Raw genomic sequence first — 169,749 nt, 5'->3', positions numbered from 1 at the left:
AAGCAGCAGGACTTTTTCAAAGGAACCGCGTCTCTTACGAGACGGGGTATCAACATATCTGGCGTTGACTTTTGGCACGCTGTTGAGTTCTCAAGAAACGGACGCTTCCTTTGTACTCACCCGCAGAACATTCTCTGGGGTTTTCCTCCGGGCTTCCCTTCGGTGTTCCACTACTCTAGCAGGCCTTTTCCTTCTCTCTGACCACCGTTCTGCGGACATGCAGAAAGACAATCCGAGATGAGACTGTGGCTTTTAGAGGCCGCCGACCCCCGACCTGAAGTCGTGCCGGGGTCAAGCAGGAGTACGACAGTACCGCCCTGCTCCGGACGAAGCAAATCGCTACCGCGCCTCCCGGCAGGTCCATCAACTCGGCCTGCGGCGGGTCTGTCAGGCCCCCCGCTCGCGTGGGGAACCGGGACTTCTTATGACTTACCCTTCTGAAGGGTACGCCGTCCAGGACAGGTCAGGTAGCGACGGCGGCACACGAATCTCCGCCCCTGGGAGGCCCCTTCATGACCAGCGTGACATCTCCGCTCGACGGACGCGCGATCGGACTCGCCGCAGTCCCGGATCCCGTGTTCTCCGGTGCGATGGTCGGCCCCGGTACGGCCATCGACCCCGTGCGGGAGCCCTCGGCCGCAGTGGCTCCGGTCGACGGGATCGTGGTGTCCCTTCACCCGCACGCGTTCGTCGTGGTCGACGACCAGGGTCACGGCGTACTGACGCACCTCGGTATCGACACCGTGCAGCTCAACGGTGAAGGCTTCGAACTGCTCGTCAACAAGGGTGACACGGTACAGCGCGGCCAGGCCGTGGTGCACTGGGACCCGGCCGCCGTCGAGGCCGCGGGTAAGTCCCCGATCTGCCCTGTTGTCGCGCTCGAGGCCACGGCGGATTCGCTCTCGGACGTCATCGCGACCGGCGATGTAAAGGCCGGCGGGGCTCTTTTCAGCTGGCAGTGACCAGCGCGTCGTGACAGCGGCGCATCGGCAATCCACCGCGGCGCCAGAGCTCGCCGCGACCAATCGGAGACGGGTGACATGCAGACAACGCTGCGAGGCGTCGGCGTGAGCCACGGTGTGGCAATCGGCGAGGTACGGCACATGGGCACGGCGGTCCTGGAACCGCCGGCCAAGCAGATTCCGGCGGAGGACGCGGAGCGCGAACAGGGGCGCGCGAGGCAGGCCGTGGAAGCTGTGGCGGCCGATCTCATCGCCCGGGGCAATCTGGCCGGTGGCGAGGCACAGCATGTGCTCGAGGCCCAGGCGATGATGGCGCAGGACCCGGAGCTCATGGCGGACGTGGACCGGCGTATCGCCGTCGGCAGTTCCGCCGAACGCGGGGTGTACGACGCGTTCGCCTCGTACCGTGCGCTGCTGGCGGGCGCCGGCGAGTACCTGGCGGGCCGGGTCGCCGACCTGGACGATGTGCGGAATCGTATCGTCGCCCGGCTGCTCGGGGTTCCGATGCCGGGCGTCCCGGACAGTGACGAGCCGTATGTACTGATCGCCCGGGACCTCGCGCCCGCGGACACCGCGCTGCTCGACCCGGCGCTGGTACTCGGCTTCGTCACCGAGGAAGGCGGGCCGACCAGCCACAGCGCGATCCTGGCCCGGGCACTCGGCGTTCCTGCCGTGGTGGCTCTGCCCGGCGCCGGTGAACTGGCCGAGGGCACGGTCGTCGCGGTGGACGGCAGCACGGGCGAGATCTTCGTGGAGCCCAGTCCCGAGAAGCGCGCCGCCCTTGAAGGGGCGGCTGCCGCGCGCAAGGCGGCGTTGTCCGCCTCGACCGGCCCGGGCGCCACGTCCGACGGCCACAAGGTGCCGCTGCTCGCCAATGTCGGCGGCCCGGGCGATGTGCCCGCGGCGTTGGAGGCGGGTGCCGAGGGCGTCGGCCTGTTCCGTACCGAATTCCTGTTCCTGGACGACTCCGCCAAGGCGCCGTCTCAGGAGAAGCAGGTCGAGGCCTACCGTAAGGTGCTGGAGGCCTTCCCCGAAGGACGCGTCGTCGTCCGGGTGCTGGACGCCGGGGCGGACAAGCCGCTGGACTTCCTGACCCCGACCGACGAGCCGAACCCGGCGCTGGGCGTGCGCGGACTCCGGACGCTGCTCGACCACCCCGACGTGCTGCGCAGCCAGCTGACCGCGCTGGCCGAGGCCGCCGAAGGGCTGCCGGTGTACCTCGAGGTCATGGCTCCGATGGTGGCCGACCGGATCGACGCCAAGGCCTTCGCCGACGCCTGCCGGGACGCCGGGCTGCAGGCGAAGTTCGGTGCGATGGTGGAGATCCCTTCCGCCGCACTGCGCGCACGCTCGATCCTGCAGGAGGTCGAGTTCCTGTCGCTCGGCACCAATGACCTGGCGCAGTACACCTTTGCCGCCGACCGTCAGGTCGGTGCCGTGTCCAGGCTCCAGGACCCGTGGCAGCCCGCGCTGCTCGACCTGGTGTCATTGTCCGCCGAGGCTGCCGCGGCCGAGGGCAAGAGCTGTGGCGTGTGTGGCGAGGCTGCCTCCGACCCGCTGCTCGCGTGTGTGCTGACCGGCCTGGGGGTGACCAGTCTGTCCATGGGTGCCGCTTCCATCCCCTACGTCCGGGCCACGCTGGCGAAGCACACGCTCGCACAGTGCGAGCGTGCCGCAGCGGCCGCCCGTGCGGCGGACTCCGCCGAAGAGGCCCGCCTTGCCGCTCAGGCGGTGCTGTCCGGCGAGTAGTCGCGATTGCGGAGAGTAGATGGCGCCCCGGGGGCTTCCCGCTGTGAACCGGCGGGAAGCCCCCGGTGGCGTTCAGTGGTGCGTGTGGTCCTCCTCTTCGGGGATGTCGAAACCCGCGCAGTACTCGACGCCGGGCTCGGGCGAGACCGGTTCGCCGGTCTCCGCGTCCGTGCAGTAGGCACTGAACACCTCGCCCGCGGTGAGCGGGGCGAGCCGTCCCCGATGCAGACGCCAACCCCTGACCTTGTCGTTTCCCTCCGGGGCTGTGGTCCGCAGAACCACACCACCGCGGCTGTCCAGGGCAATGCCTGCCCCGAGGACGGTCACGAATGCGGCGCCCGCAGCGGGATCGAGCCGGGCCGCTGGACCCTCCCCGCTCTCCGTGTGCAGCACGGACAGCAGCGGTTCGTCCTCGGTGGGGACGCTGCAGACCAGATGGTGGGTGCCGGGTCCGGCCCCGTCGAGCAGTGCCTTGAGTGCGCGGGAAGCCAGGTCGAAAGACGCCCGGCCGATGTCCTCACCGCAGTCGGCGCAGCAGCCCAGCTCGGCGAGCACCACAGTCGCGTACTCCCAAGTGGCCTGAGTGACCGCTTCGTTGATGAGCAGGGGGATCAGTCGTTCGATGGACTGGCCCGTGTAGGGCACGGAAGCGCCGCCTGCCGCGATGCCGGCCGTGAACCGCGTACGGCTATCCGCCGAGTCCGGGTCGAGCCCGGCTGATGCACAGAATTCCTCGTACTCCTCCGGATCGAACAGGGCGACGGTCGTATGCACACCTTGCGAGGTGAGGGCCCGCAGCAGGCCCTCGACCTGCTGGAGATAGACCGGGTGATCGTCGAAGAGGAAACTGCGGTAGCGCTGCATCATCGCGAAGTCCTGCTCGTCGGCCAGCAGGCCGACCGTGCTCGGTACTTCGCGGCGGAGCGTTCGCCGCATGGATGTGGTGCGGTCGGTGTGCGCCATGATTCTGATTTCCCCCTGTCGCGCGACTGATCAATGCTCACTCACAGTAATCGGGTGCACTGACAACGCCGCCCGAGGCAGTCGGTCGCGGACGACCCTGCGCTGGGCCGCGCAGGTGGCGATCACCAGTGCACCGAGCAGCGGCCAGGCGGGCGCGCCGACGGCGATGACCGCGGTGACCAGCAGCGGGCCACCACTGCGCTGGGCCGCTGAGGCAAGTCCGTGGACACCCAGGTAGGCGCCTTGGGCATCGTCGGCGGCGAGGGTGATGGAAAGTTCCCAGGACGCGATCGTGTGCAGCATCTCCGCGAAGGTCAGGACGATCGTCGCGAACACCAGAGCCGCGATGGCGAGCGGGGCTCCGCCGCCCGCCGATGTGCTCATGGCGAGACAGCCCGTCATGAAGCATGCGGCCAGTGGGACCAGAAGGGCTCGCGCCCTGTGCGGCGTTGGGGCCAGGCGGGCGAGCGACACCTGGCAGAAGACGACCAGCAGACAGTTGAGCACCAGCAGCAGTGGGGCGAGGCCGTGCGGGGCGTCGGTGGCGTGCACGATCCACAGCGGCATCCCGACCTGGAGCACCGCGTCGTCGAGAAAGAGCAGGGTCTCGGTCGCGGTGAAGAGCAGATAGGTCCGGTCGCGCCAGGGGTTCGATGCGATGACAGTCGGTGTCGAGTCCTTCGCTTCCGCTACGCCCGATGCCGTCACCACCTGGGACGGCGAGGGTGGTTCCGCGCAGCGGAGGGTGAGGACCGTCATCACGACGTAGGACAGGGCGTTGCCGATGAGCAGCACCCGGTAGGCGTGGGTGGTGCCGATGGTGAGGGCACCGGCCGCGGCGAGACCGCCGATGGCCCAGCCGGCGTTGGAGACCGTGCGCTGGATGGCCTGATAGCGGATGCGCTCGGTTCCGCTGATGCGTGCGGCGTAGAGCTTGGTGAGGACGTTCGCTCCCCGGTCGGCGAGGCTGCCGACCGCGGAGTAGAGCAGCAGCAGGGCGAAGTCGTGGGTGGTGAGGAGAGCGAGCAGGGCGATGGCCTGCAGGAGTTGGGCGGCGATGAGGACGTGGGTGAGGAGGTGACGGTCGGCAAGTCGTCCTGCCCGCGGGGCACCGGCGATGCCGGCGGCTCCGGAGATACCCATGAGGATGCCGACCTCGGAGACCGGGAGGCCCGCCACGAGGGCGAAGTAGAGGGCGGCCACGCCCATCCAGAGACCGGTGCCGGTCTTGTTGATGAGGGCGATCCACAGCATGCGGCGGCCGTCGCGGCCGCCCGGAATGCGTTCGTGCAGTGCGGCTCGGCGACGACCCTGACCCACTGTTCCCCCTTGACGCATTTATGTATTGATACATACTTTAATACGTGGCAACACAATATGGCATCAGCGGAACGACAGCCAAGGGGATTTCCTCGTCGGTCGAACAAGCCGTGGCGGAAGGCGGCTTGTCGCCCGGCGACCCGCTGCCCCCCGTACGGCGCCTCGCCGATCAGCTCGGGGTCAGTCCCGGCACGGTCGCGGCGGCTTACAAGGAGCTGCGAAGCAGGGGCATCGTGGTCACCCGCGGCCGGGGCGGAACCGTCGTGGCACAGACACCGGCCGTCGGTTCACGGCGGCCGCCCAAGGTGCCGCAGGGGGTCCGCGACCTGGCGGGGGGACATCCGGACTCCGTGCTGCTTCCCGTACTGCGGCCACCGGGCCGGATGGATCCCGTCGAAGGGTCACACCGTGCTTCCCCGCGGCTGCCCGGTCTGGAGGAACTGGCCCGCGAGTGGTTCGCGCGGGACGGGGTGCCCCACGACCGGGTGACGTTCGCGCACGGCGCGCTCGACTGCATGGCCCGACTGCTCTCGGCGGAACTGAAGCCCGGCGATGCGGTGGCCGTGGAGGATCCCGGCTTTCACCACTTGTTGGATCTGGTGCCGGCGCTCGGGCTGCGGATGATCCCAGTCGCGGTGGACGACGAGGGAATCCGCCCCGATCCACTGCGGGCGGCGCTACGGACCGGGGCGCGGGCCGTGGTGTGCAGCCCGCGCGGGCAGAGCCCGCGCGGCGGTTGCTTCTCGGCGGAACGGCTCGACTCGCTCCTGGCCGTACTTGCGGAGTTCCCCGAAGTCCTGGTCGTGGAGGACGATCACAACGCGGACATCTCGGGGGCCGCCGGCCCTGCACTGGCGACCGGCGGGCTTCCTCGCTGGGCACAGGTGCGCACCGTCTCGAAGCATCTGGGCATCGATCTGCGCTGGGCCGCACTGGCCTGCGATCCGACCACCCTGGCCCGGCACGACGGACGGATGCTGCTGACGTCCGGCTGGGTCAGCCACCTGCTGCAGGAAACGGTCGCCGGGGTGCTGTCCGACGATGCGGTGCGCGCGCTGGTCGCACGGGCCGAACGGACCTACACGGAAAGGCGGCGGGCGCTGATCGGGCACCTGGCACAGCACCGGATCGCGGCGCACGGGGCGAGCGGGCTCAATGTCTGGGTGCCGGTGCGGGACGAGTCCGCAGTGGTCAACGGCTTGCGCTCGCGGGGCTGGTGGATCGCTGCGGGAGCGCGATTCCGGATCGCCACCCCGCCGGCGGTACGGATCACCACGGCAGGCCTGAAGCCGGCCGACGCCGGCCGGCTGGCCTCGGACTTCGCGGGTGTGCTGGGCGAGTCCGAGGCCACGTACGGAGGCTGAAAACCGCACCCCGGGCGGTCGGCCGGGCTCAGCGTCGGCTACGGGCGAGCTCCTCGTAGAACCTCAGCAGTTGGAGGTTGTCGACCGAACCCGGATTGACCGCCTTCTCGAGCGTTGCGCCCTGCAGCAGACGTTTGACCGGTACTTCGATGCGTTTGCCGGTGAGGGTGTGCGGGACGCCGGGGACCTCGATGATGTCGTCGGGCACATGGCGCGGCGAGAGCTGTTCGCGGATGGTCCGGGTGATGCGGGTGCGCAGGGCGTCATCCAGGACAGCGCCCTCGGCGAGATGCACGAAGAGCGGCATCCAGTAGCCGCCTTCGGGCTCCTCCAGGCCGATGACCAGTGATTCCCTGATCTCGGGAAGCCGCTCGACCGCTTCGTAGATGTCGGCGGAACCCATCCGGACTCCCTGCCGGTTGAGGGTGGAGTCCGAACGGCCGTGGATGATCACGGAACCGTGCTCGGTGAGCGTGATCCAGTCGCCGTGTCGCCAGGCTCCCGGATACGTGTCGAAGTAACTGCTGCGGTACCGGCGGTCGTCGGGGTCGTTCCAGAAGCGGATGGGCATGGACGGCATGGGGTTGGTGACCACGAGTTCGCCGACTTCGCCGACGAGTGGTTTGCCCTGCGGGTCCCAGGCCTGGAGGTCCGTGCCGAGGCACGGGGCCTGGAGTTCACCGATGTGCACCGGCAGGGTCGGGACCGCGCCCGCGAAACAGCTGCAGACATCCGTGCCGCCGCTGACCGAGGCGATCCAGACGTCCGCGCCGGCCGCCTCGTGCAGCCAGCGGAAGCCGTCCGGTGGGAGCGGGGAGCCGGTGGTGGCGACGCAGCTGACCGCGGAGAGGTCGTAGTCGCGGGCAGGGTGCAGATCGGCCTTGCGGCAGGCCATGACGTAGGCGGCCGAGGTACCGAAGAGCGTGGCGCCGGTGCGCTCGGCAGCGCGCCACTGCGCTCCGATGTCGGGGAAGCCGGGGCTGCCGTCGTAGAGGACGATCGTGGTGCCGGTGAGCAGGCCGGACGCCAGGAAGTTCCACATCATCCAACCGGTTGACGTGTACCAGAAGAACCGGTCGTCCGGCCCGAGGTCGCAGTGCAGGCCGAGCTGCTTGAAGTGCTCGACGAGGATGCCGCCCTGGGACTGCACGATGGCCTTGGGGAGGCCGGTGGTCCCCGAGGAGTACAGCACCCAGAGGGGGTGGTCGAAGGGGAGCTGCTCGAAGACCGGCTCGGTGTCACCGGAGGTGACGGTGGACCAGTCCAGGGCGCCCTCCGGGGCCGCGCTGCCGAGCAGCGGGATGTGCACGACGGCGCGCAGCGTCGGCAACGCACTGCGGAGTTCGGCGACGGTCCCGGTCCGGTCGTGGGACTTGCCGCCGTAGCGGTAACCGTCGACGGCGAACAGCACGACGGGTTCGACCTGCTGGAAACGGTCGAGGACACTGCGGGCGCCGAAGTCGGGGGCGCAGGAGGTCCAGACGGCTCCGACGGCTGCGGTGGCGAGCAGCGCGGTGATGGCCTGCGGGATGTTCGGCAGGTAGCCGCTGACCCGGTCTCCGGGGCGCACGCCGAGCTCGCGGAGGTGCGACGCCAGCGCGCCGACCTGACGGCGCAGCTCGGACCAGCTGACGGGCTGCGGTTCGTGGGTCTCGTCGACGTACAGCAGCGCCGGTTCGCTCGCACGATCCGGGGCCTCGGCGGTGCGCAGGGCGTGTTCCGCGTAATTGAGGGTGGCACCGGGGAACCACTGGGCGCCCGGCATCGACCGGTCGGCGAGGACCGTGTCGTACGGCGTCGAGAAGCGCACGTCGAACCAGTCGGCGACCGCGGTCCAGAAGGTTTCGAGTTCATCGACCGACCAGCGGTGCAGTGCGGCGTAGCCACCGCCGGCGGGCGCGCCGTACCGCTCGGCAGCCCAGGACTGGAAGCGGGTGATCCTGGCTGCGTCGATACGTGGTCGGCTCGGCTGCCAGAGGGGTTCGACGTTCGGTGGATTCATGGGGCGGCTCCCGGGCTGTACGCGTGGTGTGCGTGAGTCGCGCCCACCTTCGGTCGGGTGGGCGCGAGACGGCTGAAAGGGACGATGCCATGTGATCGTCCTGGGCACCAGGGCGGGATCCCCATGGTCGGGTGGGTGAACATGTGGTCAGGACACACGTGGACGGCAGCGGGACGGCAGCCGCGCATCAGTGGTAATGGCCGGCGAACCACTGCCGTACGGCGATGGTGTGCAGGGGAAAGGCGAGCTCGGTGGCGGAGCGCAGAATGTGCCAGCCCGTTGTCTCATCGGTGGGCACGGATGTCGGAAGGTCAGCCGCCGGGCGGGCCGGGAGCAGGCCGAAGAGCAGCAGGTATCCGTCCAGTGAGCTCAGCGCGTCAGCCAGGCGTACGTCGTCCTGCCGGGCGGCGATCCCCGTTTCCTCCGCGAGTTCGCGCACCACGGCATGACGCCAGTCCTCGGACTCGTCGATGAATCCCCCGGGGAGCGCGATTCCGCCGCGTTGTGGCTCGATGGTCCGGGTGATGACGACAAGCCCCGTGCCCTGCCCGTCCGTCACCGGCAGCAAGGCGACGGCGACCGGCAGTGGGTTGCGGTAAGCGGTGGCACCACAGGCCCGGCAGGTGCGGGGCCATTCGGCGGCGGGGGCGAACGTGGCGCCGCAGCTCGGACAGTGGGAATCCTTGACGGGCTGGTCCATGTGCGCGGACTGTAGCCGATCGCGCCCGGCGTGTACCGGTGTGTGGGGTAGCCGTCCGACCGTGCACCTGATAGATGGAGTGCCCATGACACGAATGACATCCGCTGTACGGTCCTTGGTCACCGCCGCTGCCCTGCTGCTCGCCTGCACCGCCGTCGCCCCCACGGCCGAGGCGACTCCCGAGCCCAAGGCACCCGCCGAATTCGTCGCCCTGCGCTCGGTGGACCCCACCATCATCCAGGAGATGCGCTACCCGTACGAGCACAATTTTGTGGGCGAGCCGGTCGACGGCTATCAGCAGCCCCTGTGCATCCTCACCCGGCCCGCGGCGCAGGCCCTCCACCGGGCCCAGGTCACGCTGTTGCGGCAGGGTTACTCGCTCAAGGTCTACGACTGTTACCGGCCCCAGCGCGCCGTTGATCATTTCGTCCGCTGGGCCAAGGATCTGGGCGACCAGAAGATGAAAGCGGAGTTCTATCCGCAAGTCGACAAGTCGCGGTTGTTCGCCGACGGCTACATCGCCGAGAAGTCCGGGCACAGTCGGGGCAGCACCATGGATCTCACGATGGTGAAGCTGCCTGCCGCGCCGACCCGGCCGTACCACCCCGGTCAGCGGCTTGTCCCCTGCTACGCACCCAAGGCACAGCGATTTCCGGACAATTCAATCGACATGGGTACCGGCTTCGACTGCTTCGACACCCTCGCCCACACGGATGATCCCCGCATCACGGGCGTGCAGCGGACCCACCGGGGCCTGCTGCGCGATGCCCTGTCCGCGGTCGGATTCGTCAACCTGCCCGAGGAGTGGTGGCACTTCACCTACCAGCCGGAGACCTTCCCCGACAGCTACTTCGACTTCCCGGTCGCGCAGCGTTCGGTTGCCGGGCACCACTGACGCCCGGCAGCCGGCCTGCGGAAGAGCGGCCGGGACCACCCCCGTGGGCTCCGGCCGCCCCCTCCCTACCGGACGCGAACCGGCCGTAGCCGGTTCTCAGGGGGGCGACTACCTTTTCCTCATGGCAGACCACACGTGTGACACGTACGAGGAATTCTGGCCCTACTACGTCGCGATGCACTCCCGGGCAGCCACCCGTTGGGTGCACCTGACCGGCACGCTCACCGGTCTCGCGGTGAGCGCCTACGGGCTGGCGCGTGGACGCAAACGCTACGCACTGGCGTTGCCGCTCATCGGGTACGGGACCGCCTGGCCCGCACATTTCCTCATCGAGAAGAACAATCCGGCGACCTTCGGTCATCCGGCCTGGTCGCTGCGCGGGGACGCGCAGATGATCGGGATGATGCTGGCCGGGCGCGACCACGAACTGGCCGAGACCGCTGCGAAGTGGCTCGCCGAACACCACTGAGAGAGCTCAGGTGACGGCGTGCTCGCGGGTCTCACCAGCGAGGACCATCGCATGTTCGACGACCGCTACCAGGACGTCCTTGACGGATTCGCGTTCCCGCGCGTCGCACATCAGGACGGGTACCTCGGGGTCGAGATCGAGCGCTGAGCGAATCGTCTCCCCCGGGTAGCGGTCGGCGTCGTCGAAGCAGTTGACCGCGAGGGTGAACGGAATGGAACGCCGCTCGAAGTAGTCGATGGCGGCGAAACAGTCCTCCAGGCGGCGGGTGTCGGCGAGCACGACGGCCCCCAGGGCTCCTTGCGCCAACTCGTCCCAGAGGAACCAGAAGCGGTCCTGGCCGGGTGTGCCGAAGAGATACAGGACCAGGTCGTCGCGGACGGTGATCCGGCCGAAGTCCATGGCCACCGTGGTGGTGGTCTTCTGTTCCACCCCGTCGACGGAGTCCACCGGCCGGCCCGCCTCACTGAGCGTCTCCTCGGTGCGCAGCGGCCTGATTTCGCTGACCGCGCCCACCAGCGTGGTCTTGCCGACGCCGAAACCACCGGCCACCAGGATCTTGAGGGTCACCGGCTCGACAAGCTGCTGACGGCGGCTAGAGCGCCCGAAGGCCATTGATTACCTCACGAAGAATGCTGGCGTCCGGCAGTTCGGCCGGCGGGACGGGCTGGGTCACGCGGACGAGTTCCTCGTCGACAAGGTCACCGACGAGTACCCGCACCACTCCTACGGGCAGGTCCAGACCGGTCGCGAGTTCGGCGATCGACTGCGGTGCGGTGCTGCACCGCTCGACGATCTCCACGTGCTCGGGCGCGAGGGTCTGGTCCCTTCCCGGATCGTCCGCGGCGGGCTCGGGGACGACCAGGGCGATCAGGTCCAGCTTGTGGTCCGCCGAGGCGCCGGTGCGGCCGCGGGTCATCGCGTACGGCCGCACCACGGGTCCTGCGTCGTCGTCGAACCAGTGGTGGGCCGTTGGTTGTCCCCCGTCACTCATCGCGATCCCCCTCACCCTCCTGCGGTGAGACCGGTCCGCGGTGCGGTCGCGAGGTGGGCGCCGACTCGCTTCACCATCAGCGTCATCTCGTACGCGACGAGACCGACATCGGAGTCGGCGTCAGACAGCACGGCGAGGCAACTGCCGTCCCCGGCGGCGGTGATGAAGAGGAAGGCCTCATCGAGCTCCACGACCGTCTGGCGGACCTTGCCGGCTTCGAAATGACGGCCGACGCCCTTGGCCAGGCTGTGGAATCCGGAGGCCACGGCGGCGAGGTGCTCACCGTCCTCCCTCGTCAGGTCCTTGGACGTGCCGGTGGCGAGGCCGTCGCCGGAGAGCACCAGCGCCTTACGGATACTGCCGACCCGCTCGACCAGCTCGTCCAGCAGCCAGTTGAGCTCGCCGGGCCCTCCCGTTCCCTCGTGTACTGCGGATTTCGGTGCGGTCATCGACCGGTCCCCTCGGATGTCGTTCCTGGTGCTGATTCGTCCTCGGCGGCGTTGTCACGGCGCCCCCGCTCCCAGCCGCGCTGGAGCGAGGCCATCCGGCTGCGTACCTCTTCGGCGTCCCGTTCATCGTCCTGCCCGACGTCCGGCGGCTCGGCGGCGGGGGACGGCGTACCCCGCAGTTGCGGGGCGAGGCTCGCCTGTCGCACTCGCCGGGGCAGGCCGTCGTGGCCCGCCGGGGCGGGCTCGTCCCCCGATGGCTCGGGGGTGTCGACGCGGCGGCCGTGGTCGGAGACCAGGGTGGGCGGTTTACGTCGCCGGGGCAGTCCGACGGGGGTCGCGGGACGCACCGGACCGGTTCTCCCGGATCCCTCGTCGGGCGCCTGCTGGTGCTGCTCGCTGGGCGCGGCGGTGAGCGGGCGGTTGCGGAAGATTCCGCCGGGCGAGCTGTCCTCGTCGGCGAGATCGGCTGCGTCGTTGAATGCGGGCTCGCCGACGGGAGCTTCACCCGGCGCGTCGCCGTAGGACTCCATGGGCGGCTCGAGTTCCACCGGGCCGTCGAGCACCGAAGCGACTGTCCGACCACTGGGTACCGGCGAGAGCGCCGAGCGTGGGCCGGATTTCTGCGCCCGGCCCGGGCCGGGCCGGGTCGCACGGAAGCCGGCACCGTCGGTGTCCGGGCCATCGAGGTCCGGTGCGTCGGTGAGCAGCGCCACCGGGATGAAGATGACCGCGGTGGTTCCGCCGTACGGTGAGGTCTGCAGCGAAACCCGGACGTTCTGCCGCTGGGCGAGTCTGCTGACCACGAAGAGGCCGAGCCGGTCGGTGTCCGACAGTTCGAAGTCGGGGGTTTCCGCGAGCCGCAGGTTCGCGTCGAGCAGGGCGTCGGGGGTGATGCCCAGGCCGCGGTCGTGGATCTCCACGGTGAAGCCGTTGGCCACCCGCTCGCCGTGCACCTGGACGGCGGTGTGCGGCGGTGAGAACACCGTGGCGTTCTCCAGGAGTTCGGCGATCAGGTGGGTCAGGTCGGCGACCGCGGGTCCCCGGACACCGACCCGGGGCAGTCGGCGCACCTCGATGCGCTCGTAGTCCTCGACCTCGGCGACCGCGGCCCGTACGACGTCCATCAGCTGGACGGGCTTGCGCCATTGCCGGGACGGGACCGCGCCGGAGAGGATCACCAGGCCCTCGGCGTGCCGGCGCATACGGGTGGTGAGATGGTCCAGGCGGAACAGGTCGGCGAGTTCTTCGGTGTCCTCGGTGCGGCGCTCCATGGTGTCCAGCAGTGTCAACTGCCGGTGCAGCAGGACCTGGTTGCGGCGGGCGAGGTTCACAAAGACCTCCGAGACACCGCGTCGCAGGTCTGCCTGGCGTACGGCTGCTTCGACCGCGGCCCGTTGCAGGCTGTTGAGCGCTTGGCCGACCTGGCCGACTTCGTCCTTGTCGTACTCGAGACGCGGGGCTTCGGTCTCCACGTCGACCTCTTCTCCCGCCGCGAGGCGGCGCATCACGCTCGGCAGCCGTACACCGGAGACCTCATGGGCCTGCTTGCGCAGCCGGCTCAGGTCGCGGATGAGTTCCCGGCCGATCCGGACGGACACCACCAGGGACACCAGCAGGCCACCGATGCCGAGCGCGGCGGCGATACCGTCCTTGGCTATCACCTTGAACGCGGCGGGCTTGGCCCGGTCCTGGAATTTCTGGCGGGCGTCCGCGCCCATCGTGTGGAGGCGGTCCAGGGTCCGGCCGGCGTCCGCGGTCCAGCGGGACGCCGAACCGGTGAGGGTGGTGCTCCCGGCGTCCTTGGTGGCCACCGTGTTCTCCGCGGTGCGCACCGCGAGGGTGGCAGGTCCGCTCCAGTAGCCGGTGAACGCGTCGCGTTCCCGCCGGGGCAGGGCGGGCAGGCTGTCCGCGTAGTACACCGTGCGGGCGGTGACCAGGTCCGATATGTCGCGGACGTCATGCGGGTCGAACCGTCCTGCGGTGAGCGCGGAGCCGAGGAGCGCGTCCTCGCGGGAGAGCGCTTCGCGGGCCCGCTCGACCCCGATGAGCGCCCTTTCCTGCTGGTCCAGGGCGGAGTTCTGCAGGGCGGGCAGAACGAACAGGAAGTCGAGCGCCTGGTCGCACAGCCGGTTGTACTGGTCGTAGGCCTCGCGGCGGGTCACCTCGTGGTCACCGACGTTGCGACGCAGCGAACCGAGCCCGGCGAATCCGTCGAGTACGTTCCGCAGACGCTGTTCGGCGGCCGGGTCGAGCGCGGACCGGGAGTCGTCCTTCCCGGCGCTGTCGCGCAGCCCGGTGAGCGCCTGGTCGGTGACCGTGCGCTGCTTGCGCAGCTGGGCGGCAACGTCCGACGCTCCGGGGTCGACCAGGTGGCGCAGCGTCAGCGAGCGCTCCTTCTGAACCTCCTGAAGCGAGTCGGCAAGCGGATAACCCACGTTCTCGATCGCCGTTTCCGCGTGCATCAGTTGCAGCGCGTCGCGTCCCGTGAGGTAGACCGCGTAGGACCAGATCACCGTCAATGCGACAAGTGGGACCAACAACAGCGCCACGATCTTCCTGCGGATGGTCTTTCCGCGAAAGCGCATGGCCTCCCCCAGCTCAACCCCGTCCTGCGGGGTGGTGTTCGGTCAACAAACGGCGTGAGCCTACTACTGCCGCCCGGACAACTCGAAGAGACGTCCGGACTATTTTCGGCCGCCCTAACGGAGGTTGGTCCGCTCTTGTCGTGCTATCCCAGGAGATCATTGCCTCTGGTGCGGTGGAGGAACCCTGGCAGGACGGCACTTTCCGCTTCGCTGGGGATGGCTGGAATTATCCGTACGGCGCGAATCCTCGGGAATCGTTACGCGCAGTTGTTCGTCCTCTTCGCTGCGTGGGACGCGGCGTGGACGAGCGATGTGCGCGGCGCGGGAGAGGCTTGAACCAGCTCAAGCCGGGCATCCGTTGTGAAGTCGGACGGTGTCCAGGTGCGAAGGTCGAGGGTGAATCGGGTATGACCATCGAAACCGCAGAAGAAGCCAGCCCTTTGCGAACCTTGTGGGTCGAGGAGCCCGCGGTGCGGCGGCGGCTGCCGGACCCGGTCCGCAGCAGCGCGGTGCGTGCCGTACTCATCGTGTCCGTGACCCTGATCCAGGCGGTGACGGCCCTTCTTTGCACCTTCGCGGGCTCCTGGCTGGCTTTCCCCATGGTGCTGAGCAGCGTGGCCAGCACCGTGGTCGCGACCTGGGCCGTCCTGGATGTGTGGATCACCCGGCAGGTGTGGAACCAGCGCCACGGCGTGACCTCGGTGCCCAGCAGCACGGCGCGCCGGCTCCGCAAGGAACGGCGCACCGCGCGGCGGGACGCGCGTCGCCAGGAGCAGGACGCGGAGCGGATACGCCGGAGCGGCGGCCGGGGCCGGCTCTCGCCGCAGTCCTGAGCGGCTCTGCCGCGCAGCGGCCGTGTCACTCCGCGGCGGCCCGTTTGTACATCCGGGTCGCGCTGATCTCGCCGTGTACCGGTTCGCCGCCCGGCTCCTGCTGCGGAAGACCCGGCCGCAGATGCTCCTCGACGCTGATGTACTTCAGCCCCGCCCTGAGATCGGCATCGTTGCGCAGGCGGATCACCAGCGGGAATTCCGCGAGCGCCGTGGTGTCGAACAATCCTGTCGTATAAAGCAGTTGTACGCCCAAGGCGTCCGACACCGCCCGCTGGAGCTCCAGCAGGTAGGTGGCGTTCGCGCGGCCGATCGGGTTGTCCAGGAAGAGGGTGCCCGCATGCCGGTGCCGGTCACGGCCCCGGTCGTTGCTGCGCAGGGCTGCCATCGTGCAGTAGAGCGCGATGGCAGCGGTGAGCAGCTGACCGCCGGAGAAAACGTCGCCCATCTGCCCGACGGGGACCCGCTCGGCGCGGAGCACGGCGTCCGGTTTGAGGATCTCGACGGACACGCCCCGGGGTTCGAGCGCCGCGTGGACGCCCCGCAGCAGCAATGACATCCCGTCCCGGCGCAGGTCGGAGTTCTTCTTGAGCGCGGCGCGGGTCGCCTCGTCGATGACCTCGCCGAGCCGTTCGGCGAGGGTGGCCTGGTCGGGTTCGTCGAACCGGATCCGCAGGAACTCCTGCCCCGACCACTCGCCGAGTCCCTCGGGGAGTTGGGAGAGACGCTGGGCCGAGCGGAGCGTGGTGAGGGCGGACTCCACCAGACCGCGCAGCCGGTCGACGATCGAGTCGCGGTTGCGTTCCAGCTGGTCCAGCTCGTCGGTGAGCACCCGCAGCCTCGGTGCGAAAGCCGCCGACCAGGCCGCCGCGTGCTCGGGCAGCGCGGACGCGGGCAGTTCGCGGATCTGCTGGCGCGCCGGGGTGCGTACCTGTTCGTAGCGCGTCGCGTTGGCATGCCGTACGAGGATGTCGCTCGCCTCGCGCACCGCCGACTCGGCGGCGGAGAGCTCGCTTGCGCAACCGCGCAGTGACCGGCGGGCCTCCGCGGCGGACCGGCCGGCCTCCTCGAGACTGCCGGGGTAGGGCTCGGCGGCCCCCACGTCCGTACCCTCGTCGTCCTGGTGCGGCTCGCGGAGCAGATCGCGCAGCAGCGCCGCGGCTTCGTCGAAGCCGCCTGCGGCATCCTCCGAGGCGCGGTGGGCCCGCAGCAATTCCGCGTGGGCGACGCGGGCGGTCTCCAGCGCGCCGGTCAGTGCGGCGACTTCGGCAGTGGCACCGCGCAGCAGTGCCTGGGCGGACTCCACGTCTGCCGGTACGAGCTCCCCGGGCAGCTCGGTGTGGGTGTCCGCCCCGTCGGCGGGTGCCAGACGCTCGGCCTCACCGCGCAGCCGGCCGAGCTGTTCACTGGCCGCCGAGGCCCGCGACTCCAGCATCTGCACCAGGGATTCGGCGCGGGCGACGGCTGCCTGCCGGGACGGGCCATCGGCGCCGTCGGTGGATTCGAGGAGTTGGGCCGCGCGGGTGCGGACCTTGTTGCTGAGGCGGTCGAGCTCGGCGAGCGCTGCGCTCTCGTCGCTTTCCGCCCTGGCCTGCTCGGCGCGCAGATCGGCCCCCACGCCCACCTTTTCGTACAGCTGGGAGGCTGCGCGGTAGGCCTCCCGGAGGGTGGGCAACGGCGGCCGCGGTGCGGCGGTGTCCGGCGGGGTGAGGTCCTCCGGCACACCGGCGATCTCAGCCCGCTCTGCGCGCAGGGCGCGGGCGGTGCGGTGCGCGTCATCGGCGGCCCGCTGAGCGGCCCTGCGGTCCTCGTCCGCGGCTCGGGCCCGCTCCAGAAAGGTGGCGGCGCGGGATTCGGACTCGGCTGCTTCATCGGCGAGTTCGCGCAGGGTGGTCTGGTGACCTGCCCGTTCGCGGAGTCGGAAGGCCAGCCCGGCGAGCGCGTCGGCCACCCGGCGGGCACGCTGCGCGGTGTCCTGCCGGTCGTCCCTGGTGCGGGCCGCGTCGGCGGCTGCCTCGTCCGCCTCAGCCCTGACCGAACGCGCCTCTTCCAGCGCGGCTTCGGCAGCCGCGGCGGCCTCCTTCGCCTGGCCGGCCGCAACGGCCAGCTCGGCCAGCATGCCGGGTGGGCAGTCCGTCCGCCAGGAGCCGAGCCGGGCGGCGAGCGCGCGATCGTCGCCGAGCCGGGCGGCGAGCCTGCGGATCTCCTCGTCGCGGTCGGCGGCCCGGGAGCGCAACGCCTGGCGTTCCTCGTCGGCGGCGTGCTCGTCATGCATGGCCGGATTCGGTGGCACGAGGAAGACATCGCCTCCCGCAGCGGCCGGGCCCGCGCCCGGTACCGGCGCGAGCAGTGCGGCCGTGGTGCCCACGGCGACAGCGGAGCGCGGCAGCAGCGCCGCGCCGCTGAGCACCTCGCGGGCCCTGGCGTGCGCGGCCGGGTCGGTGATGACCACGCCGTCGACCAGCTCGGGGCGGGCGGCCAGCACCGCCGCGTGGTCGACCGGGTCGACGGCCTGGGCGAGATAGCGCCAGCCGGGCAGCGCGGGGATGCCGTGTTCGCCGAGGAACTCGACGGTGGCCAGCACGTCGGGTCCCGGAGGCAGCAGCCCGCCGTCACCGAGCGCGCCGAGGATACGGGCGTCGTCGGCGGCCGCGGTGCGCAGTTCGAAGAGCCGGCGCTCGGCTGCTGTGACCCCCTGGTCGAGCAGGGCGTGCAGTTCTTCGGCGGTGCGGTCGAGGTCCTCGGCGGTGAGCGGCCGGTCCGTACGCGCCGGGGTGCGGTCCGCGCCCGGGGGGTCCGGCGCCTCAGCCGCTGCGGTGCCTGCCCTGGCCGCCGCGTTCGCCGGGTCGGCGGTGTCCCGGCCCGGGTCGTGCTGCCGGGCCATCGGTGCGCCGCCACTGCGGGGCTGCGGCAGCTCCGCGATGACCGCCGGGAGACTCAGCAGTTCGGCGAGACGGGTCTCGGCCGCGATGGATTGCGCGGTGCGCAGTTCGGCGTCGTACGCGCTCTGTGCGGCGCCGGCGGCGTCCGCTGCGCGGGCCGCCGCCAGCTCCGCTCGGCTCTCGGTCGCGGCCGCCTGCCTGGCCCGGTCCGCGGTGGTGCCGGCTGCCTCTCGCGCTGCTTCCCAAGCGGCAGCCGCCGTCTTCTCGGCGTCGCTCGCCGCCAGCGCGGCCCTGGCCGGGTCCGCGTCGGGTGCGGTGTCGTCCAGCCAGCCGGCCCGCACGGCTTCGGCGGTCTCCTGCTCGACCTCGGCGAGGCGCTGGCGCAGATGTCCGGCCTCGCTGCGGGCGCGCTGGGCGTCGGTCGCCGCGGCGGTGGCGTCCCGGTGCGCGGCCTCGCCGGCCTCCTGGAGGGCTGCTGCTCGCGCCTCCTCCTCGCCGGCCACCTGCTCGCCCGCTTCGGCTGCCGTGTGCAGTGCCCGTACGAGCTCGGCCGCCGCGGTGGCCCGCGCGGCCAGGGCCGGCGCGGCGTCCCGCTCGGCATCCCGGATGGCCGCCGCGACGCGCGCCGAGCGGTCGGCCGCGGCGCGGTGCCGCAGTACGGCCTCGGCGGCCTGCCAGGCGGAGTGGAGGGTACGGGCTTCGGCCAGCTCCTTGCGCTGTGCGGCGGCGGACTTCTCCGCGACGGTGAGCGCCAGTGAGGCGTGCCGGTAGGCCAGTTCGGCTGCGATCAGGGCGCTGCGGCCTCTCGCGTTGTCGGCCTCGGTCACCTGGTGCGCGGCCGATGTGACCTGCTGGGCGAGGTCCGCGGCGCGGCGGCGCTCATCCGCTGCGCGGGCGGAGAGCCTGCGGGCGAGGGTACGGGTGCGGCGTTCGGCGCCGGTGTGGATGTCCCTGGACCTCGCGCGCGCCGCGGCGGCTTCGACGATACGGCCGAGCAGGTCGACGGAGCCCGCGGTGAAGTCACGCTCCGCGGTGAGTTCGGCGCGGCGGCCGAGTTTACTGCCGAAGCTGCCGACCAGGTCCGCGAGTCCGTCCGTGTCCCGGGTGTCGGTGACGGCGCGCAGCAGCAGATCGGTGAAGTCGGAGTCCTTCTTCACCGCGAAGAGGCCGGCCGCCTCACCCTCGTCGGCGTTCATCTCCCGCTGGTAGCGGAAGAGTTCCGGGTCGAGCCCGAGGTCACCGAGGTGTTCGTTCCAGCGGTCGTGGATCTCCTCCCACTGCACGTCGAGGTGGGGGTAGGCCTTGCCCGCCTCGGTGAGCGCGTCGCGGAAACCCTTCATGGTGCGGCGACGTCCGCGAGCGCCGGACGCGCCCTCCACCGGGGGGCGTACCGCGGTGGATTCGGCTACCGGCAGGGAGTCGAGGCTGAGACCGGGGCCGGGCCGGAAGGAATACCAGGCCTCGGCGAACTTCCGCGGGTCGTGGGAGACCTGACGCCCCCGCCACTCGCTGGCCTTGCCGACCACCACCAGTTCCCCGGTCAGGGTGTGCTGCCATTCCAGGGCGACATGGCCGCAGTCGTCGGCGAGCAGGAACTTGCGCAGCACCCCGGAGCTCGCGCCGCCCAGCGTGTTGCGGTGGCCGGGCAGCATCACGGAGAAGATCAGCTTGAGCAGGACCGACTTTCCGCCACCGTTCTCCAGGAAGAGGACGCCTGCCGGCGCCGGACGGCGGGGCGGGCCGACCTGTTCGTCCTGGAAGAACTCCGCTTGTGCGGGGGCCGGGTGGGGCACCGTGTCCCCCACGCCCCGCAGGTCGAGCACGGTGTCGGCGTAGCGCGCACCGGCAGGTCCGATGGAGTAGAGGCGGACCCGGGACAGCTCGTACATGGCGGCGGACTCTCGTCGTGGTGGGTACATCAGGCGGTGTGTCTCAGGGCGTACGCCTCAGGCGGTGTGCCTCAAGCGGTGTGGAACGGCAGGCCGGCGTCGGCGGAAAGGTGGAGGTCGTCCGCCTCGGTCGGGGCGACCAGCGTCGCGGCGCCGTCCGTCACCGGTACGACGCCGAGCTCGAGCAGCTCGGCCATCGCGGCGCTGCCCGCCATGTCGCGGACCTGGAGCTGATACCGCGCGGTGGTGCGGTACGAGCCTCCGGCGTCATCCCCGGTGCGCTGCAGGAAGCCCGAATCGGTGAGGAAGACGACGGCCTTGGCCACGATTCCGGTGGTGGAACCGGCCAGCCGCCGGGCGTCCTTGGTGGCGCCCGTCGAACTGCGCCTGGCGTAGATCCGCCAAGCCGCTTCCAGCCCCGGCGCCCCGGTGGCCGGGTCGCTGTTCTCGCCCTGCTCCTCGGCTCGTTCGCCGAGTCTGCGGCACGCCTGGCGGACGAAGGTGTCGACACCGTTGACCGTGATCCGCCCGATGTAGCCGTCGTCGGCGAGGTCTTCCGGGCGGGGGAAGGCCAGGGCGGCGACGGCCAGATGGGCCAGACCGTGCAGGAAGCGGTCGGCCGAGTCGGCCGACGCACGCCGGGCGTAGTCGCCCATCCGCACGGCGAAAACCGAGTCCTCCCCGGCGGTGACCGCCATGCCCGCCCGGGTCGACACCTCCAGGACGACCAGCCCGAGGCCGGTGGCGACCGCGTCGGCGAGCCGGGCGAAGGCGGGCGCCTCGCGGTATCTGCGGAGCAGTTCGGCGTACTCGGCGTCTCTGGCGGGCAGCAGTTTGGGCTGCAGACCGAAGGCGACGAGCCGCGCGGCGTCGGCGGCGTCGGCCGGGGTGACCGCGGACGCTGCCGCGCTTCCCGGCGTCGCCGGCGCGTCGGTGCGGTCCGGTTCGCTCCACGCGGCCTGCTCGGCGTGGGTCTCGCTCACGGCTGGTGCTCCTCGGTCGGGTCCGTCGGTGTTGCGTGCGGTGCGGTCCGCCGGCCGGAGCTCATGTCGTCTCCGTACGGCCCGCGGCCATGCCGGCCGTGTCGAGCAGCGCCGTCCCGACGATCAGGTCGGCGCCACCGAATTCCGGGTCGTCGAGTTCGGTGCCGTCGTCGACGGCGAACAGCAGGCGCTGTTCGCCCTGCCGGTAGGCGGTGCCGACGGGCGGACTGGCCGCATGAAAGGCCAGCAGGGCGACCAGGTACGGCAGTTCGGGATCGCTGCGCCGGGCGTCGGCAAGCAGGCCGGAGAGTCTGCGCGGGGCGTCGTGCTCCAGGTCGAGCAGTTGCATCGCGCCGGTCAACTGCGCCTCGCTGAAACGGCTGTCGTCAGGCGTGGCGATGAGATCGGGTTCGGGCATCTCGGCGCCGAGATGCTCACGCTCGGCGGGCGGGCTCAGCAGGACGTCGACCAGGTCGCCGACCCTTACCGCGACGGGGGTACGCGGGCCGGTACCGCGTGCGAAGAACGCGTCGGTGACCCGGATGGCCTGCTCCAGCGGCAGCGGCAGCACGGGGGCGACGAGTTGGCCGTACAGATCGAGGCCTGCTCCTGCCGTCGGGGTCGCGAAGGCCTGCCGGTCCTGCTCGGCGCGGAAGAGCGGCCCTGCCTCGAGAAGGCGGGACTGGAGCTGGGTGTGCCGGCGGATGCAGTCCTTGACGATGTCGACGAGTTCGGCGGCTCGCCGCTTGTGCTCCGGCTCCTCCGTCTCGTCCCTGGCCCGGCGGATGTTGGTGAGGATCGCGTTCTCGTGGCGGTAGCGGTCGGCGACGTGGTCGAGCGCCTCGTCGATCATGTCGGGGACGGCTTCCAGCCAGTCGACGGCCCGGACGTTGCGCCGGGTGGCCTCCAGCGTCCGGCGCAGTGTCTCCGCGTACTGCACGGTCCGGTACCTGGCCTGCTCGGCGGCGTGCTGGGCGTCGGCGAGACGGCCGCGGTTGATGAGCACCTCGAGCTTCACCTCGGCGGCGATCTGTGCGCTGGTGACGTCCGTGTCAAGTGCGCCCACCAGCACGTTCACCGCCTCGTCGGTGGTGCGGAGGTAGACGCTCCCGCCGTAACCGGGCACTTCCTCGACGAGCTTGAAGTCGTAGTCCCTGCGGACATAGGCACCGTCCGGTCCGAACGTGCCGTACACGGCGCGAAATCCCCGGTCGACGCTGCCGACGTTGATCAGGTTCTCCAGCACCCAGCGGGCCACCCGTTCGTGCTCCGCCGCATGGCGCCCGGGGGCCTGGGCGGCGACCCGGGGCAGCAGTCTTGCCACTATCTGGTCGTGATCGGCTCCGGTGTCGAAGTCCATGTTGAGCGTGACCAGGTCGATCGCGGCGAGCGCGACCTCCGCCATGGCGTAGACCGTGTACTCACCCGCCAGATTCGCCTTGCGCACATCGAGGTCGTGCAGCGGGGCGGTGCAGGCGAGCGCGCGCAGGCGGCGCGCCAGTCCTTCGTCGGCGGCCGGGCCCGGCGCAGGCCGTGGCCCCGCGCTGAGCTGGGGCGGAACGAATTCCGACGAGGCAGGCGAAGTCACGCTGCACAGATTAGGTCCTCGCACTGACACCGGTCGAAACGGCGCGGACGGTACGGCTGTGCCACCGCGGCGCGGGGTTCACCGGCGCCGCTCAGTGGGCGGTCCCCTCGGTGCCGATCCTGCTGCGGACGGCGGTCTGCACCTCGGCCTCCTCTGCGGGGTCCGCGGCCAGCCTGCGCAGTCGGTCGACCACCCGGACGTCACCGGTCTCGGCGTGCAGTGCGGCCACCTCTCTGGTGGTCTCCTCGCAGTCCCAGAGGCACTCGACGGCGAATCCGGCGCCGAAGGAGGGGTCGGTGGCCGCGAGCGCGCGCGCCGCGCTGCCCCGCAGATGGGACGAGGTGGTCTCGCGGTACACATGGCGCAGTACGGGCGCCGCGCAGGCGATACCGAGCCGGCCGGCCCCGTCGACCAGCGTCCACAGCAGCCGGGCGTCGGGCCCTTCGGACCGTACGGTCTCGCGCAGCGCACCGAGCACCAGATGGGCGTCCTGCGCCCCACCCCGGCAGGCGAGCACTCCGGCGGCGGACGCGCCCAGCGCGTCGGGCCGCTGCGCCCAGCTCCGCGCGCGGTCCACCGCTTCCTCGCCGCACATCCGCTCGAACGCGGCGATGGCGGCTTCGGAGACGGTGCGCGCCGGGCCGGCCGCTGCCGCTTCGATCAGGTCGAGTACCGCGGGGTCCCGCGCCTCGGCGAGATAGTGCAGTGCGGCCCCCCGGGCGCCGTCGGTGCCGTTGCGGGCAGCCTCGGTGATCGCCGCGCGGTCCTGCGGGCCCGCCACGGCGGTGAGGCAGCGGGCGGCCGGCACGTGCAGTTCCCTGCCGCGCTCCAGTCCCTGCTGTGCCCAGTCGAAGACGGCCTGGACGCTCCAGCCCGGTCGCGGGCCCGTCGGGCGCATCTGTCGTTGCCAGCGGTCGAAGGAGCCCCGTTCGCCGGCCGCCCTCACCCGGGCTCCGACGGATTCCCGCGGATCCTCGGCCCACAGTCGCCAGGGCCGGGGCTCGTAGGCATCGCGCACGGACACGGCCAGCTCTGCCTCACCCTCCGCGGTGGCGGGGAACCGGCTGAGCACAGGCACGGCGAGCGAGCGAAGCCCGGCGTCGTCGTCCCGCAGGGCGAGTTCGTCCAGCGCCCACGCCCAGTTGGCGCCGCTCGCCGCGTATCGCCGGAGCAGAGCGAGCGCGTCGCGCCTGTCGTACGCGGCGAGGTGCCCCAGCACGGCGAGGGCCAAGCCGGTCCTGGTGTCCTCGGTGATGATGTGGTCCTCGGCGGAGAAGAGGTGCTGCTCGATCTCGTCAAGACCACCGTCGAGATCGAGACAGAGGCGCGCGTAGTACAGCGAACGGTTCTCGACCTGCCAGTCGTGGCGAGGATCACTCAGTACGCAGTGGTTCAACGCCGCCAGCGCCTCGGAGCGCGGTGCGGCGAGCGCATGCAGCGTGCCGTCACCCCGGCCCCTCTGGAGGAGGCCGAGCAACGTGCCGCTCGGCGCTATGACTGGATCGATCATGGAAGAAGCCTCACATCAAGCTGTCGACGCAACCGGGAAACGGGGATTACCTGGCCGCGCAGCAACATGTCCGGCCGCCCGCTGTCCTCTGCTTGATGCAGTCCATCTTCCTCTGCCTCTCGTCGGTGGCCCGAATCGGACCCGCGACGTCATGATGACCCACCCATTTCGCCACCGCGACCACATTTACGACGGACCGGTTCAGCCGGCGCTGAACAGCTCCACCAGTTCCGTCTTCCCGAACATCCGGGCGGTATCCAGCGCGGACGGCGTACCGGCCGCCGGGTCCGCGCCGCCGGCCAGCAGCGCGCGGATCACCGCTTCCTCTCCCTTGAAGACGGCTCCGGCCAGCGGGGTCTGTCCGTGGTCGTTGGCGCGGTCGGCGTCGGCGCCCCGTGCGATCAGTGCCTGCACCGCCTCCGCGTGACCGTGATACGCGGCGAGCATCACCAGGGTGTCGCCCCGGTCGTTGGTGAGATTCGCCGGCACTCCGGCGTCCACATACGCGGCGAGCTGCCCGGCCTCTCCCTGCCGGGCGAGATCGAAGACCTTCGTAGCCAGCTCGACCACTTCGGGATCGGGGGCTCCGCTCATCGCGCGCACCGCCTTTCACAGCGTTGACCTCGGGGTACGGCAGGGCAGCCGTACGGGTGATTCGACAGCGTACTGCCCGGCGTCGGACATGCCCCGGCCCGGCTGCGGCAAGGATCACCTGAAGCGCGGACACCCGGTGCGCCGGCCTGGCAGGAGCGGTCCCAGGGTGCCTTTTGTAGGCCGGTCCAGTGAAAAAGACGACAAATAACCCGATTGCCGCTTTTAACCGGCAGATACTTTCGGTGATGCTGGAAGGACTCATGGTGACTGTCCCCCTCAATCAGGAGACCCTCATGATCCTGTCCATGTCAGGCGTCGTACTGCTCGCAATCATCGTCTTCCTCTTCTTCAGGAAAGGCGGGCTCAAGGCATCACACGGAATCGTCTGTGCGCTCTTCGGCTTCTTCCTCGCGGGCACCGCCATCGCCCCGAGCATCACGGCCGGCAGTGCCAGCCTCGCCAGCCTGCTGGGCGGGATCAAGTTCTGACCCTCAGCACCCCGCTCCCCCGACCCAGGAGACCGATGTGGCCCGGCGACCGCTTCCTCGCATTCTGAGCAGCAGCAGCGCACCGATCATCCGCAGCCGCGAGATCGCCAGGACGGCCGCCGACAGTGCCACCGATGTCCTTCATCCGCTGATCACGGTCGGCCGGGGCCTGCGAAGGCTGGCCTCGGCCACCGGGCGGCGGTGGGCCGCGATGCCCAGGGACCGGCGCGGTCCCGCGCTGGTCTTCGTCGCGGCCTGTGTCCTGGTGGTCGCGCTCATCCCGTACGGGCCGCTGCTCGCCCTGATCACGGTGATGGCCGCGGCCGCCTGGAAGGGCCACGAGCGGGCGGAGGTGCGGACCGGGCCCGACGAAGCCGAGACGGCCCGGCTACAGGCTCTTTACGAGGCTCTCGTGCCGTGTTTCTCGCTCCCCGAGGACCCGGCTCCGCTCTTCGCCCACGGCGGCGAGTGGGACCAGGCCTTCAGTGACTTCGCGTTCGACGAGAACGGGCGGCTCACCGAGCTGCGGGTGACGTATCCCGCGTACTTCGCGGACGGCGAACCCGCGTCCCGCGCCCGCGTCGAACAACTGCTGCATGCCAAGTCCGGCCGCGGCCGCGAGTATCTCTTCGACTGGGACGAGGAAGGCAACCGGCTCACGATGAGCGTGCTGCCCGCGCTGTCCACCTCGATCGCGGCCCAGTCCTTCGTCACCGCTCCCGGCGAGACCGTCCTCGGCTTCACCGACGCCGACGCGGTGCAGCGCACCGTCCCGGTCCAGGAGGGGGAGGAAACCCACGACGCGCCTCCGGTCGTCTGGCGTACCGGAGCACGCTCCACGGAGCCGCACCTGCTCGTCGTCGGTGAACCGGGCAGCGGAATCACCACGCTGTTGCGCTCGCTCGCACTCCAGACCCTGCAGTACGGCGATGTGGTGATCGTCGAGGGCGGCGGGATCGGCGAGTACGCGTGTCTGTCCGGACGGCCGGGGGTGCTGGCCGTCGAGTGCGGGCTGTCCGGCGCGCTGGCCACGCTGGAATGGGCCGCGCACGAAACCGAACGGCGGCTGACCGCCGCGGACCGGGCCAGGCAGTCCGGGCATCCCACGCCCGACGACATCCGGCGCCCGCTGTGGATCCTGCTCGACCGGCCCAGTGCGTTCGGGCATCTGGCCGCAGCCGCCGGCCGCACCGACCCGCAGGAACTGCTGCAGGTGCCGCTGCGGCACGGCAGAGCGGCCAACGTCACGGTCGTGGTGGCCGAACAGTTCGACTCGGTGGACGCTGTCAGCGAGACCGTGGCCCGTCACACCCGGGCCCGTGTCGTCCTCGGACCGGCCAGCCACCAGCAGATCGAGGTCCTGCTCGGCGCCCCACCGCGTACCACGCCCACTCCCGGCACCCCGCCGGGCAGGGGGTACGCACGGCTCGGGTCAGGCCCCGTGCTCAGGATCCAGGTGCCGGCCACCCCTGACCCGTACGACGAAGAAGCCAGCGAGGCGCACCGCCGGGCCGTGCTGGATCTTCTCCCGGGGAGTCCGGGAGAAGGGGCAGCGCCGGCTCCGCTCCCGGCCTCCCTCCAGAAGACGCCGGGTCCCGCGGACGCCGTATCGGAGGCGGTCGAAGCCCCGCCCGCCCGCGCCGGGACCGTGCACGATCCGGTGGCCGCCGAGAGCTGAGTGAACGGGGTGTCCGCTCTCTCGGGCCGCACCCCGGGCGACACGGCACCCTCAAGCGACAAAGCTGCGCGGGGCTTCCGCGGCGCTGCTCGCACCGCTCTCCACCAGCCTGGCCGCGGCGGCCAGTCGCTGCGCCGCCTCGTCCGCGACCGGGCCACCGACAGTGAACGGCAGGCGCACATACCCTTCGAACGCGCCGTCGACCCCGAAGCGCGGCCCCGACGGCACCCGGACACCGACCCGTTCGCCCACCTCGGCCAGCCGGGACCCCGAGAGGCCCCCGGTCCGCACCCAGAGGGTCAGTCCGCCGTGCGGAACCTCGAACTCCCAGCTGGGCACTTCACGGCGGACCGCGGTGACCAGCGCGTCACGGTTCTCGCGGGCCTGGGCGCACCGGATGGCGACGGCCTTCTCCCATCCCCCGGTGCTCATCAGCCAGTTGACCGCGAGTTGTTCGAGCACCGGGGTGCCGAGGTCGGCATAGGCGCGCGCCGCAACGAGGCTGCGGATGACGTCCGGGGCCGCCCGCACCCAGCCGATCCGCATGCCGGCCCAGAAGGCCTTGCTCGCCGAGCCGACGGTCAGCACCGTGCTGCCCGCGGGGTCGAAGGCGCAGACCGGACGCGGCATCTCCGTGGCCGGGTCGAGGATCAGTTCGGACATGGTTTCGTCGACGACCAGCACCGTCCCGGCCGAGCGTGCGGCGTCCACCAGCCCGCGTCGCTGGTCCTCGTCGGCCAGCGCCCCGGTGGGATTGTGGAAGTCCGCGACGACGTAGGCGAGCCGCGGAGCCGCGTCCCGCAGCACGTGCCGCCACCGGCCGAGATCCCAGCTGCCGAGCCCTTCGGCCATCGCCACCGGCACCAGCCGGGCGCCCGCCTCCCGCATCAGCTGCAGGATGTTGGCGTACGAGGGTGACTCGACGGCGATCCGCTCGCCGCGGCCGGCGAAGAGGTGGCAGATGGCGTCCATGGCCCCCATCGCTCCGGTGGTGACCATGATCTGCTCCGGCATCGTCGGGATGCCGCGCTGGCTGTAGCGGTCCGCGAGCATCTGCCGCAGCGCGGGCAGGCCGGCCGGGTAGTCGCCGTGGGTGTGGGCGTAGGGCGCCAGTTCTTCCAGCGCCCCCTGTACCGCCCGGGTCAGCCACGGTTCCGGCGCGGGCAGCGCGGCGGTGCCGAGGTCGATCACCGATCCCAGGGCCTCGGGCGGCAGCGGTTCCAATCCGCGGGCGGGCAGCGGGTTGCCCGCGGGCACCGCGGTCCAGCTGCCGGCTCCCCGGCGTGACTCGAGGAACCCCTCGGCGCGCAGTGCCTCGTACGCGGCGGCCACCGTGGTGCGGCTCACCGACAGCGCGACCGCCAGTTCGCGCTCGGCGGGCAGCCGCGCGGCGACCGGCACCCGGCCTTCGAGGACCAGCAGCCGGACACCGTCGGCCAGCGCCCGGTAAGCGGGGGGCTTACGAGTGCCCGGTCCGGCGGGCCGGGAATGCTGGCCGCTGAGCTGACGGGCGAGCTGAGCCGCTCCGACCGCTGAAGTCCACTGCGCCATGAAACAAGTCCACCCATCCTCGATTGGCCCTGGTTGTCACACGATCACCGGCCACAGAGTGTCATGCATCAGTCCACTGGCGCCAGTCCACTTGCTACCGCGGAGGCCGCATTGCCGAAAGAGCTCATCCACCGATTGCTTCAGCTGTATGTCGGCCTGGTGCTGTACGGAGTCAGCTCCGCCCTGCTGGTGCGCGCCGGACTGGGGCTGGAGCCGTGGGGAGTCCTGCACCAGGGCCTGGCCGCGCTGACCGGGCTGACGATCGGCACCGTGTCCATCATCGTGGGAGCCGCCGTACTGCTGCTGTGGATCCCCCTGCGCCAGCGGCCGGGGCTCGGCACCGTCTCCAACGTCTTCGTGATCGGTATCGCCATGGACGCGACGCTCGGCCTGGTGGCCGATGCCCACGCGCTCGTCGCCCGCATACCGCTGATGGTCGCGGGGATACTGCTGAACGGCGCGGCAACCGGCCTCTACATCTCCGCCCGCCTCGGCCCCGGACCGCGGGACGGGCTGATGACCGCGCTGCACCGGATCACCGGTCGGCCCATCCGGTGGGTGCGTACCGCCATCGAGGTCGCGGTGGTCGCCGCCGGCTTCGCCCTCGGCGGCACCGTCGGCGTCGGCACGGTCGCCTATGCCCTGGCCATCGGACCGCTCGCACAGTTCTTCCTGCGGGTGTTCGGCAGCCCCGCGGAGAACGCCCGGCCCTCGGCCGCGGTCCCGGTACCCGAAGGCGCGATACTTCCCGAGTGACCCGAGCCATCCGTATGCGCCATCCCTTTCTGGACCACCCAGGTCCGATACCGTTCGCCCACCGCGGCGGCGCCGCCGACGGCATGGAGAACACCAGCGCCGCCTTCGCGCGAGCGGCCGATGCCGGGTACCGGTACTTCGAGACCGATGTGCACACCACGTCGGACGGCCGGCTCGTCGCTTTCCACGACGCGACGCTGGACCGGATGACGGATCTCCGGGGCCCGATCGCGGAACTTCCGTGGAGCGAGGTGCGCCGTGCCCGGACGGCGGCCCGCCGGCCGCTCCCGCTCTTCGACGAACTGCTCGACGCGTTTCCGGGAGCCCGCTGGAACATCGACGTCAAGGCGGAGTCCGTCCTCGTCCCGCTGATCGATCTGATCCGCCGGAGCGAGGCCTGGGACCGGGTGTGCGTCGGATCGTTCTCCGAGCGGCGGGTGGCCAGGGCGCAGGCTCTCGGCGGACCGCGTCTTGCCACCTCCTACGGCCTGAGCGGCGTCCTGGCACTGCGGCTGCGCTCGTACGGAATGCCTGCGGCGCTGCGCGGCAGCGCGGTCTGCGCCCAGGTCCCCGAGTTCCACGGCGGGGTCCGAGTCGTCGACCGGCGCTTCGTCCGGGCCGCGCACGCCCGTGGCCTGCAGGTGCATGTGTGGACGGTCAACGACCCCGTACGGATGGCGGCCCTGCTCGACCTGGGGGTGGATGGCATCATGACCGATCATCTCGAGTCACTGCGCACGGTCCTCACCGAGCGGGGGGCGTGGCACTGACGATCAGGGGGCGCGGTTGAGCGCGGGAGCGGTGGAGCGGACGACCGAGGCGGCCGACCGCAGACGCGAGCAGCATGGCTGGTATTTCTACGACTTCGCGTGCTCGGTCTACTCGACGAGTGTGCTCACCGTGTTTCTCGGTCCCTACCTGACCTCGGTGGCCAGGGCCGCGGCGGACACCGAAGGGTTCGTCCATCCGCTGGGTATCCCGCTGCGGGCCGGGTCGGTCTTCGCCTACACGGTTTCCGTCTCGGTCGTCGTCGCCGTGGTGGCCATGCCGCTGGTCGGCGCGGTCGCCGACCGGACGGGCCGCAAGAAGCCCCTGCTCGCCGTCTCCGCGTACCTCGGCGCGGCGGCCACCACCGGGATGTTCTTCCTGGACGGTCACCGCTACCTGCTGGGCGCGCTGCTGCTCATCGTGGCCAACTCCGCGCTGGCCGTCTCCATGGTCCTCTACAACGCCTACCTCCCGCAGATCGCGGAGCCCGACGAGCGGGACACGGTCTCCTCGCGCGGCTGGGCGTTCGGATACACCTCCGGCGCCGTCGTCCTGGTGCTCAATCTGGTGCTGTATACGGGACACGACAGCTTCGGGGTCTCGGAATCCACCGCCGTGCGGATCTGCCTCGCATCGGCCGGCGTGTGGTGGGGTGCCTTCACTCTCGTACCGCTGAGCCGGCTGCGGGACCGGCAGGTGGCCGGCGGGGGGCGCGGCACGGTCGGCGCGGGATGGCGGCAGCTTCTGGCGACCCTGCGGGACATGCGCCGATACCCGCTGACGCTCGGCTTCCTGCTGGCCTATCTGGTCTACAACGACGGTATTCAGACGGTGATCTCGCAGGCTTCTGTGTACGGCTCCGAGGAGCTGGGGCTCGGCCAGACCACCCTGATCACGGCCATTCTCCTGGTGCAGGTCCTGGCGGTGGCGGGCGCCCTGGGCATGGGAAGGCTCGCCCGGATGTATGGCGCGAAGCTGACCGTCCTCGGCTCGCTCGCCGTATGGGCGCTGATCCTCTGCATGGGATATTTCCTGCCGGCCAGGACTCCGGTCTGGTTCTATCTGCTGGCCGCGGCGATCGGTGTGGTGCTCGGGGGCAGCCAGGCGTTGTCGCGTTCGCTGTTCTCGCATCTGGTGCCGCGGGGCAAGGAGGCGGAGTACTTCTCCGCCTACGAGATGAGCGACCGCGGACTGAGCTGGCTGGGGCCGCTGGTCTTCGGGCTCACCTACCAGCTGAGCGGCAGTTACCGGCAGGCGATCATCTCGTTGGTGCTCTTCTTCGTGCTGGGATTCGCCCTGCTGGCCCGGGTCCCCGTGCGACGAGCCGTGGCAGCCGCCGGAAACACGGTGCCCGACCGGATTTAGGCGCTGAAGTGAAAGGCCGGTAGTGTACGCCTTTGGCTTACCAGGCGGACCGTTACTGCGTGATCACCAAATGAAAACGCTGGGTGACATCCCTAGTCAGATGTGACAAACAGGGCACTGGTGGGTACAACAAGGGGCGGCACGACGGAAGGCAGCGGCGCGCAGCGCCTCCACCAAGGTGCGGGAATCTTTACCGCCGACCGGACGTTGAACGGATGACGACGACAGCGACACCTGTCCTGTGGGCGACAAGCCCGGGAGGCACGATTCATGAGTGAGCGAGCTCTTCGCGGCACGCGCCTCGTGGTGACCAGCTACGAGACCGACCGCGGCATCGACCTGGCTCCGCGCCAGGCCGTGGAGTACGCATGCGAGAACGGACATCGTTTTGAGATGCCGTTCTCCGTGGAGGCGGACATTCCGCCAGAGTGGGAGTGCAAGGCCTGCGGCGCCCAAGCACTCCTGGTAGACGGGGACGGCCCTGAGGAGAAGAAGGGCAAGCCCGCGCGCACGCACTGGGACATGCTCATGGAGCGGCGCACACGCGAGGAGCTCGAGGAGGTGCTGGCCGAGAGGCTGGCCGTCCTTCGCTCCGGCGCCATGAACATTGCCGTGCATCCGCGGGACAGCCGCAAGTCCGCGTAACGCCCAGGCGTTCGCGTACGCACGAACAGCAGCCGCGGGCTGCGGCGCACTTCAGGTGCGCCGCAGCCCGCGGCTTTGCTGCGTGGCACCGCGGACCCGGAACGGCCCGGCGGTGCCACGGCCGCCCGGCGGTGCCACGGCGTGAGTGGCGGTGTCACGGCGTGAGTGGCCGTGTCACGGCGTGAGTGGCCGTGTCACGGCGTGAGTGGCGGGCGCGGGCCCTCGTCCCCGTGGGAATCGCGCGGCTCTGTCCGGTCGTCCTTGATGACCTCGCCCTGGACCACCTTGCCGTCCGGGCGCCGCATCCGGGCCTGCTGGAAGGCGTCGCCCAGGCTGCCCGGCGCTGCGCGGTTCATCCGGCGCTCCAGAGAGCGCTCCGTGTACCGGCTCAACAGCGACCGGACGGGTGGCACCAGACAGAGCAACCCCACCACGTCCGAGAGGAGACCGGGCAGCATGATCAGCAACCCGCCGAGCATCAGAAAACCGTTGCCGCTGCTCTCCCGGTCCCCCGCCGGCTGCTCCGTGTCGGACTCCGCACCCGGTTGCTGCTGCAGCGTCGCGGTCAGATTGCGAAAGGCTCGCCGCCCGGCCCGCTTGATGACGGCACCGCCCAGTACGGCGCCGCCGACCAACAGGACGAGCACCGTGAGCCCGCCGGCGACCTCCGCCACCAGAATCAGCAGCCAGATCTCGACCACCAGCCAGACGGCGATGCCGAGCGGGACAAGAGTGCGGGTGCGGGAACGCCTGGGAGCGGTCGGGGGCGGAGTGCCGGTTGTCATGTTCCCAGTGTGCCTGGCGACGCGCGAAGACGGCGTCAGCGGGCCGTCAGGAAGGCTTGCGGCCCAGCAACCGGTCGGCCCGCGATCCGAGGCCCCAGGCGGTCACCCGCCACAGTGCCTCGACGACGATGTCCCGGCTCATCTTCGAGTCGCCGATCTCCCGCTCCACGAAGGTGATCGGCACTTCGACGACGTGGCAGCCGGCCTCCACGGCACGGCGCGCGAGGTCCACCTGGAAGCAGTAACCCTGTGAGGAGACCTGGTCGAGGTCGAGCTCTTCGAGGGTCTCCTTGCGGAAGGCCCGGAAGCCGCCTGTGACATCACGGATCGGTACGTTGAGGAGCAGCCGCGAGTAGGTACTGCCGCCGCGCGACAGCATCTCCCGGTGCTTGGGCCAGTTGACGACTCGTCCACCCGGCATCCAGCGTGAGCCGAGCACCAGGTCGGCGCCCTTCAGCGCGGTGAGCAACCGCGGCAGTTCCTCGGGCTGATGCGAACCGTCGGCGTCCATCTCGACGAGCACGTCGTATCCGTGCTCGATGCCCCACCGGAAACCCGCCAGGTACGCGGCGCCGAGGCCTTCCTTGCCCTCGCGGTGCAGCACCTGCACCGCGGAGTCGTCGGCGGCGATCGTGTCTGCGATCTTCCCGGTGCCGTCCGGGCTGTTGTCGTCGGCGACGAGAATGTCCGCTTCGGGCACCGCGGCACGCAGCCGGGTGACGATCGGCTTGATGTTCTCGGCCTCGTTGTAGGTCGGAATGATGACCAAGGCCTTGCCGAGCGGTCCGAACTGCCGCTCACCGCCGTCGTTCACTGCTGCCCCTCACCTTGTCACTGCCGAACCATCACCCTATCGAGCGTGGGCGCCTTGCACCGCCGCCGAGCCCTGGTATGGCGCATGTTGCTGCCAGAAGCTTGTGGTGGAGGTGCCGTGGGCGTGCGGAAGGCGGCCCTGAGGGGTGCGAGAACTGCGGATCGGGGCCCGGTGTCCTTCGGGCCGACCTGGGGCCCGCTGGCTGCGGGTCGACCGAGGGCCGTTGTCTACTGAACGTCCGGGCCCCACCCGGGTCGCACCTTCCCCCGCGAGCTCCTGCGGAGCAGGGGGGACACCCTTCCGGCTGAAACCTCCCTCGCCCCCGAGGCGCGGGCGCTGAACCTGGCTCCCAGTGGTGGCGCACCATGGCGCGCCACCCCATGACCCAGCGGCGTTCGACGACTGCGTGGAGGTCTTCCGGTCGGACGTCCTGTGGTGGACTCGGCCGAACCTACCCGCCTCCGGCCGCTCCCTGTCAACACCCGTGTGAGCTGCACTGTTTCCATGAACCAGCAGGTCAGTGGGGAGGAGGCGCTCCAGATGGCAGACCTCCCGGCCTATCGATCGGGGGTACCGATTGTCCGGATGTCACTCGTTCGGCCGCTCGTCCGGCCTCGTGAAGACGGTCTGGCCGAACACCACCGTCCGCAGACAGACCGGGAGTTCGGCCCCCGGCGTGAGGTCCGGCAGCCCGGGTGTGCCGGAGCGCGGGTCGGTCGACCAGCGGGCGACCCGGTCGTCGGGGGCCTGGACCACCAGATCGGCGGTGCGCCAAACGGCGTAGTCGGCGGGCGCACCGGGAACCAGAGCACCGGCGTCGTCCCGGCCGATCGCCCGCCAGCCACCGCGGGTGTGGGCGGCGAAAGCGGCGCGCACCGAGACCCGGTGCTCGGGGGTGCGGTGGAATGCGGCCGCGCGCACGGTCGCCCAGGGGCCGAGTGCGGTCACCGGGCTGTCCGAGCCGAAGGCCAGTGGTACGCCGGCCCGCAGCAGGGCCGCGTACGGATTCAGCGTGCGGGCCCGCTCGGCGCCCAGGCGCTGCGCGTACATGCCGTCATCGCCGCCCCAGGCCGCGTCGAAGGCCGGCTGGACGGAGGCCGTCAGCCCCAGTTCGGCGAAGGCTGCGATGGTCTCCGGGGTGAGCATCTCGGCGTGCTCCACGCGGTGCCGTGCGGCGCGCACCCGGGGCAGGCCCAGCTTCTCGGCGGCGGCCCGCACGCCCTCGACGACCGCCGTGATCGCCGCGTCGCCGATGGCGTGGAAGCCGGCCTGGAGCCCTGCTTCGGTGCAGGCGGTGACGTGTGCGGCGATGCCTGCGGCGTCCAGGTGGGCGCTGCCGGTGTGCGCGTCGTCGGCGTACGGCTCGTGCAGACAGGCGGTGTGCGAGCCGAGTGAGCCGTCAACGAACAGGTCGCCCGCCGCCCCGATCGCGCCCAGCTCCGTGATGCGCCGCGCTTCCTTGGCGTCGCCGACGCGATCGGCCCAGTAACCGAAGACGCGCGGGCCCGGCTCCTCCGCGGCGAGCCGGAGCAGGCCGGTGAAGTCCTCCTCGTCGGAGATGTCGGGCCCACCGCACTCGTGCATCGCGCCGATCCCCAGGGATGCCGCCCGACGGCGGGCCGCACGCTGCGCCTCGGCGCGCTGGTGCGGGGTGATCGCCGCATGGGCAGCGGCGCGTACGGCGTGGTGCGCGGCGCCGGTGAGCGGGGCGTCGGAGTGGTATCCGGGGAGTGCGGTGATCCGCGGGACCATGTCGAGCAGCGCGGTGGAGGCGACGGCCGAGTGGACGTCGACCCGCGGCAGGTACACCGGGCGGCCACCCGTCGCTTCGTCGAGTTCGGTGCGGGACAGCGGCCGTTCCCCCGGCCAGGCCGACGCGTCCCAGCCGTGGCCGAGCAGCACCCGGTCGGCCGGGCGGGAGGCCGCGTGGACCCGGAGGAGGGCGAGCGCACCGGCGGGCGTCCGGGCCGGCGACAGATCGAGGCCGGTGAGTGAAAGGCCGGTCGACGTGGTGTGCACGTGTGCATCCGTGAACGCCGGGGTCACCAGTGCGCCTTCGAGGTCGATGACCTCGTCGACACCCTTGGCGAAGGCATCGGCGGCGCCCTCCGAACCCACCCACGCGACGTGCCCGCGTTCCACGACCATCGCGGTGGCGAACGGGTCGGCGGGGCTGTGGATGTCTCCACCGCGCAGCAGCACGGTGTGGGTGTCGGCCTGTGCGGCGGTGCTGTCGGTCATGGGAACAGTCTCCCGCCTGCCGGTGGGGGCTCCGCACACCGGGGCGGACGGTGCGCGACGGGCGTCCGCCGGGTGCTCCCCGGTGCGGGCCGGAGGACCGCTGCGACTGCCCGGGACGCTCCTAGGATCTCTCAGATCTCGGGCGGCCGCGCCTCGTACGGGGTGGACAGCACGACGGTCGTACGAGTGGAGACCCCGGCCAGCGAGCGGATCCTGGTCAGCAGGTTCTCCAGCGCCAGCGGCGTGGGCACCCGCACCTTGAGGATGTAGTTCTCGTCGCCCGCGACGCTGTGGCAGGCCTCGATCTCGGGGACTCCGGCGAGGCGTTCCGCGATGTCGTCGGGGGCGCTGGGGTCGAAGGGCTTCACCGAGATGAAGGCGGTGAGCGGCAGACCCACCGCCTCCGGGTCGACCACCGCGGCATAGCCCCGGATGACTCCGCGCTGTTCGAGCCGGCGTACCCGCTGATGCACCGCCGAGGTGGACAGGCCGGTGGCCTTGCCCAGGTCGGTGTAGCTCATCCGCCCGTCCTTGACGAGCAACTCCACGATGCGGCGATCCAGCTCCTCCATACGGATCAACCTATTGCCCAGTTCACTCCAGGCCCAGTCGAAGAGGGCTCCGAACGGGGCCTTCCCGGCTCATGTGATGAAGACCACAGGTCTGGAGCGGTATCCATGGGGAACGCGCGATTATCGCGGTGGCGGGACGGGAAGTGCTTGCTGTGGTCGAGACCACAGTCGCTGGTCGGCCCATCCGAGGGGGAGATTCTCCATGCAGAAACTCAAAAGCGTTGATTCCGTCGCGGCCGCCGAGCTCGCCGATGTGGAGGGCGAGCCTGATCACGGTGCTTACGACACGTGGGAGATGTACCGGGTGATCTGCCCGGACTGCGCTCAGCCGATCGCGCTGCTCGCCGACGAGGAACTGCTGCCCGAGCACGCTCTCTGCACCAGCCCGTGGAACCCGTTCGGTCTCACCGTGTGCGCCGGGACCGGCCGCGACGCGTCGGAGGCCGCGCCTGCCGATGAGAGCGTCGAGGCACAGCAGCAGGACACCGCATTGCTGTTGACGCTTCCTCAGGGGCTCGACTGGCGGAAGCAGCCCTTCTCCCACGTCGGAGGCCCCGGCTCGCGTCCGGTCAAGGCCGTACGGCGCGCCGCCTGAGCCGCCGGCCGTCGGAGCGTACGGCGCATGTGACGCCACCGGCGCACCGATGCCCGGGCGCCTGCCCGGGCGCCGGCGTCCGCGCGCCGGTGTCTGGGCGTATGCCGCGAACAGACGCCCGAGGTGGCGGGACGGTGACCCGGCGGCGCCGCCCGGCGTTGACCGGTCATGACTGTTCTGCACTACGGGACCGGGAGCGGGTCCGGACGCCGTCGGCTGATCGCCTGCGCACCGGAGGAATCGCTTCCGCGCTTTGCGGAAGCACCGATCTACCAGGCACTGATCCATCAGTGGGGCCGGGCGGGCAAGACCCTGCCGGGCCGTCGCGACCCGGAGTGGACACGGCTGACCGCGTCCACTGTCCGGGTCGGGCAGTTCAGTGCGATTCCGGACCCGCGAGGTGGCGGGCAATGACCATCCGCTGGATCTGATTGGTGCCCTCGACGATCTGCAGCACCTTCGCCTCCCGCATGAACCGCTCCACCGGGAAGTCCACGGTGTACCCGTACCCGCCGAGCACCTGGACGGCATCGGTGGTCACCCGCATCGCCGCATCCGTACAGAAGAGCTTGGCCATGGCGGCCTGCCGGGAGAAGGGACGCCCGGCGTCCCGCAGCCGTGCGGCGGCCAGGTAGAGGGCACGGCCCGCCTCGATCTGCGTGGCCATGTCGGCGAGCAGGAAGCGCAGCCCCTGGAAGTCCGCGATGGGACGGCCGAACTGCTGTCTCCCGGTGGCGTAGAGGACCGCCTCGTCCAGCGCCGCCTGGGCGACTCCGACGGCGCAGGCGGCGATACCGAGCCGACCGGAGTCGAGTGCGGACAGCGCGATGGCGAAGCCCTGGCCCTCCTCGCCGATCCGCCGTGCATCGGGCACCCGGACCTCGTCGAAGTGCAGCTGAGCGGTGGGGGAGCCGTTCATGCCCATCTTCTTCTCGGGCGACGCGGCGGTCAGCCCCGCGGCGTCCCCCGGCACCAGAAAGGCCGAGATGCCCCGGGCGCCCTCGCCACCGGTGCGGGCCAGGACGGTGTAGAAGTCGGCGACACCGCCGTGGGTGATCCAGGCTTTGGTGCCGGTGATCACCCAGTCCCCGCCGTCCCGTACGGCCTTGGTACGCAGCGACGCGGCGTCGGAACCCGAAGCGGGTTCGGAGAGGCAGTAGGCGCCGAGCAGTCCGCCGCCGAGCATGGCCGGGAGGTGTGTGGCCTGCTGCTCCTTGGTCCCGAAACGGGCGAGGGCATGACAGGCCAGGGAGTGCACGCTGACACCCAGACCGACCGTGAGCCGGGCGGCGGCCAGCTCTTCGAGAACCTGGAGATAGACCTCGTACGGCTGATCGCCGCCGCCGAACTCGGAGGCGTACGGAAGGCCCAGTAGCCCTGATTCGGAGAGCAGCGCGAAGACCTCACGCGGAAAGTGTCCGTTGTGTTCCTCGGCGGACGCGCCGGGCGTGATCTCCCGCTGGACGATGTCACGCACAAGCGCGATCAGGTCCCGGGACTCCTCGGTGGGCAGCTGACGGTCCACCACTTGCGGGGCGTGGTCGGGCATGGCGACGCTCTCCTCCCTGTCGGGCGCTGCGGCATGCGCGCAGCCAGGGTGTGGCAGCGCTGCCGGGTCTCGCCTCAGCCGATGCTGCCCGCCCGGATCGCGGAAGGGCCTGACCAGAGGCTGTGGCGGCTTGAGTATGCCCGATCGGCGGACTCCCGTCACGGGGGCCAGGGTCGCCGGCCCCGGCTCTCATGGTGCGGCTCGGACCGAGGGAGGCGGCGACGGGCATTCCGGTACCAGTTCGCCGATGGTGTCCAGGGTGTGACGGAGCATCCTGACCAGCATCGTCCGGACGGTCTCGCGGGCCAGCTCCGGGTGGTTCAGCCAGTCGAGGGTGACCCCCTCCACGCCGCTCAGCCAGCCGAGCAGGGCGAGCCTGGCCAGCAGGGGGATCTCGCGGTGACCATAGGCGCCCTCCGCGATGGTGGCGATGAGTTCCTCGCGTACCGCGTCGCGCAGCGCCTGCACCTGGGTGTCGAAGCCCACCCCACCCGTGACGATGGTGCGGAAGGCCGCCTGATGATGCTGCGCGTAGAGCAGGTAACCCTCGATGGTGCGGTGCACACGATCGGCCCCGGGCAGCTGGGTGTCGCTCGCCGCGCGGACGAGGAGTCCGGCCACCGAGTCCTCGACGACGGCGAAGTAGTAGCCGCGTTTGCTTTTGAAGTAGTAGTAGATGAGCCCTTTCGCGACCCCCGCGTGCCGGGCGATGTCGTCCATCGACAACGCGTCGTAGGAGGTGTCAGCGAACAGTTTCCGCCCGGTCGTAATCAGTTCTGCGCGACGAAGCTGCGATCGCTCGGTCGTCCGCTGTTGGCTGCTGTTCACCTTGAGCCGGTCCCCCACTGCCGCAGGATTCCGAAGTATGTCAGAACCACCGCACGGCGGACCTCCGCGTGGCGGGCCTCCCCCTGGGTGCGGATGCGGCTCCCGCGGCTGGGAGCGTGGTCACGCCGCGGGGGCCGTTCGCCGGTTCAGCGGATTCCGACGGCCGCCAGAGCACACCGCTGGGCGGGTGTCGGGTGGGCCGGCCAGTACACGTAACAGACGCCACCCGTTCCGGAGACCACCGCGCCGGACGCGTTGTGGCGCTTGGTGCGGAGCCAGATGGTCTCCCATTCGGCCCGCCGGTAGACACGCCGCACCGCATCGTCGTTGGGTGAGGCGGGGTCGTTGGCGATCACGTCGCCTTCGGCCGTGAAGCCGATCACCGTCATCAGATGCCCCGAGGTGCCGTATCCGGCGCCGGTCAGTTCCTCCTTGAGGAACGACTGGGACGTTATGGCCGGGATGCCCGCACGGATCAGGGTCTCCAGGTCAGCGAGCGAGGACAGCCGGGTGACAACGGAGCTCATGTCCTCATAGCTCGCCGCGTAGGCCGCGTTGAACGGCCAGTTGCCGCACCCTTCGTACTGGTAGTCGTAGGTGTAGCGTGCCGCTTGGCAGACCTCGGGATCCGGATAGGCGGGGTTCACCCAGGCGAGGTCCGCTGCGGTCGGCCCACGGCCCCAGTACTTGATGATCATCGAGGAGGAGGTGGGGCTGCACCACGCCTCGCCGCCACCGTCGTACTCGGGATACTGCCCGTCGTGGACGTCCTGCGAGAACCGCGGCACGCGCAGCTCCCGCGCGAGATGCGGCGAGGAAGCCGGCACGGTGAAACGGTCCGGGATGTCGGAGGCCATCGCACCGAGCCGCCAGACGGTGGGGGTGAGCCGGGTGCCCGGCCTGCGGTGGAGGGTCAGCCGGAGCCGGTAGGAGGTCAGCCGCAGCCCGCTCGCGGCGTCGTCGATGGAGAAGGTGTCGGTCCAGATGGAGCTCTTGCCGTCACTCTGGTCGTCGACCGAGGTGCGCCTGATGTCGGTGTCGCCGGACGCCCAGCGGCCCATCACGTACCAGGGGGTCGCGGTGCCGTCGGTGTAGGTGCCGCACAGTTCGACCTGGAGCCAGGTGCCCGCCGGGGTGTGCGCGTTCCACGAGGCGATGACCTCGGTGGCGGGGACGCGGGAGTGATGGACCGGAGAGGTCCAGGTGGCGTACTCCCAGGTGGCGGTCTTCCCGGTATGCGGATCGGTGTAGTCGGTGCGGCCGGCGGGGGTGTCGATCACCAGCCCGGGGCGCCGGCCGGCGATGGCTCCGGTGCCTGACGCGGCGCCGAAGCGCCAGTCGGTGTACGAGGTCCAGGAACTGTTGTCCACGAGCGGAGGTGCGGTCTTCTCGTTGGCCGCGGCCGGGACGGCCTCGCTGTCCGGCGCGGTCGGGGCGGCCGCGGACGCGGGCACGGCGGTGGCCGCGGCGGTGCCCGCAGCGGCCGCGAGTACGGCGGCGAGCACGGTTCTGCGCGGAGTTGAACTGGTCACTGTGGTGGACCCCCAGTCGAGTACGGATGGGGCGGCAGCTGCACGGCAGTGGAGCAACTATTGCGGCTACCGGCGCACTTCTGCCAGTGATTCCCCTCGCGTCTTGCCACCAATATTGGTATCGACCACTGGCGTGACCTGCGACGCGGCCATCAGCTCCTAGGCTGACCCCATGAAAGACCTTGATCGCCTGGCGGCTGCGGTCCGTGAACTGCCCGCCTCCTGCGGGCCCGTTCGACTGATCGCGGTCGACGGCCACGCGGGCTCGGGGAAGAGCACTTTCTCGGCCAAGCTGGCCGACGCGCTGAACGGAGCGCCTGTACTGCATCTGGACGACCTGGCCACCCATCAGGAGCCGTTCGACTGGACGGAGCGGCTGCGGTCCCAGGTGCTGTGCCCGTTCGCCCGGGGGGATGCCGCTCGGTACACGCCGTACGACTGGACCTTGCGCCGCTTCGGGCCGGCACGGACCCTGCACCCCGCTGACGTCGTCATTCTCGAGGGAGTGGGTGCCGGGCGCCGGGCGCTGCGCCCGCATCTCGCACGGCTGCTCTGGATGGACCGGGACGCCGAGGGGTCGTGGCAGCGCGGCCGTCACCGGGACGGCCCCGGGCTCAGGGACTTCTGGGACGGGTGGACCGCTGCGGAAACCCGGCACTTCGCCGAGGACCCTTCCCGGCCATTCGCGCACTTCCTGGTGTACGAGTTCCCCATGGGATATGAGGTGCTCCGGAACCCCTCAGTGACAGCGTGAGCGAGCCAATGCGTGACAGATCGTGACCGGCTCTCCGCGGGAGCCGGACCCGGCGGAAAACCTCCCTTCGAGTGCCTCAACTCCGCTTGACCCAGGGCCCGTACAGGTCTTACGTTCTCAATGTGCGGCTTTTCGGAGCTGACGCAGACGCGAAGCCCCCGGTTGTTCCCCCGTGACCGGGGGCTTCGTTCTGCTCATTTGTTCCTCGACCGGCCGCTCCGCCCCACTGAGCGATCACCCTCGGTCACCATCCGCAAGTGGCGCACACGTTGATCCACTCCCCCGGCGCTCTTCGGTAGAGGGCCGCTGCGCAGGTACGATGCCCTTCGGGCGGCACCGGCAATTCCCGTCCGCTGCACGGCGGTTCACAGGCCGCAGGGCGCTGAGCCCGGCGGCACGGTACGGGGACACGGTCTGTGGGGGACGTGATGGATTTCGGCATGCAGGGCACTGGGGCCCCGGCCGATCTCGCCTGGCTGCGCGGTGTGGACGCCTACACGATGGGCGCGTACCCGCAGGCCGAGGAGGAGTTCAGGACCGCGGTGCGGCTCGATCCCGGCATGGCTGACGGCTGGCTCGGGCTGCACGCTCTGCGGGTGGACACCACCACCGCGCTGTTACGGATGTTCCGCCACCGGGAACGGTTCGGCGAACAGCGCTCCCGGCTGAGACGTGCGCTCAACTCCTGGTACTGGCTGGGCTGGTGGGTGCAGCCGGTACTGGAGAGTCCGCGCGATCTGCTGCTGGCCCACGCCTCCCACTGGCTCGACGGCCGCCATGTGCCCGAGCTCGACCGGGCTCTCGCCGGACTGCCCCCGGTCGACACCGACCCCCAGGTGCGGTTCCTGCACGCCTGCCGCGCCTACCTCGCCAAGGACTGGGAGCGGCTGGTGCGCCACACCGCGACCCTGGTCAACGACCCGCTGCTGGGTATCGAGGCAGGTTTGTTCGGCGGAATGGCGCGGGTCCGTCTGGAGATGTACGGCCAGGCCGAGCCGCTGCTGTCCGCCGCGCTGATGCGCTGCCGCAGCGAGCAGCCGCAGCGCAAGGAGCTGCGCTACTGGCTGGCCCGTGCGCACGAGGGCACCGGACGCAGCGCGGCCGCCCTGCCGCTGTACCGGGCCGTCCACCGGGTCGATCCCGCGTTCATGGACACCTCGGCACGACTGGCGGCGATTTCCGAGGGGGACGGGTACGACGAGACCGCGGACTATGCGGCGGTCTCGCTGGCCGGCTGCGGCCAGGACACGGTGGACGGGCAGGCCGAGGGGACGCTCGTGGAGGGCGATCCGGTCGAGGGCCGGGAGCTGCGTCCCGGCAGCGACCCGCTCGTCGGTCCGGCGCCGACCGACCGGGCGCGCGACCGGGATGTCTTCCTCGCGGAGCCGTTCACCGCTGAACTTCCCACCGGTCCGACCGACCCCGAGCTGCTCGCCGAGGCGCTGGCCGAGCTGGAGCGCATGGTGGGCCTGGAGCCGGTGAAGCGTCAGGTCAAGGCCCTGTCGGCACAGCTCAACATGGCGCGTCTGCGGACCGGGGAGGGCCTGCCCGTGCAGCCCCCGAAGCGCCACTTCATCTTCTCGGGCCCCTCCGGCACCGGGAAGACGACCGTCGCCCGGATCCTGGGCCGGGTCTTCTACGCCCTGGGGCTGCTCGGCGGGGACCACCTGGTGGAGGCCCAGCGGGCGGACCTGGTGGGCGAGTTCCTCGGGCAGACCGCCGTCAAGGCGAACGAGCTGATCGACTCGGCGCTGGGCGGGGTGCTGTTCGTCGACGAGGCGTACAGCCTTTCCAACTCCGGCTACAGCAAGGGCGACGCCTACGGCGACGAGGCCCTGCAGGTACTGCTGAAACGCGCCGAGGACAACCGGGACCACCTGGTCGTCATCCTGGCCGGCTACCCCGAGGGTATGGACCGTCTCCTCGCCACCAACCCCGGGCTGTCCTCCCGCTTCACCACCCGGGTCGACTTCCCCAGCTACCGTCCGCTGGAACTCACCGCCATCGGCACGGTGCTCGCCACCGAGAACGGGGACGTCTGGGACGAGGAGTCGCTGGACGAGCTGCGCTCGATCGCCGGGCATGTGGTGGACCAGGGCTGGATCGATGAACTGGGCAATGGACGGTTCCTCCGCACGCTGTACGAGAAGAGCTGTGCGTACCGGGATTTGCGGCTGTCGGGGTACGCGGGGGTGCCCGATCGGAACGATCTGGCCACGTTGCGGTTGCCGGATCTCATGCAGGCGTACGGAGAGGTGCTGTCCGGGCGGGGGCCGGTGGGCCGGGGGTCCCAGGAGCCACCGGGGGTGTGAGGGGGCAAGGTGATCAGCCTGCCAGGGCCTGTTCGGCCTGTTCCAGGCGCGGGGCGGAGACCTGCCCCGCGACGTCCCGGTGGGCAGGGTCCCGTACCTCCCCGACCAGCATCTCCAGCACATCCTCCAGTGCCACGAGCCCCAGCACCTTGCCCGAGCCGTCCGCGGCCTGCGCCACATGGGTGGCAGCCCTGCGCATCACCGCCAGGGCCTCGTCCAGCGGAAGCTCCGCGCGCAGAGTGGTCATCGGGCGCCACACCTGCTGCGGCACCGCGCGGTCCCGCTCCTCCAGGTCGAGCACATCCTTGACGTGCAGGTAGCCCATGAAGGCGCCGCCGTCCGCGCAGACCGGGAAGCGGGAGTATCCGGTGCGCACGGTCAGTTCCTCGATCTGCTGGGGAGTGACCGAGGGGGTGACCGTGATCAGCTCGGCTCGGGCGATCAGCACGTCGGCGATCGGCCGGCTGCCCAGTTCGAGCGCGTCCTCGAGTCGTTCCTGGGCCTCGGAGTCCAGCAGGCCGGCCTGACCGGAGTCCTCGACGAGCCGGTTGAGCTGCTCGCTGGTGAAGACGGCCTCGACCTCGTCCCTGGGTTCGACGCCGAAGAGCTTCAGCACCAGCCGGGCACACGCGCCGAGGGCAGCCGTCACCGGTCGGCACAGTCCCGCGAAGCCGACCAGGCCGGGGCTGAGCCAGAGCGCGGTCTTCTCCGGGGCCGCCATGGCGAGGTTCTTCGGGACCAGCTCGCCGATGATCAGATGCAGGGAGACGACGCACGCGAGCGCGATGACATAGCCGAGCGGATGGATCACCTCGTGCGGCAGCCGCGCCGCCGCGAAGACCGGCTCGAGGAGGTGGGCGACGGTCGGCTCGGCGACCGCGCCGAGAGTCAGTGAGCACACCGTGATGCCGAACTGGGCGGCCGCCATCATCTGCGGCAGGTTCTCCAGGCCGTGCAGCACCCTGCGGGCGCGTGCCGAACCTTCCGCGGCGAGCGGCTCGATCTGGCTGCGACGCACCGAGACGAGGGCGAACTCCGCGCCGACGAAGAATCCGTTGGCGAACACGAGCAGCAACGCGAAGAGAAGCTGGAGCACGCTCATCGCACGCCCTCCGTGAGACCGGCGGGTACGTCCGTGGTGCGGACCAGCCGCACGCGTTCGGCCCGGTAGCGGTCGACCCGGCGCACCGAGAGCCGCCAGCCGGGCAGCTCCGCACGGTCGCCGGGGGCGGGGATGCGGCCCAGCAGGTCGGCGACGAGCCCCGCCACGGTCTCGTAGGGCCCTTCGGGCACTTCGAAACCTATCCGCCGCAGGGTGAGCACCCGGCAGCTGCCGTCGGCCTCCCAGGCCGGCCGGCCGTCCTCGGGCGGCACAGCGGCCAGTTCGGGACGGTCGGCGTCGGCGCCGTCGTGCTCGTCCCTGACCTCGCCGACCAGTTCCTCGATGATGTCCTCGAGGGTGACCACCCCGGCGGTTCCGCCGTACTCGTCGACCACCACGGCAATCGGCTGTTCGGTACGCAGCCGCTCGAGCAGTTGCTGTACGGGCAGCGTCTCGGGCACCAGCAGCGGCGTCACCGCGACCCGGCTCACCGAGGTCCGCTGCCGGTCGTGCGGGGGCACGGCCAGGGCGTCCTTGAGATGGACCATGCCGACGACCTCGTCGATACGCTCCCGATAGACGGGGAACCGGGAGAGTCCGGTGGCCCGGGTGAGGTTGAGTACGTCCGCGGCTGTGGCCGACGACTGCAGTGCGCTGACCTTCACCCGGGGCGTCATCACGTGCTGGGCGGTGAGCCCGGCCAGCGAGAGGGTCCGTACGAACAGGTCGGCGGTGTCCTGCTCCAGCGTGCCCGCCTGCGCCGAGTGGCGGGCCAGCGAGACCAGCTCGCCGGGGGTGCGGGCCGAGGCCAGCTCGTCCGCCGGTTCCACCCCGAGCGCCCGCACCAGCCGGTTGGCGACGGTGTTGAGCAGGGCGATCACCGGCCGGAAGGCGGCCGAGAAGAGCTGCTGGGGCCCGGCGACGACCTTGGCCACCTGAAGCGGCTTGGAGACCGCCCAGTTCTTCGGTACCAGCTCGCCGATCACCATCTGCACGGCCGACGCCAGCATCATGCCGACGACGACGCTGATCCCGGAGACGGCCCCTTCGGGCAGTCCGGTGGCAGTGAGTGGTCCGGTGAGCAGCTGTGCCAGCGCGGGCTCGGCGAGCATGCCCACCACCAGCGAGGTGATGGTGATACCGAGCTGGGTGCCGGAGAGTTGGAAGGAGAGCTCGCGGAGGGCTCCGACGACCTTACGGGCGCGCCGGTCGCCGGCGGCGGAGGCGCCCTCGGCGTCCGCCCGTTCAACGGTGACGAGGCCGAATTCGGCCGCGACGAAGAATCCGTTGGCGAGGATCAGAAGAAAAGCTGCTCCGAGGAGCAGTAGCGGAATCATCATGCCGCCGCCTCCGGATGGGGGGCGGCGCAGGTACTACCGGACGATCCGTCCATTGCTGGAAGGAGTCACTCCTCATGTCGCAGGGGTGGCCCCGCGGACCACGTGGGCCACAGGGTGCGGGGCGGGGCGCTCGGAGCGCCGCCGCCCACCAGAGTAATCAACAAGCGGCGTCCGGGCGCAGGGGCTCAGCGCCTGGGTGTGCCCGTGCCGCGGGATTCCGCCAGGGCGCTCAGCGCGCGGGCGTCCCTGATGGCCCGGTCCCTGCCGATGCCGGGCTGAATACCGAGGGCCGGCAGGGTGGTGCCGTCGCTGAGGTCGAGAAAGACCCAGGCGTCGCCCGGCCGCAGATTGACCCGCAGGATCTCCGCCCACTCCAGCCTGCGCCGGGAGGTGAGGTTGACGACAGTGACGCCGTCCTCGTCGGCCACCACCTTGGGCCGGCTGAGCAGGGCCAGTACGCCGAAGAACACCAGTGCGGTGACGATGAAGCTGACCCGCTCCCCCGTGGTCAGGGTGTCGAGTGCCACGGAGATCCAGCAGAGAACCACCAGCATGACCGTCCCCACGGTCAGCAGGACGATCCGGGTGCTGGTCGGCCGGAAGGTGGCCGGCAGCGGAGGAGGTTCGACGGGGGCGGTCATGCTCTGTGCGTCCTTCGGGCTGGTCGTGGGCCTGGTCGTGCGGACGGTCAGAGGCGGCAGGCGTGAATGGCCGTGGTGAGGATGGCCCGGGCGCCCAGTTCGTACAGGCCGTCCATGATCCGCTGGGCCTCCTTGGCGGCGACCATGGAACGGACGGCGACCCAGCCCTCGTGGTGCAGCGGAGAGATCGTCGGCGACTCCAGGCCGGGTGTCAGGGCCACGGCCTGCTCCAGGTGCTCGACCCGGCAGTCGTAATCCATCATCACGTAGCTGCGGGCCACCAGCACGCCCTGCAGCCGCCGGAGGAACTGCTGCACCTTCGGCTCCTCGGTCCCGGCGCCGGTCCGCCGGATGACGACGGCCTCGGACTTCAGGATCGGCTCCCCGATGACGCCGAGACCGGCGTTGCGCAGCGACGTGCCGGTTTCCACCACGTCCGCGATGATCTGGGCCACCCCCAGCTCGATGGCGGTCTCGACCGCCCCGTCGAGGTGCACCACGGAGGCGTCGATCCCCCGGTCGGCGAGGTCCTTGGCGACGATGCCTTCGTAGGACGTGGCGATCGTCAGTCCCCCGAAGTCGTCGGGACCTTGCGCCGTGCCGGGCTTGGTGGCGTAGCGGAAGGTGGAGCGGGCGAAGCCGAGCTCCAGGATCTCCTCCGCGCTCGCTCCCGAGTCCAGCAGCAGGTCACGGCCGGTGATGCCGATGTCGAGCTTGCCCGAGCTGACGTAGATCGCGATGTCGCGCGGGCGCAGGTAGAAGAACTCCACCTCGTTCTCGGGGTCGACGAGAACGAGCTCCTTGGACTCCTTGCGCTGCTGGTAGCCGGCCTCATGGAGCATCGCCATCGCAGGCCCGGAGAGTGAACCCTTGTTGGGGACGGCGATGCGCAGCATGTGGGTCGGTTTCCTTAGGTAGCGGGGTTCAACGGCAGGGTTGTTCGGTGGTGCGGGAGGGCCGTGCTCAGAGATGGGCGTAGACGTCGTCGAGCGAGATCCCGCGGGCGACCATCATCACCTGGACGTGGTACAGCAGTTGCGAGATCTCCTCGGCGGCGGCTTCGTTGCCCTCGTACTCGGCGGCCATCCAGACCTCGGCGGCCTCCTCGACGACCTTCTTGCCGATGGCATGCACGCCTTTGCCCACCAGTTCGGCGGTACGGGAGGTGGAGGGGTCGCCGTCGGCGGCCTTGAGCTGGAGCTCGGTGAAGAGCTCTTCGAAGGTTTTGTTCGCCATGATGGTGCTCAGAATACGGGGTCCGCGCCCGTACTCAGTGCCAGGGTTCGCTGACGGTGCGCAGTGTGGTCGCGGTGGCCACGGCGGCGGTGACCGCTTCGTGCCCCTTGTCCTCGTTGGAGCCCTTCAGGCCCGCCCTGTCCAGCGCCTGTTCCTCGGTGTCGCAGGTCAGTACGCCGAACCCGACCGGGACCCCGGTTTCGACGGAGACCTGGGTGAGGCCGTTGGCCACGCCCTGGCACACGTAGTCGAAGTGCGGTGTGCCGCCCCTGATGACGACGCCGAGGGCGACGATGGCGTGGTAACCGCGTCCCGCGAGGACCTTGGCGACCACCGGCAGCTCGAAGCTGCCCGGCACGCGCAGCAGGGTCGGTTCGTCGATGCCCAGCTCGCGCAGTGCGCGCAGCGCGCCGTCGACGAGTCCGTCCATGACCTTCTCGTGCCACTGGGCCGCGATCACGGCCACGCGCAGGTCGCCGCAGTTCTTCACGGTGAGTTCGGGTGCGCCCTTGCCGCTCATTCTTCTCCCTCTGCTCTTACTGGTTGCCGCAGGCGGACGCGTTGTCCAGCCAGGGCAGGTCGTGTCCCATCCGGTCCCGCTTGGTCCGCAGGTACCGGAGATTGTGTTCGCCCGCCTTGATGGGCATCGGCTCCCGCTCGGTGACGGTCAGGCCGTGCTCGACGAGCGCCGCGGTCTTCTCGGGGTTGTTGGTCATCAGCCGCAGGCTGTGCACCCCGAGGTCCTCCAGGATCTGGGCGCCGGCCGCGTAGTCGCGCGCGTCGGCGGGCAGCCCGAGTTCGAGATTGGCGTCCAGCGTGTCCCGGCCGCGCTCCTGCAGTTCGTAGGCGCGCAGCTTGGAGAGCAGGCCGATACCGCGCCCCTCGTGTCCGCGCAGGTAGACGACGACACCGCGGCCCGCGTCGGTGATGCGGGCCATGGAGGCTTCCAGCTGGGGGCCGCAGTCGCAGCGCTGGGAGCGGAAGATGTCGCCGGTGAGGCATTCGGAGTGCACCCGGACCAGAACGTCTTCGCCGTCGCCGATCTCGCCGTGCACCAGGGCGACGTGTTCGATGCCGTCGACGGTCGAGCGGTACCCGTAGGCGGTGAACTCACCGAAGACGGTGGGCAGCTGGACGGTGGCCTCGCGGCGGACCGTCGGTTCGGAGCTGCGGCGGTAGGCGACCAGGTCCTCGATGGAGATGATCGTGAGGCCGTGCTTGCGGGCGAACGGGATGAGTTCGGGCAGCCGCAGCATCACGCCGTCCTCGCCGGCGATCTCGACGATCGCGCCGGCCGGTCGCAGGCCGGCCAGCCTGGCCAGGTCGACGGCCGCCTCGGTGTGCCCGTTGCGCACCAGCACGCCGCCGGCCTTGGCGCGCAGCGGGAAGACGTGTCCGGGCCGTACGAAATCCCCGGCCTCGGCCCGGCCGCCGGCGAGCAGCCGAAGGGTGGTGGCCCGGTCCGCCGCGGAGATGCCGGTGCTGACGCCGTGTGCGGTGCCCGCGTCGACGGAGACGGTGAAGGCCGTCTGCATGGACTCGGTGTTGTGCGTGACCATCTGCGGCAGATCGAGTCGTTCGAGCTCCGCGCCTTCCATCGGCGCGCAGATGAGACCGCGGCATTCGCTCATCATGAAGGCGATGATCTCGGGGGTCGCCATCTCCGCGGCGATCACCAGGTCACCCTCGTTCTCCCGGTCCTCGTCGTCGACGACCACCACGGGACGGCCTGCCGCGATGTCGCGGACGGCCTGCTCGACGGGGTCGAGGGAGAGGTCCTCGGTGTTGTCGGTCGAGTACCAGACGGGCTGCGCAGTCATACTGCTACTCCTTCGATGGCGGGCTCGGGGCTCGTACGGGAGCGGAGCCACCAGTCGCGCAGGCCCCAGAGGACGAGCGCGCCGTAGACGACATAGATGAGGCCGGAGAAGGCGAGGCCGCTGTGGAAGTTGAGCGGTACGCCGACCAGGTCGACAAGCAGCCAGGCGAGCCAGAACTCGACCAGGCCGCGCGCCTGGGCGACCATCGCGACCACCGTGCCGACGAAGATGTACGCGTCCGCCCACGGGCTCCAGGAGAGCGAGGGGAAGGCGGTGAACAGGCCACCGACCGCGAGGGTTCCGAGGGCGGCGCCCAGCAGGAGGTAGCCGCGCTCGTGGAGGCGGGCGAAACGGACGGCGACGGCGCCGTCCTGGGCCTGCTGCCGGCCGGAGCTCCAGCGCTGCCAGCCCCAGACCGCCACCGCGATGACCACGAGCTGCTTGCCGACGCCACCCGCCTGCTGCACCGAGACGTTGGCGGCGACGAGGATCAGCCCGGACAGGAGCTGGGCGGGCCAGGTCCAGATGGACCGCCGCCAGCCGAGGGCGAGAGCTGCGAGACCGATGGTGTTGCCGAGCATGTCCGACCAGATGATGTGCTGGCCGACGGCGGTGAAGGCTTCGGTGTTCAGCCAGGACAGGGCACTCATGCGGTCTGTCCTCCGATGCCGGTGGCGGAGCCCGCCGGGACGCCGGGCACCGCGCCGGCGCCGAGCAGCCGCTCGACGTACTTGGCGAGCACGTCGACCTCCAGGTTGACCGGGTCGCCCGGCTGCTTGATGCCGAGCGTGGTCAGCGCGAGGGTCGTCGGGATGAGGCTGATGGTGAAGTGGTCGGGGCCCGCGTCGACCACGGTGAGGCTGACCCCGTCGACGGTGATGGAGCCCTTCTCGACGACGTAGCGGGTGAGGCCGGCGGGCAGCGAGACCTTCACGATCTCCCAGTTCTCGGAGAGCTTGCGCTCGACGATGGTGCCGGTGCCGTCCACATGACCCTGGACCAGATGCCCACCGAGCCGGCCGCCGAGCGCCATCGGCCGCTCCAGGTTGACGCGGGAGCCCACCTCGAGCGCCCCGAGGCTGGAGCGGTCGAGCGTCTCGGCCATGACGTCGGCGGTGAACTCGCCGCTGCCGAAGTCGACCACGGTGAGACAGACGCCGTTGACGGCGATCGAGTCGCCGTGCTGTGCGCCGTCGGTGACGACGGGTCCGCGCAGGCGGAAGCGGGAGGCGTCGCCGAGGTCCTCGACGGCGGTGACCTCACCCAGTTCTTCGACAATTCCGGTGAACACGGCGCTCAGCGCTCCTCAGGAGTGGCGGTGATCCGCAGATCGGGGCCGATGCGTACGGTCTCGGTGATCGTGAGGCGCAACGCTTCGGTGATGGTGGTGATTCCGGCATCGGCGAGTGCGGCGGGGCCCGCGCCGATGAGTACGGGGGCGAGATAGCCGACGACCCGGTCAACGGCTCCGGCCGCGACGAAGGCCCCGGCCAGGGTCGGTCCGCCCTCGAGGAGGACCGAGCGGACGCCGCGCTCGTGGAGCGCCGCGAGCAGTGCCGGGATGTCGAGCCCGCCGGCCCGGCGTGGCAGGCGTACGACGTCGGGCAGGTCCGTGGGTACGTCGGCGGCGACCGCGATCAGGGTCGGTGCCGCGTCGTCGAGGACGCGTGCGCCCGGTCGGACGGCCGTGGCCCGGGTGTCGACGACCACCCGCAGCGGCTGGGCGACGCCTTCGACGCCGCGTACGGCGAGATGCGGGTCGTCCGTGCGGGCGGTGCCCGATCCGACGACGACCGCGTCCGACTCGGCGCGCAGCCGGTGGACGTCGGCGCGGGACTCGGGCGAGGTGATCCACCGGCTGGAGCGATCGGCCGCCGCGATGCGGCCGTCCAGGGAGGCCGCGTACTTCCAGGTGACGTGGGGTCGGCCGAGGCGTACGGAGGTGAGCCAGGCGGCGTTGCCCGCTTCGGCCTCGGCGGTGAGGACCCCGGCCGTCACGTCGACCCCGGCCGCGCGCAGGGTGTCGGCGCCTCCGGTGGCCTGCGGGTTCGGGTCGTCCACCGCGTAGACGACGCGGGCGAGGCCTGCGTCGATGAGCGCCCGGGCGCAGGGGCCGGTGCGGCCGGTGTGGTTGCAGGGTTCGAGAGTGACGTACGCGGTGCCGCCACCGGCTCGCTCACCTGCTGCCGCGAGGGCGTTCACCTCGGCGTGCGGGCCGCCGGCCCGCTGGTGGAAGCCTTCGCCCACGATCTCGCCCGCGGCATCGAGGATGACGCAGCCGACGATCGGATTGGGGCTGGTGGAGCCGAGTCCGCGGGCGGCGAGCTCGACGGCCCGGCGCATGGTGCTCGCGTGCACGGATGACGTGTCTGCGGATGCTGCGTGCACGGATGCCGCGTCCACGGTGGCCACCGGGTCCTCCTGCCTCTTCGGGCACGGACTCCGGGGCCTGTCGATGACGACAGAGAGCGGGAACACACGGGGCGCCGATGTGAAAGGCGAGTCACATCCTTGGACATGTCACCGACAACGGCGTACCCATACGGCCCGCCGCGCACTGCCTCCCATCCGGACTTTCACCGTCGGTCCAGGAATTTCACCTGGTCAACCGGCCGCTGGATGCGGACGGGTCGCGGACTATAACCGCCGGTTCGGAATTACACCGACCCCGGAGTGCGCTGCTACTGGTACAGGGTAAGTCTGCCACGTTCGACCATCGGCCATGCGGGCGACCACTGTGGGGTGGCTCACAGACGCGCGCCCAACGGCTCGCCGTCCTCTCCCGGCCGCGTCGCCTCTCAGCCGCTGAACAGCTCGTCCTGAGCGGCGTCCCGCGCCGTCAACAGCGCGCCGCGCAGTACCGCACCACCGCCCAGGATGCCGGCCCGGACCTCCGTGTTCAGGGGCGAGAGCCGCGCCAGGTGGGCGCCGACCCGGGTGGCGAGCGCCGCGCCGCCGGCCTCTCCGACCTCGCCTGCGAGCACCACGCATCCGGGGTCGAGCACGGCCGCCACCGCCGCGACGCCCACCGCGATACGGGTGGCGAGTTCGTCCAGGAAACGCTCACCCGGCTCCCCGGCGGACGGCGCGGTCCGCACCAGGGCCGCGGCGGCCGGTTCCTGCGCGGCGGGGACGGCGTCGATACCGTGCTCGGCGCCGAGCACGCAGATCCCCGCGCTGCCCACCAGGGCGTGAAATCCGTCATCGCAGCGGGTGGCCGACGGCAGCCCGCCCGAGCCGGGCACCGGGAGGAACCCGAGTTCACCGGCGCCGCCCGAGGCCCCACGGCGGATCCTGCCCTCCAGTACGACGGCAGCCCCCACGCCGTGGCCGAGCCAGAGCAGGACGAACGTGCCGAGCCCGCGGGCGGCTCCGCTGCGCTGTTCGGCGATGGCCGCGAGGTTGGTCTCGTTCTCCACCAGCACCGTGGCGGGCAGCCGTTGCTGGAGAGCGAGGACGAACTTGCGGTGCCAGGCGGGCAGCCCGGTGGTGGCTCGCAGTTCGCCGGTCACCGGGTCGATGAGTCCCGGGGCACCGATGCCGACGCTGTGCAGCCGGGACGCGCCTGCCGCGTGCACCGTGCGTTCGAGCAGCGCGACCGCCTGCTCGACGGCGGGCCCGGTACCGGTGTTCCGGCCGATCGGCAGCGTCGCCTCGGCGAGGGTGACGCCGAGCAGGTCGGTCACGACGACGGTGACGCTTCCGGTCCGTACGTCGAGGGCGGCCAGGTGCGCCCGGTCGGCCACGATGCCGTAGAGCCGGGCGTTCGGACCGCGGCGCCTGGCACCCGACTCGCCGACCACCGTGATGAGCCCGGCGCCCTGCAGGCGCTCCACGAGATCGGCGACGCTCGGGCGCGAGAGACCGGTGAGCGTCTTCAGCTGACCTGCCGTCAACGGCCCTTCGTCCCGGAGGAGGTGGAGGGCGATCCGGTCGTTGATGGCCCGGGCGGTGCTCGAGGATGCGGGCATGCCGGGATCCTTCCAGATCTATTTATCAGGCAGGTTACCTGATAGTTTTCTGCCGCGTCAGGGTCCGGCCCAGCGAAGCCAGGAGAACGGGACCGTGACCACGAGACCCGGGGAGGGCGCATGACCGGCGGAACAGGCTTCAGCCAGCAGACGCTGAAGCGGGGGCGGTACGCACTGGCCGCGGTGTTCTGCGTGCATGGCGCCGTCACCGGCAGTTTCGCCACCCGTATCCCGTGGATCCAGGAACACGCCGGGGTCAGCGCCGGGCAGCTCGGCCTCGCCCTGGCCTTTCCGGCCATCGGTTCGGTCCTGCTGATGCCGGTGTCCGGTGCGATCACCCACCGCTTCGGTGCGCGCCGGGCGCTCAGCGGGCTGCTCGCGCTGTGGACACTGGCGCTGGCGCTGCCCGCCTTCTCGCCGAATCTGCTCACACTCTGTGCGGCGCTTTTCGTCTACGGCGCCACGGCGGGCATGTCGGACGTGGCGATGAACGCGCTGGGCGTCGAGACCGAGAACCGTCTGGGCCGGTCGATCATGTCGGGGCTGCACGGTATGTGGAGCGCGGGCGCGCTGCTGGGATCTGCGGCCGGCACGGCGGCCGCCCACTTCGGCACCGACAGCCGGGTGCATCACTGCGCGGCCGCCGTGATCCTCACCGTGCTGGGTTTCGTGGCATGCCGGAACGTGCTCGATGTGCAGGGTGCTCCGGGCGGGGCCGCGCCCCCGCGGTTCGCGCTGCCGCCGCGGTCGGCGCTGATCATCGGCGCGGTCGGGTTCTGCGCGGTCTTCGCCGAGGGCGGCAGCCTCGACTGGTCGGCGGTCTTCCTGCGGGACACCCTGGACACCTCGCCGGGCCTGGCCGCCGCTTCCACCACTGCCTTCTCCCTGACCATGGCCCTGGCCCGGCTCGCCGGCGACCGGGTGGTTGACCACTTCGGCGCGGTGCGGACCGTGCGGGCCGGCGGCGTGCTCGCGACGCTCGGCGGGCTGCTGGTCGTGCTGGCGCCCAACGCACCGGCCGCCATGGCCGGTTTCGCGCTGATCGGCCTCGGCGTGGCGGTGGTCGTACCCCTGGCGTTCGCGGCGGCCGGCCGGATCGGGTCCCGTCCGAGTCAGGCCATCGCGGGTGTCGCCACCATCACCTACACCTCCGGGCTCGTGGCGCCGTCGGCGATCGGCGGGATCGCCAACGCGACCTCCCTGGTGCAGTCCTTCGTCCTGGTGACCGTGCTGGCGTTCGGCCTGGTGCTGGGGGCGGGCGTACTTCGCCCGGCCGCCGGAAGCAAGGCAGCGCAGGGCAGCCCGGCCGGCGCGGAAGTCCCCGGTCTGCGCCCCTGAGGCAATCCTCTTCCCGGGGCGCATGGCCGGGCGGCGGCGTCCCGGTGAGCTGGACGCCACCACCCGTCGGCCGTCCGGTCCGGCGGATCAGCCCTACCGGTTCAGCCGGCGATCCAGCCGGTTCATCCCGCGATCGAGTCGAGTTGCTCGGCAGCGGGCCGCAGTGCCCACAGGTCGCCGCCCGGTGGCGCCTGCAACTCCGGAACCGCCGCGCGGGCCCTGCCGTCGCCCGCGTCCGCGGCCGCGTGCACGATGTCACTCGCCGCGTACCGGTAGAACTCGAGCTCCGGATACGGCCAGGCGGCCGCGCCCGTCGCGGCGGGCAGCAGATAGTCGACCGCCTTGAACAGGCTCTGACCCTGTGGTCCGCGATAGGCCCACAGATCGACCCCGACATGGCTGCCGATGGCGGCGAGCCGGGTGTAAGCGACCAGATCGAAGGTGGAGTAGTGCCAGCTCCGGGTGCGAGCCAGTTCCTGGGGCTGTGTGCCGTCCGCGGCGATCTGCGGATCGATCCGTTTGGCGCGGGCGTCCAGGACCACCTTGCGGGCCAGGGCCTTGTCCCCGGTGGCGAGCGCGAGTCCGGCGACCTGCATGTCCATGAACGTGCCGTGGTTGTTCTCCGCCGCCGACTCCTGCTTGCCGAAGTCGGAGTTCACCAGCCAGCCGAGGAAGTCCTTGTTCCAGTTACTCATGCCGGTGCGGTCACTCCTCGTCCAGCCGGGCGCGCCGGTGTCGAGTACCGCGATGGCGTCGAGGACGCTGGTGAACTGCTGTGAGAAGTCGATGATGCCGATCGCCCTGCCGTCGTACTTGCAGGGGATGAACTGCCCATGGTCGAGATTCGGGTTCATCCTGGTCGCCGGGGCGACGAACCAGGTGCGCAGTATCTCGGCGGCGTGTTCGGCGTACGCCTTCCTGCCGGTGTAGTACCAGGCCAGGCTGAGGGTGGTGACGGAGTTGAAGACCTTTCCGATGTCGGGACGGTCCGTGCCGGTGTCGACCTCGGGGTTGCGTTCGCCGTCCCGCTGGACATACGGGCAGCCCCACGGATTGCTCGCGGTCTTCGGCTGGGAGGGCCACCAGTAGGGGGCCTGGCTCAGATAGTCGTGCGGGTCGCCGCCCGGCGCCGGCTGAGGTTTGTCGGTCACCGTCCACGGCCCCTGCCCGAGCCAGCTGTCCGCCGCAGCGGTGAGTGAGGTGACGGCTCGGCGGAGCTCGGGGTCGCCGTGGTCGAGGCGAATACGTGCTTGCTGGAGCCGACGGCCGTCGATCACGGAGGTCCTGGGGACTTTCGGAGCGACACCGTGGTGAGTCGTCGCGTCAGAGGATGCAGCGGGAACGAGGACAGCGGCGAGGGTCGCCGCCGCGGCGATCAGCACACTCAGACACCGTCGGGGTCTTCCACCCATGGAATGCTCCCATCAGATACATGAACAGAGTTCATAAACGAGACCGTGCGAGCGTAGGGGTGGCTGCCCTGCCTGACAATGCCCCGCGCACGATTCACGGATGGAACCCCGAGCTGAGAGGAGCCGGTGGTGGGCCCCGAAAAGGGGATGCTCCGGTTCCGCATAACATGACCCGGCGTACGCCGGATGGCGTAGGCCGGCGGGAGCACCCGCTCCGGGGCGGGGCCCCGGCAGCACAGAGCATGAGGAGCAGGACCATGGCGGGCTTCGGGTGGAAGCTGCACGGCGACGGCAAGAGCCTCGCACCCGGCGAAGTCGTCAAACCGGGCGAGCGGCTCACCTGGGGGCGCACCGCGGGACTCGGCGCCCAGCACGTGGTTTCCATGATCGGCGCCTGTTTCGTCGCGCCGGTCCTGATGGGCCTGGATCCCAACCTCGCCGTGATGGCCTCCGGCGTGGCCACCGTCTTCTTTCTGCTCGCCACCCGCGGCCGCATCCCGAGCTACCTCGGCAGCAGCCTGTCCTTCGTCGGGGTGGCCGCGGTCATCAAGACACAGGGCGGCGACATCGCCACGCTCACCGGAGCCCTGCTGGTCGTCGGCGCGTTGCTCTTCCTGTGCGGAGCGGCCGTCCGGGCGCTCGGCGCGCGCATCATCCACGCGGTGCTGCCGCCTGCCGTCACCGGCGCCGTCGTCATGCTGATCGGCTTCAACCTGGCTCCGGTGACAGCGGGGACCTACTGGCCGCAGGACCAGTGGACCGCGCTGCTCACCATGCTCTTCACCGGTTTCGCCCTGGTGGTGCTCCGCGGTTTCTGGTCCCGGGTGGCGATCTTCCTCGGGCTGGTCTTCGGCTATGGGATCTCCTGGCTCTTCGACCGGATCTTCGGCCGGATCCACTCGGCCACCGGGGCGGGGCCCGCCACCGACCACTGGCGGCTCGACCTCTCCGGAGTGAGCCATGCGCAGTGGATCGGTCTTCCCTCGTTCCACGCCCCGAGCTTCTCGCTCTCGGCCGTGCTGGTGGCCCTGCCCGTCGTGGTCGCACTGATCGCCGAGAACGCCGGGCACGTCAAGGCTGTCGGTGAGATGACCGGCGATCCGCTCGACGACCGGCTCGGCGGTGCGATCATGGCCGACGGCGCGGCCACCGTTCTCTCCACCGCCGTCGGCGGCCCGGCGACCACCACGTATGCCGAGAACATCGGTGTGATGGCGGCCACCCGCATCTACTCCACCGCCGCCTACTGGTGCGCGGCCGGCTTTGCCGTCCTCTTCGGCCTCTGCCCGAAGTTCGGCGCCGTCGTCGCCGCGATTCCGGGCGGCGTACTCGGCGGGATCACGGTCATCCTCTACGGCATGATCGGGCTTCTCGGCGCCCAGATCTGGATCCGCGCCCGCGTCGACCTCGCCAATCCGCTGCATCTGGCACCCGTCGCCGCCGGTCTGATCATCGGCATCGGCAATGTGAGCCTGAAGTTCACGGACGATTTCGAGCTCAGCGGCATCGCCCTCGGCACCCTGATCGTGCTCAGCGGCTATCACGCGCTGCGAGCGCTGGCCCCGTCGCATCTGACGCGAGAGGCACCACTGCTCGACGCCGGGACCTCCTCGTACGACCAGGGGCCGCGGGAGCCGCGGTAGTTTTTGGTACGGACCTGTGCCGGAAGTGTTGACGCCTCCTCACCGCGGCCATTAAATCGAGCCGTGAACTAAGCCATGAGGTAAGCACTGGATGACAGGTGCATGACCTTCCGATGGGTCCCGACCAAGGAGTCCGGCATGTCGGCTTCAGCCCCCCACAGACGTATCCGCCCGCTCACTCTGCTCGCATCGGCCGCGCTGCTGCTCGGTAGTTGGCTGCCGCAGGCCGCGTCCGCGCATACGGCGCACTCCCCCGGTGTCGCCCCCGCCGCGGCGACCGCCACGTTCACCGATGACTTCAACGGTCCCGCGGGCAGCGCCGTCGACAGCTCCAAGTGGGGCTACGAGACCGGTGACAACGTCAACAACCACGAGCGGGAGTACTACACGAGCGGCACCCACAACGCCGCTCTGGACGGACAGGGCAACCTGGTCATCACCGCCCGCAAGGAGAACCCGGCCAACTACCAGTGCTGGTACGGCACCTGTCAGTACACCTCGGCGCGACTCTCCACGCCGACGAAGTTCACCCAGGCCTACGGCCACTTCGAGACCCGGATGAAACTCCCGCGCGGCCAGGGCATGTGGCCCGCGTTCTGGATGCTCGGCAACGACATCGGGACCGCCGGGTGGCCGAACAGCGGTGAGATCGACGTCATGGAGAACGTCGGCTTCGAACCCGGCAGCGTGCACGGCACGATCCACGGTCCCGGCTACTCCGGTTCGGGTGGCATCGGCGCCGGATACACCCTGCCGAACGGCCAGAGCTTCTCCGACGGCTTTCACACCTTCGCCGTCGACTGGGCGCCCGGCTCGATCTCCTGGTCCGTCGACGGCCAGGTCTACGAGACGCGTACACCCGCCGATCTGAACGGTAACCGCTGGGTGTTCGACCATCCCTTCTACCTCATCATGAACCTGGCCGTGGGCGGCTACTGGCCGGGCGACCCGGACGGCAACACCTCCTTCCCGCAGCAACTGGTCGTCGACTACGTCCACGTCACCACCGGCGACAGCTCGGGCGGCGGAACCGCCCACCCCATCACCGGCATCGGCGGCATGTGCGTCGACGTGGCGGGGGCGAGCAGCGCCAACGGCACCCCCATCCAGCTCCACAACTGCAACGGAAACGCCGCCCAGTCCTGGACGGCCGGCTCGGACGGGACCCTGCGCGCGCTCGGCAAGTGCCTGGACGTCACCGCGGCGGGCACCGCCAACGGCACCCCCGTGCAGCTCTACGACTGCAACGGCACCGGCGCCCAGAAATGGACCCTCACCGCCGCACACGACATCGTCAATCCGGCCGCGAACAAGTGCCTCGACGCGACCGGCAACAGCTCGGCCGACGGTACCAGGCTGCAGATCTGGGACTGCACCGGAGGCGCCAACCAGAAGTGGCGGATGGCCGGCTGAGCACCCACCGGCAGTCGGCCGCTCCGCGCCGCGGACGGCCGGCTTCCCCCGTTCTGAGGAAGTACGGGCGTCACGCCACCCGTGGGCGCCGGAGTGCTGCCAGGCTGTGCGCATGGCGAAGACGGAACGTCCCGCGACGCGAACCGGCCTCGGGGAGCCGACGGTACTCCGGGGGCCGACGGTCCTCGGTGAGCTGTCGGTCGACAGGGTGGTGGCCCGGATGCGTGCCTTCCGCGCGTCCTGGCCACCCGCGGACGGTGTCGCCGTCTTCAACCAGGTCTACCTGACGGTCACCGAGGAGCTCGGCCGGCGCATCGACGTCCGGGAGTTCGGCTGCCGCCGCTCGGCGGAAACCCTGGATGTGCTGTTCGCGGAGCGCTATCTCGCCGCGGTGGAAGCGGCGGCCGAGGGACGGCGGCCGCCCGCCTGCTGGCGGCCGCTCTTCCAGTACCGGCACCATCCGGGGGTCCGTCCGCTGCAGTTCGCACTGGCCGGGATCAACGCCCACATCGGTCATGATCTGGCGCTCGCCGTGGTGGACAGCTGTCACCTGCTCGGCTGCGACCCGGCCGAACTCGAAGGGGAATTCGACCGGGTCGGCGACGTCCTGGTGCTGCTGGAGGAACGGGTCCGCGAGGACCTGATGCCCGGCCCGGATCTCCTGGAGATCGCCGACCCCCTCACCCACCTGCTCGGGTCCTGGAGCCTGGAGCGGGCCAGGGACGCCGCCTGGTCGGCGGCGCGGATCCTCTGGGGCCTGCGCGGACTGCCCCAGCTGGCCGAGGAGTTCAGAGACCGGATGGACTCCGGGATCGGCCTTCTCGGACGGTACCTGCTCACGCCGTTGCGCTGATTTCTCCGGCCCGGTCAGTCCTCGGGCAGCTCGATCGGCGCGATGTCGTCGAAGACGTCCCCCGGCCCGGGGTTCGTCGCGTCCGCCGCCCCGCCGAACTGGGTCATCACACCCCACACGGCGTTGAGCGCTGTCTGCACGGCGCCCTCGGCCCAGCCGGCCGTCCAGGAGATGTCATCTCCGGCGAGGAAGATCCCGCGCTTGTCCTCCGGCAGCCGGTCCTGCATGAAGTGGGTGAACAACCGCCGCTGATAGCGGTAGTGACCGGGCAGGTTGGCCTTGAAGGCGCCCATGAAGTAGGGCTCGTTCTCCCAGGAGACGGTGACCGGGTTGCCGATGACATGGCGGCGGATGTCGACCTTCGGGTAGATCTCGCCCAGCGACTTGAGCATGACCTCCATCCGCTCGTTCGCGGAGAGCGGCAGCCACTTCAGGCTGTCGTCGCACCAGGTGTACGAGAGGCAGATGGTGGCGGGCTTGTCCGGCCCGTCGTCCAGCAGATACGTGCCGCGGGTCATCCGGTCGGTGAGCGTCATGCTCATGGTGTCCCGGCCGGTTTCCTCGTCCTTGTCCAGCCAGAACGGCCGGTCCACGGGCACGAACAGCTTCGACGACTCCATGTAGTGCGTGCGCTCCATCGCCGTCCAGTGGTCGATGGGGAACAGCGAGTCGTCGCAGGTGATCTTGGAGAGCAGCATCCACGACTGCGCGGTGAACACCACCGCGCGGTACGTACGGATGTCTCCGTCCGTGTCCGTCACGGTGATCCGGTTTCCCGCGGTGCGGTGCAGCCGGGTCACGGCCGGGCGCGGCTCACCGCCGTGCAGCGAGGAGAGCGAGGTGCCCCGCTCCCAGTGGACGAGCTTCTGCGGCTCGCGTGTCCAGAGCCGCAGCGGGAGCTGCTGGCTGCCGCCGACGATGCCGCGGTGATCGTCGTCCGCGCCGGTGTAGACGACGCGCAGGATCTCCAGGATCGAGTTCGGGAAGTCGGTGTCCCAGCCACCGGTACCGAAGCCGACCTGGCCGAAGATCTCCCGGTGCCGGAACGATGTGAAGGACGGGGAGTCGCAGAGGAAGCCGTAGAAGGTCTGGTTGTCGAGCTTCTCGACGAGCTGCGCCCAGATCGTGCGGATCGTGGGGATGTCGCGTTCGCGGATGGCCCGCTGCATGTCGGAGAAGTCGGCGCCGTCCTCCAGACAGGCGTTCCAGGCATGCATGACCTGGTGGTAGACGTCGGGCAGGTCGTCCACCGAAGTGGCGTAGTGCGATTCACCCTTCAGGTCGACGACGGTCGACGGGGTGTCCGCGGCGAGCGGGTTGGGGAACGGCTTGGTCTCCAGGCCCACCAGGTCGATGTAGTGCTGCAGCGCGGTGGAGCACGGCGGGAAGCGCATGGCGCCCATCTCCGCCGTCAGGCTCTCGTCACAGCCCTCGAAGCCGACGGTCCGGAGCCGGCCGCCGACCCTGTCCGCCTCGTAGACGACGGGCTTGAGACCCATCTTCATCAGCTCGTAGGCGGTGACGACGCCGGACAGGCCGCCGCCGATGACCGCGACCTCGGCGCCGTGCTCGGTCGCGGGTATCTGACCGAGACCGGCCGGATGGGCCAGGTAGTCGTCGTACGCGTACGGGAAGTCCGGTCCGAACATGGTGATCGGCGGCTCGGCCTGGGCCTCGGCGTGCTGCTCGTCGTGGACGGCGGGGGGCACCGTGGACGTCATCGGCTGAACTCTCCTACTGGCAAGGGTGGCTGGGGGCTTGCGTCCGCCGGGGAAGTACGGCGCTTCCGGGGCTTCAGACGAGCGTGGTGTACAGCTCGGGGCGGCGGTCGTTCAGATAGGTGTTCTCGGCGCGGGACGCCCGCAGGCAGCCCGGGTCGACGTCGGCGATCACCAGCTCCTCGCCCGCGCCGGCCCGCGCGCGTACGGTCCCGTCGGGCGCGGCGACGCAGCTCATGCCCGCGAAGGTGAACTCACCCTCGGTGCCGCTGCGGTTGGCGTAGGCGATGTAGAGCTGGCTCTCCCAGGCGCGGGCCGGGACGATCGTCTGCGGAACGATCTCGTACGGGCGCATCAGCGCGGTCGGCGCGAGCAGCAGTTCGGTACCCGCCAGGGCGTGCGCCCGCACGGGTTCCGGGAACTCCACGTCATAACAGATCAGCAGGCCCAGGCGCAGGCCGTCGAGGTCGGCCTGCACGACGGGCTCGTCGCCGGGCGTGAAGTAGGTGGTCTCGAAGGCGCCGAAGAGATGGGTCTTTCGGTAGTTCGCCAGCCGGGCACCGTCCGGACCGAACAGCTGCAGGGCATTGAAGACGGCGTCGCGCTCGCGTTCCGGGTAGCCGTAGCCGATGGCGAGGCCGTGTTCGGCGGCGATGGCGGCAACGGCTTCGGCGCCGGGACCGTCCGCGTGCTCGGCGCGCTCCAGGACGGTGGCACCGAGCGCGTAGCCGGTGAGATACAGCTCGTTGGTGAGCAGCAGCCGGGCGCCCTCATCGGCGGCGCGCCGGGCGGCTCCGGCCAACGCGGCCAGGGTGACCGAGGGGGTGTCGGGGACGCCGGCGGGGCCTTGGTACAGCGCGGTGCGCAGCGGCGCCATGGGACCTCTTCAGCTGAGACGGGCGGGAGGTGACACGAGGGGGGAGGAGACGTTTCGACGCTACGGGGCGGGCCCCCGGCCGGACAAGCCGCCACCGTTGCGCAGCCGAGCCGCATTCATTGCGCGTTGTGCGGCCTCCGCGTCGATTCGTTGCGCGGGCCCGCCACGACTGCCTCAGGCGGGCGCGCCGGACCCGAACCGGCGCAGCAGCGGTGAGAGCACCAGGACCGACCTCGTACGTTCCACGAACGGCTCCCCCGCGATCCGTTCCAGCACCCGCTCGAAATGGCGCATGTCGGAGGCGAAGACCTGGACCATGGCGTCCGCGTCGCCGGTGACGGTGGACGCGGAGGCTACTTCCGGGTAGCGGGAGAGGCCGCGGTGGATCGACTCGGGGGAGGTGTTCCGGCGGCAGTAGATCTCGATGAACCCCTCGGTCTTCCAGCCGAGAGCCGCCGGGTCCACCCGGACGGTGAATCCGGTGATGGCCCCCTCGGCACGCAGCCTGTCCACCCGCCGCTTGACGGCGGGCGCGGACAGGCCGACCTCCGTACCGATGTCGGCATAGGAGCGTCGCGCGTCCTGGGCGAGGGCGTGCACGATGCGCTGGTCGAGGTCGTTCATCTGTCGCACTGCGGCTGGTTCACTTCTCTGCTGGTGCCTGCGGGGCTTCCCGGGCGGGCAGGTCCTCGCGGCCGAGCCGGGACCTGCGCATCCCGTATCCGAAGTAGAACACGAGCCCGACGATCATCCAGCCTCCGAAGACCAACCAGGTGACGAGGGAGAGGCTGCCCATCATGTACACGCACAGCAGGAAGCCGATCGCCGGAAATACCGGCGCGAGCGGTACCCGGAACGTCCGGTGCATGTCCGGGCGGGTCCGGCGCAGCACGATGACCGCGACATTGACCAGGCCGAACGCGAAGAGGGTGCCGATGCTGGTGGCGTCGGCCAGCTGGCCGAGCGGAATGGCGGCGGCGAGGACGCCACAGAAGAGGGACACGACGACGGTGTTGGTGCGCGGCACGCCGGTGGGCGCGTGGACCCGGGAGAAGACCTTCGGTACGAGCCCGTCGCGGGACATCGCGAAGAGGATGCGGGTCTGCCCGTACAGCACGGTCAGCACGACACTGGCGATGGCGACCACTGCACCGGCCGCGAGCAGGACGGCCCAGAAGCTCTGACCGGTGACGTCCTTCATGATCCCGGCGAGCGCGGCCTCCGATCCCTGGAAGCCCTTCCAGGGCATCGCACCGACCGCGATGGCCGCGACCAGGACGTACAGCGCCGTGACGATCAGCAGCGAGAGCATGATCGCGCGCGGCAGGTCGCGCTTGGGGTTCTTGGCCTCCTCGCCCGCGGTGGACGCGGCGTCGAATCCGATGTACGAGAAGAACAGGGTGGCGCCGGCGGCGCTGACACCACCGATACCCAGCGGCATGAAGGGCCGGTAGTTGCCCGCCCGGATGCCGGTGAACGCGACCGCACAGAAGAGCAGCAGGGCCACGATCTTCACGCCCACCATGATGGTGTTCACCCGGGCGCTCTCCCGGGCGCCGCCCAGCAGGAAGGCCATGCAGAGCAGGACGACGAGCAGCGCCGGGAGGTTGAACACCCCGCCGTCGCCGGGCGGATTGGCGAGCGCGGCGGGAATGGTGACGCCGATGGTGCCGTCGAGCAGTTCGTTGAGGTACTGCCCCCAGCCGACGGCCACGGCCGCGACGGACACGCCGTACTCCAGGATCAGGCACCAACCGCAGACCCAGGCGACGAGTTCACCGAGCGTCGCGTACGCGTAGGAGTAGGAGGACCCGGAAACCGGGATGGTGCCCGCCAGCTCCGCGTACGACAGGGCTGAGAACAGCGCGGTGATTCCGGCGATGACGAACGAGATGACCACGGCGGGTCCGGCCTTCGGTACGGCCTCGCCGAGCACCACGAAGATGCCGGTGCCCAGAGTCGCGCCGATGCTGATCATCGTCAGCTGCCACATGCCGAGGGAGCGCCGCAGCGAGCCGCCCTGGCCCTGGCCCCCCTCGGCGACGAGGAGCTCGACCGGCTTGCGGCGCACCAGGCGGGCGCCGAAGCCGACAGGGGTCCGTTGTGGGGCGACCGCGTCCTGCGCGGCGGATGGCGCTGTGCCCTGATCCAACACTGAGGTGGCTCCTTGATCGCTGCCGGTCCGGCGACAAGGACCCGCAGCGGACACCGACCGCGCGCATGCCGATGTCGCAGGCAACCCGCAGGTGGGGGACCGCCGAGCAGGCGGTCCCCGCCACTCCACGTACTGCGCAAGACCCTACGAGGTGGGTGAGTGTGCCCGTAATGCATCAATCTTGCGCATCGGCGCACGATCGTTGCGCAGGCACGGAGCGGACGGCCGATCGTTGTCCGCCGTATCAACCGAGCCGGCCCCCGCACACCTGCGGGGGCCGGCATCGGACGGGTGGCGGGACGGTCAGCCCCAACTGGCGTGCAGCGGCATACCCTCGGCGTATCCGGCGGCGCTCTGCACGCCGACGACGGCCCGCTCGGCGAACTCCTCCAGGGAGTTGGCGCCGGCGTAGGTGCACGAGGAGCGGACGCCGGCGATGATCGAGTCGATCAGGTCCTCGACGCCCGGGCGCGCCGGGTCGAGGAACATCCGCGACGTGGAGATGCCCTCCTCGAACAGTCCCTTGCGGGCCCGGTCGTAGGCCGAGTCCTCGCTCGTTCGGTTCCGGACGGCCCGGGCCGACGCCATGCCGAACGACTCCTTGTACCAGCGGCCGTCGGCGGACTGCTGGAGATCGCCGGGCGACTCGTACGTACCGGCGAACCAGGAGCCGATCATGACGTTCGACGCACCGGCGGCCAGCGCCATGGCGACATCACGCGGGTGCCTGACACCACCGTCGGCCCAGACGTGCTTGCCGAACTTCCGTGCCTCGGTGGCACATTCGAGCACTGCGGAGAACTGCGGGCGGCCGACACCGGTCATCATCCGGGTGGTGCACATGGCACCGGGGCCCACACCGACCTTGATGATGTCGGCGCCGGCCTCGATGAGATCACGCACCCCGTCGGCGGCCACGATGTTGCCTGCCACGATCGGCACCGCGGGGTCGAGCGCACGGACCGCCTTGACGGCGGCGATCATCGACTCCTGGTGTCCGTGCGCGGTGTCCACCACGATGGTGTCGGTGCCCGCGTCGAGAAGCTGCTTGGCCTTGCCCGCGACGTCTCCGTTGATACCGACGGCGGCGGCGATGCGCAGCCTGCCCTTCGCGTCCACGGCCGGCGTGTACAGGGTGGCGCGCAGCGCGCCCTTACGGGTCAGGATGCCGGCCAGCTTGCCGTCCGCGTCGACCGCGGGGGCGTAGCGGCGGTTTGCCCCGTCGAGCCGGTTGAAGGCCTCCCGCGGGTCGATGTCCGCGTCGAGCAGCAGCAGATCCCTCGACATGACCTCGGAGAGCTGGGTGAAGCGGTCCACGCCGGCCAGGTCCTCGTCGGTGACGACCCCGACCGGCCTGCCCGCATCGTCGACGACGACTCCGGCGTTGTGCGCCCGCTTGGGCAGCAGCGACAGAGCGTCGGCCACGGTCTGGGAGGGAGCCAGCACGATCGGGGTGTCCAGCACCAGGTGCCGGGTCTTCACCCACGAGATCACCTCGGTGACGACATCGATCGGGATGTCCTGCGGAACGACGACGAGCCCGCCGCGGCGGGCGACCGTCTCCGCCATCCGCCGGCCGGCGATGGCGGTCATGTTCGCGACGACCAGCGGGATGGTGGTGCCGGTGCCGTCCGGAGCGGCGAGATCGACGGCCAGCCGGGAGCCGACCGCGGAGCGGCTCGGCACCATGAAAACGTCGTCATACGTGAGGTCGTAGGAGGGGCTCAGGCCATTGAGGAAACGCATGCTAACTCTCTCACCTGCGGTTTTACAGAATGGGCGGGCGGGAAGTCAGCGCCGTCCAGCAAGGGATCAGGCTGCGGCTCCTAGGCCATCATCGCCGATGATGCCGCGCTCTGGCGAGCCGCGCCGCTCGCTCTGGACCTTTTGACGGAGTCCCGGGCGTGGTGCTGGTGTCTTCCTCCAAGGCCCGGGAAGTGTCAGCTTCCGTCGGGGTCGGCCCGGTCCAGCGCCCGGCGCGGCCCGGGCCCCGTTTCGGTCAGCAGGATGTCGGCGGCAGCCGTGTCGGTGACCAGGCTGGTGACCAGACCGGACTTGAGCACGGCTCCGATCGCCGCGGCCTTGCGCTGGCCGCCCGCGATCGCCACCACCTCGGGGATTCGGCGCAGCCGGTCGGCCTCGACGGTGATGCACCGCTCGCCGAGGTCCCGTCCGACCCGCCGCCCCTGGGCATCGAAGAGGTGGGCGGACATCTCCGCGGCGACACCGAGCGAGGCGTAGTGCTCCCGTTCCTTGTCGCTGAGCATGTCGTGGACGGTGGAGATGCCGGGCTCCCAGGAGCCGATGGACACGGCGGCCACGGTGACCTTGTCGAAGTACTCGAAGGCGCGGGCGATCCCGGTCTGGTTGCGCAGCGCGGCGGCAGTCGCCGGGTCGGGCAGCAGCATCGGGGCGTAAATGGGGTGCGCCTCTCCCCCGGACACCTGGGCGGCGCGCCGCACGGCCTCGACGGAGCCGCGTTCGGCGGTCCCCGCGTCGTAGACACCGGTGAGCTGGACGACCGTGCAGGGCGGCAGGCTGCTCAGTGCCGCTGCCATGTGGATGGTGGACCGGCCCCAGGCCAGGCCGAGCACATCGCCCTCGGCCACCAGCTCGCCCAGCAGATCGGCCGCCACCTCACCCAGGTTCTCCGGGTCGGGCGCGTCGTCCGCTGCGTCGGCCGGGGACTCGACCACGACGGCGTGGCGCAGCCCGTAGCGCGCGCGGAGGGCGTCCGAACGCTCCGCGTCCAGTTCCGCGGGGACACGGATCTCGATCCGTACCAGATCGCGCTCGAGAGCGGTCTCCAGGACCCGTGCGACCTTGAAGCGGCTGACGCCGAACTCCTCCGCGATCTGGATCTTGGATTTGCCCTCCAGGTAGAAGCGGCGCGCCATGGCCGCCGCCTGTACCAGCTCCGCGGGTCCCATCCGCAGGGCCGGTCTGCCCGACGACATACCAGACACCGCGATCTCCTCACTGCTGTTTTGCTCCCCGGATCAACCATCCTGTCAGATCCGGCACATCTTGATCAGCCCGGAAGGGCTCCGTTCATCTGCCGGCAGCTCAGTGGCCGCATGACCAGGCCGCCGTGGCGGTGGTCTCCTTCGCCTGATGCCTCAGCATGCGGACGGCTGCCGCAGGGTCCTCCGCGCCGTACACGGCGGAGCCCGCGACGAAGACGTCCGCGCCGGCCTCCGCACACCGTTCGATGGTCGATGCGGACACCCCGCCGTCGACCTGCAGCCACAGCTCCAGTCCGTGCTTGGAGATCAGCTCACGCGTACGACGGATCTTCGGCAGCATGATGTCGAGGAAGGACTGCCCCCCGAAGCCGGGCTCCACCGTCATGATCAGCAGCATGTCGAGCTCGGGAAGCAGATCCTCGTAGGGCTCGATGGGGGTCGCCGGCTTCAGGCCCATGGAGGCGCGAGCGCCCTTCGCCCTGATCTCGCGCGCCAGTCGTACCGGGGCGGCAGCGGCCTCGGCGTGGAAGGTGACGGAGCCGGCGCCCGCCTCGACGTACTGCGGGGCCCAGCGGTCCGCGTCCTCGATCATCAGGTGGCAGTCGAGCGGGGTGTCCGTCGCCCGGCTGAGGGCTTCCACCACCGGGACGCCGAGCGTCAGGTTGGGGACGAAGTGGTTGTCCATCACGTCGACATGGAGCCAGTCGGCGCCTTCGACGGCCTTCGCTTCCTCGGCGAGGCGCGAGAAGTCGGCGGACAGGATGCTGGGGTTGATCTGCACGGCCATGCCCCAAGCCTGCCATGGACCGGCGCGGTTGCCCGCCACGGTGGGGACCGAGGTCCACGGGGATGCGTACACACCGCGCAATCCCGGCGTTTCTCGTCCCGTCGGTACACCGGAAGGCTCCGGTGTTCCTCCCTGGAGCCGGGCGGGCCGGAAGAATCAGGCCGTTCGCCGCAGCAGCGCGAGGTACATGGCGTCCGTACCGTGCAGATGCGGCCACAGCTGTACGTCGGGGCCCTCTCCCACCGCGGGCACCCCGGGCATCAGCGGCCGGACATCGATCCACTCCGCTTCGATCGGCTCGCCGCCGCGCCCCCTGAGTACGTCGTCGACCACCACCCGGGTCTCGGCGAGGTGCGGCGAGCAGGTCGCGTACCCGACGACGCCGCCGACGCGCACCGCGGCGAGTGCCTCCCGCAGCAGGCCGCGCTGCAGCGGTGCGAAGCCTTCCAGATCCTCCGGGCGCCGCCGCCAGCGCGCCTCCGGCCTGCGCCGCAGTGCGCCGAGGCCGGTGCACGGCACGTCCATCAGCACCCGGTCGAAAGAGCCGGGCAGCCACGGCGGCCGGGTGCCGTCCGCCGCGACCACCTGGTACGGGCCGGGGTTGCCGGCCAGGGTCCGCTCGACGAGACGGGCCCGGTGCGGCTGCTTCTCGGCGGCCAGCAACGAGGCACCACGCTGTGCGGCGAGCGCGGCCAACATCGCGGCCTTGCCACCGGGGCCCGCGCAGCCGTCGAGCCAGCGCTCGTCACGACCTTCCAGCGGAGCGTTGGCGAGGGCCACGGCGACCAGCTGGCTTCCCTCGTCCTGGACGCCGGCCCGGCCGTCCCGCACCGCGTCGACGGCGCCGGGTTCGCCGCCCTCCGCCAGCCGTACCGCGTACGGCGACCAGCGTCCCGGCAGCGCCGATTCCTCACCGACCGCCTCGATCAGCTCGTCCGTCGTGGCCCGTCCCGGCCGGGCGACCAGCGTCACCTCGGGCCGTTCGTTGTCCGCCTCCAGCAGGTCCTCGATGCCGGCCCGGCCGCCGCCGAGCGAGTCCCACAGCGTGGAGACGATCCAGCGGGGGTGCGAGTGCACCACGGCCAGATGGTCCTCGGCGTCCTCGTCGTAGGGCGGTGCGACCCGCTCCAGCCACCCCTCGAGGTCGTCGGCCGCGACCTTGCGCAGTACCGCGTTGACGAACTTCGACCGTCCGTCGCCGAGTACCACCCTGGCCAGCTCCACACTGGCCGAGACCGCGGCGTGCGTGGGGATGCGGGTCCCCAGCAGCTGGTGCACGCCCAGCGCCAGCACATCGAGCACCGGCGGATCGACCTGCCGCAGCGGCCGGTCGATGCACGCCGAGATGATCGCGTCGTAGGTGCCCTGCCTGCGCAGCGTGCCGTAGACCAGCTCGGTCGCCAGCGCCGCGTCCCGTCCGTCGAACTGCGGGTTCTCCCGCGCCTTCTTCAGCAGCGGCGGGAGCACGAGGTTGGCGTACGCGTCCCGGTCGTCGACCGCCCGCAGTGCCTCGAAGGCGAGGATCCGCACGGGATCCTTCTGCGGCCTGCGGTACGGCTTCGACGGGTGGTCGGTCCGGCGCTTCGACGGGTGTTTCGGCTGCTGGCCGGGGCGGCGGCGCGGCTGGTCGGTCACGTGAAAGGTGCTCCGCTGATGGTGAGAAGGGCGAACCCTGCCAGCCTACGTCCGACACCGCGGGCGCTCGCCCGCCGCAGGGGGTGTCCGCCGGGAGCTACCCGCCGAGCTGCTCCCCCGCCGCGATCCGCACCCCGCGCGCCCAGTCGGCGGCCGGCATCGGCTTCTTGCCCTGGGGCTGGACCCAGCGCAGTTCCACGGCGTGCGAGCCGGTGCCCGCGTAGACGTTGTTCTTGGCGACGGACAGCTCGCCGGGGGCGAGACCGGTGTGGTCGCCGACCGGGGTCAGACCGATCAGCTTGAGCCGTTCGCCGCGGAAGACCGTCCACGCGCCGGGCGCAGGGGTGCAGCCGCGCACCAGCCGGTCCACCCCGAGGGCCGGGGCCTTCCAGTCCACCTGGGCGTCCTCGACACTGATCTTCGGGGCCAGCGAGACACCGTCGGCCGGCTGCGGGACGGCGTGCAGGGTGCCGTCCTCGATGCCGTCCATGGTGGCGACGAGCAGTCCGGAGCCCGCGAAGGCCAGCCGGGTGAGCAGATCACCGCTGGTGTCGGTGGGGCGTACGTCCTCCGTCACCACCCCGTACACCGGGCCGGAATCGAGGCCTTCCTCGATCAGGAAGGTCGAGGCGCCGGTGACCTCGTCGCCGGAGATGATGGCATGCTGCACGGGCGCCGCCCCGCGCCAGGCGGGCAGCAGCGAGAAGTGCAGATTGACCCAGCCGCGGGGCGGGATGTCCAGGGCGCCCCTGGGCAGCAGCGCGCCGTAGGCCACGACCGGGCAGCAGTCGGGACCGATCTCGCGCAGGCGGGCCAGGAAGTCCTCGTCCCGCGGCCTGACGGGTTTCAGCACCTCGATGCCGGCCTCCTGCGCGCGCTCTGCGACGGGGCTCGCGACCAGTCTGCGACCGCGGCCCGCAGGTGCGTCGGGGCGGGTGACGACGGCGGCCACCTCGTGCCGGTCGGAAGCGATCAGGGCATCCAGTGCGGGTACGGCGACCTCGGGGGTGCCTGCGAGGACGAGCTTCATCTGAGGGCCTCTCAAGCCGGTACGGGATTCCAGCAGCGCACCAGTCCGTGACTCCTCCGCCCCGCGAACGGGGCGGCTTCTCACTCGGCTCCGCAACGCCTCATGACAGCCAAGCCCTGACCGCTGACCAGGGGCAGGGCCACAGGGTACTACGCCGCCGTCCGCTGACCGGGTGCCCGCCGGCGCCGCAGGGGCGTACGCACCACTGCGCGCCCCTCGCATATGCCCATACGCCCCCGCAGCGTGACCCCGACAGCGGGTGGCGCGTTGGTCAAGAGAGATTGACCGTAACGACAGGGGCCGCAGATGCGGCCCGATCCTTTTCAACGCCGGTTCGAGAGGCTTGTTCATGGCCGACCACGCATCCCACGACGCCCAAGCGCGGGCCAGTCTCCACCTGTTGGTGCGGGACATCGAGCGGGTCCGCCGACAGGTGGACGCACTTCGTACGCTGACCGCCCAGTTGGGCAATGTGTACCGCCCGCGCCGCTCAGGCCCTTCGGCGGGCTTCGTCGTCTACGGCAGGGCGCCCGCGCCCACCGTCCGGCTGGCCCAGGAGCTGCGGGACAGCGTCGAGACCCTGGTCACGGCCGCGGTGGACTTCGACCGTTCGCTGGGCTTCTCGTGGGACGCGGTGGGTTCGGCGCTCGGGGTCACCAAACAGGCCGTACACCGCAGGTACGGCACCCGTCGGGCCACCGCTGCGGCCACCGCGTCGGGCGGCCCGACGACCGGCTCCGGCGAGCCCGAATGCCCCGATGCGGACAGCGCACCGCTGTCCGGCTCGCCGGGGATTCCTTCCGTCCCCGCCGCACGCTCGATGCCGCCGCAGCCGGCGCCGGGCGGTCAGCCGCTGCGTGACGAGACTCGTCCCAGTGCCTTTCCGGGTCCCCGCAACGGCTGACCGGGTTTCCCCACGGACCGGCTTCAGCCGATCTCCGGCGGATCCACCCTGATCCGCACCGGGTCACCGCCCCGCGCCAGCCGGGCCGCCTGCGCTGTCTTCAGTGCCGCGGCGAGCGCCGCGCCGCTGCCGGGCGGCACCCTGATGAGAGCGCGCTGCCCCTGCTCGCCGGGTGGTGCGTCGCCCGGCCCGCGGGGCCTGCGCGCGTCCCGGACTGCCACCGGACCCAACACCTCTGCTTCCGCAGGCAGTTGCACGGTCGCCAGGAAGGCCTCCAGGGTGTCGGCCTGCCCGGACACCGCGGCCATCCGGGAGACCGGCGGGAAACCCAGCTCGGCCCGCTCGGCCAGTTCTCGCACCGCGTGTCCCACCGGGTCCCAGCGCACCAGCGCCTGGACGGGACGCAGCGTCGGCTCGGCGACGACCACCACCGTGCCGCCCTCACCCTGACCGCGCACCAGCGAGGCGGCATCGATCCAGCGTCTCAACGCCTCCTCGCCGGCCCGGAGATCGGGCCGCCCGAGCATGGCCCAGCCGTCGAGCAGAAGAGCCGCCGCATAGCCACCTTCGGCGACCGGTTCGGCGCCCGGGGTGCTGACCACCAGGGCGGGCCGGGCGTCCACGGTGTCGAGCACATGGTCACGTCCCGACGTCCGCACGGGCACGGCGGGGAACGACCGGCCCAGCTCCTCCGCCGTACGCCGGGCCCCGACGACCTGGGCCCGCAGCCCCGCGTGGCCGCACTCGGCGCAGCGCCGGCCGGTGGCATCGCGTCCGCACCAGCCGCAGTGCAACGCTTTTTCGTCCGGCGCCTCCAGCGGTCCTGAGCAGTGCGCGCACCGCGCGGGCGTCCGGCAACGCTCGCAGGCGAGGCGCGGCACATAGCCGCGCCTGGGCACCTGCACCAGGACCGGCCCGCTCTTCAGGCCTTCGCGCGCGGCCTGCCAGGCGAGGCTGGGCAACCGCGCGGCGCGGGCCGCCTCGTCCCGGGCCAGGTCCACGTCCCCCACGGTGCGCACCACGGGTGCCGCCAGCCGGACCTGCTCCCGGTCGGCGGTCAGCGGCGCGGCCCAGCCGCTCTCCACCAGTTGGGCGGCCTCCACGGTGCAACTGGTGCTGCCGAGCAGGAAGCCGCACCTGTCGTGCGCCGCCCGCAGCAGCAGCACCTCGCGGGCGTGCGGCAGCGGGGCGTGCGGCTCGCTGTGGCTGGAGTCCCCGTCCTCCCAGATGACGACCAGGCCGAGATCGCGGACCGGCGCGAACATCGCGGCGCGGGTGCCCACCACGGCGCGCACCGCTCCGCGCCGCACCGCGAGCCACTGCCGGTACCGCTTCTCGGGGCCTGCCTCGGCGGTGAGCAGGGCGTGCCGGCCGGCCCCCAGCGCCTCGGTGAGAGCCGCGTCCACCCGCGCCGCCGTCCGTCCGTCGGGGACCACCACCAGCGCCCCGCGTCCGGATGCCAGTGCGGCCCGGACGGCGCTCGCCAGTTCCTGCGGCCAGTGCGGCCCCGGCAGCGCCGTCCACACGGCGCGCGGCGCCCCGCCCGACGCCAGCGCCTGCAGGAACGCCGGCCCCTGCGGATAGCGGCCCCAGGTCCCCGGCTCCGGCGGCGCGGGTGCCTCCAGCGGCTCCGGGGACGGCCGGCCTTCGGCGCGGGCGTTCCGCGGTGGCACGGCCAGTTGCAGTACGTCGGCGAGGCTGCCCGCGTAGCGGTCGGCGACCGCCCGGGCGAGACCCAGCAGTTCGGGGCTGAGCACCGGCTCCGGCGACACCACTGCGGCGAGCGCGGCAAGCGGCCCCGAGTAGTCGGAATCGGAGCGCCGTTCGACGAGGAAGCCGTCGATCAGTCCGCCGCCCTCCCGCCGGCCGTCCCGAACGTTGCGGTTGCCCGCGCCGAAGCGCACCCGCACCCGCACACCGGGCTGGGCGGCCTCGTCGAGCTCTTCCGGCACCGCGTAGTCGAAGAATTGGTCGAGGTGGAGCACGCCCTTGTTCACCACGACCCGCGCCACCGGACGTTCCCTGGCGAGCGCGGCCCCTCGCCAGGTCCTCGGCTTGGCCCGGGGCACCTTGGCCGTCCGCACGGTCTCCCGGATGAGCGCGAGCTGCTCCGGAGGCGCGGCCGGCCGCGGTTCCGGGTTCGGTTCGTTCTCGCTGCTCACAGCCAAATTCCTACCAGACACCACTGACAGACCGGCCCCACTGACCTCGCGGGCCCGGTGGGCAGACGAACGGAGCCCCGGACCGTCGGGTCCGGGGCCGTGCCGCTCGAGTGCTCCGGAGTCGGTGCTCCGGGGTCGGTACTACAGGAGACCGGTGGCCTTACGGAGTGCGTCCACCCGGTCGGTGCGCTCCCAGGTGAAGTCGGGGAGCTCGCGGCCGAAGTGCCCGTAGGCCGCCGTCTGGGCGTAGATCGGCCGGAGCAGGTCGAGGTCGCGGATGATCGCGGCCGGGCGCAGGTCGAAGACCTCGCCGATGGCCTGCTCGATCTTCTCGACGTCGACCGCGGCGGTGCCGAAGGTCTCGACGAACAGACCGACCGGCTCGGCCTTGCCGATCGCGTAGGCGACCTGGACCTCGCAGCGCGAGGCGAGACCCGCGGCCACCACGTTCTTGGCGACCCAGCGCATCGCGTACGCCGCGGAACGGTCCACCTTCGACGGGTCCTTGCCCGAGAAGGCGCCGCCGCCGTGCCGGGCCATGCCGCCGTAGGTGTCGATGATGATCTTGCGGCCGGTCAGGCCGGCGTCGCCCATCGGGCCGCCGATCTCGAAGCGACCCGTCGGGTTGACCAGCAGCCGGTAGCCCTCGGTGTCCAGCTTGATGCCGTCCTCGATGAGCTGGTTGAGGACGTGCTCGACGACGAACTCACGGATGTCGGGAGTGAGCAGCGACTCCAGATCGATGTCGCTCGCGTGCTGCGAGGAGACGACGACCGTGTCGAGGCGCAGCGCTTTGTCACCGTCGTACTCGATGGTGACCTGGGTCTTGCCGTCGGGGCGCAGGTAAGGGATGGTGCCGTTCTTGCGCACCTCGGACAGCCGGCGCGAAAGCCGGTGGGCCAAGTCGATCGGCAGCGGCATGAGCTCGGGCGTCTCGTCGCACGCGTAACCGAACATCAGGCCCTGGTCGCCGGCGCCCTGCTTGTCGAGCTCGTCCTCATCGCCCTCGACCCGCTTCTCGTAGGCGGTGTCGACGCCCTGGGCGATGTCCGGGGACTGCGCGCCGATGGACACCGAGACGCCGCAGGAGGCGCCGTCGAAGCCCTTCTTCGAGGAGTCGTAGCCGATGTCGAGGATCTTGTCGCGCACGAGCTGTGCGATCGGCGCGTAAGCCTTGGTGGTGACCTCACCGGCCACATGCACCTGGCCTGTGGTGATCAAGGTCTCCACGGCGACACGGGAGGTCGGGTCCTCACGCAGCAGTGCGTCGAGAATCGTGTCGCTGATCTGGTCAGCGATCTTGTCGGGGTGGCCCTCGGTGACGGACTCCGAGGTGAACAGACGACGGGACACAACGCTCCCTGGGGTTGCAGCGGCTGCTGGCTGATCATGGATGGAACGGCCGGGGGCTGCGCCCGACTCGTTCCGCGACCAGTTTATCGGTCAGCCCCGGCCGGTGGGCCACGTGTCTCGACACGTGGGAGCCCTGTGACCCGGGCAGTGCTCCTTCCGGTACGGCCGGTACCCCGGTTTCCGGGGGTGTACGGCGTGCTGTGTCAGGTTTCACCATCGGGTGGAACGACACAAGAATTTCATCCGAGTCGAGGTATCACCAGATCCCAGACCGTGTCGGCGAGAGCGGCCTTCGGGCCGTGCGGCACCGGGGTCTCGCCTCCTTCGGCGTCCAGGACGACCGCTTCGTTCTCCTCGGAGCCGAAAGTCCTGCGCTCCCCCACCTCGTTCACCACCAGCAGGTCGCAGCCTTTGCGCTGCAGCTTCCGCCGGCCGTTGGCGAGGACATCATCGGTCTCGGCGGCGAATCCCACGATGATCTGCCCGGGCGTGGCGCGCTCGGCGGAGATCTCCGCCAGGATGTCCGGGTTTCGGACCAGGCCGATCGGCGCGGGCTCCTGGTCATCCTTCTTCTTGATCTTTCCCTGGGCGTAGGCCGCAGGACGGAAATCGGCGACGGCCGCGGCCATGACCACCGCGTCGGCGTCGGCCGCGGCCTTGCCGACGGCCTCCCGCAACTGCTGGGCGGTGCCGACGTGCACCACGTCCGCGCCTGCCGGATCCGGCAGGCCGGTGTTGGCCTCGATCAGCGTCACTCGCGCGCCGCGGGCCACGGCCGTACGGGCGAGGGCGTAGCCCTGCTTTCCGGAGGAACGGTTCCCCAGATAGCGCACCGGGTCGAGCGGCTCCCGGGTGCCGCCGGCGCTGACCACGACATGGCGGCCCGCGAGGTCCGGTCCGGTGATGCCACGGGCGAGTACCCGCCGGCAGACCTCGAAGATCTCATCGGGGTCCGGCAGCCGGCCCTTGCCGGTGTCGACACCGGTGAGCCGGCCGACGGCGGGCTCGATCACCACGGCGCCGCGGCGGCGCAAGGTGGCCACGTTCTCCTGAGTGGCCGGGTGCTCCCACATCTCGGTGTGCATGGCCGGGGCGAAGACCACCGGACAGCGTGCGGTGAGCAGGGTGTTGGTCAGCAGGTCGTCGGCCAGGCCGTGGGCCGCCCGGGCGAGCAGGTCGGCGGTGGCCGGAGCGACCACCACGAGGTCGGCGTGCTGGCCGATCCGTACGTGCGGCACTTCCTGCACATCGGTCCACACGTCGGTCGACACCGGGTGACCGGAGAGCGCCGACCAGGTCGCGGCGCCGACGAAGTGGAGCGCCGACGCCGTCGGTACGACGCGTACGTCATGGCCCGACTCGGTCAGCCGGCGCAGCACCTCGCACGCCTTGTACGCGGCGATGCCCCCGCTGACCCCCAGAACGACCTTCGGCCTGTCCGCCACGTCCATGCCTCTCCCCGGCTTCCGCTTCGGATTCGTACCCCCATGACACACCACAGGCCCGGCAGTCGCGCTGCCGGGCCTGTGGTGAAGAGAATGGTGACGAAATTCTCGCCGTCTGCGTTACTGCGCGGGGCCCTCGATGGCCTCGGAGGTCAGCAGACCCGCGTTGATCTCGCGGAGCGCGATCGAGAGGGGCTTCTCGTGGACGTGAGTGTCCACCAGCGGACCGACGTACTCGAGCAGGCCTTCGCCCAGCTGCGAGTAGTACGCGTTGATCTGGCGCGCGCGCTTGGCGGCGTAGATCACGAGGCTGTACTTCGAGTCGGTTGCCTCGAGCAGCTCATCAATCGGCGGGTTGATGATGCCCTCGGGCGTGGTGATGGAAGAGGACACTCTCTGCCTTCCGATGGAGTGAAAATCAAAGAACCTTCACCAAGGCTAGCAGCTCGCGGGCCACATCCTCGACGGAGGTATTGACAAGGGTGGTACCGAACTCCGCGTCGGCGGCCAGTTCGATCTTGGCGGCGTCCAGCCGGCGCTCGATGACTTCGGGCGCCTCGGTGCCGCGGCCGGTGAGCCGGCGGACCAGCTCGTCCCAGCTCGGCGGAGCCAGGAACACCAGCTGGGCCTCGGGCATCGACTCCCGCACCAACCGGGCACCCTGGAGATCGATCTCCAGGAGTACCGGCTCGCCGGCCTCCAGGCGCTCAAGTACGGCGCGGCGCGGCGTGCCGTACCTGTTGCCCGCGAACTCGGCCCACTCCAGCAGTTCGCCGTTGGCGACGAGCTTGTCGAACTCGCCGTCGTCCACGAAGAAGTACTGGACACCGTGGCGCTCCCCGGGGCGCGGCTTGCGGGTCGTCGCCGACACCGAGAGCCATACCTCGGGATGAACCTTGCGCAGGTGCGCGACGACCGTGCTCTTGCCGACCCCGGAGGGGCCGGAGAGCACGGTCAGCCGCGGACAGGGGTCCGGGGATACGGGGGTCGTCCCCCGGGGTGTTACAGCCATGCGGCGATTATTCCAGCTTCCCAGGGGTGCCTGGGACGGCAGAGCCTGTCGGGTGACCCCCGGTCCGGCGCCCGAACCCTGGCACGCACTCACCCAAGGCCTTCAAAAGGCCAGGGGGACGCCCATTGAGGACGCTCCGGCGCCTTGCGATCGCGCTCGGCCTCCGAAGGATCGAATGAAGAGCCGAGACGGAGAGAGCGAAGCGAACGCAGTGCGCCAGGGCCCGTTCACCTGGCAACCGGCAGTCACCCGACGGAATCAGGCAGCGCCGCCACCGAACTCGCGCTCCAAGGAGGCGATCTGGTTGGAGCCGAGACCACGCACCCGGCGGCTCTCGGAGATGCCGAGCCGCTCCATGATCTGCTTGGCACGGACCTTGCCCACGCCAGGCAGGGACTCAAGGAGAGCGGAGACCTTCATCTTCCCGATGACGCCGTTCTCCTGGCCCTGCTTGATGACCTCGTGGAGGGAGGCACCGGAGTGCTTGAGTCGATTCTTGACCTCGGCCCGCTCCCGGCGAGCCGCGGCGGCCTTTTCGAGCGCGGCTGCGCGCTGTTCAGGGGTAAGGGGCGGAAGAGCCACGCCTACGTCACCTCGGATGTCGAACTGTCGGATACGGACCGGTGCGGAACGTGATCGCTCCACACCTGATGAGCGGCGTTGCAAGGAAATTGCTTGTCCGCTCTCGACGGAGACTAGCGGCCAGGACCGCTCCAGTCAGCGAGAACAGACGAAAAGTCCTGGTCAGCTGAGACTCGGGCCGACATTTAGGGCATAACCACCCGGTTTTCGGCCCTCCGGGCACCGGCTGGCTGATTCTGTGCGCTGCCGTCCGAGGTTTCAGCTGTCATCCGTCTCGGACCTCGGACACTCCTCAGCCGGCGACCGCGGTGCGCACCTCGTCGGTGAGGCGGGCGGCCGAATCGCGCAGACCGGCGAGATCCGGACCATGGCGCAGCACCCCCCGGCTGACGCTGGGCAGTACATTGCCGACCGCCGAGCCGAAGACGGCAGGCAGGTCGGCCGGCGTGGCTCCCTGAGCCCCGATGCCCGGGGCGAGCAGCGGACCGTTGATGTCCAGCCGCACCCCGGCGTCGCCGAGCGTGGCGCCGACGACGGCGCCGACCGAGCCGAGCGGGGCGACGCCCTCGTTCTCGGCCGCCGCCCGGTCGAGCATCAGCTGGGCCACCGCTCGCCCGTCGGCCGCGACGGACCGCTGGACTTCGGCGCCCTCGGGGTTGGAGGTCAACGCGAGCACGAAGACGCCGGAGCCGCTGATGACGGCCGCGTCCAGCGCCGGACGGAGCGAGCCGAAGCCGAGGTACGGCGAGACGGTGACGGCGTCCGAGAAGAGCGGTGAGTCCTTCTCCAGGTAGGTCGCCGCGTAGGCCCCCATGGTGGAGCCGATGTCTCCGCGTTTGGCGTCCATCAGTACCAGGGCACCCGCCGCGCGCGCCTCGGCGACGGCGGTCTCCAGCACGGCGATCCCGCGCGAGCCGAAGCGCTCGAAGAAGGCGGACTGCGGCTTGAGTACGGCGACCCGGTCGGCCAGTGCCTCGACGACCGTGCGGGTGAAGCGCTCCAGGCCCGCGACGTCGTCGCCCAGGCCCCAGGCGGTGAGCAGGGAGGCGTGCGGGTCGATGCCCACGCAGAGCGGACCGCGGGTGTCCATGGCACGGCGCAGACGGGCGCCGAAGGGTTCGGGCAGATTCATCGGGTGGCCTTCCGGTGCTCGGCGCCGACGGCGTCGGCGAGGGTGGCGTACGGGCTGGCCCGGAGCCGGGCGGCAAGTCCCTTGTGGATCGCGCGGCTCCAGAAGGGGCCCCGGTAGATGAAGGCGCTGTATCCCTGGACGAGGGTCGCACCGGCGAGGATGCGCTGCCAGGCGTCCTCCGCGCTCTCCACTCCGCCGACCCCGATGAGGGTGAGGTCGTCGCCCACCCGGCCGTACAGGCGGCGCAGGACCTCCAGCGAGCGTTCCTTGAGCGGCGCACCCGAGAGGCCGCCGGTCTCCTTGACGAGCGCCGGGTGCGACCGCAGGCCGAGGCCGTCGCGGGCGATGGTGGTGTTGGTGGCGATGATGCCCTCGAGGCCGAGTTCGACGGCCAGGTCGGCGACGGCGTCCACGTCCTCGTCGGCCAGGTCGGGAGCGATCTTCACCAGGAGCGGTACGTGCCGGGAGGGCACCGCGCGGTCCGCCGCCGCGCGGACCGCCGTGAGCAGGGGGCGGAGCGCCTCGGTGGCCTGCAGGTTCCGCAGCCCCGGGGTGTTCGGGGACGAGACGTTCACCACGAGGTAGTCGGCGTGCCCGGCCAGCCGCTCGGCCGAAGCGACGTAGTCGGCTACGGCTTCCTCCTCGGGGACCACCTTGGTTTTGCCGATGTTGACGCCGACGGTGGTACGGAACACGGCCTTCCGGGCCGCCAACCGGGCCGCTACGGCCGCGGAGCCCTCATTGTTGAAGCCCATGCGGTTGACGAGCGCACGGTCCTGCACAAGGCGGAAGAGGCGCTTCCTGGGGTTGCCCGGCTGCGGCTGGGCGGTGACCGTACCGACCTCGATGTGGTCGAAGCCGAGCATGGCCATGCCGTCGATGGCGACCGCGTTCTTGTCGAAACCCGCGGCGAGCCCGAACGGGCCGTGCATCCGCAGGCCGAAGGCCTCGGTACGCAGCTCCTCGTACCGGGGAGCCAGGGCAGCCGCCGCGAAGGTGCGCAGTACCGGGACGCGGGCAGCGAAACGGATCCAGCGGAAGGCCAGGTGGTGCGCCTGCTCCGGGTCCATCCGCTTGAAGACCAGAGTGAAGAAGAGTTTGTACATCAGGTTTTTCCTCATGAAGACCGGGCTCATGAAGAGGGGGACACCGTGTCCGGTGTCCCCCTCGTGGGCTGCTAGACCTCGCGCGCGGCGGTCAGGTGTTGTGCGTGTTCCTGGAGGGAACGCACTCCGACGTCCCCGCCGTTGAGCGCGTCGATGCCCTGGACTGCCGCGGCCAGCGCCTGGACCGTGGTGAGGCAGGGCACGGAGCGGGCCACGGCCGCCGTGCGGATCTCGTAGCCGTCGAGGCGACCACCGGTTCCGTACGGGGTGTTGACGATGAGGTCGACCTCGCCGTCGTGGATGAGCTGGACGATGGTCCGCTCACCGGCGGGCCCCTCGCCCTCGCTCAGCTTACGGACCACGGTGGCGTTGATGCCGTTGCGGCGCAGCACCTCGGCGGTGCCCGAGGTGGCGAGCAGTTCGAAGCCGTGCGCGACGAGCTCCCGGGCCGGGAAGATCATCGAGCGCTTGTCGCGGTTGGCGACCGAGATGAACGCGCGGCCCTTGGTGGGCAGTGGACCGTACGCGCCGGCCTGCGACTTGGCGTACGCCGTGCCGAAGACCGAGTCGATACCCATGACCTCGCCCGTGGAGCGCATCTCCGGGCCGAGCACGGTGTCGACGCCGCGTCCGTGCATGTCGCGGAAGCGCGACCAGGGCATCACGGCCTCCTTGACGGAGATCGGCGCGTCCTGCGGCAGGGTTCCGCCGTCGCCGGTGGCCGGCAGCATGCCTTCGGCGCGCAGTTCGGCGACGGTCGCGCCCAGCGAGATGCGCGCGGCGGCCTTGGCGAGGGGCACCGCGGTCGCCTTCGAGGTGAAGGGCACGGTGCGGGAGGCTCGCGGGTTGGCCTCCAGGACGTAGAGGATGTCACCCGCCATGGCGAACTGGATGTTGATCAGTCCGCGCACCCCGACACCCTTGGCGATGGCCTCCGTGGAGGTACGCAGCCGCTTGATGTCGAAGCCGCCGAGGGTGATCGGGGGCAGCGCGCAGGCCGAGTCGCCGGAGTGGATGCCGGCCTCCTCGATGTGCTCCATGACGCCGCCGAGGTAGAGCTCGGTGCCGTCGTAGAGCGCGTCGACGTCGATCTCGATCGCGTCGTCGAGGAAGCGGTCGACCAGCACCGGGCGGGTGGGGCTGATCTCGGTGGACTCCGCGATGTACGAGGCGAGCCTGGCCTCGTCGTACACGATCTCCATGCCGCGCCCGCCGAGCACGTACGACGGGCGTACCAGCACCGGGTAGCCGATCTCGTCGGCGATGGCCTTGGCCTCGTCGAAGGTGGTCGCGGTGCCGTGCTTGGGCGCGGGCAGACCGGCCTCGGCGAGCACCCGGCCGAAAGCGCCGCGGTCCTCGGCGGCGTGGATCGCCTCGGGCGGGGTGCCGACCACCGGCACGCCGTTGTCCTTGAGCGCCTGGGCCAGGCCGAGCGGGGTCTGGCCGCCGAGCTGCACGACGACTCCGGCGACCGGGCCGGCGAGGGTCTCGGCGTGCACGATCTCCAGGACGTCCTCCAGGGTGAGCGGCTCGAAGTAGAGCCGGTCGGAGGTGTCGTAGTCGGTGGAGACGGTCTCGGGGTTGCAGTTGACCATCACCGTCTCGTAGCCCGCGTCGCTCAGCGCGAAGGAGGCGTGGACGCAGGAGTAGTCGAACTCGATGCCCTGCCCGATCCGGTTCGGACCCGAGCCCAGAATGATCACCGCGGGCTTCTCGCGCGGCGCGACCTCGCTCTCCTCGTCGTAGGAGGAGTAGAAGTACGGGGTCTTCGCGGCGAACTCGGCGGCGCAGGTGTCCACCGTCTTGTAGACCGGGCGGACGCCCAGCGCGTGCCGCACCTCACGGACGACTTCCTCGCGCAGTCCCCGGATCTCGGCGATCTGACTGTCGGAGAAGCCGTGCCGCTTGGCGTCGGCGAGCAGCTCGGGATCCAGCTTCCCGGCGGCGGCGAGCTCGTCCGCATGCTCCTTGATCAGGAAGAGCTGGTCGACGAACCACGGGTCGATCTTCGTCGCTTCGAAGATCTCCTCGGGGGTCGCACCGGCTCGCATGGCCTGCATGACGGTGTTGATCCGGCCGTCGGTGGGGGTCCCGGCGGTCTCCAGCAGCGCGTCCTTGTCGCCCGGTTCACCGGTGAAGGAGAACTGCGAGCCCTTCTTCTCCAGCGAGCGGAGCGCCTTGTTGAGCGCCTCGGAGAAGTTGCGGCCGATGGCCATGGCCTCGCCGACCGACTTCATGGTGGTGGTGAGGGTGGCATCGGCGGCCGGGAACTTCTCGAAGGCGAAGCGCGGCACCTTCACCACGACGTAGTCGAGAGTCGGCTCGAAGGATGCCGGGGTCTTCTCGGTGATGTCGTTGGGGATCTCGTCCAGCGTGTAGCCGACAGCGAGACGGGCGGCGATCTTCGCGATCGGGAAGCCCGTCGCCTTCGACGCCAGCGCGGAGGAGCGGGAGACCCGCGGGTTCATCTCGATGACGATGATCCGGCCGTCGTCCGGGTTGACGGCGAACTGGATGTTGCAGCCGCCGGTGTCCACCCCGACCTCGCGGATGATCGCGATGCCGATGTCACGCAGCCGCTGGTATTCGCGGTCGGTCAGCGTCATCGCCGGCGCGACGGTGATCGAGTCGCCGGTGTGCACGCCCATCGGGTCGAAGTTCTCGATGGAGCAGACCACCACCACGTTGTCGTGGTGGTCGCGCATCAGCTCCAGCTCGTACTCCTTCCAGCCGAGGATGGACTCCTCCAGGAGTACCTCGGTGGTGGGCGAGAGCGTCAGGCCCTGGCCGGCGATCCGGCGCAGCTCCTCCTCGGTGTGCGCGAAGCCGGAGCCGGCGCCGCCCATGGTGAAGGAGGGGCGCACGACGACGGGGTAGCCGCCGAGTTCGTCGACGCCACCGATGACGTCGTCCATGGTGTGGCAGATGACCGACTTGGCGGACTCGCCGTAGCCGATCTTCCTGCGGACGGCTTCGACGACACCCTTGAAGAGGTCGCGGTCCTCGCCCTTGTTGATCGCCTCGACGTTGGCGCCGATCAGCTCGACGCCGTACTTCTCCAGGACACCGTTCTCGTGCATGGAGATGGCGGTGTTGAGCGCGGTCTGGCCGCCCAGGGTCGGCAGCAGGGCGTCCGGGCGTTCCTTAGCGATGATCTTCTCGACGAATTCCGGTGTGATCGGTTCGACGTAGGTGGCGTCGGCGATCTCCGGGTCGGTCATGATCGTGGCCGGGTTCGAGTTGACCAGGATGACCCGCAGGCCCTCGGTCTTGAGAACCCGGCAGGCCTGGGTGCCCGAGTAGTCGAACTCGGCGGCCTGGCCGATGACGATCGGTCCGGAACCGATGACCAGGACGGACTGGATATCGGTGCGCTTAGGCACGCTGGCCCTCCATCTGGGCTGTGTTCATCAGAGACGTGAAGCGGTCGAAGAGGTACGCGGCGTCGTGCGGGCCGGCGGCTGCTTCGGGGTGGTACTGGACGCTGAACGCGGGTCGGTCGAGCAGCTGGAGGCCTTCGACCACGTTGTCGTTGAGGCAGACGTGCGAGACCTCGGCGCGGCCGTAGGGGGTGTCGGAGACCGTGTCGAGCGGCGCGTCGACGGCGAACCCGTGATTGTGCGCGGTGACCTCGACCTTGCCGGTGCTGCGGTCCTGCACGGGCTGGTTGATGCCGCGGTGGCCGTACTTCAGCTTGTACGTGCCGAAGCCGAGCGAACGGCCGAGCAGCTGGTTGCCGAAGCAGATACCGAAGAGCGGCGTGCTGCGGTCGAGGACCGCCTTGATGACGGTGAGGTCGGCGGTGGCCGGGTCACCGGGTCCGTTGGACAGGAACACACCGTCGGGGGCGACCGCGTACACCTCGTCGACGGTTGCGGTGGCGGGCAGCACGTGCACCTCGATGCCGCGCTCGGCCAGTCGGTGCGGGGTCATGCCCTTAATGCCGAGGTCGAGAGCGGCGACGGTGAACTTCTTCTCACCGATCGCCGGGACGACGTAGGTCTCGGTGGTGGCGACCTCGGCGGAGAGGTCGGCGCCGTTCATCTCGGGGGCCTGCCGCACCTTGGCCAGCAGGGTGCCCTCGTCGGGCAGTGCGTTGCCGGAGAAGATGCCCACCCGCATGGCGCCGCGTTCCCGCAGGTGGCGGGTGAGGGCGCGGGTGTCGATACCGCTGATTCCGACGATGCCCTGCCGCGTCAGTTCGTCGTCGAGGGTGCGCCGGGAGCGCCAGTTCGACGGGACGCGTGCGGGGTCGCGCACGACGTAGCCGGCGACCCAGATCTTCCTCGACTCGTCGTCCTCGTCGTTGATGCCGGTGTTGCCCACGTGCGGGGCGGTCATCACGACGACCTGGCGGTGGTACGAGGGGTCGGTGAGGGTTTCCTGGTAACCGGTCATGCCGGTGTTGAACACCGCTTCACCGAAGGTCTCCCCCACGGCCCCGTAGGCGCGGCCGCGGAAGCTTCGGCCGTCCTCCAGGACGAGTACGGCGGGAACCGGGGCGGCCCCCCGGGTGGAGATCGTCATTGTGCGGTGCCTTCCGTCGTAACCGGGTGCTTCATGGAATTGATGGCCTCGACCCAGGCGCTCTGTTCTGCGGCGTGGTCCGAGCGGAAGCCGGAGTCGATCAGCTTGTCGCCGTGCTGCCAGGTGACGATGAGCAGTCCGCCCTCGGTGAGGACCTTGCCGGCGATGCCCTTGTCGAGCCGGGCCTCACGCAGCTGGGCGGTCGGGATGAAGAAGTCCTTCGCCCCCGGGCGTACGACGTCCACTCCGGCGTCCGTGAGCGTCACCTCGGCCCTGCTCCGGGTACCCAGGCCGTGCGCGACAATCCGGTCGAGCCACTGACCGGCCGTGGTGGAGCCGTGGTAGCGGCCCCGCATGCTCAGTCTGGCCGTACCCGGCTCGGCCGGCGCGCCGAGGAGTTCCGGAAGGTCGCTCTGGAGGGTGCCCCGCCATTTCCAGCCTTCGCGCATCAGCCAGTAGACGAGCGCGATGAACAGCAGCAGGCCGACGATCCAGCCGATCCGCCCCGACCAGTCGGTGACCTGCGCCGACTTCTGATCCGCTGCGAGGTGAAGAGCTGCGAGGTGAGGTGTGTTGAGTGGTGTCACGCCAGCTTCCCGTCCACGACCGTTGCCCGGCCCCGCAGAAAGGTGTGGGTGACGCGTCCCGGCAGCTCGCGGCCCTCGTAGGGAGTGTTGCGGCTGCGGGAGGCGAAGCCCGCGGGGTCCACCTCACCACGGTAAGCCGGGTCGAGAAGTGTCAGGTTCGCGGGCTCACCGGCCGCGATGGGGCGTCCGTGTCCGGCCAGCCGGCCGATGGCCGCGGGCCGGAAGGACATCCGGTCGGCCACGACGGCCCAGTCCACAAGACCGGTGTCGACCATCGTCTGCTGGACCACGGAGAGGGCGGTCTCCAGGCCCACCATGCCCATGGCGGCCGCGGCCCACTCGCAGTCCTTGTCCTCGTGCGGGTGCGGGGCGTGGTCGGTGGCGACGCAGTCGATGGTGCCGTCCGCGAGTGCCTCCCGGAGGGCCATCACGTCGGTCTCGGTGCGCAGCGGCGGGTTCACCTTGTAGACCGGGTTGTACGTGCGGACCAGCTCGTCGGTGAGCAGCAGGTGGTGCGGGGTGACCTCGGCGGTGACGTTCCAGCCCTTGGACTTGGCCCAGCGGACGATCTCCACGGAGCCGGCGGTCGACAGATGGCAGATGTGCACCCGGGAACCGACATGTGCGGCGAGCAGCACATCACGGGCGATGATCGACTCCTCGGCGACCGCGGGCCACCCGCCGAGCCCGAGTTCGGACGAGACCACGCCTTCGTTCATCTGGGCGCCCTCGGTGAGGCGCGGCTCCTGGGCGTGCTGGGCGACGACTCCGTCGAAGGCCTTCACGTACTCCAGCGCGCGGCGCATGATCACAGCGTCGTGGACGCATTTGCCGTCGTCGGAGAAGACCTTCACTCCGGCGGCCGAGTCGTGCATGGCGCCGAGTTCGGCGAGCTGTTTGCCCTCCAGGCCGACGGTGACGGCGCCGATGGGCTGCACGTCGCAGTAGCCGGACGCCCGGCCGAGCCGCCAGACCTGCTCGACGACACCGGCGGTGTCGGCGACCGGGAAGGTGTTCGCCATGGCGTGCACGGCGGTGAACCCGCCGACAGCGGCGGCCCTGGTACCGGTGAGGACGGTCTCGGAGTCCTCACGGCCGGGTTCCCGCAGGTGGGTGTGCAGATCGACCAGGCCGGGGAGCAGGATCCTGCCCTCCGCCTCGATGACCTCGGCGCCTTCGGCGGACAGGCCGGTACCCACCGCTTCGATCGTCTCGCCGTCGACCAGGACGTCCTGCGACTCGCCGCCGAGCACCTTCGCACCACGGATCAGGATCTTGCTCATCGTTACTTGTTCTCCTCGGTACGCGTGGTGGGGGCGGGCTCGGAGCCGCCGAGCAGCAGATACAGGACGGCCATCCGGATGGAGACACCGTTGGCGACCTGCTCGACCACGGTGCAGCGATCGGAATCCGCGACGTCGGCGGTGATCTCCATGCCCCGGTTCATCGGGCCGGGGTGCATCACGATGGCGTGCTCGGGCGTCCGCGCCATACGGTCGCCGTCCAGACCGTAGCGGCGTGCGTACTCCCGCTCGGTCGGGAAGAAGGCGGCGTTCATCCGCTCCCGCTGCACCCGCAGCATCATCACCGCGTCGGACTGGGGCAGCACCCGGTCCAGGTCGTAGGACACCTCGCAGGGCCAGTGCTCGACGCCGATCGGCACCAGGGTGGGCGGGGCCACCAGGGTCACCTGGGCGCCCAGCGTGTGCAGCAGGTGGACGTTCGACCGGGCGACCCGGCTGTGCAGGACGTCACCCACCACGGTGATCCGGCGGCCGGCCAGGTCGCGCCCGATACCGGCGTCCGCGCCGACCAGCCGACGGCGCATAGTGAAGGCGTCCAGCAGCGCCTGGGTGGGGTGCTCGTGCGTGCCGTCCCCGGCGTTGACGACCGCGCCGTCGATCCACCCGGAGGTGGCGAGCCGGTAGGGGGCGCCGGAGGCTCCGTGCCGGATGACGACGGCGTCCGCGCCCATCGCCTCCAGGGTCAGCGCGGTGTCCTTGAGCGATTCGCCCTTGGAGACGGACGAACCCTTCGCGGAGAAGTTGATGACATCGGCGGAGAGGCGCTTGGCGGCCGCCTCGAAGGAGATACGGGTCCTCGTCGAGTCCTCGAAGAAGAGGTTGACGACGGTACGGCCGCGCAGGGTCGGAAGTTTCTTGATCGGCCGGTCCGCGACCCTGGCCATCTCCTCGGCGGTGTCGAGGATGAGGACGGCGTCGTCGCGGGTGAGGTCGGCGGCCGAGATGAGGTGGCGCTTCATCCGGGTGTTCTCCATGTGTGCGGAGGATTCTGGGTGTGCGGGAGCATTCCGGCACAGCGGGCAGGCACAGCGCTGCGGCCCGGGTCGCGGGCCGGAGCTCAGGAGCTACTGCTCGCCGGTCGGGGCGGTCCGCTCGGCACCGAGCAGGACCGCGTCGCGGCCGTCCTCCTCGGCGAGCTGGACCTTGACCGTCTCCCGCAGCGACGTGGGGAGGTTCTTGCCGACGTAGTCGGCGCGGATCGGAAGTTCGCGGTGGCCACGGTCGACCAGTACAGCGAGCTGTACGGCGCGGGGGCGGCCCATATCACCCAGTGCGTCCAGCGCGGCCCGGATCGTCCGGCCGGAGAAGAGCACATCGTCGACCAGCACGACCAGACGTCCGTCGACGCCGTCGGCCGGGATGTCCGTCCGGGCGAGGGCGCGGGCGGGGCGCAGCCGCAGGTCGTCGCGGTACATGGTGATGTCGAGCGAGCCGACCGGGATGGCGCGGCCGGTGATCTCTTCGAGCTTGACGGCGAGCCGACGGGCCAGAAAGACGCCACGGGTCGGGATACCGAGAAGCACGACGTCATCGGCGCCCTTGGCGCGCTCGACGATCTCGTGCGCGATGCGGGTCAGTACCCGCGCGATGTCTGGGCCCTCGAGTACGGGGCGTGCATCGGTGGTGCTTGCGTCCATAGGAAACGGACCTCCTTCTCCGCCTCACGGGACGGACCTTAAAGGACGTCGAAATTACAAGCCCACGGTACCAGGGCCGTGGGAGTCCCCGGGCAGGGGGTCGGTCCGGACCATTCGGCTTGACGCAGCCAAGTAACGCTGCGTAACCTCACAGTGAGTTACCAGCCGCGCGGCGGAGCCGCACGTCGCCACAGCGTCCGGGGAGCCATATGTCCAGCGAATACGCAAAACAGCTCGGGGCCAAGCTCCGCGCCATCCGCACCCAGCAAGGCCTTTCCCTCCACGGTGTCGAAGAGAAGTCCCAGGGCCGCTGGAAGGCCGTGGTGGTGGGCTCGTACGAGCGGGGCGACCGCGCCGTGACCGTGCAGCGCCTCGCCGAACTGGCGGACTTCTACGGGGTTCCCGTGCAGGAGCTGCTGCCCGGCACCACGCCGGGTGGAGCCGCCGAGCCACCGCCGAAGCTCGTCCTGGACCTGGAGCGTCTCGCCCATGTCCCGCCGGAGAAGGCAGGGCCGCTGCAGCGCTATGCGGCGACCATCCAGAGCCAGCGCGGCGACTACAACGGCAAGGTGCTGTCGATCCGCCAGGACGACCTGCGCACCCTCGCCGTCATCTACGACCAGTCGCCCTCGGTCCTCACCGAGCAGCTGATCAGCTGGGGCGTGCTGGACGCGGACGCCCGCCGGGCGGTCGCGCACGACGAGGGCTGATCCAGCAGCCGACCCTCGTCGACGCAACAGCAGAAACGTCTCGTCCGAAGGGCGGACCCGCACCAGCCGGGTCCGCCCTTCGCCGTTGCCCGAACGGCACCGGGCCCGGGACGGGAAGATGAATCATCTTTCCCGTCCCGGGCCCGGAACGTCCCTGCTCCCTGCGGAGCGCGCCGCCGGCGTCGCGACCGGCCGCTCAGGCCTGGTCGCGGAGAAGGCTCGGCTTGAGGTCCTTGAAACGGCTCAGCAGGCCGTTGATGAAGGACGGCGACTCGTCGGTGGAGAACTCCTTGGCGAGCTGCACGGCCTCGTCGATGACCACCGCATCCGGCGTGCCATCGACCCACACCAGCTCATAGGCGCTCAGCCGGATGATGTTGCGGTCGACGACCGGCATCCGGTCCAGCGTCCAGCCCACGGCGTAGGTGGCGATGAGGTCGTCGATACGGTCGGCGTACTCCGTGTACCCCTCGACGAGCTCCATCGTGTACTCACTGACCGGCGGCTGCCGGTCGTCGGTCCGGGCGTGACGGATCCAGTCCGCGAGGACCGTCCGCACGGGCACCCCGCGCTGGTCGGCCTCGAAGAGGATCTGGAAGGCGCGCTTGCGCGCCGTGTTCCGGGCAGCCACGGTTAGCTGTTCACCCGGCCGAGATAATCACCGGAACGGGTGTCGACCTTGATCTTCTCGCCGGTCGTGATGAACAGCGGGACGCCGATCTCGTAACCGGTCTCCAGGGTGGCCGGCTTGGTGCCGCCGGTGGAGCGGTCGCCCTGAACGCCCGGGTCGGTGTGCTGGATCGTCAGCTCGACGGCGGCCGGCAGCTCGACGTAGAGCACCTCGCCCTCGTACTGCGCGACCGAGGCGGTGAAGCCCTCGATCAGGAAGTTGGCGGCGTTACCGACAGCCTTGCGGTCGACCATCAGCTGGTCATACGTGTCCATGTCCATGAAGACGAAGTACTCGCCGTCCATGTACGAGAACTGCATGTCACGCCGGTCAATGGTGGCCGTCTCGACCTTCACCCCGGCGTTGAAGGTCTTGTCGACGACCTTGCCGGAGAGCACGTTCTTGAGCTTGGTGCGCACGAAGGCGGGGCCCTTGCCGGGCTTGACGTGCTGGAACTCGACGACGGACCAGAGCTGGCCCCCGTCGAGCTTGAGCACCAGGCCGTTCTTGAGGTCGTTCGTGGAAGCCACGGTTGAGGTTCTCCTGGACTGCAGCGTGTGTGGGACCGCGGGTACTCGCTAGAGGGCGAGCAGTTCCTTGGTCGTAATGGTGAGTAGCTCGGGTCCGCCGTCCGCCTCAGGGCGCACGACGAGCGTGTCATCGATCCGGACTCCGCCCCGGCCCGGGAGGTGGACCCCCGGTTCGACGGTGACCGGCACGCGAGCGTCCAGTTTACCCATGGCCGCAGGTGTCAGCTGCGGGTCCTCGTCGATTTCGAGTCCTACGCCGTGCCCGGTGGCCGTCGGCAGACCCTCCCCGTGGCCCGCCGCGCCCAGCACCTGGCGGGCCGCACGGTCCACGTCGCGGCAGGCGGCGCCGGGCACGAGAGCCTCCCGACCTGCCCGTTGTGCGGTGAAGACCAGCTCGTACAGCTCGATCTGCCAGTCCGCCGGCGACGTCCCGATGACGAACGTACGCCCGATCTCGCAGCGGTATCCGTGGTAGCGGGCACCCAGGCAGACGGAGAGGAAATGCCCTTCCTCGACCCGGCGGTCCGACGGGCGGTGTCTTCTCAGGCCGGCATTGGGTCCGGTGGCCACCGAGGTGGGGAAAGCGGGCCCCTCGGCGCCGTGGTCGACCAGTCGGCGCTCCAGCTCGAGAGCGAGATGGCGTTCGGTGCGCCCGACGAGGATCGATTCGAGCAGTTCGCCCAGCGCCTGGTCGGCGATCTCGGCGGCGATCCGCAGGCTGGCGATCTCTTCCTCGTCCTTGATGATCCGCTGCTGTTCCACGGCGCCCGCCAGATCGGTGAGCTGGATGCCGGGCGCGACGGAGCCGATCGCGCGGTGCCTGGCGACGGTCAGATGGTGCTCCTCGACGGCGAGCGACGGAGCATCCGCCGGATTCAGCAGACCGGCCGCGGCGACCACCGGATCGCCCCCTGAAGCGGGCAGCATGCGCAGACGCAGGTGCTCGTCGGGCCGGCCGTTGCCGGCGTCGTCGGCAGGCTCCCGGGGGCAGAGCAGCTCGTCGCCGGCCGGTCCGAGGAGCAGCACCGACCCGGTCGGAGCCGCACCCGCGAGGTAGCGGACGTTGGCGGCGCGGGAGACCAGGGCGGCAGCGCTGCCGGCTGCCCTGCACCGGTCGCGCAGCCTCTCCCGGCGGACCGCAAACACCTCTGACATGCTTCCGAGCGTAGGAGCAGGAGCGGGTGTCAGCCGGTTCAGCGCGTCCGACCGGGGAGCTTCACCAGGTCGGGGGGGAGGCGATGGAGCGCGCCAGTACGTCGTCGAGCACCTGGGCGGTGGTCTCCACGTCGAAGGCCGAATTGTCGATGATCGGCAGACCCGAGCCGTACCAGCCGGCCATCCGGCCGTGGATCCTGGCGACTTCCTCATCGCTCAGACGGCGGTTACCGCTGCGGGCGGAGTTGCGCTCCAGGACGATCTCCAGGCCCGGCAGCAGGACCACCGGAAGCAGACCGGGGCCGACATGCCGCTTCCAGCCGCCGAGACCGACGACCGGCCGGTCCGGGAAGACCGCGTCGTCGAGGACGCAGGAGATGCCGTTGGCCAGGAAGTTGCGGGCGGCGAAGCCGCAGGTGCGCCGGGCGAGGCGGTACTGGGCCTCGGAGTGGTCGTTCCATCCGGTCTGCGGGTCGGCGAACCCGGAGCAGACCCATTCCCGTACGTCGTCCAGGCTGATGTGCGCGGTGGGCACCCGGCGGCTCTGCGCCCAGTGCCGGGCCACGGTGGTCTTGCCGGCGCCCGCGGGTCCTATGAGCAGCACGGCGAGCGTGGTGTTGCCGGTGTCCGCCCGGACGCTGGCGGGCGGCGGGGACGGCAACGGCACCGGGCCACCGGGCGGCAGCTGGACATGGCCGGTGGATTCCGGGGCGGGGGGCAGCGGCGGGGCGGCGGGCGGCCGGCCGGGCGCCGGACCGGGGTGCTGGGGCTGAGCGGGGTGCTGGGCGGGGGGCAGGGCGCCCTGCATCCATCCCCCGGCTCCCGAATGGGGTGGCGGCAGCGGGGCTCCTCCAGCGTGCTGCATCCGGTGCCACTCCGTCTCGTTCGGCCGACTGATCCGCGCTACCGAACGGTACCTTCCCCGGCCGTCGTCATGTGAACGGCCGGGGAGTGGTCGAAGTGCCGCGTCAGGACGCCAGTTCCCCGGCCAGCGCACGCAGGGCAAGGCGGTAGGAGCCGATTCCGAAGCCCGCGACCGTGCCGCTGGCGACGGCAGCGATTACCGAGTTGTGACGGAACTCCTCGCGGGCGTACGGATTCGAGATGTGCACCTCGATGAGCGGCGCGGTCCGCTGGGCCGCCGCGTCCCGCATGCCGTACGAGTAATGGGTGAAGGCACCGGGGTTGATCACCACGGGGATCGAACCGTCGGCCGCCTCGTGGAGCCAACGGATCAGCTCTCCCTCGTCGTTGGTCTCGCGGACCTCGACGTCGAAGCCGAGTTCCTTGCCGAGGCCGGTGCAGGCGTCGACGAGCCCGGCGTAGGAGGTCGCACCGTACACATCGGGCTCGCGGGAGCCCAGCCGGCCCAGGTTGGGGCCGTTGAGGACGAGCACCCTGGTCACGCGGAGACCTCCCCGTACGCGGCGAGCAGGACCGCGGGGTCGGGTCCTTCCAGGACGGTCGGCTTGGCGAGACCGTCGAGGACGATGAAGCGCAGCACATTGCCGCGGGACTTCTTGTCGACCTTCATGGTCTCCAGCAGCTTGGGCCACTGGTCACCGCGGTAGGTCAGCGGCAGGCCGACGGAGGCCAGTACGGCCCTGTGCCGGTCGGCGGTCGCGTCGTCGAGGCGGCCCGCGAGACGGCCGAGCTCGGCGGCGAAGACCATCCCGACGGAGACGGCGGCGCCGTGCCGCCACTTGTAGCGCTCATTCTTCTCGATGGCATGGGCGAGGGTGTGCCCGTAGTTGAGGATCTCGCGCAGCCCCGACTCCTTCAGGTCGCTGGATACGACCTCGGCCTTGACCCGGATGGAGCGCTCGATGAGCTCGGCGGTGTGCGGGCCCGCGGGCGTGCGGGCGCCTTCGGGGTCCGACTCGACGAGGTCGAGGATGGCCGGGTCGGCGATGAAACCGGCCTTGATGATCTCGGCCATGCCGGAGACGTAGTCGTTGACCGGCAGCGAGTCCAGCGCTGCCAGGTCGCACAGCACCCCGGCGGGCGGGTGGAAGGCGCCGACCAGGTTCTTGCCCTCGGCGGTGTTGATGCCGGTTTTCCCGCCGACCGCGGCGTCGACCATGCCGAGCACCGTGGTCGGTACGGCGATCCAGCGCACACCGCGCAACCAGGTCGCCGCGACGAACCCGGCGACATCGGTGGTCGCTCCACCGCCCACGCCGACGATGACGTCGGTGCGGGTGAAGCCGGTCTGGCCGAGCGCCTTCCAGCAGTAGGCGGCGACCTCGACGGTCTTGGCCTCCTCGGCGTTGGGCAGCTGGATCGCGATGGCCTCGTATCCCTGGCTTGCGAGGTCCTGCCGCATCGTCTCGCCGGTCTCGGCGAGTGCCTCCGGGTGCAGCACGGCCACCCGCTTGGCCCGGTCACCGATCAGCACGGGCAGTTCGCCCAGGAGGCTGCGGCCGACCAGCACTTCGTAAGGGGCGTGTCCTTCCGTGCCGCCGACCTGGATACGGATAGGGGCTTCCTGCGTCATGCGGGTCTCCTGGCCGGTGGTGCCGGGGTCCGCGGTGCCGACCGCGGGTGGTGGTGTGGTCCCCGGGAGCTGCGGGAGTCCCAGAGCGTCGATGACCGCCTGGGTGACCTCTTCGGGAGTGCGGTCGTCGGTGGCGACGACGACGTCGGCGACTTCGGTGTAGAGGGAGCGGCGCGCTTCCATCAGTTCACGCCACTGGCGACGCGGGTTGACGGCGAGCAGCGGGCGCGCGGTGTTCAGCCCGACACGCTTGACCGCGGCCTCCACGTCCATCGAGAGGTAGGCGACGCGGTGGCCGGCGAGCAGTGCACGGGTGGCCGCGTCGAGCACGGCGCCGCCGCCGAGCGACAGCACCCCGGTGTGTTCGGCGAGCGCGGCGGCCACCGCCGTGCTCTCCAGGGAGCGGAACCGCGCCTCCCCCTCGTCGACGAAGATCTCCGCGATGCTGCGGCCCTCGACGGCCACGATGTCGGCGTCGGTGTCCCGGTAGGCGGTGCCGAGCCGTTCAGCAAGGAGTTCGCCCACGGTGGACTTGCCGACGCCCATGGGGCCGACCAGGACGACCAGTGGCCCGCTCATCGGATCTGCAGGTTGTCGAGGTACGAGCGGACGTTGCGGCGGGTCTCGCCGACGCTGTCGCCGCCGAACTTCTCCGCGACCGCGTCCGCGAGGACCAGCGCCACCATGGCCTCGGCCACGATGCCCGCGGCCGGGACCGCGCACACGTCGGAGCGCTGGTGGTGCGCGGCGGCGACCTCTCCGGTCGCCACGTCGATGGTGGCCAGGGCGCGCGGCACCGTGGCGATCGGTTTCATCGCGGCCCGCACCCGCAGGAGCTCTCCGGTGGACATGCCGCCTTCGGTCCCACCGGAGCGGCCCGATGTGCGGCGGATACCGTCCGCGGTCGGCACGATCTCGTCGTGGGCCTGTGAGCCCGGCACCCGGGCGAGGTCGAATCCGTCGCCGACCTCGACGCCCTTGATGGCCTGGATGCCCATGAGGGCGGCGGCCAGCCGCGCGTCGAGCCTGCGGTCCCAGTGCACGTGCGAGCCGAGGCCCACCGGCACGTCGTAGGCGAGCACCTCGACCACACCGCCCAGGGTGTCGCCGTCCTTGTGCGCCTGGTCGATCTCGGCGACCATCGCCTTCGAGGCGCCGGCGTCCAGACAGCGCACCGGGTCCTCGTCGAGCCTGGCCTCGTCGGCGGGGACCGGAACGACGCCGTACGGAGCCTTCGCCCCCGCCAGTTCCACGACATGGGAGACGATCTCGATCCCGGTCGTCGCCCTGAGGTACGACCGCGCCACGGTGCCCAGGGCGACCCGGGCCGCCGTTTCGCGGGCGCTGGCGCGCTCCAGGATCGGACGGGCCTCGTCGAGCGCGTACTTCTGCATCCCGGCCAGGTCGGCGTGGCCGGGCCGGGGACGGGTGAGCGGGGCGTTACGGGCCAGCTTGGCCAGCTCCTCGGGGTCGACCGGGTCGGCCGACATGACCTGCTCCCACTTGGGCCATTCGGTGTTGCCCACCATGACGGCCACCGGGCCACCCATGGTCAACCCGTGCCGTACCCCGCCGAGAAAGGTGACCTCGTCCTTCTCGAACTTCATCCGGGCGCCGCGGCCGTAGCCGAGCCGTCGCCGGGCGAGGGCGTCCGCCACCATGTCCGTGGTGATCGTGACACCGGCGGGAAGGCCCTCCAGCGTCGCCACCAGTGCGGGGCCGTGCGACTCCCCCGCGGTCAGCCAACGCAACCTGCTCAACGGTGCTCCTCATGCTCGCGCCTCGGTCTGCGACGGCGCGACCAGGTGCGCGGCCTTGGCCCGCCTTGTCCGATCCTCCCACGACCGGGCCGCTGTCCGGTCATGGGTCCAGTGGGCGGACGTACCACCGGTGCAGCTCCGGCTCCGCCGGCGGCCACGGCGGGCACCGCGGGTCCGGCGGCCGGCTCAGCGACGGGGCGGGGCGGTGCTGCTGCGGACCACCAGGCTGGTTGCGAGATCGACCCTGGCGGTGGCGGGCTGTTTGCCCCGGCTGAGGTCGAGGACCAGCCGGGCCGCGGTCTCGGCCATCTCCAGCAGCGGCTGGCGCACCGTGGTGAGCGGCGGCCCCACCCAGCGGGTGATCGGCAGATCATCGAATCCGACGACGCTGAGGTCCTCCGGAATGCGCAGACCGGTCTCGCGGGCGGCTTCGAAGACCCCGAGGGCCTGCAGGTCGTTGCCGGTGAAGATGGCGGTGGGCGGGTCCGGGAGCCGCAGCAGGTCGAGACCGGCGGTGTAGCCGGCCTCGTGGTGGAAGTCGCCCTCCCGCACGAGCTGTGGGTCCACCGGAAGGCCCGCGGTCTCCAGGGCGGCCCGGTAGCCGTCGATCCGGGCGCGGCTGCACATCATGCTGGCCGGGCCGCCGATGACGCCGATCCGCCGGTGCCCCAGCTCCACCAGGTGGCGGGTGGCGGCGAGCCCGCCCTGCCAGTTGGTGGTGCCCACCGAAGGGACCTCGTCCCCCGGATCGCCGGCCGGGTCGACGACGACAAAGGGAATGTCCCGGCTGGTCAACTGAGCCCGCTGGGCGGCGTTGAGGTCCGAGAGCACCAGGATCACCCCGACGGGGCGGCGGGCCAGCACTCCGTCCACCCAGGTCTGACCGGGGGTCAGCCGGCCTGCGCTCTCGGAGAGCACGAGGCTCAGCCCGTCCTCCCTGGCGACGTTCTCGACCCCCCTGATGACCTCCATCGCCCAGGCGCTCTCCAGTTCGTGGAAGACCAGGTCGATCAGCTGGGACTGCTGCGAGGCGCCGCGCCTGCGCCGGTAGCCGTGATGGAGCAGTAGCTCCTCGACCCGGGTGCGGGTGCCGGCGGCGACGTCGGCACGTCCGTTCAGAACTTTCGAAACTGTCGGAGCCGAGACTCCGGCAGCACGGGCGATCTCGGCCAGGGTCGCGGCGACTTCCGGCTGATCTCCGGCAGTCGTCCTTCGCTGTGGGGACGGGGCGTTCGCGGGGCGCATACCGGGATCGTAGCTCTCGATCCAGCTCACATCAGCCCCGGTGCACTGTTCAGGGAAACTCCTGCGCACCCTCTTGACGAGCCCGGTACCCACCCGTACGGTTCCGGCAACATTCGCTGGACAATTCGAAACATTCGACAGAGGTGCGGTCATGGGGTCGGGCATTCTCAGCAGCGGTACACGTACGGCCAGATGGACCGCGGCAGGGGCCGCGATGGTGATGGCCGGGGTCCTGGCCGGCTGCGGTTCGAGCAGCGGTGGCGGCGGTGGCGGCTCCATCACCGCCTACGTGTACGGCGACGACGCGGTGAAGATCCAGAAGGCGGCCGTCGCGAAGTTCAACAAGACGTCCGACGTCAAGGTGAAGCTGGTGTCCATACCCGGCTCCGACTACGTCAACAAGCTGCGCAGTGCGATGGGATCACCCAACGCTCCGGATGTCTTCTACAACTGGGGCGGCGGCTCCATCAAACCGTACGTCGACGCCGGTCAACTGGTCGACCTCACCTCGACGGTCAAGAGCGATGCCACGCTCAAGGACGGCTTCCTGCCGTCGATCATGACCGCGGGCAGCCTCGACGGGAAGATCTACGGCGTTCCGATGCGCGGGATGCAGCCGGTGGTGCTCTTCTACAACAAGACGCTCTTCGCGGAGAACCACCTCCAGGCCCCGAAGACCTGGGACGACCTGCAGAAGGACATCACCACCTTCAAGTCGAAGAACATCACCCCCTTCGCCCTCGGCGGCGCCGACAAGTGGCCCGAGCTGATGTGGATGGAATACCTGCTGGACCGGGTCGGAGGTCCGGACGTCTTCAAGAAGATCCAGGGCGGTGATTCCTCGGCGTGGGGCGATCCGGCGGTGCTCAAGACCGCGCAGACCGTGAAGCAGCTGGTGGACGAGGGCGCCTTCGGTTCCAACTACAACTCGGTCGACTACACCAACGCCGGCGCGCCCACTCTGTTCAGCAAGGGCAAGGCCGCCATGCACCTGATGGGCTCGTGGGAGTACTCGACCCAGCTCGGCAAGGCCCCGCAGTTCGCCAAGAAGGACCTGGCCTGGACCGCGTTCCCGACCGTGGCCGGCGGGGTCGGCGACGTGCAGGACGTGGTGGGCAACCCCACCAACTACTGGTCGATCAACGCCAGGACGAAGCACAAGGACGTGGCGATCAAGTTCCTGAAGGCCATGGCAACGGAGTCGTACGCCAAGGCCCTGATCGCCAACGGTGACGTCCCCACCACGTCCAACGCCGCTTCGCTGTTCGGCTCGTCGCCCAACCCGGCGTTCTCCAAGTATCAGTACGACATGGTGCAGAAAGCCCCGAGTTTCACTCTCTCGTGGGACCAGGCACTGGAGTCCCAGATCGCCACCCCGCTGCTCACCGAGGTCAGCAAGCTGTTCGCCGGGAAGTCCACCCCCGAGCAGTTCGTCTCCGCCATGAAGGCCGTCAAGTAACGATGTCCACCACTCCGCTCGTCACGAAGCCCGCCCGGGCCGCGAAAGCGGTTCGGCCGGTCAAGCGCGGAGGCGGCCGGGCGGCCGGCAGCAATGTCGGCCGCCCGCACGTCGGCTGGGCGCTCCCCGGTCTGCTCTTCTTCGCCGTCTTCGCGATCGTCCCGCTGGCGCTCGCCGTCTATCTGTCCTTCTGCAAGTGGGACGGCCTCAACTCACCCACCGCAACCGGTCTCGACAACTGGACGCGGCTCTTCAAGGACCACGACTTCGGCCAGGCCGCCTGGCTGAGTCTGCTGCTCACCGTGATCAGCTGGGCCTTCCAGACCCCGGTCGCCCTGCTGCTGGGGGTCTGGGCCGCCGGACGCCAGCGCAGCCGCGCCGTACTCTCCGCCATCTTCTTCGTCCCGCTGCTGCTGTCCACCACCGCCATCGCGCTGCTCTTCCACGCCCTGCTGGACCCCAACTTCGGCGTGATCAAGGAAATCGGCCCCTGGATCGGGGTCGACCCGAACGTGATGGGTAACTCCACCGGCGCGCTGCTGGTGGTGGCGTTCGTCGGCGGCTGGCAGTTCATGCCGTTCCACACCCTGATCTACCAGGGCGGCGCGCGGCAGATACCCGAAGTCCTCTACCAGGCAGCGTCCATCGACGGCGCGGGGATGCTGCGGCAGTTCTTCCACATCACGCTGCCACAACTGCGGCACACCGTGACCACCTCGTCGGTGCTGATGATCGTGGGTTCGCTGACCTACTTCGACACCGTGCTGATCATGACCAAGGGCGGTCCGGGCACCGACACCACGATCCTGCCCTACCTGATGTACCGCACCGGCTTCCAGACGTACGACCTCGGCTACGCCGCCGCCATCGCCACCGCCCTGGTCGTGGTGGCCACCAGTATTTCGCTGGTCCTGGTCCGCTTCAGCGGCTTCGGGACCATGCGCTCCACCCGGGAAGGTATGTAACGCGATGTCGTCCGACACCCGCACCGCGGCGCCGGCCGTAACGCCCCTGCCGCCGGGTCCGGCCGCCGGCGCGCCCCGGCGCCGCCGGCTGCTGCGCCGAGCGAACCCCCTGGCCGGCCTCGGCTCGCTGGTCTGGCTGGTCATCGTGCTGGTCCCGCTCTACACGCTCATCTCCTCGTCCCTGATGCACCAGGACGAAGCACTCGACGGCGACCCGCTGGCCTTCCCCACGCATCCCACGCTGGACAACTACAACACCGTGCTGCACAGCGGCTTCTTCACGCTGCTGGCCAACACCGCGATCGTCGCCGTTTCGACCGTGGTCATCGTGCTGGTGCTCTCGGTGCCGGTGGCCTATGTCGCGGTACGCACCCGTAACCGCTGGTCGTCGCTCACCTTCAGGACCTTCCTGCTCGGGGTCGCGATCCCGGCGCAGGCAGTGATCGTTCCGCTGTACCTGCTGATCGGGAAGATGGGGCTCTACGACACCCTGCCTGCGATCATCCTGCCCACCGCGGCCTTCGCGATGCCGGTGTCGGTCCTGGTACTCAGCGGCACGATGCGGGATGTCTCCGAAGAGCTGTACGAGGCGATGGCGCTCGACGGTGCGTCCCCCCTGCGGATGCTGGTCCAGCTCGCGGTGCCGTTGTCCCGGGCCGGCATCAGCACGGTGGCCATCTACTCGGCGCTGCAGGCCTGGAACGGCTTCCTCTTCCCGCTGATCCTCACCCAGTCGGAGAGCAACCGGGTCCTGACACTCGGCCTCTTCAACTTCATGTCCCAGTTCGGAGTGAACATCCCGGCCACGCTGGCCGCGATCACGCTCTCCGTGGTGCCGATCTTCGCGGTCTATCTGGTGGCCCGGCGCGCCCTGGTGAACGGCCTGATGGGGGTGGGCGGCAAGTAGGGCCGAGCACAGCAGTACCGCATCACCGCCACTCCGGAGAGGAACCCCTGCACGATGGCATCCCGCCCCGTTCCGCAAGCCCCACGCGCCGCCGCCCCCGTCACCACCACCGCCGCCGACGAAAGCCCCGCCGTGGAAAGCCCGGCCCTCGGAGATCCGTCAGCCGAAGACCCGGCTGCCACGGCACCCTGGCGCGACCCGTCCCGCGCGCCCGATGAGCGAGTGGCCGATCTCATCGCCCGGATGACCCTGAAGGAGAAGACCGCACAGCTCTACGGGGTCTGGGTGGGCGCCGACTCCGACGGCGACGGGGTCGCACCGCATCAGAACGACATGGTGGATCCGGTCGACTGGGAGGAGCTGATCATCCGCGGTCTCGGACAGCTCACGCGGCCCTTCGGCACTGCCCCGGTGGACGCCGGTGTGGGCGCCGTCTCGCTGGCCCGCGCCCAGCAACGTATCGCCGGTGCGGGGCGGTTCAGCATTCCCGCACTGGCCCACGAGGAGTGCCTGGCCGGCTTCACCGCCTTCGGCGCGACCGCCTACCCGGTGCCGCTGGCCTGGGGCGCCGCCTGGGACCCGGCGCTGGTCGCCGAGATGGCCCACCGGATCGGCAGCGACATGCGGTCCGTCGGCGTCCACCAGGGGCTGGCGCCGGTTCTGGACGTGGTCCGCGATCTGCGCTGGGGCCGTGTCGAGGAGACCATCGGCGAGGACCCCTACCTGGTCGCCACCGTGGGCACCGCCTACGTCCGCGGGCTGGAGGCCGCCGGTATCGTCGCCACCCTCAAGCACTTCGCCGGGTACTCCGCATCGGCGGGTGCCCGCAATCTCGCCCCGGTGCGGGCCGGCGGCCGCGAACTGGCGGACGTGATTCTGCCCCCCTTCGAGATGGCCCTTCGGGAGGGCGGCGCCCGCTCGGTGATGAGCTCCTACTCCGAGATCGACGGTGTGCCCGCCGCAGCCGACCCCGCCCTGCTCACCGATCTGCTCCGGGACACCTGGGACTTCGACGGCACTGTCGTCGCGGACTACTTCGGCATCGGCTTCCTGGAAACCCTGCACAAGGTGGCCGCAAGCCGCGCGGACGCCGGCCGCATAGCCCTGACCGCCGGCGTCGACGTGGAACTGCCCACCGTCCGCTCCTACGGTGACGCTCTTGCCACCGCCGTACGGGAGGGCGCGGTGGCGGAGGGAATGGTCGACCGGGCACTGACCCGGGTGCTGCTGCAGAAGTGCGAGCTCGGCCTGCTCGACCCCGACTGGTCTCCGCTGCCCGCGAGCCTGACCGGCGGTGGCGACCCGGAGCAGGCGCGCGGCACCATCGACCTCGACCCCGCCGAGAACCGGTCGCTGGCCAGGCTGCTGGCCGAGCAGTCCTGCGTCCTGCTCGCCAACCCCTCGGGGGCTCTGCCGCTGCGCGCCGACGCCCGGATCGCCGTGGTCGGCCCCCGCGCGGACGACCCGTTGGCGATGCTCGGCTGTTACTCGTTCCCCAGTCATGTCGGCGTCTCCCACCCCGAGATGCCGCTGGGCATCGCCATCCCGACGCTGCTGGAGTCGCTCGGCACGGAACTTCCCGACGCCCGGCTGGCCTTCGCCCCCGGTTGTGACGTGGACGGCGACGACACCTCCGGCATCCCGGCCGCGGCGGAACTGGCCCGCGGGGCGGAGATATGCGTGGCGGTACTCGGCGACCGCGCCGGGCTGTTCGGACGTGGTACCTCCGGCGAGGGCTGTGATGCCGCCGACCTCTCCCTGCCCGGCGTCCAGGGCGAACTTCTCGACGCGTTGCTGGCCACCGGAACCCCGGTGGTGCTGGTGCTGCTGACGGGCCGTCCGTATGCACTGGGCCGCTGGGACAGCGGGCCGGCCGCCGTCGTCCAGGCCTTCTTCCCCGGTGAGGAGGGCGGACCCGCCCTGTCCGGAGTGCTCTCCGGGCGGGTCAATCCATCGGGCCGGCTGCCCGTCGGAGTGCCGCACGGACCGGGCGGCCAGCCGTGGACGTATCTGCAGCCCCCGCTGGGGCTCGCGGGTGGCGTGAGCAACCTCGATCCGACGCCGTTGTACGCCTTCGGCCACGGGCTCTCGTACACCACCTTCGGCTGGGACCCGGTCGGTCCGGTCCCCGCCGAGCTGCCCACCGATGGAGCGGCGGACATCGAACTGGTCGTCCGCAACACCGGGACACGCGACGGCGCCGAGGTGGTGCAGCTCTATCTGCACGACCCGGTCGCCCAGACCACCCGCCCCGACGCACGGCTCATCGGTTACGCCAGAGTGCCGCTGGTCGCCGGACAGGCACGGCGTGTCCGGTTCCGTTTCGACGCCGATCTGACCTCCTTCACCGGCGTGGACGGGAGACGGGTCGTCGAGCCGGGCGATCTGGAGCTGCGCTTCGCGACCTCCAGTGCTGCGGCCGATGTCCGGCACACCGTGCGGCTGCGTCTCACCGGCCCCGAGCGCACCGTGGACCACCGTCGCCGTCTGGTCTGCGACACGTCCCTCAGTCCTGTCCCGGACGGGGTCTGACACCTGCGGAACGCAGCATCACCGGCTCCGATCGAGCTGTCGCCCCCTCCCCCACGGCTCCGGCCGGCTCCTCGCCGTCCGGGGCCGTTCGCTGCCTGCCGCGCCCTCTTCGCCGCCCGCCCCGACCTCCTCACGAATTCTCGTGCACGGGGATTGACCGCCGCATACGCAGGCTCTAGGTTCCCAGAAACTTGCGGAATATATGTCGAAACTTTCGATCGTTTCCTTTCTCTTCCCTCGCAGGGAACACCCAGCTTCCGCGCATCGAAAGGGACCTCCCATGCTCAGGACCAGATCTGCCGCCGTGGCCTCCGCAGTCGCCGGGACCGCACTGCTCGTCTCCGCCTTCACCCTCCCGACGGCCTCGGCCACCGACCAGCACGGCAAGCCGGAGCAGCACCGGCCCTCCACGCAGTCGCTCGGCAGTCTCGGGCTGCGGGCCGGAGTCCGGATCGGTACGGCCGTCGACACCTCGGCCCTGGCCGACGACGCGCCGTACCGGGCGAAGGTCGCCGGCGAGTTCTCCTCCGTCTCGCCGGAGAACGTCATGAAGTGGGAGGTCGTGGAACCCACCCGCGGTACCTATGACTGGAGCGCCGCCGACGACCTGGTCGGCTTCGCGCGGGCCCACGGGCAACTGGTCCGCGGACACACCCTGGTCTGGCACAGCCAGCTGCCCTCCTGGCTCACCGACGGAGACTTCAGCGCCGACGAGCTGCGCGACATCCTGCACCGGCACATCACCGACGAGATGACTCACTTCAAGGGCAGGATCTGGCAGTGGGACGTCGTCAACGAGGCCTTCAACGACGACGGCACGCTACGGGACAGCATCTGGCTGCAGAAGCTCGGCCCGGGTTATATCGCCGACGCCTTCCGCTGGGCCCATCAGGCGGACCCCAAGGCGAAGTTGTTCATCAACGACTACAACATCGAGGGCGTCAACGCGAAGAGCACCGCCCTCTACCAGCTCGTCGCGCAGTTGCGGAAGCAGCACGTACCGGTCGACGGCGTCGGCATTCAGGGCCACCTGGACGTCCAGTACGACGCACCGCACGACATCGCCCAGAACATGCAGCGCTTCGACGCCCTGGGGCTGGAGACCGCTGTCACCGAGGCGGACGTCCGGATCACGTTGCCGGTCGACCGTACCGAGTCGGAGGCCCAGGCGGAGGCCTACAGCGTGCTGCTCCAGGGCTGTCTGCTGACCCGGCACTGCACCGACTTCACCGTGTGGGGCTTCACCGACAAGTACTCCTGGGTGCCCGGCACCTTCACCGGTGAGGGGGCGGCCAACATCTTCGACGAAGACTTCCGGGCCAAGGCCGCCTACACCGCGCTGAGCCAGGACCTGAGGCTCAGCGCCGGCCGGCACTGACTTCCGGCTCCGCCCGCACCCTCCCTGACCGAGGAGTTCCGCACTCATGGCTCGGCTCGACTGGACCGCCCTCGGCGGCTACTTCCTGGTGATGCTGCTCATCGGCCTCTGGTCGCACCGACGGGTCGGTGACGTGAGCGGCTACTTCACCGGCGGCGGCCGGATGCCCTGGCGGTTGTCCGGCGTCTCCGGGACATCATCCCGGTGATCACCCGGCGGACCGGGTCCCTCACACCCGAGGCCGGACTGCCGGCGGCCCGGATCTGTACGGTCACCTTCATCGGCATCAGCATGATCGTCGCCCTCGAGGCCGATCACTTCGGCGGTGTCCTGGGCATCATCGTCGGTCTCGTCGCGGCCGTGATGGGGCCCATGTCCATCCCGATGCTGCTGAGCCTGCCCCCGGCTTTCCGGCGGTGCGATCCCCGGGCCGCGCTGTCCTCGTGGGCGGTGGGGTTGCTGGGCTACGTCCTGGTGAAGTTCGTCCTCCACAGCACTGACCAGACCCTGGCGATCGTCACCCCGCTGGTCACCTCACTGGCGGTCCACATCGGCGTCGGCCTGCTGAGTCCGGAGGGCAACGGAACCGCCGACGCCATCGTCAGCGCGGTGTCCCCGGGCTCCGACGAGGTGGGCGAGCGCGTGACCACGCCGGACAAGCAGCCCGCGGCTTCCGCCGCCACCGACTGAGCCGGCACTCGCCCACATCCGCCCGTCCACATCCACCATCCACGTCCCCGCACGTAACCGATTCCGGGAGAGCAGCTATGGACAGGCACTTCCCACCGCAGTTCACACCGCACACCAGTCGCCGCACGGTTCTCGGGCTGGGCCTGGGGGTCACCGCGCTGACGGCGACACCGCTCGGCTCCCTGCTGGGACTGACCGGCGCGTTCGCGGCGGCCGGAACCGGCCGCACCGCGGGCTCGACGGATTCCGGGGCGTACATCTCCTTCACGCCGGCACCGGGAAGCTTCCCCCTGGTCGGAGCGGGGAAGGCGGTACCCCTCGTGGTCAGCGGCAGCGACCACCCGGGCGTCGTCCGGGTCGTCGGTGACCTCGGGGCCGACATCGAGCGGGTCACCGGGATCCGCCCCGTCATTTCCCACGACGACCTGCCCGGTGCCCGCGAGATCACCCTCGTGGGCACCATCGGGCGCAGCCCCCTCATCGACGGTCTGGTGGCCGCGGGCAAGCTCGACGTCACCGGGATCCGAGGAAAGTGGGAGACCTCCCTGCAGACCGTGGTGGAGAAACCGCTGCCCGGAGTCGACCGGGCGTTCGTGATCGCGGGCAGCGACCAGCGGGGCACCATATTCGGGGCGTACGACGTCTCCCGGGGCATCGGTGTCTCGCCATGGTACTGGTGGGACGACGTGGTACCGCTGCACCGCGCGGAACTGCACGTACTCCCGGGACGGCACAGCCAGGGCACGCCCGCCGTCACCTACCGCGGCTTCTTCATCAACGACGAGAACCCGGCCCTCGGCACGTGGGCCCCGGCCTACTTCGGTCCGGGCAAGGCAGCGGGTTACGAGAGCGGCTTCAACGCCGGTTTCTACGCCAAGATCTTCGAGGTGATGCTCCGGCTCAAGGCGAACTATCTGTGGCCCGCCGTCTGGGGCCGCGCCTTCGCCGAGGACGATCCGCAGAACCACGCCACCGCGAAGGCGTACGGCATCGTGATGGGCACCTCGCACGAAGCGCCGATGATGCGCGGCATCGAGGAGTGGAACCGGCACGCCGTGCCGGCCGTGCGCGACAGCGCGGGACGCGTCACCACCCCGGGGCACGATCCGTACGGCGGCACCGGCGAATGGTCCTACCGCCACAACTCCGAAGCGCTCAAGGCCTACTGGGCCGAGGGCATCCGCCGGATGACCGACCAGGGCTTCGAGGGTGTGGTCACGCTCGGTATGCGCGGCAACGGCGACACCGGGCTGCCGGACGGTGACGGCATCGACCTGATGACCGAGATCATCGCGACCCAGCGCAAGATCCTCGCCGAGGTCAGCGGTAAGGACGTCACCACGATTCCGCAAGTGTGGACGCTGTACAAGGAGGTGCAGAGGTACTGGGACCGCGGGCTGCGGGTCCCCGACGACGTCACCGTGGTCCTCACCGACGACAACTGGGCAAATCTGCGCAAGCTGCCCGACCTGAAGAACGAGCCGCGCAGCGGCGGTTACGGCCTCTACTACCACTTCGACTATGTCGGCGCGGGCCGGAACTACAAGTGGGTGGACACCACGTCGTTGCCCAATATGTGGGACCAGCTCCACCAGTCGGTGGCTTACGGCAATCACGGACTGTGGGTCACCAACGTCGGTGATCTGAAGGGAAACGAGCTGGCCACCCAGTTCTTCCTGGACTACGCCTGGAATCCCGGCCGCTGGACCGCGGACCGGATCCCGGAGTGGGAGGAGCAGTACGCCCGGCAGACCTTCGGCGAAAAGCAGGCCACCGCGGTGGCTTCGCTGCTCAGCGCCTACGCCCAGTTGCAGTCCCGCCGCAAGCCCGAACTGCTCAACCGCAGAATCACCCTCGACCCGGCCAAGGACCCCGCCAAGGACGCGTCGGCGATCGTCAACGACGACCGCGCCACCCCCTTCAGCCTCACCGACTACCGGGAACTCGAGCGGGTGACCGCGGAATGGCACCGGCTGGGCGCAACGGCCGAACTGATCGGCAGAAGGCTTCCGCACGCCGCCCAGGACGCCTGGTACGAACTCGTCGGATACGAGGTGCAGGCGACCGCCAACCTGTACGCGCTGCGCGAGGCCGAGTTCACCAATCTGCACTACGCGGCCCAGGGCAGGGCGCTCACCAATGACCTGGCGGCCACCGCGGAGGCCCGGCTCGCCGACGACCTGGCGATGGCTGACCGCTTCAACACCCGGATCGCGGGCGGCAAGTGGGCCGGCTTCCAGACCCAGCCGCACATCGATTACGGCGATGTGGAGCGCTACGGGCCCAACGCTCCCTGGCAGCAGCCGGAGATCGACAACGTCGCCCTCAAGGACGTGCTCTTCCCCGCCGTCAAAAGAATCGATCTTCCGGCGCGCGCCGAGATGGGCGTCGCCGTCGACGGCTCGGACGCCTGGTGGCCCGCGGAGCAGGGCCCGGCGGTCCTGCCGGTCTTCAGCCCCTACCAGAGCCAGCCGGCCCAGTACATCGAGGTCTTCAACCGGGGCACCTCGCCATTCGACTACCGCATTCGTACGGGAGTCTCCTGGCTGACCGCCGACCGCACCCGCGGCCGGGTCACCCAGCAGGAACGCGTCACCTTCCGGGTCGACTGGTCACGGGCGCCGAAGGGCACCACCCAGGTGACGGTCACGGTGTCCGGGCCGGACGGACACGAGGTGGAGGTGCTGGCCGTGGTCGACAACCCCTCGGTGCACCGCTCCCGGCTCTCGGGTTTCGTCGAGGCTAACGGCTATGTCTCCATCGAGGCGGACCACTTCGCGCGGTCCGTCGGCGGCGCCGGAATCTCCTGGCGGCGGATCCCGCATATCGGCCGTACCGGATCGGGCATGGAACCCTTCCCGGTTACCGCCTCCCGGCAGAGCCCCGGCGGGTCGACCCCGCGACTGGAGTACCGGCTCACCCTGTTCAGCACCGGTCCGGTCACGGTGTGGGCGCATCTGTCGCCCCGCAATGACGCCCTGGCGTCGGACGGTCTCAAGTACGCGGTCTCCTTCGACGACGATGCGCCGCAGACGGTCAACATCACCGAGGTGACCGGGGCCGACGACAGCACCATGAACGCCCAGTGGGCGCGGAACACCTCGGACAACGTCAATGTCACCAGCACCGCGCACCGCATCCGCCGTTCCGGAGTGCATGTGCTGAAATTCTGGATGGTGGACCCCACAGTGGTCCTGCAGAATCTGGTGGTCGACACCGGTGGTCTCAAGCCCAGCTACCTGGGCCCGCCGGAGAGCCTCAGGCTGCACTGAGGTGAAGGAGCGAACGTGAAGGTGGAGCTCGGTGACGGCGCGGCCGTGACCGTCGGAACGGACGGCGCCGACGTGGTTCTCACGGCGCGGCCCACGCCGTCGGCGGTCGGCGAACCGGCGCTCCGGTGCGCCCCCGGCCAGGCACGGGAGCTGGCCGCGGCTCTGCTGCGGGCCGCCGCCGACGCGGAACGCACCGAACCCGCCGAGCCGGTCACCGTCGAGGCGCGGGAACTGCGCCGCGGCGACGTACGGGCCGGAGACCGCTCGATGACGGTGGACCGGGTACGGAACGCGGGGCACACCACCCAGGTGACCTGGGCCTCGGACTCCGGCCGCAGCTGGACCCAGGAGTACGCCGCCGACACGGCCATCGGTCTCCGGCGCCGCGGCTGACCGCACCCGCGGTCGACCGGCGCCGGGCCGTCGTGCTCAGCGTGTTCCGAGCGCCCGTTCCCCTGCCTCGCGCATCGCGGACAGCGGGGCGGGCGCCCGCCCCGTCATCTGCTCGACCTGCAGGACCGCCTGATGGACGAGCAGGTCGAGTCCCCCGACGACAGCGCCACCGCGCGCCGCCCAGGCGCCGGCGACGGCGGTCGGCCACGGGTCGTAGAGCACATCGAAAAGCGTGCCCGGTGCGTCGGGGACCGCCCCGGCGAGTGCGTCGGTCACGCCGGCCGGGGTGGTCGAGACGACGAGCTGGGCGTGCAGCGCCGCTGCCGCGTCGGCCCAGTCGGCCGTTCGGACGTCGACACCGAGCCGCTCGCCCCAGCCGCGCATCTCCGCGGCACGCGCCGGGCCGCGTACATAGGCGGTGACCTGCCCGGTACAGATCCGGGAGAGCGCGGCCAGCGCCGACGACGCGGTGGCTCCCGCGCCGAGCACGGCGGCGGAGTCCACCTTCTCCACACCCCGCTCGCCCAGCGCCGCGATCATCCCGGGGATGTCGGTGTTGTCCCCCAGCCGTCGGCCGTCCTCCGTGCAGACCACTGTGTTGACGGCTTCGACGCAGGCTGCCGTGTCGCTGATCCCGTCGAGCAGCGGAATGACCGCCCGCTTGAGCGGCATGGTCAGCGACAGACCCGCCCAGGTCTCGTCGAGCTGTCCGAAGAACCCGGGGAGGCCCGTCTCGTCGACCTCGAAACGGTCGTACGACCAGTCCTCGAGCCCGAGTTCGCGATAGGCGGCGCGGTGCAGGACCGGGGAGAGGGAGTGTGCGATGGGCGAGCCGAGGACGGCCGCCCGCTTCCTTGGGATCACTGCGCTGCCTGTTCCTGCTGCTTCTGATACTTCTCGCGGTTGCGGTTCTGCTCGGCGTTGGTGACCGCGAACACCGTCTTGTTCTCGGTCACCGAGACGAAGTAGTACCACGGGCCCGGAGCGGGGTGCATCGCCGAGTGCAGGGCGTCGGCGCCCGGATTGCCGATGGGTCCGGGTGGCAGGCCCTTTATGTCGTAGGTGTTGTACGGGTCTTTGATCTTCCTCAGAGCGTCCACGCTGCCGACGTCGAGCGTGCTCTGCTTGCGCACGTAGTTGATCGTGGAGTCGAATTCGAGCCGCCCGACCGTCTCCGTGTTGTCCGGCTTCAACCGGTTGTAGACGACGCGCGCCACCTTGTCGAAGTCGTGCTTGTACTTGCCTTCGGCCTGGACGAGGCTGGCCACGGTGATGACCTGGAACTCGTCCTGCAATCCCAGTTTCCGCGCCGCGCCGGCGAGGTCCTGCTTGCCGTACGCCTCGTCGGCCTGGCCGACCATCTTCTTCAGGATGTCTTCCGGCTTCATGCCGTCGGCGACCGGGTAGCTGGTCGGGTAGAGGAATCCTTCCAGCGGGTCCTTGAGCTCCTTGTGACCCTTCGCCCAGCTCGGCAGGCCCAGCTGGTCCGCTTTGGCCTTGGCGACGGCCTGGGTGGTTCCGGCCTTCAGTTTGAGCTTCGCGTCGATGGCCGCGTAGACCTGCTTGTCGCGGGTGCCGGGCGGAACGATGAGCACATTGAGGCTCTTCGGGTCGACCATCGCGGTCACGGCGTTCGCCGCGGACATCTGCTGGTTCAGCGAGTAGACCCCGGCCTGGAGGGACTTGCCCTTCGGGTTCTTCTGCGCTGCCGCGACGAATGCGTCGACACTCTTGACGACCCCCTTCTTCTTCAGCAGTCGCCCGATCCCGCCGATGCTGGTGCCGTCAGGAACCTCGACCTGAACCGGCGTGCTGCCCACCCCCGTGAAGTCCGGCGGCGGGGCATGCCGGCTCTGCCAGTAGTCGTAGGCGAAGTAACCGCCCCCGCCGACCCCTGCGACCAGGACCGCGGCGACCACGAGACAGGCGTAACCGCTGCGGCGCTTCTTCGGGCCGGTCTTGCCGCGGCGGTCACGGGGGCCCTCGCGGGTCTCGCCGGGGTCGTCGTCGTACTCGCTGTCGCGGCCCTTGTCGTCGGTGTCACCCGGACGGTCGACACCTGTGAAGAAGGGATGTGTCTCGGGCTCGGGCTCCGGCTCGGCGGGCGCCTGCGGCGGCCACTGCTCCCGCTGGTCAGGGGACGGCGACGGAGGATAGGCACCGGGCGAGCGGTAGGGGTCGGGATTCTCGCCGCCGTAGCCCCCCTGCTGCGCTGCGTACGGGTCGGGGGCCGGGGCTCCGTACGGCATCCCCGGCTGCTGACCGGTGCCCCAGCCGCCGTCGTGGTAAGGGGCCGCCGGCGGCCCCGGTGGCGGCTGCTGCTGCCCCTGCCCATAGGGGTCCTGCGGTGGGTACTGGCCGTAGGGGGCCTGCTGGTCCTGTGGCGGGTACAGCCCATGCTGATGCGTCTGGTCCTGCTGGTAGGTCTGCCCCTGGGGGTAGTGCTGCTGGGTCTGCGGGTACGCCTGCCCCTGGTCCTGCTGCTGGTAGGCCTGCTGCTGGTAGGGGTCCTGGGACTGCTGGTACACCGGATTGCCGTACTGGTCGTACTGCTGTCCCTGCGGGTACTGCTGCCGGCCGTCGTACTGCGACTGCGCGCCGTACTGGGTCTGAGCGTCGTACGGGGTCTGAGCGTCGTACTGCGTCCGACCGTCGTACGGGGCCTGGTCGGCGGCGTCCTGCTGACCTCCCCATCCCTGGTCCCCGTACAACGGATCCTCGGGATGCCACGGTTCGAAGCCTGCGCCCCGGCCATACTCAGTCATCGGTCCCCTAGAGCCGCGAGGCCTCCGGACGGTCCGCCTCTTTTGCTGTGCGACAGCTGTTCGAACACTGTCGCATGGCGCGGAACGTTACCGTATTGCGATCAGACAACCACTTCGACGGCTTCGCCCGCAGCGCTCCCCGAGCTTCGCTCGGATTCGAGTGCATTCTGCAGGATCACCACCGCCGCCGCCTGATCGATGACAGAGCGACCCTTCTTGGACTTTACGCCGGATGCGCGCAACCCCTGAGTGGCTGTCACTGTGGTCATCCTCTCGTCCACCAGTCGCACCGGGACCGGTGCGATCCGGCCGGCGAACTCCTGGGCGAAGCCCCGGACCTTGGCGGCCGCCGGGCCCTCGCCCCCGTTGAGGGAGCGAGGGAGGCCGACCACGACCTCGATGGGTTCGTACTCCGCCACCAGCTGCTTCAGCCGCCGGTGGGCGGCCGGGATGTCACGTCCCGGCACGGTCTCCACGGGGGTGGCGAGCACCCCGTCGGGGTCGCAGGAGGCGACCCCGATCCGGGCGTCTCCGACGTCGATCGCCAGTCGGCGGCCTCTGCGCACGGCGGTCAGGCCGTTTCGCCGACGAGGCGCTCGACGGCGGCCACGGCGTCACCGATGGCGTCCGGGTTCTGTCCGCCGCCCTGGGCGACGTCCGGCTTGCCACCGCCGCCACCGCCAAGCGTCTTGGCAGCGGCACGGACCAGCTCGCCGGCCTTGAGGCCGCGCTCGCGGGCGGCCTCGTTGGTGGCGATGACCGTCAGCGGACGGCCGTTGGCGGTGGTGAAGAGGGCCACCACGGCCGGCCGGTCGCCCGGGATCCGACCGCGGACGTCGAGCACCAGCCGGCGCAGGTCGTCGGCGCCGGTACCGTCCGGCACCTGGCCGGTCACCACGGCGACCCCGCGTACGTCCTGGGCGCCGGCGGCAAGCCCGGCGGCGGCCTGCAGGACCTTCTCCGCGCGGAACTTCTCGATCTCCTTCTCGGCGTCCTTCAGCTTGGCGAGCATGCCCGAGATCTTCTCCGGAAGCTCCTCGGAGCGGCCCTTGACCAGCTCCTGGAGCTGGGCGACGACCGTGTGCTCCCGGGCCAGGAAGTTGTAGGCGTCCACCCCGACCAGAGCCTCGATACGGCGCACACCGGAGCCGATAGACGACTCGCCGAGCAGCTTGACCAGGCCCAGCTGGGCCGTGTTGGCGACGTGCGTACCGCCGCACAGCTCCTTCGAGAAGTCGCCGATGGTGACGACCCGCACCCGCTCGCCGTACTTCTCACCGAACTCGGCGATGGCGCCCTGCTTCTTGGCCTCATCGATGGACATGACCTCGGCCATGACGTCGAGTTCGCGGGCCAGCACGTTGTTGATCTTGTGCTCGACGTCGGTGAGCACGGTGCCCGGCACCGCGTTGGGCGAGCCGAAGTCGAAGCGGAAGCGGCCGGGCGAGTTCTCCGAACCGGCCTGGGCGGCGGTCGGGCCGAGAGCGTCGCGCAGCGCCTGGTGGGTGAGGTGAGTGGCGCTGTGGGCGCGGGCGATGGCCCGGCGGCGGCGCAGGTCGATGACGGCGTAGGCGGCGGCGCCGACCGTCACCTCGCCGACCTGGACGGAGCCCTTGTGCACGGAGACCCCGGGGACCGGCTGCTGGACGTCGCGTACCTCGACGATCGCGCCCGAGGCCAGTTTGATCCGGCCGGTGTCGGCGAGTTGGCCGCCGCCCTCGGCGTAGAACGGGGTCCGGTCCAGAACGATCTCGACCTCGTCGCCCTCGGTGGCGGCGGGCGACGGCACACCGTCGACGAGCACGCCGACGATGGTCGACTCGCCCTCGGTGGAGGTGTATCCGGTGAACTCGGTGGAACCGGAGACGTCGGCGACCTGGCGGTAGGCGGAGAGATCGGCGTGGCCGGTCTTCTTGGCCCTGGAGTCCGCCTTGGCCCGCTCCCGCTGGTCCTTCATCAGCCTGCGGAAGCCGTCCTCGTCCACCGACAGCCCCTGCTCGGCGGCCATCTCCAGGGTGAGGTCGATCGGGAAGCCCCAGGTGTCGTGGAGCAGGAAGGCCTTGTCGCCGGACAGCACCCGGCCGCCCGAGGCCTTGGTGTCGCTCACGGCCGTGTCGAGGATGTTGGTGCCGGCCTTCAACGTCTTGACGAAGGCGGCCTCCTCCGCCAGGGCGACCGTCTCGATGCGCTTGCGGTCGGTGATCAGCTCCGGATACTGCTGGCCCATGGCGTTGATCACGACGTCGAGCAGTTCGGCGACGACGGGTCCGGTGGCGCCGAGCAGACGCATGTTGCGGATGGCCCGGCGCATGATGCGGCGCAGCACATAACCGCGGCCCTCGTTGCCCGGCGTGACGCCGTCCCCGATGAGCATCACCGATGTGCGCATGTGGTCGGTGACGACCCTCAGGGAGACGTCCGACTTCTCGTCGTCGCCGTACCGCACGCCGGTCAGCTCGGTGGCCTTGTCGATGACGACCTGCGAGGTATCGATCTCGTACAGGTTCGGCACGTCCTGGAGGATCATGGCGAGCCGTTCGAGGCCGAGGCCCGTGTCGATGTTCTGCGACGGCAGGTCACCGAGGATCGGGAAGTCTTCCTTCCCGTCTCCGGCACCCCGCTCGTACTGCATGAAGACCAGATTCCAGATCTCCACATAGCGCTCGTCGTTGACGGCCGGGCCGCCCTCGATGCCGAATTCCGGGCCGCGGTCGTAGTTGATCTCCGAACACGGGCCGCAGGGGCCGGGGACGCCCATGGACCAGAAGTTGTCCTTCTTGCCGAGGCGCTGGATGCGCTCGGCCGGCACGCCGATCGTGTCGCGCCAGATCCGCTCGGCCTCGTCGTCGTCGAGGTAGACCGTGATCCACAGTCGCTCGGGGTCGAGTCCGTAACCACCAGCGGCCACGGAGCTGGTGAGCAGCTCCCAGGCATAGCTGATGGCGCCTTCCTTGAAGTAGTCGCCGAAGGAGAAGTTCCCGCACATCTGGAAGAACGTGCCGTGCCGGGTGGTCTTGCCGACCTCTTCGATGTCCGGTGTACGTACGCACTTCTGCACGCTGGTGGCGCGCGGGGCGGGCGGCTTGATCTCACCGAGAAAGTACGGCTTGAAGGGGACCATGCCCGCGTTGACGAGCAGCAGAGTCGGGTCGTCCGCGATGAGCGACGCCGAAGGGACAACGGTGTGCCCGCGCTCCTCGAAGAAGCTCAGCCAGCGGCGGCGGATTTCAGCCGACTCCATCAGTGGTCCTCATTCCGGTTGTCCGAATGCCTGGTGTGCGAATGCCTGGTGTACTGAACGCGCGTGCGTTCCGTGCTCGTGTTCTCGATGGCGGCGAAGCGCCGCGGCGCGGGAAGTCCGGGGCCGGGCGCCGCGTCGATGCCGAGCGCCTCGCCGAGCTCGGCCTCGCGCTGGACCATCCCGGCCCGTACCTCGATCGCGAACTCCCTGAGCCGGTGACCCGCGTCGACGGCCCTGTTCGCCGCCTGCGCCGCGAGGCTCTCCGGACTCAGCGCCTTGATCTTGCGGTTGACCTTGGTGGTGGCCCACACACCGGCTGCGGCGCCGGTGGCGAACCAGAAAGTACGGCGGAACATTGCAGCGTCAGCCCTTCCGCTTCCTACGCCGTGCGGCCGGCACCGTACGGCCGACGATGACCGGCCCGCCGGAACGCGTGGACTCGGTGTCCGCCTTGCGTCCGAGAGCCCTGCGTACGCCGTAGCCGAAGGCCGCGACCTTCACCAGGGGGCCGCCGAATGTCGAGGCGACGGTGGTCGAGAGCGCCGAGGCGTTGGAGGTGACCTCCTGGACGTCGGTCGCGATGGCGTCGACCCGGTCGAGCTGGGTCTGCGCCGAACGCACGGCCGCCGAAGCATCGGCGAGCAGCGGGACGGCCTGATCCGTCACATCCGCCACGAGCTTGGTGGTCGCCCTGAGCGTCTGGGCCAGCCTCACCAGTGCCACGGCGAGGAAGGAGACCAGGATCGCCCAGAAGACTGCCACCAGAAGGCCGGCCACCTCTCCACCGGACACGTCGCACCGCTCTCTGGTCGTCGGAAGTCACGTCGATCGTCGGACGTCCCGTCGGACGTCACGTCGGATTGTGGTGGTCCGAGCCTATCGCGCCGGGGCTCGCCCCCTGTACCCGATTACCGCTGCGTACGGTGCGGGATGACGGCGGACGTCGCGGTCGCCCGGGGCCGCGCGGCCCGGCACGCGAAGGCCCGCCGCCCACCGCTCCGAAGGGAACGGCGGGACGACGGGCCGGAACGCTGAAGCGCGCGGTACGTCCGGATCAGCGGGCGTAGTACTCGACGACCAGCTGCTCGTCGCAGATGACCGGGATTTCCTTGCGGTTCGGGTCGCGGTCCAGGCGGAAGGCCAGAGCCTTCAGGTTCACCTGGAGGTAGCGCGGGGTCTCACCCTCGGTGTCGTAGCCACCCTCGCGGGCGACCTGGAAGGGGACCTTCTCGCGGCTGCGCTCGCGGACCATCACGACGTCGTCGGGACGGACGCGGAACGACGGCTTGTCGACCTTGCCACCGTTGACCTGGATGTGACCGTGCACGACCATCTGGCGGGCCTGGTAGATGGTGCGGGCGATGCCCGAACGCAGGACCAGGGCGTCGAGGCGACGCTCGAGCTCGACGACCAGCGCCTCGCCCGTCTTGCCTTCGGCCTTCTTGGCGCGGTCGTAGGCGCGTGCCATCTGGCGCTCGCTGATGTCGTACTGGGCGCGCAGCCGCTGCTTCTCGAGCAGACGGACCTTGTAGTCCGAGTTCTGCTTGCGGCCACGGCCGTGCTCACCCGGCGGGTACGGGCGGGCCTCGAAGTACTTGACAGCCTTCGGCGTCAGCGCGATACCGAGCGCGCGTGACTTCTTGACCTTGGGACGCGACTGGTTAGGCACGTTCTCCAGACCTCCATGGTTGGTTGCATTCACCTTGCTCAAGGAGATCGCGTGTCATGCCCGGGGAACAACCCGTCACCTCACGGACAGCACGAAGAAGGCCGACGCTCAGGGCATCGACACGACGGAGGTCCGATCAGATCGTGGTCAGCCGCGTCCCAGCGGACTTGAAACCGCCCGGATGCCGTCAGCAGCCGAGCGCACACGAACTCGCCTACAGAGTACCTGCTCGGTGGCGGTGCTCGTTACCAGCGTCCGGAGACGGCAGGATCAGTGGCAGCGCGGGATCAGTGGTGGTCGTCCGCCGACAGCCGCTCGCGCACCTTTTCCACCACATCCGCGTAGCGCGCCTCGGCGCCGTACCGGGTGGGCTCGTAGTAGCGCTTGCCCTGGACGGCGTCGGGTGCGTACTGCTGGGCGGCGATGGCGCCCGGTACATCATGCGGATAGACGTACCCCTGGGCATGGCCGAGCTGGGCGGCGCCCTTGTAGTGGCCGTCACGCAGATGCGCCGGGACCGGGCCCACCAGGCCGTTGCGCACGTCCGCCCGGGCAGCCGAGATCGCCATGGTGGCGGCATTCGACTTGGGTGCCAGAGCCAGCGCGATGGTGGCGTGGCTGAGGGTGAGCGCGGCCTCGGGGAAGCCGATCAGCGCGACGGCCTGGGCGGCGGCGACCGCGGTGGGCAGCGCGGCCGGGTCGGCGAGACCGATGTCCTCGCTGGCCGAGATCATCAGCCGGCGGGCGATGAAACGCGGATCCTCCCCGGCCTCGATCATGCGGGCGAGATAGTGCAGTGCGGCGTCCACGTCCGAGCCGCGGATCGACTTGATCAGGGCACTCGCCACGTCGTAGTGCTGGTCGCCGTCCCGGTCGTACTTCACCGCGGCACGGTCGACCGTCTCCTCCACCGTCTCGAGGGTGATCTCCGGCTCCGATTTGGCCATCGCCGCGCCGGCCGCCGCTTCCAGCGCGGTGAGCGCACGGCGCGCGTCACCGCCCGAGATCCGCAGCAGATGCGCTTCGGCGTCCTGCCGCAGGGTCACCGACCCGCCGAGTCCCCGCTCCTCGGTCAGCGCACGGTGCAGCAGGGCGCGCAGGTCATCGTCGGTGAGCGATTCGAGGGTGAGCAGCAGGGAGCGGGAGAGCAGCGGGGAGATGATCGAGAAGTACGGATTCTCGGTGGTCGCGGCGATCAGGGTGACCCAGCGGTTCTCCACGGCGGGCAGCAGCGAGTCCTGCTGGGCCTTGCTGAAGCGGTGGATCTCGTCGAGAAAGAGGACGGTCTCCTTGCCGAACCCCCCGGAGGCGCGGCGCGCGCCGTCGATGACCGCTCGCACCTCCTTGACCCCCGCGGTGATCGCCGAGAGCTCGACGAAACGCTTCTGCGTCGCCTGGCTGACGACGTAGGCGAGCGTCGTCTTGCCGATCCCCGGCGGGCCCCAGAGCAGCACCGACGATGGCCCTGCCGGTCCGCCGCCCGCCTCGCCGACCAGCCGCCGCAGCGGTGATCCCTGCTTCAGCAGATGCTGCTGGCCGACGACCTCGTCGAGGGTGCGCGGACGCATCCGTACGGCAAGCGGGCTGCTGGACGGGTCCTGCCGGCTGCGTTCTTCGGCGGCGGCGGTGAACAGATCGGGTTCCACGCTCAAAACCCTATGTCACCCGACTGACAGAGTCCCCGCCGTCAGCTGGTCCAGAAACTCCACCAGCGGGTCAGGATGAGCATGCCGATGATGCCGATGTGCAGCACCGGGAGCACCCAGGTGAATTCGCCGAGGAAGCTCCGCAGCCAGGCGGGCGCGGGCAGCTGCCGGGTCCGGATGTTGTGCGCGGTGACGTACCAGAAGAGCGTGATGGTGCCGACCCAGGCCAGGCAGCACCAGAGGCAGAGCGCATTGATGGAGTACAGCGACTCGTACTGGAGCCAGGTGACGAAACCGACACCGAAGAGGCAGCCCGCATTGAAGGTGAGCCAGTACCAGCGGCTGAAGCGGCCGCCGGCCAGCAGGCTGATCCCGACGCAGATCACCACCGAGTAGGTGGCGAGACCCAGCATCGGGTTGGGGAACCCGAACACCGACGCCTGGGCGCTCTTCATGATGTTGCCGCAGGACAGCACCGGGTTGATGCTGCAACCGGGCGTGAAGTTCGGGTCCTTCAGCAGCTTGAACTCATCGAGCGTGATGACCCACGCCGCGAGCAGCCCGGCGGCGCCTGTGACGGCCAGCACCCAGGCAAGGGCACGGCCACTGCCGGTCTTCCGATCCTGCTGCGCGGACACGTCTTCCACCAATGTCGTCGTCATCATGCCGATCCGTCGCTTCTGTGGCCTGCTGGGCAGGGCTCATTGTGCCGTACCGCGCGGGGTGTCCACCGTTCGATGGACATAAGGATGTACGCCTGACTGTTCCCACCCGTTCAGTACGGCGGAAGACTCCTCGGCATGACAGCACTCGCGGTGGAAGTACGCGGACTCCGCAAGCAGTACGGCGAAGTGACCGCCGTCGACGGCCTGGACCTGGGGATTCACCCGGGAGAGGTCTTCGGCATCCTCGGCCCGAACGGAGCGGGCAAGAGCACGACGGTGGAAATCCTGCAGGGACACCGCTCCCGGGATGCCGGCGAGGTGTCCGTTCTGGGCGCCGATCCGGCTTCCGGGAGCCGTACTTGGCGCTCACGTGTCGGAATCGTCTGGCAGGACGAATCAGCACCCGCCGAGTTGACGGTCCGGGAAACGGTTACCCATTTCGCCCGCTATTACCCGAAACCTCGTGATGCCACCGAGGTCATCGAGCTGGTCGGTCTCGGGGCCAAGGCCGACAGCCGCGTCAAGGCGCTCTCGGGCGGGCAACGGCGCAGGCTCGACGTGGCGCTCGGGGTGATCGGCGGGCCCGAACTCCTGCTGCTCGACGAGCCGACGACGGGCTTCGACCCGGCCGCCCGCCGGCAGTTCTGGGATCTCATCCGGCAGCTCGCCGCCGAAGGCACCACCATTCTGCTGACCACGCACTATCTGGAGGAGGCCGAGGCACTCGCCGACCGGCTCGCGGTCATCGCGGCCGGGCGGGTGGTCGCCGAGGGCGAACCCGCCGCGCTGCGTGAGCAGTACGGGACGGACGCCACGGTCGAGTGGTCGGAACCGGACGGCGCCCAGCGTTCGGAACGGACGGCGACCCCGACCCGCACGGTCGCCGAACTCATGCAGCGCTTCGACGGGGAGATCCCCGGCCTCGGAATCAGCCGCCCCACTCTCGAGGACGTCTATCTGCGCCTCACCGGACAGGAGAACGCCCGATGACCGCCGTCACCACGCCGTCCCCGCTGCGGACCGCCTCCGGCCGGCTCCCCGGCGCCTGGAGGATCGGGCTGAGCCGCGGCGCACTCGAGCTCAAACAGTTCGCCCGCCAGCGCGAACAGGTGATCTTCACCTTCGCCTTTCCGGTGGTCTTCCTGGCACTGTTCGCGTCCATCTTCAGCGACGACGTCGAGGGCGCCGGGATCACCGCCTCACAGCTGTACGCCGCCGGGATGATCGCTTCGGGCATCATGTCGACCAGTTCCAGTCCCTGGGTATCTCGATCGCCATCGAACGGGACGAGAAGGTGCTGCGCCGGCTGCGCGGCACCCCGATGCCTCCCGCCGCGTACTTCCTCGGCAAGATCTGGATGGTGCTGATCACGGGGCTCGCGGAGACGGCGATTCTGCTGGTGGTCGGCGCCGGGCTCTTCGATCTCGATCTCCCGTCGGACGCCATGAACTGGCTGACGTTCGGGTGGCTCTTCGTCCTGGGGCTGACCTCGTGCGCGCTGCTGGGCATCGCCATCAGCAGCCTCCCCAGGTCGGGGAAGAGCGCCAGCTCCGTGGTGGTGCTGCCGTTCCTGATCCTGCAGTTCATCTCGGGGGTCTACATCCCGATCGGTACGGTGCCCGACTGGCTGCTCGACATCAGCGCGGTCTTCCCGCTGAAGTGGATGTGCCAGGGCTTCCGCGGAGTCTTCCTGCCCGACTCGGCGTCGGTGCTCGAACAGGCAGGCGGCTGGGAGTTCGGGAAGACCGCCCTGGTGCTGGGCGCCTGGTGCGTCGGCGGACTCGTGCTGTGCCTGCTGACCTTCCGCTGGAAGAACCGGCGCGACGCCTGACCGCGGCCCGGGCGTTCTCCGGGTGACAGCGGCCGAAAGGCCCGGACGGGGATGTGCTCCCGTCCGGGCCTCACGTGGTTCGGGCCGGCCCGGACATCAGCCCAGCTTCGAGCGGACCGCCTCGACGATGCCGCCCAGCGGTACCGCGCTCTGCTCACCGGACTCCATGTCCTTGAGCTGGACGGCGCCGTCGGCGAGGTCACGCTCGCCGGCCACGATCGTGAACCGGGCGCCCGATCGGTTGGCGCTCTTCATCGCACCCTTGAGGCCTCGGCCGCCGAACGCGAAGTCCGTCGCGATCCCTGCCCTCCGCAGCTCGGTGACGACTCCGAACAGCACCCGGCGGGCGTCCTCGCCGAGCGGCACCGCGAACACGCTGGTGGTCGCGGGCAGTTCCAGCTCCACGCCCTCCGCCTCCAGCGCCAGCACCGTACGGTCGACGCCGAGCGCCCAGCCGACGGACGGCAGTTCGGGGCCGCCGATCATCTCGGACAGCCCGTCGTAGCGGCCGCCGCCGCCGACCGCGGACTGCGAGCCGAGCCCGTCGTGCACGAACTCGAAGGTGGTACGGGTGTAGTAGTCGAGGCCGCGCACCAGCTTCTCGTCGTCCTCGAAGTCGACGCCCGCTGCGGTGATGAGCTCACGCACCGACTCGTGGTAGGCCTTGCAGGCGTCGCAGAGGTGGTCCCGCAGCACCGGTGCGCCGGCCAGCTGCCGCTGCACGTCGGCGCGCTTGTCGTCGAGCACCCGCAGCGGGTTGATCTCGGCCCGGCGCCGGGTGTCCTCGTCGAGGTCGAGCCCGCGCAGGAAGGTCTGCAGCGCCTCGCGGTAGACGGGGCGGCACTCCTTGTCGCCGAGCGAGTTGAGCAGAATGCGGAAGTTCCGCAGCCCGAGCGAGCGGTAGGCCTGGTCGGCCAGGATGATCAGCTCGGCGTCCAGTACGGGATCCTCGGCGCCGATCGCCTCGGCGCCGACCTGCGAGAAGTGCCGGTAACGGCCCTTCTGCGGGCGCTCGTACCGGTAGTACGAGCCGGAGTACCAGAGCTTGACCGGCAGGTTCCCGGCCTTGTGCAGATTGGCCTCCAGCGCCGCGCGGAGTACCGAGGCGGTGCCTTCCGGGCGCAGCGCGAGCTTGTCGCCGCCCTTGGTCTCGAAGGCGTACATCTCCTTGGAGACGATGTCGGTGGACTCGCCGACGCCCCGGGCGAAGAGCTCGACGTTTTCGAAGCCCGGGGTCTCGATGTAGCCGTAGCCCGCGTTCCTCAGTGGCGCGGCGATCGCCTCCCGCACCGCGAGGAACTTCGCGGAGGAGGGCGGAAGCAGGTCGTAGGTGCCCTTGGGGGCCTGGAAAGTACTCACGGAAAGTTCGTCACATTCCTCGTCGGGGAGCGGCCAGGCCCTGCAGGAAGGGGTTGGTGGCGCGCTCACGGCCGATGGTCGTCTGCTCGTTGTGGCCCGGCAGCACCACGGTCGAGTCGTCGAGCGGCAGGCACACACGGGCCAGCGATTCGAGCATCTCGGCGTGGTCGCCGCCAGGGAAGTCGGTGCGTCCGATGGAGCCGGCGAAGAGCAGGTCGCCCGAGAAGAGGATCTGCGGAATGTCTTCCGCCTCGGGCAGCCTGAACGTCACAGACCCCTTGGTATGGCCGGGCGCGTGCGAGACGGCGAACTCCAGACCGGCGAGTTCCAGCTCGGTCCCGTCGGCCAGCTCCTTGACGTCGTCCGGCTCCCCCACGGTCAGCTCGCCCATCAGCGGCATCCCGATGGTCCGGCCGATGCCCTTCTCCGGGTCGCTCATCATGAAGCGGTCGGCGGGGTGGATCCACGCCGGTACGTCGTGTGCTCCGCACACCGGAACAACCGATGCCACATGGTCGATGTGGCCATGCGTGAGGACGACCGCCACGGGCTTGAGCCGATGTTTCCTGAGCGCGTCCTCGACTCCCTGGGCCGCCTGGTGGCCCGGATCGATGATCACGCACTCCTCGCCTGCGGCGGGGGCCACCAGATAACAGTTGGTGCCCCAGGCCCCGGCGGGGAACCCGGCAATGAGCACGATCGTCCTTAAATGTCGGTCCAGCGGGAGTTTGCAGCAGATCAGAGCCTACCGGCGCTCCTCATCGCACAGCGAACCCATATACGGTACGGCCTAGCCCGGACCGGTTCAGGACACACATTCGAGGGAGAACACCCGGTGGTCAGCAGCGATCAGCGGCGGCGGCAGCTCGCCAGGGAAAAATTCGAGCGGCAGCAGCAGCGCCGTGTCATGGCCCGGCGCAAGGGACGCCGTCGCAATGCCGTGATCGCCTCGGCCGTCGCCGTGGTGGTCGTGGCCGGCGCCGTCGCCTACGGAGCCGGAGCCTTCAAGGGCGACAGCTCGACCGGCAAGGACGCTGCCGCCTCGCCGTCCGCCGCGCCGTCGGCGAGCAGCACCACTCCGCCCGAGCCCGCGATGAAGATCGACAAGAAGGCGAAGTACACCTTCACGCTCAAGACGAACCGGGGAACGATCGCGCTGGCGATGGACGCCGCGAAGACGCCGCACACCGTCAACTCCTTCAAGTACCTTGCGGACAAGGGCTTCTTCGACGGCACCAAGTGCCACCGGCTGACGACCGGCGGGATCTACGTGCTGCAGTGCGGCGACCCGAAGGGCGACGGATCCGGGGGGCCCGGCTACACCATCCCCGACGAGAACCTGACCGCACTCGGCAAGGCGGGGGCCGAGGGCACGGTGACCTATCCGGCCGGGACGGTGGCGATGGCCAACACCGGTCAGCCGCACAGCGGCGGGAGCCAGTTCTTCCTGGTCTACAAGGACAGCAAGCTGCCCCCGACGTACACCCCGTTCGGGACGATCGACGCCGCGGGCCTGAAGGTGGTCAAGGACGTGGCCAAGGCCGGAGTGACCGGTGGAGGACAGGACGGCGCCCCCAAGAAGTCCGTCACCGTCACGAAGGCCACCGTCGCCGCCTCCTGAGCCGGGACATCGGGCCCCGGCCGGGAAACCGATCGCGGGGCCGGGGATATTCGGACGGGCCGGATGCGGACAGCCACCCTGCCGTTCGCCTATGTTGGCGGTGTGCGGGGCGTATGCAGCCCGGCCGAAGAAACTGTGGACGATGCCCGGGGGCCGCACAGTCCCCGCAGGCATCATGTGGATGGAGGCGCTGTGACCAGCGACCCGTGGGGCCGTGTCGATGAGACGGGCACCGTATACGTGCGTACCGCCGATGGCGAAAAGGTCGTCGGTTCTTGGCAGGCAGGTTCTCCCGAAGAGGCTTTGGCCTACTTCGAGCGCAAGTACGAGGGCCTGGTCGTCGAGATCGGCCTCCTGGAGCGGCGGGTGAAGACCACCGATCTCTCGGCCAAGGATGCCCGGGCCGCCATCGATCACCTGCGCGGACAGGTCGACGAGCATCACGCCGTGGGCGATCTGGACGCCCTGCGGGTGCGACTCGACGGCCTGGTCTCGACGGTCGACGCGCGCCGTGAGGAGCGCAAGGTCCAGAAGGCCAAGCAGACGGACGAGGCGAAGCACGCGAAGGAAGCTCTGGTCGTCGAGGCCGAGGAGCTGGCGCAGAGCGACCAGTGGCGGGCCGCGGGCGAACGGCTGCGGGCTCTGGTGGACATCTGGAAGGGCCTGCCGCGGCTCGACCGGAAGTCGGACGACGAGCTGTGGCACCGCTTCTCGCATGCCCGGTCGGCGTTCTCGAAGCGCCGCAAGGCGCACTTCGCCTCGCTCGACGCGCAGCGCGAAGAGGCCCGCAAGGCCAAGGAGAAGCTGGTCACCGAGGCCGAGTCGCTCTCCGGCTCGACCGACTGGGGCGCCACCGCCGCCCGGTACCGCGATCTGATGACCGAGTGGAAGGCGGCGGGCCGGGCCCAGCGCGAGGCCGAGGACGATCTGTGGAACCGCTTCCGCGGCGCCCAGGACGTCTTCTTCGCGGCCCGCAGCGAGGTGTTCGCCGAGCGGGACACCGAGCAGAGCGAGAATCTCAAGCTGAAGGAGGACCTCGCGGCCGAGGCGGAGAAGCTCCTCCCGGTGCGGGACCTCAAGGCGGCCAGGGCCGCCTTCCGCGGGCTCAACGAGCGCTGGGAGGCGATCGGGCACGTGCCGCGTGACGCGCGCCCGAAGGTCGAGGGGCGGATGCACACCGTGGAGCGCGCGCTTCAGGAGGCCGAGGAGTCCGAGTGGCGCCGCACCAACCCGGAGGCGCGTGCGCGTGCCGCGGGCCTGACGGGCCAGTTGCAGGACGCCGTCGACAAGCTGCGTACCCAGATCGACGCGGCCCGGGCGTCGGGCAACAACGCCAGGGCGGACAAGCTGGCGCGTGAGCTGGAGGGCCGGCAGGCACTGCTCGACCAGGCGCTGAAGGGCCTGCAGGAGTTCGGCGGCTGACGCCACCGACGCCGTACGCCAGGGGCCCCGCACCGTCCTGTGCGGGGCCCCTGGCGTGAGCGGAGGTATCTACGGGCGCCGGGCCGAGGTGACCCGGTACACGTCATACACGCCCTCGACGCCGCGTACCGCCTTCAGCACGTGGCCGAGGTGCTTGGGGTCGCCCATCTCGAAGGTGAACCGTGAGGTGGCCACCCGGTCGCGGGAGGTCTGCACGGCCGCCGACAGGATGTTGACGTGCTGGTCGGAGAGTACCCGGGTGACGTCGGAGAGCAGCCGTGACCGGTCCAGCGCCTCGACCTGGATGGCGACCAGGAACACCGAGGACTGGGTGGGGGCCCACTCGACCTCGAGGATCCGCTCCGGCTGCTGTGAGAGCGAGTCCACGTTGACGCAGTCCGCCCGGTGCACCGAGACACCACTGCCGCGGGTGACGAACCCGATGATGGGGTCGCCGGGGACGGGTGTGCAGCACCGGGCGAGTTTCACCCAGACGTCCTCGACGCCCTTCACGACTACGCCGGGGTCGGCGTTGGCCCGGCGTTTGCCGCGCCCGTGCGAGGGTGGCGTGCTCTCGGCGATGTCCTCGTTGGCGGCGTCCTCGCCGCCGAGTGCCTGCACCAGTTTCTGCACGACGCCCTGCGCCGCGACATGACCCTCGCCGATCGCCGCGTACAGCGAGGAGATGTCCGGGTAGCGCATCTCGTGGGCCAGGGTGACCAGTGAGTCGCCGGTGAGGATGCGCTGGATCGGCAGGTTCTGCTTACGCATGGCGCGCGCGATGGAGTCCTTGCCCTGCTCGATCGCCTCGTCGCGGCGCTCCTTGGAGAACCAGGCGCGGATCTTGTTGCGTGCCCGGGGCGACTTGACGAAGCCCAGCCAGTCGCGGGACGGTCCGGCGCCCGCGGCCTTGGAGGTGAAGACCTCCACCAGGTCGCCGTTGTCCAGAGTCGACTCGAGCGGCACCAGGCGTCCGTTGACCCGGGCGCCTATCGTCCGGTCGCCGACCTCGGTGTGTACCGCGTATGCGAAGTCGACCGGTGTGGCACCCGCCGGCAGCGCGATGACGTCGCCCTTGGGCGTGAAGACGAAGACCTCGTTGCGCGAGAGGTCGAAGCGCAGGGACTCCAGGAACTCGCTGGGGTCCTCGGTCTCCTTCTGCCAGTCGAGCAACTGCCGCAGCCACGCCATGTCGTTGACGGTGTCCTGGCCCGCACCCTTGCCGGTGTGCTTGGGCACGTCGGTACGCACCTTGGAGGCGCCGGCCACGGCCTCCTGCTTGTACTTCCAGTGCGCGGCGATGCCGTACTCGGCCCTGCGGTGCATGTCGAACGTACGGATCTGGAGCTCTACGGGCTTGCCACTGGGCCCGATCACCGTGGTGTGCAGCGACTGGTACATGTTGAACTTGGGCATCGCGATGTAGTCCTTGAACCGACCGGGCACCGGATTCCACCGGGCGTGGACGGTACCGAGCGCCGCGTAGCAGTCGCGGACGGTGTCGACAAGGATGCGGATGCCCACCAGGTCGTAGATCTCGGCGAAGTCCCGGCCCCGCACGATCATCTTCTGGTAGACGCTGTAGTAGTGCTTGGGTCGGCCGGTGACCGTCGCCTTGATACGGGCGGCGCGCAGGTCGGCCTGGACCTCGTCGGTCACTATGGCGAGGTATTCGTCCCGCTTGGGGGCGCGCTCGGCGACCAGCCGCACGATCTCGTCGTACATCTTCGGGTAGAGGATCGCGAACGCGAGGTCCTCCAGTTCCCACTTGATGGTGTTCATGCCCAGGCGGTGGGCCAGCGGAGCGTAGATCTCCAGGGTCTCGCGGGCCTTCTTCTCCTGCTTCTCCCGCTTGAGATAGCGCATCGTGCGCATGTTGTGCAGCCGGTCGGCGAGCTTGATGACCAGCACCCGCGGATCCTTGGCCATCGCGACGACCATCTTGCGAACGGTCTCGGCCTGCGCGGCCTCACCGAACTTGACCTTGTCGAGCTTGGTGACGCCGTCGACGAGGAGGGCCACCTGGTCGCCGAAGTCACGGCGCAGGGTGTCCAGACCGTACTCGGTGTCCTCGACCGTGTCGTGCAGCAGACCGGCCATCAGGGTGGCCGGATCCATGCCGAGCTCGGCGAGGATCGTCGTGACGGCCAGCGGGTGCGTGATGTACGGGTCGCCGCTCTTGCGCTTCTGCCCGCGGTGCCAGCGCTCGGCCACCTGGTAGGCACGCTCGATCTGCCGCAGGGTGGCGGTCTCGATCTTGGGATCGTTTCCGCGCACCGCCCGCAGCAGCGGTTCGAGGACCGGGTTGTACGGGGAGGAGCGCTGCACGCCGAGGCGGGCGAGCCGGGCCCGCACGCGGTTCGACGAGCCGCTGGAGCGGGTGGCCGGGGCGGGAGCGGGGGCGGCCGGCCTGGCCGGAGCGCCCTGGGAGGCCGGCTCGACGGCACCCCGCGGAGCGGGCTTGGGCGTCGAGAGCGGCGCGCTGCCGTCCGGGCGCACCACCGGGGCGGCGGGCGCCGCGGGAGGCTTCTCCGCAGGCAGCTTCTGGGGCAGCGCTGAATCCACCGCGGCCTTCTGGTTCTGCTCATGGGGCTGCGCGGCGGCTGCGGACTGGGCCTCGTCTGGCAAGGGCACTCCTCGTGCGGGTCCGGGTTCCCCGGTCAGGTCCGGAAAACCCATGGTAACGATCCCGGGGGCTCCGCTCGCCCCGGGCCGGTTCGCCGGGGGCGGAATACGGAAGCGGAGGCGGGCGCCCGGATGGTTCCGGATGCCCGCCTCCGCGTCGCCTCGTGTGGGTCAGACCGTGATCAGCGCGTCGAGCGGAGCGCCCCTCAGCGCGGGCTCCAGACGGGCTCGCCCGTTCAGGAAGCCGAGTTCCATCAGCACGGCCACCCCCACCACCCGGGCACCGGCCCGCCGGATCAGCTCGAGGGAGGCCTCGGCCGTGCCACCGGTGGCGAGTACGTCGTCGATGACCATGACGCGGTCGTCCGCGTCCAGGTCCTCGGCGTGCACCTCGATCTCGGCGCTGCCGTACTCCAGCTCGTAGGACTGCGCGAGCGTGGCGCCGGGGAGCTTGCCGGCCTTACGGACGGGGATGAAGCCCATACCGGCGCGGACGGCCACCGGTGCGGCCAGGATGAACCCGCGCGCCTCCAGGCCGACGACCTTCGTAGCGCCGTGCCGCAGGCACAGTTCCGCGAGCGCGTCGGTCAGCGCGGTGAAGGCTTCCGGGTCCGCGAGCAGCGGGGTGATGTCCTTGAAGACCACGCCCGGCTTCGGATAGTCCGGCACGTCGCGGATGCGGCTGAGCAGCAGCTCCTGGGTGCCGGTCATCGGCGCTTGCCCTGGGTACGGCCCCTGCCGCCGCGCGGGGCGGGCGGCCGGGGGCCGGCCACCGAGCCCGCCACGGCGGTGCCCTCGGGGTCGGCGTCCCGGGGCTCGTCATCCGCGTCGGCGGTCTCCGTGGCGGACTCGCCCCTGGCCGCGGCCGAAGCACGCTTGGCGAGCACCCGCTTCCTGAGCGCCTTCATCGCCGGCTCGCGCTCCTTCAGGTCGGCGACCAGCGGAGTGGCGATGAAGATCGACGAGTAGGCGCCGGCCGCGAGGCCGACGAACAGCGCGAGCGAGATGTCGTTCAGCATCCCGGCGCCCAGGAAGCCACCGCCGATGAAGAGCAGCCCGGCCACCGGGAGGAGCGCGACGACCGTGGTGTTGATGGAACGCACCAGGGTGCCGTTGAGGCTGCGGTTGGCGATCTCGCTGTAGGTGAAGCGGGTCTGCTTCTTGAGGTCCTTCGACGCCTCCTTGAGACCGTCGAAGACGACGACGGTGTCGTAGAGCGAGTAACCCAGGATGGTCAGCAGACCGATCACGGTGCCCTGGGTGACTTCGAACCCGACGAGCGCGTACACCCCGACCGTGATGGTCAGGTCGTGGATCAGGGCGACCAGCGCGGCGACGGCCATCCGCCACTCGAAGGCGATGGCCAGATAGATCACCACCAGGATCATGAAGATCGCCAGACCTTGCCAGGCCTTGTTGGCGATCGACTGACCCCAGCTCGGACCGACCACGTCGGCCGCGACCTGGTTGGGCGATACGTGCAGATCCTTGGCGAAACGGTCGTGCAGCTTGTCGGCCGTACCGGTGCTGATACCGGCCACCTGGATCCGCAGTCCGCCGCCGCCCAGTTTCTGTACGGTCGCCGGGTGACCGGAGACCTCCTGCGCGGTCCGCTGGGCGTCCACCACGGAGATGTGGGTGTCCTTGGACGTGGTGAAGACCGCACCGCCCTGGAATTCGATGCCCAGGTTCAGACCACGCACCGCCAGGCCGACAATGGCCGTGATGGTGATCAGGATCGAGATGCCGTACCAGATCTTCCGCTTCGCGACGAAGTCGTAACCGACCTCACCTCGGTACAGCCGGGCGCCCATGGTGCCGAGTCGCGACATGTCACGCCTCCTTCGGGTCGGTAGAGGCGGAGGGGCGGCGGGTGCGCCGTAGCGGTGGTTTGGCGCCCAGACGCTTCGGGTCGAGGCCGGACCAGGGATGCCCGCTCGCGAAGAACTTCCTGCGGGCCAGCAGCGTCACCATCGGCTTGGTGAACAGGAACACCACGACGACGTCGAGCAGGGTGGTGAGGCCCAGCGTGAAGGCGAAGCCCTGCACCTTGCCGACGGTCACGATGTAGAGCACGGCCGCGGCGAGGAAGGACACGAAGTCCGAGACCAGGATGGTGCGCCGGGCGCGGGGCCAGGCCCGCTCGACGGCGGGGCGGAGGGTGCGCCCCTCGCGGATCTCGTCACGGATGCGTTCGAAGTACACGATGAACGAGTCCGCGGTGATACCGATCGCAACGATCGCACCACACACCGCGGGCAGGTTCAGTGCGAAGCCGATGCCCTTGCCGAGCAGCGTCATGATCGCGTAGGTGAGGATGGCGGAGACCGTCAGGCTGAGGATCGCGATGGCCGCGAGACCCCGGTAGTACGCGACCAGGTAGATGATGACCAGCGCGAGGCCGATCGCACCGGCGATCAGACCGGCCTGCAGCTGTTCGCCGCCGAGGGCGGCGGTCACCGAGGTCACCGTCTCCTCGTGGAAGGAGAGCGGGAGTGCGCCGTAGGACAGGACGTTGGCGAGGTCCTCGGCGGACTGCTGGGTGAAGCTGCCGGAGATCTCGGCGCTGCCACTGAGCGTCTCGCTGACGCTGGGGGCCGACACCACCGCGCCGTCCAGGGCGATCGCGAACCGGTTCTGCGGGTCCTGCTGCTGCGAGAGCTTCTTGGTGACCGTCTGGAACTTCTTCGAGCCCTTGCTCGTGAAGTCCATCTGCACGATCCACTCACCGCGCTGCTGGTCGATGACCGCCTTCGCGCTGTCCACGTCGGTGCCGGCGACGGCGGACGCGTCCAGGACGTACTTCTCGCCACCCTTTTGGTCACAGGCGACGACCGGGTCGGTGGGTTTGGCAGCGGCAGCGGCGGCGCCGACCTTGGAACGTCCCGCCGCAGTCGAGCAGTCCGCCGCAGCGAAGTCCTTCTGCAGCTTGGCAACCTGGGCGCTCTGGGCGGGCGACGGGGTGGCGGAGGACGCGGGCTTGTCCGAAGCGGACGGGGTCGGGTCGGCCTTGAGGGCGTCGGTGACCGCACGGCCCTGCGGGGAGGCGCTCGACGACGGGGTGGCCTTCGACGACGCCTTGCCCTTGGCGGTCGACGAAGCGCTCGGCGACGGGGTGGCGGAGGGCGTGGCCGTCGGCTTCCCAGCGGCGGCGGTCAGAACCGGCCGGAAGTACAGCTGAGCGGTGGTACCGACCTGCTCCTTGGCCTGCTTCTCGTTCGTCCCCTTGGGGATGTTGACGATGATGTGGTCTTTGCCCTGGGTCTGCACCTCGGCTTCGCTCACACCGAGACCGTTGACACGACGGTTGATGATGCTGACCGCGGTGTCCATGTTCTTCTTGTTGATCGCATTGGGCTTGCCCGGCTGGTTCTTGGCCGCGAGCGTGATGCTCGTACCACCGGCGAGGTCGATGCCGAGACGCGGCGTGGCTTGCTTCGACAAGAACATCCCGCCGACGAGCGCAACCATGACGATCAGGATCAGGGCCAGGGCACGCCCGGGCTTGCCCTGGGCTCCCGTCTGCCTTCGGCCCTTGTTCGGTGCTGCCACCTTGTCGATTCTCCCTGTCCTACCGCCGTGCGCCGGGTATGCGCTGTGGGCGGCCACGAAGTGATGTGGAGGACCTGCTCCGCCGCGGCGGAGCACGGTCTCGGGGACCACGGCGCGCCGTCGGGCGCCCGGGGTCCCCGTGGGTGTTACTTCGCGTCGCCCTCGCCGTCGGCCTTGTCGGACTTGTCAGTCTTGTCGGCCTTGGTCTCGGCCTGGTCGTCGGCCTTCGCCTCGGCGTCCGTGTCGGCGGCCGTGGCGTCCTCGGGCTCTGCGTCGTCCGGGACGTCGTGCTTGCCCAGGTCGATCTTGGCGTCGTCCGCCGGCTCGTCGAGCTCGGTCAGCGAGGAGGCGTCGTCGGGAACAACGGCGGTCTCGCCGTGCACGATGCGGTTGTACTCCGCGTCGTCGAGCACGGCACCGATCGCGTTCTTGCCGTAGACGGCGTGCACGCCGGGCGCGATCTCCAGGAGGACCGAGTCTTCGCTGACCTCTTTGACGGTGGCGTACATGCCCCCGATCGTGCGGACGCCGCTGCCGGGCTGCATCTCATTACGCATCGATGCGGCCGCCTGCTGTTTGCGCTTGGCAGAGCGGGTCATCAGGAACATGGCCCCGATGAGCACGATGAAGGGGAGGAGGGTCACGAGACTCACGGGAGGGAACTTCCTTCGCACGACCGTGCTGATCACGGCCTGATCTTCGGGGGCGGGGCATGCCGACTTGGAAGGGCGGCATCGGCGGAGTCTAAGCGAGTCCGCCTCTATGGAACAACGCCCAGCATGGCACCCGGGTTCCTCCGCGTGCACCCTTGCGCGTCATCACGCCCCGAACAGGCCTCCTTGTCCTGTTCCCGGAGCCCCTCCACCGCCGCCCTGCGGGGGTACGAGTCCCAGATGGGCCCAGGCGGCGGGGGTGGCCACCCGGCCGCGCGGGGTACGCGCCAGCAGGCCTTCCCGCACCAGGAAGGGCTCGGCGACCTCCTCGACCGTTTCCCGCTCCTCCCCCACGGCCACCGCAAGGGTGGACAGGCCGACCGGCCCGCCGCCGAACAGTTTGAGCAGCGCCTGGAGCACCGAACGGTCCAGCCGATCGAGTCCGCGGGCGTCAACCTCGTACACCGCGAGCGCCGCCCCTGCCACCTCCCGGGTGATGACGCCGTCGGCTTCGACCTGGGCATAGTCCCGGACGCGGCGCAGCAGCCGGTTGGCGATCCGGGGGGTGCCCCGGGAGCGGCCGGCGATCTCGGCGGCGCCCTCCTCGCCGATCTCCACGTCGAGGAGACGGGCCGAGCGATGGATGACCCGCTCCAGCTCGGACGGTTCGTAGAACTCCATATGTCCGGTGAAGCCGAAGCGGTCGCGCAGCGGGGGCGGCAGCAGCCCGGCCCGGGTGGTGGCGCCGACCAGGGTGAAGGGCGGCAGCTCCAGAGGGATGGCGGTGGCGCCGGGGCCCTTGCCGACGATGACGTCCACCCGGAAGTCCTCCATGGCCATGTAGAGCATTTCCTCGGCCGGCCTGGACATCCGGTGGATCTCGTCGAGGAAGAGGACCTCGCCCTCCTGGAGCGAGGAGAGGATCGCGGCGAGATCTCCGGCGTGCTGGATCGCCGGACCCGAGGTGATGCGGATCGGGGCGCCCATCTCGGCAGCGATGATCATCGACAGGGTGGTCTTGCCGAGTCCGGGCGCGCCGGAGAGCAGTACGTGGTCGGCGGTGGCGCCGCGCTGTCTGGCCGCCCTGAGGACCAGGTCGAGCTGTTGCCTGACCTTTTCCTGGCCGACGAACTCGTCCAGGTCCTTGGGGCGCAACGCGGCCTCGACGGCCTGATCCTCACCGTCGGCGTCGGATCCCACCAGGCGCTCTTCGGTGCCAGGGGCGGGATCGTCCCACTTGTTCTGAGGAGGCAGCATGGTGGGTCTCTCGATCAGCGGGCGCGGTTGAGGGTCTGCAGGGCGGCTTTGAGCAGCGCACCCACGTTGGGGTCGGCGGTGGCCTCGGCCTGCGGGGTGACGGCGGTCACCGCGTCTTCGGCCTCCCGTGGGGCGTATCCGAGGCCGACGAGCGCCGTGTGCAGCTGCTCGCTCCAGGGGGCGGGGCCGGGGGCGGACCGCTGTGCGGCCAGTCGGGCGCCGGTGCCCTGCGGGGCGCCGAGGCGGTCCTTGAGCTCCAGAAGCAGCTTCTGGGCGCCCTTCTTGCCGATGCCGGGCACCGCGGTCAGCGATTTCTCGTCGCCGCCGGCGACCGCGATCCGCAGGGCGTCCGGTGTATGCACGGCGAGCATCGCCTGGGCGAGACGGGGACCGACCCCGCTGGCGGTCTGGAGCAGCTCGAACACCTGGCGTTCGTCGTCGTCCAGGAAGCCGTAGAGGGTGAGCGAGTCCTCCCGGACGACCAGCGAGGTGGCCAGCTTGGCCTGCTGGCCGATGCGCAGGGTGGAGAGCGTGTTCGGGGTGCACTGGACGGCCATGCCGACCCCGCCGACCTCCACGACGGCGGTGGTCGGGGCCAGGGCGGCCACCGGACCCGATACGAAGGCGATCATGCGGTACGGCCTTTCAGCGTGCGGTGGGCGGCGACGGCCTGCTGGAGCCGGTTCTGCGCGGGGGCCCGCCAGATGTGGCAGATGGCGAGGGCGAGGGCGTCGGCCGCGTCGGCCGGTCTGGGCGGTGCGTCGAGTCGCAGCAGCCGGGTCACCATCGCGCCGACCTGCGCCTTGTCGGCTCGGCCGCTGCCCGAGACGGCTGCCTTGACCTCGCTGGGGGTGTGCAGGGCGACCGGGATGCCGCGCCGGGCGGCGCAGAGCATCGCGACCGCGCTCGCCTGCGCGGTGCCCATCACCGTACTGACGTTGTGCTGGCTGAACACCCGCTCCACGGCGACGACTTCCGGCCGGTACTGGTTGAGCCATTCTTCTATGCCGCGCTCGACCGCTACCAGCCGGACGCCGAGTTCGGCGTCCGCCGGGGTGCGGACCACGCCGACGCCGAGCATCTTCAGGGAGCGGCCGGCGACACCCTCGACCACGCCGACGCCGCACCGGGTCAACCCCGGGTCCACGCCCAGTACACGCACGGTGCCCCTCCCTCGTGTCGTGGCGCCTTCGCGTCCTTTCGACCATGTGTTCCTGCGTTGTTGCAGGTTAACCGGTGGCACCGACAACGCGGACGGGCCGACAGGGGCGTGTCCCTGTCGGCCCGTTCCTCTCCGCGGTACTGAGTGCCCGTCAGGCGTCGATCTTCTCCATGACGTCGTCCGAAACTTCGAAGTTGGCGAAGACGTTCTGCACGTCGTCGCTGTCCTCCAGCGCGTCGATCAGCTTGAAGATCTTCCGCGCGCCCTCTTCGTCCAGCTCGACCTGCATGGTCGGCATGAAGTTGGCCTCGGCGGAGTCGTAGTCGATGCCGGCCTCCTGGAGCGCGGTGCGGACCGCGACCATGTCGGTGGCTTCACTGACGACCTCGTAGGACTCGCCCAGGTCGTTGACCTCTTCGGCGCCGGCCTCCAGGACCGCGCCGAGCACGTCGTCCTCGCCGAGCTCCCCCTTGGGCACCAGCACGACGCCCTTGCGGTTGAACAGGTAGGACACCGAGCCCGGGTCTGCCATCGAGCCGCCGTTGCGGGTCATCGCGACCCGCACGTCCGAGGCGGCACGGTTGCGGTTGTCGGTGAGGCACTCGATGAGCACCGCGACACCGTTGGGCCCGTACCCCTCATACATGATCGTCTGGTAGTCGACGCCGCCCGCTTCGAGGCCACCGCCGCGCTTGACCGCCGAGTCGATGTTCTTGTTCGGTACGGAGCTCTTCTTCGCCTTCTGGATGGCGTCGACGAGCGTCGGGTTGCCCTCGGGGTCGACGCCACCGGTCCTGGCGGCAACCTCGATGTTCTTGATCAGCTTCGCGAAGAGCTTGCCGCGCTTGGCGTCGACCACGGCCTTCTTGTGCTTCGTCGTAGCCCATTTAGAGTGGCCGGACATCTGCCTGTCTCCTTCGCGTAACCATTTCCTGGACGAACGCCAGAGATCCTACCGGGCGCCGGTCACCGGGCGTCGCGCACCATGTCCGCGAAGTACCGGTGCAACCGGTGGTCGCCGGTGAGTTCAGGATGGAAGGAGGTGGCCACGGCGTTGCCCTGGCGTACCGCGACGATGTGGCCGCCGTGCCGGGCGAGCACCTGGACCTCGGCGCCTACCGACTCCACCCAGGGCGCGCGGATGAAGACACCCTCCACCGGTCCGCCGTCGATCTCCTCGATCGCGACGGCCGCCTCGAAGGACTCGTTCTGACGTCCGAAGGCGTTGCGTCGGACGATCATGTCGATGCCGCCGAAGGTCTCCTGGTCCGACCTCGGGTCGAGGATCTTGTCCGCCAGCATGATCATGCCCGCACAGGTGCCGTACACCGGCATGCCCGCCGCGATGCGGGCCCGCAGCGGTTCCAGCAGGCCGAAGAGGCCGGCCAGTTTGGACATCGTGGTGGACTCGCCGCCCGGCAGGACAAGGCCGTCGACCTCGGCGAGCTCCTCGGGCCGCCTGATCGGCCTGGCCAGGGCGTCCGCCGTGGCCAGGGCGATCAGGTGTTCCCGCACGTCTCCCTGAAGTGCCAGGACTCCGATGACTGGGGTGGTCATCACCAGCCCCGGTTCGCGTAGCGCTCGTTCTCCGGGAGGGTGTCGCAGTTGATCCCGACCATGGCCTCGCCCAGGTCGCGGGAAGCGTCCGCGATGATCTTCGGGTCGTCGTAGAAGGTGGTGGCCTTCACGATGGCGGCGGCGCGCTTGGCCGGGTCGCCGGACTTGAAGATGCCGGAGCCGACGAAGACGCCCTCGGCGCCCAGCTGGCGCATCAGCGCGGCATCGGCCGGGGTGGCGACACCGCCCGCGGAGAAGAGGACCACCGGCAGCTTGCCGAGCTCGGCGACCTCCTTGACCAGCTCGTAGGAGGCGCGCAGCTCCTTGGCCGCGGCGTACAGCTCGTTGTTGTCGTAACCGCGCAGCCGGGCGATCTCGTTCTTGATCTGACGCAGGTGGCGGACGGCCTCGACGACGTTACCGGTGCCGGCCTCGCCCTTGGACCGGATCATGGCCGCGCCCTCGGTGATCCGGCGCAGCGCCTCACCCAGGTTGGTGGCGCCGCAGACGAACGGCGTGGTGAAGGCGAACTTGTCGCTGTGGTTGACCTCGTCGGCCGGGGTCAGCACCTCGGACTCGTCGATGTAGTCGACGCCGAGCGACTGCAGCACCTGGGCCTCGACGAAGTGCCCAATGCGGGACTTGGCCATGACCGGAATCGAGACGGCCTCGATGATCTCCTCGATCATGTTCGGGTCGGACATCCGGGCCACGCCGCCGTCCTTGCGGATGTCGGCGGGGACCCGCTCCAGCGCCATGACGGCGACGGCTCCCGCGTCCTCGGCGATCTTCGCCTGCTCGGCGTTGACCACATCCATGATCACGCCGCCCTTGAGCTGCTCGGCCATGCCGCGCTTGACGCGCGCGGTTCCGGTGGCCGGGGTCTCGGCGGACTGGGTGGGGGTGGGAAGCGTGCTCGACACGGGTACCTCGCTCGGGGAAGAGAGTTCTTGCAGCTCTGATGGAACGCGCAGGGAGCAGGCCACAGCAAGGGCCAATGGACAGCCGGTGGATCGTTTTCGGCGTTTCCGCCTGCTCTTCCACGGTACGGCCCCGTCCGGGTTCAGCTCCCGGGGCGGTCGGCCAGCGCGACCGGCGGCTCGTCGTCCATCTCGAAGGCCAGCGGGAACGGCGCGTGCCCGGCCAGCCGGAACCAGCGGACCGTGCGATGGGTCCGCAGGGCGCGCGCGGCCCGTACGGCGTCGTTGTGGAACCGTCTGGCCATCGGTACCCGCCGTACCGCGGCGGCGAGTTCGTCCGCGGCGTCCTCACCGCCCGGTGCCGCACGCACCGCCTCGACCTGCGCCGTCTCGCCGAAGACGGCCCGGAGTGCCTGGCTGAGCTCGCTCTCGGTCACCTCGCGGTGCTCCTCCTCGGCTTGCCGGGCTGCGTGCGCCGCCTGATAGAGCACGATCGAGGCGGCCGGATCGAGTACGCCGGAGGTGGCCAGCTCCTGGGCGACCGACGCACGGCGCAGCAGTTGGGCGTCGAGGGCGGCCCGGGCCGCGTCGATCCGGGCATGCAGCCGGTCCAGCCGACCGGCCGTCCAGCTCAGATACATGCCGGCCGCGAGGAGGGCGACTGCGATCCAGATGATTAGGGTTACGGTCACGGGCGGCAAGGCTACCGGGCCGGCGCGCGGCCCCTGGCCGGGCCGTGGCGCCGGGGCCGGCCCGTCAGTCGCGGGCCAGTCCGAACCGCGCCCGCAGGCTCACCCGTTCATCGGTGTCGACCGAGGCCGCGCCGTCCGTGACCGTCTCGTAGACCGCCAGGATGTCCGCCCCGACCGTCGACCAGTCGAAGCGGCGCACATGCGCGCTGCCCCGCTTGCGCAGCTCCGCGCGGCGGTTTTCGTCGCCGAGCAGCCGCACCGCGGCCCGGGCGAGCGCGTCGGCGTCCTCGTTGGCGAAGAGTTCGCCGGCCGCGCCCTGGTCGAGCACCTGGGCGAAGGCGTCGAGGTCGCTGGCGAGCACCGGCGCACCCGCGGACATCGCCTCGACGAGGATGATCCCGAAACTCTCGCCGCCGGTGTTCGGTGCGACGTACACATCGACACTGCGCAGCAGCCGTGCCTTGTCCTCGTCGCTCACCATGCCGAGGAACTCGACGCTCCGGCGCATCTCCTTCGGCAGCGATGCCACAGCCTCCTCCTCGTCACCGCGGCCGGCCACCAGCAGCCGGGCGTCCGGGACTTCGGCGAGGATCTTCGGCAGCGCCCGCATCAGCACCGGCAGGCCCTTGCGGGGCTCGTCGATCCGTCCGATGAAGCCGATGGTTCTGCCCTGCCACTCGGGTCGCGACTCGGCACGGTCGAAGAAACCGACGTCGACGCCGTTGGGGATGACCACGGCGTCGCCGCCCAGGTGCTCGACCAGGGTCCGCCGCGCGTACTCACTCACCGCGATCCGTGCGCTGATCTTCTCCAGCGCGGGCTGCAGGATCGGGTAGGCGGCGATCATCGCGCGGGAGCGCGGGTTGGAGGTGTGGAAGGTCGCCACGATCGGGCCCTGCGCGGCCCAGCAGGTGAGCAGGCCCAGCGAGGGCGAGGTCGGCTCATGGATGTGAATGACGTCGAAGGTGCCGTCGTGCAGCCAGCGCCGCACCCGCGCCGCGGAGAGGAAACCGAAGTTGAGCCGGGCGACCGAGCCGTTGTACGGCACCGGCACGGCGCGCCCGGCCGACACGACGTACGGCGGCAGCGGGGTCTCGTCGTCGGCGGGGGCGAGCACCGACACCTGGTGGCCGAGCCGGACCAGGTGCTCGGCCAGGTCCCTGATGTGGAACTGGACCCCCCCGGGCACGTCCCAGGAGTACGGGCAGACGATGCCGATCTTCACGAGGTCTCCTGGCGGGGCTCCAGGTCGGCAAGCCATAGTCGCTGCAGCATGTGCCAGTCCTCCGGGTGCTCGGCGATTCCGGTGGCGAAGGCGTCAGCCACCGCCTGCGCCATCTCAGACGTCTTTTCGGCCCTGCTACCTGTCCCGGGCACCTCGACCGGCGGATGGACCCGGCCCCGCATCACCGGCGAATCGTCGTACCAGAGGGTGACGGGGAGCAACAGCGCCCCCGTCTGCTGGGCCAGCAGGGCCGGTCCGGCGGGAATCCTGGTGGTCTCGCCGAAGAACTTCACCTCGACGCCGGACGCGGACAGGTCCCGGTCGGCGACCAGACAGACCAGCCCGCCGGCCCGCAGCCGTCGCGCCAGGGTGCCGAAGGCCACGCCACCGGTGTGCGGCAGGACCTCCATGCCCAGGCCCTCTCGATAGGCGACGAACCTGTCGTACAGGGTCTCCGGCTTCAGGCGTTCGGCGACCGTGGTGAAGGGCACTCCCAGCTCGGTGGTCACCCACGCCCCCGCCAGGTCGTAGTTGCCCATGTGCGGGAGGGCCAGGACGACGCCCTTGCCCGCGGCGAGGCCGTCGGTCAGGTAGTGGACGTCCTTGACGTCGAACCCGTTCCGCACGCGTTCCGGGCTCCAGGCGGGCAGCCGGAAGGACTCCATCCAGTACCGCATGTAGGAACGCATCCCGGCCTGCGAGAGACCCGCCAGCCGGGCCGGGGTGGCGTCCGGCACCACCCGGGCCAGATTCGACTCGAGCCGCAGCACGCTCTTGCCGCGGCGCTTCCACACCGCGTCCGCGAGGGTGCGGCCGAGACGCACGGCCACCGGTTCCGGCAGCTTCTTGACCGCGCTCCAGCCCAGCCCGTACAGCGCGTCCGTCAGCCGCTCCTTCATACCGCCCCGCTGTCCTGGGTGGTGGCGGCCGCGGCGTCGGCCTCGGCGGATTCCCGGCGTACGGTCACGACGCGCTGCACCAGGGTGATCAGACTGCCCACGGCCACGATCCAGAGAGCGATCGGCAGCAGGATCTGGATGCCGGGCACGCCGAAGGCGTGGAATCCCGCCAGACCGGCGGCAACGAGCGAGATGACGAGCCGCTCGGCCCGCTCGATCAGTCCGTTGACCGCCACCGGCAGTCCGATGGATTCACCACGGGCCTTGGTGTACGAGACCACCTGGCCGCTGGCGAGACAGAAGATCGCGACCGCGCACAACATGTTGTTGTCGCCGGTGCCCGCGTACCAGAGCGCGAATCCGCCGAAGATCGCGCCGTCGGCGACCCGGTCCAGGGTCGAGTCCAGGAAGGCGCCCCAGCGGCTCGAGATGCCGGCCTGGCGCGCCATGTTCCCGTCGACGAGGTCGGAGAAGACGAAGAGCGTGATGACGATCGTGCCCCAGAAGAACTCTCCCCTGGGGAAGAAGACCAGCGCACCCGCCATCACCCCGGCCGTACCGGTGAGAGTCACCGCGTCGGGGCTGACCCCGATGCGGAGCAGGAACGAGGCGAACGGTGTGAGGACACGCGTGAAGAATGCACGCGCGTACTTGTTCAGCATGGCCTTCCCGAGGGGTCGGTGGGCCGCGCGGCCCCATTGGCCACCGGCTGGTCCATCGTAGCCAGGACCCGGGGCCTCCACTGCCGGGCCCTCTCCCCCGCGTCGCCGGGCGCGACGTATGGACGCATCGTGAAGTGAGTGGAAAGCTCGAAGCACCGCGGGCGTCACCGGTGCCGCCACGCACTGCGGCTCCTCCTGCTGTCCGCGCCCTGACACCTCACCGTGCACGGGAGGCACCATCATGGGCGACAAGGCGAACGCACCCACCGGAGCCGCCGGCAGGGCGGCTACGGCCGACCGGCCGGATTCCGTAAGGAATGTGGTCCTGGTCGGCCACAGCGGATCAGGCAAGACCACCCTGGTCGAGGCCCTCGCACTGACCGCCGGGGCGGTCAACAGGGCGGGCCGGGTGGAGGACGGCCAGACCGTCTCCGACTACGACGAGATCGAGCACCGCCAGCAGCGGTCGGTGCAGCTCTCACTCGTCCCCCTCAGCTGGGACGGGATCAAGATCAACCTGCTGGACACACCCGGATACGCCGACTTCGTCGGTGAACTCAGGGCCGGTCTGCGAGCGGCGGACGCGGCCCTTTTCGTCGTGTCCGCCGCCCAGGACGCCGCCGGCATCGCCGGCACGACCCGTGCGGTGTGGGAGGAATGCGTGTCCGTTGGCATGCCACGGGCCATCGTGGTCACCCACCTGGACACGGCCCGTACCGGCTACGACGAGCTGACCCAGGTGTGCGGCCGCATCTTCGGCGGCGACGACCCGGACGCGGTGCTCCCCCTGTACCTGCCGCTGTACGGCGCCCAGCGGGCCGACGGGCACGCCCCGGTGACCGGGCTGACCGGGTTGCTCACCCAGCGGCTCTTCGACTACACGTCGGGCCGGCGCGAGGAGACCTCGCCCGGTGACGACCAGCAGCAACTGATCGCCGAGGCGCGCAACCGGCTGATCGAGGGGATCATCGCGGAGAGCGAGGACGAGACCCTCATGGACCGCTATCTGGGCGGCGACGAGATCGACGTCAAAACGCTCATCGGGGACCTGGAGCGGGCCGTCGCCCGGGGCGTATTCCACCCGGTGCTCGCGGCCGCGCCGGCCGCCGACGGCGCAGCGCAGGGCCTGGGCACGGTCGAACTCCTCGAGCTGATCACCCGCGGATTCCCGACGCCACGGGAGCGTCCGGCTCCGCCGGTCACCACCCCGGACGGCGGCACCCGCCCCGCGGCGACCTGTGATCCCACCGGGCCGCTGGTCGCCGAAGTGATCAGGACGGCTTCCGATCCGTACGTGGGCCGGCTCAGTCTGGTGCGGGTCTTCTCCGGCACCCTGCGTCCCGACGAGACCGTCCACGTGTCGGGTCACGGCATGACGGAGCGCGGCCACGCCGACCATGACGTCGATGAGCGCATCGGTGCGCTCTCCGCCCCCTTCGGCAAACAGCAGCGCACCCTGAGCCAGTGCGTCGCCGGAGACATCGCCTGTGTCGCCAGGCTCAACCGGGCCGAGACCGGCGACACCCTGTCGGCGAAGGACGACCCGCTGCTGATGGAGCCCTGGGTGATGCCCGACCCGTTGCTGCCGCTCGCCATCGCGGCCCACAGCAAGGCGGACGAGGACAAGCTTTCCCAGGGGCTCTCCCGGCTGGTCGCGGAGGATCCGACCATGCGCCTCGAGCAGAATCCGGACACCCGTCAGCTGGTGCTGTGGTGTCTCGGCGAGGCGCATCTGGATGTCGCACTGGACCGGTTGCGCAGCCGTTACGGGGTCCAGGTGGACGCGGTGCCGTACCGGGTGCCGCTGCGTGAGACGTTCGGAGCGAGGTCGGTGGGGCGCGGCCGACACGTCAAACAGTCGGGCGGCCACGGCCAGTTCGCGATCTGCGAGATCGAGGTGGAGCCTCTGCCGCCGGGGGCGGGGATCGAGTTCGTCGACAAGGTGGTGGGCGGCTCGGTGCCACGGCAGTTCATCCCCTCCGTGGAGAAGGGGATACGCGCCCAGGCCGCCCGGGGCCTCGCCTCCGGCCACCCGCTGGTCGATGTCCGGGTCACCCTGCTGGACGGCAAGGCCCATTCCGTGGACTCCTCCGACGCGGCATTCCAGACGGCCGGAGCGCTGGCACTGCGGGAGGCCGCCCGGGATGCCCCGATCCACCTGCTGGAGCCGGTGGCGGAGCTGCAGGTGCTGGTACCGGACGATTTCGTGGGCCCGGTGATGAGCGACATCTCCGGGCGGCGCGGTCGGGTCGTGGGTACCGAACAGGTGGGCTCCGAGAGCACCCTGGTACGGGCCGAGGTCCCGGAGACCGAGATCGGCAGGTACGCCGTCGATCTCCGGTCCGTATCGCACGGCACCGGTAGGTTCAGCCGCTCCTACGTCCGGCACGAGCCGATGCCGCCCCAGGTGGCCGACCGGGTACGGGAACAGGCCGAGAACGGCCTGTAGTTGACGCCACCGGTCGACGGATACGCTGTGGTCCCAGCTCAGAGAAGGTGTGCGGAACGCGGTAGTTGGGGAATAGCCGCAGCAGCGGTTGGGTGCGGCGATGGGGGCAGCGGTGGCGAACGACGGATTCGACTTCATTCCTGGGGCTCAGATCCCGCTCCAGGGATCAGCGGGTCAGACCGCTGCCACGCATGCCCTGGCGTCGGCCGCGTACCGGGACAGCCCGGTCGTGGAGATACTCAAGGCGAACAGCGAGTGGCACAAGACCCAGGTGAAAAAGGGCAAGTTCTCGCTCTTCGAGCCCAATCTGGGTGAGTCCTTCTCCCGCGCCGTTCAGGTACGGCTGCTCGGCGGCACCCGCAAGGCGCTCATCCAGTCCTTCGGGACGGAGCCCCAGACGGTGGTGGAGCACTGCCTGGCGGCGACCCGCATCCGTAAGGAACGCGACGCCAAGCTCACCGCCGTGATGGCTGTTTTCGGCCTGGTTTTCCTGCCCGGTCTGCTGCTCTGGCTTGCCGTGTTCCAGCTGCGCCGCACCATCGGCGGGGCGAAGAACCGCGGCGCGGGGGTGCTGGGCACGGTCCTGCTGGTCGGCATGGGCGGGCTGGCGGTGCTCTTCCTGGTCAAACTGCCGTTCGGCGGGTTGCCGGCCCTCTACCTGCGGGCGATGATCGTCGCCCCCTTCATCGGGTGGGTGTGGGCCAAGCGAATCTGCGAGACCACCGCCAGAGACATGCGTGCGCGCTGGGACGAGCTGCTGTCCGGCAGCGCCGTCGGAGCCAAGATCCCCGAGGCGGTGCCGCGCAACCCCACCGAGACCGCGGCCGAGCGGCTGCGCCAGTCACTGGCCAAGCTGACCGCCGAGCAGCAGTCCAACGCGGTCTTCTACGCGGGCCCCAAAGGGATATTGGGCATGGGCACCCGCTGGGGCAGCTGGCAGCTCGCCGAGGAGCTGGTCCCCCTCAAGGAGGGCACCGAGATCCATGGTTTCCGCAGCTGGGACGTCATCCGGGCGATTCACGACCGGCTGCGGATGCTGGAGCGCGGCCCGCTGCACACCGGTGGCTTCCCGACTCCCTCCGTCAAGCACTGGATCGTCTCCCCGATCGGGGAGAACGCCGACGAGGTGAGCAGGCCCGATGGCGAGGACGTGGACGCCTTCCAGATCAAGGGCCATGAGATACAGCGGATCTGCAACGAGCAGCAGTTCGGCAGCGGCAACCGCCACTATCTGGGCGTTCAGTTCACACTCTGGGACGGCCAGCTGGTGATCACCATGCTGATCACCGTCACCGTGCTGCACGAGACCCTGCGGATCGAGGTAACGGGGCACGCGCTGGGTCCGGTGCACGCGCTCTTCACCACCAAGCCCAAGCCGAAGACCATAGAGGTCAACAAGGCCGTCAAGTTCTGGGAGACGACCGAACGGCATCTGCCGCTGGTGGAGACCGACGAGGTGGTGCGGCTGGCCGCGCGGGCGCCGCTCACCTGGTTCCCCGGCCTGCTCGACTGGGCCGGTGGCCGGATCATCCTGCCCGAGCCCTTCGGTGTGCGGCACGCCTGGGCCGACAAGCCGTGGCGGCACCGGTTCATGGCCGACGACGCGATGCGCGCGGCCACGCCGGTGCTGCGGGCGGTGCACGCGGCGGCCATGCGGGTGCTCGACGAGCACGGCGTGGACACCGAGCGCTTCACCACGCGTTCGCTGATCGTGAGCGGCCTGGTCCAGGACCCGACTCCCCGCCAGGCCGACGTCTACGAGGCCTGAGACAGCCGCACGCCGGAGCCGGCGCCTGTCGACGTCGGCGAGCGGACTGTCTCATGCCGGCCAGGCGTCGGCGAGCATCTTGCGGGTGTCGGCCAGGAGCTGCGGAAGCACTCGGGTGTGCCCGACCACCGGCATGAAGTTGGTGTCGCCGCCCCAGCGCGGGACGACGTGCTGGTGCAGATGCGCGGCGATACCGGCCCCGGCGGCCGCACCCTGGTTCATGCCGATGTTGAAGCCGTGCGCCCCGGACGCCGTACGCAGCGCGGTCATCGCCCGTTTGGTCAAGGCGGCCAGTTCGGCGGTCTCGGGCGTGTCCAGTTCCGTGTAGTCCGCGACATGGCGGAACGGCACGACCATCAGATGGCCGCCGTTGTACGGGTAGAGGTTCAGCACCGCGTACACGTGCAGTCCCCGGGCGACGACCAGGCCGTCCTCGTCGGACTTCGACGGAATCGAGCAGAACGGACACGCGTCGTCCGACCCCGGCCCGGTCGGCTTGTTCTCACCGCGGATGTACGCCATCCGGTGGGGCGTCCACAGACGCTTGAAAGCGTCCTGAGTGCCCACTCCGATCTGCTGTTCCGGCTCACTCGTCATGCTGTGCAGCATATGGCTTCCCCCATTCGGAGCGCGTCGCCGGGGCGCCGCCCGGGCCCACTGCGGCGATGCTGTGCCGATGGACGCCAAGGAGGCCGGTGAGCGACTGTCCCGCTGGGAGGCACGCACCGAGATGCCGCTGTTCACGCTCTCGCTGTTCTTCCTGGCCTGCTACGCGGTCCAGGTGCTGGCCCGGGGCGGCACCGATCCACTGCTGGGGAACGCCGCCCTCGCCGGGTTGCTGGCTGCCTGGCTGGTCTTCGCAGCGGACTATGCGGTACGGCTGGTCCTGAGCGGGCAGGGCCTGCGCTTTCCCCGGTCGCACTGGCTGGACACACTGGTGCTGATCCTGCCGTTGCTGCGACCGCTGCGCATGGTGCGGGTGTACACCGCCGTACAGCGCCGGCGAGCTCAGCCACGGCTGAGTCTGCACGCCCGGGTGATGGCCTATGCGAGTCTCTCGGCGGTGCTGCTCGGTTTCGCCGGGTCGCTGGCCGTCTACAGCAGTGAACGCACCGCGCCCGGCGCCAGCATCCGCACCTTCGGTGACTCCGTGTGGTGGGCCGCCGCGACTCTTTCCACGGTCGGCTACGGGGACGTGTCGCCGGTGACCGGCCTCGGGCGGCTGATCGCGGTGGGGTTGATGGCATGCGGGATCGCCCTGCTGGGCGCGGTCACCGGATCGTTCTCCTCCTGGCTGCTGCAGGTTTTCGCCCGGGAGGACGAGAAGCGGCCCCCGGGGAGCGGGTAGCTCTCCGGGGGCCGGTGCGCTGTCCTGCGGATCAGACCTGGACCCGGTCCTGCACGGCCCGCGCGATCTTGGCGATGGCGTCGTCGACCGGGATGCCGTTCTCCTGCGAACCATCGCGGTAACGGAAGGAGACGGCACCGTTGGCCATGTCCTCGTCACCAGCGATGATCATGAAAGGAACCTTCTGCTTCTGCTGGTTCCTGATCTTCTTCTGCATCCGGTCGGACGAGGCGTCCACATCGACCCGCAGCCCCTGTTTCCGCGCCTTCGCAGCGAACTCCTGCAGGTACGGGATGTGCGCGTCGCCGATCGGGATGCCGACCGCCTGCACGGGCGCCAGCCAGGCGGGGAACGCGCCCGCGTAGTGCTCGAGCAGCACCGCGAAGAACCGCTCGATGGAGCCGAAGAGCGCACGGTGGATCATGACCGGGCGCTGCTTGGTGCCGTCGGAAGCGGTGTACTCCAGGCCGAACCGCTTGGGCTGCTGGAAATCGACCTGGATGGTCGACATCTGCCAGGAGCGGCCGATGGCGTCACGCACCTGCACGGAGATCTTCGGTCCGTAGTACGCGGCGCCGCCCGGGTCGGGCACCAGCGGCAGTCCCTGCTTCTCGGCGGCCTGGCGCAGCGCCTCGGTGGCTTCCTCCCACTCCGCGTCCTCGCCGATGAACTTGTCGGACTCCGGATCCCGGGTGGACAGCTCGAGCTCGAACTCGTTCAGACCGTAGTCGCGCAGCAGGTCCAGGACGAAGGTGAGGAGCGAGTCGAGCTCTCCCGCCATCTGCTCCTTGGTGCAGTAGATGTGCGAGTCGTCCTGGGTGAAGCCGCGGGAGCGGGTCAGGCCGTGCACCACACCGGACTTCTCGTACCGGTACACCGTGCCGAACTCGAAGAGCCGCAGAGGGAGTTCCCGATACGAACGCCCCCGCGCATCGAAGATCAAGTTGTGCATCGGGCAGTTCATGGCCTTGAGGCGGTAGTTCTGATCGTCGAACTGCAACGGCGGGAACATCCCGTCGGAGTAGTTCGGCAGGTGCCCCGAGGTCTCGAAGAGCTTCTCCTTGGAGATGTGCGGCGTGTTGACGAACTCGTAGCCCGCCTCCTCGTGACGCTTGCGGGAGTACTGCTCCATCTCCTTGCGGACGACACCGCCCCTGGGGTGGAAGACCGCCAGGCCCGGGCCGAGCTGGTCGGGGAAGGAGAAGAGGTCGAGTTCCGCTCCCAGTTTGCGGTGGTCGCGCCGCTCCGCCTCCGCCAGGAACTCCAGATGCGCCTTGAGGGCGTCCTTGGTGGGCCATGCGGTGCCGTAGATCCGCTGCAACTGCGGGTTCTTCTCGCTGCCCCGCCAGTACGCGGCCGCCGAACGCATCAGTTTGAAGGCGGGGATGGCCCGGGTGCTCGGCAGGTGCGGTCCCCGGCAGAGGTCCCGCCAGCACAGCTCGCCGGTCTTGGCGTCGAGGTTGTCGTAGATGGTCAGCTCGGCGCCGCCCACCTCGGCGTCCGCGCCCTCGGCGGCGTCCGCCGCCCTGCCCTTGAGACCGATGAGCTCGAGCTTGTACGGCTCGTTCGCCAGTTCCTCGCGCGCCGCCTCATCCGTGGTGACCCGTCGCGAGAAGCGCTGACCACGCTTCTGGATCTCCTGCATCTTCTTCTCGACCGCCTTGAGGTCCTCCGGGGTGAAGGGCGTCTCGACGTCGAAGTCGTAGTAGAAGCCGTCCCTGATCGGCGGCCCGATCCCCAGCTTCGCGTGCGGGAACAGCTCCTGCACGGCCTGCGCCATCACGTGCGCGGTGGAGTGCCGGAGGATGTTCAGGCCGTCCTCGGAGGAGATCTCGACGGGCTCGACGACCTCGCCGTCCCCTGGCTCGTAAGCAAGGTCGCGCAGCTCGCCCCCGACCCGGGCCGCCACGATGGTGCGCTCACCGGTGAAGAGCTCGGCTGCCGTAGTGCCCGTCGTCACCACGCGCTCTTCCCGCTCGGAATCGCGTTGGATGATCACACGGACGTCTGACACCGGTCTCTCCTGACTCACGGGGTGCGACAGCGGAAACACTGCGCGGGTGAATCGTACCGAGCCCGGGGAGCCCAATGCGAAACGGTTGACGGACGGCTCCCGGCGCGCGCCCTGTCCTGACCGTGCTGACCGTCCTGCCCGGTCAGAGATCTCCGGTGCAGGCCTCCTCGAAGAAGTCGAGGTTCTCCTGGAGCGCCTTCATCAGCCGGTCCCGCTCCGTCTCGTCCACCTTCACCGGCGCCACGCCGTCCGCGCCGGTCAGCCGGCGGAATCCGCCGCGGCTCTGCAGCCTGCCGTACACCCGTATCGGCAGGCCCACCAGGTGGGCGTGGCCCGCGATGCGGTAGGCCTCCTCGTCGAGCACCATCCGGATGTACGGAACCTCGGCCCCGGCCAGCACCCGCAGTCGTATCGTGCCGGGGCCGCCCGGTGCGGAGCGCCGCATCCGGACCACCGCGCCGGTGATCCGTACCGGCAGTGAGGGTTCGTCCTTCAGGTAGCGGGCGCCTGCCCGGCGCAGGGCGGGCAGGTCACCCGGAGAGAACTCGACCGGTTCGGGCCGCGCCGCGCAGCCCTCCGGCGTCCCCGCGGCGGGCGACCAGGCGAGCGTGATCCTGGCTCCCTCGGTGCCCCGGACGAGCGCGACGACCGCTTCGGTCAGCTCGCGGCTCACACCGGCCTGCACCGCGGTGTCGAAGGCATCCATCGCCCCGGTCGCCCGCTGGTAGTCCACGGCCTCCCGGGTGGCGTGCAGTGCGTGGTGCAGCCGGACCACGGCGGCACGGCCCTGCTCCACGGGTACGAAGGCGGTCAGTCCGCGCCCGTCCGGTGCCGGTCCCACCAGTGCCCCCTCCAGCGACGACTGGGCCTGCCGGCGGTGCCGGGCGCCGTAGTACCCGGCGCGGCCGCGGGCGGCCAGCGCGCCGGCCAGCAGCATCTGGCGGGCCGCTGCGCGCAGTTGCTCCTGCACGGTCCAGGGGGCGACCCCGGACAGGCCTTCGGCCATCTCCCGCGACCAGCGGATCTCGTCGCTGGACACGGAGAGCGCGACCAGCACCTCCCGGGCGGAGGGCGCCGCGCAGCGGGCCAGCGCGGTGAGCGCCTCGGCCAGCAGGTCCTCGCTGTCCGGGAAGGCCCGGCTCTCGGGGACGAGCACGCTGGTGCCCCGGCCGGCCGGGCCGGGCGGTGTCCAGCGCGCATAGCGTCCGGCGGCCCCGCCGCGCCGCCGCCAGCCGTGCCGGCCGAGCAGCGCGCCCAGCACGACGGGGTCGACCAGGGAAGGGGACGGCCCGGAACCGCCGTCCCACACGCCGGGGGCGTCGACCGGGTGGGGGCGCATGGGTTCGTCGATCGGGCGGTGCTGCATCAAGGTCTCCCTCCGGCCCCGACACGGGTCATGATGTCGCAGAGGGCCCGGTCGTCGAATATCCGCGAGGTCGGGATCCGCACGGTGGTCCGGTGCCTGCCCGTCACGGGGTGGCCCGCCAGGTTCGTCCAGTAACAGCAGTGCCGCAGGTCCAGCCGGTCGTGACCGGCCCGCAGCCATTCGTCCTGGGTCCGCGGCACCAGCATCACGACCAGGATCTTGTGCACCGAGACCGGGGTGCGGGCCAGCTTCACCAGATGGGCGTTGTCGAGCGTGAAGGAAAAGGCCCCGCCCGGCGGGTCGGGAGCGATCTGATAGGTGCACTTGAGCTGCACCTTGATCGTCACTTCGTCGTCCACCGTGTGTCCGGCGGCGCCGTGGCTCACATGCCAGTCGATGCCGTTGTCCGGAAAGGGCTGGGAGAGCGAGCAGCCCGAGGCCGCCGCCACCGCGTGGAGGTAGCCGACTTGGAGGGTTTCCATACAGGCGGTGGTGGCGAGCGAGCCGCGCAGCGGCGCGAACCGCTCGGGTACCAGGCCGCCCCGTTCGGGCTGCGCGAGCGCCATGACTGTGGTGTGCCTTCCGGACTGTCCAACCGACTTTCCCCGTGGCGGGCCGTCAATGTCCTGGCCCGTCACCTGTGTTGTCTCCGGTCGGCGTATGTCGCAAACAGCCGGGTATCACCGAATCGGGCAGATGTTGCACACCACCTGCCAAGTGAGCGCGAGGAGTTGGGACATGCCGTGCTGGTACGAGGGGCCTCTGGCCGCATTTGACACCGAGACGACCGGCGTCGACGTCGAGGACGACCGCATCGTTTCGGCCGCCCTGGTGGTGCAGGACGCCGCGGGCGGACGCCCGCGCATCACCCGCTGGCTGGTGAACCCGGGCGTCCCGGTGCCCGCCGGTGCCACCGAGATACACGGGCTGACCGACCTGCATCTGCAGCGCAACGGCCGCTGGCCGTCGCCGGTGGTGGCGGAGATAGCGAAGGCGCTGGCCGAGCAGTGCGCCGCGGGGCGCCCGCTGGTGGTGATGAACGCACCCTTCGATCTCACCCTGCTGGACCGGGAGTTGAGGCGCCATCGGGCCTCTTCGCTGGACCGGTATCTCGGCGACTCCCCGCTGCGCGTACTGGACCCGAGGGTGCTGGACAAACACCTGGACCGCTATCGCAAGGGCCGCCGGACGCTCACCGATCTGTGCGAGCAGTACGCGGTGGTGCTGGACGGCGCCCACGACGCGGCCGCCGATGCGGTGGCCTCGTTGGAACTCGTACGGGCGATAGGGCGACGCTTCGCGGCCCGCCTGGAGCGCCTGACCCCCACCGAGCTGCACGCCCTGCAGGCCGGTTGGCATGCGGCGCAGGCGCGCGGTCTGCAGGCCTGGTTCGCCCGCCAGGGCACACCGGAGACCGTGGACCCGGCCTGGCCGCTGCGGCCCGAGCTGACCGCGGCCGCCTGACCGGCTCCGCGCGTGGACCCGGGCAGGCAAAAAGGCCGGTCCGTCGATGGACGGACCGGCCTCTCCCGGTGGGCGATACTGGGTTCGAACCAGTGACCTCTTCGGTGTGAACGAAGCGCTCTCCCACTGAGCTAATCGCCCGGGAACGGACTGAACCATACAGGGCTTCCGGTGCTTCGTTCAAACTCCTTCCGGCAGCTCGGGCCGCTTCCGGCGCAGGTCGCCGGGGACCGGATACTCAGCACCGGTCTGAGTATCCGAGCGCTGTACGGGATGTGTGGCCGGGGCCACACTCATGGCTCATGGAGAACCTTCCGCCGCCCGCGCAGGAGCTCGCGCTCCTCGACCGCGAGCTGACCCAACTCGACGCACGCAGGTATCAGTTGCTGGCCCGCCGGGCCTGGCTGCTCGCCGCCCTGCAGCCGGGCGTCGCCCAGTCGCCGGGCCGGCCGTGGGCCACCACTCCACCGCCCCCCGAGAGCGCACCGCGGTCCGAGACCGCGCCGCCCAGTGCGCAGAACGTGCTGCTCACCCTCGGCGGTGTGCTGCTGACGATCGCGGCGATCGCCTTCACGGTGGTGAGCTGGGGCCACCTCGGCATCGGCGGCCGGGCGGCCGTGCTCGGCGCGGTCACCGCCGTCGCGTTGGCTGCCCCGGTGGCCCTGCTCCGGCGCGCGCTGGTGTCGACGGGCGACTCGGTGGCGGGCATCGGCCTGGCCCTGACGGTGCTCGACGCGTATGCGCTCCATCAGGTCGCCGCGCCGGACACCGGCGGCGTCGCCTTCGCAGCCGGTTCCTCGGCCGTGCTGGCTCTGCTCTGGGCGGGATACGGCGCTGCGCTGGGCAGGCTGCGGCTGCCGCTGCCCGCCGCCGTGGTCACGGCCCAGCTGCCGCTGCTGCTGTGGGCGGCCGCGGCGGGCGCAGGCCCGCTCTTCACGAGCGGGGCGCTGCTGGTCACCGCGGCCGGCGACCTGGCTGTCCTGCTGTGGCAGAAGGGAGTCGTGGTGCGCACCGTCGCCTGCGCCGGTGCGTACGTCACGGGCGCGGGCGCGCTGCTGACGGCCGGTCGCCTCTCGGTGGTCGCCGACACGGCGGGCGCGGCGGTCGTGCCGGGAGTAATGCTGCTGACCGGCGCCGCGCTCGCGTTGTTCGCCGCATGGCGTTTCCCCTCGGCGGTCCCGGCCGTCGCGGCGGGGCTCGCAGCCGTGGCCGCGGTCGCCGGGGTGGCCCGGCACGCCGTCGCGGACGACTGGTCGCCGATCCTGGTCCTGGTGTGCGGGATCGCCTTGTTGGCGGTCGTCCGTACCCGTGCTGCGCGCCCCCTGGTGCGCGGACTGATCGGTGCGTCCTGCGGGGTTCAGGCAGCGGTGGCGGTCTGGGCGGCGCCGGCCGCGCCGCTGGCGGTGCTCACTCCGCTCGCCCGGGCACAGAGGCCCTGGACGGGTATGCCGGACGCCCTCCAGGTGTCCTGGCCCGGCCTGCCGACCACGCCGGTGGCGCTGCTCCTGATCGCGGCGGTCCTCACGGTGGCGCACCGGTCGGCCGGTGCGGCTACGCGGTGGCGCGCCGAGGCCGCCTGCGGGGCCATCGCCCTGGTCGGGGCAGCGGGGTGCGTCGTCCCGGCCGCCGCCTCGCTGCCGTATCCGGCGGCCGTCGCCTGGTATGCGGCGCTGACGACGGGGGCCCTGGCCGCGGCCGTGCGCCTGAGCACGGCAGCCCCTGGTGGACCCGCGGCGACCGCGCTCGGCTGCGCGGTGGCGGGCGCCTTCGTCGGCACCGCGACGGCTCTGGCCTCGGAGCCCGCCACCCTCGCCGTGCTGGGGCTGCTCGCCGTGCTCTTCGGCGCGGCGGCCACCGTGCCCGACGCCGGTCCGGTGCGGCCCGTCGCGGCCTGTGCCGCCGTGCTGTACGCGACCGGGCTGGCCTGTGCCACCGGCGCGTCGTTCGGACTCCCGCTGCCCGGAACGGCGTTGCTGGTGCTGGTGGTGCCCGCCACGGCCGCCGTACTGGCTGCCCACTTGCGCCGCCACCCGGCGGCGGCGTCGGTCGAGATCACCGCGGCGGCGGCCGGCCTGCTCTCCGTCGTCCTGGCGATCGGCGACGCTCCGGTGCTGTCGCTGGTTCTCGCGCTGGGCGGGGTGATCGCCGCGGGCACCGCGGTGCGCCCCGAGCGGCGGGCCGTCGGTTACGCGGCGCCCGCGCTCTTCGTGCTGGCCGCCTGGGTGCGTCTCGCCGCGTCCGGGGTCTCCGTCCCCGAGGCGTACACCCTGCCGGCGACGATCCCCGCGCTGGCGGTCGGTCTGCTGCGCCGCAGCCGCGATCCGCGTGCCTCGTCGTGGACGGCGTACGGACCGGGGCTGGCGGCGACGCTGCTGCCGAGTCTGCTCGCGGCGTGGGGCGACCCGCACTGGCTGCGCCCTCTGCTGTTGGGCGCCGCGGCGCTGGCCGTCACGCTGACCGGCGCGCGGCTGCGGCTGCAGGCCCTGCTCGCCCTGGGCGGCGTGGTGCTCGCCCTGGACGCTCTGCACGAGCTGGCGCCGTACATCGTCCAGGTAGTCGGCGTGCTCCCCCGCTGGCTGCCGCCGGCCGTCGCGGGCCTCCTGCTGCTGGCGGTCGGCGCGACGTACGAACAACGGCTGCGGGACGCACGCCGACTGCGGCACCGGCTGGCGCGCATGCGCTGACCGGCCGGCCCCGCGGACAGGACTGCTCAGCTGGGCATCTTGTCCCCGAGAAGCGCCAGGTTCTCGATCGCGGCCAGTCCGTACAACGAGGTGTCGTTGGTGTAGACCCAGTTGGCCTCACTGCCCGGCACCAGGGTGACCGGGCCGGTGACCTTCTCGGTGGTCCAGGGCGCGGACTCCTGGTATCCGTCGCTGTTGTAGAACTTCTGCCAGGCACGGGTCACCAGCTTGGTGTCGCCGGTCTGCACCGCGGCGTACGCATCCAGCCGCGAATGGCCTTGGAAGAGCAGCAGCGTGCCGAAGTTCGAGCCGTAGCGGGCGGCTTGTTCGGTCTTGGTGGCGTTGAAGTAGCGGCAGTAGTCGAGGTACACCTCCTTGAACTTCGGCATGTCCACGATGTCGATGAGTTCGGCGCAGAGTTCGTTGAGGCCGAACACCGCCGAGAGGTGCGAGACCGAGACGACGGGCTTGTCGGCCACGGCGAACTTCCCGGTGTCCAGGTCGTACAGTCCGCTGCCCTGCACGAAGCCGTTGGGCTGGGCGGCGATCGTTTCCATGGTGGAGAGCACCCGGGCCTTGGCCTTCTCCGCCTTGGATCCGCCGCGCTCCCACTCGGTGAGCCAGGCCGAGACGAGGCCGCTCCAGTCGGTACCGAAACCGATGGACAGCGCGTTCCGGTCGGGGGTGTAGGGATCGGTGCGGACCTTGCGCTGCGGGTCGAGGACCATGAAGGTCTCGTCCGAGTCGACATTGGCGTGCATCAGGTCGCCCACCCGCTCGTCGGCGGTGAGGAAGTAGTAGAAGCGCCGGTAGGTGGTGTTGGCGATCCGCTGCTGCTTCGCGCTGTCGGCGAAGTGCTGGACCCCGTGCCGGGTACCGAGGCCGGCCCACTGGCCGAGGTGGTAGACGTCCACCTCACCGGTGTGCCGGGTGAGCGCCTCGGCGAAGCGGAAGATGTCGGCGCGTCCGGAGCGCAGGTAGGCGTACCAGAGCCAGATGTCGGGCGACAGTTCTGAGTTGTCCCAGGCGTAACCGCCGACGTCGTAGCGCCACTGGTGGCGGGCCGGGTCGTAGGAGTGCATGAAGTCTCCGTAGTCCCAGAAGCCGTACCAGCGGCGCATCTCCACCTGGTCGCGGTAGTAGGTGAAGAGGAAGTCCAGATGGTCCTCGATCTTCGCCTTGGCGGGTGTGGAACGGTCGGGCTCGGAGAAGAGTCCGCCGAAGACCTTCGCCGCGATGGACTGGGCGGGCGGCGCGACCAGCTGGGGCAGCGTACGCACGGCTTCGGCCTGCTGGGCGAGTACCTCGGCCGATGGCGTCGATCCATTGGCCCAGAAGACGAGTTCGCTGGTCCTGGCGATGCCGTACGGGGTGCCGAACTCCGGTTCGTAGTCCTCGTAGGTGATCTCCAGTCCCTCCAGTTGCTTGGCGTAGGTGTCCTGGCCCATACCGTCGTGATAGAACCGCAGATCCATCGGCTGCGCCTCCGGCGACCAGAGCCAGAGGGTGACGTCGGCGCGGTCGGTGTGGGCGCCGCGGATGTCGAGCTGGGCGGGGTGTTTCTGCCAGAAGTCGCGCAGTCCGAAGGAGAGTCCGCCGCTCGCCCCGCCGACGTATCCGAAACCGGATGCGCGCCGTCCGCCGCCCGCCGGGATCCAGCCGTAGCCCTCGGTGGTGCGTTTGCGCAGGGTGAAGCCGTCCGCGGACAGCTGGCTCAGGGTGTAGTCGCCCCAGGTGGGGATGAGCGGCAGCCGGGTGGTGACGCGCTGGTCCCAGGTGGCCGGATCGGGCAGCTTTTCGCCCGCGAACTGTGCCGCCTGCACGGCGGCTCCCGGATCCCGGCGGAGCCCCGTGATGCCCTTGACCGCCTCGCGCAGCATCCCGGTGTCGTCGCCGCCGATACGGATGTGCCGGTCGTACGCCTCGTCGCGCATCGGAACGCTGAACCGGACACCGAGTCCGCGGATGAAGTCGCCGGACGAGCGGCCGGGGGTCTGCTCGCCGTCGAAGTTGATGGTGTGCATCATGCGGAAGGAATCGGCGCCCGCGTAGAAGTACAGGCGTACCGAGAACGGCAGCCAACGGTGGTTGCCCTTGCGGTGTTTGCCGTCGATCCGGACCACCGCGCGTACCGGGCCGCGCTGCTCGACGGTGGTCCCGGTGATCTCGCCGTCGAACCGCTCCCACCGGGCGTCGCCCTGGTCGTCGTCGTCCAGTTTGCCCTGCCGCAGCAGGACGAGCCGGCCGTTCGACGCGATCTCGGTGCCGCCGCGGGTCAGCGACTCGATGAGCCGGTGGCCGTCGTGCGCGATGACGGCCTCGATGACCCCGGTACGCACGGTGATGCGGCCGCCCTTCTCACTGACCGTCACCTCCTTCGCGGGCGCGGCGGCCGTGCCGCCCGGCGTGAGCCGATAGCTCTTGTCCCCCGCCAGGCCTTCGGCGGCCGCGTGTGCGGTCCACTTGAGGGACCCGTCCGGCCAGGTCGCGGTGGTCCAGGTCTGCACGGGGAGCTGCTTGCCGTCGGCGGTGGCGAGGGCGAAGGTCTGGTCCTTGCCGTACTGCCCCTTGGGCCAGGGGACCCCGAAGGTACTGCCCGGGGCTGCGCCGAGTCCGCCCTCCTCCAGCCAGGTGATGTTGACCGGGCCGTCGGCGGACCGCTCTGCCGCGGCCGCCGTGTTGCCACCGCCGAGTACCCAGGAGAACTGGGTGGCCGCACCGGCCAGGACTGCTGCCTTGAGGACGTGACGCCGGGGAATCGGGGACATCGGGACTCCACTCATGAAGGTCAGGTACACAGGTCGGACATAAAGTCAGGTGCATGACAGTCTGTGTTCGTGCAGGTGGACGACGCGGGGCGAACCCGGCGGCCGTGGCGGATCAGCGCAGAGCGGCGCGCCGTTCCAGAGCGACGGCCGCCGCCGCGAGACAGCCGACGGCCGGGACAGCGAGCGGCGGGATCTGCCAGGCGGAGGCCGCGACCGCGGCGAACCCCCCGACGAGCAGCAGGGAGCCCCCGAGATCGAGGGTGCGCACGAGCTGCCAGGGACGGCCGGGCCGCCAGGCCGCCGCCGTGCGCAGTCCGGCGACGGTGACCGCCGGCAGGCCGAGCGCCGCGACGGCGACCAGCAGCGGACCGCCCGGCAGCAGCCCCGAGCGGGCCACTCGCCAGTCGAAGACGAGCAGGGCGATCACCGCCCACCACAGCAACGAGAAGCGCCAACCGCTGCGCGCCGCTTCCCGCACATCGGCGGCGAACTCCCGCCAGCCGCAGGGCCGGCTCTCCAGGTGGCGCCGCAGATGGGCACAGCCGGCGGCGAACGCCGGAAGGAGGGTGACCAGCGGCAGCGCGGCGACCGCCAGCCAGACACCGGTGAGCAGCGATTCGGCGAAGATCGCGAAACGCGAGTGCAGGACGGTCTCGTGACGCCGGGCGCGGCGACCGGCCCGCTTCGCCCGCCGTAGCGTACTCGTCGGATTCACCACGCCCTCAGCCCTTCAGTCCCGAGGTCGCCATGCCGTCGACCAGATAACGCTGGAAGGCCACGAAGAACGCCAGCACCGGCAGCAGAGCGACCATCGACATGGCCACCATCCCCCCGTAGTCCGCGACGGCGTCCTGGTCGACGAACATCTTCAGACCCATCGAGACGGTGTACTTGTCGGGCTCGTTGAGATAGATCAGCGGCCCGAGGAAGTCGTTCCAGGAGTTGATGAAGGTGAAGATCGCACTGGTGATCAGGGCCGGCCTGCACAGCGGCAGCACGATCGACCAGTAGATGCGCAGGTGCCCGCAGCCGTCCAGCCGGGCCGCCTCGTCCAGTTCCCGCGGCAGGTTCCGCATGAACTGCATTATCAGAAAGACGAAGAAGGCATCCGTGGCCAGGTACTTGCCCAGCAGCAGCGGAGTGTAGGTGTTGATCAGGGACAGCTTCTGGAACAGCACGTACTGCGGGATCAGCAGGACGTGGTACGGCAGCAACAGCGTGCCGATCATGACGGCGAACAGCGCGTTGCGCCCGGCGAACTTGATCCTGGCGAAGGCGTAGGCCGCCAGCGAGCAGGAGATCAGCACGCCGATCACCGACCCGACGGCAAGGAAGAGGGAGTTGACGAAGAACGTGGAGATCGGGATGTCCGCGATGCCCTCGGCGAGCCGGCTGTAGTTCCTGGTGATCGGATCGGTGGGGAACAGGTCCAGGCTCCCGACGATCCGGTCGCTGGGTTTCAGCGAGCCGCCGATCACCCAGACCACCGGATAGAGCACCACGGCCAGGATCGCCAGCGCCCCGATGTGCCAGGCCAGCGACCCGGCGTTCGTCCTGCGGTGGCCGCTGCGCACGGTCGGTGTCGTCACCGGCTCGCCTCCTCGTAGTACACCCAGCGCTTCTGGGACCAGAACAGGACCGCCGTGACCAGCCCGACGGTGACCAGCAGCACCCACGCCATGGCGGAGGCGAAGCCCATCCGGCCGCCGGCGAAGCCCTGGTCGTAGAGGTAACAGGTGTAGACGAGGACGGAGTCGGCCGGACCGCAGCTGGAGCCGGCACTGCCGAGGATGTAGGCCGAACCGAAGATCTGGAAGGAGTGGATGGTCTCCAGCAGCAGATTGAAGAAGAGCACCGGGGAGATCATCGGCAGGGTGATGCTCCAGAACCTCCGCCAGGTGCCCGCGCCGTCGACCTCGGCCGCCTCGTAGAGTTCGCGGGGCACCTGCTTCAGTCCCGCGAGAAAGATCACCATCGGCGCGCCGAACTGCCATACCGTGAGCAGCACCAGGGAGTAGAGCTTCCACTCCGGATTGCTGATCCAGCCGCCGGCGTGGATACCGAAGAGCTGCTGCACCCGGTCGACGACGCTGCCGTCCGAGAAGAGCGCCCGCCACACGATGGCGATGGACACGCTCGCGCCGATCAGCGACGGAGTGTAGAACGCGGCGCGGTAGAAGGCCTGGCCCCGGCGGTTCTGATGGAGCAGCAGAGCCACCCCGAGCGCCAGCAGCAGCTTCAGGGGCGTGCCGACGGCCACGTACTGCAACGTCACCCGGACCGACTTCTGCCAGCGCGGGTCACCGAACATCTCGCTGAAGTTGTGCAGGCCGATCCACTTCGGAGCGTCGAAGAGGTCGTAGTCGGTGAACGACAGATAGAGCGATACGAGCATCGGCCCCGCGGTGAGAATCAGCAGGCCGGCCACCCACGGGGCCAGGAAGAGATAGCCGGCGAGATTCTCCCGCCGGCTCCGGCCCGCGTCCCTGCCCCGGCTCCCGGGGGTGGCGGGGCCGGCAGCCGGCCCCGGGCCGGTCCGGGTGCCGGGGCTCCTGACGGACCTCTTCGGCCCGGCATCCTCGACGTGCGTCACCGCGGACCCCCTCACGACGCCAGCGCGGTCTTTGCTTCGGAGAAGAACTGTGTGACGGCCTTGGCCACCGATGTGGTCTGCAGACTCACATCGGTGGCGATACGCAGGAAGGCGGCCTCACAGGTGTCGGCGCCCGCCGGGTGCGGCGTGATGGTCTGCAGGACCCCGGCGTCCGCGATCTGCGTCTCGTAGGCGGAAATCCCCTGGGAGACGGTGTCCGTCGGCTTGAACGCGTCGAACTGGGCGGTCGTCGCGGGAACGCCCCGGTCGAAACCCATGATCCTGCCGACCTCCGGGTCATGGACCATGAAGTTGATGAACTGGGCGACTTCCACGGGGTGCTTGGTCCGCGCCGACCCGCTGAGCATCAGGGAACCGAGATACTGACCGGTGGTTTTGCCGTCCGTCGACGGGATCGGGGCCAGGCCGTAGTTCCCCTTACCCTCGGCGGTGTAGCGCACCGAGAAGTTGTCCCAGGTGAACTCCCCGCCCGAAAGACCGGCCGAGAGACCCGCCTTGGGCTTGACCTGCTCGATCTTCTTCGGGTCGGCATAGATCCCGGACTTCACTCCGTCCAGGCCCTTGGTCCACCAGTCGGTGAGGTCCGCCTCGGTGAAGCCCAGCTGTTTGTCCGTGAAGAACGCCTTGCCGGTCTGCCGGAGTACCAGGTCGTAGACGTACATGATCCCCATCGGCCCCGAGTCACCGCCGATGTGCTGGGTGTCACGGATCTTCTTGAGGCCCGCGTAGTAGTCGTTCCAGGTCCAGCCGAGCTTCGGCGCGATCCCGGCCTTCCGGTACGCGTCCTTGTCGATCACCAGCGCCATCGAGTTCGAACCCACGGGGACGCCGAGGAGCTTGCCGTCGACCTCGCCGAACTTCGCCAGCCCGGCCCGGAAGCCGGCCATGCTCAGATGGCCGGCGCTCACCTGCTGCTTGAGATCGAGCAGCACGTGCTTGTCGTTGTACTTGCGCAGGAAGCCGATGGCGTTCTGGAAGACGTCCGGCGGATTGCCCCCGGACGCCTGGGTCTGGAACTTGGTCCAGAAGTCGGCGTAGGGCTGGAAGTCGGTCTTGATCTTGATCTTCGGGTATCGCTTCTCGAAGAGCGCGATGGTCCGGTTGATCTTCTTGGCCCGGTCATCCGCCCCCCACCACGCGTACCGCAGGGTGACGGTGCCACCGCCGGATCCGCCACCCGCGCCGCACCCGGCGACCGTCAGGCCGAGCGCGGCCACGGATGCACCGGCTGCTCTCAGCAGGCTACGGCGGTCAACACTCCCAGTCGTGTCCACAGTTCGACCTCCGCAAAAATTGAAACGTTTTAGGAAAGCGCTTGCGGGACAAGGTAGAAAGCCGTGGCGCAGCCGTCAACAGTTCGGACGAAAATCCTCGAAGCGATTCGACGCCATCGGGCGGCAGAACGGCCGATGGCCCGGAGGCGGAAGCCTCCGGGCCATCGGTCCGGGCGGTGGGCGATACTGGGTTCGAACCAGTGACCTCTTCGGTGTGAACGAAGCGCTCTCCCACTGAGCTAATCGCCCGGGCGTGGAACAAACATTACCGCATGGGCGAGGCCGTCCCGGACCACCCCGGGATCAGTGGTTGATCTTCCACGGCATGACGAATCCGAACTGCCGGACGTAGATCACGGCCAACGCCGCCACGACCACCAGCACGATCGCCGTCAGCACGAGATTCCGGCGGCGCACCTTGGGGTCGAGTGCCTTCTGCGCCGCCTCGGTGACTTTCCGCTTCGCCCAGCGGAGCACCAGTTGGGCCCAGACGAACTCCGTCGCCCAGATCGCCATACCGCCGAAGATCACAACCCAGCCGGGACCCGGCAGCGGCAGCAGCACCACGCCCCCGGCGACCACGGCGAGGCCCACCAGGAACACGCCGACCTGCCAGCTCAGATGGAGAGCCCTGGACGCCCTGACGAACGCGGGCGCCCGGGAGCCGAGCGCCGGCTCGGAGGCGGACTCGTCCCGCCGGTCACTCTGCGTACTCATGCCTCCCAACCTACCCGACCCGACGGGCCGAGCAGCGGCTCACCACGCTTCACCGCAATGGCCCAACGGCCTCAAGCAACGTTCCGCCGTACGAGGGACCTGAAGGGCCACAAAACGGTCAGAGGGGTTTACAACGGCACCGTAGGTGGCATGTCGATTTCGCCGACGTGCGAATCCCCGAGCGCACACTGAGCGAAAGGCCCTGGCGCTTATGAACACCACGGTCAGCTGCGAGCTGCACCTGCGCCTCGTTGTGTCGAGCGAGTCATCACTGCCTGTACCCGCGGGCCTGCGGTATGACACGGCCGATCCGTATGCCGTGCATGCCACCTTCCATACCGGAGCCGAGGAGACCGTGGAGTGGGTCTTCGCCCGCGATCTCCTCGCCGAGGGGCTGCACAGGCCCACCGGCACCGGTGACGTCCGAGTCTGGCCGTCCCGCAGCCATGGTCAGGGCGTCGTCTGCATCGCCCTGAGCTCTCCGGAGGGCGAAGCCCTGCTCGAAGCCCCAGCGAGGGCCCTGGAGTCGTTCCTGAAGCGGACCGACGCCGCCGTGCCACCCGGTACGGAACACCGTCACTTCGACCTTGACACGGAGCTCTCCCACATCCTGGCCGAAAGCTGAGCCAGACCGCGAGACGCCCGGCGCCGTCCGACTCGGGGCGACGGCGCCGCGCACAACCACATAGGGCAGATGCCGAGCGTCGCTCCCGTCGAATCCATCACGGGGCGGCGTTCGCTGTGCTCCCCCCGTCGCACCTCTCCGCTCGCGCGGCCGCAGCATGCCTGGGGCCCGACCGGGTGAGCGACTAGAGTCGGCCAGCATCGGCGGGCGCCGGCCCGCCGCCGGCCAGGGAGCGCATGGTGCTGATCCCCCACGACACCCGGATCGCCCTCGACGCGGTGGTCGGTCTGCTGAACACCACTCCGGCGGACACCGGGGACGCCGATCCGCTCGCCGACGTCGCCGGGCTGTACGCGTTCGTCCAGCAGTACTCGGTCAGCGGAGTCGGCAGCCTCGGGGAAGAGGACAGGAAAGCCGTGCTGGCAGTCCGGGAGCGGTTCGCCGACGTGTTCGCGGCGCCCGACCCCCGCACCGCGGCCGAGACCGTCAACGAGCTGGTGGCCTCGGCGGGCACCACCCCGCAGCTCACCGACCACGACGGCTACGAGTGGCACGTCCACTACTTCGCCCCCGGCGCCTCGGTCGCCGACCATCTGGCCGCCGACGGCGGCATGGCGCTGGCCTTCATCGTCGTGGCGGGCGAGCAGGAGCGGCTGCGCCGCTGCGAAGCGCCGGACTGCGGGCATGCCTTCGTCGACCTCTCACGGAACCGCTCCCGGCGCTACTGCGACAGCCGTACCTGCGGCAACCGGCTGCATGTCGCCGCCTACCGGGCGCGTCGCAAGGCCGCCACGAGCTGACGTGGCGGGGCACAGCGGAAGGTGGCCGGGTCACAGCAGAAAGAGATCGTGCACGGCCGCCATCAGCAGCAGGCAGCCGATCACCCCGAGAAAGATCATGAGGGGTGGCTGGGAGAGCGCGAAGAGGCAGCCACGCGGCTCAGGGGCAGGGGTGGGGGCGGCGACATCGTCCCGCGAGGTATCGAGCATCTCGGCCCGATGATGACGCAGCGGAGAACGATTTCGCCGGCCAACACGCATTCGTTCATGGGCAGTTCGCTGGATGTCGCGGGCTGCGGGACATGCGTGCGCCGAATGTCAGTGCGCCGGCGCCGAAGGCCGCAGGGCTCACACCCGTACCTCTGGGCGCCCGACCGGCTCTCGCTCAGGCGAGATGGAAGATCTCGCCCAGCGGACGCATCGCGGCATCCGGAGCCGTCCCGTCGAGTTCCTCGAAGAGGCCTGCCATCTCCGCCTGCCAGCGGGCATTGACCTCGGTCGCATCCATGGCCGCACGGGCTCGCTCGAAATCGTTGGTCTCCAGATAGCCGACAAGAAGGCCGTCGTCGTTCAGGAAGAGCGAGTAGTTGCGCCACCCGGCCTCGGACAGGGCCGCTCGCATCTCCGGCCACACCTGCCGGTGACGCTCCCGGTACTCGGTGAGCCGGTCGCGGCGAACCCTCAGCACGAAGCAGACCCGTTGCATATGTCCGTTCCCTCGGCTCGGCCGGGCGAACGGCCCGGTGGGTGAAATGTTTCAAACGACCGCGAAGCTAACCACTCCGATAGGCCGCGTCAAGGGTTGACGGAGCACGTCACCGCCGCTAGCTTCACCATGCAATGAATCGATTCACTCAAGGGGTTGAGCCATGTCCGGATCCTCGGCCGTGAAAGCCGCGCTCACATCGCAGGCCATCGAGACCCCGTCATGGGGCTACGGGAACTCCGGCACCCGGTTCAAGGTGTTCGCACAGCCCGGCGTCCCACGGGATCCGTTCGAGAAGCTGGACGACGCGGCGCAGGTGCACGCCTTCACCGGAGTGGCGCCCCGGGTTTCGCTGCACATCCCGTGGGACCGGGTCGACGACTACGCTGCGCTGGCTTCGCACGCCGGGAAGCTGGGGCTGACGCTCGGCGCGATCAACTCGAACGTCTTCCAGGACGACGACTTCAAGCTGGGATCGGTGACGCATCCCGACCCCGCCGTGCGCCGCAAAGCGCTCGCGCATCTGCTGGAGTGCGTCGACATCATGGACGCCACCGGATCATCGGACCTGAAGCTGTGGTTCTCGGACGGCACCAACTACCCGGGCCAGGACGATGTGGCGACCCGCCAGGGCCGGCTCGCCGAGGCCCTGGCCGTGGTGTACGAACGGCTCGGCGACGACCAGCGAATGCTGCTCGAGTACAAGCTCTTCGAGCCCGCCTTCTACGCCACGGACGTCCCCGACTGGGGCACGGCGTACGCCCACTGCCTCAAGCTCGGCCCGAAGGCGAAGGTCGTGGTGGACACCGGTCACCACGCGCCGGGCACCAACATCGAGTTCATTGTCGCCCTGCTGCTGCGCGAGGGAAAGCTCGGGGCCTTCGACTTCAACTCGCGCTTCTACGCGGACGACGACCTGATGGCCGGGGCCGCCGACCCGTTCCAGCTGTTCAGGATCATGCACGAGGTGGTCGTCAACGGCGGTCTGGAACCCGGCGCACAGGTCAACTTCATGCTCGATCAGTGCCACAACATCGAGGCCAAGGTGCCGGCCATGATCCGGTCGGTGATGAACGTCCAGGAGGCCACCGCCAAGGCGCTCACGGTCGATGCGGCGGCGCTCGCCGCGGCCCAGCGCTCCGGCGACGTGCTGGCTGCGAATGCCGTACTGATGGACGCGTACAACACCGACGTCCGCCCGCTCCTCGCCGGGATCCGCGAGGAGCACGGGCTGCGCCCCGACCCGTTCTCCGCCTATCTGGCATCGGGGCGGCAGGAGCGCATCGCTGCCGAGCGTGTGGGGGGAACGCAAGCCGGCTGGGGGGCGTGAGCAGCCCCGTCAGATCCCGTGCTTCTTCAGGATCGCCTCGACGTCGGAGAAGTCCTCCGTCGGCGCGGCGGCCCTGGGCTCGTCCTGGGTCTGCGGCTTCGCTGCCGTGGCACGGCCCGGCAGCGAAGGCGCAGAAGCGGCGGGGGCCACCGCGTCGCGCTGTGCCTCCTTCGCCGCCTTGCGTTCCTTACGGGTGCTGCCGGAGCGGCGCTCGACGGCTCGGGTGACGGCGAAGAGCAGCCAGGCGGCCCCGAGCAGACCGAAGCCCAGCCAGACCGACGGCTTGAAGACCATGCCGGACACCCAGCCGACCACACCCGTGAGTACCAGGCCCACCGGCACCAGGGAGTAGGCGGCGATACGGGTGGCCGACAGGAAACGCCTGCGGTACGCCGTGATCGCTGCGATGCCCAGCCCTGCCGCGGACACCGCGGAACAGACGGTCTCGGCAATCATCCGGTCTCCTCCTGCCGTGGGTGCTTCCCTCCATCCTGCACCTGAGTGCGGCACCCGGGCCACGATCCGGTGGCACCTCAGGGACATCTCCGGGGCGGATCCTCCTCAGGTCCCGGTCCTGTCGGGTCCGGGTTGGGCCCACGGCCGCGCTGCTGGGAGACTGACCCCATGAGCGACTCCTCCCCCGCGCGCCCCGTCGTCCTGGACGTCTGGTGCGAGCTGCAGTGCCCCGACTGCCGCGGCGCCCTCGACGACCTGCGCGCGCTGCGCGCCCGCTACGGCGAGCGGCTCGACGTGCGGCTGCGGCACTTCCCCCTCGACAAGCACCGGCACGCCTACGCCGCCGCCCAGGCCGCCGAGGAGGCGTTCGAGCAGGGGAAGGGCTGGCCGTACACAGAAGCCGTACTCGCTCGCACCGAGGAGCTCGCGGCCAAGGGTGAGCCGGTCCTGCTGCAGGCCGCTGGGGAGCTTGGCCTCGATGCCGACGAGTTCGACACCGCCCTGATCGACGGCCGGCACCTGCTGACCGTCGACGCCGACCAGGCCGAGGGCCAGGCGATCGGGGTCACGGGCACGCCCACCTACGTCATCGGCGGGCAGCGGCTCGACGGGGGCAAGAGCCAGCAGGGACTCCGTGAGCGGATCGAGGAGATCACCGACCGGCTGCTCGCCGACGACGCCGGTGCGGATGCGGTCCCCGGCTCCGACGCCGGCCCAAGCGCCTAGGCACACCTAGAGCAGCGGCTTCGCGTAGTGCCGCTGGACGGCCCGGTACCCGAGCGACTCGTACAGCCGGACGGCCGGGGTGTTGTCCGCGAAGACGTTCAGCTTGATCAGCCGCGCCCCGGCCGCCAGTGCCTCGCGCTCGGCCACCCGCATCAGTGAACGGCCGTGGCCGTGGCCGCGGTGCTCCTCGGCGACCTCGACGTCGAAGACGAAGGCGCCCTGCTCACCGGGGCGTACCTCCCTCCCCGCGACCCAGACGTGCCCGACCGCCTGCCCGTCCACGACGAGCACGTCGAACGTGCTGCCCGCGGTGGCGAGGCCGTCGGGGAGGTTCGTTCGGTGATCGGCCTCCGCCTTGGCACGTGCGTCGGCCTCCGGGACCCCCCGGTCGATCCAGACCTGCGCGTAGCTGACGACCGCCGTGGCCCGCCAGCGCGCGAACTCGTCCTCGCGCATGCCCCGGTGGTCGACGCCGGCGGGTAGTGCGGGCGGCTGCTGGGGCAACTCCTTGAGCGTGTGTCTGCTGCGTTCGGTGTAGCCGAGCGCGGCGGCCATCCGCAGGGCAGCGCCCTCCTCGGCCGGCACCGAGCCGCTCACATGGCCGCAGCCCCAGCCGCGCAGCACCTCCTCGGCGGCGAGCGCGGCGACCGTGCCCCGACCACGGCCGCGGTCCGGCTCGTCGATCCGCAGATCGCCGATGATCCCCCAGCGCGAACCGAAGGAGGGATCCGTGCGGAGTTCCACCGCACCCACCGGGCGGCTGTTCACGCAGACCTGATACGCACGTGCTTTCGCGCCGTCGGCGCCCTGCTGGAGCGGCCCGGTCGGCCGCAGGGTGGTGGTCACCAGGGAGTTCTACCCACCTTGTGCTGCCCCGTCATCTCCCTTTCGGATCCGGGCCGTCCTTTACGGGACCGAATTCACGGGTCCAGGTCATCCGCGGCGCGCTCGTCCCAGATCCGCATGGCCTTCGCGGTCACCGGGCCCGGTGACTCCGCGAGTTCGCGTCCGTCGATCCGGTGGACGGCCTGCACATCGCGCAGGGTGGAGGTCAGAAAGATCTCGTCGGCGCGCTCCAGGACGTCCAGCGGCAGATCGCTCTCGCGGGCGCCGGTCCATTCGAGGGTCAGGGCGCGGGTGATCCCGGCCAGGCAGCCGGAAGTCAGCGGCGGGGTGTGCAGTTCGCCGTCGATGACTACGAAGACGTTGGAGCCGGTGCCCTCGCAGAGCCGGCCCACGGTGTTGGCGAACAGCGCCTCGGTGGCGCCGTCGGCGTGTGCTCGGGCGAGCGCGACGACGTTTTCGGCGTACGAGGTGGTCTTGAGGCCGGTCACCGCACCGCGTTCGTTCCGCGTCCACGGCACGGTCACCGCGGCGGTGGTGTCCGGGCGGCGCACCGTCTCGCCGACCGCGACGACCAGGGTGGCCCCCGCGTCGCCGCGGTCGGACCCCAGGGGCGAAAGCCCACCGGTGTAAGTGATCCGCAGCCGGCCCAGCGGCATCGGATTGGCGTCCAGGACCACCGCGCAGGCTTGCCGCACTTCGTCGAGGTCCGGCTCCGGCAGCCCGAGGCCCCGGGCGGAGCGGGTCAGCCGGTCCAGGTGGCGGGTCAGCGCGAAGGTGCGCCCGCCGGTCGCCTTGACGGTCTCGAAGATGCCGTCTCCCACGGTCAGGCCGTGATCGAGAACGGACACCAGCGCGGTGTCGGCGTCCCGCAGTCCGCCGTTGACCCAGATCTTCATGGGGTGGTCCTTCCGATCGCCTCGTTCGCGCCCGACGCTATCGCGAGCAGCCGGGACGCCTTCAGCTCGGTCTCGTCCCATTCACCCTCGGGGTCGGAGCCCCAGGTGATGCCGGCTCCCGCGCCGAAGCGCAGAGCAGGGCCGCCGTCGGCGGCGCGGTCGATCCAGAACGTCCGGATGCCGACCGCGAGTTCCGCGGTGCCCCGGTCGGCGTCGACCCAGCCGATACCTCCACAGTAGGGTCCGCGCTGCGCGGGCTCCAGTTCCTCGATGATCCGCAGGGCGCTCGCCTTGGGCGCCCCGGTCACCGAGCCGGGCGGAAAGGTGGCTGCGAGCAGCTCCGGCCAGCCGGCACCGGCGGCCAGTTCACCGCGGACCGTGGACACCAGGTGGACCAGTCCGGGGTAGGGCTCGATCCCGCAGAGCTGCGGCACGGTGACCGAACCGGGGGCGCAGACCCGGCCGAGATCGTTGCGCACCAGGTCCACGATCATCACGTTCTCCGCGCGGTCCTTCTCCAGGAGGTCTCCGGGGGTGCGTGCGGTTCCCTTGATCGGCCCGGATTCGACGGTCCGGCCGGCCCTGCGCACGTAGAGCTCGGGGGACGCGGTGGCAATCTCCACGCCGTGCGCCGGCAGCCGTATCGTCCCGCCGTACGCGCCGGGATTGCCGGCGGCGAGCAGCGAGGTGAGTGCGTCGATGTCGGCGGCGGCCGGATCGGGCAGCGGCGCGGAGAGCACGCGGCAGAGGTTGACCTGGTAGACGTCACCGGCCGCCACGTGGTCCCGGATGCGGCGGACGCCCTTGGTGTACGCCGCCCGGTCGAGCGCGGACGTCCAGTCACCGGCGGCGGGGCCCCGCCAGCGGCCCGGGACCGCGGCGGGCACCGGTTCCGTACGGACGTCCCCGAACCTGGCGCAGACCAGCCGGCCCTCGAAGTCCGCGGTCACCGCCCAGAAGCCGGACGAGTCGAGGGCTGCCGGGTCGTCGGTGACATCGCGCAGGTCGGAGGCGACTCGGCGGCCGAAGCGGGCCAAAGGATCGAGGTGGGGCACGGTGACGAGTCTAGGACCGGCGGCCGACAGCCGACTCCGGAGCGAACGCACCGCAGCACGCTGCGGAAACGCGTTTTTGTACTGGCCCGGGAATCCGCTAGAGTTCACCACGTCGACGGGACGCGCGAGTGGTTCCGGAAACAAGCGGACGTGGCTCAGTTGGTAGAGCATCACCTTGCCAAGGTGAGGGTCGCGAGTTCGAATCTCGTCGTCCGCTCGATGTGGGGATCTTCCCGACCCCCGTACTCACTCCTGGTGGAGTGGCCGAGAGGCGAGGCAACGGCCTGCAAAGCCGTCTACACGGGTTCAAATCCCGTCTCCACCTCCAAGGACGATTAGCTCAGCGGGAGAGCGCTTCCCTGACACGGAAGAGGTCACTGGTTCAATCCCAGTATCGTCCACTGGATCCCCCGCTACGGCTGGGTGTCCGTCCCGCGCGATTAGCTCAGCGGGAGAGCGCTTCCCTGACACGGAAGAGGTCACTGGTTCAATCCCAGTATCGCGCACGCAGTAGCTACGACAGATCGAAGATCGACACCCGCGCGATTAGCTCAGCGGGAGAGCGCTTCCCTGACACGGAAGAGGTCACTGGTTCAATCCCAGTATCGCGCACGCAGTAGCTACGACAGATC

At 70.2% G+C, this 169,749-nt stretch carries 148 protein-coding genes, 7 tRNA genes, 1 pseudogene and 1 riboswitch; of the genes and pseudogenes, 48 read left to right on the top strand and 108 right to left on the bottom strand.

What is annotated here, in order from left to right; genetic code table 11:
• The first annotated feature begins 512 nt into the window (after window positions 1-512).
• Entirely contained in the window at window positions 513-962 is a 450-nt protein-coding gene (locus AB0M87_RS20455; RefSeq protein WP_365854792.1) for a PTS glucose transporter subunit IIA, read from the top strand.
• Window positions 963-1,040: 78 nt separating this feature from the next.
• Window positions 1,041-2,711 carry a phosphoenolpyruvate--protein phosphotransferase gene (gene ptsP, locus AB0M87_RS20450; protein ID WP_365854789.1) on the top strand — a complete coding sequence of 557 codons (1,671 nt, stop codon included), beginning with the start codon at window positions 1,041-1,043 and terminating at the stop codon, window positions 2,709-2,711.
• 72 nt (window positions 2,712-2,783) lie between these two features.
• Here the strand turns inward: ptsP and AB0M87_RS20445 are convergent, their stop codons facing one another.
• Both AB0M87_RS20445 and AB0M87_RS20440 read right to left on the bottom strand, forming a co-directional pair.
• A complete protein-coding gene (locus AB0M87_RS20445; protein ID WP_365854787.1) occupies window positions 2,784-3,674 on the bottom strand; it encodes a hypothetical protein in 891 nt (296 codons plus the stop codon).
• Between the two features lie 30 nt (window positions 3,675-3,704).
• The gene (locus tag AB0M87_RS20440; protein ID WP_365854785.1) at window positions 3,705-4,994 is read right to left on the bottom strand and encodes an MFS transporter; all 1,290 of its coding nucleotides are present in this window, start codon (window positions 4,992-4,994) and stop codon (window positions 3,705-3,707) included.
• Window positions 4,995-5,038: 44 nt separating this feature from the next.
• Here AB0M87_RS20440 and AB0M87_RS20435 point away from each other — a divergent pair, with 44 nt between their 5' ends.
• Window positions 5,039-6,358 carry an aminotransferase class I/II-fold pyridoxal phosphate-dependent enzyme gene (locus AB0M87_RS20435; protein ID WP_365854783.1) on the top strand — a complete coding sequence of 440 codons (1,320 nt, stop codon included), beginning with the start codon at window positions 5,039-5,041 and terminating at the stop codon, window positions 6,356-6,358.
• Window positions 6,359-6,386: 28 nt separating this feature from the next.
• On the opposite strand, the gene AB0M87_RS20430 is transcribed toward AB0M87_RS20435, so the two are convergent.
• The gene (locus AB0M87_RS20430; protein WP_365854781.1) at window positions 6,387-8,360 is read right to left on the bottom strand and encodes an acetoacetate--CoA ligase; all 1,974 of its coding nucleotides are present in this window, start codon (window positions 8,358-8,360) and stop codon (window positions 6,387-6,389) included.
• A gap of 187 nt (window positions 8,361-8,547) precedes the next feature.
• Window positions 8,548-9,060, bottom strand: coding sequence for an NUDIX domain-containing protein (locus tag AB0M87_RS20425; protein WP_365854779.1), 513 nt, complete (start codon window positions 9,058-9,060; stop codon window positions 8,548-8,550).
• 85 nt (window positions 9,061-9,145) lie between these two features.
• Here AB0M87_RS20425 and AB0M87_RS20420 point away from each other — a divergent pair, with 85 nt between their 5' ends.
• Window positions 9,146-9,955 (top strand): M15 family metallopeptidase, encoded by an 810-nt coding sequence (locus AB0M87_RS20420; protein ID WP_365854777.1) that lies wholly within the window; start codon window positions 9,146-9,148, stop codon window positions 9,953-9,955.
• Between the two features lie 121 nt (window positions 9,956-10,076).
• Complete coding sequence (locus AB0M87_RS20415) at window positions 10,077-10,424, top strand: DUF962 domain-containing protein (protein WP_365854775.1); 348 nt, start codon at window positions 10,077-10,079, stop codon at window positions 10,422-10,424.
• A gap of 6 nt (window positions 10,425-10,430) precedes the next feature.
• On the opposite strand, the gene AB0M87_RS20410 is transcribed toward AB0M87_RS20415, so the two are convergent.
• From AB0M87_RS20410 to AB0M87_RS20395, 4 genes are read right to left on the bottom strand one after another with little or no spacing between them, the layout of a single operon-like run.
• Window positions 10,431-11,036, bottom strand: coding sequence for an ATP/GTP-binding protein (locus AB0M87_RS20410; RefSeq protein WP_365854773.1), 606 nt, complete (start codon window positions 11,034-11,036; stop codon window positions 10,431-10,433).
• Window positions 11,017-11,415, bottom strand: coding sequence for a DUF742 domain-containing protein (locus AB0M87_RS20405; RefSeq protein ID WP_365854771.1), 399 nt, complete (start codon window positions 11,413-11,415; stop codon window positions 11,017-11,019). Before AB0M87_RS20405 ends, AB0M87_RS20410 begins: the two co-directional genes overlap by 20 nt.
• 11 nt (window positions 11,416-11,426) lie before the next feature.
• The gene (locus tag AB0M87_RS20400; protein ID WP_365854769.1) at window positions 11,427-11,864 is read right to left on the bottom strand and encodes a roadblock/LC7 domain-containing protein; all 438 of its coding nucleotides are present in this window, start codon (window positions 11,862-11,864) and stop codon (window positions 11,427-11,429) included.
• The gene (locus AB0M87_RS20395; protein ID WP_365854767.1) at window positions 11,861-14,449 is read right to left on the bottom strand and encodes a nitrate- and nitrite sensing domain-containing protein; all 2,589 of its coding nucleotides are present in this window, start codon (window positions 14,447-14,449) and stop codon (window positions 11,861-11,863) included. Before AB0M87_RS20395 ends, AB0M87_RS20400 begins: the two co-directional genes overlap by 4 nt.
• A gap of 299 nt (window positions 14,450-14,748) precedes the next feature.
• On the opposite strand from AB0M87_RS20395, the gene AB0M87_RS20390 reads away from it, so the two are divergent.
• On the top strand, window positions 14,749-15,282 hold the full coding sequence (locus tag AB0M87_RS20390; protein WP_365854840.1) for a hypothetical protein: 534 nt from the start codon (window positions 14,749-14,751) through the stop codon (window positions 15,280-15,282).
• Between the two features lie 25 nt (window positions 15,283-15,307).
• Here AB0M87_RS20390 and AB0M87_RS20385 read toward each other — a convergent pair whose 3' ends face one another.
• From AB0M87_RS20385 to AB0M87_RS20365, 5 genes are all read right to left on the bottom strand, one after another.
• Window positions 15,308-20,050 (bottom strand): hypothetical protein, encoded by a 4,743-nt coding sequence (locus AB0M87_RS20385; RefSeq protein WP_365854766.1) that lies wholly within the window; start codon window positions 20,048-20,050, stop codon window positions 15,308-15,310.
• Window positions 20,051-20,121: 71 nt separating this feature from the next.
• On the bottom strand, window positions 20,122-21,033 hold the full coding sequence (locus tag AB0M87_RS20380) for a hypothetical protein (protein WP_365854764.1): 912 nt from the start codon (window positions 21,031-21,033) through the stop codon (window positions 20,122-20,124).
• Between the two features lie 61 nt (window positions 21,034-21,094).
• The gene (locus AB0M87_RS20375) at window positions 21,095-22,621 is read right to left on the bottom strand and encodes a hypothetical protein (RefSeq protein WP_365854763.1); all 1,527 of its coding nucleotides are present in this window, start codon (window positions 22,619-22,621) and stop codon (window positions 21,095-21,097) included.
• 91 nt (window positions 22,622-22,712) lie between these two features.
• A complete protein-coding gene (locus tag AB0M87_RS20370; RefSeq protein ID WP_365854762.1) occupies window positions 22,713-24,131 on the bottom strand; it encodes a HEAT repeat domain-containing protein in 1,419 nt (472 codons plus the stop codon).
• A 201-nt stretch (window positions 24,132-24,332) separates the two neighbouring features.
• Entirely contained in the window at window positions 24,333-24,725 is a 393-nt protein-coding gene (locus AB0M87_RS20365) for an ankyrin repeat domain-containing protein (protein WP_365854761.1), read from the bottom strand.
• 293 nt (window positions 24,726-25,018) lie between these two features.
• Here AB0M87_RS20365 and AB0M87_RS20360 point away from each other — a divergent pair, with 293 nt between their 5' ends.
• Both AB0M87_RS20360 and AB0M87_RS20355 read left to right on the top strand, forming a co-directional pair.
• Complete coding sequence (locus tag AB0M87_RS20360) at window positions 25,019-25,213, top strand: hypothetical protein (protein WP_365854838.1); 195 nt, start codon at window positions 25,019-25,021, stop codon at window positions 25,211-25,213.
• Between the two features lie 37 nt (window positions 25,214-25,250).
• Complete coding sequence (locus tag AB0M87_RS20355; protein WP_365854759.1) at window positions 25,251-26,891, top strand: hypothetical protein; 1,641 nt, start codon at window positions 25,251-25,253, stop codon at window positions 26,889-26,891.
• Between the two features lie 51 nt (window positions 26,892-26,942).
• Here AB0M87_RS20355 and AB0M87_RS20350 read toward each other — a convergent pair whose 3' ends face one another.
• Window positions 26,943-28,442 (bottom strand): PLP-dependent aminotransferase family protein, encoded by a 1,500-nt coding sequence (locus AB0M87_RS20350; RefSeq protein ID WP_365854757.1) that lies wholly within the window; start codon window positions 28,440-28,442, stop codon window positions 26,943-26,945.
• Window positions 28,443-28,505: 63 nt separating this feature from the next.
• Here AB0M87_RS20350 and AB0M87_RS20345 point away from each other — a divergent pair, with 63 nt between their 5' ends.
• The 4 genes from AB0M87_RS20345 to AB0M87_RS20330 all read left to right on the top strand — a co-directional run bounded on the left by AB0M87_RS20345 (window position 28,506) and on the right by AB0M87_RS20330 (window position 31,976).
• Window positions 28,506-29,198: a hypothetical protein gene (locus AB0M87_RS20345; protein WP_365854755.1), complete on the top strand. Its 693-nt coding sequence runs from the start codon at window positions 28,506-28,508 to the stop codon at window positions 29,196-29,198.
• Between the two features lie 14 nt (window positions 29,199-29,212).
• Window positions 29,213-29,968, top strand: coding sequence for a glycerophosphodiester phosphodiesterase family protein (locus AB0M87_RS20340; protein WP_365854836.1), 756 nt, complete (start codon window positions 29,213-29,215; stop codon window positions 29,966-29,968).
• Between the two features lie 16 nt (window positions 29,969-29,984).
• Window positions 29,985-31,331 carry an MFS transporter gene (locus AB0M87_RS20335; protein ID WP_365854753.1) on the top strand — a complete coding sequence of 449 codons (1,347 nt, stop codon included), beginning with the start codon at window positions 29,985-29,987 and terminating at the stop codon, window positions 31,329-31,331.
• 270 nt (window positions 31,332-31,601) lie between these two features.
• Window positions 31,602-31,976 carry an RNA polymerase-binding protein RbpA gene (locus AB0M87_RS20330; protein ID WP_161311542.1) on the top strand — a complete coding sequence of 125 codons (375 nt, stop codon included), beginning with the start codon at window positions 31,602-31,604 and terminating at the stop codon, window positions 31,974-31,976.
• A gap of 194 nt (window positions 31,977-32,170) precedes the next feature.
• Here AB0M87_RS20330 and fxsA read toward each other — a convergent pair whose 3' ends face one another.
• The 4 genes from fxsA to AB0M87_RS20310 all read right to left on the bottom strand — a co-directional run bounded on the left by fxsA (window position 32,171) and on the right by AB0M87_RS20310 (window position 36,388).
• Window positions 32,171-32,761, bottom strand: coding sequence for an FxsA family membrane protein (gene fxsA, locus AB0M87_RS20325; RefSeq protein WP_365854751.1), 591 nt, complete (start codon window positions 32,759-32,761; stop codon window positions 32,171-32,173).
• A 46-nt stretch (window positions 32,762-32,807) separates the two neighbouring features.
• Complete coding sequence (locus tag AB0M87_RS20320) at window positions 32,808-33,575, bottom strand: polyprenol monophosphomannose synthase (protein ID WP_365854749.1); 768 nt, start codon at window positions 33,573-33,575, stop codon at window positions 32,808-32,810.
• Between the two features lie 588 nt (window positions 33,576-34,163).
• On the bottom strand, window positions 34,164-35,816 hold the full coding sequence (locus AB0M87_RS20315) for an amidohydrolase (protein ID WP_365854747.1): 1,653 nt from the start codon (window positions 35,814-35,816) through the stop codon (window positions 34,164-34,166).
• A gap of 131 nt (window positions 35,817-35,947) precedes the next feature.
• A complete protein-coding gene (locus AB0M87_RS20310) occupies window positions 35,948-36,388 on the bottom strand; it encodes an Lrp/AsnC family transcriptional regulator (protein WP_164266613.1) in 441 nt (146 codons plus the stop codon).
• A 202-nt stretch (window positions 36,389-36,590) separates the two neighbouring features.
• On the opposite strand from AB0M87_RS20310, the gene AB0M87_RS20305 reads away from it, so the two are divergent.
• Window positions 36,591-36,983, top strand: coding sequence for a hypothetical protein (locus AB0M87_RS20305; protein ID WP_365854745.1), 393 nt, complete (start codon window positions 36,591-36,593; stop codon window positions 36,981-36,983).
• A 376-nt stretch (window positions 36,984-37,359) separates the two neighbouring features.
• Here AB0M87_RS20305 and AB0M87_RS20300 read toward each other — a convergent pair whose 3' ends face one another.
• The 3 genes from AB0M87_RS20300 to AB0M87_RS20290 all read right to left on the bottom strand — a co-directional run bounded on the left by AB0M87_RS20300 (window position 37,360) and on the right by AB0M87_RS20290 (window position 40,892).
• Window positions 37,360-38,532: an acyl-CoA dehydrogenase family protein gene (locus tag AB0M87_RS20300; RefSeq protein WP_365854743.1), complete on the bottom strand. Its 1,173-nt coding sequence runs from the start codon at window positions 38,530-38,532 to the stop codon at window positions 37,360-37,362.
• Between the two features lie 189 nt (window positions 38,533-38,721).
• On the bottom strand, window positions 38,722-39,378 hold the full coding sequence (locus AB0M87_RS20295) for a TetR/AcrR family transcriptional regulator (RefSeq protein WP_365854741.1): 657 nt from the start codon (window positions 39,376-39,378) through the stop codon (window positions 38,722-38,724).
• 128 nt (window positions 39,379-39,506) lie between these two features.
• Window positions 39,507-40,892: a peptidase C39 family protein gene (locus AB0M87_RS20290; RefSeq protein ID WP_365854739.1), complete on the bottom strand. Its 1,386-nt coding sequence runs from the start codon at window positions 40,890-40,892 to the stop codon at window positions 39,507-39,509.
• Between the two features lie 172 nt (window positions 40,893-41,064).
• On the opposite strand from AB0M87_RS20290, the gene AB0M87_RS20285 reads away from it, so the two are divergent.
• Both AB0M87_RS20285 and AB0M87_RS20280 read left to right on the top strand, forming a co-directional pair.
• Window positions 41,065-41,646: a hypothetical protein gene (locus AB0M87_RS20285; RefSeq protein ID WP_365854737.1), complete on the top strand. Its 582-nt coding sequence runs from the start codon at window positions 41,065-41,067 to the stop codon at window positions 41,644-41,646.
• A 428-nt stretch (window positions 41,647-42,074) separates the two neighbouring features.
• Window positions 42,075-43,958, top strand: a complete 1,884-nt coding sequence (locus AB0M87_RS20280) for an AAA family ATPase (protein ID WP_365854834.1) — start codon at window positions 42,075-42,077, stop codon at window positions 43,956-43,958.
• Between the two features lie 13 nt (window positions 43,959-43,971).
• Here AB0M87_RS20280 and AB0M87_RS20275 read toward each other — a convergent pair whose 3' ends face one another.
• From AB0M87_RS20275 to AB0M87_RS20225, 11 genes are all read right to left on the bottom strand, one after another.
• Window positions 43,972-45,060 (bottom strand): hemolysin family protein, encoded by a 1,089-nt coding sequence (locus AB0M87_RS20275; RefSeq protein ID WP_365854735.1) that lies wholly within the window; start codon window positions 45,058-45,060, stop codon window positions 43,972-43,974.
• On the bottom strand, window positions 45,057-46,400 hold the full coding sequence (locus AB0M87_RS20270; RefSeq protein WP_365854733.1) for a hemolysin family protein: 1,344 nt from the start codon (window positions 46,398-46,400) through the stop codon (window positions 45,057-45,059). Before AB0M87_RS20270 ends, AB0M87_RS20275 begins: the two co-directional genes overlap by 4 nt.
• A 185-nt stretch (window positions 46,401-46,585) precedes the next feature.
• Window positions 46,586-47,041, bottom strand: a complete 456-nt coding sequence (locus tag AB0M87_RS20265) for a PH domain-containing protein (protein ID WP_365854731.1) — start codon at window positions 47,039-47,041, stop codon at window positions 46,586-46,588.
• A 47-nt stretch (window positions 47,042-47,088) separates the two neighbouring features.
• The gene (gene hisG / locus AB0M87_RS20260) at window positions 47,089-47,937 is read right to left on the bottom strand and encodes an ATP phosphoribosyltransferase (protein ID WP_365854728.1); all 849 of its coding nucleotides are present in this window, start codon (window positions 47,935-47,937) and stop codon (window positions 47,089-47,091) included.
• A 67-nt stretch (window positions 47,938-48,004) separates the two neighbouring features.
• Window positions 48,005-48,277, bottom strand: coding sequence for a phosphoribosyl-ATP diphosphatase (locus tag AB0M87_RS20255; protein WP_365854726.1), 273 nt, complete (start codon window positions 48,275-48,277; stop codon window positions 48,005-48,007).
• 34 nt (window positions 48,278-48,311) lie between these two features.
• Window positions 48,312-48,797 carry a 6,7-dimethyl-8-ribityllumazine synthase gene (ribH, locus tag AB0M87_RS20250; RefSeq protein WP_365854724.1) on the bottom strand — a complete coding sequence of 162 codons (486 nt, stop codon included), beginning with the start codon at window positions 48,795-48,797 and terminating at the stop codon, window positions 48,312-48,314.
• A 16-nt stretch (window positions 48,798-48,813) separates the two neighbouring features.
• Window positions 48,814-50,097 carry a bifunctional 3,4-dihydroxy-2-butanone-4-phosphate synthase/GTP cyclohydrolase II gene (locus tag AB0M87_RS20245; protein ID WP_365854722.1) on the bottom strand — a complete coding sequence of 428 codons (1,284 nt, stop codon included), beginning with the start codon at window positions 50,095-50,097 and terminating at the stop codon, window positions 48,814-48,816.
• Window positions 50,094-50,747 carry a nicotinamide mononucleotide transporter family protein gene (locus AB0M87_RS20240; protein ID WP_365854720.1) on the bottom strand — a complete coding sequence of 218 codons (654 nt, stop codon included), beginning with the start codon at window positions 50,745-50,747 and terminating at the stop codon, window positions 50,094-50,096. The genes AB0M87_RS20245 and AB0M87_RS20240 overlap by 4 nt, the downstream gene beginning before the upstream one ends.
• Entirely contained in the window at window positions 50,744-51,388 is a 645-nt protein-coding gene (locus tag AB0M87_RS20235; RefSeq protein ID WP_365854718.1) for a riboflavin synthase, read from the bottom strand. Before AB0M87_RS20235 ends, AB0M87_RS20240 begins: the two co-directional genes overlap by 4 nt.
• A 5-nt stretch (window positions 51,389-51,393) precedes the next feature.
• Window positions 51,394-52,440, bottom strand: a complete 1,047-nt coding sequence (gene ribD / locus AB0M87_RS20230; RefSeq protein WP_365854832.1) for a bifunctional diaminohydroxyphosphoribosylaminopyrimidine deaminase/5-amino-6-(5-phosphoribosylamino)uracil reductase RibD — start codon at window positions 52,438-52,440, stop codon at window positions 51,394-51,396.
• A gap of 207 nt (window positions 52,441-52,647) precedes the next feature.
• A riboswitch (FMN riboswitch) is annotated at window positions 52,648-52,778 on the bottom strand.
• Window positions 52,779-52,895: 117 nt separating this feature from the next.
• Window positions 52,896-54,068, bottom strand: a complete 1,173-nt coding sequence (locus AB0M87_RS20225; protein WP_365854716.1) for an ROK family transcriptional regulator — start codon at window positions 54,066-54,068, stop codon at window positions 52,896-52,898.
• A 120-nt stretch (window positions 54,069-54,188) separates the two neighbouring features.
• On the opposite strand from AB0M87_RS20225, the gene AB0M87_RS20220 reads away from it, so the two are divergent.
• On the top strand, window positions 54,189-55,406 hold the full coding sequence (locus AB0M87_RS20220; RefSeq protein ID WP_365854714.1) for an MFS transporter: 1,218 nt from the start codon (window positions 54,189-54,191) through the stop codon (window positions 55,404-55,406).
• Between the two features lie 122 nt (window positions 55,407-55,528).
• Here AB0M87_RS20220 and AB0M87_RS20215 read toward each other — a convergent pair whose 3' ends face one another.
• Window positions 55,529-56,818, bottom strand: a complete 1,290-nt coding sequence (locus AB0M87_RS20215) for an alginate lyase family protein (protein ID WP_365854712.1) — start codon at window positions 56,816-56,818, stop codon at window positions 55,529-55,531.
• 257 nt (window positions 56,819-57,075) lie between these two features.
• Here AB0M87_RS20215 and AB0M87_RS20210 point away from each other — a divergent pair, with 257 nt between their 5' ends.
• The 3 genes from AB0M87_RS20210 to AB0M87_RS20200 all read left to right on the top strand — a co-directional run bounded on the left by AB0M87_RS20210 (window position 57,076) and on the right by AB0M87_RS20200 (window position 60,727).
• Window positions 57,076-58,461 (top strand): solute carrier family 23 protein, encoded by a 1,386-nt coding sequence (locus AB0M87_RS20210; RefSeq protein WP_365854710.1) that lies wholly within the window; start codon window positions 57,076-57,078, stop codon window positions 58,459-58,461.
• Between the two features lie 138 nt (window positions 58,462-58,599).
• On the top strand, window positions 58,600-59,874 hold the full coding sequence (locus tag AB0M87_RS20205; RefSeq protein WP_365854708.1) for a family 16 glycosylhydrolase: 1,275 nt from the start codon (window positions 58,600-58,602) through the stop codon (window positions 59,872-59,874).
• Between the two features lie 112 nt (window positions 59,875-59,986).
• On the top strand, window positions 59,987-60,727 hold the full coding sequence (locus AB0M87_RS20200) for a DUF5995 family protein (RefSeq protein ID WP_365854706.1): 741 nt from the start codon (window positions 59,987-59,989) through the stop codon (window positions 60,725-60,727).
• Window positions 60,728-60,741: 14 nt separating this feature from the next.
• On the opposite strand, the gene AB0M87_RS20195 is transcribed toward AB0M87_RS20200, so the two are convergent.
• The 9 genes from AB0M87_RS20195 to fmt all read right to left on the bottom strand — a co-directional run bounded on the left by AB0M87_RS20195 (window position 60,742) and on the right by fmt (window position 71,895).
• Window positions 60,742-62,448, bottom strand: a complete 1,707-nt coding sequence (locus tag AB0M87_RS20195; RefSeq protein ID WP_365854704.1) for an NAD(P)/FAD-dependent oxidoreductase — start codon at window positions 62,446-62,448, stop codon at window positions 60,742-60,744.
• A gap of 73 nt (window positions 62,449-62,521) precedes the next feature.
• Window positions 62,522-63,322, bottom strand: coding sequence for a carbon-nitrogen hydrolase family protein (locus AB0M87_RS20190; RefSeq protein WP_365854702.1), 801 nt, complete (start codon window positions 63,320-63,322; stop codon window positions 62,522-62,524).
• Between the two features lie 174 nt (window positions 63,323-63,496).
• A complete protein-coding gene (locus AB0M87_RS20185; protein ID WP_365854830.1) occupies window positions 63,497-63,946 on the bottom strand; it encodes an Lrp/AsnC family transcriptional regulator in 450 nt (149 codons plus the stop codon).
• A gap of 19 nt (window positions 63,947-63,965) precedes the next feature.
• The gene (locus AB0M87_RS20180) at window positions 63,966-65,393 is read right to left on the bottom strand and encodes an amino acid permease (RefSeq protein ID WP_365854828.1); all 1,428 of its coding nucleotides are present in this window, start codon (window positions 65,391-65,393) and stop codon (window positions 63,966-63,968) included.
• A gap of 387 nt (window positions 65,394-65,780) precedes the next feature.
• The gene (locus tag AB0M87_RS20175; RefSeq protein WP_365854700.1) at window positions 65,781-67,223 is read right to left on the bottom strand and encodes a GuaB1 family IMP dehydrogenase-related protein; all 1,443 of its coding nucleotides are present in this window, start codon (window positions 67,221-67,223) and stop codon (window positions 65,781-65,783) included.
• Window positions 67,224-67,417: 194 nt separating this feature from the next.
• Window positions 67,418-68,434 (bottom strand): sugar-binding domain-containing protein, encoded by a 1,017-nt coding sequence (locus AB0M87_RS20170; protein ID WP_365854825.1) that lies wholly within the window; start codon window positions 68,432-68,434, stop codon window positions 67,418-67,420.
• A 109-nt stretch (window positions 68,435-68,543) separates the two neighbouring features.
• Window positions 68,544-69,230 (bottom strand): ribulose-phosphate 3-epimerase, encoded by a 687-nt coding sequence (gene rpe / locus AB0M87_RS20165; protein WP_365854698.1) that lies wholly within the window; start codon window positions 69,228-69,230, stop codon window positions 68,544-68,546.
• Window positions 69,231-69,386: 156 nt separating this feature from the next.
• Complete coding sequence (locus AB0M87_RS20160) at window positions 69,387-70,760, bottom strand: transcription antitermination factor NusB (RefSeq protein WP_365854823.1); 1,374 nt, start codon at window positions 70,758-70,760, stop codon at window positions 69,387-69,389.
• A gap of 202 nt (window positions 70,761-70,962) precedes the next feature.
• Window positions 70,963-71,895 (bottom strand): methionyl-tRNA formyltransferase, encoded by a 933-nt coding sequence (gene fmt / locus AB0M87_RS20155; RefSeq protein WP_365854696.1) that lies wholly within the window; start codon window positions 71,893-71,895, stop codon window positions 70,963-70,965.
• A gap of 349 nt (window positions 71,896-72,244) precedes the next feature.
• On the opposite strand from fmt, the gene AB0M87_RS20150 reads away from it, so the two are divergent.
• Window positions 72,245-72,799 (top strand): hypothetical protein, encoded by a 555-nt coding sequence (locus tag AB0M87_RS20150; protein ID WP_365854693.1) that lies wholly within the window; start codon window positions 72,245-72,247, stop codon window positions 72,797-72,799.
• A gap of 23 nt (window positions 72,800-72,822) precedes the next feature.
• Here the strand turns inward: AB0M87_RS20150 and AB0M87_RS20145 are convergent, their stop codons facing one another.
• From AB0M87_RS20145 to pyrR, 14 genes are all read right to left on the bottom strand, one after another.
• Window positions 72,823-74,961: a primosomal protein N' gene (locus AB0M87_RS20145; protein WP_365854691.1), complete on the bottom strand. Its 2,139-nt coding sequence runs from the start codon at window positions 74,959-74,961 to the stop codon at window positions 72,823-72,825.
• A 141-nt stretch (window positions 74,962-75,102) separates the two neighbouring features.
• Window positions 75,103-76,314, bottom strand: coding sequence for a methionine adenosyltransferase (gene metK, locus AB0M87_RS20140; RefSeq protein ID WP_365854689.1), 1,212 nt, complete (start codon window positions 76,312-76,314; stop codon window positions 75,103-75,105).
• Window positions 76,315-76,553: 239 nt separating this feature from the next.
• Window positions 76,554-77,765: a bifunctional phosphopantothenoylcysteine decarboxylase/phosphopantothenate--cysteine ligase CoaBC gene (gene coaBC / locus AB0M87_RS20135; RefSeq protein ID WP_365854687.1), complete on the bottom strand. Its 1,212-nt coding sequence runs from the start codon at window positions 77,763-77,765 to the stop codon at window positions 76,554-76,556.
• A 114-nt stretch (window positions 77,766-77,879) separates the two neighbouring features.
• Window positions 77,880-78,152, bottom strand: coding sequence for a DNA-directed RNA polymerase subunit omega (gene rpoZ / locus AB0M87_RS20130; protein ID WP_003970369.1), 273 nt, complete (start codon window positions 78,150-78,152; stop codon window positions 77,880-77,882).
• A 25-nt stretch (window positions 78,153-78,177) separates the two neighbouring features.
• Window positions 78,178-78,771 carry a guanylate kinase gene (gene gmk / locus AB0M87_RS20125; protein WP_365854685.1) on the bottom strand — a complete coding sequence of 198 codons (594 nt, stop codon included), beginning with the start codon at window positions 78,769-78,771 and terminating at the stop codon, window positions 78,178-78,180.
• Between the two features lie 258 nt (window positions 78,772-79,029).
• Entirely contained in the window at window positions 79,030-79,353 is a 324-nt protein-coding gene (locus AB0M87_RS20120; RefSeq protein ID WP_266858973.1) for an integration host factor, read from the bottom strand.
• A gap of 292 nt (window positions 79,354-79,645) precedes the next feature.
• Window positions 79,646-80,485, bottom strand: a complete 840-nt coding sequence (pyrF, locus tag AB0M87_RS20115; protein ID WP_365854683.1) for an orotidine-5'-phosphate decarboxylase — start codon at window positions 80,483-80,485, stop codon at window positions 79,646-79,648.
• The gene (locus AB0M87_RS20110; protein WP_365854681.1) at window positions 80,482-81,591 is read right to left on the bottom strand and encodes a quinone-dependent dihydroorotate dehydrogenase; all 1,110 of its coding nucleotides are present in this window, start codon (window positions 81,589-81,591) and stop codon (window positions 80,482-80,484) included. The genes pyrF and AB0M87_RS20110 overlap by 4 nt, the downstream gene beginning before the upstream one ends.
• Before the next feature lie 71 nt (window positions 81,592-81,662).
• Window positions 81,663-84,974, bottom strand: a complete 3,312-nt coding sequence (gene carB, locus AB0M87_RS20105) for a carbamoyl-phosphate synthase large subunit (RefSeq protein WP_365854679.1) — start codon at window positions 84,972-84,974, stop codon at window positions 81,663-81,665.
• Entirely contained in the window at window positions 84,967-86,118 is a 1,152-nt protein-coding gene (carA, locus tag AB0M87_RS20100; RefSeq protein WP_365854677.1) for a glutamine-hydrolyzing carbamoyl-phosphate synthase small subunit, read from the bottom strand. The genes carB and carA overlap by 8 nt, the downstream gene beginning before the upstream one ends.
• The gene (locus tag AB0M87_RS20095) at window positions 86,115-86,705 is read right to left on the bottom strand and encodes a hypothetical protein (protein ID WP_365854675.1); all 591 of its coding nucleotides are present in this window, start codon (window positions 86,703-86,705) and stop codon (window positions 86,115-86,117) included. Before AB0M87_RS20095 ends, carA begins: the two co-directional genes overlap by 4 nt.
• Window positions 86,702-87,988: a dihydroorotase gene (locus tag AB0M87_RS20090; protein WP_365854673.1), complete on the bottom strand. Its 1,287-nt coding sequence runs from the start codon at window positions 87,986-87,988 to the stop codon at window positions 86,702-86,704. The genes AB0M87_RS20095 and AB0M87_RS20090 overlap by 4 nt, the downstream gene beginning before the upstream one ends.
• Window positions 87,989-87,990: 2 nt before the next feature.
• Window positions 87,991-88,968, bottom strand: a complete 978-nt coding sequence (locus AB0M87_RS20085) for an aspartate carbamoyltransferase catalytic subunit (protein WP_365854821.1) — start codon at window positions 88,966-88,968, stop codon at window positions 87,991-87,993.
• A 105-nt stretch (window positions 88,969-89,073) separates the two neighbouring features.
• A complete protein-coding gene (gene pyrR / locus AB0M87_RS20080) occupies window positions 89,074-89,646 on the bottom strand; it encodes a bifunctional pyr operon transcriptional regulator/uracil phosphoribosyltransferase PyrR (RefSeq protein ID WP_365854671.1) in 573 nt (190 codons plus the stop codon).
• 209 nt (window positions 89,647-89,855) lie between these two features.
• Here pyrR and bldD point away from each other — a divergent pair, with 209 nt between their 5' ends.
• Window positions 89,856-90,356 (top strand): transcriptional regulator BldD, encoded by a 501-nt coding sequence (gene bldD, locus AB0M87_RS20075; protein WP_014157378.1) that lies wholly within the window; start codon window positions 89,856-89,858, stop codon window positions 90,354-90,356.
• Window positions 90,357-90,552: 196 nt separating this feature from the next.
• On the opposite strand, the gene nusB is transcribed toward bldD, so the two are convergent.
• The 8 genes from nusB to AB0M87_RS20035 all read right to left on the bottom strand — a co-directional run bounded on the left by nusB (window position 90,553) and on the right by AB0M87_RS20035 (window position 98,213).
• On the bottom strand, window positions 90,553-90,987 hold the full coding sequence (nusB, locus tag AB0M87_RS20070) for a transcription antitermination factor NusB (protein ID WP_365854668.1): 435 nt from the start codon (window positions 90,985-90,987) through the stop codon (window positions 90,553-90,555).
• Window positions 90,988-90,989: 2 nt separating this feature from the next.
• Window positions 90,990-91,556: an elongation factor P gene (efp, locus tag AB0M87_RS20065; RefSeq protein ID WP_365854666.1), complete on the bottom strand. Its 567-nt coding sequence runs from the start codon at window positions 91,554-91,556 to the stop codon at window positions 90,990-90,992.
• Between the two features lie 48 nt (window positions 91,557-91,604).
• A complete protein-coding gene (locus AB0M87_RS20060) occupies window positions 91,605-92,711 on the bottom strand; it encodes an aminopeptidase P family protein (RefSeq protein WP_365854664.1) in 1,107 nt (368 codons plus the stop codon).
• Between the two features lie 61 nt (window positions 92,712-92,772).
• Window positions 92,773-93,576, bottom strand: coding sequence for an AAA family ATPase (locus tag AB0M87_RS20055; RefSeq protein ID WP_365854662.1), 804 nt, complete (start codon window positions 93,574-93,576; stop codon window positions 92,773-92,775).
• A 103-nt stretch (window positions 93,577-93,679) separates the two neighbouring features.
• Window positions 93,680-94,117, bottom strand: coding sequence for a type II 3-dehydroquinate dehydratase (aroQ, locus tag AB0M87_RS20050; RefSeq protein WP_365854660.1), 438 nt, complete (start codon window positions 94,115-94,117; stop codon window positions 93,680-93,682).
• Entirely contained in the window at window positions 94,114-95,787 is a 1,674-nt protein-coding gene (aroB, locus tag AB0M87_RS20045) for a 3-dehydroquinate synthase (protein WP_365854658.1), read from the bottom strand. The genes aroQ and aroB overlap by 4 nt, the downstream gene beginning before the upstream one ends.
• Window positions 95,784-96,968, bottom strand: a complete 1,185-nt coding sequence (gene aroC / locus AB0M87_RS20040) for a chorismate synthase (protein WP_365854656.1) — start codon at window positions 96,966-96,968, stop codon at window positions 95,784-95,786. The genes aroB and aroC overlap by 4 nt, the downstream gene beginning before the upstream one ends.
• Before the next feature lie 186 nt (window positions 96,969-97,154).
• Complete coding sequence (locus AB0M87_RS20035; RefSeq protein ID WP_365854654.1) at window positions 97,155-98,213, bottom strand: LacI family DNA-binding transcriptional regulator; 1,059 nt, start codon at window positions 98,211-98,213, stop codon at window positions 97,155-97,157.
• Window positions 98,214-98,427: 214 nt separating this feature from the next.
• Between AB0M87_RS20035 and AB0M87_RS20030 the strand changes: the two genes are divergently transcribed.
• The 9 genes from AB0M87_RS20030 to AB0M87_RS19990 all read left to right on the top strand — a co-directional run bounded on the left by AB0M87_RS20030 (window position 98,428) and on the right by AB0M87_RS19990 (window position 109,809).
• Window positions 98,428-99,672 (top strand): extracellular solute-binding protein, encoded by a 1,245-nt coding sequence (locus tag AB0M87_RS20030; protein ID WP_365854819.1) that lies wholly within the window; start codon window positions 98,428-98,430, stop codon window positions 99,670-99,672.
• A 2-nt stretch (window positions 99,673-99,674) separates the two neighbouring features.
• Window positions 99,675-100,637, top strand: a complete 963-nt coding sequence (locus AB0M87_RS20025; RefSeq protein ID WP_365854652.1) for a sugar ABC transporter permease — start codon at window positions 99,675-99,677, stop codon at window positions 100,635-100,637.
• A gap of 4 nt (window positions 100,638-100,641) precedes the next feature.
• Entirely contained in the window at window positions 100,642-101,544 is a 903-nt protein-coding gene (locus tag AB0M87_RS20020) for a carbohydrate ABC transporter permease (protein WP_365854650.1), read from the top strand.
• A 54-nt stretch (window positions 101,545-101,598) separates the two neighbouring features.
• Window positions 101,599-104,076 (top strand): glycoside hydrolase family 3 N-terminal domain-containing protein, encoded by a 2,478-nt coding sequence (locus AB0M87_RS20015; protein ID WP_365854648.1) that lies wholly within the window; start codon window positions 101,599-101,601, stop codon window positions 104,074-104,076.
• 280 nt (window positions 104,077-104,356) lie between these two features.
• Window positions 104,357-105,454 (top strand): endo-1,4-beta-xylanase, encoded by a 1,098-nt coding sequence (locus AB0M87_RS20010; protein WP_365854646.1) that lies wholly within the window; start codon window positions 104,357-104,359, stop codon window positions 105,452-105,454.
• A gap of 46 nt (window positions 105,455-105,500) precedes the next feature.
• Window positions 105,501-105,662, top strand: a complete 162-nt coding sequence (locus AB0M87_RS20005; RefSeq protein WP_365854645.1) for a hypothetical protein — start codon at window positions 105,501-105,503, stop codon at window positions 105,660-105,662.
• Window positions 105,659-106,144, top strand: a complete 486-nt coding sequence (locus tag AB0M87_RS20000) for a hypothetical protein (RefSeq protein WP_365854643.1) — start codon at window positions 105,659-105,661, stop codon at window positions 106,142-106,144. The genes AB0M87_RS20005 and AB0M87_RS20000 overlap by 4 nt, the downstream gene beginning before the upstream one ends.
• A 77-nt stretch (window positions 106,145-106,221) precedes the next feature.
• Window positions 106,222-109,416 carry a glycosyl hydrolase 115 family protein gene (locus AB0M87_RS19995; RefSeq protein ID WP_365854641.1) on the top strand — a complete coding sequence of 1,065 codons (3,195 nt, stop codon included), beginning with the start codon at window positions 106,222-106,224 and terminating at the stop codon, window positions 109,414-109,416.
• A gap of 21 nt (window positions 109,417-109,437) precedes the next feature.
• Window positions 109,438-109,809, top strand: a complete 372-nt coding sequence (locus AB0M87_RS19990) for a hypothetical protein (protein ID WP_365854817.1) — start codon at window positions 109,438-109,440, stop codon at window positions 109,807-109,809.
• Between the two features lie 36 nt (window positions 109,810-109,845).
• On the opposite strand, the gene AB0M87_RS19985 is transcribed toward AB0M87_RS19990, so the two are convergent.
• The 9 genes from AB0M87_RS19985 to AB0M87_RS19945 form a co-directional block, all read right to left on the bottom strand.
• Window positions 109,846-110,673: a shikimate dehydrogenase gene (locus AB0M87_RS19985; RefSeq protein ID WP_365854639.1), complete on the bottom strand. Its 828-nt coding sequence runs from the start codon at window positions 110,671-110,673 to the stop codon at window positions 109,846-109,848.
• Complete coding sequence (gene mltG / locus AB0M87_RS19980; RefSeq protein WP_365854637.1) at window positions 110,670-112,574, bottom strand: endolytic transglycosylase MltG; 1,905 nt, start codon at window positions 112,572-112,574, stop codon at window positions 110,670-110,672. Before mltG ends, AB0M87_RS19985 begins: the two co-directional genes overlap by 4 nt.
• A 101-nt stretch (window positions 112,575-112,675) precedes the next feature.
• Window positions 112,676-113,140 carry a Holliday junction resolvase RuvX gene (ruvX, locus tag AB0M87_RS19975; protein WP_365854635.1) on the bottom strand — a complete coding sequence of 155 codons (465 nt, stop codon included), beginning with the start codon at window positions 113,138-113,140 and terminating at the stop codon, window positions 112,676-112,678.
• Window positions 113,141-113,145: 5 nt separating this feature from the next.
• A complete protein-coding gene (gene alaS / locus AB0M87_RS19970; RefSeq protein ID WP_365854632.1) occupies window positions 113,146-115,815 on the bottom strand; it encodes an alanine--tRNA ligase in 2,670 nt (889 codons plus the stop codon).
• Window positions 115,815-116,171: a DUF6167 family protein gene (locus AB0M87_RS19965; RefSeq protein ID WP_365854630.1), complete on the bottom strand. Its 357-nt coding sequence runs from the start codon at window positions 116,169-116,171 to the stop codon at window positions 115,815-115,817. Before AB0M87_RS19965 ends, alaS begins: the two co-directional genes overlap by 1 nt.
• 7 nt (window positions 116,172-116,178) lie before the next feature.
• On the bottom strand, window positions 116,179-116,607 hold the full coding sequence (locus AB0M87_RS19960; protein WP_365854628.1) for a DUF948 domain-containing protein: 429 nt from the start codon (window positions 116,605-116,607) through the stop codon (window positions 116,179-116,181).
• A gap of 262 nt (window positions 116,608-116,869) precedes the next feature.
• The gene (gene rpsD, locus AB0M87_RS19955) at window positions 116,870-117,484 is read right to left on the bottom strand and encodes a 30S ribosomal protein S4 (protein ID WP_164265384.1); all 615 of its coding nucleotides are present in this window, start codon (window positions 117,482-117,484) and stop codon (window positions 116,870-116,872) included.
• Window positions 117,485-117,771: 287 nt separating this feature from the next.
• The gene (locus tag AB0M87_RS19950) at window positions 117,772-119,130 is read right to left on the bottom strand and encodes a replication-associated recombination protein A (RefSeq protein ID WP_365854626.1); all 1,359 of its coding nucleotides are present in this window, start codon (window positions 119,128-119,130) and stop codon (window positions 117,772-117,774) included.
• A 41-nt stretch (window positions 119,131-119,171) separates the two neighbouring features.
• Entirely contained in the window at window positions 119,172-119,792 is a 621-nt protein-coding gene (locus tag AB0M87_RS19945) for a vitamin K epoxide reductase family protein (protein WP_365854624.1), read from the bottom strand.
• 138 nt (window positions 119,793-119,930) lie between these two features.
• Here AB0M87_RS19945 and AB0M87_RS19940 point away from each other — a divergent pair, with 138 nt between their 5' ends.
• Together AB0M87_RS19940 and AB0M87_RS19935 are read left to right on the top strand one after the other, a co-directional pair.
• Window positions 119,931-120,785: an ABC transporter ATP-binding protein gene (locus AB0M87_RS19940; protein WP_365854621.1), complete on the top strand. Its 855-nt coding sequence runs from the start codon at window positions 119,931-119,933 to the stop codon at window positions 120,783-120,785.
• Window positions 120,782-121,626, top strand: a pseudogene (locus AB0M87_RS19935) (ABC transporter permease). Before AB0M87_RS19940 ends, AB0M87_RS19935 begins: the two are co-directional and overlap by 4 nt.
• A gap of 96 nt (window positions 121,627-121,722) precedes the next feature.
• Here AB0M87_RS19935 and hisS read toward each other — a convergent pair.
• Both hisS and AB0M87_RS19925 read right to left on the bottom strand, forming a co-directional pair.
• The gene (gene hisS / locus AB0M87_RS19930; protein ID WP_365854619.1) at window positions 121,723-122,985 is read right to left on the bottom strand and encodes a histidine--tRNA ligase; all 1,263 of its coding nucleotides are present in this window, start codon (window positions 122,983-122,985) and stop codon (window positions 121,723-121,725) included.
• A gap of 10 nt (window positions 122,986-122,995) precedes the next feature.
• Complete coding sequence (locus AB0M87_RS19925; protein WP_365854617.1) at window positions 122,996-123,682, bottom strand: MBL fold metallo-hydrolase; 687 nt, start codon at window positions 123,680-123,682, stop codon at window positions 122,996-122,998.
• Between the two features lie 138 nt (window positions 123,683-123,820).
• Here AB0M87_RS19925 and AB0M87_RS19920 point away from each other — a divergent pair, with 138 nt between their 5' ends.
• Both AB0M87_RS19920 and AB0M87_RS19915 read left to right on the top strand, forming a co-directional pair.
• Window positions 123,821-124,606: a peptidylprolyl isomerase gene (locus tag AB0M87_RS19920; RefSeq protein WP_365854615.1), complete on the top strand. Its 786-nt coding sequence runs from the start codon at window positions 123,821-123,823 to the stop codon at window positions 124,604-124,606.
• Window positions 124,607-124,798: 192 nt separating this feature from the next.
• Window positions 124,799-126,028: a DUF349 domain-containing protein gene (locus tag AB0M87_RS19915; RefSeq protein ID WP_365854613.1), complete on the top strand. Its 1,230-nt coding sequence runs from the start codon at window positions 124,799-124,801 to the stop codon at window positions 126,026-126,028.
• Between the two features lie 69 nt (window positions 126,029-126,097).
• Here AB0M87_RS19915 and AB0M87_RS19910 read toward each other — a convergent pair whose 3' ends face one another.
• The 15 genes from AB0M87_RS19910 to pgsA all read right to left on the bottom strand — a co-directional run bounded on the left by AB0M87_RS19910 (window position 126,098) and on the right by pgsA (window position 141,232).
• The gene (locus tag AB0M87_RS19910) at window positions 126,098-128,656 is read right to left on the bottom strand and encodes a bifunctional (p)ppGpp synthetase/guanosine-3',5'-bis(diphosphate) 3'-pyrophosphohydrolase (protein ID WP_365854611.1); all 2,559 of its coding nucleotides are present in this window, start codon (window positions 128,654-128,656) and stop codon (window positions 126,098-126,100) included.
• A gap of 168 nt (window positions 128,657-128,824) precedes the next feature.
• Entirely contained in the window at window positions 128,825-129,364 is a 540-nt protein-coding gene (locus tag AB0M87_RS19905) for an adenine phosphoribosyltransferase (RefSeq protein WP_365854609.1), read from the bottom strand.
• Entirely contained in the window at window positions 129,361-130,485 is a 1,125-nt protein-coding gene (secF, locus tag AB0M87_RS19900; RefSeq protein ID WP_365854607.1) for a protein translocase subunit SecF, read from the bottom strand. Before secF ends, AB0M87_RS19905 begins: the two co-directional genes overlap by 4 nt.
• A 1-nt stretch (window position 130,486) precedes the next feature.
• Window positions 130,487-132,205 (bottom strand): protein translocase subunit SecD, encoded by a 1,719-nt coding sequence (secD, locus tag AB0M87_RS19895; RefSeq protein ID WP_365854605.1) that lies wholly within the window; start codon window positions 132,203-132,205, stop codon window positions 130,487-130,489.
• A 146-nt stretch (window positions 132,206-132,351) separates the two neighbouring features.
• Window positions 132,352-132,858 carry a preprotein translocase subunit YajC gene (gene yajC, locus AB0M87_RS19890; protein ID WP_365854603.1) on the bottom strand — a complete coding sequence of 169 codons (507 nt, stop codon included), beginning with the start codon at window positions 132,856-132,858 and terminating at the stop codon, window positions 132,352-132,354.
• A gap of 165 nt (window positions 132,859-133,023) precedes the next feature.
• Window positions 133,024-134,115 (bottom strand): Holliday junction branch migration DNA helicase RuvB, encoded by a 1,092-nt coding sequence (gene ruvB / locus AB0M87_RS19885; RefSeq protein WP_365854601.1) that lies wholly within the window; start codon window positions 134,113-134,115, stop codon window positions 133,024-133,026.
• A 14-nt stretch (window positions 134,116-134,129) separates the two neighbouring features.
• Entirely contained in the window at window positions 134,130-134,747 is a 618-nt protein-coding gene (gene ruvA / locus AB0M87_RS19880) for a Holliday junction branch migration protein RuvA (RefSeq protein ID WP_365854599.1), read from the bottom strand.
• Window positions 134,744-135,277: a crossover junction endodeoxyribonuclease RuvC gene (gene ruvC / locus AB0M87_RS19875; RefSeq protein ID WP_365854597.1), complete on the bottom strand. Its 534-nt coding sequence runs from the start codon at window positions 135,275-135,277 to the stop codon at window positions 134,744-134,746. The genes ruvA and ruvC overlap by 4 nt, the downstream gene beginning before the upstream one ends.
• Before the next feature lie 151 nt (window positions 135,278-135,428).
• A complete protein-coding gene (locus AB0M87_RS19870; RefSeq protein ID WP_365854595.1) occupies window positions 135,429-136,181 on the bottom strand; it encodes a YebC/PmpR family DNA-binding transcriptional regulator in 753 nt (250 codons plus the stop codon).
• A gap of 62 nt (window positions 136,182-136,243) precedes the next feature.
• Window positions 136,244-136,834, bottom strand: coding sequence for a pyridoxal 5'-phosphate synthase glutaminase subunit PdxT (pdxT, locus tag AB0M87_RS19865; protein ID WP_365854593.1), 591 nt, complete (start codon window positions 136,832-136,834; stop codon window positions 136,244-136,246).
• Complete coding sequence (pdxS, locus tag AB0M87_RS19860) at window positions 136,834-137,757, bottom strand: pyridoxal 5'-phosphate synthase lyase subunit PdxS (RefSeq protein ID WP_365854591.1); 924 nt, start codon at window positions 137,755-137,757, stop codon at window positions 136,834-136,836. Before pdxS ends, pdxT begins: the two co-directional genes overlap by 1 nt.
• A gap of 140 nt (window positions 137,758-137,897) precedes the next feature.
• Window positions 137,898-138,446 carry a hypothetical protein gene (locus AB0M87_RS19855; protein ID WP_365854588.1) on the bottom strand — a complete coding sequence of 183 codons (549 nt, stop codon included), beginning with the start codon at window positions 138,444-138,446 and terminating at the stop codon, window positions 137,898-137,900.
• A 64-nt stretch (window positions 138,447-138,510) separates the two neighbouring features.
• Window positions 138,511-139,671: a glycosyltransferase family 4 protein gene (locus AB0M87_RS19850; protein ID WP_365854586.1), complete on the bottom strand. Its 1,161-nt coding sequence runs from the start codon at window positions 139,669-139,671 to the stop codon at window positions 138,511-138,513.
• Window positions 139,668-140,570, bottom strand: coding sequence for a phosphatidylinositol mannoside acyltransferase (locus AB0M87_RS19845; RefSeq protein WP_365854584.1), 903 nt, complete (start codon window positions 140,568-140,570; stop codon window positions 139,668-139,670). The genes AB0M87_RS19850 and AB0M87_RS19845 overlap by 4 nt, the downstream gene beginning before the upstream one ends.
• The gene (gene pgsA, locus AB0M87_RS19840; RefSeq protein ID WP_365854582.1) at window positions 140,567-141,232 is read right to left on the bottom strand and encodes a phosphatidylinositol phosphate synthase; all 666 of its coding nucleotides are present in this window, start codon (window positions 141,230-141,232) and stop codon (window positions 140,567-140,569) included. The genes AB0M87_RS19845 and pgsA overlap by 4 nt, the downstream gene beginning before the upstream one ends.
• Before the next feature lie 241 nt (window positions 141,233-141,473).
• Here pgsA and AB0M87_RS19835 point away from each other — a divergent pair, with 241 nt between their 5' ends.
• Both AB0M87_RS19835 and AB0M87_RS19830 read left to right on the top strand, forming a co-directional pair.
• Window positions 141,474-143,681, top strand: coding sequence for an elongation factor G-like protein EF-G2 (locus tag AB0M87_RS19835; RefSeq protein WP_365854580.1), 2,208 nt, complete (start codon window positions 141,474-141,476; stop codon window positions 143,679-143,681).
• A gap of 100 nt (window positions 143,682-143,781) precedes the next feature.
• Window positions 143,782-145,449: a hypothetical protein gene (locus AB0M87_RS19830; RefSeq protein ID WP_365854578.1), complete on the top strand. Its 1,668-nt coding sequence runs from the start codon at window positions 143,782-143,784 to the stop codon at window positions 145,447-145,449.
• A 51-nt stretch (window positions 145,450-145,500) separates the two neighbouring features.
• Here AB0M87_RS19830 and AB0M87_RS19825 read toward each other — a convergent pair whose 3' ends face one another.
• On the bottom strand, window positions 145,501-146,058 hold the full coding sequence (locus tag AB0M87_RS19825) for an HIT domain-containing protein (RefSeq protein ID WP_365854576.1): 558 nt from the start codon (window positions 146,056-146,058) through the stop codon (window positions 145,501-145,503).
• A 67-nt stretch (window positions 146,059-146,125) separates the two neighbouring features.
• Between AB0M87_RS19825 and AB0M87_RS19820 the strand changes: the two genes are divergently transcribed.
• Window positions 146,126-146,797 (top strand): potassium channel family protein, encoded by a 672-nt coding sequence (locus AB0M87_RS19820; RefSeq protein ID WP_365854574.1) that lies wholly within the window; start codon window positions 146,126-146,128, stop codon window positions 146,795-146,797.
• Window positions 146,798-146,828: 31 nt separating this feature from the next.
• On the opposite strand, the gene thrS is transcribed toward AB0M87_RS19820, so the two are convergent.
• The 3 genes from thrS to AB0M87_RS19805 form a co-directional block, all read right to left on the bottom strand.
• Entirely contained in the window at window positions 146,829-148,811 is a 1,983-nt protein-coding gene (gene thrS / locus AB0M87_RS19815) for a threonine--tRNA ligase (RefSeq protein WP_365854572.1), read from the bottom strand.
• Between the two features lie 142 nt (window positions 148,812-148,953).
• A complete protein-coding gene (locus tag AB0M87_RS19810; RefSeq protein WP_365854570.1) occupies window positions 148,954-150,177 on the bottom strand; it encodes a hypothetical protein in 1,224 nt (407 codons plus the stop codon).
• Window positions 150,177-150,743, bottom strand: coding sequence for a DUF4365 domain-containing protein (locus AB0M87_RS19805; protein WP_365854568.1), 567 nt, complete (start codon window positions 150,741-150,743; stop codon window positions 150,177-150,179). The genes AB0M87_RS19810 and AB0M87_RS19805 overlap by 1 nt, the downstream gene beginning before the upstream one ends.
• A 172-nt stretch (window positions 150,744-150,915) precedes the next feature.
• On the opposite strand from AB0M87_RS19805, the gene AB0M87_RS19800 reads away from it, so the two are divergent.
• The gene (locus AB0M87_RS19800; RefSeq protein WP_365854566.1) at window positions 150,916-151,641 is read left to right on the top strand and encodes a 3'-5' exonuclease; all 726 of its coding nucleotides are present in this window, start codon (window positions 150,916-150,918) and stop codon (window positions 151,639-151,641) included.
• 69 nt (window positions 151,642-151,710) lie between these two features.
• Here AB0M87_RS19800 and AB0M87_RS19795 read toward each other — a convergent pair.
• Window positions 151,711-151,782: transfer RNA gene (locus AB0M87_RS19795), tRNA-Val, on the bottom strand.
• Window positions 151,783-151,943: 161 nt separating this feature from the next.
• On the opposite strand from AB0M87_RS19795, the gene AB0M87_RS19790 reads away from it, so the two are divergent.
• Window positions 151,944-154,325, top strand: a complete 2,382-nt coding sequence (locus AB0M87_RS19790) for a hypothetical protein (RefSeq protein ID WP_365854564.1) — start codon at window positions 151,944-151,946, stop codon at window positions 154,323-154,325.
• A gap of 26 nt (window positions 154,326-154,351) precedes the next feature.
• Here AB0M87_RS19790 and AB0M87_RS19785 read toward each other — a convergent pair whose 3' ends face one another.
• The 7 genes from AB0M87_RS19785 to AB0M87_RS19755 form a co-directional block, all read right to left on the bottom strand.
• Window positions 154,352-157,093, bottom strand: a complete 2,742-nt coding sequence (locus tag AB0M87_RS19785; protein WP_365854562.1) for a Tat pathway signal sequence domain protein — start codon at window positions 157,091-157,093, stop codon at window positions 154,352-154,354.
• Between the two features lie 112 nt (window positions 157,094-157,205).
• Entirely contained in the window at window positions 157,206-157,811 is a 606-nt protein-coding gene (locus AB0M87_RS19780; RefSeq protein ID WP_365854560.1) for a hypothetical protein, read from the bottom strand.
• A 4-nt stretch (window positions 157,812-157,815) separates the two neighbouring features.
• A complete protein-coding gene (locus tag AB0M87_RS19775; RefSeq protein ID WP_365854558.1) occupies window positions 157,816-158,682 on the bottom strand; it encodes a carbohydrate ABC transporter permease in 867 nt (288 codons plus the stop codon).
• The gene (locus tag AB0M87_RS19770; protein ID WP_365854556.1) at window positions 158,679-159,686 is read right to left on the bottom strand and encodes a sugar ABC transporter permease; all 1,008 of its coding nucleotides are present in this window, start codon (window positions 159,684-159,686) and stop codon (window positions 158,679-158,681) included. Before AB0M87_RS19770 ends, AB0M87_RS19775 begins: the two co-directional genes overlap by 4 nt.
• Before the next feature lie 11 nt (window positions 159,687-159,697).
• On the bottom strand, window positions 159,698-160,981 hold the full coding sequence (locus AB0M87_RS19765; protein ID WP_365854554.1) for an extracellular solute-binding protein: 1,284 nt from the start codon (window positions 160,979-160,981) through the stop codon (window positions 159,698-159,700).
• A gap of 177 nt (window positions 160,982-161,158) precedes the next feature.
• Window positions 161,159-161,230, bottom strand: a tRNA-Val gene (locus tag AB0M87_RS19760).
• A gap of 54 nt (window positions 161,231-161,284) precedes the next feature.
• Window positions 161,285-161,698 (bottom strand): TIGR02611 family protein, encoded by a 414-nt coding sequence (locus tag AB0M87_RS19755; protein ID WP_365854552.1) that lies wholly within the window; start codon window positions 161,696-161,698, stop codon window positions 161,285-161,287.
• 211 nt (window positions 161,699-161,909) lie between these two features.
• Here AB0M87_RS19755 and AB0M87_RS19750 point away from each other — a divergent pair, with 211 nt between their 5' ends.
• Complete coding sequence (locus AB0M87_RS19750; protein WP_003959770.1) at window positions 161,910-162,323, top strand: SsgA family sporulation/cell division regulator; 414 nt, start codon at window positions 161,910-161,912, stop codon at window positions 162,321-162,323.
• Between the two features lie 239 nt (window positions 162,324-162,562).
• Window positions 162,563-163,123 carry a CGNR zinc finger domain-containing protein gene (locus AB0M87_RS19745; protein ID WP_365854814.1) on the top strand — a complete coding sequence of 187 codons (561 nt, stop codon included), beginning with the start codon at window positions 162,563-162,565 and terminating at the stop codon, window positions 163,121-163,123.
• 30 nt (window positions 163,124-163,153) lie between these two features.
• On the opposite strand, the gene AB0M87_RS19740 is transcribed toward AB0M87_RS19745, so the two are convergent.
• Both AB0M87_RS19740 and AB0M87_RS19735 read right to left on the bottom strand, forming a co-directional pair.
• Window positions 163,154-163,312, bottom strand: coding sequence for a hypothetical protein (locus AB0M87_RS19740; protein ID WP_365854550.1), 159 nt, complete (start codon window positions 163,310-163,312; stop codon window positions 163,154-163,156).
• A 175-nt stretch (window positions 163,313-163,487) separates the two neighbouring features.
• The gene (locus AB0M87_RS19735) at window positions 163,488-163,808 is read right to left on the bottom strand and encodes an L-rhamnose mutarotase (RefSeq protein ID WP_365854548.1); all 321 of its coding nucleotides are present in this window, start codon (window positions 163,806-163,808) and stop codon (window positions 163,488-163,490) included.
• 163 nt (window positions 163,809-163,971) lie between these two features.
• On the opposite strand from AB0M87_RS19735, the gene rhaI reads away from it, so the two are divergent.
• Window positions 163,972-165,138, top strand: a complete 1,167-nt coding sequence (rhaI, locus tag AB0M87_RS19730; protein ID WP_365854546.1) for an L-rhamnose isomerase — start codon at window positions 163,972-163,974, stop codon at window positions 165,136-165,138.
• A gap of 9 nt (window positions 165,139-165,147) precedes the next feature.
• On the opposite strand, the gene AB0M87_RS19725 is transcribed toward rhaI, so the two are convergent.
• Window positions 165,148-165,594, bottom strand: coding sequence for a hypothetical protein (locus AB0M87_RS19725; protein ID WP_365854544.1), 447 nt, complete (start codon window positions 165,592-165,594; stop codon window positions 165,148-165,150).
• Between the two features lie 168 nt (window positions 165,595-165,762).
• On the opposite strand from AB0M87_RS19725, the gene AB0M87_RS19720 reads away from it, so the two are divergent.
• The gene (locus tag AB0M87_RS19720; protein WP_365854542.1) at window positions 165,763-166,320 is read left to right on the top strand and encodes a DsbA family protein; all 558 of its coding nucleotides are present in this window, start codon (window positions 165,763-165,765) and stop codon (window positions 166,318-166,320) included.
• Between the two features lie 6 nt (window positions 166,321-166,326).
• Here the strand turns inward: AB0M87_RS19720 and AB0M87_RS19715 are convergent, their stop codons facing one another.
• From AB0M87_RS19715 to AB0M87_RS19705, 3 genes are all read right to left on the bottom strand, one after another.
• The gene (locus tag AB0M87_RS19715) at window positions 166,327-167,166 is read right to left on the bottom strand and encodes a GNAT family N-acetyltransferase (protein WP_365854540.1); all 840 of its coding nucleotides are present in this window, start codon (window positions 167,164-167,166) and stop codon (window positions 166,327-166,329) included.
• Window positions 167,167-167,240: 74 nt separating this feature from the next.
• Window positions 167,241-168,062, bottom strand: coding sequence for an aminodeoxychorismate lyase (locus AB0M87_RS19710; RefSeq protein ID WP_365854538.1), 822 nt, complete (start codon window positions 168,060-168,062; stop codon window positions 167,241-167,243).
• Window positions 168,059-169,117, bottom strand: coding sequence for a chorismate-binding protein (locus AB0M87_RS19705; RefSeq protein ID WP_365854536.1), 1,059 nt, complete (start codon window positions 169,115-169,117; stop codon window positions 168,059-168,061). The genes AB0M87_RS19710 and AB0M87_RS19705 overlap by 4 nt, the downstream gene beginning before the upstream one ends.
• Window positions 169,118-169,261: 144 nt before the next feature.
• Here AB0M87_RS19705 and AB0M87_RS19700 point away from each other — a divergent pair.
• The 5 genes from AB0M87_RS19700 to AB0M87_RS19680 all read left to right on the top strand — a co-directional run bounded on the left by AB0M87_RS19700 (window position 169,262) and on the right by AB0M87_RS19680 (window position 169,729).
• Window positions 169,262-169,334 (top strand) — tRNA-Gly (locus AB0M87_RS19700).
• 37 nt (window positions 169,335-169,371) lie between these two features.
• Window positions 169,372-169,445: transfer RNA gene (locus tag AB0M87_RS19695), tRNA-Cys, on the top strand.
• A 1-nt stretch (window position 169,446) separates the two neighbouring features.
• Window positions 169,447-169,518 (top strand) — tRNA-Val (locus tag AB0M87_RS19690).
• Window positions 169,519-169,551: 33 nt separating this feature from the next.
• Window positions 169,552-169,623, top strand: a tRNA-Val gene (locus AB0M87_RS19685).
• A 34-nt stretch (window positions 169,624-169,657) separates the two neighbouring features.
• Window positions 169,658-169,729: transfer RNA gene (locus AB0M87_RS19680), tRNA-Val, on the top strand.
• The last annotated feature ends 20 nt before the right edge of the window (window positions 169,730-169,749 follow it).

It is taken from the genome of Streptomyces sp. NPDC051320, from assembly GCF_040682175.1.
GTDB lineage: Bacteria > Actinomycetota > Actinomycetes > Streptomycetales > Streptomycetaceae > Streptomyces.
This window is presented reverse-complemented; position numbering and strand designations above follow the sequence as displayed.

What these genes read in the sequence shown, in the direction of transcription:
- AB0M87_RS19805 (WP_365854568.1), bottom strand. Translation starts at nt 150,743, where the DNA reads ATGGCGCTCGCGCAGCCCGAACGGGGCGGCCTGGTACCCGAGCGGTTC.
- AB0M87_RS20395 (WP_365854767.1), bottom strand. Translation starts at nt 14,449, where the DNA reads ATGCGCTTTCGCGGAAAGACCATCCGCAGGAAGATCGTGGCGCTGTTG.
- AB0M87_RS20360 (WP_365854838.1), top strand. Translation starts at nt 25,019, where the DNA reads ATGATCCTGTCCATGTCAGGCGTCGTACTGCTCGCAATCATCGTCTTC.
- AB0M87_RS20265 (WP_365854731.1), bottom strand. Translation starts at nt 47,041, where the DNA reads ATGACCGCCCCCGTCGAACCTCCTCCGCTGCCGGCCACCTTCCGGCCG.
- AB0M87_RS19785 (WP_365854562.1), bottom strand. Translation starts at nt 157,093, where the DNA reads ATGTCCCCGATTCCCCGGCGTCACGTCCTCAAGGCAGCAGTCCTGGCC.
- AB0M87_RS20305 (WP_365854745.1), top strand. Translation starts at nt 36,591, where the DNA reads ATGCAGAAACTCAAAAGCGTTGATTCCGTCGCGGCCGCCGAGCTCGCC.
- AB0M87_RS20365 (WP_365854761.1), bottom strand. Translation starts at nt 24,725, where the DNA reads ATGAGCGGAGCCCCCGATCCCGAAGTGGTCGAGCTGGCTACGAAGGTC.
- AB0M87_RS20315 (WP_365854747.1), bottom strand. Translation starts at nt 35,816, where the DNA reads ATGACCGACAGCACCGCCGCACAGGCCGACACCCACACCGTGCTGCTG.
- pyrR (WP_365854671.1), bottom strand. Translation starts at nt 89,646, where the DNA reads ATGGACGCAAGCACCACCGATGCACGCCCCGTACTCGAGGGCCCAGAC.
- rpe (WP_365854698.1), bottom strand. Translation starts at nt 69,230, where the DNA reads ATGGCCGTGCAGATCAACCCCAGCATCCTGTCCGCCGACTTCTCGCGC.
- AB0M87_RS20170 (WP_365854825.1), bottom strand. Translation starts at nt 68,434, where the DNA reads ATGTCGTCGGGCAGACCGGCCCTGCGGATGGGACCCGCGGAGCTGGTA.
- AB0M87_RS20255 (WP_365854726.1), bottom strand. Translation starts at nt 48,277, where the DNA reads ATGGCGAACAAAACCTTCGAAGAGCTCTTCACCGAGCTCCAGCTCAAG.
- AB0M87_RS19710 (WP_365854538.1), bottom strand. Translation starts at nt 168,062, where the DNA reads ATGAAGATCTGGGTCAACGGCGGACTGCGGGACGCCGACACCGCGCTG.
- AB0M87_RS20410 (WP_365854773.1), bottom strand. Translation starts at nt 11,036, where the DNA reads ATGGCCTTCGGGCGCTCTAGCCGCCGTCAGCAGCTTGTCGAGCCGGTG.
- AB0M87_RS20280 (WP_365854834.1), top strand. Translation starts at nt 42,075, where the DNA reads ATGGATTTCGGCATGCAGGGCACTGGGGCCCCGGCCGATCTCGCCTGG.
- AB0M87_RS20385 (WP_365854766.1), bottom strand. Translation starts at nt 20,050, where the DNA reads ATGTACGAGCTGTCCCGGGTCCGCCTCTACTCCATCGGACCTGCCGGT.
- AB0M87_RS19755 (WP_365854552.1), bottom strand. Translation starts at nt 161,698, where the DNA reads ATGAGTACGCAGAGTGACCGGCGGGACGAGTCCGCCTCCGAGCCGGCG.
- AB0M87_RS20035 (WP_365854654.1), bottom strand. Translation starts at nt 98,213, where the DNA reads ATGCGCCCCGCGAACGCCCCGTCCCCACAGCGAAGGACGACTGCCGGA.
- AB0M87_RS20310 (WP_164266613.1), bottom strand. Translation starts at nt 36,388, where the DNA reads ATGGAGGAGCTGGATCGCCGCATCGTGGAGTTGCTCGTCAAGGACGGG.
- AB0M87_RS20245 (WP_365854722.1), bottom strand. Translation starts at nt 50,097, where the DNA reads ATGACTGCGCAGCCCGTCTGGTACTCGACCGACAACACCGAGGACCTC.
- AB0M87_RS19830 (WP_365854578.1), top strand. Translation starts at nt 143,782, where the DNA reads ATGGGGGCAGCGGTGGCGAACGACGGATTCGACTTCATTCCTGGGGCT.
- AB0M87_RS20400 (WP_365854769.1), bottom strand. Translation starts at nt 11,864, where the DNA reads ATGACCGCACCGAAATCCGCAGTACACGAGGGAACGGGAGGGCCCGGC.
- bldD (WP_014157378.1), top strand. Translation starts at nt 89,856, where the DNA reads ATGTCCAGCGAATACGCAAAACAGCTCGGGGCCAAGCTCCGCGCCATC.
- ruvB (WP_365854601.1), bottom strand. Translation starts at nt 134,115, where the DNA reads ATGCTGCCTCCTCAGAACAAGTGGGACGATCCCGCCCCTGGCACCGAA.
- AB0M87_RS20270 (WP_365854733.1), bottom strand. Translation starts at nt 46,400, where the DNA reads ATGATGATTCCGCTACTGCTCCTCGGAGCAGCTTTTCTTCTGATCCTC.
- gmk (WP_365854685.1), bottom strand. Translation starts at nt 78,771, where the DNA reads ATGGCTGTAACACCCCGGGGGACGACCCCCGTATCCCCGGACCCCTGT.
- alaS (WP_365854632.1), bottom strand. Translation starts at nt 115,815, where the DNA reads ATGGAGTCGGCTGAAATCCGCCGCCGCTGGCTGAGCTTCTTCGAGGAG.
- AB0M87_RS19790 (WP_365854564.1), top strand. Translation starts at nt 151,944, where the DNA reads ATGGAGAACCTTCCGCCGCCCGCGCAGGAGCTCGCGCTCCTCGACCGC.
- carA (WP_365854677.1), bottom strand. Translation starts at nt 86,118, where the DNA reads ATGACGATCTCCACCCGGGGGGCCGCCCCGGTTCCCGCCGTACTCGTC.
- AB0M87_RS20240 (WP_365854720.1), bottom strand. Translation starts at nt 50,747, where the DNA reads ATGAGTGCCCTGTCCTGGCTGAACACCGAAGCCTTCACCGCCGTCGGC.
- AB0M87_RS20345 (WP_365854755.1), top strand. Translation starts at nt 28,506, where the DNA reads ATGCATCAGTCCACTGGCGCCAGTCCACTTGCTACCGCGGAGGCCGCA.
- mltG (WP_365854637.1), bottom strand. Translation starts at nt 112,574, where the DNA reads ATGACTGAGTATGGCCGGGGCGCAGGCTTCGAACCGTGGCATCCCGAG.
- AB0M87_RS20110 (WP_365854681.1), bottom strand. Translation starts at nt 81,591, where the DNA reads ATGTACAAACTCTTCTTCACTCTGGTCTTCAAGCGGATGGACCCGGAG.
- AB0M87_RS20285 (WP_365854737.1), top strand. Translation starts at nt 41,065, where the DNA reads ATGAAAGACCTTGATCGCCTGGCGGCTGCGGTCCGTGAACTGCCCGCC.
- AB0M87_RS20030 (WP_365854819.1), top strand. Translation starts at nt 98,428, where the DNA reads ATGGTGATGGCCGGGGTCCTGGCCGGCTGCGGTTCGAGCAGCGGTGGC.
- AB0M87_RS20150 (WP_365854693.1), top strand. Translation starts at nt 72,245, where the DNA reads ATGGCCGACCACGCATCCCACGACGCCCAAGCGCGGGCCAGTCTCCAC.
- AB0M87_RS20415 (WP_365854775.1), top strand. Translation starts at nt 10,077, where the DNA reads ATGGCAGACCACACGTGTGACACGTACGAGGAATTCTGGCCCTACTAC.
- AB0M87_RS20330 (WP_161311542.1), top strand. Translation starts at nt 31,602, where the DNA reads ATGAGTGAGCGAGCTCTTCGCGGCACGCGCCTCGTGGTGACCAGCTAC.
- rhaI (WP_365854546.1), top strand. Translation starts at nt 163,972, where the DNA reads ATGTCCGGATCCTCGGCCGTGAAAGCCGCGCTCACATCGCAGGCCATC.
- fxsA (WP_365854751.1), bottom strand. Translation starts at nt 32,761, where the DNA reads ATGACAACCGGCACTCCGCCCCCGACCGCTCCCAGGCGTTCCCGCACC.
- AB0M87_RS20015 (WP_365854648.1), top strand. Translation starts at nt 101,599, where the DNA reads ATGGCATCCCGCCCCGTTCCGCAAGCCCCACGCGCCGCCGCCCCCGTC.
- AB0M87_RS19995 (WP_365854641.1), top strand. Translation starts at nt 106,222, where the DNA reads ATGGACAGGCACTTCCCACCGCAGTTCACACCGCACACCAGTCGCCGC.
- pdxT (WP_365854593.1), bottom strand. Translation starts at nt 136,834, where the DNA reads ATGACCACCCCAGTCATCGGAGTCCTGGCACTTCAGGGAGACGTGCGG.
- AB0M87_RS19825 (WP_365854576.1), bottom strand. Translation starts at nt 146,058, where the DNA reads ATGCTGCACAGCATGACGAGTGAGCCGGAACAGCAGATCGGAGTGGGC.
- AB0M87_RS19800 (WP_365854566.1), top strand. Translation starts at nt 150,916, where the DNA reads ATGCCGTGCTGGTACGAGGGGCCTCTGGCCGCATTTGACACCGAGACG.
- AB0M87_RS20220 (WP_365854714.1), top strand. Translation starts at nt 54,189, where the DNA reads ATGACCGGCGGAACAGGCTTCAGCCAGCAGACGCTGAAGCGGGGGCGG.
- AB0M87_RS20055 (WP_365854662.1), bottom strand. Translation starts at nt 93,576, where the DNA reads ATGCAGCACGCTGGAGGAGCCCCGCTGCCGCCACCCCATTCGGGAGCC.
- pyrF (WP_365854683.1), bottom strand. Translation starts at nt 80,485, where the DNA reads ATGAATCTGCCCGAACCCTTCGGCGCCCGTCTGCGCCGTGCCATGGAC.
- AB0M87_RS20420 (WP_365854777.1), top strand. Translation starts at nt 9,146, where the DNA reads ATGACACGAATGACATCCGCTGTACGGTCCTTGGTCACCGCCGCTGCC.
- ptsP (WP_365854789.1), top strand. Translation starts at nt 1,041, where the DNA reads ATGCAGACAACGCTGCGAGGCGTCGGCGTGAGCCACGGTGTGGCAATC.
- AB0M87_RS19720 (WP_365854542.1), top strand. Translation starts at nt 165,763, where the DNA reads ATGAGCGACTCCTCCCCCGCGCGCCCCGTCGTCCTGGACGTCTGGTGC.
- AB0M87_RS20405 (WP_365854771.1), bottom strand. Translation starts at nt 11,415, where the DNA reads ATGAGTGACGGGGGACAACCAACGGCCCACCACTGGTTCGACGACGAC.
- AB0M87_RS20205 (WP_365854708.1), top strand. Translation starts at nt 58,600, where the DNA reads ATGTCGGCTTCAGCCCCCCACAGACGTATCCGCCCGCTCACTCTGCTC.
- AB0M87_RS19965 (WP_365854630.1), bottom strand. Translation starts at nt 116,171, where the DNA reads ATGTTCCGCCGTACTTTCTGGTTCGCCACCGGCGCCGCAGCCGGTGTG.
- AB0M87_RS19835 (WP_365854580.1), top strand. Translation starts at nt 141,474, where the DNA reads ATGGGCGACAAGGCGAACGCACCCACCGGAGCCGCCGGCAGGGCGGCT.
- AB0M87_RS20430 (WP_365854781.1), bottom strand. Translation starts at nt 8,360, where the DNA reads ATGAATCCACCGAACGTCGAACCCCTCTGGCAGCCGAGCCGACCACGT.
- AB0M87_RS19735 (WP_365854548.1), bottom strand. Translation starts at nt 163,808, where the DNA reads ATGCAACGGGTCTGCTTCGTGCTGAGGGTTCGCCGCGACCGGCTCACC.
- AB0M87_RS20060 (WP_365854664.1), bottom strand. Translation starts at nt 92,711, where the DNA reads ATGTCAGAGGTGTTTGCGGTCCGCCGGGAGAGGCTGCGCGACCGGTGC.
- AB0M87_RS20005 (WP_365854645.1), top strand. Translation starts at nt 105,501, where the DNA reads ATGGCTCGGCTCGACTGGACCGCCCTCGGCGGCTACTTCCTGGTGATG.
- AB0M87_RS20210 (WP_365854710.1), top strand. Translation starts at nt 57,076, where the DNA reads ATGGCGGGCTTCGGGTGGAAGCTGCACGGCGACGGCAAGAGCCTCGCA.
- AB0M87_RS20225 (WP_365854716.1), bottom strand. Translation starts at nt 54,068, where the DNA reads ATGCCCGCATCCTCGAGCACCGCCCGGGCCATCAACGACCGGATCGCC.
- fmt (WP_365854696.1), bottom strand. Translation starts at nt 71,895, where the DNA reads ATGAAGCTCGTCCTCGCAGGCACCCCCGAGGTCGCCGTACCCGCACTG.
- AB0M87_RS20275 (WP_365854735.1), bottom strand. Translation starts at nt 45,060, where the DNA reads ATGAGCGTGCTCCAGCTTCTCTTCGCGTTGCTGCTCGTGTTCGCCAAC.
- AB0M87_RS19750 (WP_003959770.1), top strand. Translation starts at nt 161,910, where the DNA reads ATGAACACCACGGTCAGCTGCGAGCTGCACCTGCGCCTCGTTGTGTCG.
- AB0M87_RS19905 (WP_365854609.1), bottom strand. Translation starts at nt 129,364, where the DNA reads ATGACCGGCACCCAGGAGCTGCTGCTCAGCCGCATCCGCGACGTGCCG.
- AB0M87_RS20300 (WP_365854743.1), bottom strand. Translation starts at nt 38,532, where the DNA reads ATGCCCGACCACGCCCCGCAAGTGGTGGACCGTCAGCTGCCCACCGAG.
- AB0M87_RS19740 (WP_365854550.1), bottom strand. Translation starts at nt 163,312, where the DNA reads ATGCTCGATACCTCGCGGGACGATGTCGCCGCCCCCACCCCTGCCCCT.
- AB0M87_RS19870 (WP_365854595.1), bottom strand. Translation starts at nt 136,181, where the DNA reads ATGTCCGGCCACTCTAAATGGGCTACGACGAAGCACAAGAAGGCCGTG.
- pgsA (WP_365854582.1), bottom strand. Translation starts at nt 141,232, where the DNA reads ATGCTGAACAAGTACGCGCGTGCATTCTTCACGCGTGTCCTCACACCG.
- AB0M87_RS20185 (WP_365854830.1), bottom strand. Translation starts at nt 63,946, where the DNA reads ATGAACGACCTCGACCAGCGCATCGTGCACGCCCTCGCCCAGGACGCG.
- AB0M87_RS20175 (WP_365854700.1), bottom strand. Translation starts at nt 67,223, where the DNA reads ATGCGTTTCCTCAATGGCCTGAGCCCCTCCTACGACCTCACGTATGAC.
- AB0M87_RS20455 (WP_365854792.1), top strand. Translation starts at nt 513, where the DNA reads ATGACCAGCGTGACATCTCCGCTCGACGGACGCGCGATCGGACTCGCC.
- AB0M87_RS19820 (WP_365854574.1), top strand. Translation starts at nt 146,126, where the DNA reads ATGGACGCCAAGGAGGCCGGTGAGCGACTGTCCCGCTGGGAGGCACGC.
- AB0M87_RS20020 (WP_365854650.1), top strand. Translation starts at nt 100,642, where the DNA reads ATGTCGTCCGACACCCGCACCGCGGCGCCGGCCGTAACGCCCCTGCCG.
- AB0M87_RS20010 (WP_365854646.1), top strand. Translation starts at nt 104,357, where the DNA reads ATGCTCAGGACCAGATCTGCCGCCGTGGCCTCCGCAGTCGCCGGGACC.
- AB0M87_RS20190 (WP_365854702.1), bottom strand. Translation starts at nt 63,322, where the DNA reads ATGGCGCCGCTGCGCACCGCGCTGTACCAAGGCCCCGCCGGCGTCCCC.
- AB0M87_RS20340 (WP_365854836.1), top strand. Translation starts at nt 29,213, where the DNA reads ATGCGCCATCCCTTTCTGGACCACCCAGGTCCGATACCGTTCGCCCAC.
- AB0M87_RS20025 (WP_365854652.1), top strand. Translation starts at nt 99,675, where the DNA reads ATGTCCACCACTCCGCTCGTCACGAAGCCCGCCCGGGCCGCGAAAGCG.
- coaBC (WP_365854687.1), bottom strand. Translation starts at nt 77,765, where the DNA reads ATGGACGTGGCGGACAGGCCGAAGGTCGTTCTGGGGGTCAGCGGGGGC.
- hisG (WP_365854728.1), bottom strand. Translation starts at nt 47,937, where the DNA reads ATGCTGCGCATCGCCGTCCCCAACAAGGGTTCACTCTCCGGGCCTGCG.
- AB0M87_RS20215 (WP_365854712.1), bottom strand. Translation starts at nt 56,818, where the DNA reads ATGGGTGGAAGACCCCGACGGTGTCTGAGTGTGCTGATCGCCGCGGCG.
- ribD (WP_365854832.1), bottom strand. Translation starts at nt 52,440, where the DNA reads ATGCGCCGGGCCGTCGAGCTCGCCGCCCGCGGACTCGGCTCCACCAGC.
- aroB (WP_365854658.1), bottom strand. Translation starts at nt 95,787, where the DNA reads ATGAGCGGGCCACTGGTCGTCCTGGTCGGCCCCATGGGCGTCGGCAAG.
- AB0M87_RS19940 (WP_365854621.1), top strand. Translation starts at nt 119,931, where the DNA reads ATGACAGCACTCGCGGTGGAAGTACGCGGACTCCGCAAGCAGTACGGC.
- AB0M87_RS20090 (WP_365854673.1), bottom strand. Translation starts at nt 87,988, where the DNA reads ATGAGCAAGATCCTGATCCGTGGTGCGAAGGTGCTCGGCGGCGAGTCG.
- AB0M87_RS19725 (WP_365854544.1), bottom strand. Translation starts at nt 165,594, where the DNA reads ATGATTGCCGAGACCGTCTGTTCCGCGGTGTCCGCGGCAGGGCTGGGC.
- AB0M87_RS20085 (WP_365854821.1), bottom strand. Translation starts at nt 88,968, where the DNA reads ATGAAGCGCCACCTCATCTCGGCCGCCGACCTCACCCGCGACGACGCC.
- AB0M87_RS20195 (WP_365854704.1), bottom strand. Translation starts at nt 62,448, where the DNA reads ATGACGTCCACGGTGCCCCCCGCCGTCCACGACGAGCAGCACGCCGAG.
- AB0M87_RS20425 (WP_365854779.1), bottom strand. Translation starts at nt 9,060, where the DNA reads ATGGACCAGCCCGTCAAGGATTCCCACTGTCCGAGCTGCGGCGCCACG.
- AB0M87_RS20445 (WP_365854787.1), bottom strand. Translation starts at nt 3,674, where the DNA reads ATGGCGCACACCGACCGCACCACATCCATGCGGCGAACGCTCCGCCGC.
- AB0M87_RS20350 (WP_365854757.1), bottom strand. Translation starts at nt 28,442, where the DNA reads ATGGCGCAGTGGACTTCAGCGGTCGGAGCGGCTCAGCTCGCCCGTCAG.
- secF (WP_365854607.1), bottom strand. Translation starts at nt 130,485, where the DNA reads ATGTCGCGACTCGGCACCATGGGCGCCCGGCTGTACCGAGGTGAGGTC.
- AB0M87_RS20370 (WP_365854762.1), bottom strand. Translation starts at nt 24,131, where the DNA reads ATGATCGATCCAGTCATAGCGCCGAGCGGCACGTTGCTCGGCCTCCTC.
- ribH (WP_365854724.1), bottom strand. Translation starts at nt 48,797, where the DNA reads ATGAGCGGCAAGGGCGCACCCGAACTCACCGTGAAGAACTGCGGCGAC.
- AB0M87_RS20200 (WP_365854706.1), top strand. Translation starts at nt 59,987, where the DNA reads ATGGCGAAGACGGAACGTCCCGCGACGCGAACCGGCCTCGGGGAGCCG.
- AB0M87_RS19945 (WP_365854624.1), bottom strand. Translation starts at nt 119,792, where the DNA reads ATGACGACGACATTGGTGGAAGACGTGTCCGCGCAGCAGGATCGGAAG.
- AB0M87_RS19810 (WP_365854570.1), bottom strand. Translation starts at nt 150,177, where the DNA reads ATGCAGCACCGCCCGATCGACGAACCCATGCGCCCCCACCCGGTCGAC.
- ruvA (WP_365854599.1), bottom strand. Translation starts at nt 134,747, where the DNA reads ATGATCGCCTTCGTATCGGGTCCGGTGGCCGCCCTGGCCCCGACCACC.
- AB0M87_RS19845 (WP_365854584.1), bottom strand. Translation starts at nt 140,570, where the DNA reads ATGAAGGAGCGGCTGACGGACGCGCTGTACGGGCTGGGCTGGAGCGCG.